The sequence below is a fragment of the Streptomyces sp. NPDC054872 genome (assembly GCF_053610705.1).
In genome coordinates this window covers 1-220,564 of record NZ_JBSGYY010000014.1, presented here as the reverse complement: position 1 = coordinate 220,564, position 220,564 = coordinate 1, and the positions used below count along the sequence as shown (strand labels likewise).

Genomic DNA, 220,564 nt, shown 5'->3' with positions numbered 1-220,564 from the left:
CAGCAGAATCGCAGGGGCGAGCAGTTCGCTCCCCTGATCCGCCACGCCCAGCGGGAGTGTCAGCACGGCCGCCCACGTCACCGCCAGGGCCAGCGGGCCGCCTCCCGCGCTCCTGGCTCCCGCTTTCTTGCTCAAGAGCAGGTAGGCGGCCATCGATGCCCCCGCGGCCAGCGCGAGAAGCACGCCGGGGAGCGGCAAGTCGGCGCCGTGGCGGACCTGGAAGAGGAAGACCCCGCATCCGGCAAGGACGGCGCAACCCACGTCACGCCTGCGGCGCGAGGTCAGCACGGCCAGGGTGATCGGGCCGAGGAGCTGGAGCGCGCTGGCCAGCCCCAGCGGCAGCAGAAGCAGCGCGGGATAGATCAAGTTCATCCCTGCGATGGCCGTCCCGAAACCGAGGACCAGGACCACATCCGTGCGGCTGCGCGGCAGCGAGGGCCGGTAGAGGAGCAGCAGGAGCACCGCGGCCAGGGCGAGGCGCAGGGCCACGGCGCCGGGCGCGCCGACGGCGTCGGCTAGCTGCCTGCCCAGGGCCTGCCCGAACTGGAGGCTCAGCACGCTGCCGAGCATCAGGGCGGGAGCGGGAAGCTTCGTCATGACTCAAGGCTCCGGACCCGGAACGTGCACGTCCAGCAAATGAATGTGCACGAAACCTTTTAGGCTTGCCTACATGATTGACCACCGGCTGCACGTCCTTCAGGCGCTCGCCGAGCACGGCACGGTCACCGCGACCGCGGAGTCCCTGCATCTGACTCCCTCGGCCGTCTCCCAGCAACTACGGCTGCTGGCCCGTGATCTGGGAGTGGAGTTGCTGCGCCCCGAGGGGCGTCGCGTGCGCCTGACACCGGCCGCGCACATCGTGCTCCGGCACACCGACGCCTTGCGGGCGCAGTGGGAGGCGGCCCAGGCGGAATTGGCCCGGCAGGACGCGGGGGACCGGGGCATCCGGGGCACGCTGCGGATGTGCGGGGTCTCCTCGGCGCTGGCCGCGCTCGGCGCTCCGGCCGCCGTCCGCCTGCGGGAGACGCACCCGCTGGTGGAGTCGCTGATCGTCGAGGAGGAGAGCGCCGAGTGCTACCGGATGCTGCTGGCCGGCGAGACCGACGTGGCCCTCGTGCTGCCCGGCCCCGACGCGCCGCCCGTCACGGACCCCCGCTTCGAACAGAACCCCCTGCTGACCGACCGCCAGGACCTGCTGGTTCCCGACGGGCACCCGCTCGCCCGGGCCGAAGGAGTCCGGCTCGCGGAAGCCGCCGCGGAGTCATGGGTCGTCAAGAAGGCGAACAACGACACCTACCCGCTGGTGATGGCGGCGTGCACGACGGCCGGCTTCACGCCGCGCGTCACCCACCAGGTCAAGGAGTGGTACGCGGTGTCCTCGCTCGTCGCCTCGGGGTTCGGCGTCTGTCTCATGCCGAGGATCGTGCCGCTCCCCCAGCACGCGGTCACCCGGGTCCCGTTGCTGGGCACGCCCGTTCCCGCGCGCCGCTTCCTGACCGCCGTACGGCGCGGCAGCGCCTCACACCCGCTGGTGGCGGCCGGACTGCACGCTCTGACCGAGGCGGCCGCCGCTCACGCAGGGGCGCCGGCGGAGTCCGCTGCGAAGTGAGCCTCGCCTCACTCGGACTCGGATTGATCTGATCCCGCACGGGCACACGGGCGAGGCGATGGACGCACCGCGCCCCGAGAGAGGATGCTCATGCTGCTGGCACACCCCGTGGTCCTTGCGGACCTGGTGGAACGTTACAAGGCCCTGGCCGTGCTGCGGGCCGACCAGGGAAGTGCCGCAAGCCGGCAGGAGTACGAAGACGTCGCCTACAGCCTGTGCCTGGCCACCGGCACCAGCGACATCGACGCCGCCCTGGTCGCCGCCAGCCACCAACTGCCCGGCGCCCGCCCCACCGACGACTCGCTCCTGTCGGGTGAAGCCCGGCTGTGACGCATCCCCGAGGTGCCGCCCGCCCCGGCGGGCGGCACCTCTCGCTCTGCCGCCCCGCGTCGTCCGACACGCCTCACGCATGCGTCGGCAGGCCAGGGCCGGCGTTCGACCGCTGCGGGACCACCGTGTACTTCGGGTCCTGTGCCGAGGCGACACCCGCCGCGAACATCCCGAAGCGTGTGCAGGCGGAACCGGCGAGCAGGGCCACACCACCGGCCACGGCTCCCGCGCGGCTGCGACCGCCCGCCACCGCCGCCCCGGCGGCCCCCGCCACCGTGAGCCACCGGGCGCACCGCATCAGCTGCCCGGCACGGCCCTTCCGGTAGGTCTCGGCGACCATGCCGAGCCGCTTCTCGGCCGCCCGCACGGCCGCCACGTCAGCCGCCGCGGCCAGGACCGCGGCACAGCGTGCCGGAGCGGACTCGTTCAGGGGGCCGGTCACGAGGGCCATGCCCGACGCCGCGGCCGTGGCGGACGCCGTGAAGACGTAGGGCAGTTCGCGGTGCGCTCCGTGCCAGGCGGGCACCGCGGTGTCGGCGGCCAGCACGGCGGTGTACGCCGCCACGACAGGGCCGAGCACGGCGGCCGTGCCGGTCGCCGCGGCGCCGATCCTGGGCAGACGCCCGGTGGTCGCGCAGACGGCAGCCGCGCCCGCGGCGGGCCCGTACGCGGCGAGGAGCCACGAGCCGACGCTCATCGGTGAGGTCGGCTTGAGCACCCGCAGCATGTTCGGGAAGCGGCTCGGCACCCCGAGATCGTGGATGAGCGCGGCGGCGGCCAGCGACACGGCTCCCAGCGACGACACCTTCATCGCGGTGGCCGTGCGCCCACGCCCGGTCAGCTGCGCTCCCGCCGCCAGCACGGAGCCGGCGCCCGCGAGGCCGCCCAGGAAGAAGTATCCGGCGATGTCCGTGGCGGACCAGGACGGCGCCTTGATGACCGGCCTTCCGTAGTACGAGGCGAACTCGGCTTCCGGCACCATGAGTTGCTCGCCCCGGCGCCCACGGCGCCCCCGGCGGCCGCTCATCGCGTCCCCCTCCTTCGTGCGAGGGCGGGCAAGGCGAAGGACAGGGCGAAGCCGCCGAGCAGGGACGCGGCGGCCGCGCCCGCGTGTTTCCACATGGCGGGGAGGTCACGGGTGGTCACCACGGGGTCGGGGGGCAGCCCGTACACCTCGGGTTTGTCGAGCAGCAGGAAGAAGGCTCCGTCGCCGCCGACTCCGTCGTCCGGGTCATTCCCGTACAGGTGGGCGCCCGTCACGCCCGCGTCGTGCAGTTGGTCGACACGCAGCGCGGCCCGCTCCCGCAGCTCGTCCAGCGGCCCGAACTGGATGGACTGGGTGGGGCAGGCCTTGGCGCAAGCGGGCTCCTGCCCGGCACCGAGCCGGTCGTAGCACATGGTGCACTTGAACGCCCGGCCGTCCGAGGGGCGTTGCTCGATGACGCCGTACGGGCAGGCGGGCACGCAGTAGCCGCAGCCGTTGCAGATGTCGTCCTGCACGACGACCGTGCCGAACTCCGTGCGGAAGAGGGAGCCGGTCGGGCAGACGTCCAGGCACGCCGCGTGCGTGCAGTGCTTGCACACGTCGGATGACATCAGCCAGCGGGTCTCCCCCACGCCCTGCGCCGCGGCCGCCGCCGCGCCGTCCCCCTCGCCGTCCACGAGCGGAAGCCGTGTACGCCCCTGCGGTTCGGGAACGGCCCCCTGCGGATCGGCCGCCGTCTGCTCGATGAAGGCCACGTGACGCCAGGTGGACGCGCCCAGGCCCTCGGTGTTGTCGTAACTCATCCCGGTCAGGGAGAGCCCGTCCTCCGGAAGCGCGTTCCACTCCTTGCAGGCCACCTCGCAGGCCTTGCAGCCGATGCACACGGAGGTGTCGGTGAAGAAGCCGACCCGCGGGGGCGGCTCCGGGTGGCCGGCGTCGCGCGCCGGGTCGGGTTCGAGCCCGCTCAGCAGGTGGCGCTCCGTCATTTCCTGGCCTCCGTACCCGTGGTCGCGGTGATGCCGGCCCGCCTGCGGTACTCGGCGACCAGCTCGGGCAGGTCGGGGCCGCGAGGGCGGCGCCCGGGCCGGATGTCCGCGGTGAGGGCCTTGTCCTCCTGGATGTGGGCGTTGGGGTCGAGGGCGATGGCCACCAGTTCGTTGGCCGCGTCCCCGGTGGCCACCCCGTTGGGGCCCCAGTGGAAGGGCAGGCCGATCTGATGGACCGTGCGCCCGTGCACGGTGAGGGGCTTGATCCGCGTGGTGACCATGACCCTGGCCTCGATCGCGTTGCGGGCCGTGATGATGGTGGCCCACCCGGCGTGTTCGAGGCCGCACTCCGCGGCGAGCTGCGGCGAGACCTCGCAGAAGAACTCGGGCTGCAGTTCGGAGAGGTAGGGCGACCAGCGGCTCATGCCGCCGGCCGTGAAGTGCTCGGTGAGGCGGTGGGTGGTGACGATGTACGGAAAGACGTCGCTTCCGGGCTCGTCCGCGCTCGGGTGGTAGCGGTTGCCTTCCCGTGCCAGCAACTGCCGTACCGGAGAACGCGGTGTGGAGGGGTAGAGCGCGTTGGGGAACGGCGAGTCCTGGGGTTCGTAGTGGGTGGGCAGCGGGCCGTCCTCGAGTCCCGCCGGCGCGTACAGCCAGCCCTTGCCGTCGGCCTGCATGATGAAGGCGTCGTCGCCGCGCAGCGCGTCGGGCCCGGTCGCCCCCTTCGCCGGTACGTGATCAGGGGCGCGGTCCGGCACGAAGTCCGGGACATCGTGCCCCTTCCACCTGCCGTCGCTCTCGTCCCACCAGACATAGGCCTTGCGGTCGCTCCACGGTGTGCCGTCGGGGGCGGCCGAGGCCCGGTTGTAGAGGATGCGGCGGTTGGCGGGCCACGCCCAGGCCCACTCGGCGGCGACCCAGTCCTGTTCCTTGCCGGGCTTGCGGCGGGCGGCCTGGTTGACGCCGTCCGCGTACACGCCGCAGTAGATCCAGCAGCCGCACCGTGTCGAACCGTCGTCCTTCAGCTCCGTGTACGCCGAGAGCGGTGCCCCGTCGGCGCCATGGCCGTTGATCTCGGCGAGCACCGTGGCGGCCACCGGCTCCTCCAGCGGCCCGTCCACCGGGTAGTCCCAGGTCAGATCATGCACGGGCTGGTCCATCGGGTCGCTGGACCCGGCCAGTTTCGCCTTGATGCGCCGGCCCAGGTGGTACGTGAACCACAGGTCGCTGCGCGCGTCCCCGCCCGGCTCGACGGCCGCGTGGTGCCACTGCACCCAGCGGTTGGTGTTGGTGAACGAACCGGACTTCTCCGTGTGCGCGGCGGCGGGAAAGAAGAACACCTCGGTGCCGATGTCCTCGGTGCGCATCTCGCCCGTCTCGATCTCGGGGCCGTCCTGCCACCAGGTGGCGGACTCGATCAGCGAGAAGTCGCGTACGACGAGCCATTCCAGGTTGGCCATGCCGAGGCGCTGCAACCGGGTGTTGGCGGAGCCCACCGCGGGGTTCTCGCCCATCAGGAAGTAGCCCTTGCAGATGCCGTCCAGCTGCGCCATGACCGTCTCGTACGTGGAGTGCGAGCCGGTCAGCCGTGGCAGGTGGTCGAAACAGAAGTCGTTCTCGGCGGTGGCCGCGTCGCCGTAGTAGGCCTTCAGCAGGCTCACGAAGTAGGCGCGCATGTCGGCCCAGAAGCCCTTGTCCGTACGGCTGGCGTCGATGAACGCGTCGAGGGTCTCGTGCTCGTGGGCGTGCGGCATCGGCAGATATCCGGGCAGCAGGTTGTAGAGGGTCGGGATGTCGCTCGACCCTTGGATGGAGGCGTGACCGCGCAGCGCCTGGATGCCGCCTCCGGGGCGGCCGATGTTCCCGAGGAGCAACTGGAGGACGCTGGCGGCCCGGATGTACTGCGAGCCGACCGAGTGCTGGGTCCAGCCGACCGCGTAGGCGAACGCGCTGGTCCGCTCGCGGCCGGAGTTCGCGGTCAGGGCGTCGCAGACCCGCAGGAACGTCTCGCGCGGCGCACCGCAGCTCTCCTCGACCAGTTCGGGCGTGTAGCGGGCGTAGTGCCGCTTGAGGATCTGGTAGACGCAGCGCGGATGGGTCAGGCTCTCGTCGCGGGGCGCCTCGCCGCCCGTCTGCGCCCCTCCCGAACCGTGGGTCTCCGGTTCACCTGATTCACGTACGCGCTTCTCGTACTGCACGTCGACGTCACCGGCGGGCGCCTGTACGTCGACTCCCTCGTACTGCCAGCTGGACGGGTCGTAGTGGCGCGTCTCCTCGTTGAGACCGGAGAAGACGCCGTCCAGGTCCTCGGTGTCGCGGAAGTCCTCGCCGACGAGTGTGGCGGCGTTGGTGTAGGCGAGGACGTACTCCCTGAAGTCCTTCTCCTCGGTGAGGACATGGTTGATGATCCCGCCGAGGAAGGCGATGTCGCTGCCTGCCCTGATCGGTACGTGCAGGTCCGCGAGGGCGCTGGTGCGGGTGTAGCGCGGATCGACGTGGATGACGCGGGCGCCGCGCGCCTTGGCCTCCATCACCCACTGGAAGCCCACGGGGTGCGCCTCGGCGAAGTTGGAACCCTGGATGACGATGCAGTCGGCGTGCTGGAGGTCCTGCATGAAAGTGGTCGCGCCGCCTCGCCCGAACGAGGTGCCGAGGCCCGCGACCGTGGAGCTGTGGCAGACGCGGGCCTGGTTCTCCACCTGCACCACGCCGAGCCCCGTGAGGAGCTTCTTGATGAGGTAGTTCTCCTCGTTGTCCAGGGTCGCTCCGCCGAGGCTGGCGATGCCCAGGGTCCGGGCGGTGCGCAGCCCTTGCCCGTTCTCCCACTCCCAGGTGGCGCGCCGTGTCTCGATCACCCGCTCGGCCACCATGTCCATGGCCGTGTCGAGGTCGAGCGGTTCCCAGTCCTCGGCGTACGGGCGGCGGTAAAGGACCTGGTGCCGCCGGGCCTCTCCGGTGGTGAGCTGGAGCGTCGCCGAGCCCTTGGGGCACAACCTCCCGCGGCTGACGGGCGAGTTCGGGTCGCCCTCGATCTGGACCACCTGCTCGTCCTTGACGTAGATCTCCTGCCCGCAGCCGACCGCACAGTACGGACACACCGAGGAGACGACCCGATCGGCGGTGTCGGTACGCGGCCGAATGTGCTCCGTGTGCCCGGACATGGCGGCCCGCCCGCGGCCCAGCGGGTCCTTTCCGGACAACTGCCGGTAGACAGGCCAGCGGCTGATCCGCCTGCGCACGCCCATGGCACGTCCTTTCCCTGCGTCCGTGGCGCCCGTGTCCGGCGACGGGCACCTGCTCCAGGCTCGCCCAGGACGGCTGAGGCGGCGAGCCGGGCGACTTGCCGGTGCGTGCGACCAGGTACCCGGCAACGGCCGGTCGATACATCGGCACAAGGCACTCCCCCACCTGGCCCGCGGGCCTTCGCCGACGGTTCTGTGCGCATGCCCTCAACTGCGTTTTGTTTCCCCTCCGAGTCCAGGGGCAGGCGGACTTCGTGCTTCGGACCGGAGGCGCATTCGCGGGGAGCGGTATGTCTTCTCCCGTCGGATGTCCGGCTCCGGGCCCCTCCGTTTCTCCGCGGTCACTTACCCGTCACCGCTTAGGAGCGATTGCCGATGCTTACCGATCTCAACGCACCCGTTGCCCGCCGAATTGATGGACCCCGGCACCGTCACGAGGACGCTCCCGACACCGCGGCGGCCTTCGCCCGGCTCGCCACTCTCGACGGCGGACCCGAGTACGACCTGCTCTGCGAGGAGATCGTGACGGCCTGGCTGCCCATGGCGCACCGGCTGGCCGGCCGCTTCCGCAACAAGGGGGAGAACCTCGAAGACCTGCGGCAGGTCGCCGCGATGGGCCTGATCAAGGCGGTCAACCGGTACGAGCCGGAGCGCGGGGCCTTTGAGAGCTACGCCGTGCCCACCATCACCGGTGAGCTGCGTCGGCACTTCCGCGACCGCATGTGGGACGTACGGGTGCCCCGTCGTGTCCAGGAGCTGCGCAACAAGGTCCGGGTCACGCGCCGCGAGCTCATGGACCGGCCGGGCAGCGACGCCGAGCCCAGCACGGCGGCCATCGCCGAACAGGCGGGGCTGACCGAGGAGGAGGTCCGTGAGGGGATGGAGGCCATGACGAGTTACAGCGCCCTGTCCCTGGACGCCGAGATGTCCTTCGACCCCGATGGTTTCAGCCTGGCCGACACTCTTGGCGCCACCGATCCCGCCTACGACTGCATCACCGACCGGGAGGCCGCCAAGACGGGTCTGCGACGGCTGCCGGAGCGTGAACGGACCATCTTGTACCTGCGCTTCTTCGAGGACATGACGCAGAGCAGGATCGCCGAGGAGCTCGGCATCTCCCAGATGCACGTCTCCCGCCTCATCACCACCAGCTGCGCCCGTGTGCGCGCGGAAGCCGTCCGTGGAGAGGACGGCGCCGGGCACGCGCAGGCCGCGTGACCGCGGGCGCGTGAACCACGCGCTGCCCGCGCCGAGTCCCTGGGGCGCCAGGGCCGCCCCAGGGGCTCAGACAACGCACGACCGATCGGGCCGGGTCTCGCCCCCGGCCGGCTCAACCGGGTCCCACCCCCGAGCAACCCAGCCGAGCACACGTCTCCTTACCGGCGAGTAGTATCGCGAGCCACGCTGCCCTGTGCTGCCGAGCCGTCTGGAGACCCCGTGTCCGCGTCGCCACCTCGCCCCCTTCTCCCCTTCTCGCCCGCCCTCCTCCGCGCCGGACGAGGAGGTCAGCGATGACCCGCGTACAAGTCGGCTCACTCGTCGAGGACTTCACCCTGCCCGACGAGACGGGCACGTCCACGTCCCTTATGGCGCTCCTGTCCGACGGTCCGGTGGTGGTGTTCTTCTACCCGGCGGCCATGACTCCCGGCTGCACCGCCCAGGCCTGCCACTTCCGGGACCTGGCGGCGGAGTTCGCGGCGGTGGGCGCCAGGCCGGTGGGGATCAGCGCGGACGCGGTGGAGCGCCAGCGCGAGTTCGCGGGGCGGCACACCTTCGGGTTCCCGCTGCTGTCCGACCCGGAGGGCATCGTGCGCGGCCGGTTCGGCGTGGCACGCGGCTTCGGCCCCCTGCCCACCAAGCGGACCACTTTCGTCATCGGCACCGACCGGCGCGTGATCGAGGTGGTCCGCAGCGAGTTCCGGATGAGCGCCCACGCCGACCGGGCACTGGCGGCTCTACGGGCTGCCGCCGCCCGGTAGACCCGCCGCGTGCGCCGTGGGGTACGTGGGGAAGATCTGACTCAGGCCCACCAGGGTGAGGACGCGGCTGACGCGTTCGGGCACCGCCGCCAGGGCGATGGCCGCGCCGGCGGCGAGGGCGCGGTTGCGGGCGGCGATCAGTGCGCTGATGCCGCTCGAATCGCAGAGGGTGATGCCCGTCAGGTCGATCACGAGCCGTTGGCCCGGCTGCAGGGCAAGGCCGGGCAGGACTCCGCGGAGCTGGGAGCAGCTCTCGTGATCGAGTTCTCCCGTCAGTTCGACGACGGGCCCCGAGGCGGTGGTCCGGGTGCGGATGGAGAGGTGGGTCACTGCTGCTCTTCGCCGGTCGGTAGGGGCACGCTGACGGCGAGGACGGCGGTGTCGTCCTCGACGCCGGTGCCGAAGGTGTCGAGCAGGTCGCGGATCGCCGCGACGGCGGTCGGGGCGGTCGTCGGTGCCAGCGCCTGGGTGAAGCCGAGGAGGGCCTCGTCCCCGTAGCGGTCGTCGTCGCTGTTCGAAGCCGTGTGGGCTTCGGTGAGGCCGTCGGTGTGCAGCAGCAGGGTGTCGCCTGCCGCGAGGCAGACGGTCGTGGTGGCGATGTGCGCGTCGGGCAGGACCCCGATGAGCTGCCCGCCGGGGGTGGGCAGTTGGTCGGCGCTGCCGTCCGCGCGCATGAGCAGGGCCGGGGGGTGGCCGCCGCTGGCCAGGGTGATGCGGAAGCCGCCCCCATCGGGGTCGGGGGTGAGCAGTCCGAAGATGACCGTGCAGAAGCGGGGGTCGTCGCCGTTGTACTCGTGGTTGAGGACGGTGTTGAGGTTGGCGAGGACCGCGACCGGATCGGGATCGTAGACGGCGGCGGCGCGCAGGGTGTACCGGGCCAGCGAGGTGATGGCCGCGGCGCCGGCGCCCTTGCCGCACACGTCCCCCAGAAACAGACCCCACGTCCCGGCGGCGAGGGGGAACAGATCGTAGAAGTCGCCGCCGACCATGTCCGTGGAGGCGATGTGGTAGTGAGCGGCCACCTCAAGACCCGGCACGCTCACGAGCGCCGGAGGCAACAGCGTCTGCTGGAGGACGGCGTTGAGTCGCTTGAGCTCTTCGCGCTCGCGTTCCGCTTCCTGCCTGGCGCGCAGCAGTTCGGTCTCGTACGAGCGGCGGTCGCGTGCGTCGAAGACAGTCGTACGGATGAGCAGCGGCTGTCCGTCGCTGCCGGTCTTGACCGTGGAGGTCACCAGGACGGGCAGGCGGCTGCCGTCGGCCGTCCTGAGTTCCAGGGCGACACCGCTGAGCTCGCCCTGCATCTGCAGCAGGGGCCCGAAGTGCGTCTCGTGGTAGAGCCGGCCGCCCACGGTCAGCAGGTCGGAGAATGCCTTGCGACCCACCAGGTCCTCGCGGGCGTATCCGAGCCAGCCGAGCAGCGTCGTGTTGATCTTGGCGATGGTGCCGTCGAGAAGCGTGGAGACGTATCCGCACGGCGCGTGCTCGTACAGATCCTCGGCGCTGTCCTCCAGCAGAGCGGAGAACGCCGCGGAGTCGCCCGTGGACTGCTCTCCGGACTGCTCCTCGCGCTGCTCTCCGGACTGCTCCTCGTGCTGCTCCTCGGGCTGTTCCTCCGGCTCCGAGGGTTCCCCGCCCCCGCTGTCACTGGTTTTGCTCATCATGGTCTCGCGCCTCCGACGAAGCCGGTGATCGCGGCGGCCGTCTCCTCCGGTGCGGCGAGCTGAGGGCAGTGGCCGGTCGCGTTCAGGGTGACGAGACGGCTGCCGGAGATCCGGTCGTTGACGAAGGCTCCGACCTCCGGGGGCGCGATCGCGTCACGGGAGCACTGAGCGACCAGAGTGGGCACGCTGACCTTGCCGAGGTCCTCGCGGTTGTCGGAAAGGAACGTGACACGGGCGAAGACGCGGGCGATGTCCGGATCGGTGCGGCAGAAGCTGTTGGTCAGTTCCTCGCCCAGTTCCGGCCGCTCGGGATTGCCCATGATCACCGGAGCCATGGCACCCGACCAGCCCAGATAGTTCGCGTCCAGCGAGGCGAGGAGTTCATCGATGTCCTCGGCACTGAAGCCGCCGCGATACCCCGCGGCCGGATCGTCGATGAAGCACGGCGACGGGGCCAGCAGCACCAGACCGGTGAAGGCCTCCGGCTCCCGCGCGGCGGCGAGGACGCCCATCATCGCGCTCACCGAGTGCCCCACGAACGTCACCGGGCCGAGCTCGAGCTCATGGCAGATCTCCAGCACATCTTCCACATAGCCCTCGAGCGAGGAATAGCGTTCCTCGCTCCACGCCGACAGATCGGAGCGCCCGGCTCCGACGTGGTCGAACAGGACCACGGTGTAATCGCGCTCAAGGAGCGGCACCACGAACCGCCACAGGTTCTGGTCGCATCCGAACCCGTGCGCCAGCATCACCACAGGCCCTCCGGCGCGGCCGGTGACCGTCACATGATTTCTGCTCACTGCAGCCATGGGCCACATCGTCGCAGAATCCCGGACGACTGTTTCATCGAGGCCGGCGTGCGGCCCGCGCCTGGTCACGCCTTGTACCGCCGCCGGGCCGACCGGCGTATCGCTTCGAGGCCCGCGCCGTCCGCCCGAGGCGCGTGTCCGCACCTCACCCCCCTTCCGCATTCCCCTTCCGATGGGTAAGGGCGTGAAGCGCGAGGTGTCTTTGGCGTGTGTCTGTCACCATGTTCTCGACTGCACTCGCTGGTGCGGCGCAGGGCCCGGGCACGCGCCGGCAGCCTGCCCGATGGTTCGCGCAGACAGCTTCGCTCGAACGGATCATCGATCCGAATCAGAGCAGAATGCGATGCGTCCAGCAGGGTAGGTGAGCAGGAAACGGGGACGCGGGGACGAAGGTGGAGAGGAAATGGAGTCAGCCGGTAGTGGCGGCGAGACGACGGCAGCGCAGCTCATGGCTGTCGCCGTTCCTTTGGACGACGGAGACTCCTCCATCGCGGAAGCACGTCACCTCGCCCTCGACTTCCTCACCCGCGCCCAGGCGGACAGGGACGTCGACATCTCCGCCCGCGCGATGGACCTGACGCAACTGGTGGTCAGCGAACTGGTCACCAACGCCCGCAAGTACGCCCCCGGCCCGATGCTGATGGAGCTGCGCATCGAGGACGACACGGTGGCGGTGACCGTGCACGACAGCGCCCGCGTCCGCCCCGTCGCACGCTCCGAGGACCCGCACAGAATCGGTGGGCACGGGCTGGAGATCGTCAAGGCCGTCGCGCAAGATTTCCAGGTCCAGCTCGAACCGGCCGGCAAGCGCGTCACCGCCCACATCGCCCTGGTCGGCGAGTCGGCCGCCGGTGCCCGCGGAGTCGGCATTCCCCGCAGCGCCCACTGATCCCCTCACGGCGCCGGAGCTCTCGCCCTGGGTAGGCCGCAGGAGTGACACACGCGACGGCGGGGTACGCGAGGCACCTCGTGGAACGGCGAGCGCGCTAGGTATCTGTAGGAGACATATGTGCACACAACGCATGTGCACGCAGTCGCTCACCACGAATCGCTCGGCACGAACGCGCTCGCGTGCTGAGCCCGCTGCCCCCAGCCGAGAAGGAGAGCCGACATGCCGGACAAGGCCACGGACGTCGTGGAACTGATCCTCGACGATCACCGGCGGATGGAAGAGCTGTTCCGCGCCATGCGCAGCGTGGAGGCCGAGCGGGCAGAGGCCCTGAAGAAGTTCGCCGACCTGCTCATCGCGCACGCGCTCGCGGAGGAGGCCGAGGTCTACCCCGCCCTCAGGCGCTACCGGGACATCGACAACGAAGAGGTCGAGCACGGCGTCGAGGAGCACGAGGAGGGCAACGAGGCGCTGCTTGCCCTCCTCGAGGTGGACGACGTCGGCTCCGACGACTGGGACGAGAAACTGGAGAAGCTCGTCGAGGCGGTCACCCACCACACCGACGAGGAGGAGCGCACGATCCTCAACGGCGCACGCGAGAACGTGGCCATGGAACGCCGCGAGGAATTGGGCACCGCTTTCACCAAGGAACGCGACAAGCACCTCAAGGCGGGCTGCGGAAGCATCGACAATGTCCGCCGCGTCGTGAAGGGCTGACATTTCCAGAAAGGCTGACACCTCCAGAAGGGCTGACACCTCCAGAAGGATTGACGTTCCTGGGAACCGTTTCATTCGCGTGGCGGCCAGCCGCGGCGTCCTGAACGGTTAAAGAACATTCCATGGAAGAAAACGCGGTCGGCCATTGCGTGCGTGTCCGGGGAGCCAACGAGCACAATCTGCGGAACGTGGACGTGGACGTTCCCCGGGACGCGATGGTCGCCTTCACCGGTGTCTCCGGCTCGGGCAAGTCCTCGCTCGCCTTCGGCACGCTCTATGCCGAGGCCCAGCGCCGGTACTTCGAGTCCGTCGCTCCCTACGCCCGACGGCTGCTGCAGCAGGTCGGTGCGCCGCACGTGCAGGAGATCACCGGACTGCCGCCCGCCGTGGCGCTGCAGCAACGCCGCGGGGCGCCCAGCTCGCGATCCACGGTCGGCACGCTCACCACGCTGTCCAACCTGCTGCGCATCCTCTACTCCCGCGCCGGGACCTATCCGCCGGGCGCCGAGCGGCTGGAGGCCGAGGCGTTCTCGCCCAACACGTCGGCGGGCGCCTGCCCCGAGTGCCACGGGCTCGGTGCCGTGCACGACGTGACCGAGGAGCTGCTCGTCCCGGACCCGTCGCTGAGCATCCGGGACGGCGCCATCGCGGCCTGGCCGGGCGCCTGGCAGGGCGCCAACCTGCGCTCCGTCGTGAGCGGCCTCGGCATCGACATCGACAGGCCGTGGCGCAGGCTGAAGAAGAAGGACAGGGAGTGGCTGCTCTACACCGACGAGCAGCCGTCCGTGCTCATCGAGCCCGAGCCGGGGCGCATCGACTACGGCTACTACGGCACGTTCTGGAGCGCCCGCAAGCACGTCATGCATGTCCTCGCCGACTCCAAGAGCCAGCGGATGCGCGACCGCGCGATGCGGTTCGTCCAAGGGGTGCCCTGCCCCGAATGCGGGGGCAGCGGCTTGCGGCCCGAGGCGCTCGCGGTCACCTTCGCGGGGCATTCCGTCGCCGAGGTCAACGCGATGCCACTCGCCGAGGTGGCGGACCTGCTGCGGCCCGTCGCGGAACTTCCGGAGGCCTCGGCCGCCACCTCGTCAGCCCGGTCCGGGGAGAGCACCGAGGTCGCCGTACGGATCTGCGCCGACGTGGTCGCACGCGTCGAGGTGCTGCTCGGCCTCGGGCTCGGCTACCTCAGCCTCGGCCGCCGCTCGACCACCCTCTCGCCCGGTGAGGCGCAGCGCCTGCGGATCGCCACCCAGCTGCGTTCCGGCCTGTTCGGCGTCGTGTACGTGCTCGACGAACCGTCCGCCGGGCTGCACCCCGCCGACGCGGAGCCACTGCTCGATGTCCTGGACCGGCTCAAGGCCGCGGGCAACTCACTGTTCGTCGTGGAGCACGACATGGACGTCGTACGGCGCGCGGACTGGGTCGTCGACATCGGGCCCGGCGCCGGGGAGGCGGGCGGACGGGTGCTCTACAGCGGTCCGGTCGCCGGTCTCGAAAAGGTCGAGGAGTCGGCCACCAGCGGCTATCTGTTCGGACGCGCCGAGCCGGTCGCCCGTCGCCCCCGCAAGCCGCAGGGGTGGCTGCACCTGCGCGGGGTGTCCCGGCACAACCTGCGGGACGTCTCCGTGGACGTGCCGCTCGGCGTGCTGACGGCGGTCACCGGCGTCTCGGGCTCCGGAAAGTCGACGCTGGTCACCCAGGTGCTCGCCGAGGTCGTGCGCGGCCACCTCGGGCTCGCGCCCGAAGAGCACGAGGAGCACGCGGACCACGGCGAGTACGGGGAGCCCGGCCAGGCGGAGCTCGAAATCGACGTGCAGGACGCGGAAGGCCTCGAATCCTTCGACCGGCTGGTCCGCGTCGACCAGCGGCCCATCGGCCGTACGCCCCGCTCCAACCTGGCGACGTACACCGGAATGTTCGATGCCGTACGCAAGCTGTACGCGGCGACGGACGAGGCCCGGGAGCGCGGCTACTCGCCCGGCCGCTTCTCCTTCAACGTTCCCGATGGCAGGTGCGAGACGTGCCAGGGCGAAGGGTTCGTCACGGTCGAGCTGCTGTTCCTGCCGGGAACCTATGCCCCGTGCCCCACGTGCCACGGCGCGCGGTACAACGCCGAGACCCTGGAAGTCACCTACCGGGACATGAACATTGCGGACGTGCTCGCGATGTCCGTCGACGACGCCGCCACGTTCCTCGCCGATGTGCCCGCCGCCTCCCGAAGCCTCGAAACACTCCGGGAGGTGGGCCTGGGATACCTGCGGCTCGGCCAGCCGGCGACGGAGCTCAGCGGTGGCGAGGCCCAGCGCATCAAGCTCGCCACCGAGCTCCAGCGGGCCCGCCGCGGTCACGCGCTCTACCTGCTCGACGAGCCGACCGCGGGCCTGCACCCCGCGGACATCGCCCTGCTGCTCCGACAGCTGCACCGGCTCGTCGACGCCGACAACACGGTCGTCCTGGTCGAGCACGACCTCGACACGATCGCCACCGCCGACTGGGTCATCGACCTCGGCCCGGGCGGCGGCGACGCGGGAGGCCGGGTGGTGGCGACCGGCACGCCCGCCAAGATCGCCCGGTCGAAACGGAGCGCCACCGCCCCCTACCTCGCGCCGCGGCTGCGGCGCTCCTGAGCCGGGACGGCGACGCGGGCGGACCCTGAGGCGTCTCGTCATCCGGCCCGCCCCGCCCGAGGGCAGACCGATCAGTTAGAAAGGAGTGATCATTCGCCCCCGTCCAGAAGTGGTACGCACATGCCCGCCGCCGCAGCTCCCTGGCTGCTCCTCGCCGTCTTCTCCGGCACCCTGATATCCCTGCAAGCGCGTATCACCGGTGAGCTCGCCGCCGGGCTCGGCGGCGACGGTTTCGCGGCCGCGGTGATCTCGTTCGGCTCGGGATTCGTCGTACTGGCCCTGGGTCTCCTCGTCCTGCCCGGGCCGCGCCGCGGGGTCGGCCTGGTGCTCGCGGACGTACGCGGCAGGCGGCTCAAGTGGTGGCAGGTGCTCGGCGGCTTCGGCGGAGCTGCCTTCCTGCTCGCCCAGGGGCTGACCGTCGGAGCGCTCGGGGTCGCACTGTTCACGGTCGCGATCGTCGCGGGCCAGGTCACCGGGGGCCTGCTCTTCGACCGGATGGGTCTCGGTCCCGCCGGGCCGCAGCGGCCCACCCGACGCAGGGTCGTCGGCGCGGTGCTCGTGCTCGCGGCCGTGGGACTGTCGATGGCGGACAAACTGGGCGGCGGATTCCCCTACTTGATGCTGGTGCTGCCGCTGGTCGCGGGGGTGTGCGTGAGCTGGCAGCAGGCGGTCAACGGGCATGTGAAGAACGCCGCGGGGTCCGCGTACGCGGGGACGTTCTTCAACTTCGCCGCCGGGACCGCCGCGCTGAGCGTGATCTTCCTGATCCACGCCGTGGCCGCCGGGGTACCGTCCCGCCTGCCGACCGAGCCCTACGTCTATCTCGGCGGCCTGGTCGGCATCTCCTTCATCACCATCGCGGTCGCCGCGGTGCAGAAGCTGGGCGTCCTCCTCCTCGGACTGTGCACGATCACCGGCCAGTTGGTCGGTTCACTGGCCCTCGATCTGCTGCTGCCGCACGGCGACACGGACGTCACGGCGGCGACTGTCGCGGGCGTGGCGCTTGCCCTGGCCGCGGTGGCACTCGCGGCGCTGACGGGCACGCGGACGGGCCGGGTGGTCGCTTCGGGCAGCGCGGTGCGTGCCGGGGACGCGGAGCGAGCGGACGGCCCGTCCGCGCGCTAGAGAGCGGGCGTCACGCGCTGGTCGGCGCGCCCGCGTCGGCTTCCCGCGCCGGTCAGCCCGGGTCCACATCGGTGTGCAGCAGGTTGTGGTCCGAGTACGAGGTGAGGTGTACGCGGTGTCTCAGCGGGGCGATGCCTCGCAGGAAGACGTAGTCGAACTTGCTGAGCCAGTCGGTGGTCGGCTTGCAGGTGCCGACGGACGAGGGCCGGCACTGCTCGTCCGTGTCCGCGGCCAGATCCCATATCCGGGAGAGCTCGGGAGCCTCCGGCACGGCGTTGAAGTCGCCGAGCACGATGGCGCGGTCGTGCCGGGCGACGGCGGTGGCCAGTACACCGACCTGGTCCGCCCGGACCTCTTCTTGCTGTCGCTGGGCGAGGTGGGTGTTGAAGACCCGTACGGACCGCCCGCCCACGGTCGTGGTGACCGCCATGTACCCACGGTCCTCGGAACCGCCGTCGGGGTACTCCTCGTTCACGCGGTCGGTCATCGGCGCCGCCGAGAGGACCGCCTGACCAAAGCCTCCCGGGCTCCAGGGCACTCCCCCGCAGCGGCCCCAACTGCTCAGGACCGAGCCGTACTCGACGTGATAGACCAGCCCGTGCAGGTACTCCAGATAGTCCCGGATCCTTTGGACGTCACCCACGCACGCTTCCTGCAGACCGATGACCTGGGGCGCGTACGAGGCGATCTCCGCGGCCCGGTCCACGTCGCTCTCCTCGCAGGGATTGCAGATGTTCCAGGTCATGACCCGGTTCGGCACGACATCCCTGACGGCGTCGACGGGCCGCGATCCGCCGAGGAGGGCGTCGCTCGGTGCGCTCGGACCGATGAGCACCAGGCAGGCCAGGGCCATGGCGCCCGCGAGCAACCGCGTGGTCCTTGCGAGCACCATCGCCTCCTCCATGTGGATGCACACAGCATCGGACTTCTCCACGCACGAGGTTATGGGACGAAGGTCGCCGGCAACACGTACTTCCGTTCCTTCCCCGTACGCCACGCCGACCGGCACCGCCATCACCACCACATCCGCCCTACCCGTCCGCTTCACTGGTGGGGCATCATCCGGTACACGTCCTCGTACGTGTTCAGGACGCACAGCGGGGCCCGGCGACTTGATCGGACGAAAAGCCTAGGGACGGGTGCACAGCCATGGCAGACGCGTACTTCACGACGGAACAGTGCCCGAGCTGCGGCCGTCACACGGACGGCCTCTCCGACCGTTTCACCTGCACGGTCTGCGACACCGTCTGGACCTCCGGGATCTCCGAGTCCGTCGTCACCCTGGGTCCGCTGGACACGACGATCCTCTGTCCGCCGAAGCGCGCCTGACACTCCCCTAGCTGGCTTGAGCGATGAGGAGCGCGATGTCGTCGGTGGTGTCCCCGTCGCACAGGGCCTCCAGGAGGTGGGTGCAGGTGGCCTGCAAGGGGCCGCTGTGGTCGAGGAGCTCGAGGAGCTCGTCCAGGCGTGCGTCGATGGTGTGGTGGCGGGTCTCGACCAGGCCGTCGGTGTACAGGACGAGGCGGTCGCCGGGGTTCAGTTCCAGTTCGATGGTGCTGTACTGCGCGTGACCGACTCCGAGGGGGGTGCCCTCGGGCAGTGTCAGCAGGCGCGGCGGGCGGCCCTGGGGAATCAGCGCGGGAGGCATGTGGCCTGCGTTGGCGATGTGGCATGTGTGGCGGTGGGGGTCGTAGACGGCGTAGACGCAGGTGGCGATGTGGGTTTCCAGTCTGGCGGTGGTCGTGTCGAGGTGGCGCAGCACTTCGTCGGGAGGCATGGCCAGGTCGGCGAAGGCCTGGGTGGCGGTACGCAGGCGGCCCATCGTCGCGGCGGCGTCGATGCCGTGGCCCATGACGTCACCCACGACCAGGGCGGTGCGGTCGCCGTCCAGCGGGATGATGTCGTACCAATCGCCGCCCACCGCGCACGAGATCTGGGCCGGCTGGTAGCGGGAGGCGATGTCCAGTCCGTGCAGCGGGGGCGGGGGCCCGGGCAGGAGGCTGCGCTGGAGGGTTTCCGCGGTGCGGCGAATGCTCTGGTGCCAGCGGGCGTTGTCGATGGCGATGGCGGCCCGGTGGGCGAGTTCCCCGGCCAGCAGGACATCGTCGTCGTCGAACGGGTCCGTGTTGCGGGCGCGCACCAGGTCCACGGCTCCCAGAACCTCCTGGTGGGCGGTGAGCGGCACCGCGAGGTAGGAGTGGACGCCGGAGCGGGCCAGGAGCCGCGCGGCGTCCGGGTCACGGGCGATGTGCTCCAGATCCGCCGCGCCGACGTCGGGCACGAGCACGGGTCGGCCGGTGCGGACGCATTGGGTGATCAGGCGGTCCGCGCGGTATGAGGCCAGGTCGCCGAGCTGGTCGGCGGCGACAGCTGCTTCGGAGGGATAGGCCCTCGCCAGGCCGAGCGCCCTGAACCGGCGCGGTCCGTCGGCATCGGCGCCGTGCCGCAGTTCGAGTGCCGAGTCGAGGATGTCCACCGCGGCGATGTCGGCCAGGTCGGGCACCATCACGTCGGCCAGTTCCTGCGCCGTCCGCTCCACCTCCAATGTGGTGCCCACGCTCGCGGCGGCCGTGGCGAGCAGGGCGAGTCTGCGGCGTCCCCGCTCCGCCTCGGCCTCGGCACGGTGGCGCTCGGTGATGTCCACCACCGAGTTGGCCACCCCCATCAGCTGCCCGTGGGCTCCCTCAAGGCGGTAGTACGACACCGACCAGGCATGGTCGCGATCCGGATCGGCGGGGGTGCGGCCGACGACGTAGCGGTCGATGATCGGGGTCCCGGTGGCGAGCACCTCGCGCAAGCAGGACTCGATCGTGTCGACGTCGAGGAAGGTGAGGATGTCACGGGGGTGGCGGCCGATGTGGTCGGCCGCCTGCAGGCCGTTGATCCGTTCCAGTGCGGGATTGACCAGGAGATAGCGCAGTTCGTGATCGAGCAGCGCTATGCCCATGGGCGACTGGGACACCAGCTTCTCGCACAGTGCCAGGCCCGTCTCCATGCGGTGGAGCACCTGCTGACCGGCCGCGATCCCGAGTGCGTAGACCTCGCCGCCTTCGTCGAGCAGCCGCATGTTGCGGAACTCCACAAGTCGGTTGACCCCGTCCTTGTGGCGGACCGGGAAGGCACCGGCCCAGCTCGTCCCGGTGGCCATCACCTGGGAGAACAGTCCGGCCGCCAGGTCGCGGTGCCGCTGGTCGACGAGCAGGTGCGCGGCGTAGCAACCCAGCGCTTCCTTGGCCGTGTAGCCGAAGACCTCTTCGGCCTGCGGGCTCCACAGCACGATGCGCCCGGAGTGGTCCAGGACGACCGCGCAGACGCCCAGCAGGTCCATGAGCCCGCCCGGCGGCAAGGTCGCGCCGGGGCCATCGGCGTCGGACACCGGTTCGCTGTCGCGCATGACGAACGCCTCCCGCCTCGCCCGCCCTGCCCATCGCCGGGACACGGCCCTTCCATGCTCACCCGCGCCTGACCTCAGCACGACCCGACAGCGCTGCGAAGTCCGATACCGGAGCCTGCGAAGTCGGCGCTCGTGACATATGCCACAGCCATCACGCCTGATCAGTGGGGCGTCCAGCCGCTGTGGGGCATATGCCAGACTGCCGCATCAGTTCGTTGTCAGTTCGCTCAGGAATGTCGAGACACATCAGTCGATCTAGAACGGGTACGGTCGGCAACGACCCCCGGCGTCGAGCCGTGGCGCCCTCTCCGGAGCGCGCGTGTCGCCGACGCGGTCGGCAACTTCCCTTTGCTCGAACGTCAATTCCGGCACGCGAAGGCGAAACCCCGTCAGTGCCAGTGGTGTTGGAAGCGACGGCATGCGAGATGAGCGGCCGCCCGCACAGGGCCCGGGAGCGACGCACCGAGCCTCGACGCCAGACGCGCCGAGCCCAGCCTCGACTCGACGCAACCGCCGTGGAGCAAGGAGACGAGAGATCGCCGCACAAGTCGGGAGCCTCGACGCTCCAGGCGAGACGCCGCACGAGAGCCCTCCGGCCGTCGGCCCCCGAACCGCACGCGCCGAGCCGTCGGCGAGGAGCCGCATCATGCTGCTGCGCGCGCTCGGCGCAGAGCCCGCGACAGTTCCTCCACACGAGCACGGCCTCCCGCTCTGTACCCTCCCCACACCCCGCGCCCCCGCTCCGGCACTCACGCCAGAAGACGCGTTCGACGCTCTGTACGTCTACGCCGCCCCTGGGTTGATCCGCCAGGCACACGTACTCACGGGCTGTCTCCGGCTGGCCTTCGAGTCCGCCGAGCACGCGTTCCACCAGGCTTGGGACCACTGGCCCGAAGTCGCCCGGGACACCGACCCGGTGGGATGGGTGCGCATCCAGGCACACACCTACGCCCTGTCACCCTGGCACCGCCTCCGTAGACTGTTTCTCCGCCCCTCCCGGGCCCCGGCCGACTCACTGCTGCGCGCGATACTCGCACTCCCTCCCCGGCAGCGGCGCGCGCTCGTCCTGTGCGACGGACTGGGCCTGAGCGTGTCCGAAGCAGCCGCCGAGACCGAGGCCGGCACCGCCGCCACCCGCAACAGATTGCTCGACGCGCGCGCCGCTCTCCGCGAACTGCGCCCCGATCAGCCGTGGGACGCGACGCGGCAATCACTCGCCGCGTTCCTCGAGAGCATGTCGGGCAGCACCGTGAGCCACCCGGCCTCTGTACGCGAGGACGCCGAACGGCGGATCCGCGCGCTCACCCGCGCCGTCTGGTCAGCCGTGGCCATCCTCACCGCCCTCGTCGCGTTCACCATCGCGACCACGCCATGACGGTTCGCCGAACGGGCCGACCGGGCCGTGGCTCACCGCGGCAGGCGGCCGCCTGACCGCCGGGAACACGTGGAGGGGCCCGGGTGCCATATCGGCACCCGGGCCCCGAAGGAACTGCTACACCATCTGCCGACCCTGACACTGCGTCGGCCTTCTGTTTCCGCAATCCCGACCGAACTGCCGCCGGGAGTACGGGGATCGCGGTTGCTCGACCGAAGACCACCTCACTATCGATGTCCTGCGGTACCCGGGCCCAACACTTCACCCGGGCGATCCTGATGGCGCCTCGCTCCTCCGTTCTTTCCCTCTGAACTCGCTGAACCTGATCTCACTGAACGGGAACTGCGTACTGCTGCCACTGCGGGTACTTCGTCCTGCTCGTGGCGGCCCCTGATCACTGCGGGCCACCCGGTCCGGTCGTCAGCCCCGTCGCCGTCCTTCAACCGCTCTGGCTTCGGAACTCCACCACCGCACCGTCCTGCGAACCACTGGTACTGCTCGTACTACCTGCACTGCTGACTACTCGTACTGCTGCCCGGCAGTTCTTGTCTGCCGGGCCTTGCTCGATCTCGGCTACGAGAGAAACCATAACCACACCACCACCCAATGTCTACTACGGCCGACATAGATTTCCGCGTGTCCGACAGGCAGGTAGTCGACGTCGTCCAGGGTCGGGGCGAGGGGTGCGACGCGCCGTCAGGCTGCGGAAGCCGGTTTGGCGCCGAGGCGGACCGCGCCTGCGACCGCGGCGACTCCGAAGGCGCCGACCGCGGCTGCGAGGGTCACGGCATCGGGCGCTCCCGCGCTGATCGTGGCTGCCGTGGTGCCGCCGATCGCGGCCGTCGAAACGGCGGTCAGTGCGGCAAGACGCTTGAGGCTGGGGAGAGAGATCATGGGGGTTCCTTCCCTGTACGTGGCGTCGGCGGGTCTCTTGCCGTCCACGACTGTGGGGTTCGCGTACCCCGTCGACACCATGAACAGGCCCCCGCGTCCTTGGATCTGGGCCAGACTGATCCGGCAGGACCGAGCGGTTCCCGGCGGTACCGAGCCGTACCGATCAGCACCTGGCAGTACCTGGCAGTACCTAGCAGGAGGCCTTCTCTTCATGCACAGCGAGCACATCCTCGATTCCTCGGGCCCGCTGGCCGTCACGGTGACCGAGGCGATCCAGAAGGGCGACGTCTCCGCGCTGCGTCAACTCCTGACCGGCCACTCCACGCTGGCCACCAGCTGGATCAGTCAGGACGGCCCCGCGGCGGGTCGGCGGAGCCTGCTGCACATCGCCACCGATTGGCCCGGCCACCGCCCGCACGCCGCGGAGGTCATCGCCACCCTCGTCGCCGCGGGCACCGACCCCGACGCCCGTTTCGTCGGCGCCCACACCGAGACGCCCCTGCACTGGGCCGCCAGCAACGACGACGTCACCGCGCTGGACGCCCTCATCACCGCCGGTGCCGACATCGAGGCATCCGGCGCCGTCATCGGTGGCGGCACCCCGCTCGCCGACGCGCGCGGCTTCGGCCAGTGGCGTGCGGCCCGCAGGCTTCTGGAGCACGGAGCCCGCGCCGACCTGCAGGACGCTGCCACCCTCGGCCTGCTCGACCAGGTGGAGACCTTCCTCTCCGCCCCGGACTCCCCCACCGAGCCCGAAATCACCAGCGCCTTCTGGGGCGCCTGCCACGGCGGCCAACTCCCCACGGCCAAGCTCCTGTTGCGCCATGGGGCGAATGTGAACTGGATCGGCTACGACGACATGACACCCCTGGACATCGCCCGCACCCAGGACTCCGATGACGTGACCCAGTGGCTGCTCATCCAGGGAGCCAAGGCGCGCGCGGATCTCGCGTGAGCCGGCCGCCCGGCGATGCACCGACGCGACACCGACCCGAATCGGGTCAGGCCCCGCGGCCCGCCGAGGCTCCGAAGGCGCCGTCGTCCGCGAAAGCCAGCTCGGCGAACCGTTCGCCCATACGACGGTGAGTGGCGGCGTCCGGGTGCAACTGGTCCGGCAGCGGCAGCTCGGCGGCGTCGGCCTCCCCGTACAGCTCCCGGCCGTCGAGGTAGTGCAGATTGGGGTCCTCGGCCGACCGCTGCTCCACGATCCGGGCCAGCTCCTCGCGGATGACGCGCAGCGTCAGCTTCCCGCCGGCGCGCTCCGCCGGATCGCCCATGGCGCTGAAAACCAGCCGTCCTTCGCTGAGGCCGCTGAAGTCCGGCGCGCTCGGGCCGGGCGTGTCCTCGTGGATGGGACACAGGACGGACGAGACGACCAACAGCGGTGTGCCGGGGTGGCCTTCACGAATGGTGTCGAGGAAGCCGTGGACAGCCGGTCCGAAGGCGCGCAGGCGCATCAGGTCGGCGTTGACCACATTGATGCCGATCTTGACGCTGATCAGGTCGGCGGGGGTGTCCCGCAGGGTTCGCGCGGTGAACGGGTCGAGAAGCGCGCTGCCGGCCAGGCCCAGGTTGACGAGCTCGACACCGCCGAGGGAAGCCGCCACGGCGGGCCAGACAGCGGTGGGGCTCGCCGCGTCGGAGCCATGGCTGATCGAACTGCCGTGGTGCAGCCACACCTTGCGCCCCCGGTCCGGCGCGAGCTCGACAGGTGCGTCGGTGCGCAGCTCGACGAGTTCGGTGGTCTCGTTGTGCGGCAGCCAGATCTCGATGTCCTTGGCACGGTCCGGTAGTTCGGCGTAGCGGATGGTGCCGGGCGGGCCGGGCCGGGTCTCGGTCTTCCCGTTCGTCATGTCGATGGTCAGGAGGTTGCCGCCGCTCACGGAGGCCTGATCCGCCAGGCGGCCGTCGACGAGCAGGTCGTACAGGCCCTCCGGGCGGGGCAGGGCGCCCACGTAGGCGCGCTTGGTGGGCAGCGTGTCCAGTTCGATGACGGTGGCGCGGGTGCGGAAGACAAGGCGTACACCGGAGGGCTGGGACTCGGCCATGGCCAGCTGCCCGTCGGCGCACTGGGCGCGGGCCCATGCGGGCAACCGGTGCGGCAGGACGCCGTGCTCGGTGCGCTCCAGGTCGAGGGCGCCGCGCAGGATGTCCGCGGTGATGGGGGTGGTGATCCAGTCGTCGTGTTCGGTGTTCATGGTCGGCCTCTGTTTGCTGATCATCGTGTCTGGGGTATGGGTCGTGGCTGCCGGCCGGGGTCACGCCCTGGGGCGCCGGGCTGGGCTGCGGCGAGGCATTGATACATCGCTGCATCGATACGTCGACAGCCCGATAGGCCGCTGCGCCAAGGGAGTCGACCGAGCGGGCCTGTCAGGTCACGGCGCCCGGTCGGGCCGCCGGCCAGTTCCGCAGCAGTGCGTCGAGGGCATCCAGGATGCGGTCCCACGACTCCTGGGAGTCGGGCTCGCTGTGGCTGAAGCCCCCCGCCATCTCCAGGCTGACGTAGCCGTGGAAGACGCTGCCCAGCATCCGGACCGCGTGGGTCTGGTCGGTTTCCGTCAGGTCGTAGCCGCGCAGGATCGCCCGCGTCATCTGCGCGTGCCTGACGCCCGCGCTGGCGGCCGCCGTCTCCGGGTCGAGCCTCAGCCGGGCCGCGGCATAACGCCCGGGGTGCTCCCTTGCGTAGTCGCGGTAGACATCGGCGAACGCGGTCAGTGCGTCCTTGCCGGCCCGCCCTGCCAGCGCGGCGGCGCCCCGGTCGGCGAGTTCCTCCAGGGAGAGAAGGGCGATACGCGTCTTGAGGTCCTGCGAGTTCTTCAGATGCGAGTAGAGACTCGCGACCTTGACGTCAAAGCGCCTGGCGAGAGCCGAGACGGTCACCTGCTCGAAGCCGACCTCGTCGGCCAGCTCGGCTCCGGCCTGCGCCAGGCGCTCCGCGGTCAGTCCTGCGCGAACCATGCCCTTCCCTTCCTTCGGCTCAACCGATTGTGCATCTACCTAATAGCTTTAGGCAAACCGGTAACCCTTGAAGGAAGCGCCGAGCGTCTCAGACCGTTCTGCGAGCACCTCAGACCGTTTTGACCGTGCCCCCGTCGATCACGTAATCCGCTCCGGTGACATTGCCCGCCACGTCCGAGAGCAGGAACGTGATCAGTGACGCGACCTCCCGGGGCTCGGTGATCCGGCCACTGGTGATGCCGAACGCCGTCGGGATCTGCGCGAGGAACGCCCCGTGCTCGGCTCCGAATCCGGCCGCGACCTTGCCCCCGAAGCCGTCGGAGTCCTCCCAGATGGCGGTGCGCACCACGCCGGGCGAGACGGTGTTGACCCGCACGCCTCGCGGCCCGAACTCCTCCGCCAGCGACTTGCCCAGGGAGGTGAGCGCCGCCTTGGCGGCGCTGTAGGCGACGGGACCGGCCGCCGGGAGACGGGAGTTGATGGAGGAGACGTTGACGATCGCACCGCCACGCTCGATCAGGCTCGGCAGCGCGGCACGGCTGACGCGGACCGCGCTGAGCAGGTTGAGGTCGAAGACGCCGTGCCACTGCTCGTCGTCGGTGTCGAGGAAACCGACGGGCCGCACGGCGTCACCGCCGCCGACGTTGTTCACCAGCAGGTCGATGCCGCCCAGCTCCGCGAAGGCACCGTCCATGAGAGCGGCCACCCCGTCCGTGGTGCCGAGGTCGGCCGACACGGCGAAGGCTCCCGATTCCTTGAGTTCGGGGGTGATGGTGCGGGCCGCGCCCACGACGCGTACACCCTCCTCGATCAACGCCCTGACGGTGGCCAGGCCGATCCCGCGGCTGGCACCGGTGACGACGGCGGTCTTGCCGTTGAGGTCGAGTTCCATGCTCTTACAGCTCCTTAGAACGATTTTTTTGACCTACAGGTACAAAATTTGGGTACACATCGGCACGGTTCAGAGATGAGACGGGAGGATTGGAAGGGGTTCAGTCGGTTCAGTCAGCTCAGTCGGCTCAGAGAGAGTCGATCGTGGCGTCGATCGCCCTGGTGAGACGCTCCGGGCCTTCCACGACCCGCGCCATCAGCCGCAAACCGACGACTGTGGTCACCAGCAGGCTTCCGATGGCGCGAGCGTCACGGCCGGCGTCGATCTCACCCGCCCGCTGGCCCTTTGCCACCAGCATGGCGAAGGCCTCTTCGGTGCGGTCGAACATGCGCCGGACCAGTTCGGTCGCCACCTCGTCCGTCCCGGCCAGCTCGGCGGCGGCGTTCACCGCCATGCAGCCGCGCCGGTCCGGATCGGCGAGGTCCATCTCGACGAGCAGCCACAGCGCCGCACGCAACCGCTCCCGCACGGGCCCTGACTCCTCGAGCATTTCGATGAGGGCCGCGGCCTGACTGTCGCGGTAGCGGCGCAGCGCCCGCTCGAAGAGGGCGTGCTTGCTGCCAAAGGTGTTGTAGAGACTGCCCTTGCCGATACCGAGCGCGTCCACCAGGTCCTGGGGCGTGGTGGCGGCATACCCCTTGCGCCAGAACACGTCCATGGCCTGCTCGACGGCGGTGTCCGGATCGAACTGCTTCGGCCTTCCCATGCCCGGAAGACTAGACGGTTCTTGACCTGGAGGTCAAGAACCGTCATCGGTCAGCACCGCACAGGTGGCCTCACGACTTCAGCAGCGCCACGTATGCCGCTCTACATGCCTCAGGCAGCGCGACGTACGCGCGCGGCCTTACGGGCCTCAGCCATCTCCCGGGATTCGGCGGTCCGGCGCGAGCCGCCACCGGAGCGGCCGGGCTGCCCCGGACGCGTACCCATGCCACGGAAGGGGGCGCCGCCGCGCTGCTTGGGGCGCTCGGTGGGCGCACTGCCCGCTACGGGTACTCCGGAGGGCGCCTTCGCCCCGGTGATGCGGCTCAACTCGGCCTCGCCGGAGCGCACTTGGGTGATCCGCGGCCGGATACCGGCGGCGGACATCAGGCGGCTCATGTCGCGGCGCTGGTTGGGCGTCACGAGGGTGACGACGCTGCCGGACTCACCGGCGCGGGCCGTGCGGCCGCCGCGGTGGAGGTAGTCCTTGTGGTCGATGGGCGGGTCTACGTTGACCACCAGGTCGAGGTTGTCGACGTGAATGCCGCGAGCCGCGACGTTGGTGGCCACCAGGACCGTCACCGCACCGGTCTTGAACTGGGCGAGAGTGCGGGTGCGCTGGGGCTGTGACTTGCCACCGTGCAGCGCGGCGGCCCGTACGCCGCTGCCCATCAGGTGCTTGGTGAACTGGTCGACGGCGTGCTTGGTGTCGAGGAACATGATCACGCGGCCGTCGCGGGCCGCGATCTCGGTGGCGGTCGCCATCTTGTCGGCGCCGTGCACGTGCAGTTCGTGATGCTCCATCGTGGTGACCGCACCCTTGGAGGGGTCGACGGAGTGGACCACCGGGTCGTGCAGGTAGCTGCGCACCAGCAGGTCGACGTTGCGGTCGAGCGTGGCGGAGAACAGCATCCGCTGCCCGTCGGGGCGTACCTGGTCGAGCAGTTCGGTGACCTGGGGCATGAAGCCCATGTCCGCCATCTGGTCGGCCTCGTCGAGAACGGTGATGCTCACCCGGTCCAGGCGGCAGTCCTTGCGCTCGATGAGGTCCTTGAGGCGTCCGGGCGTGGCGACGACGACCTCGGCACCGGACCGCAGGGCTCCGGCCTGCCTGCCGATCGACATGCCGCCGACCACCGTGGCGATACGCAGCTTCAGCGACCGGGCGTACGGAGTGAGCGCCTCGGTGACCTGCTGGGCGAGCTCCCGAGTGGGAACGAGGACCAAAGCCAGGGGCTGCTTCGACTCGGCGCGCCGGCCTGCGGTGCGCACGAGGAGCGGAAGCCCGAAGGCGAGGGTCTTGCCGGATCCGGTGCGTCCGCGGCCCAGTACGTCCCGGCCCGCGAGGGCGTTCGGCAGCGTCGCCGCCTGGATCGGGAACGGCTCGGTCACGCCGAGGCCGGTGAGCGTCTTCAGCAGCGGGGCCGGCATGTCGAGTTCGGCGAAGGTCTCCGCCGCCGGGAGGCCCGGGGTGATGGTGACCGGAAGGGCGAATTCACCCTGCGGTGCGGAGGGTCGGCGCCCCTGGCCACCCGAACGGTTGCCGGGGCGGGCGCCGCCACCCTTGCGGGGATTGGCACCGCGGGGGCCGCCGCTGTTGCGGGGGTTGGAATATCGGTCGTTCGTGCGCGCTGAACGGTTCATGGAGAACCTTCCTCGATAGGGCACGCATCGAGGAATTCTCGGTGGATTTCAACCGAACGAATTGCAAGCACGAGCCGAAAAAAGACAAAACCTTCTGTAAACAGCAACGAGCTGGCGCCCGCACCGTGAGGCGCGGACACCAGCGTCGTCTTAACGCTTCAAGCGTCAGGCAGGAACGATGTTCTCCGCCTGCGGGCCCTTCTGGCCCTGAGTGACGTCGAAGTTCACCTTCTGGCCTTCCTGAAGCTCACGGAAGCCCTGGGTGGCGATGTTCGAGTAGTGGGCGAAGACGTCGGGGCCGCCACCCTCCTGCTCGATGAAGCCGAAGCCCTTTTCCGAGTTGAACCACTTCACGGTGCCAGTAGCCATACTAAATTTCTCCTTCGGGGCAAGCTCCGAGACCCGCACTGTGCGGACCCCGGCGTCGCCACGTTGATTGCCCCGTCCGGGAAAACTTCTCCCGGAAATACAAAAGTGCCCGGCGGAAATTTATCCACCAAAGGCACTTGAAGTCTTATGGGAACCACAACTGCAACTACGATCAACAGTAGCACGAGATCAGCTTCGAGGCACGAGCAAGCTCTACATATTTCGCTCGACCGGCCCTAGGCCCGCGCCACATTGCGGAAACCTGCGGTCACCTTCCGACACGAGCGCCACCACCACGGCGTGTCGACCCACGGACCGCGGGGGAGCCGGGCAGGCCGGACGAGCCCGAATGGTCCCCTTCGTTCCCGGCCGCACCCGCGAGCGTCGCGCGGGCCCCTCTCCAACTCATGCAGCCTCCGCGCCGCCTCCACCGACCCCACACGGCTCCGCCGCAGCTTGCGGACACTCCTACTGTCACGTGTAAATGCTGGACAGTTCAATACTGAAACGCACATTCCATTGCAATCTCGTTATGCATTGACTCCTTGACGCCGGGAACACTCCGGGGTTGGCTTTCAGCCATCTCGGACCACAACGAAGCGGTCCGATCGAGGAAGTGGGCGAATGAAAACCCGTACGCGTGAAGCCACCGTCGCCGTATCTGTGAGCGCCCTGGCACTCTCGCTCGCCGCCTGCGGCAGCCTGCTGGGCTCGGACGACGGGAAGTCACAGACCGAGAGGAAGGGTGACGCGGTCACCGTCGGTCTGCTCCTGCCCGAGGAGGAGACGGCTCGCTACGAGAAGTTCGACCACCCCATCATCGAGAAGCAGGTCAGGAAGCTCACCAACGGCAAGGGCAAGCTCGTCTACGCCAACGCCAAGGGTGACGCGGCCAAGCAGAACGGCCAGCTCGACCAGATGGTCGCCGACAAGGTCGACGCGATCCTGGTGAGCGCGGTGGACGCGAAGAAGCTCGCACCGTCGGTCAAGAAGGCGAAGGAAGCGGACATTCCCGTCATCGCCTACGACCGTCTCGCCGAGGGACCCGTATCCGGTTACGTGGCCTTCGACAACGAGCTGGTCGGCCAGGTCCAGGGTCAGGCGATCCTGAAGGCGCTCGGCAGCGGCAGCCGCCAGAACAGCAAGGTCGTCATGATCAACGGCGCGCCGACCGACCCGAACGCCGCCGTGTTCAAGGAGGGCGCGCTCTCCCAGCTCCAGAACCAGGTGGACATCGCCAAGTCGTACGACACCGATGGCTGGAAACCGCAGACGGCCGGTACCCACATGACCGACGCGATCACCGCCATCGGCAAGGACAACATCGCCGCCGTCTACTCCGCCAACGACGGTATGGCGGGCGGCGCCATCAAGGCCCTCAAGGCCGCGGGCATCACCGACCTGCCGCCGGTCACCGGCCAGGACGCGGAGTTGCCGGCCGTGCAGCGCATCGTCACGGGCGAGCAGTACATGAGCGTCTACAAGCCCTACCCCGAAGAGGCCGTCGGTGCCGCGGAGATGGCTGTCCGCATCGCCCAGGGCCGCATGGTCGAGTACGACGCACTGGCCGGGGACAGGTCGGAGAACGCCACCACGAAGAACATCCCCTCCCTCCTGGTCTCCGTCCGTCCCTTGACCCGGGACACCATCAAGTCCACGGTCATCAAGGACGGCATCTACAAGACCAAGGACATCTGCACGGCCGAGTTCAAGGCGGCATGCGCGACGATCGGCCTCAAGGGCTAGCCCGATGTGCGCCCGGCCGACGCCTCAGTACCAGTAGCCGCTCCGGGGCAGCTTGAGCCAGCGGTCGGGCGGGCCTGTGACGGCCCGGGCGTCGGTCGGGCGCAGACCCACGAAGGCGCAGGAGTAAGCGACGGCGTTGTGTTGATAGAGGTAGGCGGCGAGGACCTCTTCTGAGGAGTCGTCCTCATCAGGTCCTCCCCCTGGATGCAGATCCGAGCCTTCCATGACGCCGTCGCGGGCGATGCTGCCTTGGTTGCCGCTCTTGGGGTTGGCATAGAGGCCGTAGCAGACGGTGCCCGCGGAGAGCGCGGTCAGCACCCCGGGCATCTGCGGTGCGTAGCCCCAGGGCTGGGTGATGACGCAGCCGCCCGGCACATCGGTGGCGCCGATGATCTGGAGGGACTCATCCATGTCGTACGACAAGGGGTCCTCCAGGAGTACGTCGAGCTCGGGGTCCTCGTACGGCTCGGCCCCGAGTCGGCGTGCGGCCTCTGCCACGTCGATCCCGGCGACGCACGCGAGCCCCGTGCCGTCGTAATAAAGGTCGCCCAGCGCCGCGGTCAGCCGTCTGCCCTCCGTCGCGGCGGCGGACTCGGCCGGGGTCAGGCCGCGCTCGCCGGACGGCACCATGAAGAGGTCCGGGGCCGGCCCCGCGAGGCTGAGCCTCCCCGGGGACCAGTCCGCCAGGACGATGCGCCACGGGTCTGCCCCGGCGGCGGCCAGGACACGGGCGTTGTCCGGGCGGTCGGCCAGGACCGCGGCCCACAGCGCGGTGCAGCCATCCGATTCGGCGTCGACGTCGTCGACACGGCGCGCCAGTTCGGCGACGACCTCCGGTGAGCCGCACTCGGCCGCTCTGTGCAGAGGGCGGCTGCTGCCCCACATATTCGGATCGGCTCCGCGCTCCAGCCGATCACGGACGAGTGCGTGGTCCCGCCAGCCCTCCCAGCCCAGACCCGCCCAGCCGTCCCGCTCGACAACAGCCATGCCACTCCCCCTTCGTGGTGGCCGCACCGTCTGATCGTGTCGTCGCCAGCCACTCACTGAACGCTACAGACGGCCACTGACAATCGTCTCCTGCTCCTGCGCCGCCTGCTGCGGGATCCGTGCGCCGGGGCAGTTGTGGCTCACCGTGTCGGCGAAAGTCTTGGCCAAGGGAGACAGCGCGTCCCAGCGGCGTACCGCCCAACCGGTCCACAGGGTGGGCAGCTCCGGGATGGGGATCAGGCGCAGGTCCGGGTGGTTGGGGCCGCGCCAGCCCGGCAGGTCGGGGACGATCGCGTGGCCCAGGCCCAGTTCGGCGAGCAGCAGGGCGGTGTCCCAGTCGGCGACGCTGGTGTCGGAGGCCGGGCTGATGCCGCGCTCGGTGAACCAGGCGTCCAGGCGCGCGCGGGAGGTCGTGCTCTCCGGGAGCCCGATGAGCCGGATACCGGCCAGGTCGGCGGTGCTGATCCGCGACTCGGCGGCGAGGGGGTCGTCGCGGTGGACCGCCAGCACCCAGGGCAGTTCGATGACGGGACGCTGCTCGATGCCCTTCACCGGTGCGCCGATGGTGATCCAGGCCAGGTCAAGTCCGCCCGCGATGAGGGCGTCGAAGCAGCTGCGGCTGGAATGCGCGGTCTGGAATTCCAGGCTCACCTGGGGGTGACGTCGGCGGAAGGCGACGATCGCGTCGGACATGAAGTGCCGCACCGTGGTGGCGCCGGTGGTGATCCGCACCGATCCGGCCTCGCCGTGCACCAGGTCGTTCAGTCGGCGCAACGCGTGGTCGATGTCGCCGAGGCCGCCTGCCGCCGCGTTCTGCAGGAGCTGCCCGGCCGGCGTGGGGACGACTCCGCGCGGGTGGCGTTCGAGAAGGCTGAGCCCGAGCTCTCGCTCCAGGCGCTTGATGTGCTGGCTGACCGCGGGCTGCGTACAGGACAGATCGCGGGCGACGGCGCTGAGGCTGCCCGTTCGGCAGACGGCGACGAAGACACGCAGGTCGTCGAGAGTCATGGAGGGTGAAGCTACAGCTTGGGGGTCTGCAAGGAAATCCGAGGATTGACTTGGGTGTCGGGCGGGCGGGACGATCTTTCCGGGCCCAGGGCGGCAACCCGGCCCGGTCCGCACGTCATCCGGAGGACGGGCGGACCGGGCCGGGTGCCGACCCACCGGGCCGGCACCAGACTTCTCCGTCCCGGGCTGCCCGCACTCCGCTCCGGTACGCCGACCGTCCCGGGGAGGACGATCCATGCAGGCGCTCGAAACAGTGGCCATAGCGGCCGCGGCCGTCGCGGCAGGCGGCATCAACGCGGTGGTCGGCTCCGGCACATTGATCACCTTCCCCACGCTGCTCGCCTTCGGATACCCGCCGGTGCTGGCCAACGTCTCCAACACCATCGGCCTCGTCCCGGGCGTGATCAGCGCGGCGTACGGGTACCGCGCCGAGCTCAAGGGCCAGCGGTCACGCCTCATCAAGCTCGGCAGCGCATCGCTCCTGGGAGGTGTCACGGGCGCGGTCCTGCTCCTGAAACTGTCCGCCGACACGTTCCGCGCCGTGGTGCCGGTGCTGATCCTGATCGCCTGTGTTCTGGTGCTGTTGCAGCCGCGCCTCCAGAAGTGGCTCGCCGGCCGGGGCGGGCGCGGCCGCAAGGACGGCGGCGCCCCGATGTGGGCGGGTGTCATGGTCACCGGCGTCTACGGCGGATACTTCGGGGCGGCCCAAGGGGTACTGCTCATGGGCCTGTTCGGGTCGTTCCTCCGTGATGACCTGCAGCGCCTGAACGCCGTGAAGAACGTCCTCGCGTCCATCGTGAACGGCGTCGCCGCGGTCATCTTCATCGCGGTGACGAGCGTCGACTGGACGGTGGCCGGTGTGATCGCCCTCGGCTCGACCCTGGGCGGTCTGATCGGCGCGCGCGTGGGCCGCCGCCTCTCACCCGCCGTGCTGCGCGGGCTCATCGTGGCCGTCGGGGTGACGGCGGCTGTCGCCGTGGCGGTATGAGGGGGCCTCACGGTGGCCGCGTAGGCACCTCCGCACGACAAAGAGACGCGTGTCACAACCTTCCCTGTCGAATCGCGGCGGGCCGCCCCGTGTAGGAGGTGTAACCGCCTACACATGGCAAGGAGTTCACGATGGAAGCCCGCTTGAATCTCTTCGGCAGCCCGATCGCGGCCAAGGCCCTGAAGCACATCGCATCGGCGAGCAAGGCGATCTTCTCGGAGTCGACACTGCCGTCCACCACCCAGGAGCTGGTGATGCTCCGGGCGAGCCAGATCAACGGCTGCGGTTTCTGCACCGACATGCACACCAAGGACGCCGCCCGCGCCGGGGAGACCCCAGTGCGTCTAAACCTGGTCGCCGCCTGGCGCGAGGCCAACGTCTTCACCGAGGCCGAACGCGCCGCGCTGGCGCTGGCGGAGCAGGGCACCCGAGTCGCCGACGCGGCGGGCGGGGTCCCGGACGACGTCTGGGCGAGCGCCGCCAAACACTACGACGACGAGCAGCTCGCCGCCCTGGTGTCGCTCATCGCCCTGATCAACGCCGCCAACCGCCTCAGCGTCATCACCAAGCAGCCGGCGGGTGACTACCAGCCGGCTGCCTAGGCCGCCCTGTTCTGGCGCCGGTAGCCACCCGGCGCCAGGCCGTACTCCCGCTTGAAGGCCTTGGCGAAGGCGAACTCCGAGCCGTATCCGGTGCGGGCCGCGACCGTCGTCAGCGGGGCGTCGGACTCCCGCAGCATGCGGGCGGCGGTCGTCATGCGCCACCGGGTCAGATAGGCCATGGGCGGTTCGCCGACCAGCGCGGCGAACCGCCGGGCGAACGCGGCCCGGGACAGACCGGCGCGCGCCGCGAGGGACTCGACCGTCCACGTGGCCGCGGGATCGTCGTGCATGGCCGAAAGGGCAGGCGCCACCGCCGAGTCGCCCAGGGCCGCCGCCCAGCCCTGAGCGGCGGACGCGGGCTGGTCGTCGAGCCAGGCCCGCAGGATGTAGAGGAGCAGCGAGTCGATCAGGGTGGGCACGATGCCGTCGGAGCCGATCCGCGGATTCTCCAGTTCGGAGCCGAGGAGCTGGACGGCGGCACTGAGCTCCGGATGGCGGCCGTGTCGCGTCGGCAGGATGATCACCTCGGGCAGCTGGCGTACCAGCGGGTGCGGGCGCCCCTGGTCCAGGTGGTAGTTGCCGCAGAGCAGGCTGGTCGCCGCGCCCTCACCGCCGAGCGTGACCGAGCCGATGGGTGAACCCCCGTGATACTGCGCGGCCTTGTACTCCTCGGCGGGGGTGGAGGGGTGGTCGGCGAGGATGTGGCCCCGCCCGTCCCGCAGGAAGATCACGTCCCCGGGGTTCAGCTGGACCGGCTCCAGGTGCGGGGACGCCTCGGGCAGGGGGACCAGCCAGCACGTCCCGTACAGCACCACATGGAAACCTGCGCCCGCCACGGGTGGCAGGCGCAGGCCCCAGGGGGCGCGGCCGTCGGTCCGCACGGACGCAGGGTGCCCCGTGCGCATCGAGGCCAGTGCCTCGGTGAGGATGTCCATCCGGCCTCGCCCTTCCTGATGCCGCCCGTCGCGGTCGGCCTGCGTTGTCGGCCTACGCTGACCGCCCTGTTCAGACCGTCAGGACAATCTTGCCCTGTACGTGTCCCGCGGCGACCAGCTCGTGCGCCTTGCCGGCCTCTGCCAGCGGGAACGTCTCCTCGACGTAGGGACGGATCCGGCCCGCGTCGATCAGTTCGGCGAGCGCTTCGAGCCCGGCGGCGTCCGGCTCGACCAGGACACCGGCGAAGCGCCGTCCGGCGGCCTCGACGCGTGCGGCGAGCTCGGTGTCGCCGTGCTCCAGGATGCTGATGAGTACGCCGCCGGGGCGGACCACGCCGAGCGAGAGGTCACCCTGGGCCGTCGAGTCGAGGAGGACGTCCACGTCCTTGACGACCTCGGTGAAGTCGGTGGTCCGGTAGTCGATGATCTCGTCGGCGCCGAGGCCGCGTACGAAGTCATGGCGGCCCGCGCTGGCTATCGCGATCACGTGGGCGCCGCGTGCCTTCGCGATCTGCACCGCGAAGTGGCCGACGCCGCCGGCCGCCCGCTGGATCAGCACCCGGTCGCCTTCCTTGACGTCCGCCGCGCGCACCAGGCCCTGCCAGGCGGTGAGCGCCGCGAGAGGCACCGCGGCGGCGTGCACGTGGTCGAGTGAAGCGGGCTTGCGGGCCAGCTGACCTGCCGGAACGGCGACGTAGTCGGCGTACGCGGTGGCGGCGCGGGGGAAGTTCGGCATGCCGTACACCTCGTCGCCCGCCACGAACCCGGCGTCAGGGCCCGCCTCTTCGACCACTCCGGAGATGTCCCATCCCACGCCGAACGGCGGCTCGCCGAGCAGCGGGAGGGCGCCGGACCTGACGGCGATGTCCACGGGGTTGACGGCACTGGCGTGGACCTTGACGAGGACCTCGCCGACCGACGGCTTCGGCCGTCGGGTCTCGATGACCTCAAGGACCTCGGGGCCGCCGATGGACTTCTGGATGACTGCGCGCATGGTGGGTCTCCTGGGTTCGGTGCGGTTGATGTCGTCAACCCTAGGGAGATCGAATGAGCCGCAGAATAGCCTTCTGTCTCGCCTACATGTCTCAGCGTCTTACCTGTGCGCACTATCGGCCATGAGTGTTCCAGGTCACACTCCAAACGGCGTTCGCCGGTCACATTCCCGCGTCGCGGTCCGTCAGAGCAGTGACGCACTCAAGACGCCAGGCCGGGACAAGTCCGGCCGGGCACCCGCCCGATGGGAGCACTCCTGATGTCCACCGCCTTCGTTGTCGTCACCGTCCTTGCCGCCGTCATGGTGGGTTTCTCGGCCGTCTCGGTCTTCCTTCGCGCCAAGTGGGTCGTGGAGCCCATGGCCGACTACGGCGTCCCCTTCTCATGGCTGCCCTGGCTCGGCGCCGCGAAGGCCGCGGGGGCGGTAGGCCTGCTGGTCGGCCTGCTGGTGCCGGCCATCGGCTTCGCGGCCGGGATCGGCCTTGCGCTGTACTTCGCCGGCGCCGTCGTCACCGTGATCCGGGCCCGCTGGTACGCGCACATCCCCTTCCCCCTGCTGTATGCGGCGCCGGTGGTCGGCGCCCTGGCCCTGGGCTTCGCCGCCTGACCTCAAGAACAACTTCCGCACCACGAGGATTACTTGAAGGGTTGACTGAGCCCTGACAACCAGTATGGTCTAGGCCAATGAGTCGACCGAGGCGCCCGGTTGTCTCTCCCCCTCCTCCCCCCACTCAGAGGGAACAGAGATGAACAAGAAGCAGAAGCTGGCAGCCGCTCTGGGCGCGGGATTCGCGCCCGTACTCGTCCTGGCCTCCGTCACCCCGGCCAGTGCGCACGGCTACGTCTCCTCGCCCCCGAGCCGCCAGGCACAGTGCGCGGCAGGCACCGTGTCCTGCGGCGAGATCACCAACGAACCGCAGAGCGTCGAAGGCCCCAAGGGGCAGACGACGTGCAGCGGCGGCAACGCGCGGTTCGCCGAACTCGACGACGACAGCAAGGGCTGGAAGGCCACCGACGTCGGCTCGTCGCAGGAGTTCAGCTGGAAGCTGACGGCACGTCACAGCACCAGCACCTGGCAGTACTTCGTCGGCGGCAACAAGATCGCCGAGGTCGACGACGGAGGCGCCCAGCCGGGCGAGACCGTCACGCACAAGGTCGACTTCGGCGGGCTCAGCGGCAAGCAGAAGGTTCTCGCGGTGTGGAACATCGCCGACACCACCAACGCCTTCTACGCCTGCATCGATGTGAACATCGCGGGCTGATCCCCCGCCCCGGGGTGGCTCCCCCACACCACCCCACCCGGCCTGTCGGCCCGCGGCGCCATCGCGCCGAGTGTCCGGCGGGCCGGGCTTTTGCGTGCCATGCCGCTCAAGTCCGGGTCCGGCTGAGAGGCTGGACGCATGGCCGATCTGCGCAAGACTCTGGAGACGCACGTCAGCAACAGCTCCGTGGCGGGAGCGGTGGGTCTGGTGGCCCGCGGTGACCGGGGCGAGGAGGTCGCGGCCGTCGGGTCCGTGGACGTCGAGGGCACCGCCCCGATGACCAGGGACTCGATCTTCCGCATCGCGTCGCTGACCAAACCCATCGTCGCCGCCGCCGTCATGATGCTGGTCGAGGAGGGCCGGGTCGCACTGGACGCCCCCGTCCGCGAGTGGCTCCCCGAGCTGGCGTCGCCGAGCGTCGTCCGGGCTCCGGACTCACCGGTGGACGACGTGGTACCCGCGGTCCGGCCCATCACGGTCTTCCACCTGCTCGCCTCCCGCACCGGATACGGGTTTCCGTCCGACTTCTCACTGCCCGCGCTCGCGCCGCTCTTCAGCGAGTTGAAGCAAGGGCCTCCGCAACCTCAGGCCGCCCCCGCGCCGGGGGCGTGGATGGCCGCGCTGTCCCGGATTCCGCTCCTGCACCAGCCCGGCGACGGCTGGCTCTACAACCTCAGCTCCGACCTCCAGGGCGTACTGATCTCCCGGGTCACGGGGATGCCGCTCCCCGACTTCTTGGCGGAGCGGCTGTTCGAGCCGCTGGGAATGACCGACACCGCGTTCGCGGTGCCGCCCGGCAAACTCGACCGGTTCACCAGTTACTACGCGGCCGGATCCGAGGCCGGGCCCGAACGCGACCCCCGCAGCGGACTCGAACTGCTCGACGCCCCCGACGGACAGTGGAGCAGCCCGCCTCCGTTCCCGTCCGGCGCCGGCGGCCTGGTCTCGACCGTCGACGACTGGCTCGCCTTCGGAAAGATGCTGCTCGCCGAGGGGGCGACCGGCAACCGTCGGCTGCTCACACCGGATTCGGTGCGGCAGATGACCACCAATCACCTCACCACAGCCGAACGGAAGTCCGCCGGACTCTTCCTCGAAGGGATGGGCTGGGGCTTCGGCGGCGCGGTGGACGTCGAGGCCGCCGAACCGTGGAGCGTCCCGGGTCGCTACGGCTGGGTCGGCGGCACGGGAACGACGGCACACATCACCCCGTCCACCGGCGCGGTCACCATCATGTTCAGCCAACTGCAGATGGGAGGGCCCAGCTTCCCGGAACTGATGCGGGACTTCTGGCGGTACGGGGCCGGGGCGTGAGGCGGCCGGGCTCACGTCGCGGCCAACTGGCTTCCGAGGCAGGGCGGTCTAAAGCGACTCGGTGACCTCGGTCACACCTGAGTGGCGGAATGAACACGGCAGGTTTGCGCAAATCATGGCAGATTGCTGCCCATTTCAGCCGTAGCCCAGGTGGCGGGCATGGCGCAAAGGGTGGCGCGGACTGGCTGACGAGAGGCGAACTCCCGCACGATATTTGCCGTAACCGGAACGCTACTCGCCATTAAAAAGTTGCGGCGGAGCGCTTTGCACGAACAGGCCCCCACAGGCGGTTTCCTTCTCGACAGGAGCAACGAGGCTCCAGGCGTTGACAGTTCATGAGCGATGACGAGTTGCTCCGGCGCTGCAAGAGATCAAAGGGACCAAGGTGACACTCGACGACGTTGCCAGCCTTGTGCTGGCCTCGGCAGCGGCGGCACGGGCGTTCGCGCCCGATGTGCGCTCCGGACTGCGGCGCCTTCTGGGTGCCGGGGTCCGGGTGGGTGCGGCGACCCTCATCGAGCAGCAACCCGCAGCCCGCCCCACAGCTGCCGGCCTGGACGAGGGAGGCCGCCGATGACCGGGCAACCTCCCGACGACCGCGGCGAGAGCGTTCTGCGCGAGCCGAGTGAGGTGATGCCCCCGGCGTTCTGGGCCTTCCACACGCTGTACCACCAGGCCTACTTCGAGTACGCCCACGCGCAGTTGGGCGACGGAGCCGCCGCAGATCAGCTGGTCGACACCACCTTCGTCTTCCTGGCTGTCATCTGGCAGCAAGTCACCACCCAGGGGAATCTCGAAGCCTTCGCCTGGACCCTGCTCAAGGAGCGCGTCGCCAGCGAACTGGAAGTACAAGGCCGCGAGGCGGCCACGCTGAAGACCGTGGCCTTCGAACGCGCCACGCGGGCAGCCTGCGGACCCGTCATGGGGAGATTTCGCCAGGAATTCCGCGCGCAGGTTACCGAATTGCAGGACGGCCTGGGCCTCTATAAGGCTATGGCCCACCTACCTGAGCGCCAGTTTGATGTGATGGTGCTGCAGTTCGCCCTGGGCTTCACGACGAAACGCACCGCGCTGGTCATGGGTGTGTGCGAGGCAACTGTCCGTTCCACCCGCCGGGCTGCCAAACGGAAGCTGGCGGCGGAGCTGGAGCTGGCGATCGGCGAGGACGTAGACGATGAGGAGTGAGTCCATCATGCGCCCGCAGGAACCGCGCACCATCGAAGAAGCCCTTGCCCGGGCCCGGATCTTCGAGAGCGACTACACCGCGGCACACCAGGCTGCTTCCCGACGGCGCATCACCGGTCAACTCCTCGAACTGAACTGGATGCAGGCCCTGAGCGGACCCAACGCCGGCTCGGCCCGCCCAGCACGGGCACCCCTGCTCCTGCACGAGCGTGCCGCCGTCGACCTGCGGGCCCTGTGCCAAGGCGTCATCCACGACGACGAGGCCGCCCGTCGCCTGGCCCACTTCGACACCATCCGTGACCCCGGTGGCGCCCTCGCCTTCGCCTGCCTGCTCGTCCTCGCCGAACGGGAGGAGGGGGCACAGTTCTGGCTCCAGTTCGCCGCCGGGGGTGGCGAGGCCACCGGCGCCCTGTGCCTGTATCTGCTCCACCTGCGCCGCGGCGAATGGCGTGACGCCCAGCACTGGGCCCACCAGATGTCCGTTCTCGAGGACTGGCCCAGTCAGTACACGCCGGTGCCCCATGAGGTCGTCGACGCGGCCCCCGCGGCAGGCGGGGTGACGGTCTACATCAATCTGCCCGACGACGGGGCCGCCGTCTCCGAATCTGCGGTCAAGGGAGCCGTAGAGGATCTGGACGTCGACCAGGTCGGTGACTTCCGAGCCGTCCCTCAGCCGAGTCCGGAACTGGCCCACCAACTCGAGGATCTCGTCACCGCGGGCCACTGAAGCGCACCGGCGCGATGCTCCATGCGTGGAGATCCCTACGTCGGCATCACGCTGAAAGGGCTCACTGCATCTGCCGCCGCACCAACTCATGCAACCGCCCACCCGTGTCCGCCAGCAGCTGCGTCGGTGGTCCCTGCTGAACCACTCTGCCCTCCGACATGACGATGACGCGGTCCGCGTCCATGACCGTGGAGAGGCGGTGGGCGATGACGATGCGGGTGGCGTTCAGGGCGCGGGTGCTGTCGATGACCGTGCGTTGCGTCTCGTTGTCCAGGGCGCTGGTCGCCTCGTCGAAGAACAGGACTCGGGGGCGGCGGATCAGGGCCTGGGCGATCATCAGGCGCTGGCGCTGGCCGCCGGAGACCGCTCCGCCGCCGGAGATCATCGTGTGCAGGCCCATCGGCATGCGCTTGATGTCCTCGGCGAGGCCCGCCATCGCCGCGGCCTCCCACGCCTCCTCCTGCGTGAACGTCTCGGCGCCGCAGATGCAGTCCAGGATCGATCCGGTGAGCGGCTGCGCGTTCTGCAGGACCACACCGCACTGTCGGCGTACGGCCGCCTGGTCCAGGGCCGACAGGTCCTGGCCGTCGTAGAGGACGCTGCCGGAGACCGGCTTGTCGAAGCCGATCAGAAGGCGGAGCAGCGTCGACTTGCCGCAGCCGCTGGGGCCGACGACCGCCACGAACTCGCCCGGCCTGATGGACAGGGACACGTCGTCGAGGACCAGGGGGCCGTCGTCCGCGTAGCGGAAGGACAGTGCGCGGGCCTCGATCTCGCCCTGCAGCTCGCCCGGCTGCGTGCTCGCGCCCCGTACCTCGGGCGCCTCGTCGAGCACCGGCTTGATCTGCTCGAACATCGGGAGCACGGCGGCCGCCGAGATCAATGCCCCGGTCAGCTGGGTGACGGACGTCAGGAGCATCGTCACCGCCGTGCTGAAGGTGAGGAACTCACCCGCCGTGAGACTGCCGCGGGCCGGGCCCGCGAGGAGGATGAACATGATGAGCGTGCAGAGCGGGAGGTAGACCGAGTTGAGGACCGTCGTCACGTTCTTGATGCGGCCGGCCCGCTGCTGCAGCTCCCGGCTGCGTGCGAACTCCCCCGCCCACGCCGCGTACGCGAAGCTCTCCGCTCCCGCGACGCGGAGCTTGGGCAGACCTCGCAGGGTCTGGAAGGCTTGGTTGTTGAGCTTGTTGCTCAGCTCGATCAGGCGGCGCTGCCAGCGCAGTTCCCACAGGCCGAGGGTCAGGAACACGGCGGCGATCACCAGCAGCATCCCCAGGGCGGCCAGGGCCAGCGGAACGCTGTAGAGCAGCAGCAGGACCAGGTTCATCGCGCCGATCGTGCCCGCCTGCAGCGCCACGGGACCGATGCCCGAAAGCACCCGGCGGATCGCGCTGACGCCCATGGCCGCGCTCGCCAGTTCACCGGTGGACCGGGAGGCGAAGAAGCGGGTGGGGAGGTTCAACAGGCGGTCCCAGACCGCTGGTTGGAGTGTGCTCTCCATCCGGCCCTCCATCCGCAGGATGGTGAGGTTCTGGAGCAGCATGAACGCCGCGGAGACGATGCTCGTGATCATCACCGCCAGGGACACCTGGACGATGAGGCTCTTCTCGCCGTTCGGGACGAACACGCCGAGCACCTGGCCCGTCGCGATCGGCACGAGCGCCCCGATCGCGACCGTCACCAGACCGGCGATCGCCAGATTGCGTACGTCGCCTCCGGTGCCCCGCAGGCTGAAGCGGAAGAGGCGCCACGGTGTCAACGTCCGCTCCGGCAGCGGCCGGTAGAACATGACCGCCTGCGGTTCGAACTCGTCCGCGTTGGTCTTGTCCACGCGCGTGCGTCGCCCTGACGTGGGGTGCACCGACTCGTAGCCGCCGCGCCGCCACAGCAAAGCGACCGGCTGCCCGCTGGCAGCGCGGTGTCCCACCAGCGGCCCGGTGTTCTCGCGCCACCAGCACCCGTCGAGCCGCACGGCACGGGTGCGGATGCGTGAGGCCACGGCGACCTGCTCGACCGGGTCGATCCGGTCGCTGACCGCACCGCCCTGCGCGGCGCCGGACAGCGTGATGCCCGCCGCGTCGGCGACCAGGCGGCAGGCGGCGTACGTCGCGTCGTCGCCGCCTCGCGATTCGGTGCGGCGCGCGCCGCCCCTGCCGGAGCGGCCGATGGAGGCGATCAGGGTCCGGTCGGCCTGTTCGCGGACGGTCTCGCCCGCCTTGATGCCGGCCGCCGTGCGGTCCTCGTGGGCCCGCTCCAGGCGTTCGATCCAGCGGTCGAGGGTCGACAGCAGCCGGTACTGCTGGTTGACCATGCGCTGCCACATGGAGGCGTCGACGAGCAGATCGCCCGCGGCCTCCGAGCTGTAGGCGGAGCCGTACTGCACGCTGCCGGGCGCGACCGGCATCCAGAGGATGTCGTCGTCGGTCACGGCGTCGTCGGCCATCGTGCGTCCGTCGAGCGGCGCCTCGAACAGGACCCGGTGGCTGCGTCCGATGCCGAGCGCGAAGGCGTGCTCGAGCAGGCTGAGGGAGGCGTCCTGGGTGTCGTACTGGCTGGGGTACTGCTGCTCGTAGGCCCAGGTGTCGCCGTAGTCGGGGCGGTACAGCTCGCGCAGCGGGATGCGGCGCAGCTCGCAGCCCTGGAGCGGTCGCCCGACGAGGGTGTGCTGGGGGCCTTCGACCGGGCCGAGGAGCAGGGTGCCGGGTTCGAGGCGGCCGAGGAAGTGCCAGTGGCCCTGCTGCACGGCGTCGACGGCGAACAGGTCGAGCGCGCCGGCCACGACGAGCCACAGGACCTGCGGGCCCTCCAGGTGCACGCTGCGCAGGCCCGTGCAGTCCACGGGGGTGCCGAGCGCGCCGAAGGCGGCGGCGACCGAATCGCCGCTGTAGGAAGCGTACTGCTCCGGTACCGACGTCACCTCAGTGCTCCTTGACCAGGTCGGCGTAGGGTCCGCCGGCCGCTACGAGGTGTTCGTGGCGTCCGCGTTCCACGACCGTGCCGTGGTCGAGGACGACGATCTCGTCGCTGTCGCGCACGGTGCTCAGGCGGTGGGCGATGACGACGCAGGCGCAGCCGCGGCGGCGCAGGTTGTCGATGATGACCTGCTCGGTCTCGGCGTCCAGGGCGCTGGTCACCTCGTCGAGCACGAGGATGCTGGGTCGGCGGACCAGGGCCCGCGCGATCTCCAGGCGCTGGCGCTGTCCGCCGGAGAAGTTGCGGCCGTCCTGCTCGACGCGGCCGTGGATGCCGCCGGGCCTGCGCGCCACGATGTCGAACAGGCAGGCGTCCTTGAGGGCGGCCACCACGGCGTCGTCCGGGATGGAGGGGTCCCACAGCGCCACGTTGTCGCGGATGGATCCCTCGAAGAGGAAGACGTCCTGGTCGACGAAGGAGACGGAGGCGGCGAGCGCCCCGCGCGGGATGTCCTCCAGGCGCTGTCCGTCGATGCGGATCGTGCCTTCCCAGGGGCTGTAGAGCCCTGAGATCAGCCGGGAGACGGTCGACTTGCCGCTGCCGGAGCCGCCGACGAGGGCGACCTGCTGGCCGGGGCCGACCGCGAGGGAGAAGCCCGTCAGGAGCGGCTTGTCGAGGGGGCTGTAACCGAAGGTGATGTCTTCGAGGGTCACGTGGCCCTTGAGGCGCCGGGTGCTCGCCTCCGGTTCGGGACGGGAGTAGAGGGTGTCGACGGGGAAGTTCTCGACGTCCTTGAGACGGGCGACGTCGGCGCCGAAGTCCTGGATGCGGCCCGCGACGCCGTTGAGGCGGGTGATCGGCGCGGTGAAGCGGGTGACGAGTGCCTGGAAGGCGACGAGCAGACCGATCGACAGATGTCCTTCGACCGCGCGCAGGCCGCCGATCCACAGGATCAGCGCGCTGTTGAGCGTCGCGAGGGTCGGCGCGACGACGCCGAGCCAGGCGCTCGGCACACCGAGGCGCTGCTGCTCCTCCAGGGTGGTGGCGTGCTGGCCTGCCCACCGCCGGAAGTAGCCGTTCTCGCCTCCCGTGGCCTTCATCGTCTCGATCAACTGGAGCCCGGTGTACGAGGTGTTGGTGAGCTTGGCGCTGTCGGCGCGCAGCTTCTGGGTGCCGGTGGCCCGCAGCCGGATGACGATGCGCATCGCGACGATGTTCAGGAGGGCGATGCCGACGCCGACCAGGGTGAGCTGGGGGTCGTACGTCCACAGCAGGGCCGCGTAGAGGAGTACGACGATGCCGTCCACGCCCGCGGCCGTCAGGTCGCGGGCCAGGGTCTCGGCGACCGCGTCGTTCGAGGCGAGGCGCTGGACCAGGTCAGCGGGGCTGCGCTGGGCGTAGAACGTGACGGGCAGGCGCAGCAGGTGGCGCAGGAAGCGGGCGCTGCTCAGCGTGGAGGAGATGATGCGGCCGCGCAGCAGGTTCGCCTGTTGCAGCCAGGTGAGGACGACGGTGAGCGCCACCATCGCGCCCATCGACGCGAACAGGGCGCCCAGCAGAGACGTCTGATGACCGATCAGGAACAGGTCGATGTACGTCCGGCTGAGCGCGGGCAGTGCCGCCCCGACCGCGACGAGCAGCAGGCTGGCGAAGAGCGCGGCGAGCATCGTGCCGGTGGTGCCGCGCAGCCGCGCGGGAAGCGCCCGCATGACGCCGGGCCTGCGGCCTCCCGGGCGGAAGTTCTCGCCCGGCTCCAGGACGAGGACGACGCCGGTGAAGCTGGTGTCGAAGTCTTCCGAGGGGACGAAGCGACGGCCTTTGTCCGGGTCGTTGATGTGCACGCCGCGCCGTCCGAAGCGACGGCCCGCGCCGTCGTAGACGACGTAGTGGTTGAACTCCCAGAAGAGGATCGCGGGCGCCTTCACCTCGGCGAGCGCGGCCGGTTCCATCTGCATGCCCTTGGCCGTCAAGCCGTAACTGCGCGCCGCCTTCAAGAGGTTGCTGGCCCGCGAGCCGTCGCGGGACACGCCGCACGCGATGCGCAGCTCCTCCAGCGGGACGTGCCGTCCGTAGTGGGCGAGGACCATGGCGAGCGCGGCGGCGCCGCACTCCACGGCCTCCATCTGCAGAACGGTGGGCGTACGGACCGTCTTCTGCCGCTTGCCCTTCGACGCGGGGCGCGGGGCGGCGCGGCGGCGGCCGCGCTGGGGTTCGGGGCGGTGCCTGCGGCGCCCGCCGGGCGGCGGCAGTTGCTGCTGGTGCGCCGGGGAGGGGTGCGGTGCGGTCACGGAAGCAGCCAATCGATCGGGCGCTGCTCGGCGAGGTGGAAGGCGCCGCTGGTCAGAGTCATGGAGTCGAGGGTGAAGGGCGGGCCGTCGGCGGACGACCACTTGTAGCCGGACCTGGTGGCGGAGGAGTTCTCCAGGCTCACGAGGACGGCCACGGGCGGCCCGTCCTTGGTGAACTGCCCGGCCAGGGCCTTGTCCCCGAGGAACCCGCTGATCTTCTGTTCGCTCTGGGCCGCTCGCCCGATCGCCTTCACGCGGCCGCGCAGCTTGCCGTACTCCTCCGTGGGAACGGACTGGACGGTGAGGTCCACCGAGGCGCCGACGGGGACGGTCGCCGCACTGTCCGCCGGTACGTAGAGCATCGCGAGGAGGGGGTCGTCGGTGCCCGAGACCCGCTCGACGGTCGCGACGTCGGCGCCGGTGGTGACGACGGTGCCGATCCTGGCGACCAGGGTGGTCACGCGGCCCGCGGCGATGGAGCGTACGACCTTGTCTCCCTGGTCCGTACGGACCTTGAGCACGGGAGCGCCGGCGGCGACCCGCTTTCCCTCTTCGGCGAGGACGCGCGTCACCTGTCCGGTGACGGGGCTCTGCAGGACGTAACTGCCCTGGCCGTGGGTGAGGATGCCGGGCGCGCGGAGCGTGGAGGAGATCGAGCCGGTCACGGCCCAGACGCTCGCGGCGGCCATGACGACGACGGTGACGGCGAGCACGAGCAGGCCCTGGGGTCGGGCGTAGCGCACCGGCAGGTCGAGTTCCTCGGGCGACTGCAGTTTGGACAGGGCCTGTTGGCGGAACTGCACGGAACGCTTCCCTTACTTTGCCTGTGGCGTCCGTGAGCCCCGGAACCAATGGTTCCGGGGCTCACGAATCTTGGCGTCTCAGTGAGCGAAGGCTCAGAGACCGGCGGTCAGGCCGGAGGCCAGGCCCGTGACGGCGCCGGTGTTGAGGCCGGTGACGCCCTCGACGGTGCCGACGACGCCGCCGACGACGCCCGAGACGGGGGCGATGGAGTCAACGGTGCTGGTGACGTTGCCCGCGACACCGGCGACGAGGCCACCGGAGACGTTGTCGAGGTCGGCGTCGGAAATCTCGAGGGTCTCGACCTGGGGGGTGTAGTTCATGGTGTGAGCTGCCCTTCTCATGAATGGTGCAAAAGGTGTTTCCAACACTGCGGAACCTGATGTGCGAATTCCGCGGTGGCCAGGATCAAAGCACGTTCGCAGGTCGTACATCCAATCGATGTGACGACGGTCGGCAGCCCTCGTGGCATCGAATCACCGCTGCGTGCAGGCGTGTTCACCGCGCGGGAGCAGCTCCTTCACAAGATTCACAGAAGGAAATCCCGCGAGCGGAAGGACTCCCTCCACCAAAGCGGACACTCTCGCATCAAAGCGAAAGTTCTGTGGTCAATACACAAGGACCGCGCGGGGAGTATTCGCCGAATGGCGTGACTGGGCTGCGCATTCGATGTGCAGGTTTATTGAAGGCGAGGCGAATCATGGCCGAAGGGGACACGGAGTGCCCCGGCTCAGACCTCCGCGACCACGCCGTCCGTCGATGCGCCGGAGGCGATTCCATGGCCGGGCGCGGGCACGGACTCCGGGGCGAGCAGCACCGAGCGCCGGCCGTCGACGCCGATCGGGACGTCGCCGTCGATGGTGACGCGGCGCAGGGTGCGCTCGTGGTCGTCGGAGTCGTCGACTCCGTAGTGCTGCGTCGCGCGGTTGTCCCAGATGGCCACGTCGCCCGCGCGCCACTGCCAGCGGACCGTGTTCTCCGGCCGCTCCACGTGGGATTGGAGTACGTCGATCAGGGCGCGGGAGTCGGCGGCCCGGAAACCGCTGAGCTTCTGCAGGAAGTTGCCCAGGACCAGGGTGTGTTCACCGGTCTCGGGGTGGACGCGGACCACCGGGTGCTCGGTCCGGAACTTGACGGCGGTGAACACCTTGCGGTGCTGATCGAGCGCCGCGGAGGTGGCTTCGGGGCGGGTGGCGGCGTAGTCGTAGTCATTCGTGTGCACGCCGCGCACGCTGTCGGCGAGGACCCGCAACGGCTCGGGCAGATCCCGGTACGCGGCAGCGGTGTTGGACCACAGGGTGTTGCCGCCGTAGGGCGGGATGACCTCGGCGCGGAGGATGGAGAAGGCCGGGTAGGCGGGCACGAACGTGACGTCGGTGTGCCACTGGTTGGCGCGGCCGCCACGGTCGTTGTCGATGCCGAGGGCGTAACGGCCGTCCACGGACGGCACGGTGGGGTGGGCTACGGGGGTGCCGAGCAGCCGGGCGAAGGCTTCGTGGCTCTCCGGGTCGAGATGCTGCTGGTCGCGGAAGAAGACAACCTTGTGCTCGAGGAGCGCGGCGCGTACGGCGGCCACCGTCACCTCGTCCAGGTCACCGCCCAAGCGGACCCCGGACAGCACCGCGCCGATGCGGCCGCCCACTTTCTGGACGGTGAGGGGCGCGGTCGGGTTGGGCGTGGTCTCCACTACGGGTGCGGATGTCATGGGTCGAAATCCCTTCGGTGGGGCGGGTGTTGGGTGCTGGTGGGACGGGTGGGTGAAGGGCAGCGCAGGCCGATGGGGCTCACTCGCGGCCGCGTTGCGGCGTGCGAGCGAGAGAGGGAGAGGGAGATCGGCCTGCGGCGCGAAAGCGGCACGGCAACGGCAACGGCAACGGCACAGATACCTTCACGGACACCGGCGCAGACACCGGCAGCCGCCGAGTACGAAAGCGGCGGTCAGGCCACGCGCAGACGACACGCCGCGGAGGCGAGGCGGCCCAGGTCTACGTGGAGCCGCGGGACAAGAGGAGTCATCGCGGTCATGTCCTGGAGCATGGCCGTCTGCCGGAAGCACGGTCAAGCTCTGCCCCGCCCGCTTCACGACCCTGCAACGCGCCCGACACCGCGGAGACGGCGCCTGCGGCCACGCCTCGCCAGAAGCCCGGCGCGCGGGACGATCCGCTGCTCGGAAGCCCGCGGCGACAGCGACCCGGGGTCCGGGGGCGATCCGTCCCGTTCAGGGCGGTGCAGCATAATGCGGCCATGCGGATCTCAGCCAGGGCGGACTACGCGGTACGTGCCGCGCTGCAACTCGCCGCGTGCCAGGACGACGGGCCGCTGAAGGCCGAGGCCATCGCGGACGCCCAGGACATCCCGCACAAGTACCTCGAGGGCATCCTCAACGACATGCGGCGCGGCGGGCTCGTCCTCAGCCAGCGCGGCGGCAACGGCGGCTACCGCCTGGCCCGGCCCGCCGACCGCATCAGCATCGCGGACGTCATCCGCGTCGTGGAGGGCCCCTTGGTGTCGGTGCGCGGGGTACGCCCTCCGGAGCTGGCCTACAGCGGGCCCGCGGAATCGCTGCTGCCGCTGTGGATCGCGCTGCGGGCGAACGTCCGCCAGATCCTTGAGGGTGTCTCCCTGGCCGACGTCGCCGCCGCCGAACTGCCCACCCCGGTCACGGAGCTCGCCGCGGACCCGGCGGCCTGGACGAATCCGTGACCGCGCGCTCAGGCCGAATTCCGTCCGAGAACGCGCGCTCAGGCCGAATCCCGTAGGACCAGACGTGTGGGAGTGACCACGGACGGCAGGGAACGGGAGCCCTCTCCGGCCTGCGGTTGGTGCGCCGTTCGGTCGCACAGCAGCCGTGCCATCAGCCGTCCCATCTCCTCGATGTCCTGGTGCACCGTCGTGAGCGGTGGCTCCGTGGTCTCGGCGAGGGGCGTGAGGTTGTCGAAGCCGACGACGGCCACGTCCCCAGGCACGGAGCGGCCGTGTTCCCGCAGGGTCCGCAGGGCACCCGAAGCCATCAGGTCCGAGGCGACGAACACCGCGTCCAGATCCGGTGTGCGATCCAGCAGCCGTGCCATGGCGTCCGCGCCTCCGCGCAAGGTGAAGTCACCCTCGGCGAGAAGACGGGACGGAGCGTCAGGCAGGACGTCGCGGTATCCGTCGAGGCGGTCGATCGCGGACGCCTGGTTGAGCGGCCCGCTGATCGTCGCGATACGACGCCGTCCCAGCGACACGAGGTGCCGAACCGCTTCCCGGGCACCACCGCGATTGTCGGCGTCGACGTACGTGTAGACGTCACTGCGGTGTCCGGAGCCGAGGGCCGGGCGTCCGCCGAAGACAGCGGGCAGCCCCATCTGCTCCACCATGTCCGGCAGCGGGTCGTCCGCACGCAGCGAGAACAGCAGGGCGCCGTCGACGTGACCGCCGCCCAGGAAGTTGCCGACGCGCGGATAGTCGTCATGCTCCTCGATGAAGAGAAGGACGGGCTGGACCCCGTGCTGTACGAGCTCTTGCCGGATGCCGCGAAGGTGACGGTCGAACCAGGGGTCGACGAAGAGCCGGTTCTGCGGTTCCGTCACCACCACGGCGACGGCGTTGTTGCGACGGGTGACCAGCCTTCTGGCGGCCTGGTTCGGTACGTAGCCGAGCTCGTCCACCGCCTTCCGGATGCGTTCGGCGACCGCGGGCCGCACCTTCGGCTCACCGTTGATCACCCGTGACACCGTGGACTTCGACACCCCGGCCCACCGCGCCACGTCCTCCAGCGTGGGGCGCTGCCCGATCAACCGTTCAGTCAACTGGTCAACTCCCACTCCGATGCGGCGCCGTTCGCCGTGCCGCCGGACACGTTAGCCGCCCACCGGGCAGCACCGCCTCGCCCCGTGCCCCCTCGGGCGTCGGCCTAGCGCCGATTGCGCGGGTGGTTGCGTGCCGTGCGTTCGTTGCCGTGCTTGTACGCGCCCGTCCAGCGGGCCATCACCAGCTGGGCGTCGCCCGATTCGACCTCGGCGATGAACTTCTCGGCACGCGCACCGCGCAACGTGCCGGCGTCACGTCCGTGATGGGTGATCGTGACGCTGCCGTCGGGGCGCTGCTCGTAGGTGAATCCGGAGGGTCTCGGCATGGCCGGATGTTAGGCACGACGGCCGCGCTCCCGTAACCGAATTTCAGGCGCACCGGCGAGCAGCGGCGGCCGGGACCGCCGTCCGGACGGGCTCCGTGGTCCCATCTGGCGAGACGAGCCAGTCCGCCCCTTGAACGCCCCCTTGTAGCGACGGGAGTTCACCAGCACTATTCCTATCAATCAGGTAGGGAAACTAGGAATCTGTGAGGCGTCGCCGTGACAACGCTGCTCCCCTCCGCCTCGCCGCGCGTCGTCCGGGAACTCGCCGACGATCTCGCCGTCGACGCGGACCTGCGCGACCGGGCGGGCAAACCTCCGCTCGACGAGGTTTCGCGGCTGCGTGAGGCGGGACTGCCCGCACTCCTGACGCCCTCCGGTCAGGACGGTCCGGACGGCCGGGGCACCGACTGGCGTACGGCCTGTACGGCGATCAGGGACATCGCGGCGGCGGACAGCTCCATCGCCGAACTCCTCGCGCATCACCACGCCCTGTCATGGAGCCCGCGCCTCTTCGCCACGCCCGCGGACGCCGCGGCCCTCGAACTGCGTGCCGTACGCGAACAGTGGCTCTGGGGAGGTGACATCGAACTGCCGGACGCGCAGACGGGAACCGGCCTCGCGCTGACCCCGGCAGCCGACGGGTACGTCCTGCACGGAAGACGGCCCTCGACCGCGGGCGTCGCCGTCGCGGACCGGCTCGTCCACACGGCGCGGCGCACGGACAGCGGCGAGTGGGTGGTCGTCCAGGTGGACCCGGCCCACCCCGGCGTCCGCGCCGAACCGGCGCACGATCTGCTCGGGCAGCGTCTGAGCGGTGCGGGCGGCGTCAGCTACGACGACGTACCGGTCGCCGCTCACCAGGTGCTCGGCACTGTTCCCGTCGACGAACACGAGATCGCGCCGTTCACCGCGCTCGCCCCGCTGGCCCGCCGTCTGCTGCTCGTCCAGGTCGGTCTCGGCAACGCGGAGGGCGCGCTCGCCGAGGCGCGGGACATCAGCCGTGCGCTGCCGCGCCCCGCCCTGATGGGTGCGCTCGACTCCGGCGGGGACTGCGGGCCGCCTCACGCGGACCCTTATCTGCTGCTGGCCTACGGGGAGTTGGCGACGGCCGCGCACAGCGCTGCCGCCGTGGTGGACCGCGCGACGGAGGCGTTGGCCCGCGGCCTGGAGACCGGGCCCGCACTCGACGCCGACGAGCGTGCCGACATCGCGTTCCTCGTGGCCGCGGCCGAAGCGGTCACCACCCGGTCCGCCCTGCACATCACCACCCGTGTCCTGGAACTCACCCCCGACGCTCCCTCGCCCGCGTCCGACCCCGGGCTCGACCGGTTCTGGCGCAACGCCCGCGCCCTGACGGCCCACGATTCCGCCGCGCACCGCCTGCGTGACATCGGCGAGCACTACCTCAACAGCCTGCGATAACCGGCCGCTCCCCTCCGCAGCCGGCCCCTCGGTCAGTACGATCTTCGGATACCGGGACCCGTACGGTTCGGCACCCTGGGGCCGTCCCGTACCGCATCCGCAAGGCCGAGAGGGAAGCACCGTTGAACACCGGCAGCTACTACGAACCCATCGACGAGCACCGCTACAAGCCCACTTCCCATGCCGGGGGCGCCTGGGACACCGACGAGCAGCACTTCAGCCCGCTCGGCGGCCTCACCGTCCACGCCATCGACCGGTACCTGGCCGCCCGCCCCGGCAGCGGCCTCGTCATGTCGCGGATCAGCTTCGACATCCTGGGACGCCTCGCCCTGGACGAGTGTGAGATCCAGGTGGAGACCATGCGTCCCGGCCGCACCATCGAACTGGTCGAAGCCGTCGTGCTAATGGCAGGGCGGCCGGTGGTACGGGCCAGGGCCTGGCTCCTCGCCGCCGGCGACACCGGTTCCGTCGCGGGCGGCGGCGCCGACAAGCTCACCTCTCCCGAGGCGCTGGAGTCCTGGCCCATGGCTTCCCTGTGGCCGGGTGGATACATCGCCTCCGTGGACGTCCGCCCCGTCACTCCCCCGCAGCCGGGCCGGACGACGGCGTGGATCTCCACCCCGCTCGACCTCGTCGCCGGGCAGACCGCGAGCCCCCTCGCGTCGTACATCGCCCTCGTGGACACCGCCAACGGCATCGCCGTACGCCAGCCGCCCACCGCCTGGATGTTCCCCAACGTCGACCTCACCGTCCACCTGCACCGTCAGCCCGAGGGCGGCTGGACGGGTCTCGACACCACGGTGACGTTCGGCCCGACGGGCCAGGGAATCACCAGCACCGTCCTGCACGACGTCCACGGCCCGGTCGGCCACGCCCAGCAGATCCTCACCGTCCGGCCCCTGTAGCTCGCCCGCCCCGCTCACATGAAGCGGCGGATCAGCCGCTCCTTGGCCGCGGTGAAGGGCGGGTAGGCCGCTCGCATGGTGTCGGGAGCCAGCGGCTTGTGGAGGACGGCCTTCGCGTGGCTGAAGGTCTCGACCGAGTACCGGCCGTGATAGCTGCCGAAGCCGCTCTCCCCCACACCGCCGAAGGGCAGGCCCGGCACGGTGAGATGGGCGTTGGGGAGCCCGAAGCCGACCGCGCCCGACGATGTCTCTTCGAGCAGCCGGCGCCGGGTCTGCCGGTGCGGCGTGAACGCGTACAGGGCGAGCGGCTTGGGTCGGGCGTTGACGAAGGCGATGGCCGCGTCCAGATCGGGCAGGGACAGGACCGGCAGGATGGGTCCGAAGATCTCCTCGGACATCACGGGGGCGGCCGGGTCGACGTCGGCGAGCACGGTCGGCGCGAGGTAGCGGGTGGCCCGGTCGTGCGCGCCGCCGGTCACCACGCGGCCGTCGCCGAGCAGGGCGGTGAGCCGGTCGAAGTGCCGGTCGTCGATGATGCGCCCGTAGTCGGGGCTGCGGGCGGGGTCGGTGCCGTACATGGACGTGATCGCGTCGGCGAGGTGGTGGGCCAGCGGTTCTGCCGTGCCGCCGATCGCCAGGACGTGGTCGGGGGCGGTGCAGCTCTGCCCCGCGTTGAGGAACTTGCCCCAGGCGATCCGGCGCGCGGCGGCGGCCAGATCGGCGCCCGGCTCGACAAGGGCCGGGCATTTTCCGCCCAGTTCCAGGGTGACGGGGGTGAGATGCCGGGCTGCGGCCGCCATGACGATGCGGCCCACTGTGCCGTTGCCCGTGTAGAGGATGTGGTCGAAACGCTGCTCCAGGAGGGCCGTGGTCCGCGACGCCGCGCCCTCGACGACCGCGACGGCGCTCGGGTCCAGAAAGCGGGGCAGGAGGCGGGCCAGCGCGGCGGAGGTCGCCGGTGCCAGTTCGCTCGGCTTGAGCACGGCGCAGTTCCCCGCGGCGAGGGCGCCCACCAGGGGTGCGAGTCCCAGCATCACCGGGTAGTTCCAGGGGCTGATGACCAGGACCACGCCGAGCGGTTCGCGCACCGTCCGGGCGCGGGCCGGGAGCAGCGCCACCGGGACCGGGACGCGGCGCGGGCGCAGCCGGCGTTCCAGGTGGCGCAGGGTGTGGTCGATCTCGTTGATGACGAAGCCCAGCTCCGATGTGTGCGTCTCCACCGGGCTCTTGCCCAGGTCGGTGGCGAGCGCGGCGGCCAGCGCGGGCGCCTGCTCGGTCAGCAGGGCACGCAGAGCGCGCAGTTGATGCCGTCGCCAGGCCGTCGGTCGCGTCCGGCCGGCGGCGAACGTCGCGCGCAGCCGGTCGACCGTCCCCGCGACGTCGGCGACCGGTTCGCCCGCACCACCCACGCCCAACTCCCGCTCCACGTCGGTGAGCAACGACTGCTCCATGGTGTCTCCTCCCCACAAACGCAACGGTGCGTTGCGCTTTCGTCGACCGTAACCCTCCGATCCCATGTATGCAACGCACCGTTGTGTTGCATTAGGCTCCGGGCATGACGACGCATCACCGCCCGCGCCCCACCCGCGGCGACGGCCCGCGACGCAAGCCGCAGATCTTCGACGCCACCTTGAAGGCCCTCGCCCGCGACGGCTTCGAGTCCATGACGATCGAGGGCATCGCGGAGGAGTCCGGCGTCAACAAGACGACGATCTACCGCTGGTGGCCGTCGAAGTCCGCGCTCCTCGGCGCCGCCCTCATCGACGCGCCGCTCCTGGACCTGCCGATTCCCGACACCGGGCACCTCCGGGGCGATCTGGAGCAGCTCGTCGGCAGCCTCGTACGACTGCTCACCGCGAGGGCGTCGGGTGCCGTCGCACAAGCCGCGTTGGGGGCGGCGGTGAGCGATCCCGGGCTCGCCACCTACATCCAGGGGTTCTTCGCCGACCGTCTCGCGCGCGAGCAGGCGGTGATCGACCGCGCCGTCGAGCGCGGCGAACTGCCGCCGGACACCGACACGATGACCCTGATGGACCTGCTCGCCGGCGCGGTCTGGCTGCGCGCGGTCTTCCGTCGCCTGCCGCTGGACGACGACTTCGCCCGGCGCACCGTCTCCACCGTGCTCGACGGCGTACGCGCGTCCTGAGATGTACCCGTTCGCCGCGCATGTCGTGTCCACGACATCGTCACACAGTCGACCCACAACGTTCATACAGTGATGCGCTCAACCGTGCCACTCTCCCGTTGGCCCACTTGTCAACTCGCGTAGAACGCGGGTCCCTTCGGAGGGATCCGCGGGTGTTCGCGAGTCTCCGGGAGAGGACACCCCCCACATGCCCGTCCCTCACATACGTCACTGGAAACCGCTGGCCATGACGGCGGCCGCGGTTCTCGTCGGGATCACCGTTCCGGCCGCCGCGGACGCCACGACCACGGCCCCCACGCCGCCCGCCGCGTCCGCCGGCGCCTACGACGACACGTACTACAAGGATGCGCTCGGCAAGACCGGTCCGGAGCTGAAGAGCGCCCTGCACACCATCGTCAGCGACCAGACCAAGCTGTCGTACGACCAGGTCTGGGACGCCCTGAAGGTCACCGACGAGGATCCGGCCAACAGCAGCAACGTGATCCTGCTCTACACCGGGCGCTCGCAGAGCAAGGACAGCAACGGCGGCGACCCGGACCAGTGGAACCGCGAGCACACCTGGGCGAAGTCCCACGGCGACTTCGGCACCGCCACCGGCCCCGGCACCGACATCCACCACCTGCGGCCGACGGACGTCTCGGTCAACAGCACCCGCGGCAACAAGGACTTCGACAACGGCGGCAGCGAGGTCGGCGAGGCGCCCGGCAACTACACCGACGCCGATTCCTTCGAGCCCCGCGACGCGGTCAAGGGCGACGTGGCCCGCATGATCCTCTACATGGCCGTGCGCTACGACGGCGAGGACGGCTTCGCCGACCTGGAGCCCAACGACAAGGTCGACAACGGCAGCGCGCCCGCCATCGGGCGTCTTTCCGTACTGAAGCAGTGGAATGACGAGGACCCGCCGGACGCGTTCGAGAAGAACCGCAACCAGGCCATCTACGACCAGTTCCAGCACAACCGGAACCCGTTCGTCGACCACCCCGAGTGGGTCGGCGCGATCTGGTAGATCACCGGCACGGTCACGGCCGGTTGTGGCAGCGGCTCCACGGGCACTGCCACCACCGGCCGATGACGGCGGATCAGGACACCACGTCGCCCAGCGGCTTGCCCTCCAGGTGGCCCGCGACGTTCTGGATCGCCGCGAGGGCGATGCGGACGAGCGTCTCACGGGTCACACCCGCCACATGCGGCGAGAGCACCACGTTCGGCGCCTTCAGCAGGCGCAGGGCCGCGGTGGGCGGTTCGGGGTCGAAGACGTCGATGCCGGCGCCGGCCAGCTTCCCGGCCGTGAGCGCGTCGGCAAGAGCGTCCTGGTCGATGAGCGCACCCCGTGCCGTGTTGATGACGAAGGCCGTCGGCTTCAGGAGGGCGAGGCGTTCGGCGTCCAGGAGGTGACGCGTGCGCTCGGTGAGCGGGGCGTGCAGGCTGACGTAGTCGGACGTACGGAGGAGTTCGTCGAGTTCGACGTGGCGCGCGCCGCCGAGGCGGGCCTCCGTCTCCGCGTCCAGGGGGCGCGGACCGGCGTAGACGATGCTCATGTCGAACACGACCGCCCGGCGGGCGACTTCCTCGCCGATGTGGCCGAGCCCGACGATGCCGAGCGTCTTGCCGGAGAGCTCCGTGATCGACTGCTGGAGGCGCGGCAGTGCCCAGTCCGCCTCGGTCAGCGCGGTGTGCGCCGGGATCAGCTGCTTGGCGAGGGCGAGCATGAGGGCGAAGGTCTGCTCGGCCACGTTCTGCTTCTCGGCGCCGCTGGAGCCGATCGAGCAGACGGAGATTCCGCGCGAGCGGGCCGCCTCCAGGTCGACGTAGTCGAAGCCGTGGCTCGCGCACTGGACGACTTCCAGGGCCGGGGCCGCCGCGATGTGCTCGGCGGTGACGGGCGCGAGGCCGGTGACGATGACGTGCGCCTCGCGCAGGGCCGTGGGGTCCTCGTCGGCCGACTCGACGACGGTGACATGCGCCGTGGCGGGGAGCAGCCCGGCGAGGGCGCCTCCCGCCGCACGGCCGCCCACGTGGGGCGAGACGATGGCCAGGACGTTCTTCACGGCGGTCATGCGGTCTCCTCGATCAGGTCGTCGGGGGTGAGGGTGGCGGGTCCGGCGTGTCCGGACAGGGCAAGGGTGAGGTCGAGCTCGGCGAGCAGACAGCGGATCACGTGGTCGACGCCCGCCTGGCCGTCGAGACCGAGCCCATAGGCGTACGGCCGTCCCACCAGGACGGCCTCGGCGCCCAGGGCGAGCGCCTTGAAGATGTCGTCACCGGTGCGGATACCGCTGTCGAACAGGACGGAGAGCCGGTCGCCGACCGCCTCCACGACGCGGGGCAGCGCGTCGGCCGCCGCGACGGAGCCCGCGACCTGGCGGCCACCGTGGTTGGAGACCACCACGCCGTCCATGCCCGCGTCGGCGGCGCGGCGTGCGTCGTCCGGATGCAGGACGCCCTTGAGCACGATCGGACCGTCCCAGTTCTCGCGCAGGAACGCCAGGTCGGGCCAGGTCTTCGCGGGGTCGGCGAACATGCCCACGAAGTGCATCACGGCGGCGTTCGGGTCCTCGTGCACGGGCTTGGCGAGGCCCGCCAGGAACGCCGGGTCACTGAAGTAGTTGGCGGTGCCCACGCCGTGCAGGAAGGGCAGATACGCCTGGTCCAGGTCGCGCGGCCGCCAGGCGAGGAGCGGCGTGTCGAGCGTGACGACCAGCGCCGTGAACCCGGAGGCCTTCGCCCGGTCCAGGAAACTCTTGGTGACGTCACGGTCCTTGGCCCAGTACAGCTGGAACCACCGCTGCGCGTCCCCCATCTCCTTGGCGACCTGCTCCATGGGGGTGCTGGACGCGGAGGACAGGATGAACGGGACGCCGCGGGCCGCGGCCGCGCGGGCGGCGGCCGACTCGCCCTCCGGATGCATGATCGACAGGACGCCGACGGGCGCGAGGGCGAGCGGCGCGGGCAGCCGGTGGCCCAGGACGTCCACGGACAGATCGCGTTCGTGCACGTCACGGAGCATGCGCGGCACGATCCGGCGCCGCTCGAGGGCCGCACGGTTGGCGCGTGCGGTGCTGCCGTTGCCCGCGCTTCCGGAGACGTAGCCGACCGGTCCCGGACCCAGGCGCTGTTCGGTCAGCTCCTCCAGGCGGGTCAGGTCGGTGGGCAGGCGGGGTACGGCGCCAGTCATGCCGTTGAGGTAGATCTCGTACTGGAAGTCCGCCCAGTTCGGCGTCGTCGTCATGTGGTGGGTCCCGTCCGGTGGCCTGAAGACTGCGTGCGACAGCGGAAGGCAGCGTGCGACTGCGAAGCACAGCACTGCCCACCCGACGATCCTTGCCACCGTGACAAGCCCCGTCCATGGTCGTACGCACTCTTTTCCGATGGGATCATCACCCTGTGACAAACAAGCGGGAACGCGTCCGGCAGGAACTCCTGGCCGATCCCCGCCTCGTCGAGGCGATCGTCGACGCCGTGCATGAACAGGTTCCGGCGTACACGGCGCTGGACGGCAGCCGGTTCCCCGAGGTGCGGGCCATCGCGGCCTGGGCAACGGACCGCCTCCTCGACCACTGGGTGACGGGCGGCGTGATCGGTGACGCCGATCTGCGGCGCTTCCGCGGGATCGCGGCGGCGCGGGCGGCGGACGGCCGCCCCTTGCAGGCCGTGCTCCGCGCCTACCGGGTCGCGGCCGCGGTACTCGCGAACGAGGTCGCGGCCCGCGCGCCGCGGCTGTCCGCGCAGGACGCCTTCGCCCTGACCCGACTGCTGCTCACCGCCATGGACACCATCTCCGAGGAGATGACGACGGCGTACGCGGCCACCAGCGAGCGCCTCACGGGTGACCGCGACAGATCTCTGCAGCTGCTGCTCGACGACCTGATCGCGGGCCGCCACGCGTCGCTGGGCGCGCTCGGCGCACGAGCATCACGCTTGGGTGTGCAACTCCCGGAGCGCTACTGCCTGTTGGTCGCGGAACCGGTGGACGCCCGAGCCCTGGACGGCGGCTCGTCCGACATCTCTCTCGCCACGTCGACCGCACTGCTCACGGCACTCGACGGCGGCGGAACCCGCGGCACGTCCCTGGCGACCACCCACGGATCGCGCGCCGTACTCCTCTTTCCCGCCGCGTCCGCCGACGCCGTGCCCGAGGTCCTGCGCAAGCACGCCTGGCGCGGCTGCGTGATCTCGGGCGAGAGCCTGGACCGCGTGGCCGTCGCCCACCGGCTCGCCGCGGGCGCGCTGGACACCGCTCCCCCGCACGCACATCACCCCGACCGGGTCCTCACCGATGCCGACGCACACGTTCTCGCCCTGCTCGCGGGCCATCCCGTGGTGAGTCCCGACCAGATCGGCCGCATCGTCCTCGGCCCCCTCGTCGACAGCGCCCGGCGCCACCTCCTGGAAGCCCTCACCGCGTACATCGACACGGGCTCGGCCAACGCCGCGGCCCGCGCTCTCGATCTGCACCCCCAGTCCGTCCGCTACCGCCTGCGCCGCGTCCGCGACATCGCGTCCCGCGACCCCCAGGACCCCTGGCAACGCCTCACGCTGGACATCGCGCGGACGATCGTGGTCGGGGGCCGGAACGGATAGCTCCCTCGGTCAGGCCGCCGCCGCGTCGCGTGTGGCGGCCGCGAGTTCGGCACGCAGGGCCGCGAACCGGGGCGCTCCCCGCAAGGCGGCCACGTCGGTCGTCGCCGCGCGCGGCAGGGGGACCGCCACCTCGTCGATCACGCGCCCCGGGCCCGCGGCCATCACCAGGACCCGGGAGCCGAGCAGTACGGCTTCCTCCGCGGAGTGCGTGACGAACAGGACGGTCGTCCCCGTGACGGCCGCCAGAGTCCTGACCTCCTCCTGCAGGCGTTCACGGGTGAGCGCGTCCAGCGCGGCGAACGGCTCGTCCATGAGCAGGATCTGCGGTTGGGTGGCCAGGGCCCGTGCGATGGCCACGCGTTGCTGCTGTCCGCCCGAGAGCTCCCAGGTACGGCGTCCCGCCATGCCCGGCAACCCGACCAAGGACAGCAACTCCTGGACCCGGCAACCACGTTCACCTCGTACGACACCGTGCCGTGCCAGCGCGAAGGAGAGGTTGCCGCCCACCGTGCGCCAGGGGAAGAGGCGCGGCTGCTGGAAGACGACACCGACCTTCCGGCGCACCTGCACCGTCCCGGTGGCGGGCCGCTCGAAGCCGGCCACCAGCCTCAGGAGCGTCGTCTTGCCGCACCCGGACGGCCCGACGAGCACCACGAACTCGCCGGTCTCCACGGTCAGGGACACATCGGAGACCGCCGTCACCGGCTCCTTGGCCGTGCCGTAGCGGACACTGACGCCCGACAGTTCGATGTCGGCGGACGCGGTCGAGCCGGTCTCCGCATGCCCGGTCTCCGTCTGCCCGGTCTCAGCCTGCGACACGGGCCAGCTCCTTCACCGCGAGGTCCTTCTCGAGGGCCGACCGGTCCGGGACCGCGTCGATGGCCTTCTGCGCCTTGAGGAAGCCGGCCGCGTCGTGCAGGTTTCCGGCGAGGGCTCCCGGAGCGCCGGGCCTGCCGAGGTAGTCGGCTCCCCGCTGCTGATCGGCGGTGAGCAGCACCAGTTGGGCAAGCTGCTTCCGGGCCGCGTCGGGGCTGAGGTTCAGCTCGGCGCCGATGGCCTCCGCGGCCTTTTCGGGGTCGCTCTTGGCCAGTTTGACGGCCTGGTCCTCCGCCTTGAGCCAGGCATCGACGATCTTCGGGTGCTCGGCCGCGAACGCGTCGGTGACCACGCCGAGGTCAGCGGTGGGCTTGCCCTGCTCGGCGAGCCGGCGGCTGGTGATCAGTACCTTCCCGTCCTTCTCCAGGTCGGTGAGGGTGGGCGTCCACACGTACGCGGCGTCGATGTCACCGCGCTGCCAGGCGGCGAGCGCGTCCTGCGGCTGAAGGTCGACGAGCGACACGTCGGAGGCCTTGAGACCGGCCGAGTCCAGTGCGGCGAGGAGGGAGTAGTGGGCGGTCGAACCGAAGGGCGTGGCGATCTTCTTGCCCTTGAGCGCCTTGACGGAATCGATGCCCTTCTTGGCGACGAGTGCCTCGTTCTCGCCGATCACGTCATGGATCCACAACACCTTGTACGGGATGTTCAGCGGCGCCGAAAGCCCCTTCGTGACCGGGCTCGACCCGGCAAGGGCGAAGTCCACCGCTCCGGCGATCACCGCCGTGTTGACGTCCGCCCCCGAGTCGAACTTCACCCACTTCACCTCGGCCTTCGGCAGCGCCTTCTCCAGAAGTCTGTGGTTCTTGACCACCAGATCGGCGTTGGGTATGGCCTGGTAGGCGATGCGGACCTGGGTCTTTCCGCCACCGGATGCGGCATCGGCGCCGTCACCGCAGGCGGTCGCGGTCAGTGCGACCAGAGCGGTGGCCGAGGCGAGGAGAGTGCTGCGGCGGAGGTATGAGGGCATGACGTTCCTTCGTACGTTGACGTGGAGCGGGAAGTCCGCAGGGTGCGAGAAGGCCGGGAAGGTGAGGCGGGGCAAGCGGTCGTGGGGTCAGACGCGGCCGCGCCACGGCACCGCCACCCTCTCCACCCCCTTGAACAGCGCGTCCAGGAGGATCCCGGAGAGGCCGATGGCGATGATCCCGGCGATGACGACGTCGGTCTGGTTGTAGCGCTGGGCGTCGCGGATCATCCCGCCGATGCCGGGTACGCCGTTGACCGTCTCCGCGGCGACGACCGAGGTGTACGCGATGCCGACCGCGATCCGTACACCGGTGAGGATCTCCGGCAGGGCGGCGGGCAGCCGTACGGAAAGGAGCAGCGACACGGGCCCCGCGCCGAGCGCCCGCGCCGCCTCCACCAGGTCGCCCGGCACCCCGCGTACCGCGGCCGCAGTGGCCGCCGCGACGGGCGGCAGCGCGGCGATGACGAGCAGCCAGATCTTCGGGGTCTCGTCGATGCCGAACCAGATGACGAGCAGCGAGAGGTACGCCAGCGGAGGCAGCGTACGGAGGAAGGTGACCGCCGGTTCCAGGACCACCGCGAGCGGTTTCACCACGCCGATAAGGAGCCCCAGCGGGATCCCGGCGAGGGCCGCGTACGCGGTGCCGATGCCGATCCTGCGCAGCGAGACGGCCAGGTGCTCGCCGAGCAGGTGGCCGCTGAACCCGCGCACCCCGTCGTGGACGGTCGACGCCTGCACGAAGGCGTGCCACACGTCCCCGGGCGACGGCACGAGGACACGAGGCCAGACGCCGGCCGCGACCACCGCCTGCCAGGCGGCGAGCAGCACGGCGAGTGCCAGGAGCCGCAGCGCCGTCCAGCGCAGGGGCGCTGCCGTGGCCCACGTACGCCGTGCGGGCCTCGGCGCCGGCGCCGATACGGATCGGGTGCTCTGTTCTGTGTTCTTGAGCAGGGTCACGCCGCTGCCTCCGTGAGCGCGCGCAGCCGGGGAGCGACTTCTTCGCCGACCCGATAGGCCTCTTCGAGGTGCGGGTAGCCGGACAGGACGAACTCGTCGATGCCAAGCGCGCGGTACTCGAAGAGCCGCTGGGCGACCTCCTCGTGCGAGCCGACCAGGGCGGTGCCCGCGCCTTCGCGGACGAGGCCGATGCCTGCCCACAGGTTGGGCGCGACGGTCAGGTTTTCGGCAGAGCCGCCGTGCAGGGCGGTCATCCGGGCCTGTCCGGTGGAGTCCATGCGGGCGAAGCGCTCCTGGGAGGCGCGGACCGCCTCCGGGTCGAACCCGGCGAGGACGCGGTCGGCCTCCGCCCACGCCTCGGCGGCGGTGTCACGGGTGATGACGTGCAGCCGGAGGCCGAAGCGCAGGGTGCGGCCGAGGAGTGCGGCCTTGGCGCTCAGCCTGGCGATGCGTTCGGCGAGCGCGGCCGGCGGTTCGCCCCACAGGAGCTGCACCTCGGCATGGCGTGCCGCGACCTCCTCGGCGGCCGGGGAGGCGCCGCCGAAGTAGAGGGGGACGTGCGAAGCCGTAGCGGGCGAATCCAGTCGGGCGCCCTCCACCCGCACATGACGGCCTTCGAGGTCGACCGGCTTGCCGTCGAGCAACTCGCCGACGACCCGCATGAGTTCGCCGGTCCTGACGTACCGCTCGCTCTTGGGAAGATGGTCGCCGTACGCCCGCTGCTCGGCCGGGTCCCCGCCGGTGACCACGTTCAGCGCGATGCGGTCGCCGAACAGGCGGCGGAAGGTGTCGGCCTGCTGGGCGAGCAGCGTCGGCCGGGCCAGGCCCGCCCGGAAGGCGACGAGGAAGCCGATCCGCTCGGTGACCGCGGCGATGGCCGGGGTCACCACCCAGGGGTCCACACAGCCGAGGCCCACGGGAGTCAGCAGCTTGGCGAAGCCCGACTGCTCGGCGGCGCGGGCGACTTGGGCGAGGTAGCCGAGGTCGGCGGCGCGTCGGGTCGCGGTGGCGGTGCGGCCCTGGACGGCGGTGACACCGCCGGGGTCGCGGCCGTCGCCGCCGGTGGGCAGGAACCAGTGCAGCACGGGGGCAGCAGGGGAGGACATGCTGGGGCACCTCGGGAGAGAGCGGACGCGGGCGGGGCCGCCCCGCGTCCTGCGCAGGGGCGTGCCGGGCTGCCCGGGTGTCCGGGGCTGAGGAAGGAGTCAGGTGCGGCGACGGCCGACGTCCGCTCGCATGCGGTCGTCAGCGGTGTGAAGGGCTGCGGAGGCTCGGTGGAGCGCTCAGCAACAGGCCGCGCGACAAAAGGAGATGGCCCGACACAGCATCCCCGAGACACGCAGAAGGTCCACGTGGCGACGGGATACGAGGGCGGGGTTCATGCGTGCATCCTGACCGGGTCCTTGCGCCACCGACAACCCGGTTCCGCCATGTGGACATAAAGATCCCGCATCGCGGTACCGCAAGGACCCGCCCCCGAGCTGCCGACGCCTCCCCCCCCCATGACGTGTTCGCTGTTCGCCCTCGCCCGGAAAGGGCGAGGGCGAGGATCACCTGCGCCGCCACTCCTCCGCGAGGAGTTCGTAGGAGCGCACCCGGTCGGCGTGGCCGTGGGTGATCGTGGTGATGAGCAACTCGTCCGCCCCGGTGGCCTCCTGGAGCTGTTCCAGTTGGTCGGCGACGCGTCCCGGGGAGCCGGTGAACTGGGTTTCGGTGCGGTCCTCCACCAGCGCCCGGTCCGCCTCGGTCCAGACGTGCCGGCGCGCTTCTTCTGGTGTCGGGTACGGGATGGCGCCCTCTGCCGTGCGGATGCTGCGGACCCATGGGCCGTAGCCCGCGGCGAGTTCGCGGGCGGTCTCGTCGTCCTCGGCGACGACGACGTCCGCGGAGACGCTGACGTAGGGCTCGTCGAGTACGTCGGAGGGCTTGAACGCGGCGCGGTAACCCTCCGCGGCCTCCAGCACCGTCCCCGGACTGACGTGGTAGTTCGCCGCGAAGGGCAGGCCGTTGCGGCCCGCGACGTCCGCGCTCTGGCCGCCGCTGCTGCCCAGGATCCACACCTCGATGTCGGCGCCCTCACCGGGCACGACATGCGCTTCGATGCCGTCCGCGGAGCGGTACGTCCCCGCGAGCAGCGCGAGGATGTCGTCGATCTGCTCCCCGTAGTCCTGCGACTGGGCGTGCGGCTGCTGGAGCAGCTTGCGCTGGAGGGCGACGCGGGGCGAGCCCAGCAGATGCTCGTAGGAGAACCGCGGCGGGATCCGCAGCCCGTTGGGAGCGTGGCCGTCGACGACGGGGGTCGCGGTCGGCGGCGCGGCGGCGGGCGTTCCGGGCGGCTTGCCGCCGGAGCGGCCGAGGCCCAGGTCGAGGCGCCCGGGGTGCAGCGCGTCGATCAGGCCGAACTCCTCGACCGTGGACAGAGCGGTGCGGTGGCCGAGTTGTACGGCCCCCGCCCCGAGCCGGATCGTCGAGGTCGCGGCGGCGGTCAGGGCGAGGACGACCGCCGGTGAGGTACCGGCCACGCCCGGGTTGAGGTGGTGCTCGGCGAACCAGTAGCGGGCGTAACCGAATCGCTCGGTCTGCCGGGCCAGGTCGATGGAGTTGTGCAGTGCGGCGGCCGCCGTGGAGCCGGACGAGACCGGGACCAGGTCGAGGACGCCGAGTGGGATGGCTGACATGTCGGTGGTCCTCCTCAGTGGTCGGCCGTCGCGGGCACGGGTATGGGTACGGGTTCGGGATCAGGCTCGGGCAGGCGCGCCCCGGAGTCGGGGTGGGCCAGGCCGAGGTGGTCGCGCAGGGTGGTTCCCTCGTACTCCGTGCGGAACACGCCGCGCTCCTGGAGCAGCGGGACCACCGTGTCGGCGAAGGCGTCGAGACCGCCCGGGGTGATGTGCGGGACGAGGATGAAGCCGTCCGACGCGTCGGCCTGGACGAAGGAGTTGATCGTCTCGGCGACGGTGGCCGGGGAGCCGACGAAGGACTGGCGGTTGCCGGTCTCGATGACGAGGTCGCGGATGGACCACTTGTTCGCGGCAGCGAGCTCGCGCCACTCCCGCGCGGTGGCCAGCGGGTCGCGGTACATCCGCACCTGGGCACGTCCGCGGGCGATCGTGTGCTCACCGACGTCCGGATCGATGTCGGGCAGCGGGCCCTCTGGGTCGTACGCGGAGAGGTCGCGGTTCCAGACGAACTCCAGGTGCTTGATCGCCGTGGCGCCGCTGACCTGCTTGCGCCGTACCTCACGCGAGAGCTCCTCCGCCTCGGCGTCCGTGTCACCGAGGACGAAGGTCGCGGCGGGCAGGATGAGGAGCTGGTCGTGGGTGCGGCCGTGGCGGGCCAGGCGGCCCTTGACGTCCCGGTAGAACTCCTGGCCTTCCTTGAGCGTGCTGTACCGGCTGAAGATCGCGTCCGCGCCCTCGGCCGCGAACTCGCGTCCCTCGTCCGAGTCGCCGGCCTGAAAGACGACCGGTCGCCCCTGAGGACTGCGCGGGACGTTGAACTGCCCCTGGATGTCGAAGTGTTGCCCCTGGTGGACGAAGGCGCCCGCCCGCGCGTCGCGCAGGAAGGTGCCGCTCTCCTGGTCGGCGACGATCTCGTCCCCGCGCCAGGAGTCGAACAGCTCATTGGCCGTACTGAGGAATTCCTTCGCCCTGGAGTACCTCTCCTCCTGCGGGAGGAATCCGCCGCGCCGGAAGTTCTCGCCGGTGAAGGCGTCCCAGGACGTCACGACGTTCCACGCGGCGCGCCCGCCCGACAGGTGGTCGAGACTGGCGAACTGGCGGGCCACCTCGTAGGGCTCGTTAAAGGTGGAGTTGATGGTGCCGGTCAGGCCGAGGTGTTCGGTGACGGCGGCGAGGGCCGCGAGGACGGTGAAGGTGTCGGGTCGCCCCACGACATCCAAGTCGTAGATTTTCCCGCCCTGTTCGCGCAGCCGAAGCCCCTCGGCGAGGAACAGGAAGTCGAATTTGGCGCGCTCGGCGGTGCGTGCGAAGTGCGCGAAGGAGCTGAACTCGATGTGACTCCCGGCCTCGGGGTCGCTCCATACGGTGGTGTTGTTGACGCCGGGGAAGTGTGCCGCGAGGTGGATCTGCTTGAGCGGCTTGTCCGGTGACTTGCTCATGAGGGGGTCCCTTCCGGTCCGGCTCAGGCGGTGGCGGCGTAGCGGCTCGCGGGGCGGGTCAAGCCCAGGAGGCCGCGCAAGGTGTCGGCTTCGTACGCGCGCCGGAAGACGCCGCGGCGCTGGAGTTCGGGCACCAGGCCCCGGGTGATCGCCGGGAGGTCGTGCCCGACGACGGCGGGACGCAGCCGGAAACCGGTGAGGCCGGCCTGCTCCAACTCCTGCAGAAGGTCAGCCAGTTGTGCGGGCGTTCCCGTGAAGATGTGCGCGTCACTGGTGTACCGGTCACCGGCGAGGGCGTCCAGGCGCTCCCGGCGGGCCGCGGCGGCGGCCGGGTCGTCGTCGAGGAACACCACCAGGTCGCCCAAGAGATGCAGGGACTCGTCGGCGCGCCCGGCCGCTTCCTGTTCCGCGCGGACGGCGGTGACGATGGCGCGTGCGTGCCCGGTGTCGCGCGGGGTGACGTATCCGATGTCGGCCGAGCGGCCGAGGAGCCGGAACGGGGCATCCGTCGGCCCCTCGTGGGCGAGCGCGCTGATGACAGGCAGGCCCTGCGGCGGCCGGGGCGTGATCGAGGGGCCCTTGACGCTGAAGTGCTTGCCCTCGAAGTCGATGTAATGCAGCTTGTCGCGGTCGATGAAGCGGCCGGTGGCGACGTCCCTGATCTCCGCGTCGTCCTCCCAGCTGTCCCAGAGGCGGCGCACGACTTCGACGTAGTCGGCCGCCTCGTCGAAGAGGTCGAAGGTCAGCTCCCGTACGTCCGGCCTGCCGAGGTCCTCGACGGCATCAAGGGCGGGAAGCGTGCGGCGCCCGAAGTGCGCGGCCTCGTTGCGGCGTGCGGACACCTGCACCCGTACGCCGGCGCGGCCTTCGCTGACGTAGTCGAGCGTGGCGATCGCCTTGGATGTGTGGAAGGGCTCCGTGTGCGTGGCCACCACGGTCGGCACAAGGCCGATGTGGCTGGTCAGGGGCGCGACGCGGGCGGCGATGAGGACGGCGTCGAGGCGCCCTCGTACCTGATCGGTGCGTTCGTCGGGTTCGGTGAAGCGCGAGGACTGGAGCCCCAGTCCGTCCTCGATCGTCACGAAGTCGAGCAGGCCGCGTTCGGCCTCGGTGACCACATCGGCCCAGTACCGAGCGGTGAGCAACTCCCTTGGACGGGCCACTGGTTCGCGCCAGGCGGCGGGGTGCCAACCCGCGCCGTCGAGCGCGACGGCGAGGTGCAGCGAAGGAGCGGGGGGAGCGGAAGAGGGCAACGCGGATGAGGGTGAAGGTGATGACGACACGAAGGTGTGCCTTCCTGATCGACCGTACGAGAACACCGGCCCCTCGGCTTCGAGGGTGCGGCGGCGGGGTGACGGGTCAGGAACGACAGAGCGCGCCGGCGACGCGCTGGAGGTCGATGTGCGGCCGGGAGTACAGATGCACCTGGCGGCTGGGGGCGACCGTGATGACACGCGGGGCGGACACGGGCGGCAGCGCGGACGACGTGGACGGCACAGCGGAGACCGCCGACATGTCCGTCACCTCCGTCCGTGGGCCAGGGCTTGACGCCGACAATCGTGACCTGCTCGGGACGTTACGTGAGGTCGCAGCGGTGCGCAATGCCCGTCGATCACGGGCGTCCTCGCGTCGCCGTACGCGCCTCGTCGTACGTCTTCGTCAAGGACAACCGCCGGGTCACTGCTTCTGTTCCGCCTTCGCGCTGGGAGTCGCACGGCCTTCTTGACGGAGCCCTGTGCCCGGACCCAGACTTCCGGGGACGGTCACGATTGTCAGCGCCCGCCCGGCAGGCTCCCTGCCCGAGCGGTTCATCGGCCCCGGCCCGCTGGCAGGCAACCCTTCCGCCGCGACGGGGTGCCCCGGGTGACGACCGGGTCCCGCCGTGGCGGCGGGGCAAGTGCGGCCCCGGTTGCAACGGGCCTCGACGGCAGGGCTGGTGGACATGTCCAGGGCGGTCGGTGAGAGGAAGGGCACCCAGCGGCCCCTCCTGTCCGCGCCCCGGCCCAGCCCCCGCGTGTTGTTGACGAGACGGCTGCACATCGACCTGTTGCGCGTGTGCAGCGCAACGGCTCCAGCCGTCTGACGTCGACGCACCCCCCTCTCCCTCCGCTGTGCCACCGGCGCCCTGCGCGCGGTCGGCGCCCCCTCACCTGTCTGGAGAGCCATGCCCGAGACCACGTCGCACCGTTCCCGCCCGACGTCCCTCACGGATCCGTACTCCCCGCACGAACCCGTCCCGGGCGGCAGCTGTCCCGCGGCGATCCGCAGCCGCATCGGCGCCGACCTGGCCGGCGGCTTCTACCCGGCGCCGCACCGCTATCACCTGTACCTCTCGGCCGGATGTCCGCGCTCCTTGCGCGTCTCGGTCACCCTCGACCTGCTCGGGCTCCGGGAGTCGGTCACCACGACGCTCCTGACACCGCACGCCACCGCGGCGGCACTCGACTCACTGCACCGCTGCTACCAAGCCACCGAGCACCACTTCGACGGCCCTTTGACCGTTCCCGCCCTGTGCGACCGCTGGAGCGGGCACGTGGTCAGCAACCACACGCCCGACATCCTGCGCGACCTCGCCTGCCGCCTCGCCGCGCACGGCAGCGGCCCCCTCCTGCGCCCACCGGCCCTGGCAGCGCGCATCGACACCTGGCACGAAATCCTCGCGAGCCCGCTCACCGACGAGACGCTGAACCGCCTCGACAGCCGACTGGCCTCCCACCCGTACCTCGTGGGTGACGAACTCACCTCGGTGGACGTGGACTTGTGGGCCGCGCTCGTCCACCCCACTGCGGACGCTGCTGAGCCCGACGACTCCCACCCCCACGTCCGCGCCTACGTCCGCCGCCTGTACGCCCATCCGGCCTTCCACACCAACGGCCCCCGCCCCAAGGCCCCGCGTGCCTCCCGCGCCACCCATTCCCCGCTCTCCACCCCACCCCTGAGGTAGTGCGCCCACGGGCCCACGAGCGGCGCGGAGACGGCGGCCGCGGCAGGAGCGCCGCGGCCGCCGGTGGATCACCAGATCCGGACGCGCTCCGCGCGGTCCAGCCAGAGGCCGTCGCCCTCCGCCGTCCCGAACGCCTCGTGGAACTCGTCGAGGTTCCGGACGATGTTGGCCCGGAACTCCGGCGGCGAGTGCGGGTCGATGGTGAGGTACTGCTGCTCCTGCTCCCTGCGGCGCTTGGTGCGCCAGCAGTAGGCCCAGTTCATGAAGAGCCGCTGGGAGCCGGTCATGCCGTCGCTCGTGGGCATCGGGGCACCGTTGAGCGCGATCTTGTACGCCGTGTGACCGATGGTCAGGCCGCCCAGGTCGCCGATGTTCTCGCCCACCGTCAGCGAGCCGTTGACGAACTCACCGGGCAGGTTGCGGGGTGAGAACGCGTCGTACTGCTTGACCAGCGCCTTCGACTTCGCCTCGAACGCGGTCTTGTCGGCCGCGGTCCACCAGTCGTTGAGGTTTCCCGCGCCGTCGTACTGCGCGCCCTGGTCGTCGAAGCCGTGGCCGATCTCGTGGCCGATGACCGAGCCGATGCCGCCGTAGTTCTCGGCGGGATCGGCGTCGGGCGAGAAGAACGGCTTCTGCAGGATGCCCGCGGGGAAGCAGATCTCGTTGGTGCCCGGGTTGTAGTAGGCGTTGACCGTCTGCGGCAGCATGAACCACTCGTCGCGGTCGACCGGGGAGCCGATCTTGGCGAGCTGACGGTCGGACTCGAAGGCGTCCGCCGCCTGCGCGTTGCCGAGCAGGTCGTCCGCGGACACCTGAAGGGCCGAGTAGTCGCGGAACGTGTCCGGGTATCCGATCTTGGGACGGAACGTGGCGAGCTTCTCGTACGCGCGCTCCTTCGTCTCGTCCGTCATCCAGTCGAGCCGGGCGATCGACTGACGGTAGGCCTCGAGGAGGTTGGCGACGAGATCGTCCATCATCGCCTTGGAGCTCGGCGGGAAGTGCCGCGCCACGTACTCCTTGCCGACCGCCTCACCGATGCAGCCCTCGACGAAGGCGACCGCCCGCTTCCAGCGGGCGCGCAGCTCCGGGGTGCCGTTGAGGGTGCGGCCGTAGAACTCGAAGTTGTTCCGGACGAACGCGTCCGTGAGGTACGGCGCGCAGGAGCGAAGCACCCGGACCAGCGTCCAGTCCCGCCACTGCTCGATCGGCACCTCGTCGAGGACCGCGGACAGGTGGCGGAGGTAGGACGGCTGACGGACGCACGTCTCGGCGATCGTGGCGTCCGAGCCACCGAGCCCCTCGACGTAGCCGCGCCAGTCGAAGTGCGGTGCCAGGGTGATCAGTTCGTGCAGGGTGAGGAGGTTGTACGTCTTCTGCACGTCACGCGTTTCGGCCCGCTCCCAGTGACCGGCGGCGAGCCGGGTCTCCAGGGCGAGGACCGCCTGCGCGGCCTCGGCGGGCGCGGCGTGCCGCCCCAGGGTGAGCAGCTCGGTGAGGTAGGCGACGTACTTCTCGCGGATCTCGGCGAACTTCTCTTCGCGGTAGTACGACTCGTCGGGCAGGCCGAGGCCGCCCTGGAGGACGTTGAAGAGGTAGCGGTCGGAGTCGCGGTCGTCCGAGTCGATGTAGGAGCCGAAGAGACCGGAGCCGCCGATCCGCTCGAAACGGCCGAGGAAGGCCGCGAGCTCCCGGGTGTCCCGCAGCCCGTTGACCTCGTCGATCAGGGGCTGTGCCGGGGCGAGCCCGCGGGCGGCGATCGTCTCCTCGTCCATGAAGGAGGCGTACAGCGTGGCGATCTTGCTCGCGTCATCCGGGACGGCGCCTGCCGTCACGGCCGACGCGAGCTCCTGGATGATCACCTTCACTTGTTCCTCGGCCGTGTCGACCAACTGCACAAAGGGGCCCCAGCTGGAGCGATCTTCGGGGATCGGCTCGTTCTCCAGCCAGTGACCGTTGACGTGGCCGAACAGGTCGTCCTGCGGCCGGATCTCGGGGTTCATGCCCGCGTGGGCGTCATCCAGCATGCTCATCCACGCACCCTACGCGGACACGGGGCCCGAGCACGATCGCCCGAGCACCGCCGACCTGGCCTCACCCCGCGACGCACTCACACGGATGCCGCGCCGTCACGGCCTCCCCCTCCGCGTTCCGGCTCCAATTGCCGGGCCAGAGCGCTCAGTTGGTATGGACATGACTGCCGAGTCGCTCTTATGCTCCGCCTGAACTCATCGTGAGAGCGCTCTCATCACCCTGTTCCTCCCCACCTCGACGGAACGACAGAAAGGGCACTGCCATGAGACGCAGAACCGGAGCCCGTATCGCCTTCTCCTCCCTGCTCCTGGTCGGCACCTGGGCAAGCGCCTCGCTCACCTCCACCGCCGGCGCCGCCCCCGCCCCCGCCGCTCCCCCGGCCTCCGCGGGCATGCTCACCGCCCTCCAGGACGACCTCGGACTCACCGCGGGCCAGGCGCGCGAACGTCTCGCCGCCGAGAAGACCGCCACCCGCGTCGACCGCGCGGCGCAGCGCGCTGCCGGATCCACGTACGCGGGTTCCTGGTACGACGCGGGCACCGCGAAGCTCACCGTCGCCACCACCAGCGCGGGCAAGGCCGACGCGCTGCGCGAGACCGGCGCCGCCGTCCGCGTGGTCCGCCACAGCGCGAAGGAACTGGACGCCGCCAAGGAGCGGATCGACGCACTGGACGCACCCAAGGGCGTCAGCAGCTGGCACGTGGCGCCGCGCAGCAACAAGGTCGTGGTGAACGTCGTCGCTGCTCAGAAGAACGACAACGATGTCCAACGGTTCGTCGACCGTGCCCGGAAGGCGGGTCCCGTCCAGGTCGAGACGGTCGGCACCGCGCCGAGCACCTTCGCCGCGGGCACCGTGGGCGGCGACCCCTACTACACCGGTAACGTCCGCTGCTCCATCGGCTTCTCCGTGCACGGAGGGTTCGTCACCGCGGGCCACTGCGGGCAGGCGGGGGCCGGCGTGCGCGGCTGGGACGGCTCGAACATCGGCAGCTTCCAGGGCTCCTCGTTCCCCGGCAACGACTACGCGTACGTCAGCGTGGGCAACGGCTGGTGGACCGTCCCGGTGGTGCTCGGCTGGGGCACCGTCTCCGACCAGCTCGTCCGGGGCTCGGCGGAGGCACCCGTAGGAGCGTCGATCTGCCGCTCCGGCTCCACCACGCACTGGCACTGCGGCACCGTCCTCGCCAAGAACGAGACCGTCAACTACAGCCAGGGCGCCGTCCACCAGATGACCAAGACGAGTGTCTGCGCCGAACCGGGCGACTCCGGTGGCTCGTTCATCAGCGGTGACCAGGCCCAGGGCGTCACCTCGGGCGGCTGGGGCAACTGCGGCGGCGGCGGTGAGACCTGGCACCAGCCCATCAACGAGATCCTCGGGCGCTACGGCCTGACCCTGCACACCGCCTGACGGCGGCGGATCGCGCCGGGCCCGCGGGAGGGTCCGGCGCGTACGCCGCCGTGGTGAGTCCTGGCGGCTGGATGGCCCTAACCGGGTTCACCGCGCTCACCCCGGAGGAAGGACTGCGGCTGCCACTGCCAGGAACGAACTGGTCCCGGAACCGTGCGTTCGGGGACGAACGGAGAACCGCGATGACAGCAAGGGCCTCTCGTCTGGACCGGGCCGGATCAGGGAGCGGGGCCCGCCGCGCCCGCATCGGCACGAGGCTCCTGGCCATGACGGCCGTGGGTGCGCTCACCATGGGAGCCGCACAGGAGAGCGCACCGGCGGACGCCGGGGCCCCGGGGCAGGGCCGGTCGCCCTTCACCGGGATGCGGGCACAGCAGGGCCCGGTGCTCGCGGTGAAGTTCGACAACGCGCGCATGGCCAGGCCGCACACCGGCCTCGCGCAGGCGGACATCGTCTACGTGGAGAAGGTCGAGGGCGGCATGAGCCGGCTGATGGGGGTGTACTCCAGCCGCCTCCCCCAGGCCGTCGGTCCGGTGCGCAGTGCCCGGGAGTCCGACGTCGAACTGCTGCGGCAGTTCGGCCGCCCGGCCCTCGCCTACTCGGGGGTGCGCAGCTCGCTCAACAAGATGCTCCGGCAGTCGCCGCTGTACGCCCGCCCGCACGGCCGCCTCCCCGGCGCCTACTTCCGCGACGGCGACCGGCCGGCCCCGCACAACCTCTTCGTCCGCCCCGGGGCCGTGCTGCGCTCGGCCCCCGAGGCCGACCAGGCCGCCGACATCGGCTTCCGCTTCGGACCCGCCCCGGACGGTGGCTCCCGCACCGCGGCACGGACCGTCCGCTACGCCTCGGCCAGCCACACCTTCAGCTGGTCGCCCGGCGAGCGCCGCTGGCTCGCGTCCTTCGACGGGGTCCCGGCCCGCAGCAGCTCGGGGGCGCGGCTCGGCGCGCGGACGATCGTCATCCAGCGCGTGAGCATGCCCCCGTCGCGCTACAAGGACGTCAACGGCGCGGCGACGCCGTACATCAAGACGGTCGGCAGCGGCAGGGCGACCGTGCTGCGCGACGGCAAGGCGTACCAGACCCATTGGAAGCGGACGAGCCCCGAGGGCGGCACGACGTTCACGCTTTCGAACGGCCAACGGATGCCCTTCGCCCGCGGGCAGGTCTGGATGGTCTACGCGGACCGCTGATCCTGCCGTCCGGCCACCCCGGACAGGCGTCAGCCCGGTGACCGTGATCGGTCACCGGGCTGACGGCGGTACTCCTGGCGGAGCGTCAGGTGCTCAGCCGCGTACGGACTCCAGCTCCCGGTCCTCGTCGTCCTGGCGCGCCGTGGGGAAGTCGCCGAGCTGCTTGTGCAGCTTCTCGCCCTCCACGTCGACGTTCGGCAGCGCGCGGTCGAGCCACTTCGGCAGCCACCACGCCTTGTCGCCCAGAAGGGCGAGCACGGCCGGGACGATCGCCATGCGGACGACGAAGGCGTCGAAGAGGACGGCGACGGCCAGGCCGAAGCCCATCATCTTGATCATGTCGTCGTTCTCCATGATGAAGCCGGAGAAGACGCTGATCATGATGACCGCCGCGGCGGCGACGACCCGTCCGCCGTGCGTGAAGCCGGTGACGACGGCCTCGCCGGAGCGCGCCCCGTGGACGTACGCCTCACGCATGCGCGTCACGAGGAACACCTCGTAGTCCATGGCGAGACCGAAGACCACACCGATCATGAAGATCGGCATCATGCTCATGATCGGGCCAGGCTGGTCCACACCGACGATGTCCGCGAGCCAGCCCCACTGGAAGACCGCGACGACGGCGCCGAGCGCGGCGGCCACCGACAGGAGGAAGCCGAGCGCTGCCTTGAGCGGCACCAGGACCGAGCGGAAGACCAGCATCAGGAGCAGGAAGGCCAGGCCGACGACCAGCCCCAGGTAGGGAAGGAGCGCGTCGTCCAGGGTCTGCGAGAAGTCGATGGTCATGGCGGTCGCGCCGGTGACCAGGACCTCGGAGCCGGTCTTGTCCCCGAGACCGTCGACCGTCGAGCGGATCTCCTTGACGACGCCCTCGGTCTTGTGGTCGCTGGGTCCGGTCTCCGGCACGACGTTGAAGATCGCGGTGTCGTCGGACTTGTTGCCGTTCGCCGGAGTGACCGCGGCGACGCCGTCGATCTTGGCGATCTCCTTGCCGACGGTGCCGGCCGCTGCGGCGGCACCCTTGTCCTTGTCCGTGTCGACCGTGACCATCAGCGGGCCGTTGAAGCCGGCGCCGAAGGACTCGGACAGCATGTCGTACGCCTTGCGCTGCGTGGTGTCCGGCGCCGACGTGCCCTCGTCGGGCAGGCCGAGCTCCAGGCTGGTGGCCGGTACGGCGACCACGCCGAGGCCCACGACGGCGAGCAGCAGCACCGGGACCGGGCGGCGCAGCACGAAGCGTGCCCAGCGCGTGCCCAGCTTCGGCTTGGCGTTCGGGTCCCGCAGTTCGCTCGCGGGCTTCTTGCGGTCCTTGCGGCGCAGCACCTTCTTGCCCGCGAAGCCGAGCAGCGCGGGGATCATGGTGAGGGCGATGAGGACGGCTATCGCGACCGTGCCGGCCGCCGCCAGACCCATCTTGGTGAGGATCGGGATGTTGACGATCGCGAGGCCGGAGAGCGCGACGATGACGGTGAGTCCTGCGAACACCACGGCGGATCCCGCGGTGCCGGTGGCCCGGCCCGCGGCCTCCTCCGGCTCCCGGCCGTCGGCGATCTCCGCCCGGTAGCGGGAGACGATGAACAGGGCGTAGTCGATGCCGACGGCGAGGCCGATCATCATCGCGAGCGTCGAGGTCGTGGCGGACAGGTCGAGGAGACTGCCGAGCGCCGCGATGCCCGAGACGCCGATGCCCACGCCGATGATGGCGGTCAGGAGCGGCATGCCCGCGGCGACCATCGAGCCGAAGGTGATGATCAGGACGACGGCGGAGACCGCGATGCCGATGAGTTCGGCGGTGCCGCCCATCTCCTGCTCGGCCATGACGGCGTCGCCGCCGGTCTCGACGGTGTAACCCGTCTTGCGGGTGTCGTCGGTGGCCTTGGTGAGCGCGTCACGCGCCTTGTCGGTGAGCTCCTGGGCGTTGACCTTGTACGTGACGGACGCGTACGCGGTGGTGCCGTCCTTGCTGACGGCGTTGGCCTTGAAGGGGTCGGCGACCTCGCTGACCTGCGGGCCCGCGCCCAGGGTCTTGACCAGCTTCTCGACGTCGCCCTTGGGCCCTGACTCGGTCAGCTTCTCGCCCTCGGGGGCGCGGATGACGACACGGGCGGTGGCGCCCTCGGCGCTGGCCGCCGGGAACTTCTCGTCGAGGAGGTCGAAGGCCTTCTGGGACTCCGTCCCCGGCATGGAGAAGGAGTCTTCGGGCGGTGCGGGTGCGGTGGCCGAGGCGAAGCCGACGCCGGCAAGCAGCACCACCCACATCAGTGCCACATAGCGGCGTCGCCGGAAGGCGAGGCGGCCCAGTTTGTAGAGGAACGTAGCCACGGCGAAGGGGCTCCCGTCGGTGTCGGCAGGCGGAGTGACATCCCCCCGCGGCACGATCGGCGCACGTCAGGGCGGTCAGCAGGTTCCCTTCAATAGTCCAGGCCCCCTGCGGTCCGGAAGTCAGACTCAGAGTCGGATTGTCAGCCCACGGGCGCTGTAGTGCCGTGCACGCCCGGTCATCCTCGGGGAGGAGATGTGATCAGGATGTGTAGGACCCACATCAAGGAGCAGGTCACCGGAGGATTCGCCTCCGTACCGTGGGACACCTGTTCACCGGAGAACAACTCGCCCTCATAACACCTCAATAGGAGCGATAAGGTGTCGAGTCAGCCCTCAGATACTTGTCATCACCATCCAGGAGAACCTTCGTGACTCTTGCCATCGCGCCGTCTGAAGCAGCCACGCCGTCGGAAGTGTCCGAGCCGGTGGCCCGGGACGCCCGCGAGTTCGGTGCCTACGCGCGGACCGGCGGCTGGGCCTTCGCCCTGAAGGTGGCGCGCAGTGTGCGCCCCGGCGGACAGGGAACCGACGAGACGCCGAAGGTCTCGGCGAAGGAGTTCAGCGAACTCGCCGGCTGCTCCGCCGAACGCGTCATGCGCTACTACAAGGCATGGGACAAGGCCGCTGACGACGGCCTTGTACCCCTGTTCGAGGCGCTCACGCCCGGCGAGGACATCGAACTTCCCGACTCCGACGTCTGGTTGACGTACTACGCCTCCCGTTCCAGCGCACTCTCCCCGCGCGGCACCGCGATCACGGAGGCCGCCGAGGCCGAGGGCATCCGGCCCACCAAGGCCCTGGAGGTCGCCGAGAACCCCACCGCGCTGCGGGCCGCGATCCTCGCCGACCCCGGGACCGCCGAGGCGGCGCGGCGCGCGCTGATGGACCGGCTCGACGACGACCCGGCGCTGCGCACCGAGCTCGTCCGCGACATCGTGCGGGCGGACGACCTCAAGAAGGCCGTCGCCGCCGAGGCCAAGGCCGGCGACCGCGTCGACTACGTACGCCAGATCGTCGACAAGGGGCAGGTCAAGACGCCGGCGGGCCAGCTGATCGACGCGCCCGCCGAGCTGAAGGAGGAGGCCGAGCGGCATCTGTCCCTCATCGACGAGCTGGACGAGGGCGAGGACTCCGGCGAGTGGGCACGTGAGGCGTACGACACCGTGAAGGACCTGGTCGCCCAGACCGTCCAGAGCGACCCTCAGCTGCGGGTGCAGGAACGCCGCGCGAAGTTCTACAGCAGCCTGCAGAAGGCGACCAAGGTCTTCGAGGAGCTGACCTTCGACGACGCCGAGGTCGAGGACATCTACGAGGACGACATGCTGCTGCGCCTGGAGGAGCTGCAAAAGTCGATCGCCGCGTGCATCACGGCGCTGCAGACGGCGACGGCGGGCTCGGCCGCCGCCGGTTCCGCCGCGGCCGGCGCCGATGCCGCTGCCACGGCCTCCGCCGCCTCTGAAGCCGTTGCCGTCTTCGACGACATGCCCGTCTTCGACGACACGGCGGGCACAACGCAGGACGCCGGCTGAGGATCGAGGACCCCGCCCTCCCCGTACATCCCGATGATGACCATGGCCTCTCCCGTAGCCCTGGAGTCGTAGGGAATGACCCATACACGGAGGGATTCGCCGCACCCCGCCGCGCTCGTAGCTTCTTGATCAACGTACGGAGACCGACGTACGGAGTTGATCGAGAGGTCATGGATCTATGCACGGCAAGGCATTCGCGCCCGAGTACCAGGGCGAGTTGGGCGCGGCACTCGGGGTGAACTCCTCCTACGAGGAGGTGCTGACGGCGGCGGACCGCGCCCTCTCCCAGGCGGACACCGCACTGGAGAGGGCGCGCGCCGCACTCGCGCTGGCCGAGGCCAACCGACGGCTCGGCCAGGTGGACGACGCGGGCTCCGCCTGGCGGCAGAGCTACCGCAGCGCACGCGTCGCGGGGGACGCGGGCGCCATGGCCTGGGCGTTGTGGAGCGGCGGCACGCTCGCCCGCCAATGCGGCCAACTACGGCTCGCGCGGCGGCTTCTGGCCTGGGGAGTCGCGCTGGCCGACGACAGCGGGGAGCGGCTCGCGCACGGCTACGCGCTCGCCGGGCTCGCCGAGACGGGACGCATCCAGGGGGACTACGCGGCGGTGGCCGCCCTGCACGAGCAGCTCCTGGAGCAGGGCCGCAAGCACGGGGAGGCGCGGCACATGGTGTGGGCGATGTCCGGCATCGCCCAGATGCGGCGCAACACCGGCGACTACACCGAGGCGCTCGAGCTGTTCGAGGAGTGCGTCAGGATCTCGGCCGACGCCCAGGACGCGCGGGGGCGCGCCTGGTCGCTGCGCGGGGTCGCCGACGTCCTCTCGCTGCGGGGCGACACGGAGAAGGCACTCGCCCTGCTCTCGGAGGCGGAGGTCATCTGCCGGGCGATGGATCTGGCGAGCGCGCTCGCGTACAACCACAAGATGCGCGGCAACGTCCTTTACCGGGACGGGAGGTATGCCGAGGCACGTGAGATGTACGCCATCGCCCTCGAGGAGTTCGACGCCATGCGGGAGCCGCGCGGCGCGGCCCTGTCCCGGCTCGGTCTGGTCAAGTCGCGGGCCAGGCTCGGCCACGACCACAGCGAGACGCTGGCCGAACTAGCCCTCCTGGAGGCCGACTTCGCGCGCATCGGACTGCGGCAGGCACGGGAGGCGGCGGTCGAGTTCCGCGACGAGTTGGCCATACAGCCGGAGACGAGTATGACCTGACGTCAGCGCATCGGGGGTGTCACTCCGCCCGGGTGATCCGGATGCCGACCGTTCCGCTCGTGCCGCGCCGGATGCGGCTGCCGAGCAGCGTGAGGCGGCCGATCAGGCCGTACTTGCGCTTGATGAGGGTGCGGTAGCGCGCGGTCTCCTGCGGGTCGCAGATCTCGGCGGTGGCGGGGACCTGCTTGCCGGTGGGGTTGCCCCGCAGGTCGCAGGGGCCGATCAGGACGTCGGCGCGGTTGCGGATCCGCTTGACCTTCCAGGAGTCCGCGGCCGTCCAGACACCGAGTGCGGCACCGTCCTGTACCACCCAGACGGGGCTCGGCACCGGGGTGCCGTTCTTGCGGTAGCTGGTGACCAGGAGGTACTTCCCTGCGCCGAGCCCCGCCTGCGCTGCCTCGTCCACTTGACCGCTCCTGAGCTTCTGTTGACCCACGTACGAACCGCCGACGGTGCGGATGCTACTCGCGATCACGTTCGCCTGGTGGTGTCGGGCGCAGCCCGCGGGCCCCGGAGCCATCCGGGGCCCGCGGGCGCGTGGTGCTCAGGCGCCCCAGGTGCCCTGGTTGACGGCGCAGTTCCAGCCGTTGCCGTGGACCTTGAACTTCACCTTGTACGAGCGGGTGTTGAGCAGGCGCGTCTTGACCCTGACCCCGAGGCTGGCCTTGCCCGCCAGGCTCTTGTCGTAGACGGAGACGGTCTTCGAGGTCTTGTGCGTGACCTTGCCGCCCTTCGCCTTCGCCGTACCGAAGCGGACGTTCTTGACGTTGCTGACGGTGAAGGTGACCTTCTTGAAGCTCTTGGTGCTCTTGTTCTTGAGGCCGAAGTACAGGCCGTCGCCCTTCACCCATCCACCCGCGCCGATGTAGAACCGGGACGTGTAGACGATGTCGATCGGGCAGTCGGCGCTCTGCGCCGAGGCGGTCGACGCCTTCGGTGCCTTCGGTGCGTCCGCCGCTGACGCCGATCCGGCCAGGCCGAGCTGAGCGGCCGTGAGGGCCCCTGCCGTGGCCAGGACTGCGGCGGTCGTACGTGCGTGGTTCATCAAGGCTGGTGCCTTTCCCCCTGCGGGCCTTTCGGGCCCAACTGTCAGAATGATGCGATCGATGCGCACAAGGTGGTCCGCGTCCCTGTGCCGCCCGTATTTTTAGCAGGCGGACGGACATGAGTGGACATCAGGTTGTCCGCGCGTACAGCACCGTGACAAAAGCCGGACAATCGCCCGGCGGGCCGCCGAGAGCCCCTCACATCGGTGGCGGTGCGGGCGCGGGGCCCAGTGTCGTCGTGCCCGGGGTGGCTCGTCGGGCGAGCCCGGTGCGGTAGGCGTCCATGGCGGCTTCCGTGCGTCCCGTGCGCCGGAGCAGATCGCCGAGCAGACAGCACAGGCCGGCCATGTCCCCGGCCGCGCCCGCGCGTTCGAGCAGTGGCAGGGCGGCGCGGTAGTGCTCCTCGGCGCCCTCCGTGTCGCCGCACTCCTCCGCGATGAGGCCGAGCAGCCGGTGTGCGGCGCCCCTGTGCACCGCGCCGCGTCCGGCCCTAAGCGCCGGGATCTCCGTGGCCCGCGGACCGGCGGCGAGGAGCGGCCGCAGCAGCGCCTCGGCCTCCTCGGTCCTGCCGCGCCTGCGCAGCACGTCCGCGAGTTCCACCTCGACCTGGTGGGCGTAGAGCGCTGCGCGCTTGGCGGTGAGCATGTCGTGGGCGGTGCGCAGTTCGTGTTCGGCGCGTTCCAGGTCGCCGTCCTGGGCGTGCACATAGCCGCGCATCCAGTGGCAGTGGGCGAGTTCGGTGCGCATGTGAAGCTGCTGATAGAGGTCCTGGGCCTTGGCCAGCGACGCGTCGGCCTCGGCGATATGGCCTCGGGCGATGAGCGTACGGGCCACCCCGCGGTGCATGCCCGCGAGCAGCGCGGGGTCCTCCACGCGCGGTGCGAGCGCCAGGGCCAGTTCGGCGGCGTGCGCGGCGCGCTCGTGCGCGCCCATGTCCATGTACGGGGCGATGGACGCCGAGTAGAGGAGGACCAGCGCCTCCGGGTCGTGCAGTCCCGAGGCGTTGAGCTGGTCGAGTGCGGTCTCCAAGAGGTGGCAGGCGTAACGGAGTTCGCCCGTGAGGCGGTGGGCGTTGGCGCGGCCGCGGATGGCGGGGATGCGGCACGGCAGCGGCTGGTCGGCGAGCAGCCGCTCCACGGAGACGAAGCACTCGTGCGCGTCGTCGAGGTCTCCGGATTCGAGGAGGCAGTCGCCAAGGCCGAGGAGTGCGGCTGCCCGCTCCGCCGGCAGGGCGTGCTCGACGGCTTCGGCGCACAGGGCACGGAAGAGGGGGGCGGCGTCCTCGGGGGACCCGGTGGCCAGAGCGTGCCGCGCGTCGGTGAGGCGCAGGCGCAGCTCGACGGCGAGGCGGGCCGGTCGCCCCGTCGCGAGCTCCTCGACAGTGACGCCGAGCCTCTGCGCCAAGTGCCGAAGGGCCGCATCGGAGGGCCGCACCTTTCCCGACTCCAGCGTGGAGACGTAGGCGGGCGTGTACGCGGGCTCGGCCAACTGGCGTTGCGTGAGGCCGAGTTCCGTACGCATCCGCAGGACGCGACGCCCGATCTCCGCGGGCTCGTCCGGTCGTACGCCTCCTGATCCGCTCCCTGCCATCTTTCCCCCTCCGAGTCCGGCTCCGCGTCAGAACGAGATGCATCAAGGCCTGTGACGGTCGGACTTGGTGGTGCGTGGCATCAACTGGCTTTTCACGCAGGCCCCTTGTGCCTCAGGCATTGCCTGACTTCCCCTCAGCCCCTACATTGAACCGCGCCTTAAGCTCCCTTAACCCCCCACTTATATCGCGGACCTGCCGTGACTGGGCGACTCGGTCCGCGCCGAACCCGGGAGATCCTCCATGCGTAGACACGCTTCCCGCATATCCGGCATACCCCACATGTCCCGCAAGCGGCTCGCTGTCGCCACCGGCGTCGCTCTGGCCGCGACGCTGGCCGTCACCGCGCCGGTCGCCGCGGGCCAGGGCCAGGACGGCCGCGCGCCGGCCGCCCGGGACACCGACCGCGTCGAGGTCGAGTACTTCACCGGCCCCGGCAGCCACCCACGCCACACCGACGTCCCGGCCTCCGCCCCGCTCACCCGCAAGGAGCGGGCCGCGGTCCAGGACGACGGCGACGTCCTGCCGATCGTGGAGGCCGGAGCGAGCAACACCAAGGTCGACGTCGTCTTCATCGGCGACGGCTACACCGCGGCCCAGCAGGAGGACTTCCACGCCGACGTGCGCACCAAGTGGAAGGAGATGGCCGCCGTCGAGCCGTACGCCCAGTACGAGGACCTGTTCAACGTCTGGGCCGTCGACGCGCACTCGCAGGACTCCGGTGTCTCGGGCGACCCGACGAGCGACGTGCGCAAGAACACCGCCCTCGACTCGGCTTTCTTCTGTGACGGCACAGAGCGGCTGCTGTGCGTCGACACCAACAAGGTCGAGGCCTACGCGAGCAAGGCCGCCGACCCCGATCTCGTCATCGTGCTCAGCAACTCCACCAAGTACGGCGGCGCCGGCTACAACGCCATCACCTCGCCGTCCGGGTACGACGGCATCGGCACCGCCTCATCCGACCACCCCGACTCGGACCAGGTCGCCGTCCACGAGACCGGCCACTCCTTCGGCAAGCTGGCCGACGAGTACTGGTACGACGAGAGCACCTACACCGGCCCCGAGCCCGGCGAGCCCAACCTCACCAAGCTCAGCGCCGACGAGATGGCCGCGCAGAAGGTGAAGTGGCACCACTGGCTCGGTCAGGCATCACCTGACGGGGGCACGGTCGGTGCGTACGAGGGCGGCGGCTACCACGGGCACGGCCTCAACCGCCCCACCGAGGACTCGATCATGCGCACCCTTGGCCGCGAGTTCAATCTGCCCGGCCGCGAGGCGATGATCGCGGGCTTCCACCAGCACGCACCTGTGCTCACCTCCGGCACCCCCACCGACCGCAAGGTGCGCGGCACCCAGCGGATCCGTGTCGAGTCGTCCGCCCACGCCGAACTGCGCTGGTACGTCGACGGCCGCGAGGCACGGAAGGCACGGGGCGCGGCCGGCGTGACCCCCAAGGCGCTCGGGGTACCGGCCGACGGCCGCGCGCACACCGTCACGGCACGCGCCACCGACCCGAACAAGGCGGTCCGTGCCCCGGAGCTGCGCAAGCTGATGACCGGATCGCTCAGCTGGCAGGTCACCCGCTGACCGGAAGCTGACACCGCCCGACCGGCCGAGGCGGGCACCTGACGGCAGGACGGCACAGCAGCACACCGCCCCCTGCCGTCAGGCGGTGACCAGGGATACTCCCGGTCATGACCACCCATCCCCAGCAGACGCGGGACGCGGCGGCGCCCGCTCCGTACTGGACTCTGCGGACCGCGGAGCCCACCGACGTCGAGGCCATCGCCGAGCTGCGCGCGACGGTGATGCGACCGGATCTGGAGCGGCTCGCCCGCTTCGACGAGCATCGCGTGCGCCAGCGATTCCGGGACGCCTTCTCCCCCCGGCACACCTCGGTCGTGCTCGTTGACGGCGCCTTCGCGGGCTGCGTCGCCCTGCGACCGGCCGACGGCTGCCAGTGGCTCGAACACTTCTACCTCGACCCCGCCTTCCAGGGGCGGGGCCTGGGGTCGGCCGTGCTGCGCGGGCTGCTCGACCGGACCGACGCCGACGGAGACCTCGTCCGCCTGAACGTCCTGCAAGGCAGTGCGGCCCGGCGTCTCTACGAGCGCCATGGCTTCGGCGTGGAGACCGAAGACCCCGTGGACGTCTTCATGGTGCGTCGGCCCGGCTGAGAATTGGCCCACGCCCGTGCTCCCCGAATGGTCCACGGTCCGGACCATTCGGCTGGCTAGCCTCCTCCCGTCAGCGAAGGAACCGGCCCAACGGCCGCCTGATTTGGGAGCGTTGTGCCGATCCAGATCCTGCCGCCCGCGGGAGCGCCGCGCGTGCTCGCCGCAGCCCAGCTGTGCAACTCGCTCGGCGACGGCGCCTACTACGTGACCTCGGCCCTCTACTTCACTCGCGTCGTCGGCCTCTCCCCCACCCAGACAGGACTCGCGCTTACGGTCGCGTGGGCCGTCGGCTCCGTGACGGGTGTCCCGTTGGGCGCGCTCGCCGACCGGAGGGGGCCGCGCGGTACGGCGGTGCTGCTCGCCCTGGCCACCGGCGCGTCGGTGGCGTCCTTCCTGTTCATCCGCTCCTTCGTCCCGTTCCTCGTCGCGGCCTGCCTGTACGCGGTCGCCCAGTGCGGGCTCGCCGCGGCACGGCAGGCGCTGCTCGCGGGTCTGGTCACGCCGGGGGCACGCACGGGCGTCCTGGCCCACCTCCAGTCGACGCTCAACGCCGGTCTCGCAATCGGGGCGGCCCTCGGGGGCGTCGCCCTGCACCACGACACACGCCAGGCGTATCTGGCGGTCTTCGCGCTGGACTCGGTCAGTTTTCTGCTCTGCGCGCTGATGCTCCTGCGGCTGCCCGCGGTGCCGCGGTCCCTGGGGCGCCGGAAGGGCGAGCCCCGCCTCGCGGTGCTCCGCGACCGGCCGTACGCCGTCATCACCGTGCTCAACGCGGTCCTGCTGCTGCGGATGCCGCTGCTGAGCCTGGCGATCCCGCTGTGGGTGGTGGAGCGGACGAACGCGCCGAGCTGGCTGGTCTCGGCGCTCTTCGTCCTCAACACCCTTGCGGTGATGGCGTTCCAGGTCCGCGTGGCCCGCGACGTCGACGGCCCGCGCTCGGCCACCCGCGCGGTACGACGCTCCGGCCTGGTCATGCTCGCCTCGTGCGCGGTGTTCGCCTTCTCGGCGGCGGGGCTCCCGGTGGGGGCGACGGTGGCGATCCTGGTGGCGGGTGCGGTGCTGCAGGTCGTCGCGGAGATGCAGCAGTCCGCGGGCTCCTGGCAGATCAGCTTCGACCTGGCGCCCGCGCAACAAGTGGGCCAGTACCAGGGCTTCTTCGGCTCGGGGGTCCCCGTGGCCCGTACCCTCGGCCCGCTCCTTCTCACCTCGCTCCTCGTGGTGTGGGGCGTGCCGGGCTGGTTCATCCTCGGCGGGGTCTTCGTCGGGGCGGGCCTCGCGACGGGGCCCGCCGTTCGGTGGGCGGAGCGGTCACGGGCCGCCCGCGGGCGGGCGGGGCACGAAAGCGTGCGGGCGGGGCGCGGAGGCGTGCAGGCGGGGCGCGGAGGCGGCGAAGCGTATATTGATCGGCCGACCATCAGTATTGATCGGCCGACCATCAGCACGCCGAGGGACGGGTACTCCGCACATGGGTGACCTCGTAGAGATCGATGAGTCCCTGGTTCGTTCCCTGCTCGATGAGCAGCACCCCGACCTCGCCGGCCTCGACCTCCACGGGGCGGTACGTGGCTGGGACAACCAACTCTGGCGTCTCGGCGAGGACTTGGCCGTGCGCATCCCGTGCACGGAACGCGCCCCGGACCTGCTCCGCAAGGAGTACCACTGGCTCCCCGGCCTTGCCGCACGCCTGCCCCTGCCGGTGCCGACGCCCCTGCGGCTCAGCGAACCGTCCACCCGCTTCCCGAAGCCGTGGACCGTCACGGCCTGGGTACACGGCGAACCGGTCGACCGCACCCCCGTCAGCCGCGGTGGCCACGCGGCCGAAACACTGGCGGAGTTCCTGCGGGCGCTCCACGCGGAGGCGCCCGCGGACGCACCGGTCAACCCGACGCGTGGCCTTCCCCTCCGCGACTACGCGCCCGGACTCGACGAGGGCCTCAAGGCCCTCGCCACCTTCAGTGACGTCCCCACCGGCGTACGGGACATGTGGGAGGACGCCGTCTCGGCCCCCGACCCCACGGAACCGCCGGTCTGGCTGCACGGCGACCTCCATCCCGCGAACGTCGTGGGCTCCGACGGCACGCTGTGCGGCGTGCTCGACTTCGGCGAACTCTGCGCGGGAGACGCCGCGACCGACCTCTCGGCGGCATGGCTGCTGCTTCCCGCGGGTGCGGCGCCACGGTTCTTCGACGCCTATGCCCGCGCGGACGAGGCGACCGTCAGGCGCGCCCGGGGCTGGGCGCTGCTTCGTGCCGTCGGCCTCATCCACATCGGCCACGCCGGGGAACGGGGGCTTCCCGGCGGGAAGCGGACCTGGGGTGTGGCGGGCCGGGCCACGCTCGAACGTGTCCTGGCGGACTACTGACGCCTCGGTCGAGCGCGCCCGGCCGAGCCCGTCCCCCTCCCGATAAAGTCCTCGCTTGTGTCGAACATCCGCCACACCCCTCGCGCCACCACCGGCCTCCTCCCCCTCCGTGCGGGCGCGGAGGTCGACGCGCACCGGCACGACGAGCACCAGATCGTGTACGCGGGCCACGGTGTCCTCTCGGTGACCACCGACGCGGGCAGCTGGGTCGCCCCCGCGACGCGAGCCATCTGGATTCCCGCGGGCACCGTCCACGAGCATCGCGCGTACGGCGACACGGACCTGCACCTGGTGGGCCTGCCGGTGGCGGACAACCCGCTGCGCCTGGACCGGCCCGCCGTCCTCGAAGTGGCCCCACTACTGCGGGAGTTGATCATCGAGTACACCCGGAAGCCCGAGCCGACCGAGGCGCCCGAGCCGACCGCGCCTCGCGACGGCCGCACCGCCGAGCGCCGGCGCCTGCGGGCCGTCCTGCTCGACCAGCTCCGCCGTTCCACCCAGCAGCCCGTCCACGTACCGGCGGCCCGCGATCCACGCCTGGTCGCGGTGTGCGACATCCTCCGCGCCGACCCGGCCGACCCCCGGACCCTGGCGCGGCTCGGCGCGGCCATGGGCGTCAGCGACCGCACCCTGACCAGGCTCTGCCGAGCCGAACTCGGCATGAGCTTCCCGCAGTGGCGCACCCAACTGCGCCTGCATCACGCCCTGTGCCTGCTGGCCGACGACATCCCGGTCACCGTCGTCGCGCACCGCTGCGGCTGGGCATCGAGCAGCGCCTTCATCGATGTCTTCCGCCGGGCCTTCGGCCACACGCCGGGCGCATGGCGGGCACAGAGCTGACCAAAGAAGCCACAACGGAGTCGACCACGGGTGTCAACTAAGGGTTGACACCCCTTTCGCCGTCAACCTACCGTTGACACATGACGCAACCCACCCAGCCGACCCAGCCCATCCGCCTGGACGACCTGATCCAGGCCATCAAGAAGGCCCGCCCCGAAGCCGCCCTGGACCAGCTCTCCGACGCCGTGATCGCCGCCGATCACCTCGGCGACGTCGCCGACCATCTGATCGGCCACTTCGTGGACCAGGCGCGCCGCTCGGGCGCCTCATGGACGGACATCGGCAAGAGCATGGGGGTCACCCGGCAGGCCGCCCAGAAGCGGTTCGTCGCCAAGGACCCCGGCGAGATGTCGGACCTCGACCCCCGGCAGGGCTTCAACCGCTTCACGGCAAGGGCGAAGAACGTGGTCATGGCCTCCCAGGAGGAGGCCCGTGCCGCGGGGAACGACGAGATCGGTCCCGGACACCTGACGCTCGCCCTCCTGACCGAACCGGATGCCCTGGCCGCGAAGGCGCTTGTGGCGCAGGGACGTTCGCTCGACGCGATCCGCGAGAGCGTCACCGAGGCGCTGCCGCCTGCGGTCGGCGAGGTGCCCGACCTCATCCCGTACGACGCCGGGGCGAAGAAGGTCCTCGAGCTCACCTACCGCGAGGCCCTGCGGCTCGGGCACAACTACATCGGGACCGAGCACATCCTGCTCTCGCTCCTGGAGGCCGAGGGCGGTACGGGCACGCTCGCCGGGCTCGGCATCGACAAGGCGGCCGCCGAGTCGAACATCACCGAGGCCTTGGAGGAGGTCCGCGCCTCGCTCAACGAGGCGTGACCGCACCGGACCCGGCCGCACGCACCCGCGCCGCCTCCCGGACGGCCGCCGCGTTCGCCTTGCCCTGCCGGGACCCGGCGAGCTTCGCCTTGATGTGGTCGCGCACGAGGATCGGTTCGTAGGCGAGCTCGTCGGAGGCGGCGAGGTGGCTCGGCAGCGTGGAGATGACCGCGTCGACGTTGCCGTCATGGAAGTAGGCGGCCGACCTGCGCCGGACGATGCCGCCGTCCACGATCGGCGGCTTGACCCGGTGCAGGGTGGACATCCATCGGTCGTTGGTGAGCCGGGCGGTGAGATCACCGAGGTTGACCAGGAGCGCGCCGTCGACGGGGGACACGTCGTGCCAGGCCTCGTCGGTGCCGAGCACCTGCAGCCCGGCGACCTGGTCCGCCCACAGCACGGTGACCAGCCCGAAGTCGGTGTGCTCACCCATGCCCGTCAGTTCGCCGTCGAGGGTGACGGCGCCTTCGGGAAGGGCGTAGTTGTTCATGCGCAGTACGTCGATGGAGTGGTCGGTCAGCGACTCGAAGAAGTCGGCCCGCTCCCCGAGGGCGTCCGCGAAGACGCGGGTCAGCGTGCGGGCGACCCGGCCGGCCTCGGCGAAGTAGCGCAGCACGGCCGGTTCGAAGCCGTCGACCTGTGTGGGCCATACGTTGAGTCCGTAGTCGTCCTCGGACAGGTCGAGGCCGGGGAACGAGCGGGCTTCGGTGCCGATGTTGAACGCCTCGAAGAAGTCGTTCATGCGCCCTGCCGACTCCACACCCAGGCTCAAGCTGAGGGATTCACTCTTGGGCGGGCTGTAGCCGCGGTTCGCTCCGGTGACCCGGTAGCTCTTCCGCACCTCCAGGGGCAGACCGAAGAAGCCGTCGAGGGCGGCGGTCAGGCCGTCCACCGTCTCGCCGGGGATGCCGTGCCCGAGGATCTGGATGAAGCCGACGCGGGTGCAGGCGTCGTCCAACTCCCGTGCCACCCTCGCGCGTTCGGATGCTGGGCCGTCTTCCACGTACGGCGTGATGTCGATGACGGGAACCTGGAAGGGCATGGTCGTCTCCTGGCACGGGCGAGGGGCTACGCCCGCTTCCCTATCACGGTTTCACCCACCGGATTCCGCCTCCAGCCTCCGCAGGCGTTCCGCGTCGCAGACGCGCGGGCAGGTGCCGCACGCCTCGGCGGCGCGGAGCGTGTAGTAGAGGCAGCAGCCGAGCCGCGTACGGGTCGGGTGCCGTCCGCCGTCACCGGTCGTCAGATGACGGAAGGCGGCTCCGCCGGGGAAGGGCTCGACCGGACCGGGGAGCAGTGCGTCGACCGCCCGCAGCGCCTCGTCCTCCTGACCGAGCATGCGCCCCAGGTACCAGATCCCGGAGATGAGATCGTCCCCCGCCATGCCCCACAACGCCCGCTGCCCACGCCGCAGTCGGGGCCCGATGGCGGAGAGCAGCGGTTGCATGTGGGCGACGACGGCGGCGCGCAGTTCGACGCGGAGCGACTCTTCGTCGGCGAGCACCCGCGTCCCGGGGAGCCCGGCCGCCGGATCGTCCGGGAAGCAGGCGAAGGAGCCGGGGACGATCTCGAAGGCGCCGGTCTCCAGGTGGACGCGTACGTCCTGCGGGCGGATGCGCGGCACGCGTCGCTCCAGGTACCAGGCACCGCTCATCAGCAGGGACACCGACCAGAGGTAGCCGTGCAGGGCGCGGGACGCGGCGACGTCCGGGCGCGGGGTGTGGCCGTGGCCGGTGCGGATGCGTTCGGCCTCCGACGCGACGAAGGCTTCCAGGGCGTCTTGATGCGACGTCAGTTCGGCGCCGGACACCCATCCTTGACTCGTGGACGAGTCAGGTTGCGCCACCGCGACGGCGAGGGTCTCGCAGTGCGCGGTGAGTCGCCGATAGGTCGCGGCGAGCAGGGCGGCGGGGCTCAGGGCGGTGGCGTCGTGCGCCAGGTCCGGGGCCACGGTGAGCGGCACTCGTACTCCTTGGAAGGCAGGTCCATCGGTCGTCCGACGGCGGTCCCGCCACCGTGAACTAGGTAAGGCTTACCTTATTTCTCTTCAGCTTGCCGCATCGGGAACGGCGCGCCGCGGACCTCGATGTCGCGAGTGACCTGCCCCTCACCGCGAGTTGACATCGTTAGGCATACCTAACCTAAACTCTCACCCCGTGTCCAAGATCGCTCGGGCCGTCCCGCCGGACAGCCTCTTCACACGGCGGATCGGCCATGGTGTTGCTTTCCTGGACCCGTGCCGTGATGCTCACCGGCGAACGTACGCTGGACGAGGCCGGCTTCCGGTCGGCCGGTTCACCGTCCGGGCGCACGCTCGATGTGCTCTGGCCGCCCCTCCCCTCTTTCACCGTCCGTCTGCCTTCCGCCCTCGCGACCCCGACCGCGGTAGACGCCCCGACTCCGGGCGACCACGCGGGGCGGGCGCCGGGCCCGAGGGAGGCCGGGACGCGCGTGACCGGGGGCATCGCGGCCGTAATGCCGGCGGGCCCGGCGGTGGCGGTCGCCGGGCCCGTCGCCCTCATCGGACTCGCGGGCCGAGCATGGCCAAGGCGACGGGTGTCGCATCGACGGCCGAACAGGCGCGCGCGTAGGGCGGGCGGCGGACCGTTCGACGCTTCCGCCTCCGCCTCTCTCCCCGTCACACCAGCACCTCCGCTCGCACCCGGAAGTGGACTCGCACATGCGGCTGTACGTCCTTGCCCGCAATCCCACCGACTCGGTCACCGAAGGCTTCCTGCCCGCCGCGCGCGGGCTCGGCCTCGACGTCACCCTCCTCACCGATCAGCCGGACGCCCACCGTCTCCGAGAGGGGAAGGCGTCCCCGGAGATCCTGGAGTGCGACGTACGAGACTTCCGCGCCGTCATCAGCCGGATCTCCACCCACCACTCCCCCGGCGCGATCTTCACCAACAGCGACCATCTGCAGACCCAAGCAGCCCTGGCCGCCGAGTACTTCGGGCTGCCCGGCAAGGACTGGCGGGTGGCGCTGCGCACCAAGGACAAGGCGCACATGCGACGCCACCTCGCGGCGGAGGGGGCCGACGCGGTCTGGTCCGCGGAGCTGGACGCGGGCCAGGACCCCGCCGAACTCGCGGCTCTCGACGTGCCGTTCCCCTGCGTGGTCAAGCCGCGGGAAGGCGTGGCGAGTGAGGATGTGGTGCTGGTCGAGGGTCCGGAGCAGTTGGTACGGCGGTGCGCGGAGATACAGGAGCGGCGTCCGGGAGCCGCGCTGGTCGTCGAGGAGTATCTCGCAGGTGAGCTGTGCACCCTGGAGACGCTGGGCGACGGCCGGCTCCGGCACGTCCTGGGCGGTTTCCGCACGGAGGTGTCGCCGCCGCCGTACTTCATAGAGGAACGGATGACGTTCGTCCCCGCGCATCCGGCGCCGGTGGTGGCTCAGGTCCTGCGCCAACTGGACGTACTGGGCGTGGGATTCGGGGCCTGCCACACGGAATTCGTGGTGTCGGAAGGGCGCGCGCGACTCATCGAGGTCAACTACCGCGCCATCGGCGACCAGTGCGATCTGCTTCTCGCGCAGCTCCTGGACCTACCGCTCTTCGAGCACATCCTCCGTACGCACGTGGGTGCGCCGCTGCCGTCCGACCTGGGTGCGCGAACGGACGGCCGGGCACGGCTCGACTACCCGTGCGCGCAGCGTGCGGGGACGCTGACGGCAGCGCCGCGCGCGACCGAGAGGACGGCGGACGGGGTGCACCTCACGTACCGCCCCCTGCGGGAGATCGGCGAACGTCACGAACTCCACGGCACGAACCGTGACTTCCTCGGCGTGGTACGCGCCACCGGCACCGACCAGGCAGCGGTCGACCGAGCCGTGGCCGACTTCCTCGCCACGCACCACTGGGAGATCACCCCGTGACCCGACCGCCTGGCGGGACCCCCGCAGCCGGGGCCGAGGCCGAACTCCTCTTACGCGTACTGAGCGCGCTGCTGCGCGAGGACGTGGTGGGGTGGCGCACCCGAAGCGAGGGGGTGCGCCGCGCGGACGGCAGGTGGCTGAGGCTGCCGGTGCCCGACCAGAGGGGCATCGACGGCGATGCCCTGCTCATGCCTGTCCGCGCCGACGGGTATCAAGCCACCTACGCCGCCCGCCTTCCCCTGCTCCGCCGGGAGTCCGATGGGGGCGAACTCGCCGACGCGGACAGCATTCTGGCCGCGCTGCGTGATCTCGCCGACCCCGTCGACCGTGGCGGGTTCGACGCGTTCGCCGTGGAGTGTGAGCAGGCGCTCGCCGCGATGCGCCTGCACGCCGGGTCCAGAGGTGAAGTGGACGCCCTGCTCGCCGGGCGGTACGGCCCGGATCCCGCCGCCTGGACCGGGCTCGCGGGCGGCCTCGGATACGACACCCTCGCCGCGCGCGCGGATCATCCCGTGTACCCGACGTCACGCGGCCGCTCCGGGCTCACCGATGCCCAACTGCGCGCATACGCACCAGAGTTCCATCCCACCTTCGCGCTGCGCCAGCTCGCCCTGCCCCGCGAGGCCGTCACCGTGGGCGGCGCCGGCAACGCCTGGCTCTCTCCCCGCGCGGCGGGCGTGCCCGAACTCGAAGCACATCACTTCGTGCTGCCCGTGCACCCCCTGACCACGGAGGACACCCTGCGGGACGCGCTGCGGGCAGCGGGGCTCGACGGGCAGGCCCGGTTCGTCGGCGTGCCCGGGCCCGACGTCGTACCCACGCTGTCCATGCGTACCGCCGCCCTCACCCGCGACCCCACCCTGCACCTCAAGCTGCCGCTCGCCACCGCCACGCTGGGCCTGCGCAATCGGCGCACCATCAAGCCGGGCACCCTCACCGACGGCGCGGCGGGCCAGCGGCTGATCGAGGCCGTCGTCGACCGCGAACCCCGGTTCAAGGGCGTCGTCCTGCACGCGGACGAGACCCGCTTCGCCCACGCGGGCCACGAACTCCTCGCCGTGCTGCTGCGCCGCTACCCCGCCGGTCTCGACGACGCCGTCGTCATGCCGATGGCCGCACTCCTGTGCCCGGCACCCGGCGGCGACCGCCTGCTCGTCGACCACCTCGCCGACCGCTTCTACGGCGGTGATCCCCTCGCCCTCCTGGACGCCACGCTCGCCCTCCTCTTCGACTGGCAGACCACCCTGTTCGCCTACGGGATCGCCCTGGAGTCGCATCAGCAGAACATCTCGCTGGTCCTGGACCACCACCCCGCGGATGCCAGTGCCACCCGCTGCACCCGGCTGCGGCTGCTCCTCAAGGACGACGACGGGCCGCGCATCAACCTCGTCCGGCTGCGTGACGTCATGGGGCAACAGGCCCCGGAGCCGGACGAGTTCGATGACGTGCGTATTTTCGTCTCCGGTGATCTGCCCGTGCTCGACGTGTTCACCACCATCACCCTCCACCTCTGCGCCGGCTCCTACGCCTTCGGTCTCGCCCGGCAAGGCCACGCCCCGCTGCGGCGGTTGCTCGGCCTCGTGCGCGAGCGGCTCGCCGAGGCCGTCGAAAGGCTCGGGCCCGGCGAACCGGGCGCCCTCCTGCGGACCCACGTCCTGGACGCGGCGGAGCTGCCCGTCAAGGCGATGGTCACCGCGGGCACCCTGCTCTCCAAGGAACGCTCCGGAGCCGCCGACATCAACAAGCACTACACGACGGGCCCCAACTACCTGCGTAGCACGGTGCTTTCATGAGGGCCTCCGCGTCATCCGCGCACACGCTCACGGAGGGCCCGAACGGGGGCGCGGGATTCGGCCGTCGTCAGGTGCACGCCCTCGCCGCCTGCTGCTTCGTCGCGTCCTTCGCCGCCCTCGGGCTGCCGCCGTATCTCACCGAGATCCTCCCGGAACCGGGCGACGCGCACGCCCGCTGGGCAGGGCTTCCGTACGTCGTCCCGACGGTCCTCGGCGCGCTCGCCGCACCCTTGTGGGCCTGGGCCGCCGCCACTCTTCCCGCCCTGTTCCGCCGCTCGCCCCGCATCCGCTGGAGCCGTTGATGTCCTTGCCGACCGGCACGTTCGCCGCACCGTCCGCAACACCTGCCCTGCCCGCAACACCCGTGCTGCCCATGACAGCCGCCCAGCCCGCCGCCTTCGTCGCCGGTTCCCCCGTCGCCGTCGCCGGTGCCGCGCCCACCCGGCTGCCCGGCGCCGACCAAGCGGTGACGCACACCCTCCTCAACTGTCTGCTGCGCGAGGTCTCCGGTCCCGAGCACCAGACCGCCGTCGTCGACGGCGATCTCCTGCTCCGGCTGCCGCGCCGTGGGGTCCTCCTGCGCGTCGCGCTGCGCCGCACGTCCCTTCTCGGCGCCCACCGTTTCACCGGCCCGGTGACCGAGCAGCGGGACGGCACCTGGGTGGCGGTGGACTGGCCTCGCCTCGCCGAGTACACACATGCCGAGCTCTCGCTGCGTACCGGTGCGAGCAACGAGGAGTTCCTGGAGCAGATCGCCTCCAGCCATGCGGGGGTCAGCGCCGCGATCGCCGCCCGCCAGGCGCCCGGCACGGCAACGGCGGCCGCAACGGATCCGGCCCCCGAGTCGACGAGGACGGAACCGAAGTGGCTCGCGGACTACCTCGCCTCCGAGCAGTCCCTGCTGTTCGGCCACCGCTTCCACCCCACCCCCAAGGCGCGCGGCGGCAACCTCGCCGACTGGTCCGCGTACGCCCCCGAGACCGCGGCCTCCTTCCCCTTGCGCCACCTCGCCGTACGGGACCATCTGATCGCCGAGGAGTCGGCGTGGCCGGGCGCCACGGCACCGCTCGACCGCCTCGGCCCGGCGCCCGAGGGCTACCGGCTGCTGCCGGTGCACCCCTGGCAGTACGACCTGCTGCGGGAGCACCCAGGGCTGCGGGCCGCCCTTGCCCGCGAGGACATCATCGACCTGGGCCCCACCGGCTCCGCCTTCGCGGCCACCGCATCCGTGCGCACACTGTTCGACGGCGACACCTTCCTGAAGTTCAGCCTGAACGTCCGCATCACCAACTGCGTGCGCAAGAACGCCAGTTACGAGCTTTCGGGAGCCGTCGCGCTCACCCGCGTACTCGAAGGCGCCCTGGACGACCTGGCCGTCCGCTTCCCGGGCAGCGCGGTGCTGCGTGAGCCCGCCTACCGCGGCCTGGCGCTCGACGGACCCGGCGGACGTCCCGACCTCGCCCTTCTGGAGGGCTTCGGCGTCATCGTCCGCGAAGGTCTGGCCGGTCGGCTCCTTCCCGGTACGACGCCGCTGCTCGCCGCGGCCGTCGCGGACGAGTACCCGACAGGGCCCGGCCACATCTCCCGCCTCCTGCGGGGCGCGGGCCCGCAGCGGGCGCTCGACTGGTGGCGGACGTATCTGAGGCTTCTGCTGCCTCCGGTGCTCGCCGCGTACTTCGATCACGGCCTGGTGCTCGAACCGCATCTGCAGAACGTCCTCGTCTGCGTCGACGGCGACGGCATGCCCGCGCAGGTGCTCTTCCGCGACCTGGAGGGCACCAAGCTGATCCCCGAGCGCCACGCACGCACCCTGGCCGCGCTCCCGCCGGAGGTCGCGGGGCCGATGACGTACGACGCGCAGCGCGGCTGGGACCGCGTCGTGTACTGCCTTCTGGTGAACCACGTCGCCGAGCTGCTCGCCGCCCTCGCCGACCTTCATCCGCAGACGGAGCCCGCGCTCTGGTCGCACGTCCGCGCCACCCTGCAGGAGTTCGCGGACACGCACGGCTGCCCGCCACGGCTCAGCGCCCTGCTCGCCGGGGTGCCGCTGCCCGCCAAGGCCAATCTGCTCACCCGCTGGGAGCGCAAGGCCGACCGGGACGCGGGCTATGTCCGACTCACCTCGCCCTTTCCGCTCGCCGAGCACGTACGGGACCTGGGTGCCCGTACCGACGCACCTTGGAGCACCGCCGGATGACCGCCCCCGCCACCCCCACCGCCCCCGTACGTGAGCGCGCCCTCGGCCTGGCCGCCGAGGAACTCCCGGCGTATATCTACGACTTGTCCGCGCTCGACACCCATGCAGCGGCGGTGCGCGCCGCGCTCCCCCGGCAGGTCGAGCTCTACTACGCCGCCAAGGCCAATCCCGAGCCGGAGATCCTGACCGCGCTCGGCCCGCACGTCGATGGTTACGAGGTGTCGTCGGGCGGCGAACTCGCCCATGTGGCCAAGGCGGTGGCCGGGCGCCCGCTGGCCTTCGGCGGTCCCGGCAAGACACCGGACGAGATCACCGCCGCCCTGGAACTCGGCGTGGAACGCTTCCATGTGGAGAGCGCCTACGAGCTGCGGATGCTGGCCTCGATCGCCGCCCGCGTGGCGCCGCACACCCGCGTGGGCGTCCTGCTCCGGTTCAATCTCGGCCTCGACGCCGCGTCTCTTGCGGGCAGTTCCCTCGCGATGGGCGGACGCCCCACTCCCTTCGGTCTCGACCCGGCCGAGGCGGACTCCGTGGTCTCCCTGTTCACCGGCGGCGACCTCCCCCAGCTCCAACTGCTCGGTGTGCACGCCCATTTGGCCAGCGGGCTCGACGCACCGCGGCAGCTCACCGTCGCCGAGGCCATCGTGACGTGGTCGCAGGCACTTGCCGTCCGTCACGGCATCCACCTCGCGGAGGTGAACGTCGGCGGCGGGATGAGCGTCGACTACGCCGAGCCCGGCGCGCGCTTCGACTGGGCCGCGTACGGCGAGGGCCTCACCCGGCTCTGCGCGGCGCACCCCGGACTGACGCTGCGCATCGAGCCGGGGCGGTCACTGACCGCGTACTGCGGCTGGTACGCCACCGAGGTCCTCGACGTGAAGCAGAGCCACGGCGAGGAGTTCGCGGTGGTGCGCGGCGGCACCCACCATCTGCGCACTCCGGCGGCCAAGGGGCACGACCAGCCGTGCACGGTGCTCCCGGCGGCCGGGCCGTGGCCCCATCCCTGGCCGCGGTCCGAGGCCCGGCAGGACCGGGTGACGTTCGCGGGTCAGCTGTGCACCCCCAAGGACGTCCTGTCCCGGCAGGTTCCGGTGCCGGGGCTGCGGGCCGGGGACCGGGTGGTGTTCGCGATGGCGGGCGCGTACGCGTGGAACATCTCGCATCACGATTTCCTGATGCACCCGAGGCCGGGCTTCCACTTCCTCTGACCGCCGTCCTCCGTACGGGGTCGCGCGGGATCAGGCGCCGGTCGTGGAACCCGGCCTGACGATCATGAGGATGGTGACGGTGGCCCAGAGGAGGTTGAACACGCCGGTGTACATGGCGAGTTGCGAGCTCGTGCGCTCCCCCACGGCCACCGCGCCTGCCCCCTCGGCGAGTTGACCGAGCTGACCGCCCGCCCCCTCGCCGCCGCCTTGCCCTGCTCCGGCCACCGCGTCGAGCGCCGCCTCCTGGCGCGGCAGGACGAGGACGATGAGCACCACAGCGGCCGCCGTCGTCAGGATGATGGAGACGATCAGCCAGGCGCTGCCGAGCACGCCGAGACTCTGCGCGGTCACAAAACCGGTGATGGGGACGGCGACGCCGACGAACGCGTACACCGAGCAGATGCGCTGCAGCAGCCGCAGCGAGGCGAGGGCCGCCACGTCCCGCGGGTCGGCCTGGGCGCGCCGCAGGGCCGCGGGGAACATGCTGGCGGCGACGGTGACCGGGCCGACCGCGAGGATCGCGGCCAGCACATGCAGCGTCAGGAAGAACTTGGTCACGACGGGCCCTCGGGATTCGAAGAACGGCGGAGGTCACACGGCCCCGATCGGGACCCGGTGGCCGACATTAGTCAGCGCCCCGTCCACCGAACAGTGGCTTTAGTGACAGGCTTCGCAGAGATAACGCCATCGAATGCCAGGCCAGGTCATGAGCGGGGAAGAGGTATCGACGCCTGCGCACCGGCTTGGCGGGATCGTGTCTCTGACGTACGTTTCCGCCATGCACACCGTGGCCGTCCTGGCGCTGGACACCGTCATCCCGTTCGACCTGTCCACCCCCATCGAGGTCTTCGGCCGCACCCGGCTGCCCGGCGGAAGGCCCGGCTACCGCGTGCGCGTCTGCGCCGCCGCGCCCGAGACCGACGCCGGCCTGTTCACCCTCCGGGCGCCCTGGGGCCTTGAGGGGCTCGCGGACGCGGACACGATCATCGTGCCCGGCAGTGCCGACCTCTCCCGGCCCGTCCCCGGCGCGGCGCTCGACGCGCTGCGGGACGCGGCCGCCGACGGAACGCGGATCGCCTCGATCTGCGCGGGCACCTTCACCCTCGCCGCGGCCGGTCTGCTCTCCGGGCTGCGCGCCACCACGCACTGGGCGGCGGCCGCCGCGCTCGCAGAACGCCATCCCGACATCGACGTCGACCCGGACGTGCTCTACGTCGACAACGGGCAGATCCTGACCTCCGCCGGCGCAGCCGCCGGGCTCGACCTGTGTCTGCACCTGATCCGCAGGGACTACGGCTCGGCCGTCGCGGCGGACGCCGCCCGGCTCTCGGTGATGCCCCTGGAACGCGAGGGCGGCCAGGCCCAGTTCATCGTCCCGGAGGCTCCGCCCACACCGCAGGGCTCCGAACTGGAGCCGCTCCTGCGCTGGCTGGAGGAGAACGCCGGCCGTGAACTCACCCTGGAGGACATCGCGGGCCGGGCGGGCATGAGCACCCGTACCCTGCTGCGCCGCTTCCGGGACCAGACGGGCAGTACACCGCTGCAGTGGCTGCACCGCGCACGCATCCGGCAGGCCCAGCACCTGCTCGAATCGACGGGGCACTCCGTCGAGCGCATCGCCGTCCAGGTCGGCTTCGGCTCACCGACCGCGTTCCGCGACCGCTTCAAGCGCGTCGCCGGAGTCAGCCCGCAGGCGTATCGCAGGGCGTTCCAGTGACGCCGGGCGCCGGCCTTCGGCCGCCCGGCGACGCTCAGACCTTGCGCGCCTCGACGAGACACCAGCGGGGGCTGCCGTCGGCGCGGCGCCCGAACTCCTCCAGCGGGTGCAACCGCATCGTGAAGCCCGTCCGGAGCAGGTCCTCGAGCACACCCCGCAGGGGGAAGGTCCTGTAGTACATGACGAACGGCGGACGCCACAGCAGGTTCCGCACCCGCATCACCCCGTCGAAGCCGAGCAGCGCCCAGTACAGCGGCGAGGTCAGGGGCGGCGGCGCGCCGATCGGGAAGGCGAAGACCCCGCCGGGCCGCAGCGCTCCGCAGACCTCAGCGAACAGCCTCGGCCGCTCGGCGGGCAGAAAGTGCCCGAACGCCCCGAAGCTGACCGCCAGGTCGAATTCGTCGGCGAAGGGCAGGGCGCGGGCGTCGGCCCGCACCCACTCCACGGTGGGCCCGCCCTGGCGCGGGGCCACGGCCGCGTGCGCCTCGGTCAGCATCCCCGAACTGAAGTCGACCCCGGTGACCCGCTCCCGGCACAGCGGCAGCAGCGTCTCGACGCCCGCGCCGGTGCCGCAGCAGACATCGAGCCCCGCGTCGAACGGCCCGAGGCGCCCCAGGGTGCCCGCGACGGCGTGCAGCATCCGGTCGGGCGTGCGGAAAGGGGTGTGGTCGAACTTCGGGGCGAGCAGGTCATAGCCGTCCTCGATGGAGGAGAGAGCCTGCACGGCCAGTTCGCGGAGTGTGGGTCCCTGGGAGGTGAACACCGTACCCACCCTAGTCAGAGACGAGCGGCCGGGGCTCGACCTCGGACAAACCGGGGCATATCTTGGTAGTGGGACGGGCGACTCGGAAGAAGGGGGTCGTCATGGTCGAAGAGCTGCTCACGGCAGGGGCCGCGGTCGCGGCTGCCGGGCTCGTGTACGTGGCGTCGGCTGCCCGCGTGGTCAAGCAGTACGAGCGGGGCGTCGTGTTCCGCCTCGGCCGGTTGCGGGAGGAGATCCGCCAGCCGGGGTTCACCATGATCGTTCCCGGTGTGGACCGCCTGAGCAAGGTGAACTTGCAGATCGTGACGATGCCGGTGCCGGCGCAGGACGGCATCACGCGGGACAACGTGACCGTGCGCGTGGACGCGGTCATCTACTTCAAGGTGATCGACGCGGCGGACGCGGTGGTCAAGGTCGAGGACTACCGCTTCGCGGTCTCGCAGATGGCGCAGACGTCGCTGCGTTCGATCATCGGCAAGAGCGACCTGGACGACCTGCTCTCCAACCGCGAGAAACTCAACCAGGGACTGGAGTTGATGATCGACTCTCCCGCCATGGGCTGGGGTGTCCAGATCGACCGGGTCGAGATCAAGGACGTGTCGCTCCCGGAGACCATGAAGCGCTCGATGGCCCGGCAGGCCGAGGCCGACCGCGAGCGGCGGGCCCGCGTGATCAACGCGGACGCCGAGCTGCAGGCATCCAAGAAGCTGGCCGAGGCCGCACACCAGATGTCCGAGGAACCGGCCGCGCTGCAACTGCGGCTGCTTCAAACCGTGGTGGCCGTCGCCGCCGAGAAGAACTCGACCCTCGTACTGCCCTTCCCCGTGGAACTCCTGCGCTTCCTTGAGAAAGCCCAGCAGGCGCAGGCGCCGCCAATCGCACCACCGGCCCCAGCGGTGACCCCGGAACCGGGACGACCGGAGGCGGCGTAGCCACAGGGACGAGCCGAAGTGCTCTACGGGATCACCGGCGCCGGGAGCGGCCGGCCGGCGCCGGGAGGTGTACCGCGAGGAGCAAACCGGGAGGTCCACCGCGAGGAGCAAGCGGAGAGGTCCACCGCAAGGAGCAAATCGTGAGCCCCACCGCGAGGAGCAAAGGGCCAAGCAAACGGGCCGCGGCCGGTAGACCCCGCCGCCTGAGCACGAGGAGGCATGTCTCATGACCGGTGCCCGGACCACCACCGCGGCGGGCAAGACCCGGTTCGACGACATCTACGACGAGACCGACCCCCGCGCGTACTTCCGCACGCTGGCCCCTTTGCGGTACGAGATACCGCAGCAGGCTCAGGGCGTCTTCCGGCGCACGCTCGCCGAGCGGTCGGCGGTGCGCGGCACCCGTCTCCCCGTCACGGTCCTCGACCTCTGCTGCTCCTACGGGATCAACGCGGCGCTGCTCAACCACGACCTCACGCTCGGCGACCTGTACGCGCACTACATCAGCGCCGAGACCGCGGCCCTCACGCGGCGCGAGCTCGTCGAGGCCGACCGGGAGTTCTACGCCTCGCGGCGGCGCCCCGGCGCGGTCCCGGTCATCGGTCTCGACACCGCCGCCAACGCCACGCGCTACGCCCTGGAGGTGGGGCTGCTCGACGAGGCGCATGCCGAGAACCTGGAGCGCCACCCGCCCAGCGAGGGGCTGCGTGACGCCATGGGGCGCGTCGGCCTGATCACGGTCACCGGAGGCATCGGCTACATCACCCACCGCACCTTCGGCGCGCTCCTCGACGCGGCCCGCATCCCGGTGTGGGTGAGCGCGTTCGTCCTGCGTACGGTGCCTTTCCGGGAGATCCTCGCGACCCTGGACGCGCACGGCCTGGCCACCGACACCGATCCCGAACGGACTTACCCGCAGCGGATGTTCACCGATATCGCCGAGCAGAGCAGCGCGGTGGACCAGGTGCTCAGGGCCGGCGACGATCCCACGGGCCTGGAGGCGCAGGGCCGCTACTACGCCCGCCTGCACCAGTCACGGCCCCGCCCGGCATAGCCCTCGACAGCGGCGCTGCGGGGCATGGTCTCACCACGCCCCGCACCGCTGCGGCACCGCCCGAGCCGCCCCGCCCGTTCAGCTGGTGAAGAACTCGCTGACCTGCTCCGCGAACTGCTGCGGGCTCTGCTCGTGCACCCGGTGACCGACCGGGATCGAGATCACCCGGGAGTCGGGGATCGCCGCGCCCATGTCGGGGATGCGCTCCTGCGGCATGCTGCTGTCCGGACCGCCCGCGATGATCAGCGTCGGCGCGACGATCTCGCCGAGGCGCTCGGCCCACTCCGGGTCGGGGTCGAAGATCTGGGCGCGGACCGCGGGAGACACGGGCCAGTCGAAGTCGATGGCTTCGTCGGGGCGCGGGGTCTCGACCCAGTCGCGCGGGTAGGGCGGCGGCGTCTCCTCCAGGACGAGGCGCTCGACGCGGTCCGGGTGCTCCTGGGCGAGCAGATAGGCCACGACGCCGCCCATGGAGTGCCCCACGACGCCCACCCGGTCGAGGCCGAGCTCGTCGAGGAAACCGAGCACGTCGTCCCGCATCAACTCGACCGTGTACTCGTCCGGCCAGTCGCTCTCCCCGTGCCCGCGCAGATCGAGCGCGTACACCCGCCACTCCTGGCCGAGCGCCTGCCCGACCTCCTCCCAGCTCGCCGAGGAACCGCCGAGCCCGTGCAGCAGCACGACGGGCGCTCCGTACGAGTCGCCCCAGGTCCGATAGGCCAGGCGTACGTCGCCCACATCCACCACTGCGTGATCGCTCATGCCCCTGACGCTACAGCGCGTTGCGCGACCCATTGAGCAGTGGCCCGGACCCATGCTAGAAAGCGCTTGCTCTTCGCGCAGCCCTCGCGCCTCTTCCGTCGCACTCCCCCCTTCACCATCGGAGACCCCATGCACTCTCCTTGGTCCCGCCGCGCCTTCCTGCTCACCACCGGTGGCTCCGCGCTCGCCCTGACGGCCTCGGGGCTGCCCGCCGACAAGGTGTCGGCGGCGGAGCAAGCGGACGCCTACGAGGCGCTGCGCACCAGGTGGCGCGGCCTTCTCCTTGGTGAGGGCTTCTCCCCTACGGCCGAACCCTTCAAGAGTCGCCTGGCCGAACTGGGCGCCTCCGCACGGGAACTGCGCGACACCATGGCACCCGCCACCGGCTCCCTGTGGCCGGACGCCTCGTACGCCGACCCCGATCCGGACACCGACCAGGAGTCGTACGGATACTCCGCCAACGTGGTAACCGGTTACAGCAGGCTCAGCACCATGGCCCAGGCCTACCGGCAGGAGGGCACGGGCCTGACCGGCGACGCGAGCCTCCGGGCCGGCATCCTCCAGGGTCTCGATCATCTCTACGCCGAGGTCTACAACGAGAACCAGGCCCGCTTCGGCAACTGGTACAGCTGGCAGATAGGTGCCCCGCAGGCCCTCCTCGACGTCTGCGTGCTGATGTACGACCAGTTGTCCGCGACCCAGGTGGCCGACTGCTGCAGGGCCGTGGACCACTTCGTGCCCGACTCCGCGGTGGGCAGTTACACCGGGACGAGCACCGGGGCCAATCGAGTCGACCTGTGCCGTGTGCTCGCGCTGCGCGGGGTCGTCGGCGCCAGTGCCGCGAAGATCGCGCTGGCCAGGGACGCGCTCTCCCCCGTCTTCCCGTACGTGACGACCGGCGACGGCCTCTACACCGACGGCTCGTTCATCCAGCACACCACCGTGCCCTACACGGGCTCGTACGGATCGGTGATGCTGGGCGGCCTCGGCATGCTCTTCTCGCTGCTGCGGGGCTCCAGTTGGGAGGTCACGGACGCCAAGAAGCAGATCGTCTTCGACGCCGTGGAGAAGGCGTGGGCGCCCTTCATCTACAACGGCCTCGTCATGGACGGGGTGGCGGGCCGCGCCATCAGCCGCGGCCTCTCCGCTTCGGACGCCAAGAGGATCCAGGCGGACGACCACCGGCGCGGCCACCCCATCATGGCGGCCGTGGTGCTCCTCGGCCAGGGCGCGAGCGCCGCCGAGAACGCGCGCTGGCGCGGCCTGGTCAAGGGCTGGATGCGGCGCGACTACTACAGCCCGCCGTTGAGCGACGCCTCACTCGGTCTGACAAGTCTGGCCCGCCTGCACGGCGTTGAGAACGATGCGTCGGTGACCCCCATCGCCGAGCCAGTCGGCCACCGCCTCTTCCCCAACATGGCCCGCGCCACACACCGGCGCCCCGGCTGGGCCGCGTCGATCAGCATGGCCGATCCCCGCATCACGTACTACGAGACGGGCAACGGCGAGAACCTGCGCGGCTGGCACACCGGCTCCGGCATGCTCTATTGGTGGGGCGACAGTTACGCCAACGGGCAGTACAGCGACACCTTCTGGCCCACCGTCGACCCGTACCGCCTGCCCGGCATCACGGCCTCCCGCAAGCCGCTCGCGGATGCGGCGGGCGGCGACTGGGGCGCGTCCCTGCCGGACGTCAAGTGGGTGGGCGGGGCGAGTGACGGGCAGCGCGCCGCCATCGGGCAGTACGTGAAGGGCCTGCAGAGCACCCTGCGTGCGAAGAAGTCGTGGTTCTGCCTGGACGACGCGATCGTCTGCCTGGGCGCCGGCATCGCCTGTACGGACGGCACGGCGGTCGAGACGACCGTCGAGAACCGCAACCTCGGCCCGACGGGCACCACCTCCTTCCAGGTGGACGGTGCCGCCAAGCCGACCGCGTCCCCCTGGTCGGCGACGCTCACCGGCGCCAGGTGGGCGCACATCGGGGGCCACGGCGGCTATGTCTTCCCCGGTGGCGCGACCGTCAAGGCGCTGCGCGAGGAGCGCACCGGCCAGTGGAGCGACATCAACAAGGGCGGCGCGACGACCGCGATCGCACGCAAGTACCTCACGATGTACGTCGACCACGGCTCGGCCCCGACGAACGGCACGTACGCCTACGTCCTGATGCCGGGTGCGAGCGCGACGCAGACGGCGGCCTTGTCGGCGGCCACCGGATGGCTCCAGATCCTTGCCAACTCCGACCAGCAGCAGGGCGTTTCCGTACCCTCGCTCGGCTTCACCGGGGTCAACTTCTGGTTCGGCGGCACGGTCGGCAAGCTCACCGCGAGCGCGCCCTGCTCCGTGCAGATCAGCGAGAAGAGCGACGGCACCGCGGTCATCTGCGTCAGCGACCCGATGCGCGCACAGGCCGCCCTGACCCTGACCTGGAGTCGCGCCGTGGCCGCGGTGACGGCCAAGCCCGCCACGGTCACCTCGGCGGTGACCGGGGCGGCCCTGAAGCTGACCTTCGGGGACCTCAGCGGCACGAAGGGTGCCACCCAGCGGATCACGGTCAGGCTTGGCTGAGGTCCGGTCGGGGGCGCGGCCACCCGAACCGCGCCCCGTGTCCTTAGCACCGATGCTTTCCGGTCGACCCTCGATTCCGGTAGAAAATCAAAACAACTGTCTTCGCAGGTCAGGCAGTTGTTCTCGCTTGCACCATCGCTTCCGGTCCATATGGTGGACATGCGCGAGGCCTCTTCGTACCCCCTTGGCGCCCGCCCTGAGCTGCCCGAACAGTCGTCCGGCGACCGCTCAGCGGACACATGCATCCGGAAATCGACCATGCATTTGGTGCTCACTCTCCGCACCGGCAAGACTCCCGTCAGCAACCAGGACCACACCCGCATCAAAGGAGAGTTGACGTGCGTTTCTTCCTCAAGACGGTGGGCGCCACCGCTGTCGTGGCCGCCTGCGTGATGTCCGGAACCTCTGGCACGGCACAGGCGCAGCCCAAGGCGGCCGACGCCGGCCTCCACGCGCCCTCGTCACTGGTCCTCGCCGTCGGCCAGGGCGAGGAGGCGGACACCGCGACCATGCAACGCGCCGTGACGCTGAACTGCGCGCCCAAGGCCTCGGGGACCCACCCCTCGGCGTCCGCCGCCTGCGCCGAACTGCGCGCCGTGAACGGTGAGTTCGCCCAGCTGGTCAGCACGTCACCTGCCGCGTTCTGTACGAAGGAGTGGCAGCCCGTCGTCGTCACCGTCGACGGTGTGTGGCAGGGCCGGCGCGTCGCGTGGAGCCAGACCTTCGGCAACAGCTGCGAGATGCGGGCGGGCCTGGCGGAAGGCGCGGCCTTCTCGTTCTGAGCCTGCCCCCACGACCGCGCCTTGGACGACGCCCCAGCGCCGTCCAAGGCGCTTTCGGCGCTGCGGCACCTCGACGCGGGCATGCGGCACCTCGACGCGGGCGTCACCGATCGCTGAGAATCCACCGGTGACATGTCGCCGGAAACTTTTTCCCTCGGCATGTCGATCCGAGCGATCGGCGTTCGTATGGACAGTGAGAGGCCGGCCGAGGCCGGTCAGAGGTGATCCGCCGGTCCGCGAGGGAGAGACAGCCATGAACCAGTACTTGATCAGCGTCTACCAGCCCGACGGCGGCGTGCCGGAGCCGGAGATCCTCGAACCGATCATGCGGGACGTCGAAGCGGTGAACGCCGAGCTCAGGGAGGCGGGCGCCTGGGTGTTCGCCGGGGGCCTCTTCCCGCCGAGCACGGCGACCGTGCTGCGCCTCAAGGACAGCGAGGTGCTCACGACCGACGGCCCGTACGTCGAGGGCAAGGAGCATCTGGGCGGCTTCACCGTCATCCGGGCGGCCGATCTGGACGAGGCTCTCGCCTGGGGCGCCAAGGTGGCCCGCGCCATCACCCTGCCCGTCGAGGTCAGGCCGCTGCAGCACGGGACCTGCTAGTGACTCCGGGCTCCCCGGAGCCGGACTCCGCGGGGTCGGACTCCGCGGGGTCGGATCTCCCGCGGCCGGTCCACCCGGAAGTCACTTCGGGGGTGATCGAGCAGGTCTTCCGCGCGGAGTACGGGCGCGCCGTGGCCGTCCTGGTCCGCGTCTTCGGCGACATCGACATCGCCGAGGAGGCGGTCCAGGAGGCGTTCACCACGGCGGCGCAGCGGTGGCCTTCCAGCGGCCTGCCGCCGAGCCCGGCAGGCTGGATCATCACCACCGCCCGCAACCGCGCGATCGACCGTCTCCGCAAGGAGGCGTCCCGCGAGGACCGGCACGCGCAGGCCGCCCTGCTGCACGCCCACGAGGCACCGGCCTGGGAGGGACCCGTGCGCGACGACCGACTGCGTCTGATCTTCACCTGCTGCCACCCGGCGCTCGCCCCCGCGGCACGGGTGGCCCTCACGCTGCGTCTGCTGGGCGGCCTCACCACCACGGAGATCGCCCGCGCCTTCCTGGTGCCGGAGCCGACGATGGCCCAGCGGATCGTGCGGGCGAAGGGCAAGATCCGCGACGCGCACATCCCGTACCGGATCCCCAGCGACGCGGACCTGCCGGAGCGGCTCCGCGCGGTCCTGGCCGTCGTCTATCTGGTGTTCAACGAGGGGCACACGGCCAGCGCGGGAGAGGAGCTCGTCCGCGACGACCTCTGCGCGGAGGCCGTCCGCCTCGGACGGCTCCTGACCGAGCTGATGCCCGACGAACCGGAGGCCCTGGGGCTGCTCGCGCTGATGTTGCTCTCCGAGTCGCGGCGGGCGGCCAGGACCACCGCCGACGGCCGGCTCGTGCTCCTCGCCGACCAGGACCGCGGCCGATGGGACCGCGCCCTGATCGCCGAGGGCCAGGAACTCGTCCGCCGCTGCCTGCGCCGCGGCCGGCCGGGGCCGTACCAGATCCAGGCCGCGATCAACGCCGTGCACAGCGACGCGACGACCGCGGCCGCCACGGACTGGGGCCAGATCCTGCAGCTGTACGACCAGCTCCTGGCCGTCGCGCCGAGCCCGGTCGCGGCCCTCAACCGCGCGGTGGCGGTCGCCGAAGTCAAGGGCCCCGCCGAGGCGTTGTCCCTCGTCGACGACCTGGGCCTCGACGGGTACCACGTCTTTCACGCCGTCCGCGCCGACCTGCTCCGGCGCCTGGGCCGCACCGACGAGGCCAACGCCGCGTACGACGCCGCCCTCACCCGCACCGAGAACGCGGCCGAGCGTGCGTTCCTGCTCGGCCGCCGGCAGGAGGGTCCGGCCCCCCGGTTAGGGTGACGCATGACCACGGTCCACGCCCAGGAGATCAGCACCGCCCGCCTCGTCCTCGTACCTCTCCGGATCGAGCACGCCGACGAGATGGCCGTGGCGCTCTCCGATCCGGCCCTGCACACCTTCATCGGCGGCTCCCCCGACGATCCGCAGGCCCTGCGTGCCCGCTACCGGCGGATGACCGCCGGGTCCCCCGACCCCGCGGTCTCCTGGTGCAACTGGGTGCTGCGCCTGCGCGACGAGGACTGCCTCGTCGGGACCGTGCAGGCGACGGTGGTGCCCGCCGACACCGACGGCGGCCTTGTCGCGGAGATCGCCTGGGTGGTGGGAACTCCCTGGCAGGGGCGGGGCATCGCCGTGGAAGCGGCCCGCGCCCTCGTAGACCGGCTGGCGGGTGACCCGGCCGTGCGCGGCGTCATCGCCCACGTCCACCCGGACCACCGGGCATCGGCCGCCGTCGCCGCCGCCGCGGGCCTCGCCCCCACGGACGAGTGGCAGGACGGCGAGGTGAAGTGGCTGCGCACGCTCGCGCGTTGAGCGAGGCCGGCGCCCGCGCCTCGTAGAAGAGACTCAGTACGGGCGGTCGCCCGCGATCGCGACGCGTTCGGCCACGCGACGGTGCGGGGCGTAGTCGTCGACGGCGTAGTGCTGGGTGGAGCGGTTGTCCCAGAAGGCCACGTCACCCGCCTGCCAGTGGAACCGCACCTGGTACTCCGGAACCTGCGCCTGCCGCACGAGGTAGCTCAGCAGCCGGTCGCTCTCGGCCCGCTCCATGCCCACGATGTGCGTGGTGAAGGAGGTGTTCACGAAGAGCATCTTCCGGCCGGTCTCCGGGTGCCTGCGCACCACGGGGTGGGTGACCGGCGGGAACTGCTCCTGGAGGGGGATCAGCTTCTCGGGGCCGTAGAAGCGGACGAAGCCGGGGATGAAGTCGTGCACCGCGTGGGCGTCCTCGACGCGGGCCTTCACCTCGTCGGGCAGGTTGTCGTACGCGGCGGCCATGTCCGCCCACATCGTGTCGCCGCCCACCGGCGGCACCTCGCGCAGTTGCAGGACGGCGCCGAGCGCGGGGCGTTCGCGGAAGGTGACGTCGGCGTGCCAGACGTTCTCGTACGTGGGCGTCGCGCTGCCGCCCTTGTCGAACCGCACGACGTCATCGGCCGAGCCGCGTGCGAGCAGCGGGTTGGTCTCCAACTCGCCCCAGTTCAGGGCGAACGCGCGCTGCTGCTCGGAGGTGATCCCGGCGCCGCGGAAGAAGAGCACCTTCCACTCCAGGAGGGCGCGGTTGAGCTCCTCACGCAGCGCGGGCGTGAGCGGCTCGGCGAGATCGACGCCGCGGATCTCTGCGCCGATGAGACGCCCCTGGGGGACCACGTCGATCAGTTCGTACGGGCGCTCTTCCCAGCCCTCGGGGACGCGGCGCAGGGTGCGACGGCCCTCGTACATGCCGTCGGCGGGTACGCGGGCGTCACGGAGCGCGGGAGAGCCGGTGGAGGCAGGAGAGGCGGGAGAGACGGCAGGGGAAACCACGGCCATGGTGATGTGATCCTTCAGTGGTGAGTGAACGGGTGGCGTCACGGGCCGAAACCTCGGACGGCTGGAGACGAATCCCCGGGCAGCTAGCGACCCGATCGCTCGCACCCACAGCGCCACGGAACCTGGAAGGTCCTCACGGCGGCGGTCAGGTGCTGGATCATGCACACCATTGTGTATGGCTATGCCTTGCGGAGCAAACCCCCGTACTCGTAGATCCCCTTGCTCTGCTCGGTGGCGCCCAGATAGGGGGCCAGGTCCTCGTGGACCGGTGCCAGCGGGGGCTGGTCGGCGTCGGGGCGCCAGTCGACCAGGTTCACCAGGCCGGGCTCGACCGGATCGAGGCCGTCCAGGAGGGTGTCGACCTCGGCCGGGGTGCGGGTCTGCCAGGGGACGCCGCCGCCGGAGATGTGCGCGCTCATCGCGGCGCCGCGGGCCGGATCGTCGGCGACGACCTGCGAGAGGCCGAGGTAACTGCCGGGCGCCGCCTTGTCGATGATCGTGCGCAACACGTGGCGGGGGTCGTCGGCGTCGGTGAGGTGGTGCACCACCGAGAGGAAGAGCACCGCGACCGGCTCGTCGAAGTCGATGAGCCGGACGACGTCGGGGTGACCGAGGATCGCGTCCTGGTCGCGCATGTCGCCGTGGACGACGGCGGTGGTGGAGTCGTCGGCGAGCAGCGCCCTGCCGTGCGCGAGGACGATCGGGTCGACGTCCACGTACACGACGCGGGTGTCGGGTGCGAAGCGCCGGGCGACCTGGTGGACGTTCTCGTCGGTCGGCAGACCGCAGCCCATGTCGATGAACTGGCGGATGCCCGCCACGGTGAGGTGGCGCACGACACGGAACAGGAACTCGCGGTTCTGGCGGGCGATGTCGACGCACTCGGGGAAGTCGGGCAGCGTCCGCAGCAGGAATTCGCGGTCGACCGCGTAGTTGTCCTTGCCGCCGAGCATCCAGCCGTAGGCGCGCGCCGATGTCGGCACGTCGAAGGGAATGGACATCAACTCGGGCTGGTCGTCTGCCGCCACAGCGCGTTCTCCACCTCTCCCGGAGGGACCTGTTGCTCTGTTTCGTCACGGCGACACTATCCCGTGACTCACGAGCGGGTGAACCTGCCACGCATCTCCAACGGGCTTGCCTGCAGAGGCCGTTGAGGAGCCGTCGAGAAGACGGGGCAGGCCGGGCCACATGACATCGGACACCCGACCGCCCGCGGGGCGACCGGATGGCGCATGATCGGACGTGCGGAGTCACGTACCACCCGATACGTACCACTCGATACGTACCACCAGAGAGGACCTCCCCATGGAAGACCGCTTCGACGTCGTCGTGCTCGGAGCAGGACCCGGCGGCTATGTGGCCGCCATCCGCGCCGCCCAGCTGGGCAAGCGGGTAGCGGTCGTCGAGGAGAAGTACTGGGGAGGTGTCTGCCTGAACGTCGGCTGCATCCCGACCAAGGCGCTGCTGCGCAACGCCGAGCTGGCCCATCTGTTCACGCACGAGCAGAAGACGTACGGCATCAAGGTCGACGGGAACGTGTCCTTCGACTACGGCGAGGCGTTCAACCGCAGCCGCACGGTCGCGGACGGCCGCGTCAAGGGCGTCCACTTCCTGATGAAGAAGAACAAGATCACGGAGTTCGACGGCCGGGGAACGTTCCTCGATGCGAACACCCTGCAGGTCGCCAAGTCGGACGGCTCCACGGACACGATCACGTTCGAGAACTGCATCATCGCCACGGGCGCCACCCCGAAGCTGCTGCCTGGCACGCGGCGCTCCGAGCGGGTCGTGACGTACGAGGAGCAGATCCTCGCCGACTCCGTGCCGGAGTCGATCGTGATCGCGGGCGCGGGCGCCATCGGCATCGAGTTCGCGTACGTCCTGCACAACTACGGCGTGAAGGTCACGATCGTCGAGTTCCTCGACCGCATCGCACCCCTGGAGGACGCGGACGTCTCCACGGAGCTGGCCAAGCAGTACCGCAAGCTCGGCATCGACGTGAAGACCTCGACCCGCGTCGAGTCGATCGACGAGTCCGGCGCCAAGGTCAAGGTCACCGTGACGGGCAAGGACGGCAAGCAGGAAGTCCTGGAGGCGGACAAGGTCCTGCAGGCCATCGGCTTCGCGCCGAACGTCCAGGGCTTCGGCCTGGAGGCCACGGGCGTGGCGCTGACCGAGCGCGGCGCCATCGACATCGACGGGCGCGGGCGGACGAACGTGCCGCACATCTACGCCATCGGTGACGTCACCGCGAAGCTGATGCTCGCGCACACCGCCGAGTCCATGGGTGTCGTGGCCGCCGAGACCCTCGCGGGCGCCGAGACGATGGAGCTCGACTACCCGATGATCCCGCGCGCCACCTACTCCCAGCCGCAGATCGCCAGCTTCGGCTGGACCGAGGCGCAGGCCAAGGAGAAGGGCTTCGACGTCAAGGTCGCCAAGTTCCCGTTCATGGCGAACGGCAAGGCGCACGGCCTGGGCGACACCACCGGCTTCGTGAAGATCATCAGCGATGCGCGGTACGGCGAGATCATCGGCGCCCACCTGATCGGCCCGGACGTCACCGAGCTCCTTCCCGAGCTGACCCTGGCCCAGCAGTGGGACCTGACCGTGCACGAGGTCGCCCGCAACGTGCACGCGCACCCGACGCTCGGCGAGGCGGTCAAGGAAGCGGTGCACGGCCTGGCCGGGCACATGATCAACTTCTGAGCCCGCACGGACCCCGGGGAGCGCCCCGCCCTTTCGCCGTACGGCTCAAGTGGCGGGGCCGCCCGGTCCGGAAGATCCTTGGTCAGAACGCGCCGTTTCGCCTCGGGGGTGAGGGAGAGGCAGCAGCCGATGTTCTCTGGCCTGGGCCGATTCGTGGTCCGTCGCCCGTGGTGGATCATCCTGGCGTGGGTCGTGGCGGCCGGCGCCGTGATCTCCCTGGCGCCCAAACTCACCTCCAGCAGCGACGAGGCGAGCTTCCTCCCGGACCATTACGAGTCCATCCGCGCGGCGGACGTGCAGGAAGCGGAGTTCCCCAAGCAGCAGAACGTCGGCGCGATCATCGTCTTCCAGCGCTCCGACGGCGAGAAGCTGACGGCGGCCGACTCCGCGGACATCACCCGCGTCTCCAGGGATCTGCAGGCCAAGAAGATCCCCGAGGTGCAGGCGGTGGTGCCCGGTGCGGTCTCGCCCAACAAACTGGTGCAGACGTCGGTCGTCGCGATGCCGAAGCTCACCGATCCCGAGGACACCGCGCAGCAGGACGCCGTCGAGAAACTGCGCTCCGATCTCGTGCCCGAGCTGAAGGGCACGGACCTCTCGGCCGGGATCACGGGCTCCGCCGCGCAGGCCCTCGACGAGAGCGACGCGTCGGAGCGGGCCGGTCTGCTGGTCGGCGTGGGCACGATCGTGATCATCATCGTGCTGCTTCTGGTGATCTTCCGGAGCCCGATCATCGCGCTGCTCCCCGTCGTCCTGATCGGCCTCATCTCACCGATGGCGACCGGCCTCATCGCCTCCGCGAACAAGGCCTTCGACATGAAGGCCGACTCCTCCATCCAGGAACTGCTCACCGTCGTCCTGTTCGGCGTCGGCACGGACTACATCCTGTTCCTGCTCTTCCGCTACCGCGAGGCTCTGCGGGCGGGCGAGGATCCCAAGGGCGCCATGGTGCACGCCGTCGAGCGGGTCGGCGAGGCGATCACCTCGGCGGCGGGCGCCGTCATCGTCGCGTTCGCCGCCCTGACGCTCTCCTCGCTCGGCATGCTGCAGTCGATGGGCCCCGCCCTGGCCATCGCGGTCTTCGTGACGCTGCTCGCCGGGCTGACCCTGGTCCCCGCCGTCGTCTCGCTGCTCGGCACGAAGGTGTTCTGGCCCTCGAAGTCGTGGCAGCGGGAGCCGCAGGGCACCGGGTTCGCACGGCTCGGCGCCTCCATCGCCCGTAAGCCCGCGATCTGGGCGCTGGTGTCGGCGCTGTTCATGGGCGCGCTCACGCTCGGCGCCCTCGGCTACCGGGCCAACTTCGACCTCGCGGGCTCCTCGCTGCCCAAGGACAAGGAGTCGATGCTCGCCCTGAAGAACCTCCAGAAGGGCTTCCCCGCGGGCACCACCGACCCCACCTTCGTCTACCTCACCTCGACGGACGACGGTTCACTCCCCGCAGCGCGGACGGCCGCCTTCCGAGGGCAGCTGGACAAGGTCGACGGCGTGGGGGAGGTTTCCCCGCCCCGGCTCAGCAAGGACGGCGGCACGGCGTCGTTCTCCGTGGTGCTCTCTGATCCGCCCGCCTCCGACAAGGCACTGGAGACCGTCAAGGACCGCCTGCGCCCGGTCGCCCACGAGGACGCCCCGGCCGGCACCGAAGCACTCGTCGGCGGCACGACCGCGGTGTACGTCGACATCAACAAGGCCGTGGACCGCGATTACTCGGTGGTCTTCCCGGTGGCCGCCCTCGCCATCATGGTCATCCTCGGCCTGCTCCTGCGGAGCCTGGTGGCGCCCTGGTACCTGATGCTGTCGGTCGCGCTCGGCTTCGGCGCGACCCTGGGTGCGACCTCGCTGCTCTTCCAACAGATCGGCAGCCAGCCCGGGTTGATGTTCATGCTGCCCGTGATCATGTACTTGTTCGTGGTCGCCCTCGGCACGGACTACAACATCCTCATGGTGTCGCGGCTGCGCGAGGAGGCCCGCGAGGGCCGCACCCCGCACGACGCGGCGGGCACGGCGGTGCGCCACTCGGGCCCGACGATCGGCTCGGCGGGCGTGATCCTGGCGGGCACGTTCGCGACGCTGATGCTCGCGGGCAACTCGACGCTCTCCCAGATGGGCTTCTCCCTGTCCTTCGGCATCCTCATCGCCGCCTTCGTCATGGCGATGATCTTCACGCCCGCGCTGACGGCGCTGATCGGGCACAAGGCGTGGTGGCCGGGCCACGGGGACGAGAAGCGCGACGGAGGCGGCCCCCGGGACGGCGCAGACGCGAGGACGGGCAGCCCCGACGGGTCGCACGTCGATGGGCCGGACACCGATGGGCCGCCCTACACCTCCTCGCCGTAAGCAGCCGCGAGCGCCTGGGCGTCCGCGTACGAGGGCAGATCCTGTGGCACGGCGCCGCCCCGGGCGATCGAGTGCGCGGCCTCGACGGCTCCGTGCAGCGCGGCGCGGAAGAGCAGCGAGCCACTGCTCACCCGGCGCACGCCGAGTTCCGCGAGACGCGCGTAGGTCAAGGGGCCGGGCGCGAAGAGGATGTTCAGCGGCATGCCGGCCGCCCCTTCGACCAGTCCCGTGATGACCTTCTCGTCCTGCAGACCGGGAACGAACAGGCCGTCGGCCCCCGCCAGTTGGTAGTCGGCGGCCCGGCGCTCGGTCTCGCCCGCTCCCCCGGCCCGCAGCCAGTACGTGTCCGTGCGCGCGTTGACGAACAGGTCGGGGGCCGCCTCCTTGACCGCGCGGATCAGCTCGCACTGCAGCACCGTGTCGGTCAGCGTCCCGTCCGGGCGGCCGTCCTCGATGTTCACGCCCACGACACCCGCCGCCGCGAGTTCCGCCGCGAGCGCCGCGACCTCCCCCGGCCGGTCGCTGAAGCCGCCCTCGATGTCCACGGTGACCAGAGCCGGCAGCCTTGCCAGGCCGCGCGCGAGCATCAGGGTCTCCTCCCGTGTCCCGCCGGTGGCGTCCGCCTTGCCGACGGCGGCCGCCACACCCAGGCTCGTGGTGCCGATCGCCGGGAAGCCGCCGTGGGCGAGCGCCGCCGCGGAGGCGTGGTCCCAGGCGTTGGGCAGCAGCAGGGGCTCGCCGGTGCGGTGCAGGGCGCGGAACTGCTCGGCTCGCTGTGCGTATGTCATGCCCGGACCGTAGCCGCGCGTCGGTTCGGCGACCACCGAAACGTGCTGGTGGACAGAGGACGGGCGGGCTTTCTCGACACGTCACGAAATTTCTTCCGGCGTAATGTCGAGAACGAGTGGTCGGCCCCGACGTCCCCTGTGAGAGTTGCCCACAAGGGGTGGCCACCGCACAGTCGAGGAGAGACGTCATGAAGTACCTGGTGATGGTGCAGGGCACGCAGGCGGACTACGAGGCGCAGAGCGGCAAGGGCAACGCGACAAGCCCGGCGTGGAGCGAGAAGGACCTGCAGGCGATGTTCGCCTTCATGGGAGCGCTCAACGACGATCTGGCCGAGTCCGGCGAGATCGTCGACGGACAGGGCCTCGCCGAGCCCGCGCAGACCCGTCTGGTCGACGTGGACAAGGAAGGCCGCCCGGTCATCACGGACGGTCCCTACGGCGAGACGAAGGAAGTCCTCGCCGGGTACTGGGTCCTCGACTGCGCGAGCCTGGACCGCGTCACGGAGATCGCCAACCGCATCCAGCAGTGCCCCATCCCCGAAGGAGCGCCGAACTACCCCGTGGTGATCCGCCCCATCATGGGCGGCCCGGACCTCGCGTCCTGAACAGCACCGTTGTGGTCGAGGACCTGCTGCGCCTGCACGCGCCGCAGGTCCTCGGCGCGCTCGTGCGCCGGTACGGTCACTTCGGCGAGGCCGAGGACGCCGTGCAGGAGGCGCTGCTCGCCGCGGCGCGGCAGTGGCCCGAGCAGGGCGTTCCCGAGAACCCCCGCGGCTGGCTGATCAGGGTCGCGTCGCGGCGGCTCATGGATCAGCTGCGCAGTGACGAGGCCCGGCGCAGGCGCGAGGAGGAGGCCGCCCAGCTGTCGCCCCGGGACGCCTTCACGGCGCCCCCGCCGGGCGAGAGCCGCGCGCCGTCCGACGACGACACCCTGACCCTGCTCTTCCTGTGCTGCCAGCCGGGGCTGAACCCTGCCGCGCAGGTCGCCCTCACGCTGCGCGCGGTCGGCGGGCTGACCACGGCCGAGATCGCCCGCGCGCATCTCGTGCCCGAGGCGACGATGGCGCAGCGCATCAGCAGGGCGAAGGCGAAGGTCAAGGGCGTGCCGTTCCGGCAGCCCGGCCCGAAGGACCGTGACCAGCGGCTCGCGGTGGTGCTCCAGGTGCTCTACCTGATCTTCAACGAGGGGTACACGGCGACCTCCGGCAGCGCCCTGCACCGCTCGGACCTGGCGCGGGAGGCGATCCGGCTCACGCGGTCCGTGCGCACGCTGCTGCCCGACGAGGGCGCGGTGACCGGGCTGCTCGCACTGATGCTGCTCACCGAGGCCCGCAGCGCGGCCCGTACCGGCCCGCACGGGGAACTCGTCCCGCTCGACGAGCAGGACCGCACCCGCTGGGACCGGCGCGCGATCGAGGAGGGCTCCGGCCTGGTCGAGCAGGCCCTCTCCCAAGGTCCCGCGGGGGCCTACCAGTTGCAGGCGGCGATCGCCGCGTTGCACGACGAGGCCGCGAGCGCCGACGAGACGGACTGGCCGCAGATCCTCGCTCTCTACGACCTGCTCGTACGCCGCGCCCCCGAGCCCATGGCCGAACTCAGCCGGGCCGTGGCCTTCGCCATGGTGCACGGGCCGCGCGCCGGGCTCGCCGAAGTGGCGGCCCTTGAGGGCCGGTTGGCGGGGCATCACCGGCTCGACGCCGTGCGCGCCCATCTCCTGGAGCGGGCGGGCGAGACGGAAGCGGCCCGCGCCGCCTACCAGTTGGCGGCCAAGCGTACGCTGAGCATCCCCGAGACGCGCTACCTGCAGATGCGTGCGGCCCGCCTGCTGTCGACATGAGTACGGAGCACGAGATGATCAGCGTCCGGGCGGGGCAGGTGACGCTGTCGGACCGGCGGACGCAACGCAGCTGGGCGGTCGAGGTCGCGGCCCACGAGCTCGCGCCGTTCCCCGTCACCCAGGAGCAGTACGCGGACGTCACCGGCGAGCGGCCGAGCACCGCACGCGGCGACCGGCTGCCCGTGGAGGGCGTCTCCTGGCTGGACGCGGTCCGGTTCTGCAACGCGCTGTCCCTGCGGGAGGGCCTGGCGCCCGCCTATCGGCTCGGCGCCGACGGCGAAGGTGCCCAGTGGGACCGAACCACCGACGGTTACCGGCTGCCGACCGAGGCCGAGTGGGAACACGCGTGCCGGGCGGGTACGTCCGGTGCGCGGTACGGGCCGCTCGACGAGATCGCCTGGCACGGCGGCAACGGCTCGGGGCGCATCCACGACGTGGGCGGCAAGCAGCCCAACGCGTGGGGCCTGCACGACATGCTCGGCAACGTGTGGGAGTGGTGCTGGGACCTCTACGACCCCGAGGTGTACGGCGCCTATCGGGTGCTGCGTGGCGGTGGGTGGTTCGACGAGCACTGGAGCTGCCGGGCCTCGGTGCGGCGCCGCAGCCACCCGACGTTCCGTATCGACGACGTCGGTTTCCGCGTCGCTCGCTCCTTTCCGCGCTGACGCCCGGGCGCCCCGGGTGCCCCTCGGCACCGGTCGGCACCGGTCGGCACCGGTCGGCACGTAACGCAGCTCACAGCGACAGGGCTCCCCACCTGGGAACACCGACGATTGGTTCACCGTTGAACAGTGCGTAGGTCCCGATCGCGATTCCCCCGTCCGGTCGGGGCCTACCTCTATTTCCGACCGTTCATGTCCACTCGGGGCCGTTTCACGCCTTCGAGGGCGAATATGCCAACCGCACCGCGCGGCGCACCCCCCGGGCGGCATCATGCGTTCATGGACGGTGCCAAGCCTGTGCAGGTCTTGTTCACACCCGACGAGTACGAGACGGTCCTGCGGAACGCGGACCAGCTCGGGCTCCCGGTCGATGAGTTCATACGCCGGGCCGTGATCGTCGACGCCACGGAACCGCCCTGCCCCACCGCAGGAACCCGGCGCGGCTCCGACGCTCCCGCCACCGTGCCGCCCATCCGCCGCAGCCTGGGCCCGGACGGCGCACCCGCTCTCCGGCGCTTCCTCGACACCCTCGCGACCACGGTGGAACCCGACGCCGAGGGCCGGGTCCCTCCGCAGCCCGCGGTCCGCAACTGCTCGGGGCAGTGAGCAGGGGGCAGGGCCCGCGCCTTCATTCCGCGGTCGATGCGTCACGGGCGGCGTCGGCGAGCAGCGCCGCCGCCTCACCGCGGGCGTGATCGATCGGGTCCGGGAAGATGCGCAGGCCGTGCGCGACCAGGGCGCCCTCGTGCAGCAGCATCAGTGTCCGGCCCAGTTCCGCCGCTCTCCGGGGCGCGATGTCGCGGGCGAGACCGGTGAACAGCGCGAGCATCCACGCCTTCTGCCCGGCGATGACCCGGTAGGCGGGGTGCGCGGGATCGCTGATCTCGGCGTGCGCGTTGACCATGCTGCAGCCCTTGACGCTGAACGTGCCGGCCCAGTCGCGTGAGGCGTCGAAGACGGCCAGGATCCTGGCCCGCGAGGTGGTCGCGGCCTCGACGTACGGCGCGAGAAAGGCCTGCCAGCGCTCGTCACGGGCCGCCAGATACTCGACGACGATCTGCTCCTTGGAGCCGAAGCGGTCGTAGAGCGTCTTCTTGGTGACCCCGGCCTCGGCGGCGATGAGGTCCACCCCGACGGCGTGGATCCCGCGGTCGTAGAACAGCGTGCTCGCGGCGTCCAGAGCGCGCCGCGCTGCCGGCGTCATGACGATCCTGCGCGGTGCGCTTTCGACCCCGCCCGCGTCCTTCACGATCTCACTCAGCAGCTCGTTCATACCTCCATAGTAAACCCATCTGTATACTCGGACTGGAGTAGACAGATCGGTATACCTCGTTGGGAGGAACGACATGAACGTCCTGCTCTCGATCGCATTCGTACTGACCTGGAGCTCGGGCTTCATCGGGGCCAAGATGGGCGCCGGGAGCGCGTCAGCCGTGACGGTCCTGATGTGGCGGTTCCTGCCGCTGGCCCTCGTGCTCGCGGTCGTCGCCCTCACCGTGGCGCGGGCGTCCTGGCGCGGCTTCACGGCACGTGACGCGATACGGCAGGCCGCGGTCGGCGCGCTGTCACAGAGCGGCTATCTGCTCACCGTGTACTACGCGATCCAGCTCGGCGTCTCCAGCGGCACCACCGCCCTGATCGACGGCACCCAGCCACTGGTGGCGGGCGCCCTGGCCGGACCGCTGCTCGGCCAGTACGTCTCGCGCACCCAGTGGGTGGGCCTCGCTCTCGGCGTGACCGGGGTCGTCATCGTGACCGCGGCGGACGCCACGGGCGGCACCGACGCTCCCTGGTGGGCCTATGCGGTGCCGTTCCTCGGGATGTTCTCGCTCGTCGCTGCGACCTTCCTGGACCGCCGCTCCCCCCGCCCGGTCTCCCCGGTGGTCTCGATGACGGTCCACTGCACGACCAGCGCCGTCATCTTCACGGCGCTGGCCGTGGGTGCGGGCGCCGCGACACCGCCGGCGGAGGCGTCGTTCTGGGTGGCGATCAGCTGGCTGGTGACGCTCTCCACCTTCGGCGGGTACGGGCTCTACTGGCTGATCCTGCGGCGCTCCGGCGTCACCCAGGTCAACACGCTCATGTTCCTGATGGCGCCGGTCACGGCCGTGTGGGGAGCCTTGATGTTCGGCGAACACTTCGGCGTGCAGACGGCGTTGGGCCTCGCGGTCGGACTCGCGGCGGTCGGCGTCGTGCACCGCGGGAAGAGCTCCGCGCAATCCGTGGTGTGCACGTCGCAGGACGCGCCCACGACCGCGACACCCCGTCAGTCCGCGAGCCGGAAGTCCGCGTAGTCGAAGCCGGGCGCGACGACGCAGCTCACCAGGACCGGTTCGTCACCAGCGGGGCGCGCCGCCTGCCACACGCCGCCGGGCACCAGGATCTGCGGGCGCTGGCCGCGCTCGACGCCCGGGCCGAGGCGCATGGGCGCCGCACCCTCCTTCGGGAGCGCGCCGTCACCTCCCAGGCGCAGGTCGAGGGGACCGCCGCGGTGCCACAGCCAGATCTCGTCCGAGCGCACCACATGCCAGCGCGACTCCTCTCCCGGGCAGAGCAGGAAGTAGATGGCGGTGGCCGCCGTACGGGCGCCGGGGTAGCCGGCGGGCGTGAAGGAGTGGTCCGACGCCCAGGTCTCGACGAACCAGCCGCCTTCCGGGTGCGGCTCCATGCCCAGCTCGCTCGCCAGGGCGGGGCGTTCACTCGCGTCGTTCATGCGTGCTCTCCGTTTCGGAAGTCGGCGGGGTGCAGAGGTCGGCGGGGTTCAGCGGATGCCCCTCGGGGGCGTGAGGAAAGCCTGCACGGTGGGTGCGTACCGCTCGGTGATCTCGACGACGGGTGTGCCGCGGACGTGTGACCCGCGGGCTATTCCGTACATCACGCCGAGGCCGAGCAGCGTGCCCACCGCCAGCTCGGCGCGTACGCCCGCGTCCGGTCCTTCGAGGCGTTCGGCGAGCCGGTCCACCACCTGCGTACGGAAGTTGTCGCGCAGGGTGTCGCCCTGCTCCCGGTGGAGCGGCGCGAAGACGATCCGCAGGATGGGGTCGGCGCCGTGCTGGGCCTGACCGGTGAGCAGGTGGTGGACCATGTGGCGGCCCAGGGTGGCGAGGGGTGCGTCCAGCAGCGCCCCGGTGTCGGCCTCGAAGGACATGATGCGGGCGAAGAGGGCGTCCTTGTTGCCGAAGTACTTCAGGATCAGGGGCGCGCTCACACCGGCGCGTTCGGCCACCGCCCTGAGCGTGATGTCGGCGTGCGCGTGCCGGGCCAGGAGGTACCGGGCGGCGCGGATGATGGCGGCCTTCGTCGCCTCGGCGTCGCGGCGGGCGAGCCCGGTTGCGGACGCCTCCGGCTCCGCCGTCGCGCCGGATGCCGATGGGGGCGTGGCGTCGGTGGTGTCCATGGCGTCGGACGCTTCCTTCCAGGGCCGTCTCCTGCATATGCCTGCGCTATCTGCGGAAGATATCGGGGCGAACTTCATGATCACTCCAGCGTGGGCACGAAAGTCCGGAGAAGTGAAGGAAGGCATACGACGTGAATGAGAATTCACCATAGCGGGTGAATTGGCTTTCACCACCGCCGATTTCGGAAACGGGATCAAGCCACCGGCGAGTTGGGCACAAGAGCGAAGAGCGGCCAACTGCCGTGCGGCCACTGGGCGCTGCCGCAGCCGACGGTAGGGAGTCAGCCATAATGCCGACCATGAAGAGATGGCGAATTGGACTGGTCGGCACGGGACCCTGGGCCTCGTCCACGCACGCTCCCGCGCTCGCCGCGCACCCGGACGTGGAGCTCTCCGGCGTGTGGGGGCGGCGGCCCGACGCGGCGGCCGCCCTGGCGTCGACGCACGCGACCACGGCGTACGCGGAGGTGGACGAACTGTTCGCCGCGAGCGACGCGGTGGCGTTCGCCGTGCCGCCGGACGTGCAGGCACCGCTGGCCACCCGGGCCGCGGCGGCGGGCTGCCATCTGCTCCTGGACAAGCCGGTGGCGACGACGGTGGCCGCGGCCCGCGACCTCGCTGCGGCCGTCGAGGCGGCCCGGGTGGCGTCCGTCGTCTTCTTCACGCTGCGCTTCGCCGGGCCGACGGCGGCCTGGGTGACGGAGCAGGCGGCGACAGAAGGCTGGTTCACGGGGCGTGCCGACTGGTACGGCTCGTTCTACGCGGCGGACGGGACCAGCCCGTTCTCCTCGCCGTGGCGGGCGCGCCGGGGTGGCCTGTGGGACGTCGGCCCGCACGCCCTGTCCGTCCTGATGCCGGTGCTCGGCGATGTCACCGACGTGACCGCTGCGGCGGGACAGGCGGACCTGGTCCATCTGATCCTGCGGCACAGCGGCGGGGCGTCGAGCACGGCGACGCTGAGCCTGACCACGCCGCCGAAGGCCGCGGGAGTGACGGTGGAACTGCGCGGGGAGGCGGGAACGGTGCTGATGCCGACGGGGGGCGGGGCGCTCGACGCGTTCGGCTCCGCGGTCGACGCGCTCGTCGACGCGGCACGATCCGGCCGGTCACACGCCTGCGACGTGCGGTTCGGTCTGCGGGTGACGGAGATCCTGGCCCGGGCCGACGAACAGCTTCCCGCCGGGTGACTGCCCCGGGTGCACCGCCCGGGGACGACCGCGGGCGGCCGGTACCGTGGCCGCTACGTAATGGCGAGTGACGGCACCGGCCGCAGCCAGTGGACCCAGGAACCGGTCCGGGAAGTCATGCGCCGTACGTCCCGAGTGCGACGTTTCCGACCACACACATCGGAATACGAACAACCGATCCATACTCTTCCCGCAGCGGCCCAATGGGCCTAGGGGGTACCCGACGCCGAGGAATTTCAGCCAATTTCAAGCTCCTCGGCCAAGGTGCCCCACACTTGTGTCCGCGTGCCCACCGACACCGGAACTCGCAGGTCGGTGGTCCCGCTCCCTCCATGGTGCCGCATCGACTGATCGTTTTTCTTCGGGCAATCTTTACTACCAAAGCTGGTGAGAATATTTAGACTGCTGATGCTCAACTCGGCGTGCACCAAGAGGGATTACCCACCATGAACAAGACGGCGCTCCGCGCTCTGCTCCGCGAACGACGCGCCCTCATAGCCCCCGAATCGCACGGTTTCAGCCGCCCCACGGGCCAGGGGCGACGCGCCCGCGGCCTCTCCCAGCATCAGGTCGACCAACTGCTGCACCGCGCCATCGGCACGTACCACCGCCTGGAGTCGGGCAGTTACCCCAATCCGCCGGCTTCGTTGCTGCGGGATGTCGCGCTGCTTTTCGGGCTCAACGAGCAGGAGTGGGTGTCGCTGTGTCGGTTCGCGCTGTTGCAGGAACCTCCGGGTCCGCTCCACCAGTCGTCGGGCAAGGAGATCCCGGGGGTATGGCAGGAGGCCGTCGAAAGCATCCGGCACATGGCGTACGTCACCGACGCGTCGTGGGACATGCTCGCCTACAACGAACCCTTCGCCGAGCTGTTCCCGAACGGGAACGTGCCCGGCAACACGATGCGTTGGATGCTTCTCGACCCCGAGGGGCGCCGGTCCTTGACGGACTGGCACACCGCGTGGGCCCCCATGGTCCTGCCGCAGCTGCGGGCCGCGCTCGCGGCACGGCCTGACGACGAGGTGCTGCGCCAGATAGAGAAGGAAGTCCTCGCGGACCCCGAAGCTGCTCCCCTCTACGGAGCCGGCGACTTCTTCTCGCACCCGGACGGCGACGAGCGCCCCCTGTACCACGCCCAACAGGGCCCCGGCTGGCTGTCGATGTGCGCGGCGCAGCCCATGACGGCGCCCGGCGCCCGGCTGATCATCATGGTGTTCCACCCCGGCGAGAAGCGAAGTCACACGCGCGCCCCCATGTTGCGGGCCCGCTGACCGAACGACACGTTTCCAGGACTCCGGTTTCCGGAGGGGGACCAGTTCAGCGCGGTGAAGTACGTTGTGCGGCACCCCCCACATCCGACAAGCCAGTGGGAGCCTCCTCGTGCCCGCCTACGTCTCAAGACCCCGGACCGTCTTCGGCGACCACAAGGTCACGACCGCTGAAATCGCGGACGACATACGGGTGCACCACCCCGACCATCCCAGGCTCGGCGCGATCCTCCGTGTCGTGGGCAATTGCGGTGTTCACACCCGCTATTTCACGCGTCCCGTCGACTCACCCGCCGTCTCAGGCGGAGCCGGCATCACCGCGCGGGCCGAGACCGCGTTCCGCGACGCCGTCGACATGGCCGAGCGCGCTGCTCACGCGGCCCTCGACACCGCGGGGCTCACAGCCGATGACATCGACGCGATCGTCACCGCCCATGTCACCGGCTGGGCGGTGCCGAACCTCGACGTACACCTGGTGGCCCGCCTGGGGCTGCGCCCCACCGTGCGCCGCGTCGCGCTGACGACCCTGGCCTGCGCCGGGGGTGCCCAGGCCCTGCTCCGCGCCGCCGACCTGGTGTCCGCCCGCCCCGGCAGCAAGGTCCTCGTGGTCGCCGCCGAGGTCATATCGACGATCTACAACCACGCGGACACCACGATCGAATCGATGATCTACAAGGCGCTGTTCGGGGACGCAGCAGCCGCCACCGTTGTCACCGGCGAACCATCGGCCTCCGGGATGGCCATCGACGACAGCTTCGAGTACGTCCTGCCGGACAGTCTCGACCGCTATCAGGGGCGCATCGCCACCGACGGGTTCCACTTCGACTCCACGAAGAAGGCCCTCACGGCCGCCGACGACGTGCTGCCCGCCGTCTTGGACTGGCACGGCCCGCAGAAACCGGACTTCGCCGTCATCCACCCCGGCAGCCCCCGCATCATCTCCGACACCGCCGCCGCCCTGAGCCTGACCCCGCACGACATCCGACACTCGACCGACACACTCGCCGACGAGGGAAATCTCGGCGGTGTCAGCGTCCTGCGGATCCTCGAACGCACCCACGCCGCGCCCCCCGCCGACGGCGCCCGTGGCATCGTCGTCGCCTTCGGGCCCGGCTTCGCCACCGCCGCCCTCCGCTGCCACTGGCAGGCGTGACCGCCGCGGTAATTCGGTTGCCGCGTCCCACCGCCGCTGCTGGAGTGCCCGCATGGACCATCACGCCGTACTGACGGCATACGACCAGCAGATCCGGCGCGGCGCTCAGGCGGACAGTCCCGGCGTGCGCGTCGAGCGGGACGGAGCCGTCGTCCGGCAGATCGGGGCGGCGCACGACTGGAACGGCGTCCACTGGGCGGACCTCGACGCGACCACGGCGGACGCCGTCATCGCCGAGCAGGTCCGCTACTTCACGGCCCACGACCGCGAGTTCGAGTGGAAGCTGCACTCCCACGACCTCCCCGCCGACCTCGCGGACCGGCTGCTCGCGGCCGGCTTCGTCCCCGAGCCGCCGGAGGCGGTGATGATCGCCGAGGCCGCCGCCCTGCCCACGGAGCCGAAGCTGCCCGATGGGGTGCGCCTGCTGCCGGTCACGGACGCGGCGGGTGTCCGCCTCATGACGCGGGCCCACGACATCGCCTTCGGCGAGGACAGCGCGGGGCTCGGCGAGCGCCTCGCCCGGCGCGTCCTGACCCAGCTGACCGAGACCCCGGACACTGTCGTCGCGGTGGTCGCGATGGCGGGCGACGAGCCGGTGAGCTCGGCCCGCATGGAGTTCTGCCCCGGCACCGACTTCGCGGGCCTGTGGGGCGGCGGCACCGCTCCCCGGTGGCGGGGCAAGGGCATCTACCGTGCCCTGGTCGCGTACCGCGCCCACATCGCCGTGGAGCGCGGCTGCCGTTACCTCCAGGTGGACGCCTCGGACGACAGCCGCCCCATCCTCGAACGCCTGGGCTTCGCGCAGCTGAGCGTGACGACGCCGTACGTCCACCAGCCCTGAGCGGCCCGAGCGGCCCGAGCGGCCCGAGCCGCTCTAGGCGACGGTCGGCAGCAGCTTCGCGATCGCCTCCGCCGTGTCCGTCTCGCCGAGCCTCGGGAAGATCTTCTCGATGCTGTTGCGGTGCGCCGCCGCGTCCATGTCGGTCACCGCGTCCACGGCGACCGTGACGTGGTAGCCGTGCTCGTGTGCCGCGCGGGCCGTCGACTCGACGCCGATGCTCGTCGCGATGCCGGCGACGACGACCTGGGTGACGCCCCGGCGGCGCAGCTGGAGGTCGAGGTCGGTGCCGTAGAAGGCGCCCCACTGCTGCTTGGTGACGACGATGTCGCTGTCCTGGCGGCCCAGTTCGGGGACCAGGTCCGCCCAGTCGGCGGGCACATCGCCGCCGCGAGCGGGGCCTTCGGTGCGCCCGGGGGCGCCGCCGGTGACCCGGACGAGGACCACGGGCAGGCCGTGCTCGCGGAAGGCATCGGCGAGACGGGCCGACCGTTCGACGATCTCCGCGGAGGGGTGCGCGGTGGGCAGGGCGGTGATGCCCTTCTGGAGGTCGACGAGGACGAGGGCCGTGGTGGGGTCGAGCGTGGTGGCAGTCATGGTGCTGGTCTCTTTCTCACGTGGGGGAATCCGGTCAGGGGCGGGCGCGCAGGGCCCGGTCGGTGAGGGTCAGGGCGACCAGGGCGAGCGCCAGGACGGCGTCGACCGTGGCCATGAGGTGGAGTCCGGCGTCGTCGGCCCGCTGCCCGTAGGCCAGGCCGATGAGTCCGGAGGCCGTGATGGCGCCGATGTACTGGGCGGTGCGCTGGAGCCCGGCGGCCGCCCCGATCGCGTCCGCGGGCGCGAACTGCTGCACGGCCGCCTGGTTGCCGGTGCCCATGAACCCCTGCGGGATGCCGAAGCAGGCACCCGCAAGGAGCAGCACGGCGAGCGGTGTGGAGCCCGTCGTCATCAGGAGCAGCGCACTGCCCACGGCCAGGAGCACGGCGGCCGCGCCGAGCGGCGCGCGGATGCCCTTCGTGCGGGCGCCGAGGAGCGAACAGGCCAGCGCGGCAAGGGACATCGGCAGCATCACGAGTCCCGCGTGCAGCGAGGAGTAGCCGCGGGCCTCCTCGAGCCACTGGGTGAAGCCGTACATGACGCAGTAGACGACGAGATAGCTGAGCCCGTGGCGCAGGTAGGTGCGGGCGAGCGCGTGGTGGGTGCCCAGCATCCGCAGGTCGATGAAGGGGTGGGGGTGACGCAGCTGCCACCAGGTCAGGGCGGTGGAGAGCACCGCTACGGGCGCGAGCAGCCACCACTGCGGGTGCGCCAGGTCGAGCAGGAAGACGAAGAGGCAGGTCAGCGCGCCGGTGAAGAGCAGTATGCCGAGCGGGTCGAGTGCGCTCGGACCGCCGTCCTCGCGGCGCGCGGTGCGCGGCCCGTCCGCGGGTATCCAGCGCAGCGCGCAGCCGAGGGCGAGGAGCGCGACGGGGACGTTGACGGCGAAGATGCCGCGCCAGCCGGCGGTCGCGACGAGGAGCCCGCCGAGTGTCGGTCCGACGGCCGCGCTGCCCAGGGCGGCGAAGGAGAGGCGGCCGAGGACGGTGCGCGGCGTGGGCGTACCGAGCCTGCGTGACTCGTCGCGCAGGACGGCCATCGCGGCGGGGTACGCCGCCGACGTGCCGATGCCGAGCAGGAGGCGCGAGGCGAGGAGCCAGCGGAACCCGGGGGCGAGCGCGCCCACGAGGCCGGAGGCGACCACGACCACGAGCCCGCCGAGGAAGACCCTGCGCGGTCCGATGATGTCGGCCAGTTTGCCGAGCACGGGCTGGGCGACGGCGCTCGCGAGGTAGAGGACGGAGACGAGCCAGGCGGTGTCGGCGGCGCCGACGCCGAAGTCGTGTCCGATCGCCACCAGGCCGGTGGAGATCATCGTGGTGTTGAGCGGATTGAGCAGGGACCCGAGGAGGAGGGGTGCGGTGAGCCGGGCCCCGAAGGCGGGAAGTTCGCCCGCTGCCGGGCGGACCGGTGCGGAAGGCACCGCCCTCACTTGCGCACCAGCCGCTCCAACAGCTCGACGGCGTCGGCCAGTTGGCGGCGCTCCCCGGGGTCGAGCTCGTCGGCGAGCGCCGCGGCGAGCCAGTCGCGCTTGGCGGCCCGCATCTCGGCGAGGGTGCGACGCCCCTCGTCGGTCACGGAGACCACGGACTGCCGCCCGTCGTCGGGGTCCGGTGCGCGCCCGACGAGTCCGAGCTCCTCGAGCGCGCTCACGGTCAGCCGCATCGACTGGGGCCGTACGAGCTCCGCGCGGGCGAGGCCCGCGGTGGTGGCGGGACCTTCGCCGTCGAGGCGGGCGAGCACGGAACGCTGCGAGGGGCTGAGGCCGGTCCGCGGCGAGACACCGCGAAAGCGCCGTACGAGCCGACGGACGGCGCCCGACAGATCGGCGGCGAGCTGCTCGGGGGTCGGGTCGCCAGGCTTCTCGGTCATGCAACGATCGTAGGAGATAGACAGGCAAACTTGCAAACTTGCCTGTCTATCTCCTACGCCAAAACTCCGGTGCCGCAGGCGGCACCCGGGACACCTAGCGGATCGGCATCCCCGACAGCGTGCGCGCGATCACCAGACGCTGGATCTCGCTCGTGCCCTCGAAGATCGTGTAGATCGCGGCGTCCCGGTGCATCCGCTCCACCGGGTACTCACGCGTGAAGCCGTTGCCACCGAGGATCTGCACCGCCTGCGCGGTGACCTTCTTGGCGACCTCGCTCGCGTACAGCTTCGACATGGAGCCCTCGGCGGACTCGAACTTCTTGCCCGTGCTCGCCATCCACGAGGCACGCCAGACGAGCAGACGGGCTGCGTCGATCTGCGTACGCATGTCGGCGAGCTGGAAGGCGACGCCCTGGTTGTCGATGATCGGCCGACCGAACTGCGTACGCGTCTTGGCGTACTCCAGGGCCTCTTCGTACGCGGCGCGCGCCGTGCCGACGGCCATGGCGCCGACCGCCGGGCGGGACGCCTCGAAGGTGGCCATCGCGGCGTTCTTCACGCGCTCGCCGCCGCTCTTGGCGCGCTCCCGCGCACGGGCGAGGCGCTCGTCGAGCTTGTCCTTGCCGCCCAGCAGGCAGTGACCGGGGACGCGGACGTCCTCCAGGACGACCTCGGCGGTGTGCGAGGCACGGATGCCGTGCTTCTTGAACTTCTGGCCCTGGGAGAGGCCGGGGGTGTTCGGCGGGATGATGAAGGAGGCGTGCCCCTTGGAGCCGAGCTCGGGGTCGACGACCGCGACGACGACGTGGACGTTGGCGATGCCGCCGTTGGTCGCCCAGGTCTTGGTGCCGTTGAGGACCCACTCGTCCTTGGCCTCGTCGTAGACGGCGCGGGTGCGCATCGCCGCCACGTCGGATCCGGCGTCGGGCTCGGAGGAGCAGAAGGCGGCGACCTTGACGTCGTTCACGTCGCCGTACATCTGCGGTATCCAGGTGCCGATCTGCTCCTCGGTGCCGTTCGCGAGCACGCCGACGGCGGCCAGACCGGTGCCCATGATGGACAGGCCGATGCCCGCGTCACCCCAGAAGATCTCCTCGGTCGCCATCACGATGCCGAGGCCCGTGGGGTCGAAGAACTGCTGGGCGTAGAAGTCGAGGGAGTAGATCCCCAGCTTCGACGCCTCCTGGATGATGGGCCACGGAGTCTCTTCACGCTCGTCCCACTCGGCGGCCGCGGGACGGATCACGTCGGCGGCGAACCCGTGGAGCCAGTCCCGGACCTCCTTCTGTTCGTCGTTGAGCTCCATGGTGAACTCGGCCATGACCCCTCCAGGACCTGCGGTGAAGACGTGCGTTACTTGCGGTAACTGGAGTCTGTTACTGGCGGGTAGCTCATGTCAACTCCCGGCCGCCCGTTCGATCGGCGTCGCGCGCGGGGTGTTACGTTGCGCGTGCGTCACGCAATCGCATGGGCGGGGAGAGAATCGCTATGGAGACCACCACACAGCAGACCGATCAGCAACGGTCTGCCGAGCGCCGGCGGCGCGAGTTGCTGGAGGCCGCCGACCGGGTGGTGCTCCGCGACGGCCCCGGTGCCTCGATGAACGCCATCGCCGCGGAGGCCGGCATCACCAAGCCGATCCTGTACCGGCACTTCGGAGACAAGGGCGGACTGTACGCCGCGCTCGCCAAGCGGCACACCGACGCACTCCTCGAAGCGCTGCGCGCCGCCCTGGACGCGCCGGCCGAGCGGCGCGAGCGGGTCGAGAAGACCCTGGACACCTACCTCGCGGCGATCGAGGCCCGCCCGCAGGTCTACCGCTTCCTCATGCACCCCTCGGACGCCGCCTCCCCCGGCGATCAGGGCTTCGACGTGGGCCTGCACTCCGCTCCCGTACTGCGCCGCATGGGCGAGGAGCTCGCGCAGGTCATCGAGGAGCGGGTCGACCTCGGTCCTGGCAGTGCGCAGCTCGCGCGCGTGTGGGGGCACGGCATCGTCGGCATGATGCACGCGGCGGGCGACTGGTGGCTGGGCGAACGCCCGTGCCCGCGGGCGGAGTTGGTCAGCAGCCTGGCCGACCTGCTGTGGGGACGGCTCGCAGCGGCGGGCGACCGCGTCGGCGGCCCCGGCTTCTGAGAACCCCTCAGGCCCGGCCGACCGCGTGGAGTCAGCTGCTCCAGGGCGCCTTGGCGGCGGCCCGCAGAACCCTGCGCCGCCGCCAGCCCGTGACGTGATCGGTGTAGACGCCGCCCTCCAGGTGATCGCACTCGTGCTGCAGGCAGCGCGCGAACCAGCCGGTCCCGTGCACCCGCACCGGCTCACCGAGCATCGTGACGCCCTCCACCACCGCGTGGTCGAAGCGCGGCGTGCCCGCCTCGAGGCCCGGCAGCGAGAGACAGCCCTCCGGTCCGCGCACGACGATGCCGTCCGCCTCCACGAGGCGGGGGTTCACGACGTACCCGAGATGGCGCACATCGTCGTCGTCCGGGCAGTCGTACACGAAGACCCGCCGGTTCACGCCGATCTGGTTGGCGGCGAGACCCACCCCCTGGGCGGCGTACATCGTGGCGTACATGTCCTCGATGAGCCGGGCCAGTTCGGGGCCGAAGTCGGTGACCTCCTCACAGGGCTTGTGCAGCACGGGGTCACCGAGCAGTGTCAGAGGTCGTACGCGCCCCGAGGCGCCCGGGATCGAGCCGTGTCGCATGGCCGCAAGGGTACGGTCCTTGGTGAACCCCGGGGTCGGGGTGGTGCCGCGGTTCGGGCTCGACAGTGGATCTCGATAGGCTGAGGTTCATCGCGTTGCCGGGGGCAGACGCGGCGCCGTAAGCAAGGAGGATCCAGAACTGATGGCAGGCAACACGGACCCGCTGTCGCCGCGGGCCAAGCTGGCCGTGACGGCGGGCAAGGCGGCCGCGGCGGTGTCGCGCGCGGCGGGCCGCGGCAGCGGATCGGTGATCGGCGGCCGCGTTTCACTCAAACTCGACCCCGACCTGCTCGGGCGTCTCGCCACGCACCTGGACGTGGTGCTCGTCTCCGCCACGAACGGCAAGACGACCACGACCCGGCTGCTCGCGGAGGCGCTGCGCGCCAGCGGGCCCGTGGTGTCGAACGCGCTGGGCGCGAACATGCCGGCCGGGATCACCTCGGCCCTCGCGGGCGGCTCGGACGCCCGGTTCGGCGTGATCGAGGTCGACGAGAAGTATCTCGCCGGTGTCGCCCGCGACGTGGAACCGAAGGCGATCGCGCTGCTCAACCTCTCGCGCGACCAGCTGGACCGCGCCGCCGAGACCCGCATGATGGCCGAGAACTGGCGCGAGGGCCTGGCCGGTTCCAAGGCCGTCGTGATCGCGAACGCGGACGACCCGCTGGTCGTCTGGGCCGCGTCCTCGTCCCCGAACGTGGTCTGGGTGGCCGCGGGACAGGAGTGGAAGGACGACGCCTGGTCGTGCCCCTCCTGCGGTGGTGTGATGCAGCGCCCCGGTGACGACTGGTTCTGCGGCGAGTGCGGCTTCCGCCGCCCCGCGCCCAGCTGGGTGCTCTCCGGCGACCACGTCCTCGACCCGCACGGCTCCGCCTGGCCGATCCATCTGCAGCTGCCGGGCCGGGCGAACAAGGCGAACGCCACCACGTCGGCCGCCGTCGCCGCCGTCTTCGGCGTGCCGCCGCAGGTCGCCCTGGAGCGCATGTACCAGGTGCAGGCCGTCGCCGGACGCTATGACGTCGTGCAGTTCCAGGGCCGTGACCTGCGCCTGCTCCTCGCGAAGAACCCGGCGGGCTGGCTCGAAACGTTTTCGCTGATCGACCCGCCGCCCACCCCGGTGGTGCTCTCCGTGAACGCCCGGGGCGCCGACGGCACCGACACCTCCTGGCTGTGGGACGTCGACTACACCCGTCTTGCCGGTCACCCGATCTTCGTGCTCGGCGACCGCAAGCTGGACCTCGCCGTGCGTCTCGAGGTCGCCGGCCTGGACTTCCGGGTCTGCGAGTCCCTCGACGAGGCCGTGCAGCTGGCGCCGCCCGGACGCATCGAGACGATCGCGAACTACACCGCGTTCCAGGACCTGCGCCGCCGCGTCGGCAACTGACCCCACCGGACCCTCTAGACCCTCGTAGGGACGAATGAGCATGAGCGACAACAGCCTGCGGCTGGTGTGGGTCTACCCCGACCTGCTCAGCACGTACGGAGACCAGGGCAACGCCCTGGTCGTGGAGCGCCGCGCCCACCAGCGCGGCCTCCAGGTCGAGCGTTACGACGTACGCAGCGACCAGCCGGTGCCCACCTCCGGCGACATCTACCTGATCGGCGGCGGCGAGGACCGCCCGCAGCGACTGGCGGCCGAGCGGCTGCGCCGCGACGGCGGCCTGCAGCGGGCCGTGGGCAACGGCGCGATCGTCTTCTCGGTGTGCGCGGGCTACCAGATCCTGGGCCAGGAGTTCATCAACGACCTCGGCCAGCGCGAGCCGGGCCTCGGCCTGCTCGACGTGATCTCCACCCGCGGCGAGGGCGACCGCTGCGTCGGCGACGTCCTCGGCGACATCGACCCGCAGCTGGGCCTGCCCCCGCTGACCGGCTTCGAGAACCACCAGGGCATCACGCACATCGGCCCGTCCGCGCGGCCGCTCGCCCGCGTCACGCTCGGCCGGGGCAACGGCACGGGCGACGGCACCGAGGGCGCGTACAACGGCACCGTCTTCGGCACGTACATGCACGGTCCCGTCCTGGCCCGCAACCCGCTGATCGCGGACCTGCTCCTGAAGCTGGCCCTCGACGTGAACGCGCTGCCGCCGACGGACGACCGCTGGTACGAGGCGTTGCGCGCCGAGCGCATGAACGCGGCGCAGCAGCCCGCCTGAAGCCCCGGCCGCACAGGTGAGCGGCCGAGTCCAGCAGTCGGACGCCCGGTGCTGCCCCGCCCCCTCTCGCCTATAGGGTGGCGGGGTTCCAGCCGGACGACGTGGTCCGGACTTCGGCCCACGTTGCAAAGGTTTCCCGGGCTATGCGCATTGGTGTCCTCACCTCCGGCGGCGACTGCCCCGGTCTGAACGCCGTCATCCGTTCGGTCGTGCACCGCGCCGTCGTCGACCACGGCGACGAGGTCATCGGCTTCCACGACGGCTGGCGTGGTCTGCTCGAATGCGACTACCGCAAGCTCGACCTGGACGCGGTGGGCGGCATCCTGGCGCGTGGCGGAACGATTCTCGGCTCCTCCCGTGTCCAGCCCGCGCATCTGCGCGACGGCGTCGAGCGGGCCAAGGGCCACCTCGCCGACCTGGGCCTCGACGCGGTCATCCCGATCGGCGGCGAAGGCACGCTGAAGGCGGCCCGGCTCCTGTCGGACGCCGGTCTGCCGATCGTCGGGGTGCCCAAGACGATCGACAACGACATCGCGGTCACCGACGTGACGTTCGGCTTCGACACCGCGGTCGGTGTCGCGACCGAGGCCCTGGACCGTCTCAAGACGACCGCGGAGTCGCACCAGCGGGTCCTGATCGTCGAGGTCATGGGCCGGCACACCGGCTGGATCGCGCTGCACTCGGGCATGGCGGCCGGCGCGCACGCGATCGTCGTGCCGGAGCGCCCCTTCGACATCGAGGAACTGGCGGCGAAGGTCGGCGAACGCTTCTCCGCGGGCAAGAAGTTCGCGATCGTCGTGGCCGCCGAAGGCGCCAAGCCGCGCGAGGGCTCGATGAAGTTCGACGAGGGCATCAAGGACATGTACGGCCACGAGCGGTTCGCCGGCATCGCCCGCCAGCTCTCCATCGAACTGGAGCAGCGTCTGGGCAAGGAGGCGCGCCCGGTGATCCTCGGGCACGTCCAGCGCGGCGGCACCCCGACCGCGTACGACCGTGTCCTCGCCACCCGCTTCGGCTGGCACGCGGTGGAGGCCGTGCACCGCGGCGAGTTCGGCAGGATGACGGCGCTGCGCGGCACGGACATCACGATGGTCCCGCTCGCCGAGGCCGTCGAGACCCTGAAGACGGTGCCGGACGAGCGCTACGCCGAGGCGGAGTGCGTCCTCTAGGGACAGGCTCTGTTTCACGGCTCGAGGAACGGCCCCCGGACGCGTCGGCGTCCGGGGGTCGTTCTAGTCTGGTGCGGACACACAGCGCACAACCGCACGAATCAGGAGCCAGTGGATGGATCACAGCGGGCACGGCATGAACATGGATCTGCCGCCGTTCACGCTGGGGCGCGGGCTCGAGCTCTCGGCCGACCCCTTCTTCCTCATCGGCTGCCTGGTGGCGCTCGCGCTCTACGCCTTGGGTGTGGTCCGGCTCGTACGGCGCGGTGACAAGTGGCCGGTCGGGCGCACCATTTCCTTCGTGGTGGGCGTGCTGACCATCCTGCTCGTGATGTGCACCAAGCTGAACGACTACGGCATGGTCATGTTCAGCGTGCACATGGTGCAGCACATGATCATCAGCATGCTCTCGCCGATCCTGATCCTGATGGGCGCACCGATCACCCTCGCCCTGCGCGCGCTGCCGGTCGCGGCCCGCGGCAGCAAGGGCCCGCGCGAATGGCTGCTCTGGATCCTGCAGAGCCGCTACATGCGGATCATCACGCACCCCGCGTTCACGATCCCGCTGTTCATCGCGAGCCTGTACGCGCTGTACTTCACGCCGCTCTTCGACACCCTGATGGGGTCCAAGGTGGGCCACATCGGGATGATGGTGCACTTCCTCGCGGTCGGCCTGGTCTTCTTCTGGCCGATCATGGGCGTGGACCCGGGTCCGCACCGGCCCGGATACATCATGCGGATGCTGGAGCTGTTCGCGGGCATGCCGTTCCACGCGTTCTTCGGCATCGCCCTGATGATGGCCTCCGAGCCGATGGTCGGCACCTACAAGAACCCGCCGTCCTCGCTCGGCATCGACGCGCTCGCTGATCAGACGGCTGCCGGAGGCATCGCCTGGGCGTTCAGCGAGGTGCCGTCGGTCCTCGTGCTGCTGGCGCTGCTCTTCCAGTGGTACCGCTCCGAACAGCGCCAGGCGCGGCGTACGGACCGGGCCGCCGACCGTGACGGTGACAAGGAGCTAGAGGCGTACAACGCCTATCTCGCCTCACTGGCCGCGCGCGGGCGCTAGCGGCAAAGGGTCTTCGCAGGCGAGGATGGTCTCAGGCCGCGGTCTTGGCGTCGATACGCCGGGCTGCCGGGAGGAGGCAGGACGATGCCTGATTCTACGAAGACGATGGGTGTATTCACCATCGGAGGCTTGGTCGCGGTGACCGCGTACACGGTCGCGCTGGGGAGCAACGGCTGGCTGTGGTTCGGCTGGGTCGTCATCGGGATGCTCACGCTGGCGATGGTGCTCTCGCGCAGCACCCCCTGAGGCGCCGCGCACAGCCGAGGAAAGGTGCGGGGCGGCGCCCGGGGCGGACTGTCGGCCGACGCCGTCAGAAGCGGAAGACGGCGCCCGTCGAGTACCCCATCTCGCAGGCGTTGCCGTACGTCTTGTTCCAGCTGACCGGCTTTCCCCGGTGCAGCCCGGTCGCGCTCACGGTGACCGGGGCGTACTGCTTGGTGCAGATCCCCGACTTCGTCATCGGCAGCGCGTCGAAGTCGCCGCCCGCCTTGTCGATCGCCGCGCAGGCCGCGGCCGCGTGCGGATGATGTGCGGGCCGCTGGGTCACGCAGTCGAGCAGTACCCCGCGCACCCAGGCGTTGTCCTGCCCCGTGACGGTGAGGAAGACGCCGCTCGACCGCTCGGGGGCCGTTTCGCCTGCCGCGTGGGCGGGCGCGGCCACGGCGAGGGAGACCAGCGCGGCGGCGGTGGCGGCGGCCGGGCGCAGGCGGGACGTGGGACGAGACCTCATGGGACCTCCTGTGACGGTGACGTACTGCGTCGGAGAGAGGCCAGGCCACCCCCGCACCCGGCGGCCGCGCGGCCGACACGCCGGACGCTCACCCGGACGTGTGCGGAGCACGGTCCGGACGGGCGTGCCACCGGCCGGCCGTGCCGTCGCGCGAAGGGACCGAGGCCGCCGGGCTTCGCTCCCTTCTCCCGTCGCGGCGGCGCACTTAAACTGACCGCTGCGCGAGGACCCGTGACCTGCGACGACGCAGCACCCAGGCCGGTCCATCTACGTCAAGGAGCAACGGGTGTTCTACTACCTGCTCAAGTACGTCGTCCTGGGGCCGCTGCTGCGGCTCATGTTCCGGCCGCGCATCGAGGGGCTCGAGCATGTACCGGAGTCGGGTGCGGCGATCGTGGCGGGCAACCACCTCTCGTTCTCGGACCACTTTCTGATGCCCGCCATCATCAAGCGGCGGATCACCTTCCTCGCCAAGGCCGAGTACTTCACGGGCCCCGGCATCAGGGGCCGTCTGACGGCCGCGTTCTTCCGCAGCGCGGGGCAGATCCCGGTGGACCGCTCCGGCAAGGAGGCGGGCCAGGCCGCGATCCGCGAGGGCCTCGGGGTGCTGCGCAAGGGTGAGCTGCTCGGCATCTATCCGGAGGGCACCCGCTCGCACGACGGGCGTCTCTACAAGGGCAAGGTCGGCGTCGCGGCGATGGCGCTCAAGGCGCAGGTGCCGGTGATCCCCTGCGCGATGATCGGCACGTTCGAGGCGCAGCCGCCGGGTCAGAAGGTGCCGAACTTCCGGAGTGTGGCCATCCGCTTCGGCGCCCCGCTGGACTTCTCGCGCTACGCGGGCATGGAGAACGAGAAGGCGGTCCTGCGCGCCGTCACGGACGAGATCATGTACGCCATCCTCGGGCTCTCCGGACAGGAGTACGTCGACAAGTACGCCGCGGTCGTCAAGGCCGAGGAAGCCGAGCGTGCCGCCGCCGCGAGCAGGCGGAAGTTCCCCCGCATGCCGCTGAGTTGATGGGGTGACGTACGGTCGTGCCCATGAGCGAACACACCCTCTACACCAAGCTGATCGGGCTGCTCGACGAGCGGGGCGCGGCGTACCGCGTCATCGAGCACGAGGCCGAGGGCGCCACGGAGGCGGTGAGCGCGCTGCGGGGCAACACGCTGCAGCAGGCCGCCAAGTGCATCGTGGTGATGGTGAAGATCGGCAAGAAGACGAAGCGGTACGTGCTCGCCGTGGTGCCCGGCGACCGGCGTGTCGACCTGAACGCCGTCAAGCAGCTCCTGGGCGGGACGTACGCGGGCTTCGCGACGCAGGAAGCGGCCGAGCGGCTCGCGGGCAGCGTGAGCGGCACGATCCTGCCGTTCTCCTTCGACCCCGAGCTCGAACTGGTCGTGGACCCGGCGCTGCTCGCCCATGACGAGCTGTTCTTCAACGCGGCGCGCCTCGACCGCTCGCTGGCGCTGCGGACCGCGGACTACGAGGCGGTCGCCGAACCGCGCAGGGCGGAGATCGCGCAGCAGGCGGCCTAGCGGCCGCACGGCGAAGGGGCGGCCGGGTCTCCCCGGCCGCCCCTCGCTCAGCTGTCTGTCGTTCGCCTAGCGGCGGACCGTCACGGCTTGGGCGTGGCGTGCGGTGCGCACGTCACGTCCTTGCTGTCCACCTTGCCGGTCAGCAGGTAGGTGTCGACACGGTCGTTGAGGCACGGGTTGACCAGGTTCGTGATGCCGTGCGAGCCGGCGTCCTTCTCCGTGATCAGACGCGAGCCCTTGAACCGCTTGTGCAGCTCGACGGCGCCCCCGTACGGGGTTGCCGCGTCACGCGTCGCCTGCGCGATGAGCACGGGCGGCAGACCCTTGCCGGTCTTGACCTCGACGGGCTCGTGCTGCTTGCTCGACCAGGTCGCGCAGGGCAGGTTCATCCAGGCGTTGGCCCACGTCATGAACGGGTTGTCGCGGTGGATGCGGGTGTTGTCCCGGTCCCACTTCTTCCAGCTGGTGGGCCACTTGGCGTCCGCGCACTCGACGGCGGTGTAGACGGCGTTGCCGTTCTCCGACGCGATGTTGCCCGCGGTGTCCGACAGGTCGGGGCTGGCTGCCTCGATCAGCGGCTTGGCGTCACCGGCGACGTACTTGCTGAAGTTCGTCGCGATCCCGACCCACGCGGAGTCGTAGTACGGCGCGCTCTGGAAGTAGGAGACGAGCTCGGCGGGGCCGACGACTCCGCCCAGCGGCTCCTTCTTCGCGGCGGCACGCAGCTTGTCCCAGTTCTTGGCGACCTTGTCCGCGGTGTCCCCGAGGTGGAAGGTGGCGTCGTACTTGGCGACCCACGTCATCCAGTCCTTGAGGCGGACCTCGAAGGCGATGTCCTGGTCGAGGTTGGCCTCGTACCAGATCTTCTTCTTCGACGGGTTGACCACGGAGTCGACGACCATGCGGCGCACGTGCGTCGGGAAGAGCGTTCCGTAGACCGCGCCGAGGTAGGTGCCGTAGGAGACGCCGAGGAAGTTCAGCTTCTTCTCGCCGAGCGCGGCCCGGATGACGTCCAGGTCGCGTGCGGTGTTCGGTGTCGTCATGTGCGGCAGCATGTCGCCGCTGCGTTCGGCGCAGCCGTCCGCGTACTCGGCGGCGAGCTTGCGCTGGGCGCGCTTGTCCGCCTCGGAGTCCGGCACCGGGTCGAGCTTGGGGGCCTTGACGAACTCCTGCGGGTCCACGCAGGAGATGGGCGCCGAGTGCCCGACACCGCGCGGGTCGAAGCCCACGAAGTCGTAGGCCTTGGCCGTCTTCTCCCAGAGCTTGGCCTTGGTGGCCACGCGGTTGGGGAAGCGGAGCCCGGAACCGCCGGGGCCGCCGGGGTTGTAGACGAGCGCGCCCTGGCGCTCCTTCTTCGTCCCGGTGTTGCCGATGTGGTCCACGGCGAGCTTGATCTTCTTGCCGTTGGGCTTGGCGTAATCGACCGGAACGGTCACCCAGCCGCACGTGACGGCCTTCTCCAGACCCCAGTCAGCAGGGCATGCCTGCCAGTCGATGCCGGCCTTGGCGGCACGCTGCGCGGCGAGCGCGACACCGCGCGCCTCGGAACTGGTCCGCTGGCGGGCGTCAGCGCTGCCGCTGCCCTGACGGGCCTCGGCATTGGCGACCGGCGCCATGATCGCGCCCGCTATGAGCGAGCCCGTGATCAGCGTGCCGGCTGCGCCGAATGCTGTGGTGCGTCTCAACTGGTTCCTCCCCCTGTCGATTTCCCTGTCGATTTTCGAACAGTAGGAGGATCCTGTCGGTCTTCGGGTTCAGTGCGACAGACGCAGCCGGTGTTTCTTTACCAATCCGATAACCGGGCCGCTGGAACCGGTGAGCGGTTTGTCCTGGTGAGGCGTCGCCGTCCCTCAGGCGGCCAGCCACGCGCGCCGGTGCCGTGCGACCGCGTACAACGCGTCGATCTGCCCGGCATCGAGCACCCCGCGGAGCGGACCGAGCACGGACACCTCCCGCTCGCGGTACACGCGGACGGTGAACTGCGTGGCCGCCTTGGTCAGTTCCGTCACGCCGACGAACACGATGACCGGCTGCACCTGAAACGGGATGTCGGCGTACCGCTCCAGCACCGCCTGGACTCGCGCAGCCTCCGCCTTGCTCTTGTGTGCGTACGGCTGCGGCCGACCGTGACTGACCTTGGCCATCTCATCGCCGATCCATACAGCCTTACAGCCACGACAGCACCCGCTGCGCGGGGCTTGGCCCCTTCTCGGCAAGCAAGCGTCTGAGGCTCTCCCCCGGCCGGTTCGAGGCGAGATCGTCCGGCGGCGTCAGCGGAGGAAGTTCCGGAACGGCTTGCGGCCGTGGCGTTCTACGCGGTTCGGGCTTCGCGGCGGCGGTCGACCTCAACGTGGGCGAAGGTCGCGTGAGTAGCGGACGTAACAACCCGAGGGCCTCATGCCGATACGGCTCGGCCAGGATCGTGACCTTGCCCGTCCGGCAGTCGGCCCATGCGACGGCGGAGCCGTCAGGGAGGTTCACATAGAGCCGATCGTGACCGTGCCGCTTCCACCGAACGACCCTGAGATCACTCACGTCTCCCCCATACAAGTTGCCGCAGACAGGGACGCCGTGCGTCAGTTCTTCCGTTTACGCCCCTGCGCGAAGCGGCCGTTGTGATCATATTCCCGATGCAACTCATCATCGGGGTCGCGCTCGTCGCCGCCCGCGTGGTCTCCAGGGGTCGAAATGTGTTCCCCTTTGTCGACCTTGGCCAGCATCGAGGCGAGGGGATCGGGAGGGCCGTCGCTGAAACGGCCTGAGCCCCGCTCGGGCACCTGCTGCGGCTCTTTCCTGTCGTCACGCGACGGTGTAGTACCGCTCATGAGTAGCCCCCTCCGACTCTCCCCGGCATGCACGCGACATCTTTCCCCGGAAGGTCACCGGATAACCCGACAGGGAGCGCTTGGCCAACTGGCCTGGCGCAGGGAACTCAGGTGAGTGTGCGCAGTGCCTCGTCCAGGGTGCGGCGTACCAGCAGGGCGTCGGGTGCGACGGCTGTGACGAGTACGGCGGGGCCGGCGAGGGGAGTGAGGGATGCCGCTTCGCCCAGCAGGGCGGGGCCGGGTCTGTGCTGGTCGAATTCCGGTCGTACGACCACGAGCTGGCCGATCGCGCGGTGGTCCGCGAGGACGGCGGGGCCGTCCCAGCCGCCGGGTGCGCCCGGACCGCAGGAGAGCTCCTGGTCCAGGAGGAGGCGCCCCGCCCGGCGCACGGTGAGGCGGCTGGTGAGGCGGCCCGCTTCCTCGCCGGTCCGGCCGAGCACCTGCTCCTCCCGCAGCACGAGGCGCGCGCTGGCGGCGAGCTCGGCCCGTGTGGTCACCCGCAGGTCGCTGTCGCGTACGGAGATCAACTGCTCGGGCAGCCACAGCAGTTCCGCGTCCTCGCCCACCGTGAGCCGCACGTCGTAGCGCGCCGCCTCCTTCGACTGCCCGGGCAGCGCGAGCGTGGCGGCGGCCGAGCCCACGCGCAGCCGGGCTCCGTCGTGGGCGGCGGCCTCGACGGTGAGGTGGTCGCCCCCGAGAGGGCCGCTCATCGCCCCGACGAGGGTGACGTGGGCGCCCGCTCCGGCGGCCCGGGTGCGGCGCGGGACGATGGGCCCCTCGCCGTCGAGCACGGGCAGGGCGGTGCCGCCCCGTCCGTCGCCCCGCGCGGTGATGCGGGCGGTGCCGCGCACCCCCGATGCCACGACGGCGTCCACGCTCATGCGGACGCGGTCCATGCCGCGTACTGGGCACGAACCCAGGCGGCGACGGGGCCGACGCCCTCGTCCGACCTCAACGACTGGAAGACGACGGGCAGTTCGGCGCGCTGGGCCTTGGCGTCCGCGGCCATGCGGGCGAGGTCGGAGCCGACGTGCGGGGCGAGGTCGGTCTTGTTGACGACCAGGAGGTCGGCGGTGCTGACGCCGGGGCCGCCCTTGCGCGGGATGTCGTCGCCGCCCGCGACGTCGATGACGAAGATCTGCGCGTCGACGAGCCCCTTGGAGAAGGTCGCGGTGAGATTGTCGCCGCCGGACTCGACGAGGATCAGGTCCAGCGGCCCCACCTCGTCCTCCAGGTCCTCGACGGCCTCCAGGTTGGCGGAGATGTCGTCGCGGATCGCGGTGTGCGGGCACGCGCCGGTCTCCACGGCGGTGATCCGCTCGGGCGGGAGCACGGCCTCGCGCAGCAGGAACTCGGCGTCCTCGCGGGTGTAGATGTCGTTCGTCACCACGGCGAGGGACAGCTCGGCCCGCAGCTCCTTGCAGAGCGCGGCCACGGTGGCGGTCTTGCCGGACCCGACGGGCCCGCCGAGCCCGATCCGCAGGGCTCGGCGGCGCCCGTCGGGGCGGTGCGCGTCGGCGCTCACGGCGGTGGACTCGTCGTGGGAGTGGTCGAGATGCATGGTGCTACTCCTATGCTTCAGCAGTTCGTTTCGCCCCGTGCGGCGGGGCTCCGGGGCGAGCGCCCGGCGGTGCGGCCCGCTACGACGCGAACAGCCGCGCGGGCCAGGCCGCGTGGGCCTCCGCCCCGACCTCGAGCAGCGGCGCGGACGCCGCGGGCAGCGCGTCGACCCCTTCGGTCACGGCGCGCCGCGCGGCCTCGGCCGCGGCCCGCGCGACGAGATCGAGCTCGGGCGCGAGACGGGCAAGCACCCCCGTCGCGTCGAAGGGGTCCAGGCTCAGCAGCCGCACGGTCGCCGTCGCGGGTCCGCTGACGCATTCGTACGCGGAGCAGTACGCGGCGTCCTCCGCCCCGAGCCCCGCCGCCCGTGCGGCAAGGCCGAGGACGACGGGCTGGTGGGCCCCCTTGGGCCGGGCGGCGGCCAATCGGTCGAGCGAGGGGTCGGGCCACGCGGCGCGCGCGGCCCGCATCATCTGCCGCCCGAGCCGCCGACCGGCACCGCGCAGCGCGGCCGACGGTGTCCGCGCGTCGGCGGCCTCGTCCAGGTCGAGCGGATCGATCCCGAGCGCCGCGGCCGCCGCGAGCGCCGCGGACACGAGCCCCGCCGTGTGCAGCCGCCCCCGGCAGAACCGCTCCAGGTTCGCGGCCCCGGTGATGCGTCCCGCCTTGACGGCCTCCTCGGCTCCGCCGGAGTGGGCGTGCCCTCCGGCGGGGAACCGGCCGTCGGCCAGGACGAGTAGCGCGGCTCTAGACATCGCGGTCGACCGTCATCACAAGGGCCGCCATCACAAGAGCCGCCATCAGAAGAGGAAGTACCGCTGCGCGAGCGGCAGTTCGGCGGCGGGCGACGGCTCGACGAGCTCACCGTCGATGGTGACGGCGAAGCTGTCGGGTGCGACCTCCACCCTCGGCAGGGCGTCGTTCTCGCGCATGTCCGCCTTGGAGCGTCCGCGCGTGGAGCGGATCGCGGTGAACTCCTTGGCCACACCGAGCCGTTCCGGCAGCCCGTCGTCCAGCGCCGACTGCGTGACGAAGTTGAGGGAGTTGAGCCCCGGCGCCTTGCCGTGCGCACCGAACATGGGCCGTGGCAGGACCGGCTGCGGGGTGGGGATGGAGGCGTTGGCGTCGCCCATCTGCGCGTACGCGATCTGGCCGCCCTTGATGACCAGCTGGGGCTTGACGCCGAAGAACTTCGGGTCCCACAGCACCAGGTCGGCGAGCTTGCCGCTCTCCACCGAGCCGATCTCGTGGTCGACGCCCTGGGCGACCGCCGCGTTGATCGTGTACTTGGCGACATAGCGCCGCGCGCGCCGGTTGTCGGCGCGGGTGTCCCCCGGCAGGAAGCCGCGCCGCCGCTTCATCACGTGCGCGGTCTGCCAGGTCCGCATGACGACCTCGCCGATGCGCCCCATGGCCTGCGAGTCCGACGACATGATCGAGATGGCGCCGATGTCGTGCAGGATGTCCTCGGCCCCGATGGTCGTGGGCCGGATCCGCGACTCGGCGAAGGCGAGGTCCTCGGGAACCGCCGGGTTGAGGTGGTGACAGACCATCAGCATGTCGAGGTGTTCCTCGACGGTGTTGACGGTGTGCGGCCGGGTCGGGTTGGTGGAGCTGGGCAGCATGTTCGGCAGCGACACCGCCGTGATCATGTCGGGGGCGTGCCCGCCGCCCGCGCCCTCGACGTGGAAGGCGTGCAGGGTGCGGCCCGCGACGGCGGCGAAGGTGGCGTCGATGAAGCCCGCTTCGTTCAGGGTGTCGGTGTGGACGGCGAGCTGGGCGCCGGTGTCCTCACAGACGTTCAGGCAGGCGTCGATGGTGGCGGGGGTCGCGCCCCAGTCCTCGTGGATCTTGAAACTGACGGCTCCGGCCCGCAGTTGGGCGTGCATGGAATCGGCGGAGACGGTGTTGCCCTTGCCGAGGAAGCCGATGTTGACGGGGCTGGCGTCCATCGCGGCGAACATCCGGGCCAGGTGCCAGGAGCCGGGCGTGATCGTGGTCGCCTTGCTGCCCTCGGCGGGCCCGGTGCCGCCGCCGATGAGGGTGGTGACCCCGGAGGCGAGTGCCTCGTCGACGATGGTCGGCGAGATGAAGTGGATGTGGGTGTCGATGCCTCCGGCGGTGAGGATCTTGCCGTTGCCGGAGATGACCTCGGTCTCCGGGCCGATCACGAGATCGGGGTGCACGCCGTCCATCGTGTCCGGGTTGCCGGACTTGCCGATGCCGGTGATGCGGCCGTCGCGTATGCCGATGTCGGCCTTGACGACGCCCCAGTGATCGATGACCACGGCGCCGGTGATGACCGTGTCGGGGGCGCCTTCGGCGCGCGTGGTGCGCGACTGCCCCATCGACTCACGGATGACTTTGCCGCCGCCGAACACGGCCTCGTCGCCGGAGCGTCCGGGGCCGCCGGAGCGGTCCTCCTCGATCTCGACGAGGAGATCGGTGTCGGCGAGCCGGATCCGGTCGCCCGTGGTGGGTCCGAACAGGTCGGCGTACGCGGGGCGGGACAGTTCAGGCATCGAGGGGACCTCCGGTCTCGCCGCGCAGCCCGGGCACGACGCGCAGACCGGCCAGGGGGACGAGTTCGACGTCGACGGGGATGCCGGGCTCGAAGCGCACGGCGGTCCCGGCGGCGATGTTGAGCCGCTTGCCGCGGGCGGCACCGCGGTCGAAGTCGAGACCGGGGTTGGCCTCGGCGAAGTGGTAGTGGGAGCCGACCTGGACGGGGCGGTCGGCGGCGTTGAGGACGGTGAGGGCGGTGACCTCGCGGCCCTCGTTGTAGGCGACGGGCTCGTCGGCGAAGAGGATCTCGCCGGGGATCACGGGATGCGTGGGACTCATGCGGCCGGCCCCCGTCAGACGATCGGGTCGTGGACGGTGACGAGCTTGGTGCCGTCCGGGAAGGTGGCCTCGACCTGGACGTCGTGGATCATCTCGGGGATACCGCTCATGACGTCGTCGCGAGTGAGCACCTTGCGCCCCGACGACATGAGTTCGGAGACGGTGCGGCCGTCCCGGGCACCTTCGAGGATGTGGGACGTGATGAGCGCGATCGCCTCGGGGTGGTTGAGCAGCAGCCCCCGCGCCCTTCGCTTCTCGGCCACGTCCGCGGCCACATGGATGAGCAGTCTCTCCTGCTCGTGCGGGGTCAGTTGCACGCGTCCCACCTCACAGTCCTCGCTCCGGACCGTGCGGGGTCCGGCTGCCGCGGCCACCGCGACGGATATAGATGTAACACACAGACAGTGCGCTTGATCTTGCGCACCCCGGTTACGAAAACCCCTGGTGGCGTGGGATCGCAGGCTAGTTGGGAGGAGTTTCAACGAGGTTAACCAGCGCTTGACCGCTCCATGACCATCAGCTGGGCAGACCCATACCCGTCAGCCGGGCCGCCCCCGCTCACCAGTCGGCCGACCCGCCCTCATCAGCCGGCCCACACTCATCAGCTGGGCTGACCCATGCTCATCAGGCCGCGCAGACCGTCCTGGAGCGCCTCGACCGGCACCTCGTCGAAGAGCGCGAGCTGGGCGGCGAATCCCTGCGCCGTGGCGATCATGACCCGCGCGACGTGGTCGGCCGGAATGTCGCCGCGCATCATGCCCGCCGCCTGATACCCCTCGACGATCTTCACCCAGGCGACCCGCACCTTGGCGTACCCCTGCTTCATCACGGCCGCGAGCTCTTCGTTGCGCAGGGTCTCCGCCCACACCTGGACGATCAGCCGCGGGAAGAACGAGACCTCCCCCTCGTGGGCGCCCGTCTTCCGGCCGAGCACCTGGGTCAGCGCGCGGCCGACCAGCTCGTCCGGCGGTGGCGGCGGGGTCTCCTCGGCCGCCGCCTCGAAGGTCGCCTGGATCCATTCGAGGACCTCGCCGACGATCGCCCCGATCAGCTCCTCCTTGCCCCGGAAGTAGCGGTAGACCGCTCCGGCCGAGAGGCCGACCTCCTTGAGTACGTCCTGCATCGAGGTGGCGTGGAAACCGTTGCGGGCGAAGCAGAGGGCGGCGCCGTCCAGAATCTGGCGGCGGCGTGCGTCTAGGTGCTCCTGGGATACGCGGGCCATGCCGCCAAACTAAAACGAACATTCATTCTTGACAAGCGCCACACCCGGCAGCACAGTGAGGGCATCACGTAAAACGAACGATCCTTCTCTTTACTTCGATCCTTGAAGGAGCCCAGCCCATGTCCACGCCCGTCGCCACCTCCCCTCCCCAGGGCCGCCGCATGGTGGCGGTGGCCGTCCTGGTCTCCGCCGTCGTCGCCCTCGCCCTGTGGGCCTTCGCCTGGCCCGCCACCAGGACCGCCCCGCGTGATCTGCCCCTCGGCGTCGCGGGACCCGCCACGGCGACGGCTCCGCTCAAGGCACAACTGGCCGACCGGGAGGGCGCCTTCGAGGTTCATCAGTACGCCGACGAGTCCGCGGCCCGCGATGCCATCGAGGACCGGACCGTGTACGGGGCGGTCGTCGTCACCCCCCAGGGCATGAAGCTGCTGACCGCGACGGCGGCAGGTCCGGTGGTCGCCCAGCTCCTGGAGCAGGCGGTGGCCGGTCAGGCCCCCGAGGGCACCGAGGTGCGGACCACCGATGTGGTGGCGGCACCCGCGGCCGACCCGCGGGGTGCCGCCCTCGGCGCGAGCATCCTGCCGCTGGCCATCGCGGGGGTCGCGGCGGGTGCGACGGTGACGATGCTGGGCCTGCGCGGCATCCGCGCGGCGGTCACCCTGGTAGTGGCCGCCGGGGCGGTCGGCGTGGTCGCAGCCGCCGTGACGCACAGCTGGCTGGGCGTCCTGACGGGCAACTGGTGGGCCGAAGCCGGGGTGTTGGGGCTCTCGACGCTCGCGGTGGGCGCCGCGGTAGCGGGCTGCGCCGCGCTCTTCGGCCCGGCGGGGATCGGGGTCGGCGCGCTGACCATGGTGCTGCTCGGCAACCCGTTCTCCGGGGTGACGTCAGCGCCGCACCTGCTGCCCGAACCGGTCGGGTTCCTCGGCCAGTTGCTGCCGCCGGGCGCGGGAGGCACCTTGCTGCGCTCGGTGTCCTTCTTCGACGGGGCGCGCGTCACGGGCCCGCTCGTCACCCTCGCCGTCTGGGCCCTGCTCGGCCTGACGGCCGTGCTGCTCGGCGCGCTCCGACGCCGTCCCACTGCCGCGGCGCGCGACGAGGCGCCTGCGGCGACGGAAGCGGTGCCGGTCTCCTGACCCGACAGCGGACCCGGCGTACACCTGGCAGCGCTTCCGGCCGCACGCTCGGACAGAACACACGGGCAGAACACACAGAACGCACGGACAGGACACTCAGCCAGGACACTCAGACAGCCGTACGCCCCCGCTGTAGCGGACGGGGGCGTACGGCCATTCCTGCGGTTCCTGGGCGCAACCGCCTGCCGGTCACGTCGCGTTGGGGCCCCGGTGCTCGGCCGCGATGCCGAAACGCCGCCGCTCCCCCGCGCCGGACGAGGACGGCGTCGGGCGCAACGACGAGACGGAGCTGACCACCTGCTCCTCGTCCGCCGGCTCGGGCAACGCCTCGAGCCGCTCCAGGTCGGCGGCGGAGACGAGGGCGACGAGTGGCTTGCCATGACGGGTGACGACCACCCGCTCACCGCCGTACACGACGCGGTTGATCAGGTCGGCGAGCTCTGCACGGGCTTGCGTCACCGGAATCTCGTAGGCCATGTTCCCCAGCCTACCGGCGTCCGGTGCCGCCATCCGGCCCGCGAGGGGCGGATGCGCCGCAGGTCAGCCCGCACATCACGAGTCAGGCTCCGGGTCGCGCGCATGCGGTGGCGACGACTCCAACTGCCGGGGGCCGTCACCGTGGTCGACATCGTGCTGGGCCAGGAGCGTGAGCAGCTCCGCCACGGCGAGCCCCGATTCGGCGGGGTGGCGCAGAATGGTTCCCGCTTCGATGCGATACGTGTTGGAACGGCCTTGCCGCGTGTGCGAGAGGTATCCGCCCTCCTCCAGATCAGAGACGATCTTCTGCACGGCGCGCTCGGTGAGCCGGCAGCGAGCGGCGATGTCACGGATGCGGGTCTCGGGATCATCGGCGATCGCGGCCAGCACACGGGCGTGGTTGGTGAGGAAGGTCCAACCGCTGTGTGATTCAGGTACTGCTCCCATCCCTACAAGATAGGGCGTTTGATTCACGCATTCAAAAGGGCGAACAACATTTCCTGTATCACTTGACGGGTAAGCCTTCTCGGTCCGACGCTGGACGAGGTGATGACGCCGGACGTCTACGGAGTGGCCGCCATGACAGAACGTGTACTGACCGCACGGCTCGCGGAGGGGCCGGTAATCACGGAGGACCTGGTCTCCCTGCCGGACGGCCTGGGGTCCATACCGGATGACCTGGCGTCCGTCGCGGACGCGGACGTGGAGCAGGACCCACGGGTCGAACTCGTCCAGCTGCGGCGGGCCATGGAGACGAGGCCCGCCATCGACATGGCCCGCGGAGTCCTGATGGCCTCGTTCGGCCTGAGCCCCGATGACGCTTGGGGCGTGCTGGTCTCGATCTCCCAGAACACGAACACCAAGCTGCACCTCGTGGCCGACGAACTGGTCGGCGCCGTCACGGAAGGCAGGATCCCGAAGCCGTTCCGACGCCAACTGGCCACGACGATCACCCGACTCCAGGCGGCACCGGCGACGCGGACGGCACTCGGCGCCGACAAGGGGTGAGCCACGTCCGGCCGCTTTCGGGAAGCCGGACGAGGCCGGGCCGGAGCACGGGGCGGCGCGGGAAGCTCAAGGCCGGAGCACGGGCCTGCCTCAGTTCTGCAGCGCCGCGATCCGCAGCGGCACCGACCGGGCGGCGGGCGCGGCGACCTCGCTCTGGCTGACTTCGGCCCACCACGCACCGCCGTCCTCCATATGGCGCAGCAGCACGCCCTCGCGGATGGCCCAAGGGCAGAGGGTGACCGTCTTGACGCCCGTCAGCTTCATCGCCGTGTGGCCCACGATCGCCCCGGCCAGGCTCTGCGCGGCCCGCGGCGCCGACACCCCCGGCAGCGCGGCGCGTTCGGCCGCCGGCAGCGCGGCGAGGCGGTCCCGGCAGGTGCGCAGGTCCGCCCGGCTCAACTGCCGTGCCATGAACGGCCCGTGCCGACCGGGGGCGGCGCCACCGAGCCGCGCCAACTGCTGGAACGTCCGCGATGTCGCCACCGCGGTGCGCGGCCCCTCCCAGCGGATGCGTGCGGCGACGTCCCGCAGCTGGTGCCGCACCTTGCGCCGCAGCGCCTTCACGCTCTGCTCGGTCGGCGGGTCCTCTCCGTCGAAGAACTCCCGGGTCAGCCGACGGGCGCCGAGGGGCAGCGAGGCGACGTAGTCCGGGAGCCGGCCGCGCCCGAAGGCCACCTCCAGCGAGCCGCCGCCGATGTCGAACATGGCGAGCGGCCCGGCCCGCCAGCCCATCCACCGCCGGGCACCGAGGAAGGTGAGTTCGGCCTCCACCTCGCCGGGCAGCGTGCACAGCGGTACGCCCGTCTCCTCACGTATCTCCCGCAACACCTCAAGACGGTTGGGCGCGCCGCGTACCACCGTCGTCGCGAAGGCCAGGGGCTCCGCCGCGCCCCATCTCCTCGCGGTACCCGCCGCCTCGGTGACCGCTCTGACGAGCTGCCCCACCGACTCCTCCGGGATCACCCCGCTCGGACCGACGTCCTCGGAGAGTCTCACCTTCCATTTGGCGGTGTGTACCGGCAAGGGCACACCGCCCTCCGCGTCCACGACGACCAGCCGGACCGCATTCGAACCCACATCCATCACACTCATCCGCATGTGACTCTGAGTACCCAGCAGGTCCGCCCTCAGTCACTCTGATTGACCTTGACGGCACCAGGGAACTCGTGATCCATGACCGTCGATCACGCGCGAGCCCCCGTACTCGAAGCCCTGGCGGAGCACCGCAGGAAGGGCCATGTCTCCTTCACCCCGCCGGGCCACAAACAGGCCCGGGGCGCCGATCCGCTGGTGCGGGAGGTGCTGGGCGATGCCGTCTTCCACGGCGATCTTCTCGCCTCCGGGGGTCTCGACGACCGCCTCGGCCGCGGCCAGGTCCTCGAACGGGCCGAACGGCTGATGGCCGACGCCGTGCACGCGGCGCACACCTTCTTCTCCACGTGCGGCAGCTCCCTGTCGGTCAAGGCGGCGATGCTCTCGGCCGCGGGACCGCACGAGAAGCTGCTCATCGGGCGTGACGCTCACAAGTCCGTCGTATCGGCCCTGATCCTTTCCGGGATCCGTCCGATCTGGGTCGATCCGAGCTGGGACCCCGACCGGCATCTGGCGCACCCGCCCTCGGCCGACGCCTATGCCGAGGCCTTCGCCGCCCATCCCGACGCGATGGGCGCCCTGGTCACCAGCCCGACCCCGTACGGAAGCTGCGCCGATCTGCGGGGCATCGCGGACGTCTGTCACCGGCACTCCCGCCCGCTGATCGTGGACGAGGCCTGGGGCGCGCATCTGCCGTTCCACCCCGATCTGCCGTCGTGGGCGATGGACGCGGGCGCCGACATCTGTGTGACGAGCATCCACAAGATGGGCAGCGGCCTGGAGCAGGGGTCCGTCTTCCACCTCCAGGGCGACCTGATCGACCCGACGGTGCTGAAGTCCCGGGCGGACTTGTTCGGCACGACGAGCCCCTCCGTGCTCATCTACGCCGGCCTCGACGGCTGGCGCCGCCAGATGGCCCTGAACGGCAAGGACCTGATGGGGGCGGCCCTGGATCTGGCGGCCGGCGTGCGTGCGGAGATCGAGGAGATCGACGGGCTGCACGTGAACGACCGCGTCGACTTCTGCGGTCCCGCCGCCGACTTCGACCCACTGCCGGTCGTCATCGACGTGAGTGGCCTCGGCACGTCGGGATTCCGGGCGGCGGACTGGCTGCGTGAGCACCGCTCGATCGAGGCGCATCTGGCCGACCACCGCCGTATCAGCACCCAGCTCACGCACGCCGACGACCGGGAGACGACAGATCAGCTCCTGGCCGCGCTGCGAGCACTGTCCCAGGCCGCTCCCGGCCTGCGTCCGGTGCCGGAGGTGGACGTCCCCTCCCCCGCCGCGCTGCGGCTCCCCCAGGTCGATCTGCCGCGAGACGCCTACTTCGGGCCGACCGTCGACGTGCCGGTGGCCGAGGCCGCGGGGCGCGTGGCGGCCGAGATGCTGACGCCGTACCCGCCGGGCATTCCCGCGGCGCTGCCCGGCGAACGCCTCACCGAGCCGGTGCTGCGCTATCTGCGCACCGGCAAGGCGGCCGGGATGAACCTGCCCGACGCGGCGGATCCCGGCATCGACACCGTGCGGGTGGTCCGGGAGACGACCGGCTGACCGCACGGCCCCCAGGACGACCCGTCCACCACGGCCCGACCACCGGACGGGCCGAAGAACACAAGGAAACCGAGGAAAGAGGCCCGGACATCTCCGTCCGGGCCTCCACAAGGAGAGTGAGCAGTCATGCGTGTCGCATTCCTGATGGCGCCCGAGGGCGTCGAGCAGATCGAACTCACCGACCCCTGGAAGGCGGTGACCGACGCGGGCGGTGAGCCCGTCCTCGTGTCGACCGAGGCGGGCCGCGTCCAGGCCTTCGACCATCTCGACAAGGCCGACACGTTCCCCGTGGACGAGGTCGTCGGCGAGGTGTCGGCGGACTCCTTCGACGGGCTCGTGCTGCCGGGCGGCGTGGCCAACCCGGACGCGCTGCGCCTGGACGAGGGCGCCGTCTCCTTCGTGAAGGGCTTCTTCGAGAGCGGCCGTCCGGTGGCGGCCATCTGCCACGCCCCATGGGTCCTCGTCGAGGCCGGCGTGGTCTCGGGCCGTGGACTCACCTCGTTCCCCAGCCTCCGTACGGACATCCGCAACGCGGGCGGCACCTGGGTCGACGAGCAGGTGAAGGTCTGCCACGACGGGCCCAACGCGCTGATCACCAGCCGCAAGCCGGACGACCTGAAGGCGTTCTGCGAGGCGTTCCTGACGGAGTTCGGGAAGCCCAGCGGTTCCTGAGCTTCCCGAACCCTCAGTCCCTCGGAAACTGAACTGTCAGTCCCTCGGAACTCGAACTGTCAGTCCCTGGGAAGCAGCGGCCCCAGCGGCCCGAGGTCCAGATTCAGGTCCTCGGGCCGCAGGCCGTAGCGATCGCGCAGTTCGGCCATGCGATCGTCGAGGAGCATCAGCGTGAGGCCGATGCGCTCCTCCTGGTCCTCGTCCAGCTCGCCGGTGTCGAACCGGCGCACGGCCTGCCGTTCCATGAGCTGGCGCAGCAGCTCCACGACGGTAAGGACCAGTTTGATCACATCGCGTTCCACCGTGTCCGGCTCCAACTCCAGCCGGTTCTTCCCCGCGGGCCGCTCCCGGAGCTGCTCGGGCGCAGGCTCGGGCTCGGGCGCGGGCTCGCGGCGCTCGGGCTCGGCCTCGCTCACAGCAACTCCTCGAAAGGTGAGGGGACTTGCTCGTTCACCGAGCTGATCAGCGCGTTCAGGTCGATGCGGACGAGATCGACGTCCGCGATGCGCAGGGTGAGGTCACCGGTGATGACGACCCCGCCCGCGAGCAGCCGGTCGAGCAGGTCGACCAAGGCGACCTCGCGGCGTTCGACGACGGTCACAGTCCCGCCTCCCCCGCCACATCGTCCCCTTCGACCTCCACGCCCGCGAAGGAGTACGCGGCCCACGGCCCGGTGAGCTCCACGCGCATGCCGGACTCCTCGCCCTTCACGCGCTCCACCAGCTCGACGAAGGCCTCCGACTCCGAACGCGGCACCAGGTAGGCCGCGTTGAGCACGTTGCGGCCCGACTCCTTGGAGAGCGCGGAGTTCTGCGGCGCGTGCAGCCTGGCGTCCTCCGCATGCTCGCAGAGCGTGTCGTGCAGCCGGTGGGCGAACTTCTCGGCGCTCTCCCACATCTCTTCGTGCGCCCGGTTGCGCTGCCGGCGCTGGCGCAGGTAGTCCCGGCCCGACGCGGGCTTCTCCGGCTCGGCGGCCGGGCTCGCGGCCTGCGCGTCGGAGTAGATCTTGACACCCCATTCCACCCGGCCGTCGAGCCGGTCGAGTGTGCGCCTGAAGGAGTCCTCCCGTGCCTCCATCATCGCGCGCACCCCCGCGTCGTCCCGGAAGACCGTGGCGAGGCGCAGCGGCAGCGGCGTGGTGACCGCCGTGAGCGCGTCGATCACGGACTGGTGAGCGCGCGCGGTGGCGCTCAGCCAGTCCAGATCCTCCAGATGGCGCCGCAGCGGCTCCTCGGCGAAGTCCTGCTCCGGCACGGTGCCGACCACAGCGATCAGACCGTGGTGCGACAGCTGACCGGGGGGTGCGCCGTCCACCCCGGTCAGCTGCGCGTGAAGCGCCGCGTCGAAGGGCCGGCAGATCGCGTAGACGTACCGCAGTCCACTCATGTGCTTTCCTCCGCCTTGCCGCGCTTCGTCCTTCCCTCTTCCACCTTGCCCTGTTCCACCTTGCCTCGCTCCGTCCTGCCCTCTTGCCCCGTCCTGCCTTGCTCCAGTTCGGCGACATGGGCACGCAACTCGGCGTTCTCACGGGTGAGTTCGTCCCGACGGGCGCGGGTGGAGAGCGCGGGGTCGTCCTCCCACCAGTCGATCCCCATCTCCTTCGCCTTGTCGACGGAGGCGACGATGAGCCGCAGCTTGATCGTCAGGAGTTCGATGTCGAGCAGGTTGATCCGGATGTCCCCGGCGATCACGATTCCCTTGTCGAGCACGCGCTCCAGGATGTCGGCGAGGTTCGCGCCGCCACCCTGCTGCCCGTAAGGCTCCGGCATCCGACCAGCCATCGTCATCGACGGCTCCCGCTCACCGCGGCGTCCTCGTCGTGCTTCGCCTCGTCCTCATCCTCGTACTCGTCGTACTTCGCCTCGTCGGCGTCCTCGTCTTCCTCGTCTTCGTCCTCGTAGGACTCCTCGGGCTGCTCCTCCTCGTCGCGCTCCTCTTCATCGCGCGCTTCCTCGTCGTGCTCGTCCTCCTCGGGCTCGCCTTCCTCGTCCTCGTAGGACTCCTCCGGCCGCTCCTCGTCACCCTCGTACTCGTCCTCGGCGACGTCCTGCTGCTCGCCCTCGGCCTCTTCTTCCTCCGCGACCGCGTCCTCGTGACTGGTGACGACCTCGCCGTCGCGGATCTCGCCGCGCCAGCCGTCCTCCGCCTCACCCTTGATGGTGATGAACCGTGCGTAGTTCTTCAGGTCCAGCCGGGCCCGGCGGCCCTGGGCGCGCCAGATGTTGCCGGTCTTCTCGAAGAGGCCCTTCGGGTAGTACTCGATGACCAGCAGGACGCGCGTGAGGTTCTCGGCCAGCGAGTGGAAGGAGACGACGCCCTTCGTGGTGCCCTTCGCGCCCTCCGAGGTCCACGCGATCCGGTCGTCCGCGACCTGCTCCGTGGTCTGGGCCTTCCAACTCCTGTTGGACCAGAAAATCTTGGCCTGCCAGTCGGTGGTGGTGTCGTCGGCGCGGTTCGCGCTCTTGACGCCCTTGGCGAAGGTGCTGAAGTCCTGGTACTGGGTCCACTGGTCGTACGCGGTGCGCAGGGGCACGCCGACGTCGATGAACTCCATGATGACCGTCGGCTTCTTGCCGGCCCCGCTCTTGCGGCGGCCCTTGCCACCGGTCAGGTTCTTGAAGGCTCCGACAACGCTGTCCTTGGCGCGGCCGGCACCGATCTCCACGGCGGACCGCAGCGGCCCCTTGCCCTCGGCCATCTTGCGGCCGCCGTCGAGGGCGAGCTTGGCGAAGCCCGGACTGTTGCCCTCGGCGATGTCGTTCAGCTTGCCCGTCGTCTGGCCGAGCTTGTGGCCCACTCCCACCAGCAGCCGCTGGGCCTGGGCGCCCAGGTACTCCTGGACCTCGGACTTCAAGCGGTCGGCGGCCTCGCTCTGCGCGATGCCGGTGAGCGGGTTGTCCTTCGCCTTGCCCGTGGCGGACTTCAGGGTGTCACTCATCGCGGCCCCCCTCCTTCGGCAACCGGGCCCCGGTGGCACGGCGCGCGGACGTCTTCGCCGCGGCCCTGGCGGGGGCCTTCTTCGCCGTCTTCTTCGCAGGGCTCTTCTTCGCCGCCGTCTTTCTGGCGGGGGTCTTCTTGGCGGCCTCCTTCTTGGGGGCGGCCTTCTGCGCGGGAGCCTTCTTCCGCGGCCGGGGCCTCTCGTCGGGCTCCTCGTCGGACTCCGCCTCGGCGGACTCCTCGTGGTCCCGCTCGTCCCGGTCGTCCTCGCCGTCGTACTCCTCGTACGCGTCGTCCGGCTCTTCCTCGTCCTCCTGGGTGCCGCGACCCGGTATGTCCGGCGTCACGCCCGAGAGCTGGTCCCGCACATCCGCCGTCCGGCCGTGCAGCCGGTCGGCCAGGCCCGAGATCTGCCGCTCGACCAGCGCTCCGGTCGCGGCCTTTCCGACCCCGCGCATGTCCTCGCGCAGCTGGTCGCCGATCTCCTTGAACTGCGGGTTGTTCTGCAGCTGCTGAGACAGCAGGTCACCCAGCGCGCGCGGGCTCAGGTTCATCCGCTTGCCGGCCACCATGGTGCCGACCGCGAACGCGAGTTTCATCTTCTTCGTACGTCCGAGGACGTATCCGGCCCCTACGGCGAGGCCAAGTCCCACTCGATTCATTGTGACGTCCCGTTGTCGGTTCCCGCGCCGGGGCGCAGGCCTATTTCCAGGCGGTCGAGCAACTCGTCCTCCCGGCGGTCGAATTCCTCCTCCCCGATCTCGCCCGACTCGAGCTGCTGCTCGAGAAGGGCGAGTTCGGACCGAACAGTGGCGGGGTCGTAATACAGGCGCTCGGCCTCGGCGACTACCTGGCCCACCGCCCAGAGACCGCCGCGCACCGGAGCGAGCGGCAGCATCAGTACTTCGCCGATGAGGCCCATGAGCTACTCCCGCCCGGCCTGCGAGCTCGCGGACTCCGGCGTGGCCCCGGTCGGATCGGAAGGACCGGGCTCGACGAAGCTGTAGGGCGGCAGCGGGCCGTTGACGCGGATTTCGATGTGCGGGTGGGCCTTGCGGGCTTCCTCCACGGCGGCCAGGAACACCTCGGCCGACTCGCGCTCCACGAGGAACGACAGATTGGCCAGCCATCCCGTGGACTCGGGGCCCACGCTGACGGAGTGCGCCGTCGGCTCCAGGGTGCGGTGCAGCTCCACCGCGTCCTCGGCCTCGCGAGCCTGGAGTGCGGCCACCACCATCTCGCCGAGCTGCAGCTTCTGCTCGTAACTGCCGCCGCCCGCCTGACGGTTGGCCTCTGCCAGTGCCTGCACCTCGGGGTTGTCCGCCATCACGCGGTGCAGAGCGGCCTGTTCCTCGTGGCTGGCCTTGAGGTTGTACTCGACCTTGCCCGCCAGCGTCGAGAGACGCTCGTCGTAGTGCTCGGCCCGCTCCGCGAGGACGCTCGTGACCGCCGCGTCGTCGGGGGCGACGTTGCCGAACCGCATGGGCAGGACCGGACCTGCGGCGCCCGCCTCGTTCAGCACGTTCTGATGGGCCAGCAGGTCGTTGCGCTTGGGGCGCAGCCCCTCGGGGGCGTCACTGACGATCGCCGCCAGGCCCCCCTCCTTGAGGATGCGCACGGGGCGGGCCGGCTTTCCCACGCCTTCCATGCCCTCGGGGAGCGAAGGGTGCGAACTCGCGGTGATGCCATAGACGTACGTGCTCATTCCTGCTCCTCCTTCCGACGCGCCGACGTGCTCTTGCGGGCACGCGGGCGGGACTCCGACTGGCTCTCTTCACGCGACTGCTTGAACGCGTCGGAAATGGTCTCGGCAGCACCCGAAAGGGCGCCCTTCGACTTGCCGCGCGCACCGGATTCGGTCATCTCGCCCACGAGGTCGGGGAGACCGGGGTTCTTGTGCGGACCTGCCTCCAGGTCGAGGCGGTTGCACGCCTCGGCGAAGCGCAGGTAGGTGTCGACACTGGCGACCACCACTCGCACGTCGATCTTCAGGATCTCGATGCCCACGAGCGAGACACGCACGAAGGCGTCGATCACGAGGCCGCGGTCGAGAACCAGCTCCAGGACGTCGTACAGACCACTGGTGCCGCCCGATCCGCCGGATTGCTGTGCTGGGACAACGGTCATGCCGATCGACCCTCCTTAGTCTGGAATGTCTGTGGATATTTCGCGGAAAACCGCACGAACAGCCGCTTCAGCGGCCGCCGCCCTTGCTGCCGTCGGCGCGTCCGCGTTCGTAGCGGCGGACCCGCCGGTAACCCAGGAGTTCACCCTGCGGGTCGCACTCCACCTGGTAGCTCGCGAGGAGACTCATCGTGTCCGGCACCCGGGTGAGTTCCAGGACCTCGATCTCCAGCGTCCAGCCGTCCTCGGTCTGTTCGAAGGACGACACGGACTCGGCGGCCATCCCGGTCAGCTCGGCGAGCTGGGTGCGTGCGATGCGCAGCACCTCCATGGGGCCCGGGCGGCGCTTCGCGCTGCCGCTTTCCGCGTGTTCGGTTGAATTACGCGAGTTCTGCGAACTCGCCTTCTTCTTCTCTGGATCCGATGATGTGTTCAATATGGCCACCTCAATTCCCCGAGTGGCCCGTAACCCGTTGGCCAAACATCTCTGTTCGGGTGGACCGGATCACTGACCCCAGCGGTGCGGCACCTCGGGCTCCACGCCGCCCGGATGTGTCGCGTCCACGGTCGGCGGCGCCGTCGGCCGCTCGGGCGCCGGCGGTGTCACGGGCGGCGGGGTCATGGCCGGCCCGTCCACGGACGGCAGGTCCGCGGAGGGGTGAACCGGGGACGGGTGTTCCGTGGAGGGGCGATCCATGGAAGTCCGGTCGGCGGAAGCCCGATCGGCGGAAGGACGGCCCGCGGAGGGACGCGCCGCGTTCCGCAGCAGATAGGCCACACCACCGAGCACCACCGCGGTGATCAGCGCCGCCGCCCAGTCGGGCAGCCACAGAGCGAGCGCGAGACCGAAGGCGAGTGCCAGCGCCGCGCCCGCGTAGAGGCCGACGGCCCCCGCACCGCCGTACAGCGCGGCCTTGCGACGCTGCCCCCGCGTCTGCTCCCTCAGTTCGTCCCGTACGGCCTCGCGGGCCGCACGCGTCAGTTCATCGACGAGGCTCTTGTCCAGATGCTCCAAACGGTTCATGGCGCCCGAGTACCCGTGCGTCCGGACGCGTAACGCTCGGCCCCGGCCTGCGCTCGCCGTGCCGGGTGGCTTGCTCGAAGGCGTGGCCGATCCGCAGAACACGAAGGTCCCCGCGGTGCGGCCCGACGATCTGCAGGCCGACCGGCAGCCCGCCCGGGGTGAATCCGGCGGGCACGGACAGGGCCGGGCAGCCGGTGGCGGACACCAGGTACGCCGAGCGCATCCAGTCCAGATAGTCCGTCATCGGCGCCCCGTCGATGTTGTCCGGATACTCCAACTCGGCCGGGAAGGGAGGCACTTGGCTTGTCGGCAGGATCAGCGCGTCGTAACGGTCGAAGAACTCCCGCACCCGGTGGAACAGTTCGCCGTGCAGCACGGTGGCCCGCTCCAGGTCGATGCCGGTGAGCGCGCGCCCTTGTCGTACATTGCGGACGAGGGCGGCTCTCATCCGGTCCGCCGAGCTCTCCACGAGCGCGCCGAGCGCCAGGTGGAACTGCCAGGCACGCAACGTGCGGAACACCTCGTCGGCGCCGCCCAGTTCGGGGCATGCCTCCTCGACCGCGCACCCCAGGTCGGCGAAGACCGTGACGGCGGGCGCGAGCACGTCTCTCACCTCCCGGTCGACCGGGACCGCTCCGCCCAGGTCGGGCGACCAGGCGATCCGCAGTCCCGTCAGATCGTGCTCAAGCGACCCGCCGAAGGCGCTCCCCGGCGTCTCCAGGGCGATCGGTGAGCGCGGGTCGGGCCCGGCGACGACGGAGAGCAGCAGAGCCGCGTCGGCGACGGTGCGGGCCATCGGCCCCTGCACGGCCATCGTCGACCAGGGCGCGGAGTCCGGCCAGGTCGGCACCCGGCCCGGTGACGGGCGCAGGCCCACCACGTTGCAGAACGACGCGGGGTTGCGCAGCGAACCGCCCATGTCGCTGCCGTCGGCGAGGGGATGCATGCCGCACGCGAGGGCGGCCGCCGCTCCCCCGCTGCTGCCGCCCGCCGAACGGCTGAGGTCGTACGGGTTGCGGGTCGCCCCGAAGACAGGGTTGACGGTGTGCGAGCCGGCCGCGAACTCGGGCACGTTGGTCTTGCCGATGGTGATCGCCCCGGCCGCGCGGATGCGCTCGACGATCAACTCGTCCCGGTCCGGGACGTTGTCGGCGAGGAGCGGTGTCCCGTAGGTGGTCCGGATGCCGCGGGTGTCGTGGGTGTCCTTGTGGGCGACGGGCAGCCCGTGCAGCGGGCCGAGCGCGGCGCCGCGTGCCGTGGCCTCGTCCGCGGTGCGCGCCTCGTCGAGCGCGCGTTCCGCCACGAGCGTCACGACCGCGTTCACGGGGCCGTTGACCTGCTCGATCCGGTCGAGGTGCGCCTGTACGGCCTCGCGGGCGGAGACCGCCCTGGTGCGGATCCTGGCGGCGAGTTCGCGGGCGGTGAGGTGGACGAGCTCGGACGCTGTCATACGGCGCTTTCGGCTGGGGGCGGTGGGGTTAACGACGAGGCGAAGCATGCCCACGCCGTCCTCGCTTCTCACCACCACGTTACGTACGTCCTGTACATTTTTTACAGGAAGCCTTGGGAAGCAGCCGACCCCGGCAGAGGAGAGACATGCCATGAATCAACCGTTCGCCCGTTATGTCCTGCCCGAGTTCACCGAGCGCTCCCGTACCGGCCGGCGGACGCTGGACCCGTACTCGAAGCTGTTCGACGAGCGCATCGTCTTTCTGGGGACGCCGATCGACGGCACGTCGGCCAACGACGTGATGGCGCAGTTCATGCACCTCGAATACCTGGCCCCCGACCGCGACATCGCGCTCTACATCAACTCCCCCGGCGGCTCGTTCAGCGCGATGACCGCGATCTACGACACGATCCAGTTCGTCACCTGCGACGTGGAGACGACCTGTCTGGGGCAGGCCGCGTCCTCGGCGGCCGTGCTGCTCGCCGCGGGCACTCCCGGCAAGCGGTTCGCGCTGCCCGGCGCCCGCGTGCTGATCCATCAGCCCTCGCTCGCCGAACCGGTGCACGGCCAGACCTCCGACCTGGCGATCCAGGCCGACGAACTCCTGCGCACCCGCGCGCAACTGGAGAAACTGCTCGTCAGGCACACGGGGCAGAGCACGGAACGCGTCGCGGCCGACATCGAGCGCGACACGATCCTCGACGCCGGCGACGCAGTCGGCTACGGCCTGGTGGACCGGATCATCGCGAGCCGCAAGTCTTCCCCGAACAGCCCGAACAGCCCGGCCCCGCGCACCCCGGACGCGGGGTGAGCCGCCGATGCTGCCGCCCGAACTTCCCCCCTTGCCCGCACTCACCCGCGCCGAGGGCGAGTTGATCGACCGGTACCTCGAAGTGGTCGATCTGCTGGGCCGGATCAACCCCGCCCGCGCGACGGACACCTACGGAGGACTGCGCGCCGCTCAGGCCATGGTCGGCAGCGCGACCGCCCTGCGGGACGCGCTGACGCTCATGCATCAGCGGGGCGAAAGTGCCGTGCACGCACCGACGCTGGCCCGTGCGCTGCGTGTGCTCGACGGAGAGCGGCGGACCGGCCGGGTCACCGTGCCGCCTCCAGAGGCGTCCTGAGCACCCGTCACCCCATTCCCCGAACTCCGTTGCGTCCGGCCCCGATCTCAAACGAACCAAACGGGCTACCTCGTTCGGCGTAGACATTCGTCCTTTTTCGAGATGTCTTCAGTTGCGTCAGATGCGTACGCGTGGGCCGGAATTCCTCGTTCCGGTGCTGGTCGCACGATCGCCCGGCGCGCTCTCCGTCTCGCGAATCCGACCGTGTCCACCCGAACGGTTCAGCCGTGAGGAGCCTCACAAAACGCCGTTTCGGCTCGGAATTCGACCCCATCTCGGGTCAAGATCCTCTCCGACGACAAGCCCCCGCCACAGCGGCGGGGCGGTCCGGGCGGACGCCGAGTCCTGCCGCCGCCCGGATGACCGGTCGACATCGGTGCATCGGCAGGAGTGGAGGACCCAGGCATGACGGGTCGGTCCGGAAGGTCCGGACAGCGACCCTTGGGGTGAAGCCGCAGTACGCGGCCGGGCAACTTTGTCAGCCCGAATCCGACAGGTCATCCTTCACAGGCGGTTGACGAAGGGTTGCGCATGACTGCGCTGAATCACGTTCCGTCGCTGCTGACCAGGGTCGGGTCCGTATCCGCCCTCACGCTCGCCGTCGTAGGCGGCACCCTCGTGGCCCCAGGGCTCTCGTCGGAAGCAGAGGCCGCGACACACGGGACGAAGGCGCTCAAGATCGCCGCCTCCAAGAAAGGCTCTCCGTACCGCTACGGAGCCACGGGGCCGCACCGGTTCGACTGCTCGGGCCTGACCCAGTACTCCTTCAAGCGCGCGGGCAAGAAGCTGCCACGTACCGCCGCACAGCAGTACAACAAGACCCGCCATGTCTCGGCGTCCAACCGCGTCCGCGGCGACCTGGTCTTCTTCCACTCCGGCCGGAACGTCTACCACGTCGGCATCTACGCCGGTAAGGGCCGGATCTGGCACGCCCCCAAGTCGAACACCAAGGTGCGGCTGGAGAAGATCTGGACGAAGAGCGTCTCGTACGGCAGGGTGCGCTGATCATCCGTCACCGGTCGCCGGTCGGGCGCCGGCGGGGGCCTCACGGCTGCTGCCGCCGCCCGACCGGCCCCCCGGCGGCCCCCGCCCGGCCCTCTGGTCGGCGCGCCCGCCAGGCGTGGGGGGCGACGACGCGGATACTCGTGCGCCATGGCCGAAAACAACAGTTCTTCCGTCTCGGGCGGCCCACCGCGCAACGAGACGCGCTTCGAGCGCGCCGACCGCAACTTCGCGGAGATCCTCCAGGAACTGCGCGTCACGCAGGCCGGCGTCCAGATCCTCTTCGCCTTCCTGCTGACGCTCGCCTTCACCGAGCGCTTCCCCTCGCTCGACACGGTGCAGCGCTCCACATATGTCGCCACGCTGCTGCTCGCCGTGCTCGCCGCCGCGCTGTTCACCGCTCCGGCAGCGGTGCACAGGTCGCTGTTCGGGCAGCACTCCAAGCCGCTGATCGTGCGCGTCTCGTCCCGTCTCGCCGGCATCGGTCTGGCGGTCCTGGTGTTCGCGGTCTCGGGCGCCGTGCTCCTGGTCGTCGACGTGGCGGTGGGCCGGACCGGCGGGATCATCGCGAGCGCGGCCACGTTCGTGGTGTGCGCGGGACTGTGGGGCCTGCTTCCCCTATTGGTGCGACATGCGCGCGACGACGACGAGGACCCGGACGCCTCGGACGACGTCAGGCGATCAGGGCCTCGGTGAGGAGCACCAGCCCGAGCACGCTCAACGCGACGCCCGTGCCTCCCTCGATCGCACGGGCCGTACGCGGCCTGCGCAGCCACCGTCCCAGCCGGTCGACCAGGAGCGCGACGGCCGGGAACCACACCAGGGCGAGGGCCACGATGATCGACGCGAGCAGCAGTGTCCTGGGCATCGCGGGGCTGCCCGCGGGCACGAACTGCGGCAGCACGCTGAGGAAGGTGATCGGCGCCTTCGGGTTGAGCGCGTTGGTGAAGAAGCCCTGCCGCAGGCTGCCCCCGACCGCGTTCCGCCCCGCATCCTCCTGGACGCCGAAGCTCCGCGGCGGGCGCGCCACCGAACACAGCGCGCGATACCCCAGGTACAGCACATAGGCCCCGCCCACGATCTGCAGCGCGCGAAAGAGCGTGGGCACCGCCGCGAGGACCGCCGCGACCCCGGCCACCGCGAGCGCCGTGTGCACCAGGAGCCCGCCCGCCACACCGATCGCGCAGGTGACCCCGGCGCGGCGGGAGGCGAGGGCGTTGCGCACCACGACCGCGAAGTCGGCGCCCGGCATGGCGACCATGCCCGCGGCCACACCGGTGAAAGCGACCAGTTCTGCGTCCATGGCGTCCACCCTGCCGTTCTTCTGCCTTCAGCAGGTATGTGGAATATCCTGGGTCAGCCTTAAGCAGACGTTTACCCCCACGCCCGTCGGAACACCTCGCGCCCCGCCGGCTCCCGCAGAGAGGCCACGGTGAGAGACCCACGGGAGTGAGACCACCGGGAGAGACCATGTACGACCCGACGCGGCTCGCCGCACTGGTGGCGGTCTCCGAGGCCGGGTCGATCACCCGCGCCGCCGAACGCCTCGGCTACACCGTGCCCGCCCTCTCCCAGCAGCTGGCCAAGCTCGAACGGGAGGCGGGCACCGCGCTCCTGGTGCGGCATCACCGCGGGGCACGGCTGACCGGCGCGGGTGAGCTGCTGCTCGCGCGAGCCCGCCGGGTCCTGGACGAGATGGAGCAGGCCCGGCACGAACTCACCCAACTGGCGGGCCTTTCCGGCGGCAGGCTGCGCGTGGGGACCTTCACCACCGCCGGGATCCATCTGGTGCCGCCCGCGCTGACCGCGTTCCGCCGCGCCCATCCGGACGTCGATCTGACGGTGCGGGGCTATGAACCGCCGCACGGCGTCGCGGCCGTGGCGGCGGGCGAGGTCGATCTGGCCCTCACGCACACCTACGAGCCCGCTGACCCGGTGGCGCTGCCCGCCTCCGTGAGCGCGGAGCCGGTCCTGGTCGAGGAGCTGGTCCTGGTGACCGCGCCGGGCCACGCGCTCGCGAGCGACGCGTCACGGCTGCCCCTGAGCGAACTCGCCGGGCACCCGCTCATCAGCATGGCGCCGACGCATCCGCCCCGGCAGGGCGTGGAGTCCGCGCTCCTCCGGGCCGGCGCGACCCCAGCGGTCCTGGTCGAGACTCCGGGCTACGCGCTGGTGTGCGCGCTGGTCAGCGCCGGGCTCGGCGTCGCCGTCGTACCGGAGATGGTGGCGCGGACGGCGGCCACCCCGGTGGGGACGAGGCCGCTGGAGCCGGGCAGTCTGCGGCGCACGATCTCGGTCGTCCACCGCACCGACGTGTCACACCCGGCGGCGGACACCTTCCGGGCCCTGCTCCGGGGCGCCTTCGGCCGCTCAGCGGGGTGAGGTCGAGGGGGCCGCTGCCTCGCCGCGGACGGAAGCGTTCCACGGCAGCTCGATCCAGACCGTCTTGCCGCCCTCGGGAGTGGGCGTGACCGACAGCCTGCCGCCGCACTCCATGGTCAGCCAGCGGATGATGACGAGGCCCCGGCCGTTGTCCTGCTGGACGGCGGCGGGCAGCCGCTTGGGGTAGCGGGGGTGGCTGTCGGTCACACCGATGCGCAGCTGCTCGTCCCGGTCCAGCTCGATGTCCACCCGGAAGGTGGGCGACTCGCCCCGGGTGTGCTGGACGGCGTTCGTGGCGAGTTCGGAGACGATGAGCCGCACCGTGTCGGCCGCCTCGGTCCCGGCCGGCAGACCCCACTCGGCCAGGATGGTCGAGACGTATTTCCGCGCCGCGGAGACCGAGGCAGGATCGCTCGGCAGAGTGACGGATGCTTCCTGAAGATCTGCCATGGCGACGCTGTCCCTTTCCCACCGGGGCTCGGCTCCGACTCGTAGCGAAGGCACGAGGACAGTCCCGGAATGGTGCTTCGCGCCAGACTGCCACTCTTGGGCCCCTCAGAGGTGGCCATCCACCAAGATGTGCATATATCTGTCGCTCAAAGCGGTGAACTCTGCTACGGGAGACCGTATTTGGGCGCGAGGTCGGCGCTTCCTCTACTGTCGCCCCTGAACGGCCCGGGGGAGGCCGAAAAGAAACGCTCCGTCGGGAAGGAGACGGACATGCGGTATGGTCCCGCGGTGCGCCGCAGGAAACTCGGCGCCGAATTGCGTGCGTTACGCACGCACGCCGGGCTCACCAGTGGCCAGGCGGCGGACCGGGTCGGCTGGCATCAGTCGAAGGTCAGCCGGATCGAGACGGGACGTAGCAGCGTCAAGGCGGCCGACGTAGGTCTGCTGCTCGATGCGTACGAGGTGGCGGACCCGCAACTCCGTCAGTTGCTGGTGGCATTGGCGGTCTCGGACGACGACGGCGGACGGCACCACTGGTGGCACGCCTATCGCGAGCTGCTGCCGCCCGCCTACCGCGACTTCATCAGCCTGGAGTCGCAGGCCTGCCGGATGCGCACCCTGGAGACCACCGTCGTGCCGGGCCTGCTGCAGACCCCGGACTACGCGCGTGCGGTGACGCGGGCCGCGCTCGACGGGCTGCCCCAACAGCAGGTGGACACGCTGGTGGAGGTGCGTCTGGCCCGTCAGGACGTGCTGCGCGCGGCCCCGCCGCTGCGACTGAGCGTGATCCTGGACGAGGCGGTGCTGCACCGGCCGGTGGGCGGCAGCGCGGTGCTCGCGGGCCAGTTGAAACGGTTGCTGGAGGCCGCGCAGTTGCCTCACGTGCGGCTTCAGGTGTTGCCGTTCGCCGCCGGAGAGCACGTGGGCCTCATCGGCCCTTTCGTTATTTTCTCATTTCCGAACATTGCTGATCTGGATGTGGTTGTTCTCGACCACTTGACGAGTAGCCTCTACCTCGAACGGAAAGAAGACCTTCAGGCCTACACGGAGGCCTTCAACTCCCTTCAGGGAAAGGCGCTTTCGCCCGAGGAATCAACGGACCACATCGCCGGGATACGTGACGGCGCGTAAGGGGGCACCATGACGGCACCGCCTCGGCACGTACGTTCCAGCACATCTCTGCACGGTGCACGGTGGTATCGCAGCAGTCGCAGCAACGGCATGAACAACTGCGTGGAGACGGCCTCGCTCGCTTCAGGGCCGAAGCAGGGGCTGCTCGCCGTGCGTGACTCGAAGAACCCGGCAGGGCCCGCCCTGCTCTTCTCGCCCACGACCTGGGAGGCCTTCGTCCACGGCCTCCGGTGACTACCGGGGTGCGGCGCGGCTGATCACTCGTACGGCATCGGCGATCTGTCCGTCGGTGAGGTCCGCCCGGGCGGTCAGCCGCAGCCGCGAGATGCCGTCGGGAACCGACGGCGGACGGAAGCAGCCGACGGCGAGGCCCGCGCCCCTGCAGTCGGCGGCCCACCGCACGGCCGCTTCCGGGGACGGCGCGCGCACGGAGACGACGGCGGCGTCGGGACGTACCGCCGAGAGACCTTCCGCGGTGAGGCGTTCATGCAGCTCGGCCGCGACCGCGCGTGCCCGTGCGGCACGCTCCGGCTCGGCGCGCAGCAACCGCAGGGCCGCGAGGGCCGCCCCCGCGGCGGCGGGCGCGAGCCCCGTGTCGAAGATGAAGGTCCGGGCCGCGTTGACCAGGTGGTCGATGACCTTGGCGGGACCGAGGACCGCACCGCCCTGGCTGCCGAAGGACTTCGACAGGGTGACCGTGGCCACCGTGTGGTCCGTGCCCGCGAGCCCGGCCGCCTGCGGTGCGCCACGGCCGCCGTCGCCGAGCACGCCGAGCCCGTGGGCGTCGTCGACGACGAGACCGGCACCGAACTCCTGGCAGACGGAATCCAGTTCCTTCAGCGGCGCCGCGTCCCCGTCGACCGAGAAGACGGTGTCCGAAACGACGATCGCGGGACCCGCGTGCGCGTCCAGTGCCTTGCGCACCGCCTCGGTGTCGGCGTGCGGCACCACCTGCGTCGTACCGCGCGCCAGGCGGCAGCCGTCGATCAGCGAGGCGTGGTTGCCCGCGTCCGAGACGATCAGCGAACCGTGCGGGGCGAGGGCGGTGACGGCGGCGAGGTTCGCCGCATATCCGGAGGAAAGGACCAGAGCGGCCTCGAAGCCGCAGAACTCGGCGAGCTCGCGTTCGAGTTCCGCGTGCAGTTCGGTGGAGCCGGTCACCAGACGGGAGCCGGTGGCCCCACCGCCCCAGCGCCGGGCGGCGGCCGCCGCGCCCTCGGTGATCTCGGGGTGCCTGGCCAGGCCCAGATAGTCGTTGCTCGCCAGGTCGAGGAGGCCGCCCGCGTCGGCGGGGCGGGGGCGCAGCGTACGGACGAGTCCGGCCCGTGCGCGCAGGCTCGCCTGCTCGTCGATCCAGTCGAACGGCGAGCTCGCCATGGGGGTCCCCTCCGGGTCGTCGGCACTGGCCGGTTTGTAGACAGTGCACAGACCCTAGCCGTCAGGCCACCGGGCCAGGATGTGGCAATACCCACACCTCTCAGCGTTTCTGTTGTGCGAAGTCTCCTTGGAAAGCGGGGCCCCCGTGCGTAAGGATCAGCGCCATGGATCTGCTGAACACGCTGGTGGACAAGGGGCTTCGGCGCGAGCTGCCGACCCGTGAAGAGGCGCTGGCCGTGCTGGCCACGTCCGACGACGAGCTTCTCGACGTGGTGGCCGCCGCCGGGAAGGTACGGCGGCAGTGGTTCGGGCGCCGGGTGAAACTCAACTATCTGGTCAATCTCAAGTCCGGCCTCTGTCCGGAGGACTGCTCGTACTGTTCGCAGCGTCTGGGCTCGACGGCAGGCATCCTCAAGTACACCTGGCTCAAGCCCGACGAGGCCTCGCAGGCAGCGGCCGCCGGGGTGGCGGGCGGCGCCAAGCGGGTCTGCCTGGTCGCCAGCGGGCGCGGTCCGACCGACCGCGACGTCGACCGGGTCTCGCAGACCATCGAGGCCATCAAGGAGCAGAACGACGGCGTCGAGGTGTGCGCGTGCCTCGGTCTGCTCTCCGCGGGCCAGGCGGACAAACTGCGCACCGCGGGCGCTGACGCGTACAACCACAACCTCAATACGTCCGAGGGCACGTACGGCGAGATCACCACGACCCACACCTACGCCGACCGCGTGGACACCGTGCAGCAGGCGCAGGCCGCGGGCCTCTCCGCCTGTTCGGGTCTGATCGCGGGCATGGGCGAGAGTGACGAGGACCTGGTGGACGTGGTCTACGCGCTGCGCGACCTCGACCCCGACTCGGTGCCGGTCAACTTCCTGATCCCCTTCGAGGGCACGCCGCTGGCCAAGGAGTGGAACCTCACCCCGCAGCGCTGCCTGCGCATCCTCGCGATGGTCCGTTTCGTCTGCCCCGATGTGGAGGTCCGCATCGCGGGCGGCCGCGAGGTGCACCTGCGCTCGATGCAGCCCCTGGCGCTGCACCTCGCCAACTCGATCTTCCTGGGCGACTACCTGACCAGCGAGGGCCAGGCCGGCAAGACCGACCTGGAGATGATCGCGGACGCGGGTTTCGAGGTGGAGGGCACCGACACGGTGACGCTGCCCGAGCACCGCGCGGACGCGCTGGCGGCGGCCGGCTGCGGGTCGCACGGCGAGGGCGGGGGCGGCTGCGGTCCGTGCGGGTCCTCGGAGTCGGCACCGGCGTCGGCTCCGGCTTCGGCGCCGTCCGAGATCTCCGAGGACGAGCCGTCCGAGGCGCGCACGGATCTGGTCGCGGTACGCCGCCGGGGCGCGGGAACGGATCTGGCGCCCAATGCCTGACCTCTCCGTTCCCGAACTGCTCGATCTCGACCGCCGTCATGTGTGGCACCCGTACGGCCCCATGCCCGGCCGCGAGGAGCCCTTGGTCGTCGAGGCGGCGAGCGGTGTGCGGCTGCGACTCGCGGGCGGGGGCGGCGAGTTGGTCGACGGCATGTCCTCCTGGTGGTCGGCGATCCACGGCTACAACCACCCTGTGCTCAACGACGCGGTGCGCGGCCAACTGGACCGGATGAGCCATGTCATGTTCGGCGGGCTCACCCATGAACCCGCCGTCCGCCTGGCGAAGCGCCTCGTCGACATATCTCCGGAGGGCCTGGAGCATGTCTTCCTCGCGGACTCCGGCTCGGTGTCGGTCGAGGTCGCGATCAAGATGTGCCTGCAGCACTGGCGTTCGCTCGGCCGGCCGGCCAAGCGGCGCATGCTGACCTGGCGGGGCGGCTACCACGGGGACACCTGGCAGCCCATGTCGGTGTGCGACCCCAAGGGCGGCATGCACGAGCTCTGGCAGGGGGCGCTGCCCCAGCAACTGTTCGCGGACATGCCGCCCGCGGGCTTCGAGTCGTACGACGACGCCTACGCCGACCATCTGCGCGAGGTGATCGGGCGCCACGCCGACGAGCTCGCCGGTGTGATCGTGGAGCCAGTGGTGCAGGGTGCGGGCGGGATGCGATTCCACTCCCCCGCCTATCTGCGGGTGCTGCGGGAGGCCTGCGACGAGCATGACGTGCTGCTCGTGTTCGACGAGATCGCCACGGGGTTCGGCCGCACGGGCGCACTGTTCGCCGCGGACCACGCGGGTGTCACGCCCGACGTGATGTGCCTGGGCAAGGCGCTGACCGGCGGCTATCTGACGCTGGCGGCGACGCTGTGCACCTCGCGGGTCGCGGACGGCATCTCCCGTGGCGAGGTTCCCGTCCTCGCCCATGGCCCGACGTTCATGGGTAATCCGCTCGCCGCCGCGGCGGCCCACGCCTCGATCGATCTGCTGCTCGGGCAGGACTGGCAGACCGAGGTCAAGCGCATCGAGGCGGGCCTGCGCGGTTCGCTGGCCGAGGCGGCGGAGCTGCCGGGCGTACGGGACGTACGCGTGCTCGGCGCGATCGGCGTCGTACAGCTTGACCACGGCGTGGACACGGCGGCGGCCACCCGCGCCGCGACACGCGAAGGGGTGTGGGTGCGGCCGTTCCGCGACCTCATCTACACGATGCCGCCGTTCATCACGGGCGACGACGACGTGGCACGCATCGGCCGCGCGGTGTGCGCGGCGGCGAAGGAGGGCTGAGATGACGATCGTCGTGGTGTCCGGGACCGGCACCGAGATCGGCAAGACGGTGACGACGGCGGCGGTGTCCGCCGTCGCGCTCGCCGCGGGGCGCAGCGTCGCGGTGCTCAAGCCCGCGCAGACGGGGGTGGCGCCCGGTGAGCAGGGCGACGCGGAAGAGGTGGCGCGGCTCGCGGGCGAGGCGATCACCACCCTCGAACTCGCCCGCTTCCCCGAGCCGTTGGCGCCGAACACCGCCGCGCGAAGGGTGGGCATGGCGCCGGTCCGTCCGTACGAGGTGGCCGCGGCGGCGGAGAAGCTGGCGACCGACCACGACCTGGTCCTGATCGAGGGCGCGGGCGGCCTGCTCGTGCACTACGACGACGAGGGCGCCACCCTCGCCGACGCCGCGCGCCTCCTGTCGGCCCCGGTCCTGGTCGTCGCGACGGCGGGCCTCGGCACGCTGAACGCGACGGAACTCACGGCCGAGGCCCTGCGGGCGCGCGAACTCGCCCCGCTGGGTGTGGTGATCGGCAGCTGGCCCGCGGCACCGGACCTCGCGTCACGCTGCAACGTCGCGGACCTGCCGCGGTGCGCGGGCGCCCCCCTGCTCGGCGCGGTACCGGAGGGCTCGGCGGCCCTCGCGCCCGACACCTTCCGCACCAGGGCCGGGACGTGGCTCGGCCCGGAGCTCGGGGGGACGTGGAACGGCGCGGCGTTCACGACGCGTGAGGCACCACGGAGCGCCTGAAACCGAGGGGTTCCCCGTTCGGGTCCGTCCCGGGACTCGCGGGCCTCGGCAGGGGGGAAAGGGGCGCTGCCGGGGCACCATTGCGGTGTCCGGTCGTCCCGCCGAGGAGGGTTCATGTCGCCTCGCTCCGCCAGGTCCGCGTCCCGGGACGCGGTGCATCATCCTGTCTTCGCCCGGTTCTACGCCCGTCAGAGCGTGGCCGCCGAGCGCGTCATCGCCACGTACCGCAAGGAGCTGCTCGCCGGTCTCTCCGGTCGGGTGATCGAGGTCGGCGCGGGGAACGGGCTGAACTTCGCGCACTATCCGACGGCGGTCTCCGAGGTCGTGGCCATCGAACCGGAGCGCATTCTGCGGCAGTTGGCCGCGTCCGCCGCCGTACGGGCCGATGTGCCGGTCGACGTCGTGCCCGGCGCCGCCGAGGCGCTGCCCGTCAAGAGCGAGGCCTTCGACGGCGCCGTGGCCTCGCTGGTGCTGTGCAGCGTGCGGGACGTCCCTCGTGCCCTCGGCGAGCTGCGGCGCGTCCTGCGGCCGGGCGGCGAGCTGCGGTTCTTCGAGCACGGTGTGGCTCCGGGCGCGGCGATGGCGGCCACGCAGCGCGTCCTGGACCGCACGGTCTGGCCCCTGCTCTTCGGCGGCTGTCACGTCGCACGGGACACCCTGGGCGCGCTGCGTACGGCTGGCTTCGAGATCGGCCCGTACCGGAGCCTGTTGGTGCCCCCGAAGGGGCCGCGGCTGCCGTCCTCCTACTGCGTGCTCGGCACGGCACGGCGGCCGGAGGACGACTGACCTCGGTGACGGCGGTCAGCGCACCCGGCGGACGTCAGATCACCTGCGTGAGGTTGACCGCGTTGCCGTCCGGGTCCTTGATGTGCGCGACCCGCTGCCCCCACGGCATGTCGTTGGCCGGCCCGAGCGCCTCGCCGCCCAGGGACCCCACCCTCGCGAGGAGGTCGTCCACGGCGTCCACCGCCACGCTCAGCAGGATGCGCTGCGGCGTGTCGAGCGGCACGCTCGGGTCCGAGACGACGCCGAGCTCCGAGTCGCCGATGCGCAGGTCCACGAAGAACGCGGTCCCTTCCTCCGGGGTCCTGGACACTTCCTTGGCGCCGAGCAGCTCCTGATAGAAGCGCAGCAGGCGGTCGATGTCCGGGGTGATGATCATCGGCTGGATGGCGGCAGGCATGGTCGTCCTCCTGGAGTGCGGCTCTTCCCCGCCGAACCTATCCCCGCCGCATGATCATTGGCGCGCACCGCACCATCCGGTCGGCTGGGGCGAACTCCGCGACTACAGACTCCACTTGCGCAGTTCGTCCGCGATGGCGCGCACGCTCGCCCCGTCCTCCTTCACCAGGCGGGCCAGTTCGCGCACCTGCTCGGGCGAGGTGACGACCTTCATGCCGCTGGCGACCAGATAGGCGTAGGCGACTGACGAGGCGAAGAGGGCGTTGGAGCGTTCCAGGGCGGGGATGTGCAGGAGGACTTGGAGCAGGGCGGCGGCACGGTCGTGCGGGCCTTCGTAGACGGGCACGCCGAAGATCTCCGCCTCGTGCCGGCTGACGGCGGCCACCAGGGCACCCCAGTCGGTGACCTGCGGGTCTCCGGGCGTCTTGTGTTCGGCGATCATCAAAAGCCAGGCAAGATCGATTCTGAGGTTCAAGGGCTAACGACGACCCTCGCGCTCAGCACCGAACTCTTCGGCGAACACGGATTCGTACTGCTTCATGAAGTCGGCGGCAGCCTCGACAAAGGTGTGGCCGACCTCGCCGGCGTCCTGTTTGACCAGTTCCTCGATGTAGCGGTTCACGCTCATCCCACGGGCGAGTGCTCGCTCGCGCGCGGCCCGGGCGGTGCCTTCGTCCACCCGTACGTTCAGCTGGGTCTTCGCCATGCCTTCAAGCTAGCGCCGAGGCGCTAGCACCGGCAAGAGGGCGCGGGAGAGCACGGAAGGGCGCAGAGGCGCACACCCGGATGGGCCACCCGTGCCCCTTACATACGTCTACGGTTCACGACCTTGGAGGGATACCGGCGCCCGCCCCGACCCTCTACTCTCGGCAGGATTACGGGAGTTGGAGCGGCCACTACCCAGGAGGCGGCCTTGTCCACACCTGCTTCGGCATCGGCCACAGGCCTCGCGGAGCCCGCCAGGGTCGCCGCGCGGGCACGCGGCCTGACCAAGGCGTACGGCTCCGGCGAGACCACGGTGCTCGCCCTCGACTCGGTCGACGTGGACATCGCGCGCGGCCGTTTCACGGCGGTCATGGGCCCGTCCGGCTCGGGAAAATCCACGCTCATGCATTTGCTCGCCGGGCTCGACACGGTCTCCGCGGGACAGGTATGGCTCGGCGACACCGAGATCACCGGGCTCAGGGAGCGGGAGCTGACGCGACTGCGGCGGGACCGCATCGGGTTCATGTTCCAGTCCTTCAACCTCATCCCCACCCTGAACGCCGCCGAGAACATCACGCTGCCCATGGACATCGCGGGCCAGCGCCCCGACCGCGAGTGGCTCGACCACGTCATCGAGACGCTCGGCCTGCGCGACCGCCTCAAGCACCGCCCCGCCCAGCTCTCCGGCGGCCAGCAACAGCGCGTGGCCTGTGCACGGGCACTCGCCTCACGTCCCGAGCTGATCTTCGCTGACGAGCCGACCGGCAACCTCGACTCGCGCGCGGGCCTCGAGGTGCTCGGCTTCCTGCGCGAGGCCGTCGACAAGCTGGAGCAGACGGTCGTGATGGTGACCCACGATCCCGGCGCGGCAGCCCACGCCGACCTGGTGCTCTTCCTCGCGGACGGCCGCATCGTCGACGAGATGCCGCGCCCGACGGCGGAGTCGGTCCTCGAACGCCTCAAGCGGTTCGACGTGATCCACGCGCTGCCGCAGGAGAGCCGGCCCGGGGCCGAGGGCGATCGGGTCGTCGACGTCGACAGCAAGCCGGACCAGGACTGAGGCGTCGCGGACATGCTGAAGGCGACGCTCAGGAGCTTCCTCGCGCACAAGGGCCGACTGCTGCTCTCCGCGCTCGCCGTGATCCTCTCGGTGGCGTTCGTCGCCGGCAGCCTCATCTTCTCGGACACGGTGGCCCGCACCTTCGACCGGCTCTTCGCCTCGACATCCGCCGACGTGACCGTCGAGCCGAAGGAAGACCTCGAAGAGGCCGTGCCGTCGGGCCGGACACCGACGATCCCCGTCGATCTCGCCGACCGCATCGCCGAGGTCGACGGGGTCGCACGGACCCGTGTCGACGCGGCGGTCGAGAACATCACGGTCGTCGACAGCGAGAACGACCCGGTCGGCTCCACCACGGGCGCCCCCACCGTCGCCACCAACTGGGCGCCCAACGATCGCAGCCCGGTGGATCTGACCGCGGGGCACGCCCCCCGCAACAAGGACCAGGCACTGCTCGACAAGGACACGGCCGACAAGAAGGACGTGCGGATCGGCGACACCCTCACGGTGCTCGCCGCGCCCGGCTCTTTCAAGGTGAAGGTCGTCGGCATCGTCACCTTCACCACCACCAACCCCGGCGCCGCGCTGGTCTACCTGGACACGGCGACCGCCCAGCGTGAGCTCCTCGGCGACAAGGACGCCGCGACGGGCATCTCCGTGGACGCCGCTCCCGGCGTGAGCGACACCGAGCTGAAGCGTCGTGTCGCCGCCGAGCTGGGCAGCGGCTACGACCTCAAGACCGCGGACGAACAGGCCGAGTCGGCCGCGTCCGAACTCGGCGGTTTCCTGGACGTCATCAAGTACGTGATGCTCGGCTTCGCCGGGATCGCCGTCCTGGTCGGCATCTTCCTGATCGTCAACACCTTCTCGATGCTGATCGCGCAGCGCACCCGTGAACTCGGCCTGCTGCGCGCCCTCGGCGCCGACCGCAGGCAGGTCCGCCGCTCCGTGCTCGTCGAGGCGATCCTGCTCGGCGTGGTCGGCTCCACGGTCGGTCTCGCGGCGGGGATCGGTCTCGCGGCCGGGCTCATCGAGCTGATGGGCGCCTTCGGGATGAACCTGAAGTCCACCGAGATGGTCATCGGGTGGGCAACTCCCGTCGCCTCGTACGTCGTCGGGGTCGGCGTCACGTTCGTCGCGGCGTATCTCCCGGCGCGGCGCGCTGCGCACGTGTCGCCGATGGCCGCGCTCGCCGACGCGGAGATCGCGGGCGTGGGGCGGCCGTTGAAGATCCGCGCGGCGGTCGGCGCGCTCGTCGGGGCGGCGGGCGCCGCCGCCCTGGTGGGCTGTGCCCTCGCGGAGGAGACCGCGTCGGCGGCGTCCCTGCTCGGCCTCGGCCTCGTCCTGACCCTGGTCGCCACCGTGATCGCGGGCCCGCTCCTCGTCCGTCCGGTGATCCGGGTGCTCGGCGGCGCCTTCCCCGCCCTGTTCGGCTCGGTCGGCCGGATGAGCCAGCGCAACGCGCTGCGCAACCCGCGCCGTACGGGTGCCACGGCCGCCGCGCTGATGGTGGGCCTCGCCCTGGTGAGCGGCATGTCCGTGGCGAGCGCGTCGATGACCAAGTCGTTCGACGAACAGATCGACAAGACGCTGGGCGCCGACTTCGTCGTGCAGAACAGCAACTTCATGCCCTTCTCGCAGGAGATCACCGAGAAGGTCAAGGACACCGAGGGCGCCGGACTCGTCGTGCGGCAGCGGTTCACGCCCGTGAAGGTTTCCATGCCGGACGGCAAGAGCGTGGAGACGACGGCGGCGGGCTACGATCCACGCCTCGACGACGTCGCCCGCGTCACGTACGTCACCGGCGACACCCCTCGGGCGCTCGCCCCCGGAAGTATCGCCATGCAGCGGGACTTCGCCCGGGATCACAAGATCCGGACGGGCTCCAGGCTGCCCGTGGAGTTCCCCGGCGGGCGCAAGACGGAACTGACGGTGGGCGCGCTCACCGACCAGCCGGGCGCCGAGGGATTCGGCGTCGAGGGCGGGATCTACTTCGGCATGGAGACGATCGACGAGTTCGTGCCGGGGGGCCAGGACTCCGCCCTGTACGTGAACGCCGCATCGGGCACGGATGCCGACACCCTGCGCGACCGTCTTGAGAAGACGCTGGACCCGTATCCGCAGGTGCAGGTCCGCGACCAGGCCGACTACAAGGAACTGATCCGCGAGCAGATCGCCGTGATGCTCTATCTCGTCTACGCTCTGCTCGGCCTGGCGATCATCATCGCGGTCCTCGGCGTGGTCAACACCCTTGCCCTGTCGGTCGTCGAGCGCACCCGCGAGATCGGTCTGCTGCGCGCCATCGGACTCGCCCGGCGGCAGCTGCGCCGGATGATCCGCCTGGAGTCGGTGGTCATCGCGGTGTTCGGCGCGCTCCTCGGGCTCGCGCTCGGCCTGGTGTGGGGCGTCGCGGCCCAACAGGTGCTCGCGCTGCAGGGCATGACCGCGTTCGCGATCCCCTGGACGACGGTGGTCGCGGTGCTGATCGGCTCGGTGATCGTCGGCCTGGCCGCGGCCCTGCTGCCCGCGCTGCGTGCCTCACGCATGAATGTGCTCGCGGCCATCGCGCACGAGTGACAACGGGTGACACGGGTGACACGGGTGCGGACCGCCGGTGGCCCGGCCGCGGATGCGGCCGGGCCCTTCGGCCTACTTGGCTGCGAAGCCGTACATCATGATCGTGTCCTTGCCCCCGGAGTACTGCGCGAGCAGATCGGAGCTGAGGAACAGCTTGTTGCGGGTGAAGACGAGTTCGGACCGCAGGGGCGACAGGGTGCTGGGCCGGGTCGTCGCGTCAAGGAGCACCTTCTCCTCCTTCAGCGTCCTGCCGTCGAGTGAGACCACCTGCGTGACCGGGCTGCTCTTGTAGACGAGCACGTTCCCGCCGTCCATGCGGATCGGGAAGACGGGGGAGCTGTCGCCCGCCTCCACCTTCTCCCCCGTGGTCTTTCCGGTGGTCAGGGAGAAGACCACGATGTCGTTCGTCGACGAGTACTCCTTCACCCCGTCGCGCCGTGCGGTGGGGACGTAGAGCTTGCCGTTGCCCGCCACGATGCCGCGGCAGTCCTGCACGATGGACGCGGTGCCGCACTCGTGCATGTACTTGCCGTCCGGCAGGGCGATCCGCGTGTGCCGCTCGCCCTTCTCGTCGATGGCGAAGACGTCCGTGGCGCCGGAGGAGGTGATCTCACCGGAGTCGAGTGTCACGACCACCGGCCGGGTGGAGACCACGCTGGGGCCGCGGACGCCCGAGGGCAGCTTGTGGGTCCACTTCGACTTGCCCGTGGCCGGGTCGATGAGCTGGATCTGGAATCGCTCCGATCCCGCCTCACCGCAGGAGCGGACCGCCACGAGCCGCTCGCCGCCTCCGTACCCCACGTCGTGGCAGGTGTCCCCCTGCTGCGGCTTCCACAGGACCTCGCCACTGCGCAGGTCGAACGCCGCGCCGCCGTACAGACCGCCGACCGCCGCCGTGTCACCGCTGATGGTGACCTGGTTGAAGACGGTCTTCTCCTTCTCGTAGCCGACGGTGATCGACTTGGTCCACAGCTTCTCGCCGTTGTCCACGTCGAAGGCGGTCACCTCGGTGCAGGCGTCCTTGAAGCCCTTGTCGTCCTCCACTTTCGCCCCCGTGACGACGACGGCGATGTTGCCCTTGCCGACGTCCGGTGAGCCCGCACACGACTCCCCCGGTTTCGGCAGGCGCCAGAGCCCCTTCCCCGATGTGGCGTCGACGCCGACGATCGCCTCGACCGAGGCCTTCGCGTACACCTTGTCGGTGAGCCAGGACCCCTTCGCCTTCCACGTGGTCTGGCCCTTGGGCAACTTGGGCTGTACGGCCTTGGTCGTGAAGAAGGCCTTGGGGTCCGCCGGCACGGTCTCCTTGGGCTTCTCGTACGCGGGTGCCGTGCTGTCGCCGCCCGGTTTGGCCGCGGCCTCGCCCTTCGAGCCGTCGCCGGCCGTCGTGACGTACCAGACGCCGCCGCCGACGATCAGGGCGATCGCGGCGACGACGGACACCACGATCGCGGCCCGGCGTCCCGGCCGCCCGCCGCCGCCCGGTGGCCGTGCGGGAACCGGCGTGGGCGGGTGGGGCCGGGGTGGGCCGAAGCCGCCGGGCGGCGGGGCCATGGGCGGGCCGAAGCCCGGGGTGTGTCCCTGCGGGGGCGGACCGAAGGCGCCTTGCGGGGGCGGGCCGAAGGCGCCCTGCGCCGACGCGGGTCCCTGCGGGTGCTGCGGGGACTGCTCGGGGGGCGGGGGCTGCGTCATCGTGACTCCACTGCTGGTGCGGACGTGCGGGTGTGCCGTGCTGCCGGGGGTCTCACCGGGCGAAGGCGAGCATGCGGGCGTTGCCCTCCTCGCCCTTGCCGCCGTGGCTCTTGCCCGACAGGAGTGAGGGGGTCACGAAGAACCGCCCGTCGGCGTACAGGGTGTGGCCCGCGAACATCCCCGATTCCATGCTCTGGGCCGACGAGGTGTGCCGCAGCAGCACGTCGGGCTCGCCGCCACCGGGGCCGAACCGCACGGTCTGCCCGCTCTTGCCGTTTTGCGCCCGCACGTAGGCGGTCACGCCGGGCTTGCCCGCACCGGCAACCGGGGTGATCTGCCGCCCGCCCTCGACCGAACCGGTCCACTTGGACTTGCCCGTACGGAGGTCGAAAGCGACGATCTTGTTGGGTCCGAGTACGCCGTCCTTGGGCTCGCTCGCCAGGTAGAACGTGTCCGCGTCGACGGCGCCACCGGGACAGTTCTGCACTCCCTCGCCGGAGTCCCCGGCTCCCGCGCACATCTCGAAGGCGTCCGGTTTCTTGCCCATGGCGATCCAGGAGCGCTCGTCCCCCTTGTCGTCGACGGCGACGACGGCCCACTTGTCCATCTCTTCGCGATTCCGGACGGCGACCACGACGGGGTCGACGGAGTAGACCTTCTGGATGCTCCAGCCCTTCTTCGTCCGGTAGCTCCACTCGACGTCCCCGGTGCGGGGGTCCAGCTTCTTGAGCCTGCCGTGCGTGCCGGGGCTGCCCGGCTGACAGGACTCCACCTGGATCAGCCGTGAGCCGCCCGCGACGCCGTCGAGGGAGCAGCCGCCCTTCTTTTCCCGTTCGGTCGTGAACAGCCGCTTGCCGTCGTTGATCCGGTAGGCCCGCATGGTGGCGCTCTGGTCGACCAGGACGGTGCCGCCGGTGATGGAGACATGCGTCGCACTGGTGTCGTCCCAGAAGCCACGGTCGACGAGTTCCTTGTGCCAGCCCTTCTCGCCGGTCTTCAGGTCGATCATCCGCAGCTGGTCGCACGACGCGTTCCGGTCGGACTTCTTCTTCGTGTACGCCACCACGACCTTGCCGTCCGGCGTGGGGTTCACCGGTGTGTCGCACACCGTGCCGGGCAGCGGCACCGACCACGCCTTCGAGCCGTCCTCGGTCCGGTAGCCGGTGACCTCGTCGTACTCGGCCTGGGCCACGATCCCGGGGACGTGCCAGAGGTCGAGGAGCAGCGTGCCCTTGCCCGGCAGCTTGATGTCGTTCATGGCGACCCACGCCTTGGCCTCACCGGGCTTGCGCCCCGCGTTGACGTCGATCACGGCGGCCGACCCGTCGTCCTTCGCGCCCCTGTCCGGGTCCGCTGACTCCGGCCCCCTGTCCGGCGATTGCCGTGTCTGCCCGGCGACGGGCTCAGGGGAACCGCTCCCTTGCCCCTCCCCGTCTGCTTGCGTGACGGCGTAGAAGCCCACGCCGATCAGGACCAGGGCGAGGGCACCGATGCCGAGGGCGAGGCGGAGCTTTCGCGGGCTGCCCGCCGGGGGCACCGGCTGGACGTAGGGGTTGCCGGGCACGGGCTGATGCACCGGCTCGGACTCACGATTGACCATGACCGAGATTCTGGCCCAACCACCGCTCATTCTAGATACATTTTCTAGAAAAAGTTTCTACAGCAGGTTTCCGCCACGAGCCGGAGGGCAGCAGCGCGCGACGAAATCCGCTCGCCCGCGGGCAGCCGTACTGCTTGCATCTCCGCATGAGCGATCTCCACATCCGCAGCGCGACTCCCTCGGACATCGACGACGTACTGCTGTTCTGGCGCGGAGCCGCGAAGGGCACGAGCGTCAGCGACGACCACGACGGAGTGGCGCGCCTGGTCGCCCGCGATCCCGGCGCCCTGCTGCTCGCGGAACGCGACGGCCTCCTCGCGGGCACCGTGATAGCCGGCTTCGACGGCTGGCGCTGCCACCTCTACCGCCTCGCCGTGCACCCGGACCACCGCCGTCAGGGCATCGGCTCGGCGCTGCTCGCCGCGGCGGAGGAGCGTTTCGTGCGCCTCGGCGGACGGCGCGGCGACGCCATGGTCCTCGACCGCAACGAACAGGCCCATCACGCCTGGCACGCGGCGGGGTACGCGCCCCAGCCGCAGTGGAGGCGCTGGGTGAAGCACCTCGTCGACTGAGCGGCCCAGCGGTGGGTACCCGTATGTGATCCGCAGGAGTGGGCTTTGCTGATCCTTTAATATGGACGGACCACTCGAACGTCTACGAAAGGTGTGAGCGTCCGCCCATGGGCGAGCCTCCCAGTACCCGACATCGCGCATTCCCCCGGTCCCTGCCCGATCATGGGACGGAGGTGACCCGATGACCGAAGTGCTCCTGCTCCTGGTGGCGGTGCTGCTCTCGCTGGCCTGTGGCGTCTTCGTCGCGGCCGAGTTCTCCCTCACGACGGTCGAGCGCAGCGAGCTGGAGCGAGCCGCCGAACGCGGCGAGCGCGGTGCCGCGGGCGCTCTCAAAGCCGTCAAGAACCTCACCTTCCAGCTCTCCGGGGCCCAGCTGGGCATCACCGTCACCAATCTGGTCGTCGGCATGCTCTCCGAGTCCTCCATCGCCAAGCTGATCTCGGGCCCGCTGCGCGCCATGGGCATCCCCACGTCGGCGGCCTCGTCGATCGCCCTGGTCATCGGCACGGCCCTGTCCACCGTCTTCCTGATGGTCGTCGGCGAGCTGGTCCCCAAGAACTGGGCGATCTCGTCCCCATTGGCCGTCGCCAAACGGGTGGCGACCCCCCAGCGCCTGTTCAGCGCCGTGTTCCGCCCCTTCATCGCGCACCTGAACAACACCGCGAACCGCTCCGTACGCCGCTTCGGCATCCAGCCCACCGAGGAGCTGGCCTCCGCGCGCAGCCCCAAGGAGCTGGTGGCGCTCGCCCGGCACTCCGCCAAGGAGGGCTCACTGGAGCCGGACACCGCCGAGCTGTTCGTCCGCACCCTGAACCTCGCCGACCTCTCCGCCCAGAACGTGATGACGCCGCGCGTCCAGGTCATGGCCCTCGACGTGATGGCCACCTGCGAGGACGTCGCGAACGCCACCCGGGCGACCGGCCTGTCCCGCTTCCCCGTCTACCGCGGCAACCTCGACTCGGTCGTCGGCGTCGCGCACATCAAGGACGTCCTTGCCGTACCGGCCGAGCGCCGGGCCCGCTTCCCCGTGGCCGAGCTGATGCGCGAGCCCCTGCTCGTACCGGAGACGCTGACCGTCGACCGCCTGCTCGACCGGCTCTCCGGCAAGCGGACGATGGCCGTGGTCATCGACGAGTACGGCGGCACGGCCGGCGTCGCGACCCTGGAGGACATCGTCGAGGAGGTCGTCGGCGAGGTGCGGGACGAGCACGACCCGCACGAGACGCCCGACATCGCCGCCGACGGCAAAGGCGACGACGGCCGGACACGGTACTCCGCCGACGGCTCGGCCCGCACCGATCAGCTGGCCCGCGTCGGCCTGCGCACGCCGGACGGTCCGTACGAGACGCTCGCCGGGCTCGTCGCCACCGAACTCGGCCGCATCCCCGCCGAGGGCGACACCCTGGAGGTGGGCGGCTGGCGGCTCGACGTCGTGGACGCCCGCGGCCGCCGCGCGGCCCGCGTCCTGCTGCACGCGCCCCTGCACGACGCCCACCAGGAGGAGGAGCGATGACCGCCATCCAGTTGTTGATCGGCCTGGCGACCCTCGTCGTCAACGCCTTCTTCGTGGGCGCCGAGTTCGCCCTCATCTCCGTACGCAGGAGCCAGATCGAGCCGTACGCCGAGGACGGCGACCGGCGCGCCAAGAGCGTGCTGTGGGGCCTGCGGCACGTCTCCGCGCTGCTCGCCGCGGCGCAGCTCGGCATCACGCTGTGCACGCTGGTGCTCGGCATCGTCGCCGAACCCGCGATCGCGCACATCCTGGAGCCGCTGTTCGACGGCGTCGGGGTGCCGCACGGCCTGGTCCACCCGCTCTCGTTCGTCATCGCCCTGGCCCTGGCCACGTACCTGCACATGCTGCTCGGCGAGATGATCCCCAAGAACATCTCGCTCGCCGAGCCCGTGCGCACCGCTCTGCTGCTCGGCCCGCCGCTGGTCGCGATCGCACGGGCGCTGCGCCCGGTCATCTTCGCGATCAACGCCTTCGCCAACGGCCTGTTGAAGCTCCTCAGGGTCGAGGCGAAGGACGAGGTGAGCGCGTCCTTCTCGGACGACGAGCTCGCCCGCATGGTCAAGGACTCCGGCGAGGCGGGGCTGCTCGACGACCGCGCCCAGGAGCGGCTGCACGACGCCCTGGAGCTGGGACGCCGACCCGTCAGGGACGTGGTGCTCCCGCTGGAGAGCGTGGTCTACGCCCGGGTGGGCGTGACGCCCGAGGAGCTGGAGCGGCTTTCGGCGGAGTCCGGTTTCTCGCGCTTCCCCGTCGTCGACGACGGCCGTCGTATCGTCGGCTACCTGCACGTCAAGGACGCACTCGACCGGATGCCGCGCGATCTGCCGTTCCGCGTGCCGGACATGCGCAAGATCGCCCAGGTCAGGGAGACCACCCCGCTGGACGACGTGCTGACCGCGATGCGCGGCAGCCGCACGCATGTGGCGGCGGTGCTCGGCTCGGACGGCAGGCTGGCCGGCATGGTCACGATGGAGGATGTACTGCGGGAGCTGTTCGGCCAGCCCGTCTGAGGCCGAAGCGTGGCAGCCGTGGCTCCGAGGCGAGGGGGATGTGCACCGTGAGTCAACTGGTCCTGCGCGATGTGTCGTACGGCTATCCGGAGCGCCCCGTGCTCGAACGGGTCTCCCTGTCGGTGCGGCCCGGCGAGAAGGCGTGTGTCATCGGCGAGAACGGTTCGGGCAAGTCGACGCTCCTGCGCCTGATGGCGGGCGAGTTCGCGCCCGCCGACGGTGAGGTGGCCGTCGTCTCGGACGGCGGCACCGGTTATCTCGCGCAGACCCTTCGCCTTCCGCCGAACGCCACCGTGCGGGACGCGGTGGACGACGCGCTCGCCGAGCTGCGGGATCTGGAGCGCCGGATCCGGGAGGCGGAGGAGACGCTCGGCTCGGCCGGTGAGGCCGAGCTGGCCGCGTACGGAGACCTCATCGCCGCCTTCGAGGCACGTGAGGGCTACCGCGCCGACGCACGCCTCGACGCGGCGCTGCACGGTCTCGGCGTACCGCACCTGGAACGTTCGCGCACCCTGGGTTCGCTCTCCGGCGGCGAGTCCGCGCGCCTCGCGCTCGCCTGCGTCCTGGCCCCGCAGCCCGAGCTGCTCCTCCTGGACGAGCCGACGAACCATTTGGACGACCAGGCGCTCGGCTGGCTGGAGGAGCGGCTGCGCGCCCACCGGGGCACGGTCGTGGCCGTCACCCACGACCGCGTCTTCCTCGACCGGGTCGCCGAGGTGATCGTCGAGGTCGACGGCGACCGCAGGTCCGTGGCCCGCTTCGGCGGCGGCTGGCACGGCTATCTGGAGCAGCGCGCCACGGCCCGGCGGCGCTGGGAGGAGCGCTACCGGGAGTGGAGCGAGGAGGTCGAACGCCAGGAGCGGCTCGCCGAGGGCGGCAACAAGCGGCTCGCGGTCGGGTGGCGGATGAGCGAGAGCCCCCGCTTCGCGAGCCACAACCGGTCGGTGGAGGGCCAGCTCTCCGGCATCGTGCGCAACGCGCGCGAGCGGTTGCGCAGGCTGCGCGCCGATCCGGTGCCACGCCCGCCCGACCCCCTGCACTTCACGGCCGGTGAGGGCCTGGCGGGCGGCGACCACCCCTTCGTACGCCCGGTCGTGCTGACGGACGTCGCGGTGGGCGGGCGGCTCGCCGTGGAGCGCCTGGCCCTCGATCCGGGCTCGCGCACGCTGGTGACCGGGGTGAACGGCGCGGGCAAGTCGACGCTGCTCGCCGTCCTCGCCGGTGCGCTCGCCCCGGATCACGGGGAGGTCCAACTCCCCGCCCGTGTGGGCTACTTGCCGCAGGAGATCGAGTACATCGGCCACGAGGACACGGCGAGGCCGCTGCTCGACGCCTTCGCGGCGGGGCTCGCGGGGCTGCCCGAGGACCACGCCCAAGCGCTCCTGTCCCTCGGCCTGTTCCGCGAGGACGACCTGGCCGTGCCGGTGAAGGGGCTCTCCGTGGGGCAGCGCCGCCGCCTGGCGCTCGCACGCCTGGTGACGCGTCCCGCCGATCTCCTGCTGCTCGACGAGCCGACGAACCACCTCTCCCCCGCCCTGGTCGAGGAAGTCGACGAGGCGCTGGCCGGATTCCGCGGCACGCTGGTCGTGGTGTCGCACGACCGGCGGCTGCGGGAGCGGTTCCGGGGCGAACGGATCTCGGTGGAGGCCGGGCGGCTTGTCCTCCCCTAGGTCGCGGTCCGTCCCTCGCGGGCGGTCGGCGTCTCCGTGATGCCGGGCCCGCGCGCCCCGACATTGGCGGCACCGACCGCCGTGAGCACGGCGAGCAGTGTCGCCATCCCCGCGGTGGCGAGCGCCGCCTTCCAGTCGACGTCCAGGAGGGTGGTCGCCCCGGCGACCAGAACGGCGGCGAGCGCCTGCGCGAAGGTACGGAGCGCACGCTCCGCGGTGGCCTTCCAGAATCCAGCGGTCCACATGTCTGGCCCACCCTCTCGTGGTGTACGGGTCAACACTTGGCATACCGCTGTTGCGTGCCGCTGCCCAGAAGCCCGGCGGGCCGCGCTCAGAGTTCGAGGCCGTGGCCCGTCGTGGCGTCGACGTGGGAGGGGACCTCGTCGTGACGGTCGCCGACCGTCGGGGTGCCGGTGGGCTCGAAGAGGAGGATCTTGGCGCCGGACGGGGCGGACGGCTTGTGTTCGGTGCCGCGCGGGACCGTGAAGACGGCGTCCTTGGGGAGGGTGACGGTGCGTTCGCCTGTCGGCTCGCGCAGGGCGATGCGCAGTTCGCCCTCCAGGACCAGGAAGAACTCGTCGGTGTCGTCATGGACGTGCCAGAGGTGGTCGCCCTCGACCTTGGCCACGCGTACGTCGTAGTCGTTGACGCGGGTGACGATGCGAGGGCTCCAGAGGGCGTCGAAGGAGGCCAGGGCCTTGCCGAGGGCAATGGGTTCGCTGTATCCGGCCGGTTCGTTCGGTTCGCTGTTCATGCGTCCAGCTTCCGACGGCTGATCACCTCTCCGTGAGTGGTAGAAATAGCCCATGCCGCAAGAATCCTCTCAGGCCACGGAAGGGCGGCCCCCGCACCGCGTCGTCGTGATCGTCGACGCGAACTCCAACCCCTTCGAGCTGGGGTGCGCCACCGAGGTCTTCGGCCTGCGTCGCCCCGAACTCGGGCGTGAGATCTACGAGTTCGCCCTCTGCTCGCCCGAGCCGCGCACCCTGATGCGGGACGGCTTCTTCACGCTCTCGGGTGTCGCCGGGCTGGACGCGGCGGACTCCGCGGACACCTTGATCGTGCCCAATCGGCCCGACACCGAGGTTCCCCGCCGCCCGGCCGTCCTGGACGCCATTCGCCGGGCGCACGCCCGAGGGACCCGGCTCGTCGGATTCTGCAGCGGTGCCTTCACGCTCGCCGAGGCAGGGGTCCTCGACGGACGCCGGGCCACCGCGCACTGGCAGTGGGCGGACGACTTCCGGGCCCGCTTTCCCGGCGTACGGCTCGAACCGGACGTCCTCTTCGTCGACGACGGCGACATCCTGACCGCCGCGGGCAGCGCCGCGGCCCTGGACCTGGGGTTGCATCTGGTCCGCCGTGACCACGGTGCCGAGGTCGCCAACGCGGTGAGCCGCCGCCTCGTCTTCGCAGCCCACCGGGACGGCGGTCAGCGGCAGTTCGTCGAGCGGCCGGTGCCCGAGGCGCCGGACGAGTCCCTGGCCCCGGTCCTCGCCTGGGCACAGGAACGGCTCGACTCGCCCCTCTCCGTGCCGGATCTCGCGTCGCGCGCCGCGCTCAGCCCCGCGACCCTGCACCGCCGCTTCCAGGCCCAGCTCGGCACCACTCCCCTGGCCTGGCTCACCGGCGAACGGCTCGCCCTGGCCTGCCGGTTGATCGAGCGGGGCGTGGCGCCCTTCGAGACGGTCGCCCGGCGCAGCGGACTCGGCACCACCGCCAATCTGCGCGCCCTGATGCGCCGCGAGACGGGTCTTACCCCTTCGGCGTACCGGCGCCGGTTCGGGCCCGCGCCGCACTGAGGCGCTGTTATGGAAGGCGACTCCCGCAGCACACACGAGCACCCCTGCCCGCGCGGCCACAACGGCCGGGTTGCGACCTACTGCTTCCCCTTCCCCTCCCCTAACGTCGGCACAGCTTGAAATGGCCATGCCGAAGGACGCCGAAGGAAGAAGAGGGAGCCCATGCGCAGACGCCTGCTTCACCTGGTCCTCGCCCCGCTCGCGGGTGTCCTGATGGTCACGGCACCGGCCTCCGCGGCGCCCCCGCCACCGGGGGACGTCTACCGCCCCGTACGCGGCCCGGCCGCGCCCGCCGAGTACCGCTACCTGCAGAAGACCGTCCCCGGAGAGTCGATTCCGCGCCACGCCCACGAGGACGCCGCCGCGCAGGCCCGCGAACTGCCCACCACCGGCGGCCGGTGGAAGTCCGTCGGGCCGACCAACATCGGCGGGCGCGTCGTCTCCCTCGCCCTCGACCCCAAGCGCGCGGACACCTTGTACGCCGCCGCGGCCAGCGGCGGCGTCTGGCGCAGCACCGACGCCGGGCAGACCTTCAAGTCCGCGTGGCCCGACGGCTGGACGCAGTCGATGGGCGCGCTCGCCACGGGACCCGACGGCACGCTGTACGCGGGGACCGGCGAGCCCAACCCCGGCGGCGGCAGCATCACGTACGAGGGAACGGGCCTCTACCGCAGCACCGACGGCGGCAGGCACTGGAAGCAGTCCGGGCTGCGCGACTCGGGCGCGATCAGCGCCATCACGGTGGACCCGGGCAACCCGCGCCGCGTCTACGTGGCCGCGGCAGGATCGCTCTACAACGGCGGCGGCGACCGCGGCGTCTACCGCTCGGAGAACGGCGGCAGGACGTGGCAGCGCATCCTCACCGGCGCCAACGAGTTCACCGGCGCCACCGAGATCGTCGTGCGGGGCAAGAAGCTGTACGCCGTGCTGTGGGACCACCGCCGCACACCCGAACGCCGTACCTACGGCGGGGAGGGCTCCGGCATCTTCCGCTCCGGTGACGACGGCAGGACCTGGAAGCGGCTCGGCGGTGGCCTGCCCGCGCAGGGCCCGGACGTGGGACGGATCGGCCTCGCCGTCGCGGGTGAGCGCGCCTACGCCATCGTCAACAAGACGGACGGCCCCTTCGAGGGCTTCTACGCCTCCACGGACGCGGGCGACACCTGGCAGCGGACCCCGGCCGACAAGAGACTCACCGACTCGCAGTCCACCTTCGGCTGGTGGTTCGGCAAGATCTGGACCGACCCCCGCGACGCCGAGCACGTGCATGTCGCCGGAGTCCCGCTGATGACCTCCAAGGACGGGGCCGCCACCTGGACGGCCGACGACACCAGCATCCACGTCGACCAGCACGCGATGATCTGGGACCCGCGCCGCCCCGGCCGCGTCTACCTCGGCAACGACGGCGGTGTCTACCGCTCCGACGCGAACGGCGACGGCGGCTGGGTCAAGGCGCGCCACGAGCCGTACACCCAGCTCTACAGCGCGGCGATATCGCCGCAGGACACCTCGCGGATCTCCGGAGGTTCACAGGACAACGGCTCGATACGTTCCTGGGGCGGCGAGCGCTTCAACGAATACCTCGGCGGGGACGGCGAGGAGAACCTGATCAACCCGACCGACGTGAACAACGTCTACGCCTGCTACCAGTACGGCAACTGCTTCAGCTCCACCGACGGCGGCGACACCCTCACCTACTTCGCGGACAAGACCACATTCAAGCGCCGCAACTGGTTCACGCCGGTCGTCTTCGACCCCCGCGATCCGAAGATCCTCTACTACGGCTCCGAGGTGCTCAACCGCTCCACGGACGGCGGCGCCACCTGGCAGGCCATCAGCCCCGACCTGTCGGGCGGCCCGGGCCCCGACCCGATCTACACCAACTACGGCACGATCACCTCGATCGCCCCGGCCGCGGACGGCCGCACCATCTACGCCGGAACGGACGACGGCCGCGTCTGGGTCACGAAGGACAGCGGCGCGCACTGGACGAAGCTCGCCGAAGGGCTCCCCTGGGTCACCCGCGTCGTCGTCGACCCGCGCGACGCCGACCGTGTCTACACCACTCACTCCGCCTATCGTTCCGGCTCCGGCACGCCCCACGTCTACGGCAGTACGGACGGCGGCGCGCACTGGAGGAACCTGTCCGGCAATCTGCCGGACGCGCCGGTCAACGACCTCGTCATCGCACGGGGCGGCACGCTCCACATCGGCACCGACCAGGGGGTGTTCACCTCCGGCGCCAAGGGAGGCCACTGGACGCGCCTGGGCCGCGGGATGCCCGCGGTACCGGTCGACGACATCGAGTACGACGCGGGGAACCACCGCCTGGTGGCCGCGACGTTCGGCAGGGGCTTCTACGAACTGTCCACTGCCTGACCCACGGCACCGACAACTGCTCTGCTCCCGGCGGCGGCCCGGCCACCGGGAGCGGAGCCGCACCCTGTCAGCGCCGCCGGTGCGCGCCCCTGCCGCGGGCCACCGCCTTCGCGTCCTTCTTGAACGCCCACTCCATCTCGGGCTCCATCGCGAACTTGAAGAGGCGCTGCACCGGCGGCGTGCACAGCGCGGTGATGAGGGCCGCGGCGCCGAGGGTGACGGTGATCTCGCCCAGCGGTGTGTGCAGCCAGTCGAGTTCGTACCAGTCCCAGAACCGGGAGCCCTTGGCGATGAAGCCGTGCAGCAGATAGCCGTAGAGCGTGCCCGCGCCGAGGGCGGTGAACCACAGCCTGCGGCCCGGCACCCAGGCGAAGAAGCACGCCACGAGGATCACCGAGCAGCCGAACATCCCGAGCGTCATCACGGCCCCGGACCAGCCGGGCGCGGCGAGCTCCTGCGCGCTGTCCCGGCGGTAGAACCAGGCGGCGTTCATCCGCGGTGCAGCCCAGTACGCGAAGAGCAGGGCCCCCGCGAAGACCGGCAGCGCCAGGATGCGGGCCTCGCGGCGGCGCACGATCTGGAAGTGCTCGGGCTTCAGGCACAGTCCGAGGACGAAGAACGGCAGGAACTGCAGGACGCGTTGGAGGTCCAGGTCGTCGCCGATGTCCGGCGAGACCGAGGCCAGCGCCGCGATGGCCAGCGCTATGGGCAGGGGCCAACGGACCACCTTCCACAGCGGGGTGGTCAGCCGCCAGACGAAGAGCGCGACCAGGAACCAGGTGAGATACCAGGGGTCGAGCAGGCTGATCGGGTACGTCGGGTCGTCGCCCGCCCAGCGCTTGAAGAAGGTGTAGGCCACCTCGAAGATGACGTACGGCACCGCGATGCCCGTCACCAGGCGCTTGAGGCGGCCGGGGCTCGCGTCGAAACTCCGTGAGAAGTAGCCGGAGATGACGATGAACGCCGGCATGTGGAAGGTGTAGACGGTGATGTAGAACGCGGCCGCCGCCCGGCTGTCGCCGCGCAGCGGCTCCCAGGCGTGGCCCATCGCGACCAGCACGATCGCCAGGTACTTGGCGTTGTCGAAGAACGAGTCCCGGCGTTTGACCGGAGGCTGCGGCGCCACCGTGACGGGCGCCGGAGCCTCCGGAGGGACGTTGCGCGCGGCGGGCAGCGGCGAGCGCAACGCCCCGGCCCGGGACATCGAGCGGACAGGCTCACTCACGGGACCTCCCGGGGGAACCCGGGCCCGCGGTCGCGCGTCTTACGTCCAATGCGGGTGCTACACCTGTGTAGAACATCACGGGCACCCTAGCCACCGGAGCCCCCGCACGTACAGTCGCGCCACCTGTGAATCAGCCGAGCACCGCCGGTGAGGGGCCGACCAGCTCGGACAGCACGTCCTCCATGGTGACGAACCCGAGCACCGTGCCGCTCTCGCCGGTGACCGCCGCCAGGTGACTGCCCCCGGCCCGCAGCGCGGTGAGCGTGTCGTCGAGCGGGGTGTCGATGTGCACCCGCGTGACCACGTGCAACGCGGCGCGCGGGAAGGGCCGGTCGCGCTCGGCGATGCCCAGGGTGTCCTTGATGTGGAGGTAGCCGAGCAGGGTGCCGTCGGGCCCCGTCACCGGGAAGCGGGAGAAGCCCGCGTCCGCGGCCACCTGTTCCAGGCGCGCCGGGGTGACCGAGTGGTCGACGGTGCGCATCTTGGCGGCCGGCACGAGGATCTCGCCGACCGGCCGGGTGCCCAGCTCCAGCGCGTCGCGCAGTCGCTCGCCGTCGGCCGCCGAGAGGAGACCCGCCTCGCTGGAGTCCACGACCATGCGGGCGAGCTGGTCGTCGGTGTAGACGGACTCGACCTCGTCCTTCGGTTCGACCCTGAGCAGCTTGAGGAGGGTGTTGGCGAAGGCGTTGATGCCGAAGACGACCGGCCTGAGGGCGCGGGTGAGTGCCACCAGCGGCGGGCCGAGCAGCAGGGCGGTCCGTGCGGGCGCGGCGAGGGCGATGTTCTTGGGGATCATCTCGCCGATCAGCATGTGCAGATACGTCGCCACCGTCAGGGCGATGACGAAGGCGATCGGGTGCACCAGGGCGTGCGGGATGTGGACCGCCTCGAAGGCGGGCTCCAGGAGGTGCGCGATGGCGGGTTCGGCGACCGCGCCGAGCACCAAGGAGGAGACGGTGATGCCGAGTTGGGCGGTGGCCATCATCGCGGAGATGTGCTGCAGGCCCCACAAAGTGATGCGGGCGCGCTTGTCGCCCGCCTGGGCGCGGGGTTCGATCTGGCTGCGGCGCACGGAGATCAGGGCGAACTCGGCGCCGACGAAGAAGGCGTTGGTGAGCAGGGTCAGGGCGCCGATGGCGAGCTGGAGCGTGGTCATCGTGCCTCTCCCACGGTCTGGCGGGGCAGCTGGAGTGCGGGTTCGGTGATGCGGATCCGGTCGGCACGGTGGTGCTCGACCGTCAGGACCGCGAGGCGCCAGCCGTCGAGGTCGAGGGCGTCGCCCTCGGCCGGGATGCGGGAGAGCCGGGTGGCGATCAGTCCGGCCACGGTCTCGTACGGCCCTTCGGGCGCGGTGAGTCCTATCGCGGCGAGCTGGTCGATGCGGACGCTCCCGTCGGCCTCCCACACGGTGCGGCCGTCCGGGGCCGCCTGGGCGGGCAGCAGGTCGGGGATCTCGACGGGGTCGTGCTCGTCGCGGACCTCGCCCACGACCTCCTCGACGATGTCCTCCACCGTCGCCACACCGGCCGTGCCGCCGTACTCGTCGATGACCACGGCCATCGTGCGGGTCTCCCGCATCCGCTCGAGGAGCCGGTCGGCGGGCAAGCTGTCGGGCACGAGCAGGGGCTCGGTGGCCAGGTCGGTGACCGGGGTGAGCCGGCGCTTGTCAGGGGCCAGGGCGAGCACGTCGCGGATGTGGACGGTGCCGATGACCTCGTCCAGGCTGTCGCGGAAGACGGGGAAGCGGGACAGGCCCGTGGCGTGCGTCAGGTTCGCCGCGTCGGCGGCCGTGGCGTGCGCCTCCAGGGCCCGTACGTCGACACGCGGGGTCATCACGTTCTCCGCGGTCAGCTCGCTCAGGTGCAGGGTGCGCACGAACAGCTCGGCGGAGTCCGCCTCCAGGGCGCCCTCGGCGGCCGATCGCCGGGCGAGGGCGACCAGCTCCTCGGGGGTGCGCGCGGAGGCAAGCTCCTCCGCGGGTTCCAGGCCGAAGCGGCGTACGACGTGGTTCGCGGTGTTGTTCAGGTGCCGGATGAACGGTCCGAAGGCGGCGGTGAAGCCGCGCTGGGGTGCGGCGACCACCTTGGCGACGGCCAGCGGCCGGGAGATCGCCCAGTTCTTGGGCACCAGTTCGCCCACGACCATCAGGATCACGGTGGAGAGCGCCACACCGAGCAGGGTGGCCGTGGTGGGAGCGGCGCCCCCGAGACCCGCGGCCTCCAGCGGGCCGCGCAGGAGCGCCGCGAGCGACGGTTCGGCGAGCATGCCGATGACCAGCGAGGTGACGGTGATGCCGAGCTGGGCGCCGGACAGCTGAAGGGTCAGCCGGCGGACCGCCTTCAGGGCGCTTTCGGCGCCGCGCTCGCGTACCTCGGCGGCGCGTTCAAGGTCACCGCGCTCGACGGTGGTCAGGGAGAACTCGGCCGCCACGAACAGCGCGCAGGCGAGCGTGAGGAGCAGGGCGAGCAGCAGGAGCAGGATCTCGGTCACCGTGCCACCCCCGTTCCCTCGCGCTCGGACAGCGGGCGGGACGTGGCACGGTTCGTACTGGGAGGCTCACCCATTGCGGGTCCGTGGCTCCTTCTCGTACTCGTACGAAGCGTCGTACGAGGGCGGTGGCGTGGAAGCGGTGGTGCTTCTACAGCCACTGTAAAGGAACGGCAAAGCGAGTGGGCCGGGACCTACGCCCTCAAAGCGGGGTGGCCGCGTGCAGGATCATGACCATCGTCACGGCGGAGTTCGCCGACGACATGGCGGAGACCGCGGCCCCCGCGGCGGCCGCCCACGCCGCGAGCCCCACCGCGGTGAACAGCGAAGGCCAGCTGCGCGCCGCGGGAGCCGGGCCGAGGAGGGCCGCCACCCGGCGCGGCACGGGCCCCGGTGCCGCGAGTCCGGCCAGGGTCGGGGCGGGGGCGCCCCGGGAGTGGAGAGCCGCCTTGCCGATCGCGCGGGCCACGGCCTTGCGGTCGCCGACGGCATGGGCGGCGTCCTCGTCGGCCCAGCGCTCGGTCGTGTAGACCACGGCCGTACGCAGCGGGCGCAGGAACGGGTTGGCGCGCGCGGCCAGTTGCACGGCGAGGAGGTAGCGGTGGTGGCGGGTCGCGAGGTGGGCGCGCTCGTGGGCGAACAGGGCGCGGCGCTCGGCGGGGGCGAGGCAGTCGAGCAGCGCGGTGGTCACCACGACCCGGTCGCGGGCGCCGCCGGGCAGCGCGTAGGCGTAGGGCACGGTGTCGGGCAGGACGGCGACCGCGGTGCCGGGCAGCCCGGCGAGGGCGCGGTGGGCGCGGCGGCGTACCTGGCGGTGGCGCCACAGGGTCCTGCCGCACGCCAGGGCCACGGCGAGCAGCCCCGGGATGGCGAGGCGCCCGGCGACGCCGTCGTACGGGACGGCCGCGCGCACCTCGGGGTCAGACCAGCCGTCGGGCAGCGGGTTGCCGGGCAGCTGCGCCGTGCCGACGACCATCAGGAGGCCCAGGCACAGCGTGCTGCAGAGTGCCATGACCGCGGCGACCGTCGTGAGCAGCCGGGTCGCCGTCCGCGGGTGCAGCCGCTGCTCGGCGAGCCGGGCGACCGGCCAGGCCGTCAGCGGCAGCACGAGCGGCAGAAGGACGAACATCCCCATGACGGCTCAGGTGTCCTTCTCCGCCTCGGCCTGCCGCAGGAGCTCACGCAGCACCTGCTCGTCGTCCGGCGGCAGCGCGGTGAGGAAACTGGCGAGGACCGCCTCCCGGTCGCGCTCGCCGTCGAGCACCTTGCGCATCTTGCGCGCCGCGAGGCCCGCCTCGTCGGCCGACGGCGTCCACGCGAAGGAGCGGCCGGCGCGCTCGCGCGTCACGGCGCCCTTGTCGAGGAGACGGCTCAGGATCGTCACGACGGTCGTGTACGCGAGGTCCGCGCCGAGCCGCTCCTGCACCCAGCCCGCGGTCGCGGGGCCGTCCGCCTCGCGCAGTGCCGAGAGGACCTGCGCCTCCAGCTCACCCTGCCCCCGCCGCCGGGACCGCCGCTCCTGCTCCGCCACGCCCGTCTCCCTTCCACTGCCCAGTCGTCCAGGACGAGGCTAACGCCCGGCCGTCCGGGGTGTGCCGCCGGTCAGGCGCGACGCGGGCGCCCCGCCGACGCCGGCGAAACGGCGTTGCCCCGCCCCACGCCGCCCATTAAGGTCACTCGGGTGACTGCCGGGTCGGCCATGGGCCACGTACGAGTAAGGCGTCCGGCCTTGGCATGAGCGCGAGGCGGGCCAGAGCCCCGCCGTCCCCTCTTCCGACTTCCCACAGCGCCCTCGCGGCGCACCGCCAGTGGATTCCAAGAACCGGAAGAGACCTCACATGCCGCAGCACCCGCACGACCTCGATGCGCCCGTCACGACCGTCCAGTTGAACCACACCGCCGTCTACGCCAAGGACCGGCAGCTGTCCGCCGAGTTCCTCGCGGTGATCCTGGGTCTGGAGGTCGGCGCCCCGTTCGGTCCGTTCCTGCCCGTCGACCTGGGCAACGGCGTGACGCTCGACTATTACGAGCTGACCGATGAGCCGGTCCAGTCCCAGCACTACGCGTTCCTCGTCCCCGACGAGCAGTTCGACGCCATGATCGCCCGCCTGGAGGCGGTCGGGGTCACCTACTACGCGGACCCCGGCCATACCGAACCCGGCCACATCAACCGTCTGTTCGGCGGGCGCGGCGCGTACTTCGACGATCCGGACGGCCACAACATGGAGATCATGACCCGGCCCTACGCCCGCCCTTAGCCCCCCGGGCGCGCGGAACGGGCCGCTCCCTGCGGCTGCTTGTTTGTTCGAGTCGTGATTGAGGCATCGCGCCCCGCCCGCTCCGGCCGCGGGCGGGGCGCGGGTACCTGGCGGTGGCTGCTGGGGCCCCGCCCGGGGCCGTTCGCCTTGAGGCGGCGGGGCGACCTGATGGCCCGAGCGTCGAATGAGCCGCGGGAGCCGGGCAGTTGACGCACAAGGCGCCCTGAACCCCAGAACGAGCGCCCGCGCGACGGTCGGCGCAAAAGGCTCATTGCGACACTTCTCCGGCGGCAGTAAGAAGGGGAATCGACCCAGAAACGTTGCGGCCGCGGCGTCCTGCAAGGCATCACATCGCAGCTCTGAGAGAAGCCGGGTGATCCAGAATGGCGCAAGATCCACACACCGCAGTGACGAACGAACCGGATGACGGAGCGATAACCCTGGCCGCCGAGCAGGAGGCGGTGCTGCAGCCGCCCTCCGAGGGGACCGAAGGCCAGGCACAGCACTCGACGGGTGAAGGCCTGGAGCACGTCGAGGGCTACCGGCGACCTGAGCACTTCGCGCCCGAGGCCTGGACGGCCCCGACCGCCTCGCTGCCCGACATCGGCGAGGCGTCGTACGGCCCGCCGCCCCTGGCCCCGGAGACCGTGCACGGTCCCGATGACCGCGTCCAGATCACCAACACCAGCGTGTACCCGTGGCGCGTGCACTGCTACCTGCTGATCACCGCCCGCGACAACACCCTTTATCAGGGCACCGGGTGGCTCCTCGGACCTCACACCCTCGCGACCGCGGGCCACTGCGTCTACATCAAGGGCAGCGGTGTGGCGGGCCGGGACGGCTGGGTGAAGAGCATCCAGGTCATGCCGGGGCGCAACGGTGCCGCGCTGCCCTACGGCAGCATCACCTGCACGAGCTTCCGTTCCGTGACCGGCTGGACGAGCAACGGCGACGAGAACTTCGACTACGGCGCCATCATCACGCCCTCCAACATCGGCGCCTCCACGGGCTATTTCGGCTTCGGCGTCTGGTCGGACTCGGACCTGCTCAAGGCCACCGGCAACATCTCCGGCTATCCGGGCGACAAGCCGACCGGGACGCAGTGGTACGCGGCGCGCGGGATCGACTCGGTCGCCCCGCGCAAGGTGTACTACGACATCGACACCGCGGGCGGGCAGAGCGGCAGCTCCGTCTACCGCATCGACAGCACCGGCCGCTTCGGCTTCGGCATTCACGCCTACGGCGGAGCCCGGGTGAACTCGGGAACCCGGTTCACCACACCCGTCTTCAACAACTACGTGGCATGGAAGGCGTGAGCAGATCCCGATGAACGGCAGCAGCTCCGCAGTGGAGATCACCGGCGTCGTCCGCGACACCTCGGGCACCCCGGTGACGGGCGCCCACGTCCTGTTCACCGAGGGTCCGCAGCCCCTGCCGGACATCGCTGCCGTGACGGACACCGAGGGACGGTTCTCCCTCGTCGCCCCCACCACGGGCGAGTACACGCTCATCTGCCGGGCGGACCCCCTCATGGGCCCGTCCGGCACGGCCGAGGCCACCGTCCGCGTCGAACCGCCGGCGCAGGCCGTCCCCCAGGGACGGCTGCGCGTCGAGCTGACGCTCGGTTAGCGCGGTGGGCGGCGCCGACCGGCAGCGGTGGACGTGCGTGACGCGCGACTCCTGTCTAGCGTCACGGTCATGAACACTGTCCCGCAGCGTTTCGAGATCCTGCTGGTCCCCGAGTTCACGGGGGACGGCACGAGTACGACCGATGCCCGCGACGCCCTGCGCTCGGCCGTCGTGGTGGCCACGGGCGAGACCGGGGCCTCCGGGTTCCCCCGGTTCGCCGGTGACGGCATGGAGGCCGACATCGACCCCGGGACCCGCACCGTCGAGGCACTTCTGGTCGACGGCTCCGAGCTGGACTACGGGCTCTCGGTGCGGGTCGCGGAGGCGTAGAGAGTCCTTCACGGGGGCGGTCCCGCGTCGCCCGCGAGATGCGCAAGGGCGTGCCCGAGCCCCGGCGGTGAACCCGCGGCAGCCGGTCCGACCGCGCCGTCGGGGGAAACGCCCCCCACCAGGGTGTCGCCCGAGTGGACCAGGATGTGGCTGGGCGGCCGGAGTTGCCGGGCCTGGTCGATGACCGTCGCGGCGTCGCCGGCGAAACGGGCGCTGAGGTCGATGACCAGGACGTCGGGCAGCAGGGCTCTGGCCCGCGCCATGGCGAGGAAGCTGTCGTCCGTCTGGGAGATGACGTACACGCCGGGGACGGCCTCGATCTGCGGGATCAGGTCGCCCGCCCGGTGATCGGCGGCCAGCACCAGCACGGTCAGCACTTCGCACTTGCCCTTCGCGTGGTCCGGGGTACCACCGGCACGCGCCGCACGCGTACCGCGATCTCGACTTCACTGATCGTTTCAGCATGTCATCCGACGCGGCGGATGCGTCGCCCTCGGCGGGGCGTGTCGCCCCCGCCCGTTCGGCAGGCCTGGCCTGCGCCCACCGGCCGAGCTGCCGCCCTGAACCCCAGCCCGTCTCGATCAGGCGTCGGCGCGAACGGACGTGAATCGGCGCTCAGTCGACTGTTTGCCGAACATGGGGGTACTCGGCCGCCATGCGAACCCGGAAGCAGTCGTTCACACGCTGATCGCAGAAGCCCCGGTCGGTGCCCGCGTCGCGTGGGTGCCCGTCGGCAGGCCTCAGCGCTGGACGAAACACGAGATCACCTGATCAACCACGACATCAAGGGAGGCAGCCATGATCACCGCCGTCATCATTGCCGTGGTCGTCATCGCGGCAGCCGCCGTCCTCTTCGTCGTCATGCGGCGAGCCAAGGGCGGCGGACCTGGACTGAAGCACCGCTTCGGCCCCGAGTACGACCACACCGTCGCCCGTCACAACGGAGACGTGAGGGCAGCCGAGCAGGAGCTGCGCGAGCGCGTACGACTGCACGGCTCCGTCAAGGCCGAACCGCTGCCGCCCGGCGCGCGCGAGCGCTACGTGGCTCAGTGGGCAGGCGTGCAGGAGCAGTTCGTCGAATCCCCGCAGCAGGCCGTCGTCGAGGCCGACGCGCTCCTCGCCCGGCTGGCCAGGGACCGGGGCTTCCCCGACGGTGAGCGCTTCGACGAGCAGGTGGCCGCGCTCTCCGTCCACCACGCCCACCACATCCACGGCTACCGCCGCGTGCACACGGCGGCACGCGGGCAGGGCGGCACCGAGGAAATGCGCGAGGCCATGGTCGAGGCCCGACGCCTCTTCGACGCACTCGTCGCCGAGCACACGGTCGACTCCACCCGGAACGACCGGCACTCCACAACCGACCGCGGCCACGCACCGTGGGCACTGCCCCGGCGCCATGCGAAGGGAAGTGGCACGTCATGACGGATGCCCGGCACACCACACCGCGCGAGCAGGCCATGGGCAGCGACATCCCCGCTCCCGCCCCCGCTCCGGCGGCCCCCACCGCTCCCCCTGCCCCGGGCTCTCCTGCCGCAGGCTCCCCTGCGACCGGCACGCACGCTCCCGGCATCCATGAGCCCGGCTCCCACACGCCCGGCAGCCACGCCCCCGGCACTCACGGCTCTGCCGCCGACGTGGGCTCCGCCCTGCTCCCGCAGGCCGAGCACGACAAGCTCGGTCTACGGCTCCAGCAGGCTCTCAGCACCTTCGTCGAGAGCCCGCGCCAGGCGGTGGAAGAGGCCGACAGCCTCTTCGACGACGCCGTCAGGCACCTGACCGAAACCCTCACGGAACGCCGTCGCGTCCTGCGCACGAGCTGGCAGGACTACGACACCGAGGCGCACACGGAAGAACTGCGCCTCGCGCTGCGGCAGTACCGCGAAGCCACGGAAAGGCTGCTGCGCATCTAGGCACATCGGCACGGCACACACGTGGGGCCCGGGGCGACAGCCCCGGGCCCCACGTCGTTCGCGCCGTGGGGGGTCAGCCGTTGGGCAGGATGACCGCTCGGCCGTTGATCCGGCCCTCGTGCAGGTGCTCGTACGCCTTCGGCGCGTCCTCCAGCGCGTACCTCTCCACATGCACGTCGATCGCGCCGGAACGGGCCAGGTCCAGGACCTCGATCAGTTCGGCCCTGCTGCCCCAGTACGGGGCGCGGACCGCCGCGTCGTAGGGAGTCGTGCCGAAGCCGACCGCCGCGGCTCCGCCGCCGATGCCGACGATGGTGACGTCCGCCTCGACCGCCGCGCACGCGGTCGCGGTGGCGACGGTGGGCGGGGCGCCGACGAAGTCGAACACCGCCTGCGCGCCGAGGCCGCCGGTCAGCTCACGGACCTTCGTCGCCGCGTGCTCGTCCGACAGGACGGTCTCGTGGGCGCCGACCTGGTGGGCAAGGCGCAGCTTGCCGTCGCTGACGTCAAGGGCGATCACACGCGCCGGGGTCAGCGCCCGCAGCAGCTGGATCGCGACATGCCCCAGGCCGCCGGTGCCGATGACGACGGCGGTGCTGCCGGGGGTCAGCTTGGGCAGGGAGGTCTTGATCGCGTGGTACGGAGTCAGGCCCGCGTCGGTGAGCGGCACGGCGGTCACGGGGTCGAGATCGCCGAGCGGGACCAGGTGACGCGTGTTGTCCACGATCATGTACTCGGCGATGGCGCCGGGCGCCCCGAGTCCGGGCGGGAGGATGCCGAGCTCCGCGGCGCGCGAGCAGTAGTTCTCCTTGCCCTGCGAGCACATCAGGCAGGCTCCGCAGCCCCACGGCCCGTAGACGGCCACGGAGTCGCCGACCGCGAAGCCGGTCACGCCGTCACCCAGCGCGGCCACGGTCCCCGCGCCCTCATGGCCGAGGGTCAGCGGCAGCGGGAAGGTCAGCGCCTCCGCGGGCCAGCTCATCACCGCGATGTCGGAGTGGCACACGCCCGCGGCGGTGACCTTCAGGAGTACCTGGCCGGGGCCCGGCTCCGGGCGCGGGACGGTGACCACCTCGGGGGCGGTGCCGACGCTCCGGTACTGGACGGCCTTCATCTCGGCGGGCAGGCCGGGGCTTTCTTGCGCTGACATCTGGGATGCCTCTTCTCGTTCTTGGCTCGTGCTGTGCGCCTGGTGTCCCCCTCGTCCTCGACTGTACTCCTCAAGATGTCCCAATGGGACACATGACCCACCGGGACATCCCGGGCGTTGTCACTTAACTGCCGATTCCGCCTGCACCGCTCTCAACGCCCTGCAGAATCAAGCGAGTTGACGGGTACTATCAAAAACCTAAGTACCGGCAGCGACCTGCCGTCCATCAGCCATCCACGGGGAAGGCGGCCCGGCCCACATGACACGCAGCTATGACCAGTCCTGTCCGGCGGCGCGCGCCCTGGACGTCGTCGGCGGCCGGTGGTCCCTGCTGATCGTGCGCGAGCTGCTGCTCGGGCCCCGGCGCTACACCGACCTCGTCGCCGGACTACCCGGCATCGGCCCGAACGTCCTGGCAGAGCGGCTGCGCGCACTGCGCGAGGCCGGCGTCATCAGCCAGGCCAAGCTGCCGCCACCGGCCTCCTCGGCGGTCTACGAACTGACCGAACTCGGCGTGGCCATGCGCCCGGTGCTCGACGAACTGACCCGCTGGGGCATGCGACTGCCGACCGTTCCCCGGCCCGGCGACACCTTCCGGCTCAGCTGGGTGCTCGGCTGCCTGCGCGCCAGTTTCCGGCCCGAACTGGCCGGCGGCCTGCGGGAGACGTACGAGTTCCGGGTGGACGGCGACACGTTCCACCTGCGCGTCGACGACGGCGTGCTCGACATCCGCAACGGTGGCGCCCCGGACCCCGTCTGCTCCATCACGACCGACCTCGGGACGTTCCTCGCCGTCGGCGCCCGCCTCGTCGACATCGAGGACGCCGTGGCGCGCGGCCTCGCCCGCCTTGAGGGTGAACTCACGGCCGCCGCCCGGGTGATCGCCATCCTCGGCGCGCATCCCGAGGCGACCGGCGGCCGGCACGGCATCGTCGGAGCCGTCGGTGCCACGTTCCGGCCCGAGCACGCTCGCGGCGTGCGCGAGACCTACGAGTTCGTGATCGGAGACCTGCTCTTCCATGCCCGCGTCGACGACGGCACCGTCGAGACGGGCCTGGGCCCCGCCCCGGACGCTGCCGCGACACTCGTCACCGACCTGGGCACCCTGCTCCAGCTGGGCGCGGGTTCCCTGCCGCTCGAGGACGCGGTCAGCGCCCAGGTCGTCGAAGTGCACGGCGACCTGGAGGCGGCGCTGCGCATGGCGGACGCCTTCGGCGTGGTCCGCGCCGACCGCTCGCCGGCCACTGGCTGACACGTCCGAAACGGTCGGCGAAAGACAGCGGGCCCCGGCGGATCGCAATCCGCCGGGGCCCGCTGTTCACGTTCGGACGACCGCGTGCCCACGTTCGTACGACCGCGGCCGTGTCAGTCCGTGCCGGACTCCATCGCGGCCCGGTCCAGCATCGACTCCTCGTCCGTGGTCTCGCCCCGCGAGGCGATCGCCTCGGCGCCGCCGCCGTCCATGGCACCGATCAGACCGGTCGAGGCCGCCTGCGCGGCGCCGATCGGCGTCGGGTGGCCGGAGCCGACGAGGCCCAGGCCCGCGTACTGCTCCAGGCGCGCACGGGAGTCGGCGATGTCGAGGTTCCGCATGGTGAGCTGGCCGATCCGGTCCACCGGGCCGAACGCCGAGTCCTCGGTCCGCTCCATGGAGAGCTTGTCCGGGTGGTAGCTGAAAGCCGGGCCCGTGGTGTCGAGGATCGAGTAGTCCTCGCCGCGCCGCAGCCGCAGCGTCACCACACCGGTGACCGCCGTGCCGACCCAGCGCTGCAGCGACTCGCGGATCATCAGCGCCTGCGGGTCCAGCCAGCGGCCCTCGTACATCAGGCGGCCCAGGCGCCGGCCCTCGTTGTGGTACGCGGCCAGCGTGTCCTCGTTGTGGATCGCGTTGACCAGGCGCTCGTAGGCGATGTGCAGGAGCGCCATGCCGGGGGCCTCGTAGATGCCGCGGCTCTTGGCCTCGATGATCCGGTTCTCGATCTGGTCGGACATGCCGAGGCCGTGCCGGCCGCCGATCGCGTTGGCCTCCATGACGAGGTCGACCGAGGTGGCGAATTCCTTGCCGTTGATGGTGACCGGGCGTCCCTGGTCGAAGCCGATCGTCACGTCCTCCGTGTCGATCTCCACCGAGGGGTCCCAGAACTTGACGCCCATGATCGGGTCGACGGTCTCGAGCCCGGTGTCCAGGTGCTCGAGCGTCTTGGCCTCGTGCGTGGCGCCCCAGATGTTGGCGTCCGTGGAGTACGCCTTCTCCGTCGAGTCCCGGTAGGGCAGCTCGTGTGCGAGCAGCCACTCCGACATCTCCTTGCGGCCGCCGAGCTCCGTGACGAAGTCCGCGTCCAGCCAGGGCTTGTAGATCCGCAGGTGCGGGTTGGCGAGCAGCCCGTACCGGTAGAACCGCTCGATGTCGTTGCCCTTGAACGTGGAGCCGTCGCCCCAGATCTGCACCCCGTCCTCCAGCATCGCCCGCACCAGGAGCGTGCCGGTCACGGCGCGGCCCAGCGGCGTGGTGTTGAAGTACGGGCGCCCGCCCGACCTGATGTGGAAGGCGCCGCACGCGAGGGCCGCGAGCCCTTCCTCGACCAGCGCCTCGCGGCAGTCGACGAGTCGGGTGATCTCGGCGCCGTACGCCGAGGCGCGGCCGGGCACGGAGGCGATGTCGGGCTCGTCGTACTGGCCGATGTCGGCGGTGTACGTGCAGGGGACGGCGCCCTTGTCACGCATCCAGGCGACGGCGACCGAGGTGTCGAGACCGCCGGAGAAGGCAATGCCGACGCGCTCGCCGGTGGGGAGGGAGGTGAGGACCTTGGACATAGGAAGAGTATGCATGACTTCGCATGACCATGCAACGTCACTCACCTCGGCAAGGGAAACACCCCCAATGCGGGCCCGAGCCGTCCACGGCGCTCCCACATGAGGCGATACGGCTGGTGGCAGGCCGCAACGGCTTAATGCATAGGATGTGCAAGTGCTTGAATACCGCATCAGGACGGCCACCGCCGACGACCTCGGCGCCGCACGAGCCGTCATGCTCGACACCGTCTACCACGACTTCGGCACGGGGTACGTGCCGCGCTGGCACGGCGACATCATCGACCTCGACTCCGCGTACCTGAGGCCCGCGCGCCACACCCTGCTCGTCGCGGTGGACGAGAAGGACGGGGAGGTCGCCGCGACGGCCGCCCTCGACTCCCGCGGCCCCGCCCACCCGCCGAACCCGCGATGGATCGCCGAGCGCTTCCCCTCCGGGGAGACGGCGCAGCTGCGTCGCGTCTACGTGCGGGCCGAGCACCGGCGCCGCGGCCTCGCCAGGCGACTGGTCGGCGCGCTGCTCGACTTCGCGTCGGCGGACGGCGGATACCGGTCCGTCTATCTGCACACCGACCCGGCGGTCACCGGCGCCGAGCGCTTCTGGCGCTCCACGGGGAAGGTGGTGCACGACGAGCGCGAGGACTCCGGCGCATCGCGAGTCGTGCACTTCGAAGTGCCCATGCGGCCATAGCCCCGACAGGTCACGACCCGGACCCCAGACACCTCAGGCACCGCAGCGTTCAGACCGCACCCCGGCAGCGCTAATGGAAATGGTTGTCATGTAGTCTTCGTGGCTGTCACCGCACTTCCGGACCCACATCCACCCGAGAACGAGGACCATGCGCTCCGTCCGCCGCCGTCCCCTCATAGCCGGCCTGCTCGTCGCTCCCCTGCTCACCGGCTGCTTCGCCGCCAAGGACGACGCGTCCGGCGGCTCCGCGGAAGGCGCCCGCCTCAAGGTCGCGCTGGCCTTCCCTCCCTCGGAGAACTTCTCCCCGTACGGCGCCGACGCCACCCTCCTCAGCCGCCTCGGCGTCACCGAGGGCCTGACCGAGCTGGACGCGAACGGCGCCGCCGCCCCCGCGCTCGCCGAATCCTGGCAGCAGGAGAACGACCGCAGCTGGCTGTTCACCCTGCGCCAGGCCGGCTTCCAGGACGGCACCCGCGTCACACCGTCCGCCGTCGCGTCGGCCCTCACCCACGCGGGCAAGGCGAAGCCCGTCACCGCCGCCCTGTCGGGAGCCGCCCTCACCGCCAAGGCCGTCGGCGACGACCGGGTCAGGATCACCACCGCCGACCCCGACCCGACGCTCCCGCTGCGCCTGTCGAGCCCCGGCCTCGCCGTGCTCTCCCCGAAGGCGTACGCGAAGGGCGGCAAGGTCAGCCCGGTCGGCACCGCCACCGGGCCCTTCGAGCTCACGAAGACCACCGGCGCCACCGCGGCCACCCTCGACCGCTTCGACGACTACTGGGGCGGCCGCGCCCAGGCGTCCGGCGTCGACGCGCGGTTCATCGCCGACGGCACCGCGCGCACCAACGCCCTGCGCACCGGCGAGGTGGACATCGCCGAGGCCGTCCCCGTCTCCCAGGCCGCGTCCCTCGACAAGGGCCACGGGCGCGAGACCGCCACGGCACGCACCACGGCCCTCCAGCTCAACACGGAGCGTGGCGCCTTCAAGGACCCCGGCCTGCGCGCCGCGGCCCGCGCCGCGATCGACACCTCCGCGCTCGCCGAGGACGTCTACGAGGGCCACGCCGACACCGGCAAGGGCATCTTCGGCCCCGCCCTGAACTGGGCCGACGGAAAGCGCGAGAAGCCCAAGGGCCGGGCGGGGGCGACGGCACCCGGCGGGAAGTCCATCACCCTGGGCACGTACGACAACCGGCCCGAGCTCCCCGAGGTCGCGCAGGTGCTCAAGCAGCAGCTGCAGAAGGCCGGATTCAAGGTGACCCTCGAGGTGCGCGAGTCGTCCCGCATCGAGGGCGACGCCCTGAACGGCACGTTCGACGCGTTCGTCGGCGCCCGCAACACCATGCTCGACACCGGCGACCCCGTGTCGGTTCTCGCCAGCGACTACACCTGCGACGGCAGCTACAACCTCTCGCAGCTGTGCGACACCTCGGTCGACAAGGCCGTGCGGAAGGCCGAGCACACGGCCGACACCGCGAAGCGGCAGGACGCGGCCATGGCCGCCGAGGCCGCGATCCTCGGCACCGACGCCGTCGTGCCGCTGGTCCACCAGCGGATCATCACGGGCGTCGGCGGCTCCGTACGCGGCGAGATCCTCGACCCGTACGAGCGGACGCTGGTCGCCGCCGGCACCAGGCGCTGAGGGCGGCATGCGCAGGAGCCTCGCCCGCACCGGCGGACCGGTGCTGCTGTGGCGCGTGGTCCTCGGCGCGGCGCTGCTGTGCCTGATCGGCCTGCTGCCCTGGCTGTCGCGCACCGACCCGGCGCTCACCGTGCTCAAGGCGCGGGCGGCGGAGCGCACCCCCACCCCCGAGGCCCTGGCGGCCGTCCGCGGCGAACTCGGCCTGGACGAGGGCCCGTTGCGGCTGCTCGGCCAGTGGACGGGCGGGCTCCTGCACGGGGACGCCGGGAGGTCGTGGATCTCCGGTGAAGCGGTGCTGCCCGCCATGGTGCAGGCCCTGGGCGTCTCGCTGCTGCTCATGTCGGCGGCGCTGGTGGTGGCCGTCGTGACGGCGGGCGCGGTGTGCTCCCGCACCCTGTGGCTCGGCTCCCGTCGCCGCCTCTCCGGGCGCCGCACCTCAGGTGGCGGGGCCGCGGTCGTCGCCGCGATGCCCGAGTTCCTGACCGCATCGGTGCTCGCCACCGTGGTCGGCGTACATCTGGGGTGGCTGCCCGCCCTCGGCTGGTACGGGCCCCAGTGGCTCGTCCTGCCCGCGCTCTCGCTGGGGCTGCCCGCCGGTGCCCTGCTCGGGCGGCTCATCGACGACCTGCTGCCCGGCGCCTTCGCCGAACCGTGGACGCGGGCGGCCGCGGCCCGCGGCATCCCGAGCGGACGCATCGCGCGCCAGGCGCTGCGCCGCTGCCTGCCCGGCCTGCTGCCGAACGTCGGCCTCTTCCTCGTGGGCCTGACCGGTGGCGCGGTCGCCGTGGAGCAGATCTTCGACATCCCCGGGCTCGGCCGCACCACGCTGCAGGCCGCGGTGGCGCAGGATCTGCCCGTCCTGCAGGCCGGAACCCTCGCCCTCGTCCTGCTCGCCGCCGTGGCGGGCGGCCTCTTCCGCCTCGCGTCCCGGCTCACGAGCGGTCCGGCGCTGCGGGACGGAGCCCTGCCCACGCTGCATGTCCCGGCGCCGCCCGCACCCAGCCGGCTGCCGCTGCTGTACGGCGGGGTGCTGCTGGGCGTCATCCTCTTCAGCCTGGCCCGGGATCCTCTCGCCCTGGACACCGCGGCCCGGCTCCAGGCACCCTCCTCGGCGCACCCGTTCGGCACCGACGCCCTGGGTCGCGATGCGCTGGCGCGCGTCGGGCACGGCGCCCTGCACACCCTCGCTCTGGCCCTGGGGATCAGCGCGTTCGCCCTGGTGGCGGGCATCCTGCTCGGGCTGCTGCCGCGCTTCTCCGGCCCGCTGCTCGACACGCTGAACGCGATACCGCCGACGCTCGCGGGACTCCTCGTCGCCGGTGTCGCGGGCAGCGGAGCGGCCACCCCCGCGATCGCCGTGGCCGCCGTCGCCTGGGTCCCGCTGGCCGCCCACACCGCGGCCCTGCTCGACCAAGAACGCGCCACCTTGCACCTGACGGCGACCCGGAGCCTGGGGGCGGGGCGGCGCCACCAGCTGCGGCACCATCTGCTGCCCGCGGTGCTGCCGCCCGTCACCCGCCACGCGCTGCTGCGGCTCCCCGCCGTCGCGCTGGCCCTGGCGGCCCTCGGCTTCCTCGGCCTCGGCTCCCAGCCCCCGTCCCCCGAGTGGGGCCTGCTGCTCGCCGAGAACCAGCCCTACGCCGAGCGCGCCCCCTGGGCCCTCCTCGCTCCGGCGGCCGCGCTCGCCCTCCTGGGAGCCTGCGCGGTGACAGCGGCGGGCGGGGTCCCGGCCCCCCGGTGGCTGCGACGCCGACGACGGCCCGACGCACCCCCTCGCCCGCACGAAGTACCGCTCGCGGAGAGGGACTTGACGACATCAGGAGCGGCCGCCGGGTGAGCCATCGACGTCAACTGTCGCCGCCCACGCGGCTCCGGCCCGCCGAGCGGCCACGACGCGAACGGACCTGGCCGCACCTGTCGCCCCTCCTTCGCCTGCTGATCCTGACCCAACTCGCCTTCAACATAGGCTTTTTCGCCGTCCTGCCCTTCCTGGCCGAGCATCTGGGCGCCGTGATCGGCATGGCGGGCTGGCTGGTCGGTCTGGTGCTCGGCCTGCGGACCTTCAGCCAGCAGGGGCTGTTCGTCGTGGGCGGCGCCCTGACCGACCGGTACGGCGTGCGGCCGGTGGTGCTCACCGGCTGCCTGCTGCGGATCGCCGGCTTCGCCTGGCTCGGTTATGCGCAGCAGACCTGGTCGGTGATCGGCGCGGTGCTCCTCATCGGGTTCGCCGCCGCCCTGTTCTCCCCCGCCGTGGAGTCCGAGGTCGCCCGGCAGGCCGTGCTCTGGGAGGAGTCGGGCCGCGGCCCGCGCACCCGTGTCCTGGCCCTGCTCACCGTGGCGGGCCAGGCCGGCGCGTTCCTCGGTCCGCTCGTCGGCGCGCTGCTGCTCTCCGTCGACTTCCGCACCGTCTGTCTGGCCGGGGCGGGGGTCTTCGTCCTCGTCCTCGCCGGGCACCTGTGGCTGCTGCCGCAGCGCATCCCGGGGCGTGCGCGGATGCGCGTACGAGGAGGTGTGGGCGAGCTGTTGCGCAACCGCCGGTTCCTGGCGGTGTGCTGTGCCTACGGCGCCTATCTCCTGGCGTACAACCAGCTCTATCTCGCCCTGCCGGACGAGGTGGAGCGTACGGCAGGGTCGCAGGCGCCGGTCGCCTGGCTCTTCGCCCTCTCCTCCCTCCTTGTGGTGACCACGCAGCTCCCGGTCACCCACTGGGCGGCGGGGCGCCTCGACGAGCGCCGCTCGATGGCGGTGGGGCTCGTGCTCATCGCCGTCGGGTTCGCCGTCGTGGCCGTCGCGCGGCCGGCCGCCTGGACCGGCGTGGCCGGGCTGCTGCCCGCCGCCGGGTTCGTCGTCCTGCTCACCTTCGGCCAGATGCTGGTAGCCCCCGCCGCCCGGGCCTGGGTCCCGGATCTCACACCCGACGGCAGGCTCGGTCTCTACACCGGGGCGCTGTCGTCGGTCTCCGGCCTGATCGTCCTCGCGGGCAGCGCCGTGACCGGCTCGCTCCTGGACGCCGGGCTGCCGCCGTGGGTGCCGTGGCTCGTGCTCGCCGCGATCCCGCTGCTCGCCGTGACGCTGCTGCCGGGCCGCGCCCGGGCCGGGGGCCGGTCAGCCGGCTGACGCGCCGGGCAGCGCCGACACCGTGAGGGCCGCCAACTCCTCGGGGGTGCGCGGCCCGCCGCCCGCCTCGGCCAGCAGGCCCTTCGTCCGCAGCAGCTCCGCGACGGCGATCCCCCAGGGCAGGCGAAGGCCCGCCCGCGCGAGGAGTTCGCGGTGCGCGAGCATCTCCGCGACCGGCCCGGTGCGTACTCCCGAGGGGGTGAGCAGGGCCGCGTCGTCGGCCCAGCGGAGGGCCAGGTCCACGTCATGGGTGGCCATCACCACGGTCGTTCCCGCGTCCCGCAGGCCTTGCAGAGTGGTCAGGAGGCGTTCCTGGCCGTCGGGGTCGAGTCCCGCGGTCGGCTCGTCGAGGATCAGGACGCGGGGTCGCATCGCCACGGCGCCCGCGATGGCCGTGCGCTTGCGCTGGCCGTAGGAGAGCAGATGGGTGGGGCGGTCCGCCAGCGCGCTGATGTCGAGCGCGGCGAGCGCCTCGGCGACTCTGCCGCGCACCTCGGTGTCCGGCAGCCCCAGGTTCAGCGGCCCGAAGGACACGTCCTGTTCGACGGAAGCGGCGAAGAGCTGGTCGTCCGGGTCCTGGACCACCAGCTGAACGGTGGTGCGCAGCCGGGTGAGCCCCTTGCGGTCGTACGTCACGGGGGTGCCCCCGAGCGTCAATCCGCCCTGGTCCGGGCGGAGTCCGCCGCTCAGGAGCCGCATGAGGGTGGTCTTGCCGCTGCCGTTGCGTCCGAGCAGCGCGAGGGCGCGCCCCTCGGTGACGTCGAAGTCCAGGCCGCTGAGGACGGTGGGCCCGTCCTCGTACGCGTAGGAAGCGGCGCGCAGGGCGACCAAGGACCCGCTCGGCTCGCTCATGGGAGAACCCTTTCCAGTACGAGAGTGAGGACCGTGAGGCCCCCGAGGAGGGCCGCGCTCGCAACCACGAAGGGCCGCGAGATCCTGGCGTCGGGCACCAGCACCCGCAGGGTCCCGTCGTATCCGCGTCCGGCCAGCCCGGCCTGCAGCCGGCTCGCCCGGTCGAAGGCCCGTACGAACGCGGTGGCGCCGAGACCGCCGAGGGAGCGCCAGGTGGCGGCCCGGGTGGTGTGGCCGAGCCGCGCGGCCTGCGCCTGCCGGATCCGGCTCATGGAGTCCAGGAGCAGGAAGCTCATCCGGTACATGACCAGGGCCACGTCCACGACCGGCGCCGGTACGCCCGCCTTCACCAGGCGGGGCAGCAGGTCCGACATGGGGGTGGTGAAGGCGAACAGCAGGACGCCGAGCGAGGCCGCCGACGTGCGCAGGAGCAGTCCGCCCGCCCGCTCGGGTCCGCCGTCCGCGAGCGTGACGAACCCTTCGGGCGCGCCCAGTTGGACGATCAGGGTCAGGGCGCCGGTGACGCAGAAACCCAGGGGCACGCGGTAGGCGCGCCACAGTTTGCGCGGCGGCACACCGGCGGGTCCGAGCAGCACGGTGAGCGCGGCGACGAGGACCAGGGCAGCACCCGGCCAGGGCGGCAGGGAGACGGCGAGGACGGTGAGGCCGAGCCCGAGCACGGCTTTGTCCACGGGGTGGCGGCGGCGCCAGCGACTGCTGTGCGCCGCCGCGTCGATGGGCAGCACGCCGGGTCAGACCTGCCCGGTCCCGGCCCGGGAGCTCTCCCCGTCGGCGGTCCGCTCCTCCGCGGCCCCCTCCTCCGCGGCCGCCTCGGTCCGCGCCGCCTCGGCACCCTGGCGGCGTCCCCTGCGCAGACCGAAGTAGTAGGCGAGGACGCCCGCGCCGAGCGCCGCCTGCAGCGCGAAGAGCGCCGACTCGATCTCCCCGGAGGGGGGTTCGTACAGCGGCGAGAACCAGGGCTCGTAATCCGGCTCGATCTCGGTGATCGCGGTCTCGGCCTGGGCGTCGGACCCGGCGAACGGCTCCTTCTCGTCGTCGCCGAGACCCAGCGCGAGCGGCAGCACCGCCAGCGCGGCGACGATGAGGAGGAGCAGAGCGTTGATCTTCGTGTTCCGGCTCATCAGGCGCTGGCCCCCGTCTCCGTCTCGGTCTTGCTGTCGGTGGTCTTACTGTCGGTGGCCGCCTTCGCGGACGGCTTCTTGCCCTGGAGCAGCACGCCGAGCCGCGTGAGCTCGCCCTTGCTCGACTGCACGAGCAGCCGCATCACCACGACGGTGAGCAGTCCCTCGCTGACCGCGAGGGGGATCTGCGTGACGGCGAAGATGCCGCCGAACTTGCCCAGGGCGCCGATGAATCCGCTGCTGGGGTCCGGGAACGCCAGGGCGAGCTGGACGCTGGTGACGCAGTACGTGGACAGGTCGGCGACGAACGCGCCGAAGAACACGGCCACCATGAGCGGCACGTCGTACCGCTTCAGGAGCCGGTAGACGGCGTATCCGGCCCATGGACCGACGATCGCCATGGAGAACACGTTGGCGCCCAGCGTGGTGAGCCCGCCGTGGGCGAGCAGCAGCGCCTGGAACAGCAGCGTGATGGTGCCGAGCACCGCCATGATCGGCGGCCGGAACAGGATCGCGCCGAGCCCGGTCCCCGTCGGGTGCGAGCAACTGCCCGTGACGGAGGGGATCTTCAGCGCGGAGAGGACGAAGGTGAACGCTCCGGACGCACCCAGGAGCAGTGTGCTCTCCGGGTGTTCCTTGACCTCACGGGTGAGGGAGCGGACTCCGTGGACGACGAACGGCGCGGACGCTACGCCCCAGGCGATCGCGTGCGCCGGCGGGAGGAAACCCTCGGCTATGTGCATGGCTAAGCAGACCCTCTCCAGCACCTCGTGGATGGACAACGCGCCTTGGCCGGTCTCCTGGCTGACGGGTCGTACCGACCGGACTCCGCCTTCCCGGGCGCGTGTTGCGCCCAGTGGCTGCCGCGAGGGCTGGAGCCGGACTTCCCGATCACAGTGGCGAGGGCCGCACCGGCATCACACCGATTTCCCGAGCACCAAGGCGTGGTGACCCTAGTGCGGAATCGAGTGGCCTGACAACTTGCGGGACCGCCTCACCTGTGGCACGCGCGAGCGCACATGACCAGGGCGTACGCCCCTGGTCAGCCCATGTGCACCAGCCTGTGCGCGCCCGTCGTACGCCCCTTCGCGCATGTCCCCGCCCGTCGGGCCCCTTCCCCTCCGTGTCTCACCTCACGGTCCGGAATGTGATCAGTACCGCCCCAGGAGCGCGACCACCCTTTAGCCTGATCCGTGCAGCTGGTTCGCCCTGTCCGCCAGGCAGAGGTGTCGTAAGAGGGAACCCGGTGGGAATCCGGGACTGCCCCGCAGCGGTGAGTGGGAACGACCGCCGTCATACGCACTGGATCCGAGCATGGACCCGGGAAGCGACGGCCAGTAGGGGTCTGCCTCGGCAGATGTGCCCGCGAGTCCGAAGACCTGCCCGTTGCCCGCATGTGATCCCTCATGTGCGGACATCCCGGTGACCTCGTGGGCGGGTCGGCGTACAGATCAGGTGGAGCAAGCACCGCGCGGTTGGCGCGTGTCCGTCCGCCCGGTCCGTCATCCCTTCGCGTCCGTGTCCCGTCCCCGGGATGCTCAGGAGTCATCTCGCGAAGGAGATTTCCGTGACAGCGAAGTCCGCGGCCGCGGCAGCACGGGCCACCGTGTACGGCTACCCCCGCCAGGGCCCCGACCGGGAACTGAAGAAGGCCGTCGAGGGCTATTGGAAGGGCCGTGTCAGCGCCGACGCCCTGCGGGAGACCGCGGCGCGGCTGCGCCGGTCCACCTGGCGGCACCTGGCCGACGCCGGCATTCACGAAGTGCCGACCGGCGACTTCTCGTACTACGACCATGTCCTGGACACCAGCGTCATGGTCGGCGCCATCCCGCACCGGCACCGCGAGGCCGTCGCCACCGACCCCCTCGACGGCTACTTCGCGATGGCCCGCGGCACGCAGGACGTGGCGCCGCTGGAGATGACCAAGTGGTTCGACACCAACTACCACTACCTCGTGCCGGAGCTGGGCCCCGACACCGTCTTCGCCGCCGACTCCGCCCAGCAGGTGGCCGAGCTCAAGGAGGCCGTCGCGCTCGGCCTCGCCGCACGCCCGGTCCTCGTCGGCCCGGTGACCTATCTGCTGCTCGCCAAGCCCGCGCCCGGCGTGGCCGCCGACTTCGAGCCGCTCACGCTCCTCGACCGGCTCCTTCCCGTGTACGCGGAAGTCCTCGCCGACCTGCGCGCGGCGGGCGCCGAATGGGTGCAGCTCGACGAGCCCGCCCTGGTCCAGGACCGCACCCCGGCGGAGCTCAACGCCGCCGCCCGCGCCTACCGCGACCTCGGAGCGCTCACGGATCGGCCTCGACTCCTCGTCGCCTCCTACTTCGGCAGGCTCGGCGAGGCCCTGCCCGTGCTGGCCAAGTCACCGGTCGAGGGACTCGCCCTGGACTTCACGGAGGCCGCCGCCGGCCAGTTGCAGGATCTCGCCGCCGTCGGCGGACTGCCCGGCAAGCGCCTCGTCGCGGGTGTCGTCAACGGGCGCAACATCTGGATCAACGACCTGGAGAAGTCCCTCTCCACCCTGGCCACGCTCCTGGGCCTCGCCGACCGGGTCGACGTCTCCGCGTCCTGCTCCCTGCTGCACGTCCCGCTGGACGCCACCGCCGAACGGGACATCGACCCGCAGGTGGCCCGCTGGCTGGCCTTCGCCCACCAGAAGGCCACCGAGATCGCCACGCTGGCGCGTGCCCTGGCCCAGGGAACGGACACCATCACGGCCGAACTGGCCGCCAACCGCGCCGACCTGGCGTCCCGCTCGGGTTCGGCCCTCACCCACGACCCGGCGGTACGCTCCCGTGTCGCCGCCATCACGGACGCCGATGCCCGTCGCGTCCACGCCTATCCGGAGCGTGCGGCGGCCCAGCGGGCCCGCCTGAACCTGCCACAACTGCCCACGACCACCATCGGTTCGTTCCCCCAGACCACCGAACTGCGCACCGCACGCGCCGACTTGCGCGCGGGCCGCATCGACGCGGACGGCTACGAGGAACGCATCCGCGCGGAGATCCGCGAGGTCCTCGCCTTCCAGGAGAAGGCGGGCATCGACGTCCTGGTGCACGGCGAGCCCGAACGCAACGACATGGTGCAGTACTTCGCCGAACAGCTCACCGGCTATCTCGCCACGCAACACGGCTGGGTCCAGTCGTACGGCACCCGCTACGTACGCCCGCCGGTCCTGGCGGGCGACATCTCACGGCCCGAACCGATGACGGTGCGCTGGACGTCGTACGCCAACTCCCTCACCGACCGCCCCGTGAAGGGCATGCTCACCGGACCCGTCACCATGCTCGCCTGGTCCTTCGTCCGCGACGACCAGCCGCTGGGTGACACCGCGCGGCAGGTCGCCCTGGCCCTGCGCGACGAGGTCAACGACCTGGAGGCCGCGGGGACTTCGGTCATCCAGGTGGACGAGCCCGCGCTGCGCGAGACGCTGCCGCTGCGCGGCGCCGAGCATGCCGCGTACCTGGAGTGGGCCACGGAATCCTTCCGCCTCACCACCAGCGGCGTGCGACCGGACACCCAGATCCACACGCACATGTGCTACGCCGAGTTCGGTGACATCGTCCAGGCCATCGACGACCTCGACGCCGACGTCATCAGCCTGGAGGCGGCCCGCTCACACATGCAGGTGGCACGCGAACTGGCCGAGCACGGCTACCCGCGCGAGGCGGGCCCCGGCGTCTACGACATCCACTCCCCCCGTGTCCCGAGCACCGAGGAGGCAGCGGCCCTGCTGCGCAAGGGACTTGAGGCCATCCCCGCGGATCGCCTGTGGGTGAACCCGGACTGCGGCCTCAAGACCCGCGGCTGGCCCGAGACCAAGGCCTCCCTGGAGAACCTGGTCGCGGCGGCACGGGAGGTGAGGGCGGAGCTGCCTTCGGGCTCCTGACCGCGAAGTGTGAGTGGGGGCGGTCATGTGCGAATCGATAGCCGCCCCGCTCCTTCATCGAGCGCCACCTGCGCACCCTGAACCCCGCCCTTGGGCCCCTCACCCCCCATCCGCATGAGCCACCCGGGACAACAGCCCATGCAACTTCTCCCGCTCCTTGGGACCGAGCGGGGCCAGCAGCTCATCGGTGACCCCCCGCGCCACCTCAGCGGACTCCCGCAGGAAGTCGTGGCCCGCGGGGGCGAGGGCCACGATGCGGCGGCGTCGGTCGTCGGGGGCGGGACGGCGTTCGACGAAGCGGAGGCGTTCCAGGTCGTCGACCAGGCCGACGATCGCACTGGGGTCGTAACCCAGCTCCTGGCTCAGCTTGCGCTGTACCGCGCCCTCCACCGTGGCCAGGTAGCGCAGCAGTGCGTAATGGCGCAGGCGCAGGCCGGATCTCTGGAGGGCCGCGTTGAAGAGCTGACCCGAGCGCAGGCCGAGGCGGTAGAGCAGATAGCCCGCGTCGGCGTGCAGGCCCCGCATCCAGGGCGTGCCTTCGTCCCCGGGTCCTTTCTCCACGGGTGACCGCTTCTTCACGGGCTCGGCGGTGAGCTTCCGGCTGGTCATGAGGGGCGCACTCCCTGATCGGCGGTTCGTCGGCGGACGTCGGTGGTCGGCCGAGGACTCGGCGGGCATCGGCTCCGCTGTATCCCTTGTGCCCGCCAACCCCTCACTTCTCGCCCCCTGGTGAAAGGGTTTCAGCACGGGACTCGTACGCCATGGGTCTGAGCGGGCCGGGTCGCCACCCGGTCGAGCCGTACCCCGCCGCTGCACCCATTCGTGTCCGTGTCGGTGGACCCCGAGCGTTGGGCCGGGTGGGTCGCTGGTGTGGTCCGTTGTGCCGAACCGGCGGCGTGGGGGAATTTTCTGAGGCGGTGTCGGCAAGGCCTAGGTTCCGAGGTTTTTCCGCCTCCAACCCCGTCGAACCGGATCTTCCGAGGATGAGGAATCACTCATGGCTGACCGTCACGCCGGCCCTCCCGGCCAAGCTGCCCGTCCCGCCCGTCCTGCCCGACTCGCCTTCTTCGCGGTGAGTGTGCTGGGCGCGTTCGCCTTGACGGGGTTGCCGGTGGCCGCGGCTGTCGCGCCGCCCGCGCCGCCTCCGCCGGTGCCTGCGCCGCAGTCCTCAGCGGCGCCGGCGCTCCCGTCGGCTGCGCAGACGACAGGTGCCGACAAGCCGTCAGGGGCCATGCTGCAGGCGCTTCAGCGTGATCTGGGGTTGTCGGGTGCGCAGGCGCGCATGCGGTTGGTGAACGAGGCGGAGGCGGGGACCCGGGCCGGTCGGCTGCAGACCGCGCTGGGCAAGAACTTCGCGGGCGCCTGGGTGCAGGGTGCGACCTCCGCCCGCCTGGTGGTGGCGACCACCGATGCCGCGGACGTGACCGCCATCAAGGCGGAGGGGGCGCAGGCCAAGGTCGTCACGCATGGTCTGGGCGAGCTTGAGGCGCTCACGAAGAAGCTGAATGCCGCCGCCGTGGCGGGACGGGGTCAGGAGACGCCGGTGCGCTACGTCGACGTGCGGGCCAACAAGGCGACGGTCCAGGCGACGAGTACCGCCGCCGCCGACAAGCTGATCGCGGCCGCCCAGGTCGACCGGCGGCTCCTGGACGTCAAGGTGTCGGCCGACCGTCCGCGCGCGCTGCACGACGTCCGCGGGGGCGACGCGTATTACATCGACGAGAAGGCCCGCTGTTCGGTGGGATTCTCGGTGACCAAGGGCGCCCAGCAGGGGTTCGCCAGCGCCGGGCACTGCGGCAAGGCGGGCGCCAAGACCACCGGCTTCAACAAGGTCGCCCAAGGTGCCTTCGCGGCGTCGGTCTTTCCGGCCAAGGACATGTCCTGGGTCGCCGTCAACGACCAGTGGACCGCCACGCCCCGGGTGAAGGGCGAGAAGGAGACGGACGTTCAGGTCGCCGGGTCGGTGCAGGCCCTGGTCGGCGCGGCGGTCTGCCGGTCGGGTTCCACCACCGGCTGGCACTGCGGGACCATCGAGCAGCACGGCACCAGCGTGAGCTACGCGGAAGGCGTCATCGAGGGGGTCACGCGCACCACGGTCTGTGCGGAACCGGGTGACTCCGGCGGCTCCTACATCTCCGGCACCCAGGCCCAGGGAGTGACGTCCGGGGGCAGCGGTGACTGCAAAAGCGGCGGGATCACCTTCCATCAGCCGTTGAACCCGCTGCTCGACGAGTTCGGGCTCACGTTGAAGACGGCCCCCGCCCAGCGCGAGCCCAGTACGCAGGAGGCCTCGGGCAGTTGGGGCGCGGGCAGGGTCTACGAGACCGGGACACGGGTGACCTACAACGGCATCACCTATGTGTGTCTGCAGGCGCATCAGGCGCAGGGAGTCTGGCAGCCCGCCCGCACGCCGGCCCTGTGGCAGCGCGTCTGAGCCACGCGTCTCAACTCTGTGCGAGCAGTGCGTACGCCGTTGCCACGAACGTTTCGCGGGCGTGGTAACGGCGGGTGCAGACGGCGGCCAGAGCTGTCGCGGTGTCGGGCCGGTAGCCCAGGAAGGCCTGTTGCCCCAGGGTGGCTCCGCAGTGGAAGTAGAGCGGGCCGTGCTGGGCCGGGTGCTGGAACCAGCCGATGGTGTGCGTGTGGCGATGCCCCCAGCCGCGCCGGATGACCGGGCGGGCTGTCGCCCGCAGGGCCGCGGCCAGGGGGCTGCCCGTCGGGTCGAGGTGGGCTTCGAGGAAGGTCAGCAGGTCGTGCGGGGTGGCACGGACCGCGCCTGCCGCCTTGAAGCCGCCGATGGTCAGCGGGGGCGTGGGTGTGGTGCCGTCCTTGCGGTGGCCGGTGGCGTCGGTGTCCGGGCCTGCGGGGCGCACGGCCGTGCCGTCCAGCCGCAAGGGGCGCAGCACCTGCCCGGTGAGCAAGTCGTCCCAGGGGGTGGCGGTGGCGGCGGTCAAGGCGTGACCGAGCACGGCGACACCGAAGTTGGAGTAGTGCCAGCGGGATCCGGGCCGCCGGGGTGGACGGCGGCGTACGAAGGCGTCGATCACGTGGCGGTCCTGGAACCCGGCGTAGGGGTTGGTGCGCCAGGTGGGCAGGGCCCGGGGGTAGAAGTCGGCGGGCAGGGCGGGCAGCCCGGAGGTGTGGGTGATCAGGTGGGCGAGGGTGACGGGGTCCGCGCCGGTACGTCGTGCCGGGGCGAGGAGGGAGAGGGCCGGCTCGCCCGCGGAGAGGACGCCGGATTGTGTCAGGTGGGCCAGGAGCAGCGCGGTGAACGCCTTGGAGGCCGACCCGATCTCGTACCGCAGCTGGTCACGCGGGACGGACGGCGGCGGCCCCGTGCCCCCGCAGCGCACCGTGCGCCGACCGTCGCGGGACAGCGCGAAGACGACGTCGGGCGCCCGCACCGCTGCGATGGCGTCATCAAGCCGTTGGTGCACCGTCTCGTCGTCGCCCTCCGGGCGGTCCTCCGCCGGGGGACGGCGGGGCGAGTCTTCGGTGGCGTCGCGTGGCTCGCCCGGCCAGGGCGTGTGCGGGAGCGTCATGTGGGTGTGGAGTGGCTGAGTCGCGTCAGGGCGCGGGAGGTGGCCATGACGGAGGCGAAGGCGGCGACGAGTGTGGGGTGGTAGATGAGGTCGAAGAGTTCTTCGGGCTCGCCCTGCGGGATGGTGCGTACGGCGGGCATGGCGCCGTCGGGCTGCTGAGCGGCGGCGAAACCCTCCCAGGCCCGCTCGTCGAGGGTGGGGCGGGGCAGGCAGGCGTCGACGACGAGGAGTTCGCCCAGCAGGTCCCAGCGCTCCAGGTCGAGCCAGTCGTCCAGCCAGGCGGGCAGCCAGGCGCTCAGGTAGTCGGCGATCGGGGGCGGGATGCTGTCCGGGCTTTTGCCCCAGTCGGTGAGATGGAAGACGGTGTGGGTGATGTCGTAGGCCGTGTGCCCTTCCACGGTCCAGGGTTCGGGGGTGCGCCCCAGCCATGTCCGGCCGACGACCTCGGCTTCCGGCGGTCGGGGCTCGAGCCCGCCGCGGCGTTGGAACGCAGAAAGCCCGAGACGGCGCACGGGTGACATCTCGTGGGCGGCGAAACTCTCCAGGCTCTGGTTGTGCCGGACCATCTGCTCGAAGGCGGGGTGGCTGTAGCCCAACTCCTTGAAGGGGAGGTAGACCTCGAAGGGGATGGGCGAGAGCAGCTCGATGCGCTGGGCGCGCACCAGCATCTGGCCGCCGTCCAGGGTGTCGCGCCAGGCGTGGTCGAGCAGTTGCCGCGCCAGCTGCGCCTGCCGGGATCCGGCGACCCCTTCGCGGAACAGCACCGCGCAGATGAGGGCCAGTTCGCCGACCGGTTTGAAGCGCTCCAGAAAGCCCACTTCCGGGTCGACGTCCGGTTCCAGGCGAAACCCGTCGCGGTGGGCGTGCAGCCATTCCAGGGCGCGGCTGCCGACGGTGTGCATGAGGCGGGTGCTGGTCATCTCGACACTCCTCGTCCCCGCTGTCCGTCCTGTTCCCGATGCGCGGGCCGCGGATGTTCCGGCCGCGCGCGTGCGTGTGCCCTCCCGGTCGCCGCGGCGGTGGTGTCGCTGTCCTCGTGCAGCGCTCCGGCGGTCAGTACGGCGGCGAAGGCCGTCATCAGCGTCGAGTGGTAGCAACCGATGAAGTCGTCCGCAGGCTCCCGGCCGCCCCGTCCGGCGCCGATCTCCGGAACGGCGCCGGACGCGGCCTGCGCTCGGGCGAGTCGCGTCCAGGCGTCCCGCAGCATGGTGCGGTCGGGCGGGCCGGGAAGGCTGCCCGCCACGGCCAGCAGCTCGCAGCTCAGGTCCCACCGCTCGTCTTCCAGGCAGGTGTCCAGCCAGGGCGGAAGCCACTGCGACAGGTAGGCGGCGACCTTCGGGGGCACATGGTGCGGGGCCGCGCCCCAGTCGGTGAGGTGGAAGATCACATGGGTGAGCGTGTAACCGGCGTCCCCTTCGAACATCCAGGGCTCCGGCAGGCCGCCGAGCCAGGTGCGCTCCAGCGCGTGTTCCATGCCTTGGTGCGGTCGCATGCCGCTGTGGCGTTCGGAGTTGAGGATGCCGAGGCGCCGGTTAGGCTGCTGCTCGGTCACCTGCCAGGAGCGGGTGCGGGTCACCGTGGCGGCCGCCTTCTCGAAGCCCTCGTGGCGCAGCCCGGCCGAGGCGAACGCCGCGTAGATCTCCAACGGGTACGTCGCGAAGGGCTCCAGGCGCTGCAACCGGCACAGGAGGTCGCCCTGACCGGTCTGCCGCCAGGCGAAGGCCAGCAGTTCACGTGCCTGCTCGTGCAGCGCCGTGGACGCCTCGCTGTGCCGGCGCACGGTGACGCACACATGCGCCAGTTCTCCCAGCGGCTTCCAGGTGAAGTTCACGTTGCCGCACTCGGCCAGTGCGTCGTCCCCGAGCGCGAAGTCGTCACGGTGCTCGGACACCCAGGCGAGCGCCGACCCGGCGACCCCCCGGACGTCGCGCGCCCTCACCCCGGCGCTCCGGCCCGCAGCAGTTGCGCCGCCTCCACCTGCAGCACCACGCGAGGATCCGCACTGCCCATGTGGGCCACGAACTCCAGCCCGGCCTCGAGGCCGAGCGTCTGCGGCACGTCGTCGAGCAGGACCAGCCAGCGGCCCGCTCCCGCGGCTTGCAGCCAGTCGCGGCGGCGGACCGCACGGACGAAGCCGCGGGCCACGTCCACGGGCCGCGTGCGGGCCACCTGGGCGACCGCGCAGTCGGCCCCGGGCATCGCGAGGGGGGCCAGCACGGCGAGTTGATGGGTCAGCACCTGCCACGGGGCGTCCTCCAGCCAGGCCGCCCGGGGCTGTGTCGCGTGGTCGGGCGCGCCGTCGAAGGAGGCGTCGAGTCCCGCCAGTGTCCGTCGCATGGCCCAGTGGCTCCACAGTGACGTGGGTGAGGCATCGGCGGGGGGCGGATAGGCCCGCACGGCTTTGCCGAACAGGGCGAGATCGTCGGGTTCGAGCGGTGCGCGGCGCAGGACGCCCGGCAGAACGGCATCGGCACCCACCACCCGTACGGCGGCGAGAGCGAGGCCGTCGGCGGCCGCCCCGTCGGGCCCCGCCACGCTGCCGGTCAACCGGAACCGGCCCCCGCTCCGAAGAGCGGAGACCAGTTCCATGGTGAGGCCCTGCACCGCGCCCGCCAGAGGCGTCGTAGTGCCTGAGTCCTCCATACCTGGGCCCGTCAAGCCTTCTTGGGCCGCGGTGTCGGAGGCGACAACAGCAGGGAGATCGTCCCGCCCGTCAGGGCCAGTGCCGCACACTCGCGGCTGTCGCGGTAGGAGCCGTCGGCCTCGACCGGGTCGAGAGCCGCCTCGACGTCCAGCGTTTCGGCTACGTCCTGATCTGTGAATTCGGTGGAAGCCATGCTTCTACCTCTTCCATCATAGAACGCCGGGTCACCCACGTAATGCCAGCGCGTTTCCCGCACGTACTGCCAGTCGTGGAAACTCAGCGCATGGATTTCCTTTACCTCACACGCATCAGGAAAATGCGCGAATGAGGCAAGGCCTTACATGCCGCACGCCTCTGAACTGCTCTCTTCGAGGCGCCTTTATAAGCCTAGACGAACACACACGGAGCAGCATCCGCAGGCAATATTTGGCATATCAACTATCCCGACCTGTACGGGCATTGGGCGGGCATTGGCCGGTGCGGAGACATCGGGCGCAAAGAATGCACCCCCGGGGCGGAATATGCCAGTGTCACGCGGCCATCTGATTCAGCGCACGCGACCGCGCGGCTTCAGGGGCACCGGCGGAAGTTCCGGAGCAGGCAGCGGCCCACCGTCATACCCCTTCACCTCGCCGAAGCGATGGCCGGCCATCCAGTCCGAACGCGCTTGCGCGATCTCCTCGTTGGACCGCCCGATGAAGTTCCACCACATAGCCGGTGCTTCGCTGCTTTGCGCAGGTCAGAGCCATCTCGGCCCTCAGGCGGTCAGCAAACCGTCAGCATCGGACCTGAGGAGTCGGCGACACGATGGCGAGCAAGACCCTGGCGCACGGCATGGGCACCTTCTTCAAGGACTGCGATCACGCCCAAGCGAGATGGCCGAAGTGCCCGCACCTCTACAAGATCCAATTCCGAAACGCCGCTGGGAAGCAGACCGTCGAGTCCGGGTTCGAGACCGATGCCGCGGCTATAACACGCTTGACTGATATCTACAACGCGAAGAGGGCTGCCCCCAGCCGCGCGAGCAAGGCGGTTCGTGTTGCGAAGTATGGGGCGATGCGGTTCGAGGAGTACGCGACGGAGTGGCGGGAGAGCCAGCGTCATCTGGAGGGCTCCTCGCT

The 220,564-nt window shown here is 70.9% G+C and carries 218 protein-coding genes, 5 pseudogenes and 4 riboswitches (1 of these 227 cut by a window edge); of the genes and pseudogenes, 107 read left to right on the top strand and 116 right to left on the bottom strand.

What is annotated here, in order from left to right; genetic code table 11:
• Positions 1-597: the 5' portion of an EamA family transporter gene (locus ACWGIH_RS19780; RefSeq protein ID WP_453449985.1), read on the bottom strand. Its footprint begins 261 nt before the window's first position; only the first 597 of its 858 coding nucleotides appear in the window; it begins with the start codon at positions 595-597; the stop codon falls past the left edge of the window.
• 73 nt (positions 598-670) lie between these two features.
• On the opposite strand from ACWGIH_RS19780, the gene ACWGIH_RS19775 reads away from it, so the two are divergent.
• Entirely contained in the window at positions 671-1,609 is a 939-nt protein-coding gene (locus ACWGIH_RS19775) for a LysR family transcriptional regulator (RefSeq protein WP_453449986.1), read from the top strand.
• A gap of 90 nt (positions 1,610-1,699) precedes the next feature.
• The gene (locus ACWGIH_RS19770; protein ID WP_453449987.1) at positions 1,700-1,939 is read left to right on the top strand and encodes a DUF5133 domain-containing protein; all 240 of its coding nucleotides are present in this window, start codon (positions 1,700-1,702) and stop codon (positions 1,937-1,939) included.
• Between the two features lie 73 nt (positions 1,940-2,012).
• Here the strand turns inward: ACWGIH_RS19770 and nrfD are convergent, their stop codons facing one another.
• The 3 genes from nrfD to fdh are packed head-to-tail and all read right to left on the bottom strand — an operon-like array spanning position 2,013 to position 7,155.
• Positions 2,013-2,966 carry an NrfD/PsrC family molybdoenzyme membrane anchor subunit gene (gene nrfD, locus ACWGIH_RS19765; protein WP_453449988.1) on the bottom strand — a complete coding sequence of 318 codons (954 nt, stop codon included), beginning with the start codon at positions 2,964-2,966 and terminating at the stop codon, positions 2,013-2,015.
• Complete coding sequence (locus tag ACWGIH_RS19760) at positions 2,963-3,910, bottom strand: 4Fe-4S dicluster domain-containing protein (RefSeq protein WP_453449989.1); 948 nt, start codon at positions 3,908-3,910, stop codon at positions 2,963-2,965. Before ACWGIH_RS19760 ends, nrfD begins: the two co-directional genes overlap by 4 nt.
• Entirely contained in the window at positions 3,907-7,155 is a 3,249-nt protein-coding gene (gene fdh, locus ACWGIH_RS19755) for a formate dehydrogenase (protein WP_453449990.1), read from the bottom strand. Before fdh ends, ACWGIH_RS19760 begins: the two co-directional genes overlap by 4 nt.
• Before the next feature lie 372 nt (positions 7,156-7,527).
• Here fdh and ACWGIH_RS19750 point away from each other — a divergent pair, with 372 nt between their 5' ends.
• Both ACWGIH_RS19750 and ACWGIH_RS19745 read left to right on the top strand, forming a co-directional pair.
• Positions 7,528-8,370, top strand: coding sequence for a SigB/SigF/SigG family RNA polymerase sigma factor (locus tag ACWGIH_RS19750; protein WP_453449991.1), 843 nt, complete (start codon positions 7,528-7,530; stop codon positions 8,368-8,370).
• A 293-nt stretch (positions 8,371-8,663) separates the two neighbouring features.
• Entirely contained in the window at positions 8,664-9,131 is a 468-nt protein-coding gene (locus ACWGIH_RS19745) for a peroxiredoxin (RefSeq protein ID WP_453449992.1), read from the top strand.
• Here ACWGIH_RS19745 and ACWGIH_RS19740 read toward each other — a convergent pair.
• Genes ACWGIH_RS19740 through ACWGIH_RS19730 form a run of 3 tightly spaced genes read right to left on the bottom strand, consistent with a single transcriptional unit; the run spans position 9,108 to position 11,601 of the window.
• Positions 9,108-9,461: an STAS domain-containing protein gene (locus tag ACWGIH_RS19740; RefSeq protein ID WP_453449993.1), complete on the bottom strand. Its 354-nt coding sequence runs from the start codon at positions 9,459-9,461 to the stop codon at positions 9,108-9,110. The genes ACWGIH_RS19745 and ACWGIH_RS19740 overlap by 24 nt on opposite strands.
• Positions 9,458-10,792 carry a SpoIIE family protein phosphatase gene (locus tag ACWGIH_RS19735; RefSeq protein ID WP_453449994.1) on the bottom strand — a complete coding sequence of 445 codons (1,335 nt, stop codon included), beginning with the start codon at positions 10,790-10,792 and terminating at the stop codon, positions 9,458-9,460. The genes ACWGIH_RS19740 and ACWGIH_RS19735 overlap by 4 nt, the downstream gene beginning before the upstream one ends.
• Positions 10,789-11,601, bottom strand: a complete 813-nt coding sequence (locus ACWGIH_RS19730; RefSeq protein ID WP_453449995.1) for an alpha/beta fold hydrolase — start codon at positions 11,599-11,601, stop codon at positions 10,789-10,791. Before ACWGIH_RS19730 ends, ACWGIH_RS19735 begins: the two co-directional genes overlap by 4 nt.
• A 403-nt stretch (positions 11,602-12,004) precedes the next feature.
• Between ACWGIH_RS19730 and ACWGIH_RS19725 the strand changes: the two genes are divergently transcribed.
• From ACWGIH_RS19725 to ACWGIH_RS19710, 4 genes are all read left to right on the top strand, one after another.
• The gene (locus ACWGIH_RS19725) at positions 12,005-12,490 is read left to right on the top strand and encodes an ATP-binding protein (protein WP_453449996.1); all 486 of its coding nucleotides are present in this window, start codon (positions 12,005-12,007) and stop codon (positions 12,488-12,490) included.
• Between the two features lie 222 nt (positions 12,491-12,712).
• Positions 12,713-13,207 carry a hemerythrin domain-containing protein gene (locus ACWGIH_RS19720; protein WP_453449997.1) on the top strand — a complete coding sequence of 165 codons (495 nt, stop codon included), beginning with the start codon at positions 12,713-12,715 and terminating at the stop codon, positions 13,205-13,207.
• Positions 13,208-13,329: 122 nt separating this feature from the next.
• The gene (uvrA, locus tag ACWGIH_RS19715; RefSeq protein WP_453449998.1) at positions 13,330-15,834 is read left to right on the top strand and encodes an excinuclease ABC subunit UvrA; all 2,505 of its coding nucleotides are present in this window, start codon (positions 13,330-13,332) and stop codon (positions 15,832-15,834) included.
• Between the two features lie 120 nt (positions 15,835-15,954).
• The gene (locus ACWGIH_RS19710; protein WP_453449999.1) at positions 15,955-16,959 is read left to right on the top strand and encodes a DMT family transporter; all 1,005 of its coding nucleotides are present in this window, start codon (positions 15,955-15,957) and stop codon (positions 16,957-16,959) included.
• Between the two features lie 52 nt (positions 16,960-17,011).
• Here the strand turns inward: ACWGIH_RS19710 and ACWGIH_RS19705 are convergent, their stop codons facing one another.
• A complete protein-coding gene (locus ACWGIH_RS19705) occupies positions 17,012-17,851 on the bottom strand; it encodes an endonuclease/exonuclease/phosphatase family protein (protein ID WP_453450049.1) in 840 nt (279 codons plus the stop codon).
• 257 nt (positions 17,852-18,108) lie between these two features.
• Here ACWGIH_RS19705 and ACWGIH_RS19700 point away from each other — a divergent pair, with 257 nt between their 5' ends.
• On the top strand, positions 18,109-18,288 hold the full coding sequence (locus ACWGIH_RS19700) for a hypothetical protein (RefSeq protein WP_453450000.1): 180 nt from the start codon (positions 18,109-18,111) through the stop codon (positions 18,286-18,288).
• A gap of 7 nt (positions 18,289-18,295) precedes the next feature.
• Here the strand turns inward: ACWGIH_RS19700 and ACWGIH_RS19695 are convergent, their stop codons facing one another.
• Complete coding sequence (locus ACWGIH_RS19695) at positions 18,296-20,353, bottom strand: SpoIIE family protein phosphatase (RefSeq protein ID WP_453450001.1); 2,058 nt, start codon at positions 20,351-20,353, stop codon at positions 18,296-18,298.
• Positions 20,354-20,999: 646 nt separating this feature from the next.
• Between ACWGIH_RS19695 and ACWGIH_RS19690 the strand changes: the two genes are divergently transcribed.
• A complete protein-coding gene (locus ACWGIH_RS19690) occupies positions 21,000-21,728 on the top strand; it encodes a sigma factor-like helix-turn-helix DNA-binding protein (RefSeq protein WP_453450002.1) in 729 nt (242 codons plus the stop codon).
• 696 nt (positions 21,729-22,424) lie between these two features.
• Here ACWGIH_RS19690 and ACWGIH_RS19685 read toward each other — a convergent pair.
• Entirely contained in the window at positions 22,425-22,622 is a 198-nt protein-coding gene (locus ACWGIH_RS19685; protein WP_453450003.1) for a hypothetical protein, read from the bottom strand.
• 211 nt (positions 22,623-22,833) lie between these two features.
• Between ACWGIH_RS19685 and ACWGIH_RS19680 the strand changes: the two genes are divergently transcribed.
• Positions 22,834-23,577 (top strand): ankyrin repeat domain-containing protein, encoded by a 744-nt coding sequence (locus tag ACWGIH_RS19680; RefSeq protein ID WP_453450004.1) that lies wholly within the window; start codon positions 22,834-22,836, stop codon positions 23,575-23,577.
• 46 nt (positions 23,578-23,623) lie between these two features.
• Here ACWGIH_RS19680 and ACWGIH_RS19675 read toward each other — a convergent pair whose 3' ends face one another.
• The 6 genes from ACWGIH_RS19675 to ACWGIH_RS19650 all read right to left on the bottom strand — a co-directional run bounded on the left by ACWGIH_RS19675 (position 23,624) and on the right by ACWGIH_RS19650 (position 29,187).
• A complete protein-coding gene (locus tag ACWGIH_RS19675) occupies positions 23,624-24,820 on the bottom strand; it encodes a GDSL-type esterase/lipase family protein (protein WP_453450050.1) in 1,197 nt (398 codons plus the stop codon).
• A 172-nt stretch (positions 24,821-24,992) separates the two neighbouring features.
• Positions 24,993-25,580 (bottom strand): TetR/AcrR family transcriptional regulator, encoded by a 588-nt coding sequence (locus ACWGIH_RS19670; protein WP_453450005.1) that lies wholly within the window; start codon positions 25,578-25,580, stop codon positions 24,993-24,995.
• A 109-nt stretch (positions 25,581-25,689) separates the two neighbouring features.
• Positions 25,690-26,472, bottom strand: coding sequence for an oxidoreductase (locus tag ACWGIH_RS19665; protein ID WP_453450006.1), 783 nt, complete (start codon positions 26,470-26,472; stop codon positions 25,690-25,692).
• 127 nt (positions 26,473-26,599) lie between these two features.
• Entirely contained in the window at positions 26,600-27,178 is a 579-nt protein-coding gene (locus ACWGIH_RS19660; RefSeq protein ID WP_453450007.1) for a TetR/AcrR family transcriptional regulator, read from the bottom strand.
• Positions 27,179-27,288: 110 nt separating this feature from the next.
• Complete coding sequence (locus ACWGIH_RS19655; RefSeq protein WP_453450008.1) at positions 27,289-28,818, bottom strand: DEAD/DEAH box helicase; 1,530 nt, start codon at positions 28,816-28,818, stop codon at positions 27,289-27,291.
• Positions 28,819-28,983: 165 nt separating this feature from the next.
• A complete protein-coding gene (locus tag ACWGIH_RS19650) occupies positions 28,984-29,187 on the bottom strand; it encodes a cold-shock protein (RefSeq protein ID WP_100598391.1) in 204 nt (67 codons plus the stop codon).
• Positions 29,188-29,811: 624 nt separating this feature from the next.
• On the opposite strand from ACWGIH_RS19650, the gene ACWGIH_RS19645 reads away from it, so the two are divergent.
• Positions 29,812-30,933 (top strand): sugar ABC transporter substrate-binding protein, encoded by a 1,122-nt coding sequence (locus ACWGIH_RS19645; protein WP_453450009.1) that lies wholly within the window; start codon positions 29,812-29,814, stop codon positions 30,931-30,933.
• A gap of 24 nt (positions 30,934-30,957) precedes the next feature.
• Here the strand turns inward: ACWGIH_RS19645 and ACWGIH_RS19640 are convergent, their stop codons facing one another.
• Positions 30,958-31,920: an ankyrin repeat domain-containing protein gene (locus ACWGIH_RS19640; protein WP_453450010.1), complete on the bottom strand. Its 963-nt coding sequence runs from the start codon at positions 31,918-31,920 to the stop codon at positions 30,958-30,960.
• A gap of 63 nt (positions 31,921-31,983) precedes the next feature.
• Positions 31,984-32,928 (bottom strand): LysR family transcriptional regulator, encoded by a 945-nt coding sequence (locus ACWGIH_RS19635; RefSeq protein ID WP_453450011.1) that lies wholly within the window; start codon positions 32,926-32,928, stop codon positions 31,984-31,986.
• A 235-nt stretch (positions 32,929-33,163) separates the two neighbouring features.
• Here ACWGIH_RS19635 and ACWGIH_RS19630 point away from each other — a divergent pair, with 235 nt between their 5' ends.
• Positions 33,164-33,916 (top strand): sulfite exporter TauE/SafE family protein, encoded by a 753-nt coding sequence (locus ACWGIH_RS19630; protein WP_453450012.1) that lies wholly within the window; start codon positions 33,164-33,166, stop codon positions 33,914-33,916.
• Positions 33,917-34,047: 131 nt separating this feature from the next.
• Positions 34,048-34,518, top strand: a complete 471-nt coding sequence (locus ACWGIH_RS19625) for a carboxymuconolactone decarboxylase family protein (protein WP_453450013.1) — start codon at positions 34,048-34,050, stop codon at positions 34,516-34,518.
• Here the strand turns inward: ACWGIH_RS19625 and ACWGIH_RS19620 are convergent.
• Positions 34,515-35,453, bottom strand: a complete 939-nt coding sequence (locus tag ACWGIH_RS19620) for an AraC family transcriptional regulator (RefSeq protein WP_453450014.1) — start codon at positions 35,451-35,453, stop codon at positions 34,515-34,517. The genes ACWGIH_RS19625 and ACWGIH_RS19620 overlap by 4 nt on opposite strands.
• Positions 35,454-35,523: 70 nt before the next feature.
• A complete protein-coding gene (locus tag ACWGIH_RS19615) occupies positions 35,524-36,447 on the bottom strand; it encodes an NADP-dependent oxidoreductase (protein ID WP_453450015.1) in 924 nt (307 codons plus the stop codon).
• Between the two features lie 258 nt (positions 36,448-36,705).
• On the opposite strand from ACWGIH_RS19615, the gene ACWGIH_RS19610 reads away from it, so the two are divergent.
• The 6 genes from ACWGIH_RS19610 to ACWGIH_RS19585 all read left to right on the top strand — a co-directional run bounded on the left by ACWGIH_RS19610 (position 36,706) and on the right by ACWGIH_RS19585 (position 40,934).
• Positions 36,706-37,053 carry a DoxX family protein gene (locus ACWGIH_RS19610; RefSeq protein ID WP_453450016.1) on the top strand — a complete coding sequence of 116 codons (348 nt, stop codon included), beginning with the start codon at positions 36,706-36,708 and terminating at the stop codon, positions 37,051-37,053.
• 139 nt (positions 37,054-37,192) lie between these two features.
• A complete protein-coding gene (locus tag ACWGIH_RS19605; RefSeq protein ID WP_453450017.1) occupies positions 37,193-37,708 on the top strand; it encodes a lytic polysaccharide monooxygenase auxiliary activity family 9 protein in 516 nt (171 codons plus the stop codon).
• A 138-nt stretch (positions 37,709-37,846) separates the two neighbouring features.
• Positions 37,847-39,022 carry a serine hydrolase domain-containing protein gene (locus ACWGIH_RS19600; RefSeq protein ID WP_453450018.1) on the top strand — a complete coding sequence of 392 codons (1,176 nt, stop codon included), beginning with the start codon at positions 37,847-37,849 and terminating at the stop codon, positions 39,020-39,022.
• Positions 39,023-39,407: 385 nt separating this feature from the next.
• Positions 39,408-39,599, top strand: coding sequence for a hypothetical protein (locus ACWGIH_RS19595; RefSeq protein ID WP_361040173.1), 192 nt, complete (start codon positions 39,408-39,410; stop codon positions 39,597-39,599).
• Complete coding sequence (locus tag ACWGIH_RS19590) at positions 39,596-40,207, top strand: sigma-70 family RNA polymerase sigma factor (RefSeq protein WP_453450019.1); 612 nt, start codon at positions 39,596-39,598, stop codon at positions 40,205-40,207. Before ACWGIH_RS19595 ends, ACWGIH_RS19590 begins: the two co-directional genes overlap by 4 nt.
• Before the next feature lie 7 nt (positions 40,208-40,214).
• A complete protein-coding gene (locus ACWGIH_RS19585) occupies positions 40,215-40,934 on the top strand; it encodes a hypothetical protein (protein WP_453450020.1) in 720 nt (239 codons plus the stop codon).
• Between the two features lie 61 nt (positions 40,935-40,995).
• On the opposite strand, the gene ACWGIH_RS19580 is transcribed toward ACWGIH_RS19585, so the two are convergent.
• The 6 genes from ACWGIH_RS19580 to ACWGIH_RS19555 all read right to left on the bottom strand — a co-directional run bounded on the left by ACWGIH_RS19580 (position 40,996) and on the right by ACWGIH_RS19555 (position 48,955).
• Entirely contained in the window at positions 40,996-43,854 is a 2,859-nt protein-coding gene (locus ACWGIH_RS19580) for an NHLP bacteriocin export ABC transporter permease/ATPase subunit (RefSeq protein WP_453450021.1), read from the bottom strand.
• 1 nt (position 43,855) lies between these two features.
• The gene (locus ACWGIH_RS19575; protein WP_453450022.1) at positions 43,856-46,138 is read right to left on the bottom strand and encodes an NHLP family bacteriocin export ABC transporter peptidase/permease/ATPase subunit; all 2,283 of its coding nucleotides are present in this window, start codon (positions 46,136-46,138) and stop codon (positions 43,856-43,858) included.
• Entirely contained in the window at positions 46,135-46,941 is an 807-nt protein-coding gene (locus tag ACWGIH_RS19570) for an HlyD family efflux transporter periplasmic adaptor subunit (protein ID WP_453450023.1), read from the bottom strand. Before ACWGIH_RS19570 ends, ACWGIH_RS19575 begins: the two co-directional genes overlap by 4 nt.
• A 93-nt stretch (positions 46,942-47,034) precedes the next feature.
• Complete coding sequence (locus tag ACWGIH_RS19565) at positions 47,035-47,262, bottom strand: type A2 lantipeptide (protein ID WP_249585724.1); 228 nt, start codon at positions 47,260-47,262, stop codon at positions 47,035-47,037.
• A 407-nt stretch (positions 47,263-47,669) separates the two neighbouring features.
• Positions 47,670-48,644, bottom strand: coding sequence for a TauD/TfdA dioxygenase family protein (locus ACWGIH_RS19560; protein WP_453450024.1), 975 nt, complete (start codon positions 48,642-48,644; stop codon positions 47,670-47,672).
• Between the two features lie 233 nt (positions 48,645-48,877).
• Positions 48,878-48,955: a putative leader peptide gene (locus ACWGIH_RS19555; protein WP_384278765.1), complete on the bottom strand. Its 78-nt coding sequence runs from the start codon at positions 48,953-48,955 to the stop codon at positions 48,878-48,880.
• 228 nt (positions 48,956-49,183) lie between these two features.
• On the opposite strand from ACWGIH_RS19555, the gene ACWGIH_RS19550 reads away from it, so the two are divergent.
• Positions 49,184-49,642 (top strand): RrF2 family transcriptional regulator, encoded by a 459-nt coding sequence (locus ACWGIH_RS19550; RefSeq protein ID WP_453450025.1) that lies wholly within the window; start codon positions 49,184-49,186, stop codon positions 49,640-49,642.
• Positions 49,643-49,680: 38 nt separating this feature from the next.
• Here the strand turns inward: ACWGIH_RS19550 and ACWGIH_RS19545 are convergent, their stop codons facing one another.
• Both ACWGIH_RS19545 and ACWGIH_RS19540 read right to left on the bottom strand, forming a co-directional pair.
• On the bottom strand, positions 49,681-50,730 hold the full coding sequence (locus ACWGIH_RS19545; protein ID WP_453450026.1) for a LacI family DNA-binding transcriptional regulator: 1,050 nt from the start codon (positions 50,728-50,730) through the stop codon (positions 49,681-49,683).
• A gap of 104 nt (positions 50,731-50,834) precedes the next feature.
• Positions 50,835-51,056 carry a hypothetical protein gene (locus ACWGIH_RS19540; protein ID WP_453450027.1) on the bottom strand — a complete coding sequence of 74 codons (222 nt, stop codon included), beginning with the start codon at positions 51,054-51,056 and terminating at the stop codon, positions 50,835-50,837.
• Between the two features lie 216 nt (positions 51,057-51,272).
• Here ACWGIH_RS19540 and ACWGIH_RS19535 point away from each other — a divergent pair, with 216 nt between their 5' ends.
• Entirely contained in the window at positions 51,273-52,478 is a 1,206-nt protein-coding gene (locus ACWGIH_RS19535) for an acyl-CoA dehydrogenase (protein WP_453450028.1), read from the top strand.
• Between the two features lie 122 nt (positions 52,479-52,600).
• Complete coding sequence (locus tag ACWGIH_RS19530) at positions 52,601-53,383, top strand: thioesterase family protein (protein WP_453450029.1); 783 nt, start codon at positions 52,601-52,603, stop codon at positions 53,381-53,383.
• A gap of 14 nt (positions 53,384-53,397) precedes the next feature.
• Here the strand turns inward: ACWGIH_RS19530 and ACWGIH_RS19525 are convergent, their stop codons facing one another.
• A complete protein-coding gene (locus tag ACWGIH_RS19525) occupies positions 53,398-54,834 on the bottom strand; it encodes an aldehyde dehydrogenase family protein (protein WP_453450030.1) in 1,437 nt (478 codons plus the stop codon).
• A gap of 104 nt (positions 54,835-54,938) precedes the next feature.
• Between ACWGIH_RS19525 and ACWGIH_RS19520 the strand changes: the two genes are divergently transcribed.
• Entirely contained in the window at positions 54,939-55,529 is a 591-nt protein-coding gene (locus ACWGIH_RS19520) for a TetR/AcrR family transcriptional regulator (RefSeq protein WP_453450031.1), read from the top strand.
• Between the two features lie 187 nt (positions 55,530-55,716).
• Positions 55,717-56,538 (top strand): endonuclease I family protein, encoded by an 822-nt coding sequence (locus ACWGIH_RS19515; protein WP_453450032.1) that lies wholly within the window; start codon positions 55,717-55,719, stop codon positions 56,536-56,538.
• A gap of 73 nt (positions 56,539-56,611) precedes the next feature.
• On the opposite strand, the gene ACWGIH_RS19510 is transcribed toward ACWGIH_RS19515, so the two are convergent.
• Positions 56,612-57,589, bottom strand: coding sequence for a 2-hydroxyacid dehydrogenase (locus ACWGIH_RS19510; RefSeq protein ID WP_453450033.1), 978 nt, complete (start codon positions 57,587-57,589; stop codon positions 56,612-56,614).
• Positions 57,586-58,761 carry a lactate 2-monooxygenase gene (locus ACWGIH_RS19505; RefSeq protein WP_453450034.1) on the bottom strand — a complete coding sequence of 392 codons (1,176 nt, stop codon included), beginning with the start codon at positions 58,759-58,761 and terminating at the stop codon, positions 57,586-57,588. The genes ACWGIH_RS19510 and ACWGIH_RS19505 overlap by 4 nt, the downstream gene beginning before the upstream one ends.
• A 155-nt stretch (positions 58,762-58,916) precedes the next feature.
• On the opposite strand from ACWGIH_RS19505, the gene ACWGIH_RS19500 reads away from it, so the two are divergent.
• Positions 58,917-60,113, top strand: a complete 1,197-nt coding sequence (locus ACWGIH_RS19500; protein WP_453450035.1) for a PucR family transcriptional regulator — start codon at positions 58,917-58,919, stop codon at positions 60,111-60,113.
• A gap of 9 nt (positions 60,114-60,122) precedes the next feature.
• Here ACWGIH_RS19500 and ACWGIH_RS19495 read toward each other — a convergent pair whose 3' ends face one another.
• From ACWGIH_RS19495 to ACWGIH_RS19455, 9 genes are all read right to left on the bottom strand, one after another.
• Positions 60,123-60,932: an ABC transporter ATP-binding protein gene (locus ACWGIH_RS19495; protein WP_453450036.1), complete on the bottom strand. Its 810-nt coding sequence runs from the start codon at positions 60,930-60,932 to the stop codon at positions 60,123-60,125.
• A complete protein-coding gene (locus ACWGIH_RS19490) occupies positions 60,919-61,956 on the bottom strand; it encodes a taurine ABC transporter substrate-binding protein (protein WP_453450037.1) in 1,038 nt (345 codons plus the stop codon). The genes ACWGIH_RS19495 and ACWGIH_RS19490 overlap by 14 nt, the downstream gene beginning before the upstream one ends.
• 87 nt (positions 61,957-62,043) lie before the next feature.
• A complete protein-coding gene (locus ACWGIH_RS19485) occupies positions 62,044-62,913 on the bottom strand; it encodes an ABC transporter permease (protein WP_453450038.1) in 870 nt (289 codons plus the stop codon).
• The gene (locus ACWGIH_RS19480) at positions 62,910-64,019 is read right to left on the bottom strand and encodes an LLM class flavin-dependent oxidoreductase (protein ID WP_453450039.1); all 1,110 of its coding nucleotides are present in this window, start codon (positions 64,017-64,019) and stop codon (positions 62,910-62,912) included. The genes ACWGIH_RS19485 and ACWGIH_RS19480 overlap by 4 nt, the downstream gene beginning before the upstream one ends.
• Before the next feature lie 177 nt (positions 64,020-64,196).
• Positions 64,197-64,295, bottom strand: a complete 99-nt coding sequence (locus ACWGIH_RS19475; RefSeq protein ID WP_453450040.1) for a putative leader peptide — start codon at positions 64,293-64,295, stop codon at positions 64,197-64,199.
• A 168-nt stretch (positions 64,296-64,463) separates the two neighbouring features.
• Complete coding sequence (locus ACWGIH_RS19470; RefSeq protein WP_453450041.1) at positions 64,464-65,591, bottom strand: LLM class flavin-dependent oxidoreductase; 1,128 nt, start codon at positions 65,589-65,591, stop codon at positions 64,464-64,466.
• Between the two features lie 14 nt (positions 65,592-65,605).
• On the bottom strand, positions 65,606-67,033 hold the full coding sequence (locus tag ACWGIH_RS19465; protein WP_453450042.1) for an NtaA/DmoA family FMN-dependent monooxygenase: 1,428 nt from the start codon (positions 67,031-67,033) through the stop codon (positions 65,606-65,608).
• A gap of 23 nt (positions 67,034-67,056) precedes the next feature.
• Positions 67,057-68,286 carry an LLM class flavin-dependent oxidoreductase gene (locus ACWGIH_RS19460; protein ID WP_453450043.1) on the bottom strand — a complete coding sequence of 410 codons (1,230 nt, stop codon included), beginning with the start codon at positions 68,284-68,286 and terminating at the stop codon, positions 67,057-67,059.
• A 106-nt stretch (positions 68,287-68,392) separates the two neighbouring features.
• On the bottom strand, positions 68,393-68,548 hold the full coding sequence (locus tag ACWGIH_RS19455) for a putative leader peptide (protein ID WP_453450044.1): 156 nt from the start codon (positions 68,546-68,548) through the stop codon (positions 68,393-68,395).
• Between the two features lie 246 nt (positions 68,549-68,794).
• Positions 68,795-68,939, top strand: a riboswitch (SAM riboswitch).
• A gap of 258 nt (positions 68,940-69,197) precedes the next feature.
• On the opposite strand from ACWGIH_RS19455, the gene ACWGIH_RS19450 reads away from it, so the two are divergent.
• Complete coding sequence (locus ACWGIH_RS19450) at positions 69,198-69,977, top strand: glutathione binding-like protein (protein ID WP_453450045.1); 780 nt, start codon at positions 69,198-69,200, stop codon at positions 69,975-69,977.
• A gap of 68 nt (positions 69,978-70,045) precedes the next feature.
• On the opposite strand, the gene ACWGIH_RS19445 is transcribed toward ACWGIH_RS19450, so the two are convergent.
• Complete coding sequence (locus ACWGIH_RS19445; RefSeq protein ID WP_453450046.1) at positions 70,046-72,007, bottom strand: M13 family metallopeptidase; 1,962 nt, start codon at positions 72,005-72,007, stop codon at positions 70,046-70,048.
• Between the two features lie 263 nt (positions 72,008-72,270).
• On the opposite strand from ACWGIH_RS19445, the gene ACWGIH_RS19440 reads away from it, so the two are divergent.
• Together ACWGIH_RS19440 and ACWGIH_RS19435 are read left to right on the top strand one after the other, a co-directional pair.
• Complete coding sequence (locus ACWGIH_RS19440; RefSeq protein ID WP_453450047.1) at positions 72,271-73,416, top strand: S1 family peptidase; 1,146 nt, start codon at positions 72,271-72,273, stop codon at positions 73,414-73,416.
• A 182-nt stretch (positions 73,417-73,598) separates the two neighbouring features.
• A complete protein-coding gene (locus ACWGIH_RS19435) occupies positions 73,599-74,606 on the top strand; it encodes a DUF3048 domain-containing protein (protein ID WP_453450048.1) in 1,008 nt (335 codons plus the stop codon).
• 93 nt (positions 74,607-74,699) lie between these two features.
• Here ACWGIH_RS19435 and ACWGIH_RS19430 read toward each other — a convergent pair whose 3' ends face one another.
• Positions 74,700-76,928, bottom strand: a complete 2,229-nt coding sequence (locus tag ACWGIH_RS19430; RefSeq protein WP_453447832.1) for an MMPL family transporter — start codon at positions 76,926-76,928, stop codon at positions 74,700-74,702.
• A gap of 368 nt (positions 76,929-77,296) precedes the next feature.
• Here ACWGIH_RS19430 and ACWGIH_RS19425 point away from each other — a divergent pair, with 368 nt between their 5' ends.
• Positions 77,297-78,457 carry a hypothetical protein gene (locus ACWGIH_RS19425; protein ID WP_453447834.1) on the top strand — a complete coding sequence of 387 codons (1,161 nt, stop codon included), beginning with the start codon at positions 77,297-77,299 and terminating at the stop codon, positions 78,455-78,457.
• 178 nt (positions 78,458-78,635) lie between these two features.
• Entirely contained in the window at positions 78,636-79,670 is a 1,035-nt protein-coding gene (locus tag ACWGIH_RS19420; RefSeq protein ID WP_453447836.1) for a tetratricopeptide repeat protein, read from the top strand.
• 19 nt (positions 79,671-79,689) lie between these two features.
• Here ACWGIH_RS19420 and ACWGIH_RS19415 read toward each other — a convergent pair whose 3' ends face one another.
• The 3 genes from ACWGIH_RS19415 to ACWGIH_RS19405 form a co-directional block, all read right to left on the bottom strand.
• A complete protein-coding gene (locus ACWGIH_RS19415; RefSeq protein ID WP_453447838.1) occupies positions 79,690-80,076 on the bottom strand; it encodes a PPOX class F420-dependent oxidoreductase in 387 nt (128 codons plus the stop codon).
• A gap of 138 nt (positions 80,077-80,214) precedes the next feature.
• Complete coding sequence (locus tag ACWGIH_RS19410) at positions 80,215-80,715, bottom strand: hypothetical protein (RefSeq protein WP_453447840.1); 501 nt, start codon at positions 80,713-80,715, stop codon at positions 80,215-80,217.
• Between the two features lie 199 nt (positions 80,716-80,914).
• Entirely contained in the window at positions 80,915-82,306 is a 1,392-nt protein-coding gene (locus ACWGIH_RS19405; protein ID WP_453447842.1) for a helix-turn-helix domain-containing protein, read from the bottom strand.
• A gap of 241 nt (positions 82,307-82,547) precedes the next feature.
• On the opposite strand from ACWGIH_RS19405, the gene ACWGIH_RS19400 reads away from it, so the two are divergent.
• From ACWGIH_RS19400 to ACWGIH_RS19375, 6 genes are all read left to right on the top strand, one after another.
• Entirely contained in the window at positions 82,548-83,891 is a 1,344-nt protein-coding gene (locus ACWGIH_RS19400; protein WP_453447843.1) for a M64 family metallopeptidase, read from the top strand.
• Between the two features lie 107 nt (positions 83,892-83,998).
• Positions 83,999-84,481, top strand: a complete 483-nt coding sequence (locus ACWGIH_RS19395; protein WP_453447845.1) for an N-acetyltransferase family protein — start codon at positions 83,999-84,001, stop codon at positions 84,479-84,481.
• 114 nt (positions 84,482-84,595) lie between these two features.
• Positions 84,596-85,954, top strand: a complete 1,359-nt coding sequence (locus ACWGIH_RS19390; RefSeq protein ID WP_453447846.1) for an MFS transporter — start codon at positions 84,596-84,598, stop codon at positions 85,952-85,954.
• Positions 85,947-86,843, top strand: a complete 897-nt coding sequence (locus ACWGIH_RS19385; RefSeq protein ID WP_453447847.1) for an aminoglycoside phosphotransferase family protein — start codon at positions 85,947-85,949, stop codon at positions 86,841-86,843. Before ACWGIH_RS19390 ends, ACWGIH_RS19385 begins: the two co-directional genes overlap by 8 nt.
• 57 nt (positions 86,844-86,900) lie before the next feature.
• The gene (locus ACWGIH_RS19380; protein ID WP_453447848.1) at positions 86,901-87,683 is read left to right on the top strand and encodes an AraC family transcriptional regulator; all 783 of its coding nucleotides are present in this window, start codon (positions 86,901-86,903) and stop codon (positions 87,681-87,683) included.
• 80 nt (positions 87,684-87,763) lie between these two features.
• Positions 87,764-88,507, top strand: a complete 744-nt coding sequence (locus tag ACWGIH_RS19375; RefSeq protein ID WP_453447850.1) for a Clp protease N-terminal domain-containing protein — start codon at positions 87,764-87,766, stop codon at positions 88,505-88,507.
• On the opposite strand, the gene ACWGIH_RS19370 is transcribed toward ACWGIH_RS19375, so the two are convergent.
• Both ACWGIH_RS19370 and ACWGIH_RS19365 read right to left on the bottom strand, forming a co-directional pair.
• Entirely contained in the window at positions 88,494-89,549 is a 1,056-nt protein-coding gene (locus ACWGIH_RS19370; RefSeq protein ID WP_453447851.1) for an isopenicillin N synthase family dioxygenase, read from the bottom strand. The two genes, ACWGIH_RS19375 and ACWGIH_RS19370, sit on opposite strands and share 14 nt — an antisense overlap.
• Before the next feature lie 51 nt (positions 89,550-89,600).
• Positions 89,601-90,470: a (2Fe-2S)-binding protein gene (locus ACWGIH_RS19365; RefSeq protein ID WP_453447853.1), complete on the bottom strand. Its 870-nt coding sequence runs from the start codon at positions 90,468-90,470 to the stop codon at positions 89,601-89,603.
• A 251-nt stretch (positions 90,471-90,721) separates the two neighbouring features.
• Between ACWGIH_RS19365 and ACWGIH_RS19360 the strand changes: the two are divergent.
• The 6 genes and pseudogenes from ACWGIH_RS19360 to ACWGIH_RS19335 all read left to right on the top strand — a co-directional run.
• A pseudogene (locus tag ACWGIH_RS19360) lies at positions 90,722-90,979 on the top strand (iron ABC transporter permease); the annotation flags it as partial.
• A 208-nt stretch (positions 90,980-91,187) separates the two neighbouring features.
• Positions 91,188-92,384, top strand: coding sequence for an ATP-grasp domain-containing protein (locus tag ACWGIH_RS19355; RefSeq protein ID WP_453447854.1), 1,197 nt, complete (start codon positions 91,188-91,190; stop codon positions 92,382-92,384).
• A complete protein-coding gene (locus ACWGIH_RS19350) occupies positions 92,381-94,177 on the top strand; it encodes an IucA/IucC family protein (protein ID WP_453447855.1) in 1,797 nt (598 codons plus the stop codon). Before ACWGIH_RS19355 ends, ACWGIH_RS19350 begins: the two co-directional genes overlap by 4 nt.
• Positions 94,174-94,413: pseudogene (locus ACWGIH_RS19345) on the top strand (hypothetical protein); the annotation flags it as partial. The gene ACWGIH_RS19350 and the pseudogene ACWGIH_RS19345, both read left to right, overlap by 4 nt.
• 137 nt (positions 94,414-94,550) lie before the next feature.
• Entirely contained in the window at positions 94,551-96,374 is a 1,824-nt protein-coding gene (locus tag ACWGIH_RS19340) for an IucA/IucC family protein (protein ID WP_453448004.1), read from the top strand.
• Positions 96,371-97,582 carry a type III PLP-dependent enzyme gene (locus ACWGIH_RS19335; RefSeq protein ID WP_453447856.1) on the top strand — a complete coding sequence of 404 codons (1,212 nt, stop codon included), beginning with the start codon at positions 96,371-96,373 and terminating at the stop codon, positions 97,580-97,582. The genes ACWGIH_RS19340 and ACWGIH_RS19335 overlap by 4 nt, the downstream gene beginning before the upstream one ends.
• 30 nt (positions 97,583-97,612) lie before the next feature.
• Here ACWGIH_RS19335 and ACWGIH_RS19330 read toward each other — a convergent pair whose 3' ends face one another.
• Positions 97,613-98,140 carry a hypothetical protein gene (locus ACWGIH_RS19330; RefSeq protein WP_453447858.1) on the bottom strand — a complete coding sequence of 176 codons (528 nt, stop codon included), beginning with the start codon at positions 98,138-98,140 and terminating at the stop codon, positions 97,613-97,615.
• Between the two features lie 220 nt (positions 98,141-98,360).
• On the opposite strand from ACWGIH_RS19330, the gene ACWGIH_RS19325 reads away from it, so the two are divergent.
• Positions 98,361-99,299: a GlxA family transcriptional regulator gene (locus tag ACWGIH_RS19325; protein ID WP_453447859.1), complete on the top strand. Its 939-nt coding sequence runs from the start codon at positions 98,361-98,363 to the stop codon at positions 99,297-99,299.
• A gap of 34 nt (positions 99,300-99,333) precedes the next feature.
• On the opposite strand, the gene ACWGIH_RS19320 is transcribed toward ACWGIH_RS19325, so the two are convergent.
• A complete protein-coding gene (locus ACWGIH_RS19320; RefSeq protein WP_453447860.1) occupies positions 99,334-100,062 on the bottom strand; it encodes a class I SAM-dependent methyltransferase in 729 nt (242 codons plus the stop codon).
• 101 nt (positions 100,063-100,163) lie between these two features.
• Between ACWGIH_RS19320 and ACWGIH_RS19315 the strand changes: the two are divergent.
• Positions 100,164-100,982, top strand: a pseudogene (locus ACWGIH_RS19315) (slipin family protein); the annotation flags it as partial.
• A 238-nt stretch (positions 100,983-101,220) separates the two neighbouring features.
• On the top strand, positions 101,221-102,048 hold the full coding sequence (locus ACWGIH_RS19310) for a hypothetical protein (RefSeq protein WP_453447861.1): 828 nt from the start codon (positions 101,221-101,223) through the stop codon (positions 102,046-102,048).
• 78 nt (positions 102,049-102,126) lie between these two features.
• Here the strand turns inward: ACWGIH_RS19310 and ACWGIH_RS19305 are convergent, their stop codons facing one another.
• Positions 102,127-102,810 (bottom strand): alpha/beta fold hydrolase, encoded by a 684-nt coding sequence (locus ACWGIH_RS19305; RefSeq protein ID WP_453447862.1) that lies wholly within the window; start codon positions 102,808-102,810, stop codon positions 102,127-102,129.
• 129 nt (positions 102,811-102,939) lie between these two features.
• Between ACWGIH_RS19305 and ACWGIH_RS19300 the strand changes: the two genes are divergently transcribed.
• The 5 genes from ACWGIH_RS19300 to ACWGIH_RS19280 all read left to right on the top strand — a co-directional run bounded on the left by ACWGIH_RS19300 (position 102,940) and on the right by ACWGIH_RS19280 (position 108,596).
• Complete coding sequence (locus tag ACWGIH_RS19300; RefSeq protein ID WP_453447864.1) at positions 102,940-105,375, top strand: polysaccharide lyase 8 family protein; 2,436 nt, start codon at positions 102,940-102,942, stop codon at positions 105,373-105,375.
• 338 nt (positions 105,376-105,713) lie between these two features.
• Complete coding sequence (locus ACWGIH_RS19295; RefSeq protein ID WP_453447866.1) at positions 105,714-106,157, top strand: subtilase-type protease inhibitor; 444 nt, start codon at positions 105,714-105,716, stop codon at positions 106,155-106,157.
• Positions 106,158-106,410: 253 nt separating this feature from the next.
• Positions 106,411-106,761, top strand: coding sequence for a YciI family protein (locus tag ACWGIH_RS19290; protein ID WP_453447867.1), 351 nt, complete (start codon positions 106,411-106,413; stop codon positions 106,759-106,761).
• Positions 106,762-106,853: 92 nt separating this feature from the next.
• Entirely contained in the window at positions 106,854-108,065 is a 1,212-nt protein-coding gene (locus ACWGIH_RS19285) for an RNA polymerase sigma factor (RefSeq protein WP_453447868.1), read from the top strand.
• A gap of 3 nt (positions 108,066-108,068) precedes the next feature.
• A complete protein-coding gene (locus ACWGIH_RS19280) occupies positions 108,069-108,596 on the top strand; it encodes a GNAT family N-acetyltransferase (RefSeq protein ID WP_453447870.1) in 528 nt (175 codons plus the stop codon).
• Between the two features lie 33 nt (positions 108,597-108,629).
• Here ACWGIH_RS19280 and ACWGIH_RS19275 read toward each other — a convergent pair whose 3' ends face one another.
• The gene (locus ACWGIH_RS19275; RefSeq protein ID WP_453448005.1) at positions 108,630-109,505 is read right to left on the bottom strand and encodes a TauD/TfdA dioxygenase family protein; all 876 of its coding nucleotides are present in this window, start codon (positions 109,503-109,505) and stop codon (positions 108,630-108,632) included.
• Positions 109,506-109,774: 269 nt separating this feature from the next.
• Complete coding sequence (locus ACWGIH_RS19270) at positions 109,775-110,623, bottom strand: SAM-dependent methyltransferase (protein ID WP_453447871.1); 849 nt, start codon at positions 110,621-110,623, stop codon at positions 109,775-109,777.
• Between the two features lie 277 nt (positions 110,624-110,900).
• Between ACWGIH_RS19270 and lpdA the strand changes: the two genes are divergently transcribed.
• Together lpdA and ACWGIH_RS19260 are read left to right on the top strand one after the other, a co-directional pair.
• Positions 110,901-112,304 carry a dihydrolipoyl dehydrogenase gene (lpdA, locus tag ACWGIH_RS19265; protein ID WP_453447873.1) on the top strand — a complete coding sequence of 468 codons (1,404 nt, stop codon included), beginning with the start codon at positions 110,901-110,903 and terminating at the stop codon, positions 112,302-112,304.
• Positions 112,305-112,433: 129 nt separating this feature from the next.
• Entirely contained in the window at positions 112,434-114,638 is a 2,205-nt protein-coding gene (locus tag ACWGIH_RS19260) for an MMPL family transporter (protein ID WP_453447874.1), read from the top strand.
• Here ACWGIH_RS19260 and ACWGIH_RS19255 read toward each other — a convergent pair.
• Positions 114,620-115,426, bottom strand: a complete 807-nt coding sequence (locus ACWGIH_RS19255) for an isocitrate lyase/PEP mutase family protein (protein WP_453447875.1) — start codon at positions 115,424-115,426, stop codon at positions 114,620-114,622. The two genes, ACWGIH_RS19260 and ACWGIH_RS19255, sit on opposite strands and share 19 nt — an antisense overlap.
• A gap of 188 nt (positions 115,427-115,614) precedes the next feature.
• On the opposite strand from ACWGIH_RS19255, the gene ACWGIH_RS19250 reads away from it, so the two are divergent.
• From ACWGIH_RS19250 to ACWGIH_RS19235, 4 genes are all read left to right on the top strand, one after another.
• Positions 115,615-116,031 (top strand): YciI family protein, encoded by a 417-nt coding sequence (locus tag ACWGIH_RS19250; RefSeq protein WP_453447877.1) that lies wholly within the window; start codon positions 115,615-115,617, stop codon positions 116,029-116,031.
• A gap of 11 nt (positions 116,032-116,042) precedes the next feature.
• Positions 116,043-117,263, top strand: a complete 1,221-nt coding sequence (locus tag ACWGIH_RS19245) for an RNA polymerase sigma factor (RefSeq protein ID WP_453447878.1) — start codon at positions 116,043-116,045, stop codon at positions 117,261-117,263.
• Positions 117,260-117,928 carry a formylglycine-generating enzyme family protein gene (locus ACWGIH_RS19240; RefSeq protein ID WP_453447880.1) on the top strand — a complete coding sequence of 223 codons (669 nt, stop codon included), beginning with the start codon at positions 117,260-117,262 and terminating at the stop codon, positions 117,926-117,928. Before ACWGIH_RS19245 ends, ACWGIH_RS19240 begins: the two co-directional genes overlap by 4 nt.
• Positions 117,929-118,204: 276 nt before the next feature.
• Positions 118,205-118,531, top strand: a complete 327-nt coding sequence (locus ACWGIH_RS19235; protein WP_453447882.1) for a hypothetical protein — start codon at positions 118,205-118,207, stop codon at positions 118,529-118,531.
• Positions 118,532-118,553: 22 nt separating this feature from the next.
• On the opposite strand, the gene ACWGIH_RS19230 is transcribed toward ACWGIH_RS19235, so the two are convergent.
• Positions 118,554-119,129 carry a TetR/AcrR family transcriptional regulator gene (locus tag ACWGIH_RS19230; RefSeq protein WP_453448006.1) on the bottom strand — a complete coding sequence of 192 codons (576 nt, stop codon included), beginning with the start codon at positions 119,127-119,129 and terminating at the stop codon, positions 118,554-118,556.
• A gap of 142 nt (positions 119,130-119,271) precedes the next feature.
• Here ACWGIH_RS19230 and ACWGIH_RS19225 point away from each other — a divergent pair, with 142 nt between their 5' ends.
• Complete coding sequence (locus ACWGIH_RS19225) at positions 119,272-120,219, top strand: DMT family transporter (protein WP_453447883.1); 948 nt, start codon at positions 119,272-119,274, stop codon at positions 120,217-120,219.
• Here the strand turns inward: ACWGIH_RS19225 and ACWGIH_RS19220 are convergent.
• Positions 120,192-120,638, bottom strand: a complete 447-nt coding sequence (locus tag ACWGIH_RS19220; RefSeq protein WP_453447884.1) for a cupin domain-containing protein — start codon at positions 120,636-120,638, stop codon at positions 120,192-120,194. The genes ACWGIH_RS19225 and ACWGIH_RS19220 overlap by 28 nt on opposite strands.
• A gap of 48 nt (positions 120,639-120,686) precedes the next feature.
• Positions 120,687-121,322, bottom strand: a complete 636-nt coding sequence (locus tag ACWGIH_RS19215) for a TetR/AcrR family transcriptional regulator (protein WP_453447886.1) — start codon at positions 121,320-121,322, stop codon at positions 120,687-120,689.
• Positions 121,323-121,621: 299 nt separating this feature from the next.
• Between ACWGIH_RS19215 and ACWGIH_RS19210 the strand changes: the two genes are divergently transcribed.
• The 4 genes from ACWGIH_RS19210 to ACWGIH_RS19195 all read left to right on the top strand — a co-directional run bounded on the left by ACWGIH_RS19210 (position 121,622) and on the right by ACWGIH_RS19195 (position 125,768).
• Entirely contained in the window at positions 121,622-122,509 is an 888-nt protein-coding gene (locus ACWGIH_RS19210; RefSeq protein WP_453447888.1) for a Gfo/Idh/MocA family protein, read from the top strand.
• A 446-nt stretch (positions 122,510-122,955) separates the two neighbouring features.
• Entirely contained in the window at positions 122,956-123,777 is an 822-nt protein-coding gene (locus tag ACWGIH_RS19205) for an MmyB family transcriptional regulator (RefSeq protein WP_453447890.1), read from the top strand.
• Between the two features lie 109 nt (positions 123,778-123,886).
• Positions 123,887-124,927 carry a type III polyketide synthase gene (locus ACWGIH_RS19200; RefSeq protein WP_453447892.1) on the top strand — a complete coding sequence of 347 codons (1,041 nt, stop codon included), beginning with the start codon at positions 123,887-123,889 and terminating at the stop codon, positions 124,925-124,927.
• A 52-nt stretch (positions 124,928-124,979) separates the two neighbouring features.
• On the top strand, positions 124,980-125,768 hold the full coding sequence (locus tag ACWGIH_RS19195; RefSeq protein ID WP_453447894.1) for a GNAT family N-acetyltransferase: 789 nt from the start codon (positions 124,980-124,982) through the stop codon (positions 125,766-125,768).
• A 33-nt stretch (positions 125,769-125,801) separates the two neighbouring features.
• On the opposite strand, the gene ACWGIH_RS19190 is transcribed toward ACWGIH_RS19195, so the two are convergent.
• From ACWGIH_RS19190 to ACWGIH_RS19175, 4 genes are all read right to left on the bottom strand, one after another.
• Positions 125,802-126,362 (bottom strand): isochorismatase family protein, encoded by a 561-nt coding sequence (locus tag ACWGIH_RS19190; RefSeq protein WP_453447896.1) that lies wholly within the window; start codon positions 126,360-126,362, stop codon positions 125,802-125,804.
• 34 nt (positions 126,363-126,396) lie between these two features.
• Positions 126,397-127,794 (bottom strand): MFS transporter, encoded by a 1,398-nt coding sequence (locus ACWGIH_RS19185; RefSeq protein WP_453447897.1) that lies wholly within the window; start codon positions 127,792-127,794, stop codon positions 126,397-126,399.
• Positions 127,791-128,234: a MarR family winged helix-turn-helix transcriptional regulator gene (locus tag ACWGIH_RS19180; RefSeq protein ID WP_453447898.1), complete on the bottom strand. Its 444-nt coding sequence runs from the start codon at positions 128,232-128,234 to the stop codon at positions 127,791-127,793. The genes ACWGIH_RS19185 and ACWGIH_RS19180 overlap by 4 nt, the downstream gene beginning before the upstream one ends.
• A gap of 94 nt (positions 128,235-128,328) precedes the next feature.
• Positions 128,329-129,555 (bottom strand): acyl-CoA dehydrogenase family protein, encoded by a 1,227-nt coding sequence (locus ACWGIH_RS19175; RefSeq protein WP_453447899.1) that lies wholly within the window; start codon positions 129,553-129,555, stop codon positions 128,329-128,331.
• 167 nt (positions 129,556-129,722) lie between these two features.
• Between ACWGIH_RS19175 and ACWGIH_RS19170 the strand changes: the two genes are divergently transcribed.
• A complete protein-coding gene (locus ACWGIH_RS19170) occupies positions 129,723-130,370 on the top strand; it encodes a TetR family transcriptional regulator (protein WP_453447900.1) in 648 nt (215 codons plus the stop codon).
• A 31-nt stretch (positions 130,371-130,401) separates the two neighbouring features.
• Here the strand turns inward: ACWGIH_RS19170 and def are convergent, their stop codons facing one another.
• Entirely contained in the window at positions 130,402-130,941 is a 540-nt protein-coding gene (gene def / locus ACWGIH_RS19165) for a peptide deformylase (RefSeq protein WP_453447902.1), read from the bottom strand.
• Between the two features lie 142 nt (positions 130,942-131,083).
• On the opposite strand from def, the gene ACWGIH_RS19160 reads away from it, so the two are divergent.
• The 5 genes from ACWGIH_RS19160 (at position 131,084) to ACWGIH_RS19140 (ending at position 135,572) form a co-directional block, all read left to right on the top strand.
• The gene (locus ACWGIH_RS19160; protein ID WP_344519320.1) at positions 131,084-132,322 is read left to right on the top strand and encodes a MurT ligase domain-containing protein; all 1,239 of its coding nucleotides are present in this window, start codon (positions 131,084-131,086) and stop codon (positions 132,320-132,322) included.
• A 40-nt stretch (positions 132,323-132,362) separates the two neighbouring features.
• Positions 132,363-133,091: a type 1 glutamine amidotransferase gene (locus tag ACWGIH_RS19155; RefSeq protein WP_160509220.1), complete on the top strand. Its 729-nt coding sequence runs from the start codon at positions 132,363-132,365 to the stop codon at positions 133,089-133,091.
• Positions 133,092-133,234: 143 nt separating this feature from the next.
• Positions 133,235-134,260, top strand: a complete 1,026-nt coding sequence (locus ACWGIH_RS19150) for a 6-phosphofructokinase (RefSeq protein WP_453447903.1) — start codon at positions 133,235-133,237, stop codon at positions 134,258-134,260.
• Positions 134,261-134,375: 115 nt separating this feature from the next.
• Entirely contained in the window at positions 134,376-135,326 is a 951-nt protein-coding gene (locus ACWGIH_RS19145; RefSeq protein ID WP_453447905.1) for a cytochrome c oxidase assembly protein, read from the top strand.
• A gap of 84 nt (positions 135,327-135,410) precedes the next feature.
• A complete protein-coding gene (locus ACWGIH_RS19140; RefSeq protein WP_190078913.1) occupies positions 135,411-135,572 on the top strand; it encodes a hypothetical protein in 162 nt (53 codons plus the stop codon).
• A gap of 64 nt (positions 135,573-135,636) precedes the next feature.
• On the opposite strand, the gene ACWGIH_RS19135 is transcribed toward ACWGIH_RS19140, so the two are convergent.
• Positions 135,637-136,056, bottom strand: a complete 420-nt coding sequence (locus ACWGIH_RS19135) for an SSI family serine proteinase inhibitor (RefSeq protein ID WP_453447907.1) — start codon at positions 136,054-136,056, stop codon at positions 135,637-135,639.
• A gap of 286 nt (positions 136,057-136,342) precedes the next feature.
• On the opposite strand from ACWGIH_RS19135, the gene ACWGIH_RS19130 reads away from it, so the two are divergent.
• A complete protein-coding gene (locus ACWGIH_RS19130; protein ID WP_453447908.1) occupies positions 136,343-137,071 on the top strand; it encodes a lysophospholipid acyltransferase family protein in 729 nt (242 codons plus the stop codon).
• 23 nt (positions 137,072-137,094) lie between these two features.
• Positions 137,095-137,589 (top strand): YbaK/EbsC family protein, encoded by a 495-nt coding sequence (locus ACWGIH_RS19125; RefSeq protein ID WP_453447909.1) that lies wholly within the window; start codon positions 137,095-137,097, stop codon positions 137,587-137,589.
• A gap of 80 nt (positions 137,590-137,669) precedes the next feature.
• Here ACWGIH_RS19125 and ACWGIH_RS19120 read toward each other — a convergent pair whose 3' ends face one another.
• From ACWGIH_RS19120 to ACWGIH_RS19075, 10 genes are all read right to left on the bottom strand, one after another.
• Positions 137,670-139,274: an alpha/beta hydrolase gene (locus ACWGIH_RS19120; protein ID WP_453447911.1), complete on the bottom strand. Its 1,605-nt coding sequence runs from the start codon at positions 139,272-139,274 to the stop codon at positions 137,670-137,672.
• Between the two features lie 165 nt (positions 139,275-139,439).
• Complete coding sequence (locus tag ACWGIH_RS19115; protein WP_453447913.1) at positions 139,440-139,733, bottom strand: hypothetical protein; 294 nt, start codon at positions 139,731-139,733, stop codon at positions 139,440-139,442.
• 432 nt (positions 139,734-140,165) lie between these two features.
• Entirely contained in the window at positions 140,166-140,414 is a 249-nt protein-coding gene (locus tag ACWGIH_RS19110) for a hypothetical protein (protein WP_453447914.1), read from the bottom strand.
• Between the two features lie 107 nt (positions 140,415-140,521).
• Complete coding sequence (locus ACWGIH_RS19105; RefSeq protein WP_453447915.1) at positions 140,522-141,295, bottom strand: urease accessory protein UreD; 774 nt, start codon at positions 141,293-141,295, stop codon at positions 140,522-140,524.
• Positions 141,292-141,975, bottom strand: a complete 684-nt coding sequence (gene ureG / locus ACWGIH_RS19100) for an urease accessory protein UreG (RefSeq protein ID WP_453447917.1) — start codon at positions 141,973-141,975, stop codon at positions 141,292-141,294. Before ureG ends, ACWGIH_RS19105 begins: the two co-directional genes overlap by 4 nt.
• 79 nt (positions 141,976-142,054) lie before the next feature.
• Positions 142,055-142,729, bottom strand: a complete 675-nt coding sequence (locus ACWGIH_RS19095; RefSeq protein WP_453447919.1) for an urease accessory protein UreF — start codon at positions 142,727-142,729, stop codon at positions 142,055-142,057.
• 45 nt (positions 142,730-142,774) lie between these two features.
• Positions 142,775-144,496: an urease subunit alpha gene (locus tag ACWGIH_RS19090; RefSeq protein ID WP_453447920.1), complete on the bottom strand. Its 1,722-nt coding sequence runs from the start codon at positions 144,494-144,496 to the stop codon at positions 142,775-142,777.
• Entirely contained in the window at positions 144,489-144,800 is a 312-nt protein-coding gene (locus ACWGIH_RS19085) for an urease subunit beta (protein ID WP_363207850.1), read from the bottom strand. The genes ACWGIH_RS19090 and ACWGIH_RS19085 overlap by 8 nt, the downstream gene beginning before the upstream one ends.
• 32 nt (positions 144,801-144,832) lie before the next feature.
• Positions 144,833-145,135, bottom strand: coding sequence for an urease subunit gamma (locus tag ACWGIH_RS19080; protein ID WP_361831764.1), 303 nt, complete (start codon positions 145,133-145,135; stop codon positions 144,833-144,835).
• A 284-nt stretch (positions 145,136-145,419) separates the two neighbouring features.
• The gene (locus ACWGIH_RS19075) at positions 145,420-146,040 is read right to left on the bottom strand and encodes a TetR/AcrR family transcriptional regulator (RefSeq protein WP_453447921.1); all 621 of its coding nucleotides are present in this window, start codon (positions 146,038-146,040) and stop codon (positions 145,420-145,422) included.
• Positions 146,041-146,159: 119 nt separating this feature from the next.
• On the opposite strand from ACWGIH_RS19075, the gene ACWGIH_RS19070 reads away from it, so the two are divergent.
• Positions 146,160-147,173 (top strand): ABC transporter permease, encoded by a 1,014-nt coding sequence (locus tag ACWGIH_RS19070; protein ID WP_453447923.1) that lies wholly within the window; start codon positions 146,160-146,162, stop codon positions 147,171-147,173.
• A gap of 189 nt (positions 147,174-147,362) precedes the next feature.
• On the opposite strand, the gene ACWGIH_RS19065 is transcribed toward ACWGIH_RS19070, so the two are convergent.
• Both ACWGIH_RS19065 and ACWGIH_RS19060 read right to left on the bottom strand, forming a co-directional pair.
• Positions 147,363-147,650: a type II toxin-antitoxin system Phd/YefM family antitoxin gene (locus ACWGIH_RS19065; RefSeq protein ID WP_453447924.1), complete on the bottom strand. Its 288-nt coding sequence runs from the start codon at positions 147,648-147,650 to the stop codon at positions 147,363-147,365.
• 75 nt (positions 147,651-147,725) lie between these two features.
• Entirely contained in the window at positions 147,726-148,097 is a 372-nt protein-coding gene (locus ACWGIH_RS19060; protein WP_453447926.1) for a helix-turn-helix transcriptional regulator, read from the bottom strand.
• A gap of 132 nt (positions 148,098-148,229) precedes the next feature.
• On the opposite strand from ACWGIH_RS19060, the gene ACWGIH_RS19055 reads away from it, so the two are divergent.
• The gene (locus tag ACWGIH_RS19055; protein WP_453447928.1) at positions 148,230-148,658 is read left to right on the top strand and encodes an ANTAR domain-containing protein; all 429 of its coding nucleotides are present in this window, start codon (positions 148,230-148,232) and stop codon (positions 148,656-148,658) included.
• A gap of 90 nt (positions 148,659-148,748) precedes the next feature.
• Here the strand turns inward: ACWGIH_RS19055 and ACWGIH_RS19050 are convergent, their stop codons facing one another.
• Positions 148,749-149,756 carry a Ppx/GppA phosphatase family protein gene (locus ACWGIH_RS19050; protein ID WP_453447930.1) on the bottom strand — a complete coding sequence of 336 codons (1,008 nt, stop codon included), beginning with the start codon at positions 149,754-149,756 and terminating at the stop codon, positions 148,749-148,751.
• Between the two features lie 75 nt (positions 149,757-149,831).
• On the opposite strand from ACWGIH_RS19050, the gene ACWGIH_RS19045 reads away from it, so the two are divergent.
• The gene (locus ACWGIH_RS19045) at positions 149,832-151,304 is read left to right on the top strand and encodes an aminotransferase class I/II-fold pyridoxal phosphate-dependent enzyme (protein WP_453447931.1); all 1,473 of its coding nucleotides are present in this window, start codon (positions 149,832-149,834) and stop codon (positions 151,302-151,304) included.
• A 126-nt stretch (positions 151,305-151,430) separates the two neighbouring features.
• Positions 151,431-151,976, top strand: coding sequence for a type 1 glutamine amidotransferase domain-containing protein (locus tag ACWGIH_RS19040; protein WP_453447933.1), 546 nt, complete (start codon positions 151,431-151,433; stop codon positions 151,974-151,976).
• Between the two features lie 59 nt (positions 151,977-152,035).
• Here the strand turns inward: ACWGIH_RS19040 and ACWGIH_RS19035 are convergent, their stop codons facing one another.
• The 12 genes from ACWGIH_RS19035 to ACWGIH_RS18980 all read right to left on the bottom strand — a co-directional run bounded on the left by ACWGIH_RS19035 (position 152,036) and on the right by ACWGIH_RS18980 (position 159,511).
• Entirely contained in the window at positions 152,036-152,299 is a 264-nt protein-coding gene (locus ACWGIH_RS19035; protein ID WP_453448007.1) for a gas vesicle protein K, read from the bottom strand.
• Between the two features lie 89 nt (positions 152,300-152,388).
• Entirely contained in the window at positions 152,389-152,577 is a 189-nt protein-coding gene (locus ACWGIH_RS19030; protein ID WP_160509195.1) for a gas vesicle protein, read from the bottom strand.
• Positions 152,574-153,362, bottom strand: a complete 789-nt coding sequence (locus tag ACWGIH_RS19025; protein ID WP_453447935.1) for a GvpL/GvpF family gas vesicle protein — start codon at positions 153,360-153,362, stop codon at positions 152,574-152,576. The genes ACWGIH_RS19030 and ACWGIH_RS19025 overlap by 4 nt, the downstream gene beginning before the upstream one ends.
• Positions 153,359-153,763: a gas vesicle protein gene (locus ACWGIH_RS19020; protein ID WP_453447937.1), complete on the bottom strand. Its 405-nt coding sequence runs from the start codon at positions 153,761-153,763 to the stop codon at positions 153,359-153,361. Before ACWGIH_RS19020 ends, ACWGIH_RS19025 begins: the two co-directional genes overlap by 4 nt.
• Complete coding sequence (locus ACWGIH_RS19015) at positions 153,760-154,914, bottom strand: SRPBCC family protein (RefSeq protein WP_453447938.1); 1,155 nt, start codon at positions 154,912-154,914, stop codon at positions 153,760-153,762. Before ACWGIH_RS19015 ends, ACWGIH_RS19020 begins: the two co-directional genes overlap by 4 nt.
• Positions 154,907-155,575 (bottom strand): DNA primase, encoded by a 669-nt coding sequence (locus ACWGIH_RS19010; RefSeq protein ID WP_453447939.1) that lies wholly within the window; start codon positions 155,573-155,575, stop codon positions 154,907-154,909. Before ACWGIH_RS19010 ends, ACWGIH_RS19015 begins: the two co-directional genes overlap by 8 nt.
• The gene (locus ACWGIH_RS19005; RefSeq protein WP_453447941.1) at positions 155,572-155,835 is read right to left on the bottom strand and encodes a gas vesicle protein GvpG; all 264 of its coding nucleotides are present in this window, start codon (positions 155,833-155,835) and stop codon (positions 155,572-155,574) included. The genes ACWGIH_RS19010 and ACWGIH_RS19005 overlap by 4 nt, the downstream gene beginning before the upstream one ends.
• 3 nt (positions 155,836-155,838) lie before the next feature.
• Complete coding sequence (locus ACWGIH_RS19000) at positions 155,839-156,618, bottom strand: GvpL/GvpF family gas vesicle protein (protein WP_453447943.1); 780 nt, start codon at positions 156,616-156,618, stop codon at positions 155,839-155,841.
• The gene (locus tag ACWGIH_RS18995; RefSeq protein ID WP_363207149.1) at positions 156,615-157,040 is read right to left on the bottom strand and encodes a gas vesicle structural protein GvpA; all 426 of its coding nucleotides are present in this window, start codon (positions 157,038-157,040) and stop codon (positions 156,615-156,617) included. Before ACWGIH_RS18995 ends, ACWGIH_RS19000 begins: the two co-directional genes overlap by 4 nt.
• A gap of 67 nt (positions 157,041-157,107) precedes the next feature.
• Positions 157,108-157,476, bottom strand: a complete 369-nt coding sequence (locus ACWGIH_RS18990; protein WP_453448008.1) for a gas vesicle protein GvpO — start codon at positions 157,474-157,476, stop codon at positions 157,108-157,110.
• Between the two features lie 66 nt (positions 157,477-157,542).
• The gene (locus tag ACWGIH_RS18985) at positions 157,543-158,061 is read right to left on the bottom strand and encodes a phage holin family protein (RefSeq protein ID WP_453447944.1); all 519 of its coding nucleotides are present in this window, start codon (positions 158,059-158,061) and stop codon (positions 157,543-157,545) included.
• Positions 158,021-159,511, bottom strand: coding sequence for an amidase (locus ACWGIH_RS18980; protein ID WP_453447945.1), 1,491 nt, complete (start codon positions 159,509-159,511; stop codon positions 158,021-158,023). The genes ACWGIH_RS18985 and ACWGIH_RS18980 overlap by 41 nt, the downstream gene beginning before the upstream one ends.
• 151 nt (positions 159,512-159,662) lie before the next feature.
• Between ACWGIH_RS18980 and ACWGIH_RS18975 the strand changes: the two genes are divergently transcribed.
• The 4 genes from ACWGIH_RS18975 to ACWGIH_RS18960 all read left to right on the top strand — a co-directional run bounded on the left by ACWGIH_RS18975 (position 159,663) and on the right by ACWGIH_RS18960 (position 162,336).
• Positions 159,663-160,322, top strand: coding sequence for an ATP-dependent Clp protease proteolytic subunit (locus tag ACWGIH_RS18975; protein WP_453447947.1), 660 nt, complete (start codon positions 159,663-159,665; stop codon positions 160,320-160,322).
• A 7-nt stretch (positions 160,323-160,329) separates the two neighbouring features.
• The gene (locus ACWGIH_RS18970) at positions 160,330-160,638 is read left to right on the top strand and encodes a hypothetical protein (protein WP_453447948.1); all 309 of its coding nucleotides are present in this window, start codon (positions 160,330-160,332) and stop codon (positions 160,636-160,638) included.
• A gap of 364 nt (positions 160,639-161,002) precedes the next feature.
• Positions 161,003-161,166: riboswitch (cyclic di-AMP (ydaO/yuaA leader) on the top strand.
• Positions 161,167-161,169: 3 nt separating this feature from the next.
• Positions 161,170-161,643, top strand: coding sequence for a C40 family peptidase (locus ACWGIH_RS18965; RefSeq protein ID WP_453447950.1), 474 nt, complete (start codon positions 161,170-161,172; stop codon positions 161,641-161,643).
• Between the two features lie 147 nt (positions 161,644-161,790).
• Positions 161,791-162,336: a DUF6328 family protein gene (locus ACWGIH_RS18960; protein WP_453447952.1), complete on the top strand. Its 546-nt coding sequence runs from the start codon at positions 161,791-161,793 to the stop codon at positions 162,334-162,336.
• On the opposite strand, the gene ACWGIH_RS18955 is transcribed toward ACWGIH_RS18960, so the two are convergent.
• A complete protein-coding gene (locus tag ACWGIH_RS18955) occupies positions 162,314-162,943 on the bottom strand; it encodes a LysE family translocator (RefSeq protein WP_453447953.1) in 630 nt (209 codons plus the stop codon). The two genes, ACWGIH_RS18960 and ACWGIH_RS18955, sit on opposite strands and share 23 nt — an antisense overlap.
• A 167-nt stretch (positions 162,944-163,110) precedes the next feature.
• Between ACWGIH_RS18955 and ACWGIH_RS18950 the strand changes: the two genes are divergently transcribed.
• Entirely contained in the window at positions 163,111-164,022 is a 912-nt protein-coding gene (locus tag ACWGIH_RS18950; protein WP_453447954.1) for a LysR family transcriptional regulator, read from the top strand.
• Here ACWGIH_RS18950 and ACWGIH_RS18945 read toward each other — a convergent pair.
• On the bottom strand, positions 164,011-164,472 hold the full coding sequence (locus ACWGIH_RS18945; RefSeq protein WP_453447955.1) for an ATP-binding protein: 462 nt from the start codon (positions 164,470-164,472) through the stop codon (positions 164,011-164,013). The two genes, ACWGIH_RS18950 and ACWGIH_RS18945, sit on opposite strands and share 12 nt — an antisense overlap.
• Positions 164,473-164,742: 270 nt before the next feature.
• Here ACWGIH_RS18945 and ACWGIH_RS18940 point away from each other — a divergent pair, with 270 nt between their 5' ends.
• Positions 164,743-165,603, top strand: coding sequence for a helix-turn-helix domain-containing protein (locus tag ACWGIH_RS18940; RefSeq protein WP_453447956.1), 861 nt, complete (start codon positions 164,743-164,745; stop codon positions 165,601-165,603).
• Positions 165,604-165,612: 9 nt separating this feature from the next.
• Positions 165,613-165,837, top strand: a complete 225-nt coding sequence (locus ACWGIH_RS18935) for a DUF397 domain-containing protein (protein WP_453447958.1) — start codon at positions 165,613-165,615, stop codon at positions 165,835-165,837.
• Here the strand turns inward: ACWGIH_RS18935 and ACWGIH_RS18930 are convergent, their stop codons facing one another.
• On the bottom strand, positions 165,838-166,980 hold the full coding sequence (locus ACWGIH_RS18930; protein WP_453447959.1) for an 8-amino-7-oxononanoate synthase: 1,143 nt from the start codon (positions 166,978-166,980) through the stop codon (positions 165,838-165,840).
• Positions 166,981-167,144: 164 nt separating this feature from the next.
• Between ACWGIH_RS18930 and bioB the strand changes: the two genes are divergently transcribed.
• The 4 genes from bioB to ACWGIH_RS18910 all read left to right on the top strand — a co-directional run bounded on the left by bioB (position 167,145) and on the right by ACWGIH_RS18910 (position 171,151).
• Positions 167,145-168,353 (top strand): biotin synthase BioB, encoded by a 1,209-nt coding sequence (gene bioB, locus ACWGIH_RS18925; protein ID WP_453447961.1) that lies wholly within the window; start codon positions 167,145-167,147, stop codon positions 168,351-168,353.
• Positions 168,346-169,635: an adenosylmethionine--8-amino-7-oxononanoate transaminase gene (locus ACWGIH_RS18920; protein ID WP_453447962.1), complete on the top strand. Its 1,290-nt coding sequence runs from the start codon at positions 168,346-168,348 to the stop codon at positions 169,633-169,635. The genes bioB and ACWGIH_RS18920 overlap by 8 nt, the downstream gene beginning before the upstream one ends.
• Before the next feature lies 1 nt (position 169,636).
• Positions 169,637-170,365, top strand: coding sequence for a dethiobiotin synthase (bioD, locus tag ACWGIH_RS18915; RefSeq protein ID WP_453447963.1), 729 nt, complete (start codon positions 169,637-169,639; stop codon positions 170,363-170,365).
• Positions 170,366-170,479: 114 nt separating this feature from the next.
• Positions 170,480-171,151, top strand: coding sequence for a class I SAM-dependent methyltransferase (locus tag ACWGIH_RS18910; RefSeq protein WP_453447965.1), 672 nt, complete (start codon positions 170,480-170,482; stop codon positions 171,149-171,151).
• Positions 171,152-171,185: 34 nt separating this feature from the next.
• Here ACWGIH_RS18910 and ACWGIH_RS18905 read toward each other — a convergent pair whose 3' ends face one another.
• The 3 genes from ACWGIH_RS18905 to ACWGIH_RS18895 all read right to left on the bottom strand — a co-directional run bounded on the left by ACWGIH_RS18905 (position 171,186) and on the right by ACWGIH_RS18895 (position 172,253).
• The gene (locus ACWGIH_RS18905; RefSeq protein ID WP_453447966.1) at positions 171,186-171,548 is read right to left on the bottom strand and encodes a VOC family protein; all 363 of its coding nucleotides are present in this window, start codon (positions 171,546-171,548) and stop codon (positions 171,186-171,188) included.
• A 102-nt stretch (positions 171,549-171,650) separates the two neighbouring features.
• Complete coding sequence (locus tag ACWGIH_RS18900; protein WP_363310921.1) at positions 171,651-172,022, bottom strand: fic family toxin-antitoxin system, toxin component; 372 nt, start codon at positions 172,020-172,022, stop codon at positions 171,651-171,653.
• A 3-nt stretch (positions 172,023-172,025) separates the two neighbouring features.
• Positions 172,026-172,253, bottom strand: a complete 228-nt coding sequence (locus ACWGIH_RS18895) for an antitoxin (protein ID WP_344526843.1) — start codon at positions 172,251-172,253, stop codon at positions 172,026-172,028.
• A 207-nt stretch (positions 172,254-172,460) separates the two neighbouring features.
• Between ACWGIH_RS18895 and ACWGIH_RS18890 the strand changes: the two genes are divergently transcribed.
• Both ACWGIH_RS18890 and ACWGIH_RS18885 read left to right on the top strand, forming a co-directional pair.
• Positions 172,461-173,312, top strand: coding sequence for an ABC transporter ATP-binding protein (locus ACWGIH_RS18890; protein ID WP_453447968.1), 852 nt, complete (start codon positions 172,461-172,463; stop codon positions 173,310-173,312).
• 12 nt (positions 173,313-173,324) lie between these two features.
• Positions 173,325-175,889: an ABC transporter permease gene (locus ACWGIH_RS18885; protein ID WP_453447969.1), complete on the top strand. Its 2,565-nt coding sequence runs from the start codon at positions 173,325-173,327 to the stop codon at positions 175,887-175,889.
• Positions 175,890-175,961: 72 nt separating this feature from the next.
• Here ACWGIH_RS18885 and ACWGIH_RS18880 read toward each other — a convergent pair whose 3' ends face one another.
• Both ACWGIH_RS18880 and ACWGIH_RS18875 read right to left on the bottom strand, forming a co-directional pair.
• Positions 175,962-177,581, bottom strand: a complete 1,620-nt coding sequence (locus tag ACWGIH_RS18880; RefSeq protein ID WP_453447971.1) for an outer membrane protein assembly factor BamB family protein — start codon at positions 177,579-177,581, stop codon at positions 175,962-175,964.
• Between the two features lie 52 nt (positions 177,582-177,633).
• Positions 177,634-179,181 (bottom strand): outer membrane protein assembly factor BamB family protein, encoded by a 1,548-nt coding sequence (locus ACWGIH_RS18875; protein ID WP_453447973.1) that lies wholly within the window; start codon positions 179,179-179,181, stop codon positions 177,634-177,636.
• Between the two features lie 146 nt (positions 179,182-179,327).
• On the opposite strand from ACWGIH_RS18875, the gene ACWGIH_RS18870 reads away from it, so the two are divergent.
• From ACWGIH_RS18870 to ACWGIH_RS18855, 4 genes are all read left to right on the top strand, one after another.
• The gene (locus tag ACWGIH_RS18870) at positions 179,328-179,753 is read left to right on the top strand and encodes a GNAT family N-acetyltransferase (RefSeq protein ID WP_453447975.1); all 426 of its coding nucleotides are present in this window, start codon (positions 179,328-179,330) and stop codon (positions 179,751-179,753) included.
• 181 nt (positions 179,754-179,934) lie between these two features.
• Positions 179,935-181,266 carry a hemolysin family protein gene (locus tag ACWGIH_RS18865; protein WP_453447977.1) on the top strand — a complete coding sequence of 444 codons (1,332 nt, stop codon included), beginning with the start codon at positions 179,935-179,937 and terminating at the stop codon, positions 181,264-181,266.
• The gene (locus ACWGIH_RS18860) at positions 181,263-182,276 is read left to right on the top strand and encodes a hemolysin family protein (protein ID WP_453447979.1); all 1,014 of its coding nucleotides are present in this window, start codon (positions 181,263-181,265) and stop codon (positions 182,274-182,276) included. Before ACWGIH_RS18865 ends, ACWGIH_RS18860 begins: the two co-directional genes overlap by 4 nt.
• Before the next feature lie 38 nt (positions 182,277-182,314).
• Positions 182,315-183,946: an ABC-F family ATP-binding cassette domain-containing protein gene (locus ACWGIH_RS18855; protein ID WP_453447981.1), complete on the top strand. Its 1,632-nt coding sequence runs from the start codon at positions 182,315-182,317 to the stop codon at positions 183,944-183,946.
• Here ACWGIH_RS18855 and ACWGIH_RS18850 read toward each other — a convergent pair.
• Positions 183,943-184,191: a holin gene (locus ACWGIH_RS18850; protein ID WP_453447983.1), complete on the bottom strand. Its 249-nt coding sequence runs from the start codon at positions 184,189-184,191 to the stop codon at positions 183,943-183,945. The two genes, ACWGIH_RS18855 and ACWGIH_RS18850, sit on opposite strands and share 4 nt — an antisense overlap.
• 86 nt (positions 184,192-184,277) lie before the next feature.
• Complete coding sequence (locus tag ACWGIH_RS18845) at positions 184,278-184,700, bottom strand: cupin domain-containing protein (RefSeq protein WP_453447985.1); 423 nt, start codon at positions 184,698-184,700, stop codon at positions 184,278-184,280.
• A gap of 52 nt (positions 184,701-184,752) precedes the next feature.
• Between ACWGIH_RS18845 and ACWGIH_RS18840 the strand changes: the two genes are divergently transcribed.
• Positions 184,753-185,745 carry a GlxA family transcriptional regulator gene (locus ACWGIH_RS18840; RefSeq protein ID WP_453447987.1) on the top strand — a complete coding sequence of 331 codons (993 nt, stop codon included), beginning with the start codon at positions 184,753-184,755 and terminating at the stop codon, positions 185,743-185,745.
• Positions 185,746-185,907: 162 nt separating this feature from the next.
• Positions 185,908-188,124 (top strand): WD40/YVTN/BNR-like repeat-containing protein, encoded by a 2,217-nt coding sequence (locus ACWGIH_RS18835; RefSeq protein ID WP_453447988.1) that lies wholly within the window; start codon positions 185,908-185,910, stop codon positions 188,122-188,124.
• A gap of 67 nt (positions 188,125-188,191) precedes the next feature.
• Here the strand turns inward: ACWGIH_RS18835 and ACWGIH_RS18830 are convergent, their stop codons facing one another.
• The 5 genes from ACWGIH_RS18830 to ACWGIH_RS18810 form a co-directional block, all read right to left on the bottom strand.
• Positions 188,192-189,328 (bottom strand): acyltransferase family protein, encoded by a 1,137-nt coding sequence (locus ACWGIH_RS18830; RefSeq protein WP_453448009.1) that lies wholly within the window; start codon positions 189,326-189,328, stop codon positions 188,192-188,194.
• Positions 189,329-189,479: 151 nt separating this feature from the next.
• The gene (locus tag ACWGIH_RS18825; RefSeq protein WP_453447990.1) at positions 189,480-190,505 is read right to left on the bottom strand and encodes a hemolysin family protein; all 1,026 of its coding nucleotides are present in this window, start codon (positions 190,503-190,505) and stop codon (positions 189,480-189,482) included.
• The gene (locus ACWGIH_RS18820) at positions 190,502-191,839 is read right to left on the bottom strand and encodes a hemolysin family protein (protein WP_453447991.1); all 1,338 of its coding nucleotides are present in this window, start codon (positions 191,837-191,839) and stop codon (positions 190,502-190,504) included. Before ACWGIH_RS18820 ends, ACWGIH_RS18825 begins: the two co-directional genes overlap by 4 nt.
• 199 nt (positions 191,840-192,038) lie before the next feature.
• Entirely contained in the window at positions 192,039-192,971 is a 933-nt protein-coding gene (locus ACWGIH_RS18815; protein ID WP_453447993.1) for a M56 family metallopeptidase, read from the bottom strand.
• Between the two features lie 6 nt (positions 192,972-192,977).
• On the bottom strand, positions 192,978-193,367 hold the full coding sequence (locus ACWGIH_RS18810) for a BlaI/MecI/CopY family transcriptional regulator (RefSeq protein ID WP_453447994.1): 390 nt from the start codon (positions 193,365-193,367) through the stop codon (positions 192,978-192,980).
• Between the two features lie 307 nt (positions 193,368-193,674).
• On the opposite strand from ACWGIH_RS18810, the gene ACWGIH_RS18805 reads away from it, so the two are divergent.
• From ACWGIH_RS18805 to ACWGIH_RS18790, 4 genes are all read left to right on the top strand, one after another.
• Positions 193,675-194,094 (top strand): VOC family protein, encoded by a 420-nt coding sequence (locus ACWGIH_RS18805; RefSeq protein ID WP_453447996.1) that lies wholly within the window; start codon positions 193,675-193,677, stop codon positions 194,092-194,094.
• Positions 194,095-194,501: 407 nt separating this feature from the next.
• Positions 194,502-195,410: a trypsin-like serine peptidase gene (locus ACWGIH_RS18800; RefSeq protein ID WP_453510272.1), complete on the top strand. Its 909-nt coding sequence runs from the start codon at positions 194,502-194,504 to the stop codon at positions 195,408-195,410.
• Between the two features lie 10 nt (positions 195,411-195,420).
• Positions 195,421-195,723 carry a carboxypeptidase-like regulatory domain-containing protein gene (locus ACWGIH_RS18795; RefSeq protein ID WP_453447998.1) on the top strand — a complete coding sequence of 101 codons (303 nt, stop codon included), beginning with the start codon at positions 195,421-195,423 and terminating at the stop codon, positions 195,721-195,723.
• 69 nt (positions 195,724-195,792) lie between these two features.
• Positions 195,793-196,053: a hypothetical protein gene (locus tag ACWGIH_RS18790; protein WP_453447999.1), complete on the top strand. Its 261-nt coding sequence runs from the start codon at positions 195,793-195,795 to the stop codon at positions 196,051-196,053.
• 8 nt (positions 196,054-196,061) lie between these two features.
• Here the strand turns inward: ACWGIH_RS18790 and ACWGIH_RS18785 are convergent, their stop codons facing one another.
• Entirely contained in the window at positions 196,062-196,430 is a 369-nt protein-coding gene (locus ACWGIH_RS18785; protein WP_453448000.1) for a hypothetical protein, read from the bottom strand.
• Positions 196,431-196,851: 421 nt separating this feature from the next.
• Between ACWGIH_RS18785 and ACWGIH_RS18780 the strand changes: the two genes are divergently transcribed.
• Positions 196,852-197,475 (top strand): hypothetical protein, encoded by a 624-nt coding sequence (locus tag ACWGIH_RS18780; protein WP_453448001.1) that lies wholly within the window; start codon positions 196,852-196,854, stop codon positions 197,473-197,475.
• Positions 197,472-197,963 carry a hypothetical protein gene (locus ACWGIH_RS18775; protein ID WP_453448002.1) on the top strand — a complete coding sequence of 164 codons (492 nt, stop codon included), beginning with the start codon at positions 197,472-197,474 and terminating at the stop codon, positions 197,961-197,963. Before ACWGIH_RS18780 ends, ACWGIH_RS18775 begins: the two co-directional genes overlap by 4 nt.
• Positions 197,964-198,036: 73 nt before the next feature.
• Here ACWGIH_RS18775 and ACWGIH_RS18770 read toward each other — a convergent pair whose 3' ends face one another.
• A complete protein-coding gene (locus ACWGIH_RS18770; RefSeq protein ID WP_453448010.1) occupies positions 198,037-199,077 on the bottom strand; it encodes an NAD(P)-dependent alcohol dehydrogenase in 1,041 nt (346 codons plus the stop codon).
• Positions 199,078-199,372: 295 nt separating this feature from the next.
• On the opposite strand from ACWGIH_RS18770, the gene ACWGIH_RS18765 reads away from it, so the two are divergent.
• A complete protein-coding gene (locus ACWGIH_RS18765; RefSeq protein ID WP_453448003.1) occupies positions 199,373-200,365 on the top strand; it encodes a winged helix-turn-helix transcriptional regulator in 993 nt (330 codons plus the stop codon).
• A gap of 113 nt (positions 200,366-200,478) precedes the next feature.
• Here ACWGIH_RS18765 and argG read toward each other — a convergent pair whose 3' ends face one another.
• Positions 200,479-201,927, bottom strand: coding sequence for an argininosuccinate synthase (argG, locus tag ACWGIH_RS18760; RefSeq protein ID WP_453452469.1), 1,449 nt, complete (start codon positions 201,925-201,927; stop codon positions 200,479-200,481).
• A 154-nt stretch (positions 201,928-202,081) separates the two neighbouring features.
• Between argG and ACWGIH_RS18755 the strand changes: the two genes are divergently transcribed.
• From ACWGIH_RS18755 to ACWGIH_RS18740, 4 genes are all read left to right on the top strand, one after another.
• Entirely contained in the window at positions 202,082-202,615 is a 534-nt protein-coding gene (locus ACWGIH_RS18755) for a GNAT family N-acetyltransferase (protein WP_453452470.1), read from the top strand.
• A gap of 148 nt (positions 202,616-202,763) precedes the next feature.
• A complete protein-coding gene (locus ACWGIH_RS18750) occupies positions 202,764-204,257 on the top strand; it encodes an ABC transporter substrate-binding protein (protein ID WP_453452471.1) in 1,494 nt (497 codons plus the stop codon).
• Positions 204,258-204,264: 7 nt separating this feature from the next.
• The gene (locus tag ACWGIH_RS18745; protein WP_453452472.1) at positions 204,265-206,094 is read left to right on the top strand and encodes an ABC transporter permease subunit; all 1,830 of its coding nucleotides are present in this window, start codon (positions 204,265-204,267) and stop codon (positions 206,092-206,094) included.
• A gap of 14 nt (positions 206,095-206,108) precedes the next feature.
• Positions 206,109-207,374: an MDR family MFS transporter gene (locus ACWGIH_RS18740; RefSeq protein ID WP_453452484.1), complete on the top strand. Its 1,266-nt coding sequence runs from the start codon at positions 206,109-206,111 to the stop codon at positions 207,372-207,374.
• Here ACWGIH_RS18740 and ACWGIH_RS18735 read toward each other — a convergent pair.
• From ACWGIH_RS18735 to ACWGIH_RS18720, 4 genes are read right to left on the bottom strand one after another with little or no spacing between them, the layout of a single operon-like run.
• Entirely contained in the window at positions 207,363-208,226 is an 864-nt protein-coding gene (locus ACWGIH_RS18735; RefSeq protein ID WP_453452473.1) for an energy-coupling factor ABC transporter ATP-binding protein, read from the bottom strand. The genes ACWGIH_RS18740 and ACWGIH_RS18735 overlap by 12 nt on opposite strands.
• Entirely contained in the window at positions 208,223-208,972 is a 750-nt protein-coding gene (gene cbiQ, locus ACWGIH_RS18730; protein ID WP_453452474.1) for a cobalt ECF transporter T component CbiQ, read from the bottom strand. Before cbiQ ends, ACWGIH_RS18735 begins: the two co-directional genes overlap by 4 nt.
• A gap of 6 nt (positions 208,973-208,978) precedes the next feature.
• On the bottom strand, positions 208,979-209,368 hold the full coding sequence (locus ACWGIH_RS18725; RefSeq protein WP_453452475.1) for an energy-coupling factor ABC transporter substrate-binding protein: 390 nt from the start codon (positions 209,366-209,368) through the stop codon (positions 208,979-208,981).
• Positions 209,368-210,111, bottom strand: coding sequence for an energy-coupling factor ABC transporter permease (locus ACWGIH_RS18720; protein WP_453452476.1), 744 nt, complete (start codon positions 210,109-210,111; stop codon positions 209,368-209,370). The genes ACWGIH_RS18725 and ACWGIH_RS18720 overlap by 1 nt, the downstream gene beginning before the upstream one ends.
• Positions 210,112-210,141: 30 nt before the next feature.
• A riboswitch (cobalamin riboswitch) is annotated at positions 210,142-210,325 on the bottom strand.
• Between the two features lie 226 nt (positions 210,326-210,551).
• Positions 210,552-210,769: riboswitch (cobalamin riboswitch) on the top strand.
• Between the two features lie 166 nt (positions 210,770-210,935).
• On the opposite strand from ACWGIH_RS18720, the gene metE reads away from it, so the two are divergent.
• Complete coding sequence (gene metE, locus ACWGIH_RS18715; RefSeq protein WP_453452477.1) at positions 210,936-213,257, top strand: 5-methyltetrahydropteroyltriglutamate--homocysteine S-methyltransferase; 2,322 nt, start codon at positions 210,936-210,938, stop codon at positions 213,255-213,257.
• Between the two features lie 99 nt (positions 213,258-213,356).
• Here metE and ACWGIH_RS18710 read toward each other — a convergent pair whose 3' ends face one another.
• Positions 213,357-213,866, bottom strand: a complete 510-nt coding sequence (locus ACWGIH_RS18710; protein ID WP_453452478.1) for a MarR family winged helix-turn-helix transcriptional regulator — start codon at positions 213,864-213,866, stop codon at positions 213,357-213,359.
• A gap of 622 nt (positions 213,867-214,488) precedes the next feature.
• On the opposite strand from ACWGIH_RS18710, the gene ACWGIH_RS18705 reads away from it, so the two are divergent.
• Positions 214,489-215,691, top strand: coding sequence for a carbohydrate-binding protein (locus ACWGIH_RS18705; RefSeq protein WP_453452479.1), 1,203 nt, complete (start codon positions 214,489-214,491; stop codon positions 215,689-215,691).
• A gap of 10 nt (positions 215,692-215,701) precedes the next feature.
• Here ACWGIH_RS18705 and ACWGIH_RS18700 read toward each other — a convergent pair whose 3' ends face one another.
• The 6 genes and pseudogenes from ACWGIH_RS18700 to ACWGIH_RS18675 all read right to left on the bottom strand — a co-directional run.
• Positions 215,702-216,799: a serine hydrolase domain-containing protein gene (locus tag ACWGIH_RS18700; RefSeq protein ID WP_453452480.1), complete on the bottom strand. Its 1,098-nt coding sequence runs from the start codon at positions 216,797-216,799 to the stop codon at positions 215,702-215,704.
• Positions 216,796-217,719, bottom strand: coding sequence for a DUF6895 family protein (locus ACWGIH_RS18695; RefSeq protein ID WP_453452481.1), 924 nt, complete (start codon positions 217,717-217,719; stop codon positions 216,796-216,798). Before ACWGIH_RS18695 ends, ACWGIH_RS18700 begins: the two co-directional genes overlap by 4 nt.
• Entirely contained in the window at positions 217,716-218,738 is a 1,023-nt protein-coding gene (locus ACWGIH_RS18690) for a DUF6895 family protein (protein ID WP_453452482.1), read from the bottom strand. The genes ACWGIH_RS18695 and ACWGIH_RS18690 overlap by 4 nt, the downstream gene beginning before the upstream one ends.
• Positions 218,735-219,442 (bottom strand): hypothetical protein, encoded by a 708-nt coding sequence (locus tag ACWGIH_RS18685; RefSeq protein ID WP_453452483.1) that lies wholly within the window; start codon positions 219,440-219,442, stop codon positions 218,735-218,737. The genes ACWGIH_RS18690 and ACWGIH_RS18685 overlap by 4 nt, the downstream gene beginning before the upstream one ends.
• Positions 219,443-219,453: 11 nt before the next feature.
• Positions 219,454-219,636 carry a hypothetical protein gene (locus tag ACWGIH_RS18680; RefSeq protein ID WP_363207207.1) on the bottom strand — a complete coding sequence of 61 codons (183 nt, stop codon included), beginning with the start codon at positions 219,634-219,636 and terminating at the stop codon, positions 219,454-219,456.
• A gap of 354 nt (positions 219,637-219,990) precedes the next feature.
• Positions 219,991-220,167: pseudogene (locus ACWGIH_RS18675) on the bottom strand (pirin family protein); the annotation flags it as partial.
• 83 nt (positions 220,168-220,250) lie between these two features.
• Here ACWGIH_RS18675 and ACWGIH_RS18670 point away from each other — a divergent pair.
• Positions 220,251-220,564, top strand: a pseudogene (locus tag ACWGIH_RS18670) (tyrosine-type recombinase/integrase); the annotation flags it as partial.

Excerpts from the sequence above, each read along its gene's own strand:
- ACWGIH_RS19700 (WP_453450000.1), top strand. The coding sequence starts at position 18,109 with ATGGCAGACGCGTACTTCACGACGGAACAGTGCCCGAGCTGCGGCCGT.
- ACWGIH_RS19475 (WP_453450040.1), bottom strand. The coding sequence starts at position 64,295 with ATGAACCCCGCCCTCGTATCCCGTCGCCACGTGGACCTTCTGCGTGTC.
- ACWGIH_RS18940 (WP_453447956.1), top strand. The coding sequence starts at position 164,743 with ATGCGGTATGGTCCCGCGGTGCGCCGCAGGAAACTCGGCGCCGAATTG.
- ACWGIH_RS19105 (WP_453447915.1), bottom strand. The coding sequence starts at position 141,295 with ATGAGCGTGGACGCCGTCGTGGCATCGGGGGTGCGCGGCACCGCCCGC.
- ACWGIH_RS18935 (WP_453447958.1), top strand. The coding sequence starts at position 165,613 with ATGACGGCACCGCCTCGGCACGTACGTTCCAGCACATCTCTGCACGGT.
- ACWGIH_RS19735 (WP_453449994.1), bottom strand. The coding sequence starts at position 10,792 with ATGATGAGCAAAACCAGTGACAGCGGGGGCGGGGAACCCTCGGAGCCG.
- ACWGIH_RS19290 (WP_453447867.1), top strand. The coding sequence starts at position 106,411 with ATGAACCAGTACTTGATCAGCGTCTACCAGCCCGACGGCGGCGTGCCG.
- ACWGIH_RS19335 (WP_453447856.1), top strand. The coding sequence starts at position 96,371 with ATGACCGCCCCCGCCACCCCCACCGCCCCCGTACGTGAGCGCGCCCTC.
- ACWGIH_RS19145 (WP_453447905.1), top strand. The coding sequence starts at position 134,376 with ATGGATCACAGCGGGCACGGCATGAACATGGATCTGCCGCCGTTCACG.
- uvrA (WP_453449998.1), top strand. The coding sequence starts at position 13,330 with ATGGAAGAAAACGCGGTCGGCCATTGCGTGCGTGTCCGGGGAGCCAAC.
- ACWGIH_RS19250 (WP_453447877.1), top strand. The coding sequence starts at position 115,615 with ATGAAGTACCTGGTGATGGTGCAGGGCACGCAGGCGGACTACGAGGCG.
- ACWGIH_RS19215 (WP_453447886.1), bottom strand. The coding sequence starts at position 121,322 with ATGGACACCACCGACGCCACGCCCCCATCGGCATCCGGCGCGACGGCG.
- ACWGIH_RS19275 (WP_453448005.1), bottom strand. The coding sequence starts at position 109,505 with ATGTACGAGGGCCGTCGCACCCTGCGCCGCGTCCCCGAGGGCTGGGAA.
- ACWGIH_RS19095 (WP_453447919.1), bottom strand. The coding sequence starts at position 142,729 with ATGTCTAGAGCCGCGCTACTCGTCCTGGCCGACGGCCGGTTCCCCGCC.
- ACWGIH_RS19620 (WP_453450014.1), bottom strand. The coding sequence starts at position 35,453 with ATGGACATCCTCACCGAGGCACTGGCCTCGATGCGCACGGGGCACCCT.
- ACWGIH_RS18885 (WP_453447969.1), top strand. The coding sequence starts at position 173,325 with ATGCTGAAGGCGACGCTCAGGAGCTTCCTCGCGCACAAGGGCCGACTG.
- ACWGIH_RS18680 (WP_363207207.1), bottom strand. The coding sequence starts at position 219,636 with ATGGCTTCCACCGAATTCACAGATCAGGACGTAGCCGAAACGCTGGAC.
- ACWGIH_RS18875 (WP_453447973.1), bottom strand. The coding sequence starts at position 179,181 with ATGGTCAATCGTGAGTCCGAGCCGGTGCATCAGCCCGTGCCCGGCAAC.
- ACWGIH_RS18695 (WP_453452481.1), bottom strand. The coding sequence starts at position 217,719 with ATGACCAGCACCCGCCTCATGCACACCGTCGGCAGCCGCGCCCTGGAA.
- ACWGIH_RS19220 (WP_453447884.1), bottom strand. The coding sequence starts at position 120,638 with ATGAACGACGCGAGTGAACGCCCCGCCCTGGCGAGCGAGCTGGGCATG.
- ACWGIH_RS18950 (WP_453447954.1), top strand. The coding sequence starts at position 163,111 with ATGTACGACCCGACGCGGCTCGCCGCACTGGTGGCGGTCTCCGAGGCC.
- ACWGIH_RS19255 (WP_453447875.1), bottom strand. The coding sequence starts at position 115,426 with ATGACATACGCACAGCGAGCCGAGCAGTTCCGCGCCCTGCACCGCACC.
- ACWGIH_RS18710 (WP_453452478.1), bottom strand. The coding sequence starts at position 213,866 with ATGACCAGCCGGAAGCTCACCGCCGAGCCCGTGAAGAAGCGGTCACCC.
- ACWGIH_RS19470 (WP_453450041.1), bottom strand. The coding sequence starts at position 65,591 with ATGTCAGCCATCCCACTCGGCGTCCTCGACCTGGTCCCGGTCTCGTCC.
- ACWGIH_RS19170 (WP_453447900.1), top strand. The coding sequence starts at position 129,723 with ATGGAGACCACCACACAGCAGACCGATCAGCAACGGTCTGCCGAGCGC.
- ACWGIH_RS19670 (WP_453450005.1), bottom strand. The coding sequence starts at position 25,580 with ATGGTTCGCGCAGGACTGACCGCGGAGCGCCTGGCGCAGGCCGGAGCC.
- ACWGIH_RS19720 (WP_453449997.1), top strand. The coding sequence starts at position 12,713 with ATGCCGGACAAGGCCACGGACGTCGTGGAACTGATCCTCGACGATCAC.
- ACWGIH_RS18720 (WP_453452476.1), bottom strand. The coding sequence starts at position 210,111 with ATGCACATAGCCGAGGGTTTCCTCCCGCCGGCGCACGCGATCGCCTGG.
- ACWGIH_RS18970 (WP_453447948.1), top strand. The coding sequence starts at position 160,330 with ATGCTGCCGCCCGAACTTCCCCCCTTGCCCGCACTCACCCGCGCCGAG.
- ACWGIH_RS19010 (WP_453447939.1), bottom strand. The coding sequence starts at position 155,575 with ATGAATCGAGTGGGACTTGGCCTCGCCGTAGGGGCCGGATACGTCCTC.
- ACWGIH_RS18920 (WP_453447962.1), top strand. The coding sequence starts at position 168,346 with ATGCCTGACCTCTCCGTTCCCGAACTGCTCGATCTCGACCGCCGTCAT.
- ACWGIH_RS19160 (WP_344519320.1), top strand. The coding sequence starts at position 131,084 with ATGGCAGGCAACACGGACCCGCTGTCGCCGCGGGCCAAGCTGGCCGTG.
- ACWGIH_RS18870 (WP_453447975.1), top strand. The coding sequence starts at position 179,328 with ATGAGCGATCTCCACATCCGCAGCGCGACTCCCTCGGACATCGACGAC.
- ACWGIH_RS19045 (WP_453447931.1), top strand. The coding sequence starts at position 149,832 with ATGACCGTCGATCACGCGCGAGCCCCCGTACTCGAAGCCCTGGCGGAG.
- ACWGIH_RS19440 (WP_453450047.1), top strand. The coding sequence starts at position 72,271 with ATGAGACGCAGAACCGGAGCCCGTATCGCCTTCTCCTCCCTGCTCCTG.
- ACWGIH_RS19150 (WP_453447903.1), top strand. The coding sequence starts at position 133,235 with ATGCGCATTGGTGTCCTCACCTCCGGCGGCGACTGCCCCGGTCTGAAC.
- ACWGIH_RS19015 (WP_453447938.1), bottom strand. The coding sequence starts at position 154,914 with ATGAGTGACACCCTGAAGTCCGCCACGGGCAAGGCGAAGGACAACCCG.
- ACWGIH_RS18735 (WP_453452473.1), bottom strand. The coding sequence starts at position 208,226 with ATGAGCGAGCCGAGCGGGTCCTTGGTCGCCCTGCGCGCCGCTTCCTAC.
- ACWGIH_RS19020 (WP_453447937.1), bottom strand. The coding sequence starts at position 153,763 with ATGACGATGGCTGGTCGGATGCCGGAGCCTTACGGGCAGCAGGGTGGC.
- ACWGIH_RS19610 (WP_453450016.1), top strand. The coding sequence starts at position 36,706 with ATGTCCACCGCCTTCGTTGTCGTCACCGTCCTTGCCGCCGTCATGGTG.
- ACWGIH_RS19540 (WP_453450027.1), bottom strand. The coding sequence starts at position 51,056 with ATGCCGAGACCCTCCGGATTCACCTACGAGCAGCGCCCCGACGGCAGC.
- ACWGIH_RS18845 (WP_453447985.1), bottom strand. The coding sequence starts at position 184,700 with ATGAACAGCGAACCGAACGAACCGGCCGGATACAGCGAACCCATTGCC.
- ACWGIH_RS19115 (WP_453447913.1), bottom strand. The coding sequence starts at position 139,733 with ATGGCCAAGGTCAGTCACGGTCGGCCGCAGCCGTACGCACACAAGAGC.
- ACWGIH_RS19225 (WP_453447883.1), top strand. The coding sequence starts at position 119,272 with ATGAACGTCCTGCTCTCGATCGCATTCGTACTGACCTGGAGCTCGGGC.
- ACWGIH_RS18745 (WP_453452472.1), top strand. The coding sequence starts at position 204,265 with ATGCGCAGGAGCCTCGCCCGCACCGGCGGACCGGTGCTGCTGTGGCGC.
- ACWGIH_RS19770 (WP_453449987.1), top strand. The coding sequence starts at position 1,700 with ATGCTGCTGGCACACCCCGTGGTCCTTGCGGACCTGGTGGAACGTTAC.
- ACWGIH_RS18685 (WP_453452483.1), bottom strand. The coding sequence starts at position 219,442 with ATGGAGGACTCAGGCACTACGACGCCTCTGGCGGGCGCGGTGCAGGGC.
- ACWGIH_RS18765 (WP_453448003.1), top strand. The coding sequence starts at position 199,373 with ATGACACGCAGCTATGACCAGTCCTGTCCGGCGGCGCGCGCCCTGGAC.
- bioB (WP_453447961.1), top strand. The coding sequence starts at position 167,145 with ATGGATCTGCTGAACACGCTGGTGGACAAGGGGCTTCGGCGCGAGCTG.
- ACWGIH_RS19180 (WP_453447898.1), bottom strand. The coding sequence starts at position 128,234 with ATGACCGAGAAGCCTGGCGACCCGACCCCCGAGCAGCTCGCCGCCGAT.
- ACWGIH_RS19645 (WP_453450009.1), top strand. The coding sequence starts at position 29,812 with ATGAAAACCCGTACGCGTGAAGCCACCGTCGCCGTATCTGTGAGCGCC.
- ACWGIH_RS19490 (WP_453450037.1), bottom strand. The coding sequence starts at position 61,956 with ATGCCCTCATACCTCCGCCGCAGCACTCTCCTCGCCTCGGCCACCGCT.
- ACWGIH_RS19000 (WP_453447943.1), bottom strand. The coding sequence starts at position 156,618 with ATGAGCACGTACGTCTATGGCATCACCGCGAGTTCGCACCCTTCGCTC.
- ACWGIH_RS19400 (WP_453447843.1), top strand. The coding sequence starts at position 82,548 with ATGCGTAGACACGCTTCCCGCATATCCGGCATACCCCACATGTCCCGC.
- ACWGIH_RS19405 (WP_453447842.1), bottom strand. The coding sequence starts at position 82,306 with ATGGCAGGGAGCGGATCAGGAGGCGTACGACCGGACGAGCCCGCGGAG.
- ACWGIH_RS19075 (WP_453447921.1), bottom strand. The coding sequence starts at position 146,040 with ATGGCCCGCGTATCCCAGGAGCACCTAGACGCACGCCGCCGCCAGATT.
- ACWGIH_RS18955 (WP_453447953.1), bottom strand. The coding sequence starts at position 162,943 with ATGGACGCAGAACTGGTCGCTTTCACCGGTGTGGCCGCGGGCATGGTC.
- ACWGIH_RS19375 (WP_453447850.1), top strand. The coding sequence starts at position 87,764 with ATGACGCAACCCACCCAGCCGACCCAGCCCATCCGCCTGGACGACCTG.
- ACWGIH_RS19060 (WP_453447926.1), bottom strand. The coding sequence starts at position 148,097 with ATGGGAGCAGTACCTGAATCACACAGCGGTTGGACCTTCCTCACCAAC.
- ACWGIH_RS19410 (WP_453447840.1), bottom strand. The coding sequence starts at position 80,715 with ATGAACCACGCACGTACGACCGCCGCAGTCCTGGCCACGGCAGGGGCC.
- ACWGIH_RS18705 (WP_453452479.1), top strand. The coding sequence starts at position 214,489 with ATGCTGCAGGCGCTTCAGCGTGATCTGGGGTTGTCGGGTGCGCAGGCG.
- ACWGIH_RS19640 (WP_453450010.1), bottom strand. The coding sequence starts at position 31,920 with ATGGCTGTTGTCGAGCGGGACGGCTGGGCGGGTCTGGGCTGGGAGGGC.
- ACWGIH_RS19625 (WP_453450013.1), top strand. The coding sequence starts at position 34,048 with ATGGAAGCCCGCTTGAATCTCTTCGGCAGCCCGATCGCGGCCAAGGCC.
- ACWGIH_RS18985 (WP_453447944.1), bottom strand. The coding sequence starts at position 158,061 with ATGAACCGTTTGGAGCATCTGGACAAGAGCCTCGTCGATGAACTGACG.
- ACWGIH_RS18975 (WP_453447947.1), top strand. The coding sequence starts at position 159,663 with ATGAATCAACCGTTCGCCCGTTATGTCCTGCCCGAGTTCACCGAGCGC.
- ACWGIH_RS18840 (WP_453447987.1), top strand. The coding sequence starts at position 184,753 with ATGCCGCAAGAATCCTCTCAGGCCACGGAAGGGCGGCCCCCGCACCGC.
- ACWGIH_RS19725 (WP_453449996.1), top strand. The coding sequence starts at position 12,005 with ATGGAGTCAGCCGGTAGTGGCGGCGAGACGACGGCAGCGCAGCTCATG.
- ACWGIH_RS19550 (WP_453450025.1), top strand. The coding sequence starts at position 49,184 with ATGCGGATCTCAGCCAGGGCGGACTACGCGGTACGTGCCGCGCTGCAA.
- ACWGIH_RS19505 (WP_453450034.1), bottom strand. The coding sequence starts at position 58,761 with ATGACGACGACGCCGAACTGGGCGGACTTCCAGTACGAGATCTACCTC.
- ACWGIH_RS18770 (WP_453448010.1), bottom strand. The coding sequence starts at position 199,077 with ATGAAGGCCGTCCAGTACCGGAGCGTCGGCACCGCCCCCGAGGTGGTC.
- ACWGIH_RS18815 (WP_453447993.1), bottom strand. The coding sequence starts at position 192,971 with ATGGGGATGTTCGTCCTTCTGCCGCTCGTGCTGCCGCTGACGGCCTGG.
- ACWGIH_RS18995 (WP_363207149.1), bottom strand. The coding sequence starts at position 157,040 with ATGACCGTTGTCCCAGCACAGCAATCCGGCGGATCGGGCGGCACCAGT.
- ACWGIH_RS19630 (WP_453450012.1), top strand. The coding sequence starts at position 33,164 with ATGCAGGCGCTCGAAACAGTGGCCATAGCGGCCGCGGCCGTCGCGGCA.
- ACWGIH_RS19745 (WP_453449992.1), top strand. The coding sequence starts at position 8,664 with ATGACCCGCGTACAAGTCGGCTCACTCGTCGAGGACTTCACCCTGCCC.
- ACWGIH_RS18910 (WP_453447965.1), top strand. The coding sequence starts at position 170,480 with ATGTCGCCTCGCTCCGCCAGGTCCGCGTCCCGGGACGCGGTGCATCAT.
- ACWGIH_RS19660 (WP_453450007.1), bottom strand. The coding sequence starts at position 27,178 with ATGGGAAGGCCGAAGCAGTTCGATCCGGACACCGCCGTCGAGCAGGCC.
- ACWGIH_RS18725 (WP_453452475.1), bottom strand. The coding sequence starts at position 209,368 with ATGAGCCGGAACACGAAGATCAACGCTCTGCTCCTCCTCATCGTCGCC.
- ACWGIH_RS19395 (WP_453447845.1), top strand. The coding sequence starts at position 83,999 with ATGACCACCCATCCCCAGCAGACGCGGGACGCGGCGGCGCCCGCTCCG.
- ACWGIH_RS19455 (WP_453450044.1), bottom strand. The coding sequence starts at position 68,548 with ATGTCGGCGGTCTCCGCTGTGCCGTCCACGTCGTCCGCGCTGCCGCCC.
- ACWGIH_RS19655 (WP_453450008.1), bottom strand. The coding sequence starts at position 28,818 with ATGAACCGTTCAGCGCGCACGAACGACCGATATTCCAACCCCCGCAAC.
- ACWGIH_RS19710 (WP_453449999.1), top strand. The coding sequence starts at position 15,955 with ATGCCCGCCGCCGCAGCTCCCTGGCTGCTCCTCGCCGTCTTCTCCGGC.
- ACWGIH_RS19760 (WP_453449989.1), bottom strand. The coding sequence starts at position 3,910 with ATGACGGAGCGCCACCTGCTGAGCGGGCTCGAACCCGACCCGGCGCGC.
- ACWGIH_RS19055 (WP_453447928.1), top strand. The coding sequence starts at position 148,230 with ATGACAGAACGTGTACTGACCGCACGGCTCGCGGAGGGGCCGGTAATC.
- ACWGIH_RS19510 (WP_453450033.1), bottom strand. The coding sequence starts at position 57,589 with ATGACCGCCGTGAAGAACGTCCTGGCCATCGTCTCGCCCCACGTGGGC.
- ACWGIH_RS18860 (WP_453447979.1), top strand. The coding sequence starts at position 181,263 with ATGACCGCCATCCAGTTGTTGATCGGCCTGGCGACCCTCGTCGTCAAC.
- ACWGIH_RS19325 (WP_453447859.1), top strand. The coding sequence starts at position 98,361 with ATGCACACCGTGGCCGTCCTGGCGCTGGACACCGTCATCCCGTTCGAC.
- ACWGIH_RS18780 (WP_453448001.1), top strand. The coding sequence starts at position 196,852 with ATGATCACCGCCGTCATCATTGCCGTGGTCGTCATCGCGGCAGCCGCC.
- ACWGIH_RS19155 (WP_160509220.1), top strand. The coding sequence starts at position 132,363 with ATGAGCGACAACAGCCTGCGGCTGGTGTGGGTCTACCCCGACCTGCTC.
- ACWGIH_RS19260 (WP_453447874.1), top strand. The coding sequence starts at position 112,434 with ATGTTCTCTGGCCTGGGCCGATTCGTGGTCCGTCGCCCGTGGTGGATC.
- ACWGIH_RS19635 (WP_453450011.1), bottom strand. The coding sequence starts at position 32,928 with ATGACTCTCGACGACCTGCGTGTCTTCGTCGCCGTCTGCCGAACGGGC.
- ACWGIH_RS18905 (WP_453447966.1), bottom strand. The coding sequence starts at position 171,548 with ATGCCTGCCGCCATCCAGCCGATGATCATCACCCCGGACATCGACCGC.
- ACWGIH_RS18980 (WP_453447945.1), bottom strand. The coding sequence starts at position 159,511 with ATGACAGCGTCCGAGCTCGTCCACCTCACCGCCCGCGAACTCGCCGCC.
- ACWGIH_RS19445 (WP_453450046.1), bottom strand. The coding sequence starts at position 72,007 with ATGAGCATGCTGGATGACGCCCACGCGGGCATGAACCCCGAGATCCGG.
- ACWGIH_RS18930 (WP_453447959.1), bottom strand. The coding sequence starts at position 166,980 with ATGGCGAGCTCGCCGTTCGACTGGATCGACGAGCAGGCGAGCCTGCGC.
- ACWGIH_RS19615 (WP_453450015.1), bottom strand. The coding sequence starts at position 36,447 with ATGCGCGCAGTCATCCAGAAGTCCATCGGCGGCCCCGAGGTCCTTGAG.
- ACWGIH_RS19070 (WP_453447923.1), top strand. The coding sequence starts at position 146,160 with ATGTCCACGCCCGTCGCCACCTCCCCTCCCCAGGGCCGCCGCATGGTG.
- ACWGIH_RS19205 (WP_453447890.1), top strand. The coding sequence starts at position 122,956 with ATGAACAAGACGGCGCTCCGCGCTCTGCTCCGCGAACGACGCGCCCTC.
- ACWGIH_RS19680 (WP_453450004.1), top strand. The coding sequence starts at position 22,834 with ATGCACAGCGAGCACATCCTCGATTCCTCGGGCCCGCTGGCCGTCACG.
- ACWGIH_RS19040 (WP_453447933.1), top strand. The coding sequence starts at position 151,431 with ATGCGTGTCGCATTCCTGATGGCGCCCGAGGGCGTCGAGCAGATCGAA.
- ACWGIH_RS18850 (WP_453447983.1), bottom strand. The coding sequence starts at position 184,191 with ATGTGGACCGCTGGATTCTGGAAGGCCACCGCGGAGCGTGCGCTCCGT.
- ACWGIH_RS19685 (WP_453450003.1), bottom strand. The coding sequence starts at position 22,622 with ATGATCTCTCTCCCCAGCCTCAAGCGTCTTGCCGCACTGACCGCCGTT.
- ACWGIH_RS19605 (WP_453450017.1), top strand. The coding sequence starts at position 37,193 with ATGAACAAGAAGCAGAAGCTGGCAGCCGCTCTGGGCGCGGGATTCGCG.
- argG (WP_453452469.1), bottom strand. The coding sequence starts at position 201,927 with ATGTCCAAGGTCCTCACCTCCCTCCCCACCGGCGAGCGCGTCGGCATT.
- ACWGIH_RS19025 (WP_453447935.1), bottom strand. The coding sequence starts at position 153,362 with ATGAGTGGACTGCGGTACGTCTACGCGATCTGCCGGCCCTTCGACGCG.
- ACWGIH_RS19450 (WP_453450045.1), top strand. The coding sequence starts at position 69,198 with ATGCCCGAGACCACGTCGCACCGTTCCCGCCCGACGTCCCTCACGGAT.
- ACWGIH_RS19280 (WP_453447870.1), top strand. The coding sequence starts at position 108,069 with ATGACCACGGTCCACGCCCAGGAGATCAGCACCGCCCGCCTCGTCCTC.
- ACWGIH_RS19305 (WP_453447862.1), bottom strand. The coding sequence starts at position 102,810 with ATGAGCGATCACGCAGTGGTGGATGTGGGCGACGTACGCCTGGCCTAT.
- ACWGIH_RS19195 (WP_453447894.1), top strand. The coding sequence starts at position 124,980 with ATGGACCATCACGCCGTACTGACGGCATACGACCAGCAGATCCGGCGC.
- ACWGIH_RS19125 (WP_453447909.1), top strand. The coding sequence starts at position 137,095 with ATGAGCGAACACACCCTCTACACCAAGCTGATCGGGCTGCTCGACGAG.
- ACWGIH_RS19110 (WP_453447914.1), bottom strand. The coding sequence starts at position 140,414 with ATGAGCGGTACTACACCGTCGCGTGACGACAGGAAAGAGCCGCAGCAG.
- bioD (WP_453447963.1), top strand. The coding sequence starts at position 169,637 with ATGACGATCGTCGTGGTGTCCGGGACCGGCACCGAGATCGGCAAGACG.
- ACWGIH_RS19240 (WP_453447880.1), top strand. The coding sequence starts at position 117,260 with ATGAGTACGGAGCACGAGATGATCAGCGTCCGGGCGGGGCAGGTGACG.
- ACWGIH_RS19090 (WP_453447920.1), bottom strand. The coding sequence starts at position 144,496 with ATGCCTGAACTGTCCCGCCCCGCGTACGCCGACCTGTTCGGACCCACC.
- ACWGIH_RS19175 (WP_453447899.1), bottom strand. The coding sequence starts at position 129,555 with ATGGCCGAGTTCACCATGGAGCTCAACGACGAACAGAAGGAGGTCCGG.
- ACWGIH_RS18790 (WP_453447999.1), top strand. The coding sequence starts at position 195,793 with ATGAACACTGTCCCGCAGCGTTTCGAGATCCTGCTGGTCCCCGAGTTC.
- ACWGIH_RS19420 (WP_453447836.1), top strand. The coding sequence starts at position 78,636 with ATGCACGGCAAGGCATTCGCGCCCGAGTACCAGGGCGAGTTGGGCGCG.
- ACWGIH_RS19480 (WP_453450039.1), bottom strand. The coding sequence starts at position 64,019 with ATGTCCTCCCCTGCTGCCCCCGTGCTGCACTGGTTCCTGCCCACCGGC.
- ACWGIH_RS18855 (WP_453447981.1), top strand. The coding sequence starts at position 182,315 with ATGTGCACCGTGAGTCAACTGGTCCTGCGCGATGTGTCGTACGGCTAT.
- ACWGIH_RS18825 (WP_453447990.1), bottom strand. The coding sequence starts at position 190,505 with ATGACCACGCTCCAGCTCGCCATCGGCGCCCTGACCCTGCTCACCAAC.
- ACWGIH_RS18835 (WP_453447988.1), top strand. The coding sequence starts at position 185,908 with ATGCGCAGACGCCTGCTTCACCTGGTCCTCGCCCCGCTCGCGGGTGTC.
- ACWGIH_RS19385 (WP_453447847.1), top strand. The coding sequence starts at position 85,947 with ATGGGTGACCTCGTAGAGATCGATGAGTCCCTGGTTCGTTCCCTGCTC.
- ACWGIH_RS19585 (WP_453450020.1), top strand. The coding sequence starts at position 40,215 with ATGCGCCCGCAGGAACCGCGCACCATCGAAGAAGCCCTTGCCCGGGCC.
- ACWGIH_RS19750 (WP_453449991.1), top strand. The coding sequence starts at position 7,528 with ATGCTTACCGATCTCAACGCACCCGTTGCCCGCCGAATTGATGGACCC.
- ACWGIH_RS19695 (WP_453450001.1), bottom strand. The coding sequence starts at position 20,353 with ATGCGCGACAGCGAACCGGTGTCCGACGCCGATGGCCCCGGCGCGACC.
- ACWGIH_RS19515 (WP_453450032.1), top strand. The coding sequence starts at position 55,717 with ATGCCCGTCCCTCACATACGTCACTGGAAACCGCTGGCCATGACGGCG.
- ACWGIH_RS19435 (WP_453450048.1), top strand. The coding sequence starts at position 73,599 with ATGACAGCAAGGGCCTCTCGTCTGGACCGGGCCGGATCAGGGAGCGGG.
- ACWGIH_RS19140 (WP_190078913.1), top strand. The coding sequence starts at position 135,411 with ATGCCTGATTCTACGAAGACGATGGGTGTATTCACCATCGGAGGCTTG.
- ACWGIH_RS19235 (WP_453447882.1), top strand. The coding sequence starts at position 118,205 with ATGGACGGTGCCAAGCCTGTGCAGGTCTTGTTCACACCCGACGAGTAC.
- ACWGIH_RS19690 (WP_453450002.1), top strand. The coding sequence starts at position 21,000 with ATGCTGCTGCGCGCGCTCGGCGCAGAGCCCGCGACAGTTCCTCCACAC.
- ACWGIH_RS19135 (WP_453447907.1), bottom strand. The coding sequence starts at position 136,056 with ATGAGGTCTCGTCCCACGTCCCGCCTGCGCCCGGCCGCCGCCACCGCC.
- ACWGIH_RS19675 (WP_453450050.1), bottom strand. The coding sequence starts at position 24,820 with ATGAACACCGAACACGACGACTGGATCACCACCCCCATCACCGCGGAC.
- ACWGIH_RS18945 (WP_453447955.1), bottom strand. The coding sequence starts at position 164,472 with ATGGCAGATCTTCAGGAAGCATCCGTCACTCTGCCGAGCGATCCTGCC.
- ACWGIH_RS18700 (WP_453452480.1), bottom strand. The coding sequence starts at position 216,799 with ATGACGCTCCCGCACACGCCCTGGCCGGGCGAGCCACGCGACGCCACC.
- ACWGIH_RS19005 (WP_453447941.1), bottom strand. The coding sequence starts at position 155,835 with ATGGGCCTCATCGGCGAAGTACTGATGCTGCCGCTCGCTCCGGTGCGC.
- ureG (WP_453447917.1), bottom strand. The coding sequence starts at position 141,975 with ATGCATCTCGACCACTCCCACGACGAGTCCACCGCCGTGAGCGCCGAC.
- ACWGIH_RS18750 (WP_453452471.1), top strand. The coding sequence starts at position 202,764 with ATGCGCTCCGTCCGCCGCCGTCCCCTCATAGCCGGCCTGCTCGTCGCT.
- ACWGIH_RS19555 (WP_384278765.1), bottom strand. The coding sequence starts at position 48,955 with ATGACTCCTCTTGTCCCGCGGCTCCACGTAGACCTGGGCCGCCTCGCC.
- def (WP_453447902.1), bottom strand. The coding sequence starts at position 130,941 with ATGCGACACGGCTCGATCCCGGGCGCCTCGGGGCGCGTACGACCTCTG.
- ACWGIH_RS19705 (WP_453450049.1), bottom strand. The coding sequence starts at position 17,851 with ATGGTGCTCGCAAGGACCACGCGGTTGCTCGCGGGCGCCATGGCCCTG.
- ACWGIH_RS19665 (WP_453450006.1), bottom strand. The coding sequence starts at position 26,472 with ATGGAACTCGACCTCAACGGCAAGACCGCCGTCGTCACCGGTGCCAGC.
- ACWGIH_RS18895 (WP_344526843.1), bottom strand. The coding sequence starts at position 172,253 with ATGGCGAAGACCCAGCTGAACGTACGGGTGGACGAAGGCACCGCCCGG.
- ACWGIH_RS19210 (WP_453447888.1), top strand. The coding sequence starts at position 121,622 with ATGAAGAGATGGCGAATTGGACTGGTCGGCACGGGACCCTGGGCCTCG.
- ACWGIH_RS19525 (WP_453450030.1), bottom strand. The coding sequence starts at position 54,834 with ATGGAGCAGTCGTTGCTCACCGACGTGGAGCGGGAGTTGGGCGTGGGT.
- ACWGIH_RS19560 (WP_453450024.1), bottom strand. The coding sequence starts at position 48,644 with ATGACATCCGCACCCGTAGTGGAGACCACGCCCAACCCGACCGCGCCC.
- lpdA (WP_453447873.1), top strand. The coding sequence starts at position 110,901 with ATGGAAGACCGCTTCGACGTCGTCGTGCTCGGAGCAGGACCCGGCGGC.
- ACWGIH_RS19465 (WP_453450042.1), bottom strand. The coding sequence starts at position 67,033 with ATGAGCAAGTCACCGGACAAGCCGCTCAAGCAGATCCACCTCGCGGCA.
- ACWGIH_RS18880 (WP_453447971.1), bottom strand. The coding sequence starts at position 177,581 with ATGACGCAGCCCCCGCCCCCCGAGCAGTCCCCGCAGCACCCGCAGGGA.
- ACWGIH_RS19065 (WP_453447924.1), bottom strand. The coding sequence starts at position 147,650 with ATGGCCTACGAGATTCCGGTGACGCAAGCCCGTGCAGAGCTCGCCGAC.
- ACWGIH_RS19730 (WP_453449995.1), bottom strand. The coding sequence starts at position 11,601 with ATGGCTGCAGTGAGCAGAAATCATGTGACGGTCACCGGCCGCGCCGGA.
- ACWGIH_RS19370 (WP_453447851.1), bottom strand. The coding sequence starts at position 89,549 with ATGCCCTTCCAGGTTCCCGTCATCGACATCACGCCGTACGTGGAAGAC.
- ACWGIH_RS19600 (WP_453450018.1), top strand. The coding sequence starts at position 37,847 with ATGGCCGATCTGCGCAAGACTCTGGAGACGCACGTCAGCAACAGCTCC.
- ACWGIH_RS19190 (WP_453447896.1), bottom strand. The coding sequence starts at position 126,362 with ATGACTGCCACCACGCTCGACCCCACCACGGCCCTCGTCCTCGTCGAC.
- ACWGIH_RS18830 (WP_453448009.1), bottom strand. The coding sequence starts at position 189,328 with ATGTCCCGGGCCGGGGCGTTGCGCTCGCCGCTGCCCGCCGCGCGCAAC.
- ACWGIH_RS18795 (WP_453447998.1), top strand. The coding sequence starts at position 195,421 with ATGAACGGCAGCAGCTCCGCAGTGGAGATCACCGGCGTCGTCCGCGAC.
- ACWGIH_RS18960 (WP_453447952.1), top strand. The coding sequence starts at position 161,791 with ATGGCCGAAAACAACAGTTCTTCCGTCTCGGGCGGCCCACCGCGCAAC.
- fdh (WP_453449990.1), bottom strand. The coding sequence starts at position 7,155 with ATGGGCGTGCGCAGGCGGATCAGCCGCTGGCCTGTCTACCGGCAGTTG.
- ACWGIH_RS19310 (WP_453447861.1), top strand. The coding sequence starts at position 101,221 with ATGACCGGTGCCCGGACCACCACCGCGGCGGGCAAGACCCGGTTCGAC.
- ACWGIH_RS18965 (WP_453447950.1), top strand. The coding sequence starts at position 161,170 with ATGACTGCGCTGAATCACGTTCCGTCGCTGCTGACCAGGGTCGGGTCC.
- ACWGIH_RS19650 (WP_100598391.1), bottom strand. The coding sequence starts at position 29,187 with ATGGCTACTGGCACCGTGAAGTGGTTCAACTCGGAAAAGGGCTTCGGC.
- ACWGIH_RS18775 (WP_453448002.1), top strand. The coding sequence starts at position 197,472 with ATGACGGATGCCCGGCACACCACACCGCGCGAGCAGGCCATGGGCAGC.
- ACWGIH_RS19775 (WP_453449986.1), top strand. The coding sequence starts at position 671 with ATGATTGACCACCGGCTGCACGTCCTTCAGGCGCTCGCCGAGCACGGC.
- ACWGIH_RS19050 (WP_453447930.1), bottom strand. The coding sequence starts at position 149,756 with ATGCGGATGAGTGTGATGGATGTGGGTTCGAATGCGGTCCGGCTGGTC.
- ACWGIH_RS18805 (WP_453447996.1), top strand. The coding sequence starts at position 193,675 with ATGCCGCAGCACCCGCACGACCTCGATGCGCCCGTCACGACCGTCCAG.
- ACWGIH_RS18865 (WP_453447977.1), top strand. The coding sequence starts at position 179,935 with ATGACCGAAGTGCTCCTGCTCCTGGTGGCGGTGCTGCTCTCGCTGGCC.
- ACWGIH_RS19355 (WP_453447854.1), top strand. The coding sequence starts at position 91,188 with ATGCGGCTGTACGTCCTTGCCCGCAATCCCACCGACTCGGTCACCGAA.
- ACWGIH_RS19300 (WP_453447864.1), top strand. The coding sequence starts at position 102,940 with ATGCACTCTCCTTGGTCCCGCCGCGCCTTCCTGCTCACCACCGGTGGC.
- nrfD (WP_453449988.1), bottom strand. The coding sequence starts at position 2,966 with ATGAGCGGCCGCCGGGGGCGCCGTGGGCGCCGGGGCGAGCAACTCATG.
- ACWGIH_RS19565 (WP_249585724.1), bottom strand. The coding sequence starts at position 47,262 with ATGAACTACACCCCCCAGGTCGAGACCCTCGAGATTTCCGACGCCGAC.
- ACWGIH_RS19520 (WP_453450031.1), top strand. The coding sequence starts at position 54,939 with ATGACGACGCATCACCGCCCGCGCCCCACCCGCGGCGACGGCCCGCGA.
- ACWGIH_RS19230 (WP_453448006.1), bottom strand. The coding sequence starts at position 119,129 with ATGACGCCGGCAGCGCGGCGCGCTCTGGACGCCGCGAGCACGCTGTTC.
- ACWGIH_RS19340 (WP_453448004.1), top strand. The coding sequence starts at position 94,551 with ATGACAGCCGCCCAGCCCGCCGCCTTCGTCGCCGGTTCCCCCGTCGCC.
- ACWGIH_RS19590 (WP_453450019.1), top strand. The coding sequence starts at position 39,596 with ATGACCGGGCAACCTCCCGACGACCGCGGCGAGAGCGTTCTGCGCGAG.